Origin of the sequence: Shewanella sp. Isolate13, assembly GCF_022398325.1 — a bacterium.
GTDB lineage: Bacteria > Pseudomonadota > Gammaproteobacteria > Enterobacterales > Shewanellaceae > Shewanella.
This window is the reverse complement of the sequence record NZ_JAKEVD010000008.1, coordinates 1-165,463: the sequence shown is the minus strand read 5'-3', so window position 1 is coordinate 165,463 and position 165,463 is coordinate 1. Positions and strand designations below refer to the sequence as shown.

The 165,463-nt window shown below is 45.2% G+C and carries 147 protein-coding genes, 8 tRNA genes and 1 other annotated feature; of the genes, 106 read left to right on the top strand and 49 right to left on the bottom strand.

Going from position 1 to position 165,463, the window contains the following annotated elements; genetic code table 11:
* Nucleotides 1-114: 114 nt before the first annotated feature.
* The 4 genes from L1D44_RS07905 (at nucleotide 115) to L1D44_RS07890 (ending at nucleotide 623) form a co-directional block, all read left to right on the top strand.
* Nucleotides 115-190: transfer RNA gene (locus tag L1D44_RS07905), tRNA-Glu, on the top strand.
* Between the two features lie 79 nt (nucleotides 191-269).
* Nucleotides 270-345 (top strand) — tRNA-Glu (locus tag L1D44_RS07900).
* Nucleotides 346-424: 79 nt separating this feature from the next.
* Nucleotides 425-500: transfer RNA gene (locus tag L1D44_RS07895), tRNA-Glu, on the top strand.
* Between the two features lie 47 nt (nucleotides 501-547).
* Nucleotides 548-623 (top strand) — tRNA-Ala (locus L1D44_RS07890).
* Between the two features lie 773 nt (nucleotides 624-1,396).
* On the opposite strand, the gene L1D44_RS07885 is transcribed toward L1D44_RS07890, so the two are convergent.
* Complete coding sequence (locus L1D44_RS07885) at nucleotides 1,397-3,226, bottom strand: ABC transporter ATP-binding protein (RefSeq protein ID WP_239889625.1); 1,830 nt, start codon at nucleotides 3,224-3,226, stop codon at nucleotides 1,397-1,399.
* A gap of 176 nt (nucleotides 3,227-3,402) precedes the next feature.
* Here L1D44_RS07885 and L1D44_RS07880 point away from each other — a divergent pair, with 176 nt between their 5' ends.
* The 7 genes from L1D44_RS07880 to sstT all read left to right on the top strand — a co-directional run bounded on the left by L1D44_RS07880 (nucleotide 3,403) and on the right by sstT (nucleotide 11,567).
* The gene (locus L1D44_RS07880; RefSeq protein WP_239889624.1) at nucleotides 3,403-4,923 is read left to right on the top strand and encodes an AlkA N-terminal domain-containing protein; all 1,521 of its coding nucleotides are present in this window, start codon (nucleotides 3,403-3,405) and stop codon (nucleotides 4,921-4,923) included.
* Nucleotides 4,920-5,471: a methylated-DNA--[protein]-cysteine S-methyltransferase gene (locus tag L1D44_RS07875; protein ID WP_239889623.1), complete on the top strand. Its 552-nt coding sequence runs from the start codon at nucleotides 4,920-4,922 to the stop codon at nucleotides 5,469-5,471. Before L1D44_RS07880 ends, L1D44_RS07875 begins: the two co-directional genes overlap by 4 nt.
* 122 nt (nucleotides 5,472-5,593) lie before the next feature.
* Nucleotides 5,594-6,913, top strand: coding sequence for a DEAD/DEAH box helicase (locus tag L1D44_RS07870; protein ID WP_239889622.1), 1,320 nt, complete (start codon nucleotides 5,594-5,596; stop codon nucleotides 6,911-6,913).
* Between the two features lie 215 nt (nucleotides 6,914-7,128).
* The gene (locus L1D44_RS07865; protein ID WP_239889621.1) at nucleotides 7,129-7,599 is read left to right on the top strand and encodes a dual specificity protein phosphatase family protein; all 471 of its coding nucleotides are present in this window, start codon (nucleotides 7,129-7,131) and stop codon (nucleotides 7,597-7,599) included.
* Between the two features lie 26 nt (nucleotides 7,600-7,625).
* On the top strand, nucleotides 7,626-9,170 hold the full coding sequence (locus L1D44_RS07860; protein ID WP_239889620.1) for a phospholipase D family protein: 1,545 nt from the start codon (nucleotides 7,626-7,628) through the stop codon (nucleotides 9,168-9,170).
* A 90-nt stretch (nucleotides 9,171-9,260) separates the two neighbouring features.
* The gene (locus tag L1D44_RS07855; protein WP_239889629.1) at nucleotides 9,261-10,163 is read left to right on the top strand and encodes a chemotaxis protein CheV; all 903 of its coding nucleotides are present in this window, start codon (nucleotides 9,261-9,263) and stop codon (nucleotides 10,161-10,163) included.
* Between the two features lie 180 nt (nucleotides 10,164-10,343).
* Nucleotides 10,344-11,567, top strand: coding sequence for a serine/threonine transporter SstT (sstT, locus tag L1D44_RS07850; protein ID WP_239889619.1), 1,224 nt, complete (start codon nucleotides 10,344-10,346; stop codon nucleotides 11,565-11,567).
* Between the two features lie 119 nt (nucleotides 11,568-11,686).
* Here sstT and L1D44_RS07845 read toward each other — a convergent pair whose 3' ends face one another.
* Nucleotides 11,687-13,057 carry a Gfo/Idh/MocA family oxidoreductase gene (locus L1D44_RS07845; protein ID WP_239889618.1) on the bottom strand — a complete coding sequence of 457 codons (1,371 nt, stop codon included), beginning with the start codon at nucleotides 13,055-13,057 and terminating at the stop codon, nucleotides 11,687-11,689.
* 285 nt (nucleotides 13,058-13,342) lie between these two features.
* Here L1D44_RS07845 and L1D44_RS07840 point away from each other — a divergent pair, with 285 nt between their 5' ends.
* Nucleotides 13,343-13,753 carry a hypothetical protein gene (locus L1D44_RS07840; RefSeq protein ID WP_239889617.1) on the top strand — a complete coding sequence of 137 codons (411 nt, stop codon included), beginning with the start codon at nucleotides 13,343-13,345 and terminating at the stop codon, nucleotides 13,751-13,753.
* Between the two features lie 91 nt (nucleotides 13,754-13,844).
* On the opposite strand, the gene L1D44_RS07835 is transcribed toward L1D44_RS07840, so the two are convergent.
* Together L1D44_RS07835 and L1D44_RS07830 are read right to left on the bottom strand one after the other, a co-directional pair.
* Complete coding sequence (locus tag L1D44_RS07835) at nucleotides 13,845-14,498, bottom strand: RluA family pseudouridine synthase (RefSeq protein ID WP_239889616.1); 654 nt, start codon at nucleotides 14,496-14,498, stop codon at nucleotides 13,845-13,847.
* A 133-nt stretch (nucleotides 14,499-14,631) separates the two neighbouring features.
* A complete protein-coding gene (locus tag L1D44_RS07830) occupies nucleotides 14,632-15,225 on the bottom strand; it encodes an ACP phosphodiesterase (protein ID WP_239889615.1) in 594 nt (197 codons plus the stop codon).
* Nucleotides 15,226-15,671: 446 nt separating this feature from the next.
* On the opposite strand from L1D44_RS07830, the gene queA reads away from it, so the two are divergent.
* The 9 genes from queA to L1D44_RS07785 all read left to right on the top strand — a co-directional run bounded on the left by queA (nucleotide 15,672) and on the right by L1D44_RS07785 (nucleotide 23,744).
* Nucleotides 15,672-16,709: a tRNA preQ1(34) S-adenosylmethionine ribosyltransferase-isomerase QueA gene (gene queA, locus L1D44_RS07825; RefSeq protein WP_239889614.1), complete on the top strand. Its 1,038-nt coding sequence runs from the start codon at nucleotides 15,672-15,674 to the stop codon at nucleotides 16,707-16,709.
* A 181-nt stretch (nucleotides 16,710-16,890) separates the two neighbouring features.
* Nucleotides 16,891-18,024 (top strand): tRNA guanosine(34) transglycosylase Tgt, encoded by a 1,134-nt coding sequence (gene tgt / locus L1D44_RS07820; RefSeq protein ID WP_220770719.1) that lies wholly within the window; start codon nucleotides 16,891-16,893, stop codon nucleotides 18,022-18,024.
* Nucleotides 18,025-18,054: 30 nt separating this feature from the next.
* On the top strand, nucleotides 18,055-18,387 hold the full coding sequence (gene yajC, locus L1D44_RS07815) for a preprotein translocase subunit YajC (protein ID WP_220770720.1): 333 nt from the start codon (nucleotides 18,055-18,057) through the stop codon (nucleotides 18,385-18,387).
* Nucleotides 18,388-18,404: 17 nt separating this feature from the next.
* On the top strand, nucleotides 18,405-20,255 hold the full coding sequence (secD, locus tag L1D44_RS07810; protein WP_239889613.1) for a protein translocase subunit SecD: 1,851 nt from the start codon (nucleotides 18,405-18,407) through the stop codon (nucleotides 20,253-20,255).
* Between the two features lie 13 nt (nucleotides 20,256-20,268).
* Nucleotides 20,269-21,216: a protein translocase subunit SecF gene (gene secF, locus L1D44_RS07805; RefSeq protein ID WP_239889612.1), complete on the top strand. Its 948-nt coding sequence runs from the start codon at nucleotides 20,269-20,271 to the stop codon at nucleotides 21,214-21,216.
* A gap of 248 nt (nucleotides 21,217-21,464) precedes the next feature.
* Nucleotides 21,465-21,782 carry a DUF2007 domain-containing protein gene (locus tag L1D44_RS07800; RefSeq protein WP_202719937.1) on the top strand — a complete coding sequence of 106 codons (318 nt, stop codon included), beginning with the start codon at nucleotides 21,465-21,467 and terminating at the stop codon, nucleotides 21,780-21,782.
* On the top strand, nucleotides 21,782-22,141 hold the full coding sequence (locus L1D44_RS07795) for a rhodanese-like domain-containing protein (RefSeq protein WP_220770723.1): 360 nt from the start codon (nucleotides 21,782-21,784) through the stop codon (nucleotides 22,139-22,141). Before L1D44_RS07800 ends, L1D44_RS07795 begins: the two co-directional genes overlap by 1 nt.
* Before the next feature lie 36 nt (nucleotides 22,142-22,177).
* Nucleotides 22,178-23,089, top strand: coding sequence for a bifunctional precorrin-2 dehydrogenase/sirohydrochlorin ferrochelatase (locus L1D44_RS07790; protein ID WP_239889611.1), 912 nt, complete (start codon nucleotides 22,178-22,180; stop codon nucleotides 23,087-23,089).
* 109 nt (nucleotides 23,090-23,198) lie between these two features.
* On the top strand, nucleotides 23,199-23,744 hold the full coding sequence (locus tag L1D44_RS07785; protein WP_239889610.1) for a YaeQ family protein: 546 nt from the start codon (nucleotides 23,199-23,201) through the stop codon (nucleotides 23,742-23,744).
* An 87-nt stretch (nucleotides 23,745-23,831) separates the two neighbouring features.
* On the opposite strand, the gene L1D44_RS07780 is transcribed toward L1D44_RS07785, so the two are convergent.
* The 3 genes from L1D44_RS07780 to L1D44_RS07770 all read right to left on the bottom strand — a co-directional run bounded on the left by L1D44_RS07780 (nucleotide 23,832) and on the right by L1D44_RS07770 (nucleotide 27,795).
* Nucleotides 23,832-25,271 (bottom strand): carbon starvation protein A, encoded by a 1,440-nt coding sequence (locus tag L1D44_RS07780; RefSeq protein WP_239889609.1) that lies wholly within the window; start codon nucleotides 25,269-25,271, stop codon nucleotides 23,832-23,834.
* A 136-nt stretch (nucleotides 25,272-25,407) separates the two neighbouring features.
* Nucleotides 25,408-26,118 carry a two-component system response regulator BtsR gene (btsR, locus tag L1D44_RS07775; protein ID WP_239889608.1) on the bottom strand — a complete coding sequence of 237 codons (711 nt, stop codon included), beginning with the start codon at nucleotides 26,116-26,118 and terminating at the stop codon, nucleotides 25,408-25,410.
* 3 nt (nucleotides 26,119-26,121) lie between these two features.
* A complete protein-coding gene (locus L1D44_RS07770) occupies nucleotides 26,122-27,795 on the bottom strand; it encodes a sensor histidine kinase (RefSeq protein WP_239889607.1) in 1,674 nt (557 codons plus the stop codon).
* A 193-nt stretch (nucleotides 27,796-27,988) separates the two neighbouring features.
* Between L1D44_RS07770 and L1D44_RS07765 the strand changes: the two genes are divergently transcribed.
* Entirely contained in the window at nucleotides 27,989-28,231 is a 243-nt protein-coding gene (locus L1D44_RS07765; protein WP_239889606.1) for a YecH family metal-binding protein, read from the top strand.
* A gap of 83 nt (nucleotides 28,232-28,314) precedes the next feature.
* Here L1D44_RS07765 and L1D44_RS07760 read toward each other — a convergent pair whose 3' ends face one another.
* From L1D44_RS07760 to suhB, 3 genes are all read right to left on the bottom strand, one after another.
* Nucleotides 28,315-28,605, bottom strand: coding sequence for a PilZ domain-containing protein (locus L1D44_RS07760; protein WP_239889605.1), 291 nt, complete (start codon nucleotides 28,603-28,605; stop codon nucleotides 28,315-28,317).
* Between the two features lie 196 nt (nucleotides 28,606-28,801).
* The gene (locus tag L1D44_RS07755; protein ID WP_239889604.1) at nucleotides 28,802-29,209 is read right to left on the bottom strand and encodes a phosphate-starvation-inducible PsiE family protein; all 408 of its coding nucleotides are present in this window, start codon (nucleotides 29,207-29,209) and stop codon (nucleotides 28,802-28,804) included.
* A gap of 274 nt (nucleotides 29,210-29,483) precedes the next feature.
* A complete protein-coding gene (gene suhB / locus L1D44_RS07750) occupies nucleotides 29,484-30,284 on the bottom strand; it encodes an inositol-1-monophosphatase (RefSeq protein WP_239889603.1) in 801 nt (266 codons plus the stop codon).
* A 157-nt stretch (nucleotides 30,285-30,441) separates the two neighbouring features.
* Here suhB and trmJ point away from each other — a divergent pair, with 157 nt between their 5' ends.
* The 15 genes from trmJ to L1D44_RS07675 all read left to right on the top strand — a co-directional run bounded on the left by trmJ (nucleotide 30,442) and on the right by L1D44_RS07675 (nucleotide 47,349).
* Entirely contained in the window at nucleotides 30,442-31,203 is a 762-nt protein-coding gene (gene trmJ, locus L1D44_RS07745) for a tRNA (cytosine(32)/uridine(32)-2'-O)-methyltransferase TrmJ (protein ID WP_220770733.1), read from the top strand.
* A gap of 23 nt (nucleotides 31,204-31,226) precedes the next feature.
* Nucleotides 31,227-32,048 (top strand): serine O-acetyltransferase, encoded by an 822-nt coding sequence (cysE, locus tag L1D44_RS07740; RefSeq protein WP_239889602.1) that lies wholly within the window; start codon nucleotides 31,227-31,229, stop codon nucleotides 32,046-32,048.
* 194 nt (nucleotides 32,049-32,242) lie between these two features.
* Nucleotides 32,243-32,704, top strand: a complete 462-nt coding sequence (iscR, locus tag L1D44_RS07735; RefSeq protein WP_012154738.1) for a Fe-S cluster assembly transcriptional regulator IscR — start codon at nucleotides 32,243-32,245, stop codon at nucleotides 32,702-32,704.
* Between the two features lie 82 nt (nucleotides 32,705-32,786).
* Nucleotides 32,787-34,001 carry an IscS subfamily cysteine desulfurase gene (locus tag L1D44_RS07730; RefSeq protein WP_239889601.1) on the top strand — a complete coding sequence of 405 codons (1,215 nt, stop codon included), beginning with the start codon at nucleotides 32,787-32,789 and terminating at the stop codon, nucleotides 33,999-34,001.
* Between the two features lie 40 nt (nucleotides 34,002-34,041).
* Nucleotides 34,042-34,425, top strand: a complete 384-nt coding sequence (iscU, locus tag L1D44_RS07725; protein ID WP_220770737.1) for a Fe-S cluster assembly scaffold IscU — start codon at nucleotides 34,042-34,044, stop codon at nucleotides 34,423-34,425.
* Nucleotides 34,426-34,439: 14 nt separating this feature from the next.
* Nucleotides 34,440-34,763, top strand: coding sequence for an iron-sulfur cluster assembly protein IscA (iscA, locus tag L1D44_RS07720; protein ID WP_202719953.1), 324 nt, complete (start codon nucleotides 34,440-34,442; stop codon nucleotides 34,761-34,763).
* Nucleotides 34,764-34,781: 18 nt separating this feature from the next.
* Complete coding sequence (hscB, locus tag L1D44_RS07715) at nucleotides 34,782-35,306, top strand: co-chaperone HscB (protein WP_239889600.1); 525 nt, start codon at nucleotides 34,782-34,784, stop codon at nucleotides 35,304-35,306.
* Between the two features lie 70 nt (nucleotides 35,307-35,376).
* Nucleotides 35,377-37,239: a Fe-S protein assembly chaperone HscA gene (hscA, locus tag L1D44_RS07710; protein ID WP_239889599.1), complete on the top strand. Its 1,863-nt coding sequence runs from the start codon at nucleotides 35,377-35,379 to the stop codon at nucleotides 37,237-37,239.
* A gap of 8 nt (nucleotides 37,240-37,247) precedes the next feature.
* A complete protein-coding gene (fdx, locus tag L1D44_RS07705; protein ID WP_239889598.1) occupies nucleotides 37,248-37,583 on the top strand; it encodes an ISC system 2Fe-2S type ferredoxin in 336 nt (111 codons plus the stop codon).
* A gap of 368 nt (nucleotides 37,584-37,951) precedes the next feature.
* Entirely contained in the window at nucleotides 37,952-38,149 is a 198-nt protein-coding gene (gene iscX / locus L1D44_RS07700; RefSeq protein WP_220771126.1) for a Fe-S cluster assembly protein IscX, read from the top strand.
* A 188-nt stretch (nucleotides 38,150-38,337) separates the two neighbouring features.
* Nucleotides 38,338-38,502 carry a hypothetical protein gene (locus L1D44_RS07695; protein WP_239889597.1) on the top strand — a complete coding sequence of 55 codons (165 nt, stop codon included), beginning with the start codon at nucleotides 38,338-38,340 and terminating at the stop codon, nucleotides 38,500-38,502.
* A 228-nt stretch (nucleotides 38,503-38,730) separates the two neighbouring features.
* Nucleotides 38,731-39,162 (top strand): nucleoside-diphosphate kinase, encoded by a 432-nt coding sequence (gene ndk / locus L1D44_RS07690; RefSeq protein ID WP_202719959.1) that lies wholly within the window; start codon nucleotides 38,731-38,733, stop codon nucleotides 39,160-39,162.
* Nucleotides 39,163-40,676: 1,514 nt separating this feature from the next.
* Entirely contained in the window at nucleotides 40,677-43,322 is a 2,646-nt protein-coding gene (locus tag L1D44_RS07685) for a TonB-dependent receptor (protein ID WP_239889596.1), read from the top strand.
* 497 nt (nucleotides 43,323-43,819) lie between these two features.
* The gene (locus L1D44_RS07680; RefSeq protein WP_239889595.1) at nucleotides 43,820-44,890 is read left to right on the top strand and encodes an outer membrane beta-barrel protein; all 1,071 of its coding nucleotides are present in this window, start codon (nucleotides 43,820-43,822) and stop codon (nucleotides 44,888-44,890) included.
* Nucleotides 44,887-47,349 (top strand): Ig-like domain-containing protein, encoded by a 2,463-nt coding sequence (locus L1D44_RS07675; RefSeq protein ID WP_239889594.1) that lies wholly within the window; start codon nucleotides 44,887-44,889, stop codon nucleotides 47,347-47,349. Before L1D44_RS07680 ends, L1D44_RS07675 begins: the two co-directional genes overlap by 4 nt.
* Before the next feature lie 552 nt (nucleotides 47,350-47,901).
* On the opposite strand, the gene L1D44_RS07670 is transcribed toward L1D44_RS07675, so the two are convergent.
* Together L1D44_RS07670 and dusC are read right to left on the bottom strand one after the other, a co-directional pair.
* Nucleotides 47,902-48,258 carry a TraR/DksA family transcriptional regulator gene (locus L1D44_RS07670; protein ID WP_239889593.1) on the bottom strand — a complete coding sequence of 119 codons (357 nt, stop codon included), beginning with the start codon at nucleotides 48,256-48,258 and terminating at the stop codon, nucleotides 47,902-47,904.
* A gap of 246 nt (nucleotides 48,259-48,504) precedes the next feature.
* Nucleotides 48,505-49,455, bottom strand: coding sequence for a tRNA dihydrouridine(16) synthase DusC (gene dusC, locus L1D44_RS07665; RefSeq protein ID WP_239889628.1), 951 nt, complete (start codon nucleotides 49,453-49,455; stop codon nucleotides 48,505-48,507).
* Nucleotides 49,456-49,839: 384 nt separating this feature from the next.
* Between dusC and L1D44_RS07660 the strand changes: the two genes are divergently transcribed.
* The 16 genes from L1D44_RS07660 to L1D44_RS07585 all read left to right on the top strand — a co-directional run bounded on the left by L1D44_RS07660 (nucleotide 49,840) and on the right by L1D44_RS07585 (nucleotide 67,076).
* Nucleotides 49,840-50,271 (top strand): hypothetical protein, encoded by a 432-nt coding sequence (locus L1D44_RS07660; RefSeq protein ID WP_220770884.1) that lies wholly within the window; start codon nucleotides 49,840-49,842, stop codon nucleotides 50,269-50,271.
* 76 nt (nucleotides 50,272-50,347) lie between these two features.
* Entirely contained in the window at nucleotides 50,348-51,199 is an 852-nt protein-coding gene (locus L1D44_RS07655) for a DUF692 domain-containing protein (protein ID WP_239889592.1), read from the top strand.
* Nucleotides 51,199-51,954 carry a putative DNA-binding domain-containing protein gene (locus tag L1D44_RS07650; RefSeq protein ID WP_239889591.1) on the top strand — a complete coding sequence of 252 codons (756 nt, stop codon included), beginning with the start codon at nucleotides 51,199-51,201 and terminating at the stop codon, nucleotides 51,952-51,954. Before L1D44_RS07655 ends, L1D44_RS07650 begins: the two co-directional genes overlap by 1 nt.
* 281 nt (nucleotides 51,955-52,235) lie before the next feature.
* Nucleotides 52,236-52,604, top strand: a complete 369-nt coding sequence (locus L1D44_RS07645; protein ID WP_239889590.1) for a YbaN family protein — start codon at nucleotides 52,236-52,238, stop codon at nucleotides 52,602-52,604.
* A 256-nt stretch (nucleotides 52,605-52,860) separates the two neighbouring features.
* A complete protein-coding gene (gene apt / locus L1D44_RS07640) occupies nucleotides 52,861-53,412 on the top strand; it encodes an adenine phosphoribosyltransferase (RefSeq protein ID WP_220770880.1) in 552 nt (183 codons plus the stop codon).
* A gap of 198 nt (nucleotides 53,413-53,610) precedes the next feature.
* Nucleotides 53,611-56,418, top strand: coding sequence for a DNA polymerase III subunit gamma/tau (dnaX, locus tag L1D44_RS07635; RefSeq protein ID WP_239889589.1), 2,808 nt, complete (start codon nucleotides 53,611-53,613; stop codon nucleotides 56,416-56,418).
* 112 nt (nucleotides 56,419-56,530) lie between these two features.
* Nucleotides 56,531-56,860, top strand: a complete 330-nt coding sequence (locus L1D44_RS07630; protein WP_202719971.1) for a YbaB/EbfC family nucleoid-associated protein — start codon at nucleotides 56,531-56,533, stop codon at nucleotides 56,858-56,860.
* A 567-nt stretch (nucleotides 56,861-57,427) separates the two neighbouring features.
* Nucleotides 57,428-58,114, top strand: coding sequence for a sel1 repeat family protein (locus L1D44_RS07625; protein ID WP_239889588.1), 687 nt, complete (start codon nucleotides 57,428-57,430; stop codon nucleotides 58,112-58,114).
* A 2-nt stretch (nucleotides 58,115-58,116) separates the two neighbouring features.
* Nucleotides 58,117-59,052, top strand: coding sequence for a hypothetical protein (locus tag L1D44_RS07620; RefSeq protein ID WP_239889587.1), 936 nt, complete (start codon nucleotides 58,117-58,119; stop codon nucleotides 59,050-59,052).
* A 185-nt stretch (nucleotides 59,053-59,237) separates the two neighbouring features.
* The gene (recR, locus tag L1D44_RS07615) at nucleotides 59,238-59,837 is read left to right on the top strand and encodes a recombination mediator RecR (RefSeq protein ID WP_239889586.1); all 600 of its coding nucleotides are present in this window, start codon (nucleotides 59,238-59,240) and stop codon (nucleotides 59,835-59,837) included.
* Nucleotides 59,838-60,027: 190 nt separating this feature from the next.
* Nucleotides 60,028-61,944 (top strand): molecular chaperone HtpG, encoded by a 1,917-nt coding sequence (gene htpG, locus L1D44_RS07610; RefSeq protein WP_239889585.1) that lies wholly within the window; start codon nucleotides 60,028-60,030, stop codon nucleotides 61,942-61,944.
* A 74-nt stretch (nucleotides 61,945-62,018) separates the two neighbouring features.
* Entirely contained in the window at nucleotides 62,019-62,864 is an 846-nt protein-coding gene (locus L1D44_RS07605) for a tetratricopeptide repeat protein (protein ID WP_239889584.1), read from the top strand.
* A 170-nt stretch (nucleotides 62,865-63,034) separates the two neighbouring features.
* On the top strand, nucleotides 63,035-63,679 hold the full coding sequence (gene adk, locus L1D44_RS07600) for an adenylate kinase (protein WP_239889583.1): 645 nt from the start codon (nucleotides 63,035-63,037) through the stop codon (nucleotides 63,677-63,679).
* 170 nt (nucleotides 63,680-63,849) lie between these two features.
* On the top strand, nucleotides 63,850-64,845 hold the full coding sequence (gene hemH / locus L1D44_RS07595; protein WP_239889582.1) for a ferrochelatase: 996 nt from the start codon (nucleotides 63,850-63,852) through the stop codon (nucleotides 64,843-64,845).
* A gap of 264 nt (nucleotides 64,846-65,109) precedes the next feature.
* Entirely contained in the window at nucleotides 65,110-66,414 is a 1,305-nt protein-coding gene (locus tag L1D44_RS07590; protein ID WP_239889581.1) for an inosine/guanosine kinase, read from the top strand.
* A gap of 107 nt (nucleotides 66,415-66,521) precedes the next feature.
* Nucleotides 66,522-67,076 (top strand): sugar O-acetyltransferase, encoded by a 555-nt coding sequence (locus tag L1D44_RS07585; RefSeq protein WP_239889580.1) that lies wholly within the window; start codon nucleotides 66,522-66,524, stop codon nucleotides 67,074-67,076.
* A gap of 157 nt (nucleotides 67,077-67,233) precedes the next feature.
* On the opposite strand, the gene L1D44_RS07580 is transcribed toward L1D44_RS07585, so the two are convergent.
* Nucleotides 67,234-68,559, bottom strand: a complete 1,326-nt coding sequence (locus L1D44_RS07580; RefSeq protein WP_239889579.1) for a dicarboxylate/amino acid:cation symporter — start codon at nucleotides 68,557-68,559, stop codon at nucleotides 67,234-67,236.
* 218 nt (nucleotides 68,560-68,777) lie between these two features.
* Here L1D44_RS07580 and L1D44_RS07575 point away from each other — a divergent pair, with 218 nt between their 5' ends.
* Nucleotides 68,778-71,261, top strand: coding sequence for an Ig-like domain-containing protein (locus L1D44_RS07575; protein ID WP_239889578.1), 2,484 nt, complete (start codon nucleotides 68,778-68,780; stop codon nucleotides 71,259-71,261).
* A 77-nt stretch (nucleotides 71,262-71,338) separates the two neighbouring features.
* Here the strand turns inward: L1D44_RS07575 and astB are convergent, their stop codons facing one another.
* On the bottom strand, nucleotides 71,339-72,676 hold the full coding sequence (astB, locus tag L1D44_RS07570) for an N-succinylarginine dihydrolase (protein WP_239889577.1): 1,338 nt from the start codon (nucleotides 72,674-72,676) through the stop codon (nucleotides 71,339-71,341).
* A gap of 337 nt (nucleotides 72,677-73,013) precedes the next feature.
* Here astB and topA point away from each other — a divergent pair, with 337 nt between their 5' ends.
* On the top strand, nucleotides 73,014-75,704 hold the full coding sequence (gene topA / locus L1D44_RS07565; RefSeq protein WP_239889576.1) for a type I DNA topoisomerase: 2,691 nt from the start codon (nucleotides 73,014-73,016) through the stop codon (nucleotides 75,702-75,704).
* A gap of 111 nt (nucleotides 75,705-75,815) precedes the next feature.
* Here the strand turns inward: topA and L1D44_RS07560 are convergent, their stop codons facing one another.
* A complete protein-coding gene (locus L1D44_RS07560) occupies nucleotides 75,816-76,592 on the bottom strand; it encodes a hypothetical protein (RefSeq protein ID WP_239889575.1) in 777 nt (258 codons plus the stop codon).
* Nucleotides 76,593-76,818: 226 nt separating this feature from the next.
* Between L1D44_RS07560 and cysB the strand changes: the two genes are divergently transcribed.
* Nucleotides 76,819-77,793, top strand: a complete 975-nt coding sequence (gene cysB, locus L1D44_RS07555) for an HTH-type transcriptional regulator CysB (RefSeq protein WP_239889574.1) — start codon at nucleotides 76,819-76,821, stop codon at nucleotides 77,791-77,793.
* A gap of 86 nt (nucleotides 77,794-77,879) precedes the next feature.
* Here the strand turns inward: cysB and L1D44_RS07550 are convergent, their stop codons facing one another.
* Nucleotides 77,880-79,256: an L-serine ammonia-lyase gene (locus L1D44_RS07550; protein WP_239889573.1), complete on the bottom strand. Its 1,377-nt coding sequence runs from the start codon at nucleotides 79,254-79,256 to the stop codon at nucleotides 77,880-77,882.
* A 391-nt stretch (nucleotides 79,257-79,647) separates the two neighbouring features.
* Here L1D44_RS07550 and nagZ point away from each other — a divergent pair, with 391 nt between their 5' ends.
* From nagZ to L1D44_RS07535, 3 genes are all read left to right on the top strand, one after another.
* Nucleotides 79,648-80,655, top strand: coding sequence for a beta-N-acetylhexosaminidase (nagZ, locus tag L1D44_RS07545; protein ID WP_239889572.1), 1,008 nt, complete (start codon nucleotides 79,648-79,650; stop codon nucleotides 80,653-80,655).
* Between the two features lie 72 nt (nucleotides 80,656-80,727).
* On the top strand, nucleotides 80,728-81,267 hold the full coding sequence (gene ycfP / locus L1D44_RS07540; RefSeq protein WP_239889571.1) for an alpha/beta hydrolase YcfP: 540 nt from the start codon (nucleotides 80,728-80,730) through the stop codon (nucleotides 81,265-81,267).
* Nucleotides 81,268-81,630: 363 nt separating this feature from the next.
* Nucleotides 81,631-81,906 (top strand): acylphosphatase, encoded by a 276-nt coding sequence (locus tag L1D44_RS07535; RefSeq protein ID WP_239889570.1) that lies wholly within the window; start codon nucleotides 81,631-81,633, stop codon nucleotides 81,904-81,906.
* On the opposite strand, the gene L1D44_RS07530 is transcribed toward L1D44_RS07535, so the two are convergent.
* The 3 genes from L1D44_RS07530 to L1D44_RS07520 all read right to left on the bottom strand — a co-directional run bounded on the left by L1D44_RS07530 (nucleotide 81,903) and on the right by L1D44_RS07520 (nucleotide 87,045).
* On the bottom strand, nucleotides 81,903-82,895 hold the full coding sequence (locus tag L1D44_RS07530; RefSeq protein ID WP_239889569.1) for a peptidoglycan binding protein CsiV: 993 nt from the start codon (nucleotides 82,893-82,895) through the stop codon (nucleotides 81,903-81,905). The two genes, L1D44_RS07535 and L1D44_RS07530, sit on opposite strands and share 4 nt — an antisense overlap.
* A gap of 2 nt (nucleotides 82,896-82,897) precedes the next feature.
* On the bottom strand, nucleotides 82,898-86,371 hold the full coding sequence (mfd, locus tag L1D44_RS07525; RefSeq protein ID WP_239889568.1) for a transcription-repair coupling factor: 3,474 nt from the start codon (nucleotides 86,369-86,371) through the stop codon (nucleotides 82,898-82,900).
* Between the two features lie 89 nt (nucleotides 86,372-86,460).
* Nucleotides 86,461-87,045, bottom strand: a complete 585-nt coding sequence (locus L1D44_RS07520) for a hypothetical protein (RefSeq protein WP_239889567.1) — start codon at nucleotides 87,043-87,045, stop codon at nucleotides 86,461-86,463.
* 230 nt (nucleotides 87,046-87,275) lie between these two features.
* Between L1D44_RS07520 and L1D44_RS07515 the strand changes: the two genes are divergently transcribed.
* The 3 genes from L1D44_RS07515 (at nucleotide 87,276) to lolE (ending at nucleotide 90,541) form a co-directional block, all read left to right on the top strand.
* Complete coding sequence (locus L1D44_RS07515) at nucleotides 87,276-88,499, top strand: lipoprotein-releasing ABC transporter permease subunit (RefSeq protein WP_239889566.1); 1,224 nt, start codon at nucleotides 87,276-87,278, stop codon at nucleotides 88,497-88,499.
* A gap of 96 nt (nucleotides 88,500-88,595) precedes the next feature.
* Nucleotides 88,596-89,294, top strand: coding sequence for a lipoprotein-releasing ABC transporter ATP-binding protein LolD (gene lolD / locus L1D44_RS07510; protein WP_239889565.1), 699 nt, complete (start codon nucleotides 88,596-88,598; stop codon nucleotides 89,292-89,294).
* Nucleotides 89,291-90,541, top strand: coding sequence for a lipoprotein-releasing ABC transporter permease subunit LolE (lolE, locus tag L1D44_RS07505; RefSeq protein WP_239889564.1), 1,251 nt, complete (start codon nucleotides 89,291-89,293; stop codon nucleotides 90,539-90,541). The genes lolD and lolE overlap by 4 nt, the downstream gene beginning before the upstream one ends.
* Before the next feature lie 81 nt (nucleotides 90,542-90,622).
* Here the strand turns inward: lolE and L1D44_RS07500 are convergent, their stop codons facing one another.
* Nucleotides 90,623-91,003: an STAS/SEC14 domain-containing protein gene (locus L1D44_RS07500; protein WP_239889563.1), complete on the bottom strand. Its 381-nt coding sequence runs from the start codon at nucleotides 91,001-91,003 to the stop codon at nucleotides 90,623-90,625.
* Between the two features lie 221 nt (nucleotides 91,004-91,224).
* On the opposite strand from L1D44_RS07500, the gene L1D44_RS07495 reads away from it, so the two are divergent.
* A complete protein-coding gene (locus L1D44_RS07495; RefSeq protein WP_239889562.1) occupies nucleotides 91,225-92,139 on the top strand; it encodes a M14 family metallocarboxypeptidase in 915 nt (304 codons plus the stop codon).
* An 81-nt stretch (nucleotides 92,140-92,220) separates the two neighbouring features.
* Here L1D44_RS07495 and L1D44_RS07490 read toward each other — a convergent pair whose 3' ends face one another.
* Complete coding sequence (locus L1D44_RS07490; protein ID WP_239889561.1) at nucleotides 92,221-92,781, bottom strand: VOC family protein; 561 nt, start codon at nucleotides 92,779-92,781, stop codon at nucleotides 92,221-92,223.
* 80 nt (nucleotides 92,782-92,861) lie between these two features.
* Nucleotides 92,862-93,344, bottom strand: a complete 483-nt coding sequence (locus L1D44_RS07485; RefSeq protein WP_239889627.1) for a L,D-transpeptidase family protein — start codon at nucleotides 93,342-93,344, stop codon at nucleotides 92,862-92,864.
* 244 nt (nucleotides 93,345-93,588) lie between these two features.
* Between L1D44_RS07485 and L1D44_RS07480 the strand changes: the two genes are divergently transcribed.
* On the top strand, nucleotides 93,589-94,422 hold the full coding sequence (locus L1D44_RS07480; RefSeq protein ID WP_239889560.1) for an ion transporter: 834 nt from the start codon (nucleotides 93,589-93,591) through the stop codon (nucleotides 94,420-94,422).
* A gap of 43 nt (nucleotides 94,423-94,465) precedes the next feature.
* The gene (locus tag L1D44_RS07475; protein ID WP_239889559.1) at nucleotides 94,466-95,977 is read left to right on the top strand and encodes an MATE family efflux transporter; all 1,512 of its coding nucleotides are present in this window, start codon (nucleotides 94,466-94,468) and stop codon (nucleotides 95,975-95,977) included.
* A 26-nt stretch (nucleotides 95,978-96,003) separates the two neighbouring features.
* On the opposite strand, the gene L1D44_RS07470 is transcribed toward L1D44_RS07475, so the two are convergent.
* A complete protein-coding gene (locus L1D44_RS07470; protein WP_239889558.1) occupies nucleotides 96,004-96,237 on the bottom strand; it encodes a DUF2986 domain-containing protein in 234 nt (77 codons plus the stop codon).
* 257 nt (nucleotides 96,238-96,494) lie between these two features.
* Between L1D44_RS07470 and yqfB the strand changes: the two genes are divergently transcribed.
* The 3 genes from yqfB (at nucleotide 96,495) to L1D44_RS07455 (ending at nucleotide 101,637) form a co-directional block, all read left to right on the top strand.
* Nucleotides 96,495-96,809 carry a N(4)-acetylcytidine aminohydrolase gene (gene yqfB, locus L1D44_RS07465; RefSeq protein WP_239889557.1) on the top strand — a complete coding sequence of 105 codons (315 nt, stop codon included), beginning with the start codon at nucleotides 96,495-96,497 and terminating at the stop codon, nucleotides 96,807-96,809.
* A gap of 374 nt (nucleotides 96,810-97,183) precedes the next feature.
* Nucleotides 97,184-98,527, top strand: coding sequence for an HlyD family efflux transporter periplasmic adaptor subunit (locus L1D44_RS07460; RefSeq protein ID WP_239889556.1), 1,344 nt, complete (start codon nucleotides 97,184-97,186; stop codon nucleotides 98,525-98,527).
* Entirely contained in the window at nucleotides 98,524-101,637 is a 3,114-nt protein-coding gene (locus L1D44_RS07455; protein ID WP_239889555.1) for an efflux RND transporter permease subunit, read from the top strand. Before L1D44_RS07460 ends, L1D44_RS07455 begins: the two co-directional genes overlap by 4 nt.
* A gap of 92 nt (nucleotides 101,638-101,729) precedes the next feature.
* On the opposite strand, the gene sigZ is transcribed toward L1D44_RS07455, so the two are convergent.
* From sigZ to L1D44_RS07415, 8 genes are all read right to left on the bottom strand, one after another.
* A complete protein-coding gene (gene sigZ, locus L1D44_RS07450) occupies nucleotides 101,730-102,281 on the bottom strand; it encodes an RNA polymerase sigma factor SigZ (protein WP_239889554.1) in 552 nt (183 codons plus the stop codon).
* A 161-nt stretch (nucleotides 102,282-102,442) separates the two neighbouring features.
* Nucleotides 102,443-102,769 (bottom strand): 2Fe-2S iron-sulfur cluster-binding protein, encoded by a 327-nt coding sequence (locus L1D44_RS07445; RefSeq protein WP_239889553.1) that lies wholly within the window; start codon nucleotides 102,767-102,769, stop codon nucleotides 102,443-102,445.
* 123 nt (nucleotides 102,770-102,892) lie between these two features.
* Nucleotides 102,893-103,600, bottom strand: a complete 708-nt coding sequence (locus L1D44_RS07440) for a glutathione S-transferase family protein (protein WP_239889552.1) — start codon at nucleotides 103,598-103,600, stop codon at nucleotides 102,893-102,895.
* A gap of 229 nt (nucleotides 103,601-103,829) precedes the next feature.
* The gene (locus tag L1D44_RS07435; RefSeq protein WP_239889551.1) at nucleotides 103,830-104,648 is read right to left on the bottom strand and encodes a 5'-methylthioadenosine/adenosylhomocysteine nucleosidase; all 819 of its coding nucleotides are present in this window, start codon (nucleotides 104,646-104,648) and stop codon (nucleotides 103,830-103,832) included.
* A 520-nt stretch (nucleotides 104,649-105,168) separates the two neighbouring features.
* Nucleotides 105,169-106,167: a TerC/Alx family metal homeostasis membrane protein gene (locus L1D44_RS07430; RefSeq protein ID WP_239889550.1), complete on the bottom strand. Its 999-nt coding sequence runs from the start codon at nucleotides 106,165-106,167 to the stop codon at nucleotides 105,169-105,171.
* Between the two features lie 376 nt (nucleotides 106,168-106,543).
* A complete protein-coding gene (locus L1D44_RS07425; protein ID WP_239889549.1) occupies nucleotides 106,544-106,969 on the bottom strand; it encodes a hypothetical protein in 426 nt (141 codons plus the stop codon).
* A gap of 235 nt (nucleotides 106,970-107,204) precedes the next feature.
* Nucleotides 107,205-107,636: a GFA family protein gene (locus L1D44_RS07420; protein ID WP_239889548.1), complete on the bottom strand. Its 432-nt coding sequence runs from the start codon at nucleotides 107,634-107,636 to the stop codon at nucleotides 107,205-107,207.
* A gap of 241 nt (nucleotides 107,637-107,877) precedes the next feature.
* The gene (locus L1D44_RS07415) at nucleotides 107,878-108,321 is read right to left on the bottom strand and encodes a universal stress protein (protein ID WP_220767738.1); all 444 of its coding nucleotides are present in this window, start codon (nucleotides 108,319-108,321) and stop codon (nucleotides 107,878-107,880) included.
* 627 nt (nucleotides 108,322-108,948) lie between these two features.
* Between L1D44_RS07415 and L1D44_RS07410 the strand changes: the two genes are divergently transcribed.
* Nucleotides 108,949-110,211 (top strand): dicarboxylate/amino acid:cation symporter, encoded by a 1,263-nt coding sequence (locus L1D44_RS07410; RefSeq protein WP_220767739.1) that lies wholly within the window; start codon nucleotides 108,949-108,951, stop codon nucleotides 110,209-110,211.
* 121 nt (nucleotides 110,212-110,332) lie between these two features.
* Here L1D44_RS07410 and L1D44_RS07405 read toward each other — a convergent pair whose 3' ends face one another.
* Complete coding sequence (locus L1D44_RS07405; protein WP_239889547.1) at nucleotides 110,333-111,109, bottom strand: slipin family protein; 777 nt, start codon at nucleotides 111,107-111,109, stop codon at nucleotides 110,333-110,335.
* 10 nt (nucleotides 111,110-111,119) lie between these two features.
* Complete coding sequence (locus tag L1D44_RS07400) at nucleotides 111,120-112,646, bottom strand: nodulation protein NfeD (RefSeq protein ID WP_239889546.1); 1,527 nt, start codon at nucleotides 112,644-112,646, stop codon at nucleotides 111,120-111,122.
* A 602-nt stretch (nucleotides 112,647-113,248) separates the two neighbouring features.
* Between L1D44_RS07400 and L1D44_RS07395 the strand changes: the two genes are divergently transcribed.
* The 9 genes from L1D44_RS07395 to L1D44_RS07355 all read left to right on the top strand — a co-directional run bounded on the left by L1D44_RS07395 (nucleotide 113,249) and on the right by L1D44_RS07355 (nucleotide 121,767).
* Entirely contained in the window at nucleotides 113,249-114,610 is a 1,362-nt protein-coding gene (locus L1D44_RS07395; protein ID WP_239889545.1) for a Na(+)-translocating NADH-quinone reductase subunit A, read from the top strand.
* Entirely contained in the window at nucleotides 114,610-115,821 is a 1,212-nt protein-coding gene (locus L1D44_RS07390; RefSeq protein ID WP_239889544.1) for an NADH:ubiquinone reductase (Na(+)-transporting) subunit B, read from the top strand. Before L1D44_RS07395 ends, L1D44_RS07390 begins: the two co-directional genes overlap by 1 nt.
* Nucleotides 115,814-115,972 carry a hypothetical protein gene (locus L1D44_RS07385; RefSeq protein ID WP_239889543.1) on the top strand — a complete coding sequence of 53 codons (159 nt, stop codon included), beginning with the start codon at nucleotides 115,814-115,816 and terminating at the stop codon, nucleotides 115,970-115,972. Before L1D44_RS07390 ends, L1D44_RS07385 begins: the two co-directional genes overlap by 8 nt.
* Nucleotides 115,972-116,742, top strand: coding sequence for a Na(+)-translocating NADH-quinone reductase subunit C (locus tag L1D44_RS07380; protein ID WP_239889542.1), 771 nt, complete (start codon nucleotides 115,972-115,974; stop codon nucleotides 116,740-116,742). The genes L1D44_RS07385 and L1D44_RS07380 overlap by 1 nt, the downstream gene beginning before the upstream one ends.
* A gap of 3 nt (nucleotides 116,743-116,745) precedes the next feature.
* Nucleotides 116,746-117,369: an NADH:ubiquinone reductase (Na(+)-transporting) subunit D gene (locus tag L1D44_RS07375; protein ID WP_239889541.1), complete on the top strand. Its 624-nt coding sequence runs from the start codon at nucleotides 116,746-116,748 to the stop codon at nucleotides 117,367-117,369.
* 8 nt (nucleotides 117,370-117,377) lie between these two features.
* A complete protein-coding gene (nqrE, locus tag L1D44_RS07370) occupies nucleotides 117,378-117,986 on the top strand; it encodes an NADH:ubiquinone reductase (Na(+)-transporting) subunit E (protein ID WP_220767746.1) in 609 nt (202 codons plus the stop codon).
* A gap of 59 nt (nucleotides 117,987-118,045) precedes the next feature.
* Nucleotides 118,046-119,263, top strand: coding sequence for an NADH:ubiquinone reductase (Na(+)-transporting) subunit F (gene nqrF / locus L1D44_RS07365; RefSeq protein WP_239889540.1), 1,218 nt, complete (start codon nucleotides 118,046-118,048; stop codon nucleotides 119,261-119,263).
* Between the two features lie 193 nt (nucleotides 119,264-119,456).
* Entirely contained in the window at nucleotides 119,457-119,765 is a 309-nt protein-coding gene (locus L1D44_RS07360) for a hypothetical protein (RefSeq protein WP_239889539.1), read from the top strand.
* Nucleotides 119,766-119,961: 196 nt separating this feature from the next.
* Nucleotides 119,962-121,767 carry an aryl-sulfate sulfotransferase gene (locus tag L1D44_RS07355; protein WP_239889538.1) on the top strand — a complete coding sequence of 602 codons (1,806 nt, stop codon included), beginning with the start codon at nucleotides 119,962-119,964 and terminating at the stop codon, nucleotides 121,765-121,767.
* A gap of 109 nt (nucleotides 121,768-121,876) precedes the next feature.
* On the opposite strand, the gene trpA is transcribed toward L1D44_RS07355, so the two are convergent.
* The 6 genes from trpA to L1D44_RS07325 all read right to left on the bottom strand — a co-directional run bounded on the left by trpA (nucleotide 121,877) and on the right by L1D44_RS07325 (nucleotide 128,664).
* Complete coding sequence (gene trpA, locus L1D44_RS07350; RefSeq protein WP_239889537.1) at nucleotides 121,877-122,686, bottom strand: tryptophan synthase subunit alpha; 810 nt, start codon at nucleotides 122,684-122,686, stop codon at nucleotides 121,877-121,879.
* 10 nt (nucleotides 122,687-122,696) lie between these two features.
* A complete protein-coding gene (trpB, locus tag L1D44_RS07345) occupies nucleotides 122,697-123,887 on the bottom strand; it encodes a tryptophan synthase subunit beta (protein ID WP_220767752.1) in 1,191 nt (396 codons plus the stop codon).
* 93 nt (nucleotides 123,888-123,980) lie between these two features.
* Complete coding sequence (gene trpCF, locus L1D44_RS07340) at nucleotides 123,981-125,408, bottom strand: bifunctional indole-3-glycerol-phosphate synthase TrpC/phosphoribosylanthranilate isomerase TrpF (protein WP_239889536.1); 1,428 nt, start codon at nucleotides 125,406-125,408, stop codon at nucleotides 123,981-123,983.
* A 1-nt stretch (nucleotide 125,409) separates the two neighbouring features.
* A complete protein-coding gene (gene trpD, locus L1D44_RS07335; RefSeq protein WP_239889535.1) occupies nucleotides 125,410-126,468 on the bottom strand; it encodes an anthranilate phosphoribosyltransferase in 1,059 nt (352 codons plus the stop codon).
* A gap of 4 nt (nucleotides 126,469-126,472) precedes the next feature.
* Nucleotides 126,473-127,087: an aminodeoxychorismate/anthranilate synthase component II gene (locus L1D44_RS07330; RefSeq protein ID WP_239889534.1), complete on the bottom strand. Its 615-nt coding sequence runs from the start codon at nucleotides 127,085-127,087 to the stop codon at nucleotides 126,473-126,475.
* Nucleotides 127,084-128,664, bottom strand: a complete 1,581-nt coding sequence (locus tag L1D44_RS07325) for an anthranilate synthase component 1 (RefSeq protein ID WP_239889533.1) — start codon at nucleotides 128,662-128,664, stop codon at nucleotides 127,084-127,086. Before L1D44_RS07325 ends, L1D44_RS07330 begins: the two co-directional genes overlap by 4 nt.
* Before the next feature lie 110 nt (nucleotides 128,665-128,774).
* Nucleotides 128,775-128,884: a sequence feature (Trp leader region), on the bottom strand.
* 474 nt (nucleotides 128,885-129,358) lie between these two features.
* On the opposite strand from L1D44_RS07325, the gene L1D44_RS07320 reads away from it, so the two are divergent.
* The 6 genes from L1D44_RS07320 to L1D44_RS07295 all read left to right on the top strand — a co-directional run bounded on the left by L1D44_RS07320 (nucleotide 129,359) and on the right by L1D44_RS07295 (nucleotide 133,382).
* On the top strand, nucleotides 129,359-130,093 hold the full coding sequence (locus L1D44_RS07320) for a DUF1538 domain-containing protein (RefSeq protein ID WP_239889532.1): 735 nt from the start codon (nucleotides 129,359-129,361) through the stop codon (nucleotides 130,091-130,093).
* Between the two features lie 72 nt (nucleotides 130,094-130,165).
* Complete coding sequence (locus L1D44_RS07315; RefSeq protein ID WP_220767758.1) at nucleotides 130,166-130,951, top strand: DUF1538 domain-containing protein; 786 nt, start codon at nucleotides 130,166-130,168, stop codon at nucleotides 130,949-130,951.
* Entirely contained in the window at nucleotides 130,941-131,291 is a 351-nt protein-coding gene (locus L1D44_RS07310) for a P-II family nitrogen regulator (protein ID WP_220767759.1), read from the top strand. Before L1D44_RS07315 ends, L1D44_RS07310 begins: the two co-directional genes overlap by 11 nt.
* Nucleotides 131,288-131,695: a CBS domain-containing protein gene (locus L1D44_RS07305; RefSeq protein WP_239889531.1), complete on the top strand. Its 408-nt coding sequence runs from the start codon at nucleotides 131,288-131,290 to the stop codon at nucleotides 131,693-131,695. The genes L1D44_RS07310 and L1D44_RS07305 overlap by 4 nt, the downstream gene beginning before the upstream one ends.
* A gap of 157 nt (nucleotides 131,696-131,852) precedes the next feature.
* Entirely contained in the window at nucleotides 131,853-132,665 is an 813-nt protein-coding gene (locus tag L1D44_RS07300) for a RecX family transcriptional regulator (protein WP_239889530.1), read from the top strand.
* A 165-nt stretch (nucleotides 132,666-132,830) separates the two neighbouring features.
* Nucleotides 132,831-133,382 carry a YbhB/YbcL family Raf kinase inhibitor-like protein gene (locus L1D44_RS07295; protein ID WP_239889529.1) on the top strand — a complete coding sequence of 184 codons (552 nt, stop codon included), beginning with the start codon at nucleotides 132,831-132,833 and terminating at the stop codon, nucleotides 133,380-133,382.
* Between the two features lie 72 nt (nucleotides 133,383-133,454).
* Here L1D44_RS07295 and L1D44_RS07290 read toward each other — a convergent pair whose 3' ends face one another.
* The 3 genes from L1D44_RS07290 to L1D44_RS07280 all read right to left on the bottom strand — a co-directional run bounded on the left by L1D44_RS07290 (nucleotide 133,455) and on the right by L1D44_RS07280 (nucleotide 137,842).
* Nucleotides 133,455-133,811 carry a glutathione S-transferase N-terminal domain-containing protein gene (locus L1D44_RS07290; RefSeq protein WP_239889528.1) on the bottom strand — a complete coding sequence of 119 codons (357 nt, stop codon included), beginning with the start codon at nucleotides 133,809-133,811 and terminating at the stop codon, nucleotides 133,455-133,457.
* A gap of 88 nt (nucleotides 133,812-133,899) precedes the next feature.
* Entirely contained in the window at nucleotides 133,900-134,544 is a 645-nt protein-coding gene (locus L1D44_RS07285; RefSeq protein WP_239889527.1) for a Type 1 glutamine amidotransferase-like domain-containing protein, read from the bottom strand.
* Nucleotides 134,545-134,722: 178 nt separating this feature from the next.
* Entirely contained in the window at nucleotides 134,723-137,842 is a 3,120-nt protein-coding gene (locus L1D44_RS07280; RefSeq protein ID WP_239889526.1) for a DUF748 domain-containing protein, read from the bottom strand.
* A gap of 367 nt (nucleotides 137,843-138,209) precedes the next feature.
* On the opposite strand from L1D44_RS07280, the gene L1D44_RS07275 reads away from it, so the two are divergent.
* The 3 genes from L1D44_RS07275 to L1D44_RS07265 all read left to right on the top strand — a co-directional run bounded on the left by L1D44_RS07275 (nucleotide 138,210) and on the right by L1D44_RS07265 (nucleotide 139,836).
* Entirely contained in the window at nucleotides 138,210-138,917 is a 708-nt protein-coding gene (locus tag L1D44_RS07275; RefSeq protein ID WP_239889525.1) for a DUF445 domain-containing protein, read from the top strand.
* A 175-nt stretch (nucleotides 138,918-139,092) separates the two neighbouring features.
* Nucleotides 139,093-139,455: a VOC family protein gene (locus L1D44_RS07270; RefSeq protein WP_239889524.1), complete on the top strand. Its 363-nt coding sequence runs from the start codon at nucleotides 139,093-139,095 to the stop codon at nucleotides 139,453-139,455.
* Nucleotides 139,456-139,494: 39 nt separating this feature from the next.
* Nucleotides 139,495-139,836: a 5-carboxymethyl-2-hydroxymuconate Delta-isomerase gene (locus L1D44_RS07265; protein WP_239889523.1), complete on the top strand. Its 342-nt coding sequence runs from the start codon at nucleotides 139,495-139,497 to the stop codon at nucleotides 139,834-139,836.
* A 106-nt stretch (nucleotides 139,837-139,942) separates the two neighbouring features.
* Here L1D44_RS07265 and asnB read toward each other — a convergent pair whose 3' ends face one another.
* Together asnB and L1D44_RS07255 are read right to left on the bottom strand one after the other, a co-directional pair.
* Entirely contained in the window at nucleotides 139,943-141,607 is a 1,665-nt protein-coding gene (asnB, locus tag L1D44_RS07260) for an asparagine synthase B (protein ID WP_239889522.1), read from the bottom strand.
* A 412-nt stretch (nucleotides 141,608-142,019) separates the two neighbouring features.
* Nucleotides 142,020-143,708: a M28 family metallopeptidase gene (locus L1D44_RS07255; protein WP_239889521.1), complete on the bottom strand. Its 1,689-nt coding sequence runs from the start codon at nucleotides 143,706-143,708 to the stop codon at nucleotides 142,020-142,022.
* 438 nt (nucleotides 143,709-144,146) lie between these two features.
* Here L1D44_RS07255 and L1D44_RS07250 point away from each other — a divergent pair, with 438 nt between their 5' ends.
* From L1D44_RS07250 to L1D44_RS07235, 4 genes are all read left to right on the top strand, one after another.
* The gene (locus tag L1D44_RS07250; protein ID WP_239889520.1) at nucleotides 144,147-146,123 is read left to right on the top strand and encodes a diguanylate cyclase; all 1,977 of its coding nucleotides are present in this window, start codon (nucleotides 144,147-144,149) and stop codon (nucleotides 146,121-146,123) included.
* A gap of 111 nt (nucleotides 146,124-146,234) precedes the next feature.
* Nucleotides 146,235-147,776: a DUF1254 domain-containing protein gene (locus tag L1D44_RS07245; RefSeq protein ID WP_239889519.1), complete on the top strand. Its 1,542-nt coding sequence runs from the start codon at nucleotides 146,235-146,237 to the stop codon at nucleotides 147,774-147,776.
* Nucleotides 147,777-147,903: 127 nt separating this feature from the next.
* Nucleotides 147,904-148,164 carry a hypothetical protein gene (locus tag L1D44_RS07240; protein ID WP_239889518.1) on the top strand — a complete coding sequence of 87 codons (261 nt, stop codon included), beginning with the start codon at nucleotides 147,904-147,906 and terminating at the stop codon, nucleotides 148,162-148,164.
* Nucleotides 148,125-148,397, top strand: a complete 273-nt coding sequence (locus L1D44_RS07235) for a hypothetical protein (protein ID WP_239889517.1) — start codon at nucleotides 148,125-148,127, stop codon at nucleotides 148,395-148,397. The genes L1D44_RS07240 and L1D44_RS07235 overlap by 40 nt, the downstream gene beginning before the upstream one ends.
* Nucleotides 148,398-148,449: 52 nt before the next feature.
* Here the strand turns inward: L1D44_RS07235 and L1D44_RS07230 are convergent, their stop codons facing one another.
* The 3 genes from L1D44_RS07230 to purM form a co-directional block, all read right to left on the bottom strand.
* Nucleotides 148,450-149,508 (bottom strand): BamA/TamA family outer membrane protein, encoded by a 1,059-nt coding sequence (locus L1D44_RS07230; protein WP_239889516.1) that lies wholly within the window; start codon nucleotides 149,506-149,508, stop codon nucleotides 148,450-148,452.
* 488 nt (nucleotides 149,509-149,996) lie between these two features.
* The gene (gene purN, locus L1D44_RS07225; RefSeq protein WP_239889515.1) at nucleotides 149,997-150,641 is read right to left on the bottom strand and encodes a phosphoribosylglycinamide formyltransferase; all 645 of its coding nucleotides are present in this window, start codon (nucleotides 150,639-150,641) and stop codon (nucleotides 149,997-149,999) included.
* Nucleotides 150,641-151,681, bottom strand: coding sequence for a phosphoribosylformylglycinamidine cyclo-ligase (gene purM / locus L1D44_RS07220; RefSeq protein WP_239889514.1), 1,041 nt, complete (start codon nucleotides 151,679-151,681; stop codon nucleotides 150,641-150,643). Before purM ends, purN begins: the two co-directional genes overlap by 1 nt.
* Before the next feature lie 221 nt (nucleotides 151,682-151,902).
* Between purM and upp the strand changes: the two genes are divergently transcribed.
* Nucleotides 151,903-152,529: a uracil phosphoribosyltransferase gene (gene upp, locus L1D44_RS07215; protein ID WP_202720057.1), complete on the top strand. Its 627-nt coding sequence runs from the start codon at nucleotides 151,903-151,905 to the stop codon at nucleotides 152,527-152,529.
* A 116-nt stretch (nucleotides 152,530-152,645) separates the two neighbouring features.
* Here the strand turns inward: upp and L1D44_RS07210 are convergent, their stop codons facing one another.
* Nucleotides 152,646-153,965, bottom strand: a complete 1,320-nt coding sequence (locus tag L1D44_RS07210) for a Na+/H+ antiporter family protein (RefSeq protein ID WP_239889513.1) — start codon at nucleotides 153,963-153,965, stop codon at nucleotides 152,646-152,648.
* A gap of 316 nt (nucleotides 153,966-154,281) precedes the next feature.
* Here L1D44_RS07210 and L1D44_RS07205 point away from each other — a divergent pair, with 316 nt between their 5' ends.
* Nucleotides 154,282-154,887 carry a peroxiredoxin C gene (locus L1D44_RS07205; RefSeq protein WP_220767774.1) on the top strand — a complete coding sequence of 202 codons (606 nt, stop codon included), beginning with the start codon at nucleotides 154,282-154,284 and terminating at the stop codon, nucleotides 154,885-154,887.
* 121 nt (nucleotides 154,888-155,008) lie between these two features.
* Here the strand turns inward: L1D44_RS07205 and rnt are convergent, their stop codons facing one another.
* On the bottom strand, nucleotides 155,009-155,686 hold the full coding sequence (gene rnt, locus L1D44_RS07200) for a ribonuclease T (protein ID WP_239889512.1): 678 nt from the start codon (nucleotides 155,684-155,686) through the stop codon (nucleotides 155,009-155,011).
* Nucleotides 155,687-155,826: 140 nt separating this feature from the next.
* Between rnt and L1D44_RS07195 the strand changes: the two genes are divergently transcribed.
* From L1D44_RS07195 to L1D44_RS07135, 13 genes are all read left to right on the top strand, one after another.
* Nucleotides 155,827-156,696 (top strand): OmpA family protein, encoded by an 870-nt coding sequence (locus L1D44_RS07195; RefSeq protein ID WP_239889511.1) that lies wholly within the window; start codon nucleotides 155,827-155,829, stop codon nucleotides 156,694-156,696.
* Between the two features lie 649 nt (nucleotides 156,697-157,345).
* Entirely contained in the window at nucleotides 157,346-159,502 is a 2,157-nt protein-coding gene (locus tag L1D44_RS07190) for a prolyl oligopeptidase family serine peptidase (RefSeq protein WP_239889510.1), read from the top strand.
* Nucleotides 159,503-159,741: 239 nt separating this feature from the next.
* Nucleotides 159,742-160,140 carry a tol-pal system-associated acyl-CoA thioesterase gene (gene ybgC / locus L1D44_RS07185; protein WP_220769717.1) on the top strand — a complete coding sequence of 133 codons (399 nt, stop codon included), beginning with the start codon at nucleotides 159,742-159,744 and terminating at the stop codon, nucleotides 160,138-160,140.
* Complete coding sequence (gene tolQ / locus L1D44_RS07180; protein ID WP_220769718.1) at nucleotides 160,130-160,819, top strand: protein TolQ; 690 nt, start codon at nucleotides 160,130-160,132, stop codon at nucleotides 160,817-160,819. Before ybgC ends, tolQ begins: the two co-directional genes overlap by 11 nt.
* Nucleotides 160,819-161,256 carry a protein TolR gene (tolR, locus tag L1D44_RS07175; protein WP_220769719.1) on the top strand — a complete coding sequence of 146 codons (438 nt, stop codon included), beginning with the start codon at nucleotides 160,819-160,821 and terminating at the stop codon, nucleotides 161,254-161,256. The genes tolQ and tolR overlap by 1 nt, the downstream gene beginning before the upstream one ends.
* Entirely contained in the window at nucleotides 161,257-162,192 is a 936-nt protein-coding gene (gene tolA / locus L1D44_RS07170) for a cell envelope integrity protein TolA (RefSeq protein ID WP_239889509.1), read from the top strand.
* Between the two features lie 9 nt (nucleotides 162,193-162,201).
* Nucleotides 162,202-163,521 carry a Tol-Pal system beta propeller repeat protein TolB gene (gene tolB, locus L1D44_RS07165; protein ID WP_239889508.1) on the top strand — a complete coding sequence of 440 codons (1,320 nt, stop codon included), beginning with the start codon at nucleotides 162,202-162,204 and terminating at the stop codon, nucleotides 163,519-163,521.
* Nucleotides 163,522-163,545: 24 nt separating this feature from the next.
* Complete coding sequence (gene pal / locus L1D44_RS07160; RefSeq protein ID WP_220769722.1) at nucleotides 163,546-164,085, top strand: peptidoglycan-associated lipoprotein Pal; 540 nt, start codon at nucleotides 163,546-163,548, stop codon at nucleotides 164,083-164,085.
* Nucleotides 164,086-164,109: 24 nt separating this feature from the next.
* Nucleotides 164,110-164,835 carry a tol-pal system protein YbgF gene (gene ybgF, locus L1D44_RS07155; protein WP_220769723.1) on the top strand — a complete coding sequence of 242 codons (726 nt, stop codon included), beginning with the start codon at nucleotides 164,110-164,112 and terminating at the stop codon, nucleotides 164,833-164,835.
* A 194-nt stretch (nucleotides 164,836-165,029) separates the two neighbouring features.
* Nucleotides 165,030-165,105: transfer RNA gene (locus L1D44_RS07150), tRNA-Lys, on the top strand.
* A 41-nt stretch (nucleotides 165,106-165,146) separates the two neighbouring features.
* A tRNA-Lys gene (locus tag L1D44_RS07145) sits at nucleotides 165,147-165,222 on the top strand.
* A 41-nt stretch (nucleotides 165,223-165,263) separates the two neighbouring features.
* Nucleotides 165,264-165,339, top strand: a tRNA-Lys gene (locus L1D44_RS07140).
* A 41-nt stretch (nucleotides 165,340-165,380) separates the two neighbouring features.
* A tRNA-Lys gene (locus L1D44_RS07135) sits at nucleotides 165,381-165,456 on the top strand.
* Nucleotides 165,457-165,463 lie beyond the last annotated feature (7 nt).

Sequence of the window (165,463 nt, the reverse complement as noted above, 5' to 3'; positions counted from 1 at the left end):
GCGGTAACAGGGGTTCGAATCCCCTAGGGGATACCACTATTTACAAAGCGTTGAGTTTTAGCCTACAGAACTCAATGAGTATTCACTCTTTGGTAGAGTATAACGCCAGTCCGGGTCCCCTTCGTCTAGAGGCCTAGGACACCGCCCTTTCACGGCGGTAACAGGGGTTCGAATCCCCTAGGGGATACCACTATTTACAAAGCGTTGAGTTTTAGCCTACAGAGCTCAATGAGTATTCACTCCCTTACGGAGTCTAAACGTAAGTCCGGGTCCCCTTCGTCTAGAGGCCTAGGACACCGCCCTTTCACGACGGTAACAGGGGTTCGAATCCCCTAGGGGATACCACTATTTATAAAGCGTTGAGTTTTAGCCTACAGAGCTCAATGAGTATTCACTCCCTTACGGAGTCTAAACGTAAGTCCGGGTCCCCTTCGTCTAGAGGCCTAGGACACCGCCCTTTCACGGCGGTAACAGGGGTTCGAATCCCCTAGGGGATACCACTATTTATAAATTCGTGTTAGTAATAACATGAATGTTTACCAGAAATGGGGCCTTAGCTCAGCTGGGAGAGCGCAACACTGGCAGTGTTGAGGTCAGCGGTTCGATCCCGCTAGGCTCCACCATTTTACTGCTTTAAATCAGTAAGTAATTAAACCACCTTAGGGTGGTTTTTTTATGTCTGTAATTTACAGATTTTACCTGCTTACCTAACTTGCATTAAAGCGGCTACTAATACCAATCAGTATAAGAAGTTGATCTACTCAGAGGGCTTTTGGGCAACTAATTCAAGGCGAAAAGCTGAAAGAATGGTTATTCCCTTGTGAAGCTGTTCAACGCAGAAGTAGGCGGCCAAAAACGCTCCAGAATGGCGAGTTTTAGCGCTTCTGATGCTGTGACTCTTAAGTAACAAGAGGGAGCTTAACCCTAGTTCAACTATGCTCTTCACTCGCAGCAAACCACATGGTCATGCATGTTCCAGACATACATAAAACATTCCCTCCATCCTAGGAGGTCAGATGTGGTGAATGTCATTAAAGCACGACTATATGGATATAGGAGGTAGAGTAACGCAGGAGCAGTTACCGAGGAGCACTTAATGACCTTATCTCAGAACCGCTAAACTCTCGATGAGCGACCAAATCTTTATATTGATTGGTATAATACACTTGGATTTGTTGATTTAAGAAGTGCTGTGTAACTAGCGTGTAGTTCCAATCGGATTACAGTGCGGTTATGCAAAAGGTTGTTTGAACAGTGGATTATTGGTGGCGATTAGGGTTGGTAAATGACTAACAAAAATTTGTTAGGGCAGACGTGAGAAGCCATCATTACTGATGGCTTTTCACTGTGGACACTTGAAGCGTAAAGAAGAGAGGCAAGTATGGATACTTAAGTGCTAATCGACCCCAAGGAATCCGCCAGTCTGGTGGGCCCATAGCTGTGCGTAGATCCCACCTGAGTTAATTAACTCTTGATGGGTTCCTTGCTCAACAATTTTTCCTTCATCTAGCACTATTAATCTGTCCATTGCTGCAATGGTTGATAATCTATGAGCTATGGCTATAACGGTTTTACCTTCCATTAGTTGATATAAACTTTCTTGAATTGCGGCTTCAACTTCAGAGTCCAGCGCAGACGTGGCTTCATCTAGAAGAAGAATAGGGGCGTTCTTGAGTAATACTCGGGCGATCGCGATGCGTTGACGTTGGCCTCCTGACAATTTGACCCCACGTTCACCAACTTGTGCATCTAAGCCAACGTTGCCTTCGGGATCGCTCAAGTTCTCTATAAATTCATGAGCTTGAGAATTCTTAATTGCTTGTGCTAACTCTTCATCAGTCGCGTTGGGGTTACCGTATAAGATATTGTCTCTGATAGAGCGATGCAAAAGCGAGGTATCTTGAGTCACCATGCCGATATGAGCGCGGAGTGAATCTTGGGTTACTTGAGTTATATCTTGGTTGTCGATAGCAATATTGCCTGATTCAACATCATGGAAACGCATCAATAGATTCACTAATGTGGATTTCCCTGCTCCAGAGCGTCCTACTAAACCGACTTTCTCACCAGCTTTGATATTAAGACTTAGATTATCTATTACCCCGCTAGCCCCCCCATAATGAAAGCTTACGTTATCGAAGTCTATGCTTCCTCGGTCTACAAAAAGTGCGGATGCGTTATTGATATCCTGGATCTCAGTAGGCTTGGACAAAGTATTCATCCCGTCAGCAACTGTACCTATATTTTCAAAGAGAGAGCTTATCTCCCACATAATCCACTGTGACATGCCATTGAGCCTAAGGGCTAAGCTGATTGCAATGGCGATCGCACCAACAGTAATCGCATTGTCACGCCATAACCAAATAGAAACTGCCGCAATAGCGAACGCGAGTATATAATTGATCACTTGAACACTTACATTAATCCAAGTCACCAAGCGCATCTGTTTGTACACTGTGGCTAGAAAAGTTTTCATGCTGCTTTTTGCATACTCAGCCTCTTTTTGAGTATGTGAAAACAGTTTAACCGTTGCTATATTGGTGTAGCTATCGACGATTCTACCAGTCATGGTTGAGCGAGCGTCCGCTTGTTCGGTTGATACTTTTTTAAGCTTTGGCAAAAATTTAAACTGCAGTGCAACGTATGCGGCTAACCAAACCAACATCGGCACCATCAGCCTTAGATCTGCTTTGGCTATCATCACCACCATAGAAGTGAAATACACCAAAATATAAACTAATACGTCTAATAGTTTGGTGACGGTTTCACGTACCGCAAGCGATGTTTGCATCACTTTGGTCGCCACCCGCCCCGCGAAGTCATTTTGATAAAATGAAACACTCTGTTTTAGCAGGTATCGATGGGCTAGCCAACGGATCGACATGGGGTAATTGCCTAATAACCCTTGATAGACAATGAGTGCATGTAGCAAAGTCAGTAGTGGGATCACCACAAGAACTAGCAGCGTCATGCCAAGCAAGCGCATTCCTTCTTGTTCAAATAAGGTCTCAGGATCATGCTTAACCAACAAATCGACGAGATCGCCCATATAGCCAAAAAGAGAGACTTCAAGGATCGCTAATAATGCCGTAAGAATAGACATAATAACCAGTGGCACTTCAAACCCGCGGGTGTAATGACGGCAAAATGCATAGATCCCTTTTGGGGGTTGCTTTGGTTCTTCTTCGGGTAATGGATTCACCCAAGATTCAAATCGTTTGAACATCTATGTACTCGGTTTTTATCAATGTTGGGAAAATGTAACTAGTCACTAGCATATAGGAAACAGCGGCTTAAGTGTAAGCGATGAAGCGATAGAACTATTCAGTTCCGTTTTCCGCTAGTGACTGCTTAGCTAGTTGCGTAATATGGCTGACATGGAAAGGTAATTGGGTAAGTTCAATGGTTGAGCATGAGTGTCAAATTTCGAAAGAGGCTTGTCGTAAGGCTAGGCTCGCTCGAGACCCCAGATTCGATGGTCAGTTTTTTATCGGGGTGTGTACGACTAAGATATTCTGCAGGCCAGTATGTCCAGCAGTAAGTCCTAAAGAGGAAAATGTTCGCTACTTTGATACCGCCGTCCAAGCTGCAAATGCCGGATTAAGGCCTTGCCTACGTTGTCGCCCCGACAGTGCGCCACGCTCTTATGCTTGGAAGGGGACGCAGACGACTTTAGAAAGGGCCAAGGCATTAATCGATGCCGGGGCGCTTTCTGGTTTAGATGGACTGAGTGTCGAGGCATTGTCGGAGCGCTTGGGGATCTCAAGTCGCTACCTGCGAAAATTGTTTACGCAAAAGCTGGGTACCTCAGTTAAGCATTACGCGCAATACAGGCAACTGATGTTCGCCAAGCAGCTATTACACCAATCGAATTTGAGCATTACCCAAGTTGCTTTTGCCGCCGGGTTTAACAGTATTCGCCGTTTTAACGAAGTGTTTAAGGCGCAACTGCAGTTAACCCCGTCAGCCTTGAGAAAAAGTAGAGGCCAACTTGGCGATTCAGAGCGAAGACTGCTTCAACCTTTAGCCGAGTGTGGTCAAGTTACATTGAGAGTGCAGCTGAGCTTCCGGCCTCCCTTTGCTTGGCAGCAACAATACGATTTTTATCAGCTTCGTGCTGTAAAAGAGATGGAGTGGCTCAATAACAACCTAAGTTATGGTCGTAGCTTTAGTCTCAATGGGGTAAGTGGTTACTTTGATGCAAAGCTCAATGGGGCAAGGAATGCATTTGACGTCGATATTGTTTTGGAAAAGGATTCTGATCTCTGCCAGTTAAATGCAATCATTAATAATATTAGACGAGTGCTAGATCTCGATGCGAATATCTACCAAATCGACAGTGCACTGTCATTGATAGAGCCTTTAGCGCCCTTAATGCTCCCGGGGTTACGGTTGCCAGGGGTATGGTCGGCATTTGAAGCGGGTTGTCGCGCGGTCTTGGGCCAACAAGTGAGTATTGTTCAAGCGTCAAAACTGCTCAATCAGTTAGTCCTTACCTACGGTGAGAAGCGCTTGATAGGGGAAAAACAGGTCACTCTGTTTCCAACGCCTGAGGCGATCGCAAAGGCCGAGTTAACCGAGCTTAAGATGCCAGGTGCCCGTAAACGAGCACTCACAGCGCTGGGGCAATTTGTTTGGGACAACCCTAATGCAGATCTCGAACAATGGTTATCAATAAAAGGGATCGGTCCTTGGACCGTGGCATATGCGAGAATGCGTGGTTTAAGTGAGCCGGATATCTTGTTATGCGGCGATCTTGTCGTTAAAAAGCGGGTGTTAGCACAATATCAAACCGAACAAGCAGCTACAGATAAATCGGCTACCGACAAAGGTCTTGATTATGAACTGTTAACTCAGTCGCTCGCCAAACAAGTAGCTCCTTGGGGCAGCTACCTCACGTTTCAATTATGGAATCTTTCATGAAAATCAGTTTAAAACCTACTGCTTTACAGCCAATAGCAAAATTGAACTTTGTTTCAGAGATAGGGGAGTTGTCTTTGTGCGCAAATGAAAACGGTTTAACCCATCTCAATGTTATCCCCAAGAGTAGTGATGAATGGTTGTCTAGGGAAGTGAGTGATGTTGCAATTTTAACGGCTGACGATAACCTTGCTCTAGATGCGGCGAATCAACACCTGTTACAAGCTCGCCGAGAGTTAGAAGAATATTTTTCAGGGAGCAGGCGACAGTTCGACGTCCAGCTGGCTCCGAAAGGCACCGAGTTTCAATGTCTAGTGTGGCAGGCATTGTCCGAACTAGAGTATGGGGCTAGCTGCAGCTATGCGCAGATTGCAGAGCGTATTAAGCGTCCCAAAGCGGTGAGGGCGGTTGGAACTGCTAATGGGGCAAACCCTATCGCGATAATAGTGCCTTGCCACAGGGTCATAGGTAAAAATGGTGCGTTAACCGGTTATGCTTATGGCTTAGCGCTGAAGCAGAAGCTATTACAGCTTGAGGGACTGGCATTTTAGTTCATGGGATTGATATCTTGCGTTATTAGCTCCTAGGTTCTTGCACAAGAAAAATAAGCTTTTAAAGTGATATTAGCGTAGAATAATCGCCTTATTTTTGATTAGGCATTAACCTGTAAATTATGACTCAGCCAGTATCTTCATCCGACCAAGTAGCAACGCAAACTGTAGCGAACACAACTGCTCACAGTGACTTTAGCCAACTAGGGTTAATCCCTGAGTTGCTCGAGACTCTTAAACTGCTGAGTTATACCAAGCCGACTGCGATTCAATCACATATTATTCCAGCGGTTTTAGCGGGTAAAGATGTGCTGGGCGGGGCTAAAACAGGTTCAGGTAAAACCGCTGCTTTTGCGCTACCTATCATCCAAAAGCTTGCTAAGGCATCGCCTCGTAAAGCGGGCGCTAACCTAGTCTCTTGTTTGGTGTTAGTGCCTACTCGTGAGCTAGCGCAGCAAGTTAGCGATAGCTTTATGCGTTACTCGCAATTGATTAAGCCTAACCTTAAAACCCTTGCGGTTTATGGTGGAGTGTCAACTAACGTGCAAATGCAAAGTTTACGTGGCGGTGCAGATATTGTCGTTGCGACACCTGGGCGTTTAATTGATCTGATTTCAAGCAATGCGCTTAAGCTGGATAAAACAGCTACCTTAGTGTTGGATGAAGCCGATCGTATGTTGAGCCTTGGTTTTACCGAAGAGCTAAATGAGTTGTTAGCTAAGCTGCCTAAGAACAAACAAACCTTATTGTTCTCTGCCACTTTCCCAGAAGAGGTGCGTGAGCTTACTGATTCGCTATTGAGTAACCCAGTAGAAATGCAGTTACAAAGCAGTGAAGAGAGCACTCTGGTGCAGCGTGTCATTACCGTTAACCGCAACCGTAAAACAGCTCTGTTAGCGCAATTGATTAAAGATAATCAGTGGCAGCAAGTACTTATCTTTGCCAGCGCAAAATATAGCTGTAATCGTTTAGCACAAAAGCTTGAAAATGCCGGTATTACTGCTGAAGTATTTCATAGTGATAAAGGTCAAGGGGCGCGTAATCGCGTGCTTGAGGGGTTTAAGTCCGGCGAGATTAGCGTGCTCATTGCAACGGATATCGCCGCTCGTGGTATCGATATTGAAAAGCTGCCTATCGTGATTAACTTTGAACTGCCAAGAAGTCCTGCTGACTATATGCACCGTATTGGCCGAAGCGGCCGTGCGGGTGAGGCTGGTTTAGCAATGAGCTTAATTTCTCACGATGAATACCAGCACTTTAAGTTAATAGAGAAGAAAAACAAACTGAGATTAGAGCGTGAACAGATCCCAGGGTTTGAAGCCGATCTCGAAGCGCCTGCAGACTGCCCATCACGTGATGCTAAGCCTATGGCGAAACCAGCTGGTACCGGGAAGAAGCATCGTAAAAAGGTCAATGCTGAAGTTTGGGGTAAGAAATCTTAATCTCAAACGTATTAATGCGCACTGAGAAACAGCATGAATTAGGGCTCTAGTTGAGCCCTTTTTTATACAAAAATTGTAATTTTTGTGGGGTAGCGCCTTTTTTCATCATGTATTGCTTCCTCGAGCAATAAAGCGATAGCACAAGATCTAGGCTTTATGTATTCTCTTGGCGATTAAACCTTGTTTGAAACTCAAAATTTATTTTAGGAAATACTATGCAGCACCTATTTTGGTTAGTTGAGGGACAAATTGCAGGACGCAGCGGACCAAATAAAGATCCTTGGAATCTGCAGGAGTTAAAGACTGCGGGGATCGATGCCGTATTATCTGTAAATAACGGTGAAGATTGCATCGAAGCGGAGTTTTCCGCCGCAGGTTTAGAGTATTTATGCGTGCCTTTCTCGCGTAATATTCCTCCTAAGCCGGAAGACTTAGTATATTGCGTAGAACAAGTTCCGCAAGCGTTAGCCTTTATTCGCCAGTGTGAAGCGCAGGATAAAACGGTGCTTATTCATTGTCGTTCGGGTAAGGATAGAACAGGCCTCATAATGGCTTACTACCTAATGGATAATGGTGCCGCGCCTTTGCACGCCGTGAGTCAAGTTCGGGCGATCCGTGATATTGCATTTAGTGCCGAAGGGTGGGATCAATTTGCATTCGATGTGCTTTATGCGCTACAAGAATAGCTAAGGCACAGCAACAGAATAATAAAATGAATGCAAATGGATTGCAGTTAGTTACCCTTTTACGAAGCATTTTTCTTTGGGCAGCCTTGAGTGCGTTAATAGGCTGTCAATCCTCTCCCGTTTACCCCGAAAAAGCCATTACGACAAAGTTAGCCGCGCAGCCAGATTGGCCATTGGTGCAATATATACAGGCCGATGTGAAGGCGCATCCTCAGCAAACAGGCGTGTTACCTCTCACCGATGGTATTGATGCCTTCATCGCACGTTTAGCATTAGTCAATGCCGCCACAGCCAGTATTGACCTGCAGTATTACATTTATCGAGGTGATGATACCGGTAGGCTCTTAACCTGGCATTTAATTGATGCCGCACAGCGCGGAGTTAGAGTCCGTATACTGCTAGATGATATGGCAGTAAAAGATGCCGATGAAGCGTTAGTGATGTTGGCCGAACACAAGAATATTCAGGTTCGCTTGTATAACCCCTCTTTTGAGAGAGATTTTCGTAATCTTGCCTTTGTTGCCGGGTTTTCTCGACTCAATCATCGCATGCACAATAAGTCATTCACCGTCGATAATACCATTAGCATTGTGGGTGGCCGTAATATTGGTAATGAGTATTTTTCAAACGACACCAATGTAGAGTTTGGTGACTTTGATCTAATGACCATAGGTCCTGCAGTCGATGAGGTTTCAGATCAATTTGATCTCTATTGGAATTCGCCTTTAACCGTTGAGGTTGGAGCGCTAACAGCCCATAGCGTGACGGCGGAGGAGGTCGATACAGCCTTGGCGTTAGTCGAATCCGAGAAAGCTGCGTATCAAACGAATCCCTACATGACACGCTTATTGAATAGTGAACTCATTACTCAGATGCAGAGCCATGCTTTGCATTGGTATTGGGGCAACGCAAAGCTGGTTTATGATCAGCCTGACAAACAAAATCATCAGCTAGACAGTGACAGTATTTTAGCCGATCTCGGCGAGTTTCTACAACAAGCGGAAAATGAGGTTTTTATTATTTCACCTTATTTTGTGCCAACAAGGGAAGGAACTCAGAACATTATAGAAGCTGCAAGGGATGGGATTGATATTACTATCTTAACTAACAGCTTAGCCGCAACGGATGTCATTGCCGTTCATGCTGGATATCGCCAGTACCGCCAACCATTATTGGAAGCTGGGGTGAAGATCTACGAAGTTAAAGCTAATCCTGAGCAGAAGAAAGTCAGTAGCTGGACAGGCAGTTCAAAGAGCAGCTTACATGCTAAAACCTTTATTACAGATAAGCAGTCAACCTTCGTTGGGTCCTTTAATTTTGACCCCCGCTCGGCGTGGTTAAATACCGAGATGGGCTTGATCATCGATAATGAACAATTAGCAGGGGAAGTGGTCGACGGCATTGAGGCCAGCTTAGCTAGAAACACCTATCGACTCGCAATAGAGGAGGGGGAGCTTATCTGGTTCGATGATTTTCATCAGCGGATTATCTATACCGAACCCGATGCCGGGCTTTGGCGGAAGTTTCTCGTCGATTGCATCGCATTATTACCGATTGAGTCGCAGCTTTAATTGTGTGCTTAGTATGATTGAGTTAGAGTTTGCTCAAACATATACGCTAGTAAGTGGTCCATTAAGATGAATGCAATAAGTGGCAATAAGATGAAGAGTAAGGCGAGTCAATCTCAAGGTTTACTCTTGTTTCAACTATCTCTGACACAGTTATTTGCATTAGGCACCCTAAAAATACGCGAATTGGTTCCTTATACGCCATTGAGCGCCATCCCCCATTCCCACCCAACGATTCTAGGGGCGGCGAACATTCGTGGTGCAACAATCCCGATTGTCGATATGGCTGCCGCAGTTGGTTATCGGCCGATAAGTAATGAGGAGCTTAAAGATAGCTATATCATTATTACCGACTGTCAGAGAATGGTGATTGGTTTTCTGGTACGTTCTATCGATAAGATTATTGAATGTAATTGGCGTGATATTGAGAAACCACCGACTAATTTGGGTAAGAACGCTTATCTTACTGGAGTGACAAAGATTGACGGTAAGCTAGTGCAGTTATTAGACGTCGAGTTACTGCTTTCTAAAGTGTTCCCAGCGAGCCCAGAGACCACCCGCGCTATCTTGACTGATGTACAACGAGAATACCTAAAGCCACTCAATATCTTGCTGGTTGATGACTCTAAGGTTGCACGTAAACAACTGAGTGATGCATTGGACAGTATCAATATTCCTTACCAAGTTACCGCCGATGGCAAAGAAGCATTGTCTATCATGGAGCAAGCCGAGCGAGATAATCATGCTATCGATATTTTAGTTAGCGACATTGAGATGCCTGGACTTGATGGTTATGAGTTGGCATTTGAAGTTAAGAATAATCCCGCGATCTCGTCCGCTTATATTATCTTGCATACCTCGCTTTCCAGTGAGATCAGCGTCAGTCAGGCTCATCAAGTGGGTGCTAATGAGGCTCTGACAAAATTTGATGCCCATGAGTTGATTGAAGCCATGCTACGCGGGGCTGAAAAAGCAACAGCGATGGCTAATTTTTAGGGTCTTATTAGTAATATGTTAATCGTGAGTAATAACCGAGCTTATTTGTCTGGTAAAGGTAGACAATAGTTGCCACATCCGATACAAACTGTGTCGAAGGGAGATTAATTTTATTTAAGGTTCACCTAATGGTGAGTTTAAATAGAATAGTTGCATACTATAAAAATGACAGGTTAATAAATGAATCAAAAACCATCTTTGTTTGCCCGATTGGCAGACGGTAGTTTAGTGTTACAAATTCTCGTAGGTATTATTGCTGGTATTGCGTTAGCAACCGTATCAAAAACCGGTGCGGAGAGTGTGGCTTTCTTAGGTCAGCTATTTGTTGGTGCATTAAAAGCAATCGCACCGATATTAGTCTTTATCCTTGTTGCTGCATCGATAGCGAACCAAAAGAAAAATGCCAAGACCAATATGCGTCCGATCGTTATTCTATATCTATTTGGTACGTTTTCGGCGGCGGTTACCGCTGTATTGATGAGTTTTGCGTTTCCGACCACGTTAGCATTAACACTAGATGCGGCTCAGGCTAATCCGCCTGAAGGGATCGGCGAAGTGGTTCATACCCTGTTATTTCAATTAGTCGACAACCCAGTTAATGCGGTTATGACAGGTAACTATATCGGTATTCTAGCTTGGGGTGTAGGTTTAGGTTTAGCGCTACATCATGCAACCGATTCAACTAAGCTCGTTTTTGCTGATGTGAGCCATGGCGTATCTCAGATGGTTCGCTTTATTATCCGTCTGGCACCGATTGGTATTTTTGGTCTAGTATCATCAACATTCGCAAGCACTGGTTTTAGCGCAATTGCTGGCTATATGCATCTGCTATTGGTGCTTCTTGGCGCAATGGCGATTATGGCACTGATCATCAACCCTGCGATTGTGTACTTTAAAATACGTCGTAATCCATACCCATTAGTATTCACTTGTCTTCGTGAAAGTGGTGTAACAGCTTTCTTCACTCGCTCTAGTGCGGCGAATATTCCTGTGAATATGGCGTTATGTGAAAAGTTAAAGCTACATGAAGACACTTACTCGGTTTCTATTCCATTAGGTGCGACCATTAACATGGGCGGCGCAGCGATTACGATTACAATCTTAACGCTAGCGGCAGCTAACTCTATGGGCATTCAGGTCGATATCCTTACTGCGATTTTATTGAGTCTTGTTGCTGGCATCTCTGCTTGCGGGGCATCGGGTGTGGCGGGTGGTTCACTGCTACTTATCCCACTAGCGTGTAGCTTGTTTGGTATTTCAAACGATGTGGCCATGCAGGTCGTAGCTGTAGGCTTTATTATTGGTGTTATTCAAGACTCTGCCGAAACAGGTCTTAACAGCTCTACAGACGTTATCTTTACTGCTGCTGCATGTGAAGCGGCTGAAAGGAAAGAGAACGCTTAAATCTACAATTGCGCCCTTGATATGAGGCGCTGACTAATACCAATTAGTATGAAAGCCCCACTAAACATAATTAGCGGGGCTTTTTGCTTATTGCACCCTAAAAAAACAAGCTTTGTGCTTTAAGCACCGACAATTTCGAGTGGCTTACCCGTTTTCCAAGCGCCGCGAGTAAAGTCTGGGAAGTTGACCGAGTTACTACGGTTATTGACCGACTCTTCACTTAAAATGTTCACCACCGACCACGCAGCGCCATCATAAACATCTTGATCTAAAGGCTCTGCATTTCTTAAGCAATAGACCATGCGCCAAAGCATCAAGAAGTCCATACCGCCGTGACCACCATTGCGCTCTGCTTGCTCTCCCATCTGGATCCAGAGTGGATGATCGTACTTGGCATACCATTTCGCCATGTCCATATCCCACTTGTGGTAATTGCCAGCTCCCCCCTTTTCGATAGCAATTCGATTAGGAAAGCCTGCAAATACGCCGTTAGTGCCTTGAATTAAGTTATGACGGCTATAAGGGCGTGGCGTAGTAGTATCGTGCTGAACCATGATGGTACGGCCTTTTACCGTTTTGATAAGCGAGGTATTGATGTCACCATTGATATAGCTCAGTTGGTTGCGTTCATGATCCGCTGGGAATTCTCGTTTAGCGTATAAGGCTCGCCCCAGTGCTGGTGAGCTCATCGAAGTGAGGTAATCAAATCTGTCACCACGATTGATATTCATATATTGAGACACGGGGCCTAATCCGTGGGTTGGGTAAAGGTTACCATTTCGCTTCGTGTGCCAATAGGTGCGCCAAGAACCTGTTTTACTGTCGATCTCCTTCATCTGCCAACGCAGTTCATGAATATAGGCAGCTTCTCCGTGTAACAGCTCGCCAAATAAGCCTTGGCGAACCATATTTAGCACCATCAGCTCATCTCGGCCGTAGTTGACGTTCTCCATCATCATACAGTTCTTTTGCGTCCGCTCGGCAGTATCGACAATCTGCCAACACTCTTCGACTGTCAGAGCCAATGGCACTTCGACAAAGGCGTGTTTGCCACTTTCCATGGTATGGATAGCCATAGGAGCATGCCACTCCCAAGGGGTGGAGATAATCACAATATCGATATCATCACGATCGAGTAAATCTTTATACGCTTGTTCACTTCCTGTATAGCGAGCAGGCTTAGGGAGCCCTTGAGCCACGACAAAATCAATCGAGCTGTCTAAAACTTGTGCATCGGTGTCGCAGATAGCTTTAATTTCGACGCCATCTATATGGCAGAAGTGTTTGACATGACCTGAGCCTCTTTGGCCAACCCCGATAAAACCGACACGCACAGTGGTCATTTTGGGGGCGATCAACCCCATAACGGACTGGCCTGTAGCGGGTTTTCTCGGTACAGCCTCTGCGGACGATAGTGGCAGTTGTGAGGTGAGGATGCCTGCGGCAGATAAACCTGCAGTTTTTAAAAAGTGTCGGCGATTTAGTTTCATCGAAAGTCCTGCGTTATCTTATTGTAATTGTTTAACAGCCATAGAGTTATATCAAATTTAGAAATAAAAGGGTTAAAAAATGGTATGTCGCATTGTTGCGCTTGTGTTTTTATGCGGTTTTACTAAAGTAATGCATAGAAAGTGATTTATATCGCGTTTTTAATTTCTTATTGCGATACACTTTTTACTGAAAGGTAGCAGTATCATTGTGATTGCTTTCTTTGTTTATACCTGATTTGGTTAACAAATATATTACAAATGCTTTTTGATAGAGGGAACGAGCCGATGGCAGTAGTGCGCAATAAGACAAATGAAGTTATTCAAATTGAGCGGGAAGCAAAACTCAAGGAGATGGAAATGTCAGTAGTTGAAAAGCGTAGGCGTCTGTCTTGGCAAGAGGATGATCTTAGCCCTCGCGAAGTCGTTGGGTGTTGGGTAGATGAAAGACCGCTGCTCGGTGACAAGATTACCCTGTACAAACAAGCGGGTAAGTATTATTTAGAGACTTGGTATTTAGATGGTTGCCATAGCCTAGATGAAATGCTCTCAGAGGAAATGGAAGAGGGCATTAAGCTGGAAGATAAGGGCGGGAATATTTTTGGCGAATACTTTATGTTGACTACGGATAATGAACTTAAATTCTGTAATTCAACTAACTGTTATTATACGGCAAAGAGCGATGTTGAAGCGGCTTAAGCCGTTGCATTGTCAGGAAAAATAGCTGTAATCTCTTATAAGCAGAAAAGGGGCATAAGCCCCTTTTTGTGATCTTGATATTTAGCACTGATTAGAATGAATGAGCGCTTTTAAAGTGCATTGCTTTACCCGAATAAGGGTGAGTAAAACTTAACTCCTGGGCATGCAGTTGTAAGCGTTTAGCGGCTTTTAGAGTTTGTTCATCACCATAAAAATCATCGCCTAAAATGGTGTGTCCTAGTGCTAGCATATGTACCCGTAATTGGTGAGTTCTGCCTGTTACGGGTTTGAGTTCAACTAGGCAGCTGTGGGGCTTTTGCTGTAACACTTTAAAATGGGTTATAGCAGCCTTTCCTGACTCGCTGACCATCTGTTTAGGAGGGTTGAGCTTATCAGCGCCAATCGCTAGTTCGATGACACCACTTTGCTGTTTCAGTACACCGTCCACTTCTGCGATATAAGTTTTTTGTGTCAGCCGGTTCTGAAATTGGGTTTTCAGGCTAGACTCGGCTTTTTTGTTACGAGCAAATACCATGATGCCTGAGGTTGCGCAGTCTAAACGGTGCACAAGAATACAATCTTTAAAGCGCTGCTGCAGACGTGTTAGCGCACAATCGTGAGTATATTCAGCGATACCCGGATTTGAGAGTAAGCCTGATGGCTTATTGATAACGATAATATCTCGGTCAATATAACGGATATCTAACCAAGGAATACAGGGGGGCTGATAGCTAAATATTTGCATGAATTCTCCTATTGCGGCGCAATTCTAGCAAAATATTTAGCGTTAAGACACGCACTAAATTTTGGTGGTTACTTAGTCAGAACGTGCCTCAACACTAGGGTGTGCTGAGCCGCTTTTTAGGCGTGAGAATAACTTACAGATATTCAGGTGGCGTGTTGCGGGTCCATAAGCGGCTATAGGCCATCAGTTGCGGATAAAAAGTACGAAACGCAATCTCGATTTCAGTATCGAGCTTTTTGACACACTCCTGCGCTCCAATAAAAATCTCAGGCTTAGAGACTCTTTTTGCCACAGAGGCAAGTGTCTGGTTTAACCCTTCGCGAGTTTGATAGGCCACAAGCCAATTCTCTTGACGGATCTTAGGTGCTATCGATACCAATTGCTCGGGCAGAGCCTCACAGTCATCAATGGCATCGTACGCTTTGGTGGCGAACTCTTCTAGGCTTTGGTGGTGATACTCTTCCCAGTATTTGGCCAACATATGATCAAAGCTAAGATCGATGATAATGGGGGCTGCACGGGTCAATGACTTGGGAAATGCTGCTAACAACTCTTTGGTGATCTCATGGCTGTCGGTGAGCTGATCTATTTGGCGGTGGAGCCATATTCCTTGCTGCAGGTGTTTAGGGAAATGTTCAATACTGCCTTTTGCAAAATCGCCGGCAATATTGGCAGCCAGAGAGGTTTGGCTGTTGTCTGCTAAGTGCAGGTGTGCAAGAAAGTTCATATTTTATACTTGGTGATTCGCGTACTTCACGTTATCATGCAGGGAGGTGCGAAGGAAATTCTTTCTTGAAATAATTCAAGATTTAGGGCTTCTAAAAGGATGTGCATCGTAAAAATTGTAATTTACCCATCAATTAAACGGTTTGAGGATCAAGGATGATGTGGAACTGGTTAACCAACAAGTTGGGCAGAGGCGTTCAGGTTAGACGAAAAAAAGTCGAAATCGACATTCCTTACGCACAACACCGCTATCGCATAGAAGATTTGGATAACAAAACTCCTTGTAATGCTCGGCAACAGCAGTCGAACAAGTTAAAGTCGTTCAATTAACGTACTGAATTATTCTCGTAAACGGGAGTATTTGGCGGTTTTTTAGGATTGGATTGTTGATCTTCTGTAGCTCTAGCCATAGACTAGCGGCCGATTTAGATACAATAGAGACTTTCCATGCGCGTTGCAGATTTTTCTTTTGAACTCCCAGATGAGTTAATTGCCCGTTATCCAACGGCTCAGCGGACAGCGTCCAGACTGTTATCGCTTGACGGTAATAGTGGTCAGCTGGCTGATCTGCAATTTACCGATATTTTAGACCAAGTTAGTCCTGGCGATTTGATGGTATTTAACAATACCCGAGTCATTCCTGCGCGTATGTTTGGTAAAAAGCAGTCAGGCGGTAAACTCGAAATCTTGGTTGAGCGTATGCTTGATGACAAGCGAGTATTAGCCCATGTTCGTTGCTCTAAGTCTCCAAAGGTTGACGCTATTATCTGTTTAGATGGCGGCTATGAGATGAAAATGGTCGCGAGACACGATGCGCTGTTTGAGCTTGAGCTGCAATGCGATAAAACGGTACTTGAAGTACTGGAAGAGGTTGGTCATATGCCACTGCCTCCTTATATCGATAGACCCGATGAAGATGCAGATAAAGAGCGTTATCAAACGGTTTACAATCAAAACCCTGGCGCTGTAGCTGCGCCTACTGCTGGCTTACATTTTGATGATGCCATGCTTGCAGCATTAAAAGACAAAGGCGTGAATACCGCATTCGTCACTTTGCATGTTGGCGCTGGTACCTTCCAGCCAGTACGTGTCGATAACATCCTCGATCATAAAATGCATTCTGAATGGGCTGAAGTGCCTCAGGATGTCGTGGATCTTATTGCTGAAACTAAAGGCAGAGGCAACCGGGTTATCGCCGTCGGAACCACATCGGTACGTTCACTCGAAAGCGCAGCCAAAGCATCGCCTGAGCAGTTACAAGCATTCAGTGGTGATACCGATATCTTTATCTACCCTGGATATCAGTTCCAAGTGGTGGACGCCATGGTGACAAACTTCCACTTGCCCGAGTCGACTCTGATCATGTTGCTAAGTGCATTTGCCGGCTTCGATGAGGTAAAAAACGCCTATCAGCACGCGATCGCTCAAAAATACCGCTTCTTTAGCTATGGCGACGCCATGTTTGTGACTAAAAAAGCGAACTAATTATCCAAATTGCTTTAAAATACCCAGTTCATATGAAGTGGGTATTTTTTTTATCTGCACTTTTAATGCATATTTTGGCATTTAGGGTTGATACTGAATTGTTTGCCCTTATGTTTGTCATAATCTTAGGCTCAATGGTTGAGTCGACTCAGGTCAGACTGTTTCTCTGGCGAGGTGAAAAATGAAATTTGAATTAGATACAACTCAAGGTCGTGCGCGTCGCGGCCGTTTGATTTTTGAACGTGGTACGGTTGAAACTCCAGCTTTTATGCCTGTAGGCACATACGGCACGGTTAAGGGTATGACACCTGAAGAAGTGCGTGCTACTGGCGCCGATATTCTGCTTGGTAATACATTCCACCTATGGTTACGTCCTGGTGAAGAGATCATGCGTAAGCATGGTGACCTGCACGATTTTATGAACTGGCAACGACCAATCCTAACTGATTCGGGCGGATTCCAAGTGTTTAGCTTGGGTGATATCCGTAAGATCACTGAGGAAGGTGTGCATTTTCGTTCACCAATTAACGGTGAAAAGATTTTCTTAGATCCTGAGAAGTCGATGCAGATCCAAAACTCATTAGGCAGTGATGTGGTAATGATTTTTGACGAATGTACTCCGTATCCTGCAACCGAGGACGAAGCACGTAAGTCGATGCAGATGTCACTTCGTTGGGCGCAGCGTTCACGCGATGAGTTTGACAGACTTGAAAACCCGAACTCTCTGTTTGGTATTATTCAAGGCGGAGTCTATGAGGACCTACGTGACGAAAGCTTAAACGGCTTAGTCGATATTGGTTTTGATGGATACGCTGTTGGTGGTTTAGCAGTTGGCGAGCCAAAGGAAGACATGCACCGTATTCTTGAGCATGTTTGTCCCAAAATTCCGGCTGATAAACCGCGTTATTTGATGGGGGTAGGTAAACCTGAAGATTTAGTTGAAGGCGTACGTCGCGGTGTAGACATGTTTGACTGTGTTATGCCAACGCGAAATGCTCGAAACGGTCATCTGTTTACTAGTGAAGGTGTTATCAAGATCCGTAATGCGCGTCATCGCGATGATACTTCACCACTCGATGATAAGTGTGATTGTTATACCTGTAAGAACTACTCTCGGGCATATCTATACCACTTAGATCGTTGTAATGAGATTTTAGGTGCTCGATTAAACACCATTCATAACCTTCGCTATTACCAAAGATTGATGGAAGGTTTGCGTGGCGCTATCGAGACAGGTACATTAGACGCCTTTGTTACGGAATTCTATACCAGCCAAGGTCGAGAAGTACCTGAAGTACCTGAATTAACCGATTAATTTTAACTCAGACAAGAAGAAGAGAATACTATGTTTATTTCAAATGCATATGCAGCAGACCCGGCAGCAACTGGCGCGGGTGGCACGATGGAATTGATTTTCATGTTGGTCATTTTTGGCCTAATTTTTTACTTCATGATTTTCCGTCCACAATCTAAGCGTGTTAAAGAGCATAAGAACCTGATGAGCTCATTGAGCAAGGGTGATGAAGTGCTAACAAGCGGTGGTATTCTAGGTAAGATCGCTAAGATCAGTGATGAAAACGATTACGTATTGTTGACCATCAACGAAACGAGCGAAATCACTATTAAGAAGGATTATATTGCGGCCGTATTGCCAAAAGGCTCTATTAAGTCACTTTAAGCCAAGAGGGCGATGGCGTGTTAAATAAATACCCGATGTGGAAAAACCTAATGGTGATACTGATTATCACCATAGGTGGATTCTATGCGATACCAAACCTTTTCGGAGAAGACCACGCGGTTCAAGTGGTTGCGACTCGAGGAGCAGAGGTCTCAGCGTCGACTCTGTCGACAGTAAATGATGTATTAAAAAGCAAAGGAATCGCTGTTAAGCGTTCCGAGCTTGAAAATGGTCAGTTGTTAGTACGTGTAAATAATGGTGAAGAGCAGTTAGTTGCTAAAGAAGCCATTGCTGAAGCGTTAGGCGACAAGTACACCGTAGCATTGAACTTAGCTCCAGCGACTCCAAAATGGTTAGAAGCCATGGGTGGTTCGCCTATGAAGCTAGGTCTGGATTTGCGCGGTGGTGTTCACTTCTTAATGGAAGTGGATATGGGTGAAGCACTTCGAAAGATGACTGAAGCCAAGGTTGCTGATTTTAGGACTGATTTACGAGCTGAGAAAATTCGCTATGCGGGTATTCGTCATGGCGCCAAAGGCATCGAGATTAAGTTTCGCGATGCCGAGACTTTAGCAAATGCTGAGCGTTTCCTTAAGTCTCGTAGCAATGACATGGTTTTCGTCGACAAGACTGTTGGCGATGACTATGTCCTTGTTGCAAATCCAAGCGAAGCTTATTTAAAACAAGTTAAAGAAGAAGCACTACAGCAAAACATCACTACACTGCGTAACCGTGTAAACGAGTTAGGTGTGGCTGAGCCTGTTGTGCAACGTCAAGGTGCTGAACGTATCATCGTTGAGTTACCAGGTGTTCAAGATACCGCTCGCGCAAAAGAAATTTTAAGTGCGACGGCATCGATTGAATTCCATATGGTTGACCAAAAAGCTGACGTTCAAGCAGCAATGAGTGGCCGTGTACCAGCGGGTTCTGAGCTTTATCAGCGCCGCAGCGGTGGCCCTGTTGTATTGAAGAAAGCGGTTATGTTGACCGGTGATCATATTCAAGGTGCACAACCAAGTTTTGACGAATACAGTCGTCCACAAGTGTCGATTAACCTCGATGCTAAAGGCGGTTCAATCTTCTCTAATGTCACCAAAGACAATATCGGCAATCCGATGGCAACGCTATTCATCGAGTATAAAGATACTGGTGAAAAGAATGCTGACGGCAGCGTCAAGATGAAGAAGATTGAAGAAGTGATCTCTGTTGCGACAATTCAAGCACGTCTTGGCCGTAACTTTGTTATTACTGGCCTTGAACATGCAGAAGCACAGAACTTAGCGCTATTGCTACGTGCAGGTGCGCTAATCGCGCCTGTTTATATCGTTGAGGAACGTACCATTGGTCCAAGCCTAGGTGCTGAAAATATCCAAAACGGTATGCAAGCGATGATCTGGGGTATGGCAGTTGTTCTTATCTTCATGTTGGTTTACTACCGTGGTTTCGGTCTTATTGCTAACTTAGCGCTTACAGCTAACTTGGTAATGGTTGTGGGCGTGATGTCTATGATCCCAGGTGCGGTGCTAACACTGCCGGGTATTGCCGGTATGGTGTTAACAGTCGGTATGGCGGTCGATGGTAACGTACTGATTTACGAGCGTATTCGTGAAGAATTACGTAATGGCCGTAGCGTACAGCAAGCGATTCATGAAGGATACGGTAACGCATTCTCAACTATCGCCGATGCTAACATCACTACCTTTATGACGGCGCTTATTCTATTCGCTGTGGGTACAGGTGCGGTGAAGGGCTTCGCGGTAACCCTAATGATTGGTATCGCTACTTCTATGTTTACTTCTATCGTGGGTACACGCTCAATCGTGAACGCGATTTGGGGTGGTAAACGCGTGAAGAAACTGTCTATTTAAGGGGAAGTTGATAATGTTACAGATTTTAAATGTTAAAGGCACAGTCAACTTCCTGCGCCATGCACTGCCAATCAGCATCTTCTCTGCTGTGTTAGTGCTAGGTTCAATTGTCACCTTAGCAACAAAAGGTATTAACTGGGGCCTAGACTTTACCGGCGGTACAGTTGTAGAGCTTGAATTTTCTAAGCCAGCTGACTTAAATGCGATTCGCACAAATCTTTCTACTGAGGCCGTTGGTGGCGCAGTGGTTCAGAACTTTGGTTCTAGCCGCGATGTGCTTATTCGTCTGCCTGTGAAAGATGACTTTAAGAGCGAAGATCAAGTTAACGACGTGATGGATGCCGTCACCAAACTGGATCCATCGGTTGTTCAAAAGCGTGTCGAGTTTGTGGGACCACAGGTAGGTAAAGAACTTGCAGAGCAGGGCGGATTAGCGGTTTTAGTCGCGCTAATCTGTATTCTTATCTATGTGTCATTCCGATTTGAATGGCGTTTAGCACTGGGTTCGGTTGCGGCACTAGCGCACGATATTATCGTGACTTTAGGCGTCTTTTCGCTACTACAGCTTGAGTTTGACCTAACAGTACTCGCAGGTTTGCTGACCGTTGTTGGTTACTCGCTGAACGATACTATCGTGGTATTCGACCGTATTCGTGAAAACTTCCTTAAGTTACGCAAGTGTTTACCAGAAGAAGTGGTCAATATCTCAATCACTCAAACCATGAGTCGTACCATTATTACTACAGGTACAACTTTGGTTGTGGTTGTCGCTTTGTTCCTAAAAGGTGGCACAATGATCCACGGCTTTGCGACAGCATTGCTGATGGGTATTTTTGTGGGTACCTTCTCGTCAATCTATGTGGCGAGCTTCTTGGCTATCAAACTAGGCATTAATCGTGAACATATGATGCCCGTTGAAGTTGAGAAAGAGGGAGCCGATCAAGACGCATTGATGCCTTAATCATTATGTCTGTGAAAAAGCCACCAGTTAGGTGGCTTTTTTTATGTCATATTTGTTTTAAAGCCGATTGCGGTAAAGCATTTGTAGTGTAAAAAACCAAACAGCAAGCGTTTGCTAAGTATTTTCTGCTGTTCGAAAAAGCAGCACTCGACAGGCTTGATAATTTAGCGTTAGCATGTAAACCTATTTTTAAAATAGCGCTTATCGCGTCTTAATTGCCAAATAGAGCAATAGCAGTAGGAAATAACATGGAAGAGCAGACACGTTTAGTTGCAGCAGGGAATCTGCTAGAGGCTCACACTTGGAAGGGCATGCTGGAGTCCAGCGGCATACAGGTTGAGTTAAAAGGAGAGGCGCTGTTAGGTGGTGTTGGTGAATTACCCACAGGCATTCAAAATGTTGAACTTTGGGTGGCAGAAAGCCAATATGAAATTGCCAAAAAACAGATGGCATCGTTAAACGCACAGTGTCCACAATGGAAGTGTGTTAACTGCCATGAAATTAATGAATCCAGCTTTGAACTCTGCTGGAATTGCAGTGCAGAACGCAGTGAGAAGTACAGTTAATGAAACATAATCCCGCATTTTTAGCATTAGTAGAAAGTGTTTTACCTAAGATCACCGAAGTCACAGTTGAACAGTACCAAGCAATGACAGGCTGGGTATTACTCGATGTACGAGAAGACTCTGAGTGGTTGCAGGGGCACCTGCCCAACGCCCAGCATTTAGGCAGGGGAATTATCGAAAGAGATATCGAGACACGTTTTCCTGATAAACAAAGCCCATTGGTTTTATATTGTGGCGGCGGTTATCGTTCTGCACTCGCTGCAAATAACCTTCAGGTTATGGGTTATTCAAAAGTGGTCTCATTAGCGGGTGGTTATAAGGCGTGGCTTGAGCGACAATTGCCGATAGAACAGGACTGAATAAGTCGTAAACTATCGCAAAGGTGCAGCTCATATATGCAATACTTTCCGCTATTTGTTGATACCCAATCTCTTCGGGTGCTTATTATCGGGGCTGGCGATGTTGCCAGCCGCAAGCTGGACCTCCTTTGTCGCACTGAAGCGAATATTGATGTTATTGCCGTTGATGTTTGCCAAGACACCTTAAACTATGTCAATCAAGAGCGCATAACTCTCGAGCAGCGCCCAGTTAATGACTCTGACATCACTGGCTATGATCTTATCTATCTCTGCACCGCAGATAAGCGACTTAATGAGCGCTTAGCCACTATCGCCAAAGAACAAGACATTTGGGTGAATGTGGTTGATAACCCAAAGTTCTGCCGTTTTATTACTCCCTCAATTGTCGATAGAGGTCGATTGCAGATTGCGATAAGCACAGCCGGAGCATCGCCTGTCTATGCTCGCGAGCTTCGTGCCCGACTCGAATCATGGTTGCCTCGATCCATCAGTCCCTTATTTGACTTTATTGCCCAACATCGACAAGAGGTTCAGAAGCGCTTACCTGTGTTTCAGCATCGAAGACGATTTTGGGAACTGTTTTTTAAGCGAAACGCCGAACGATTTGACGATGATACCCTGAGCCATTATGAGGCAAGTTTTTCGCTACAAATGAGCAGAGGCGAGCTACTGTTGATTGACTCTTCAACCCCTGCTGACTTATTACCTCTGGGAGCGATGCCTTATTTGCAAAAAATTGAGGTAACTTATTCCAAGCTGAGAGTGCCGATTGAGCTTAATGAACTGCTAAGGCGAGATGCTAACTTTAGATCCAGTTTCGACGAACATACTATCGAGCAGCAGTTGGCTGCAGGGGAGTCATGTCTGGTTTATGGCGATAAAGTGGATATCTTACGTTTAACAGAGCAATTTCCCGATGCAAGGTATTTAAGGCCCGGCGCCTTTTAGCAGGTCCAGAGAAAGCCCCCATGGCTTTCCCCCTGAGCAGCGTTATCTTTTATACTGGTTGGGGGGAATTTGAGGTAAACTTGGCGCAAATTTATTTGTGAACATTCCCATGGCACTCAAAGCAACCGTATATAAAGTCGCAATTCAAATCGCAGATATGGATCGTGGTTACTATCAAGACCACCAGTTAACGCTGGCCCAGCACCCCTCTGAAACCGATGAACGCATGATGGTAAGGCTGCTTGCCTTCGCAATGAATGCTAGTGATAGCTTGGCGTTCAGCAAAGGTCTTTGTGTTGACGATGAGCCCGAACTTTGGGATAAGTCATTGTCTGATGAAATCAACCTATGGGTGGAGTTTGGTCAGAGTGATGAGAAATGGCTACGTAAAGCGTGTGGCCGTGCTAAAGCAGTACAATTGATCACCTATGGTGGCCGTAGCGTACCTATCTGGTGGAAACAAAATGAAGCGGCACTTGAGCGCTATGACAACTTGACGATTTGGAACATTCCAGAAGATGCAGTGAAGGCGATGGGGCAGTTAGTCGGCCGCAATATGTCTCTGCAGTTTAATATCTGTGAAGGTCAGATCTGGATCTCGGATAACGACAATAGCGTGCTAGTTGAACCTGAGTTGCTTAAAGGCGATAGCTAGTATTTTAAAGGTGATGTTTTTATACATGCTGAGAGCATAAAAAAGCCAGTCGTCAGACTGGCTTTTTTGTGAAACAACCTCTAAGGCTTAAGACTCTTCGGCTACGGCTTCAATTTCGCCTTTACCTTTGGTCTTAATAATAATTAGGCCTGTGATCACTAAGGTCGATACTACCGCTGCAATCGTTGAGACTGCCATTGGTAGACCAGCTCCAAGGGTTGGTGAGCTGAGTAAGAAGCTAATTACCACAGTAGTCATAAACATAGCTGGAACCGTACAGATCCAATGTAGCTTGTTGTGACGTAGTAGGTACGCAGATGCAGTCCATAGCATCATCACAGCTGTCGCCTGGTTTGCCACACCGAAGTAGCGCCAAATGACACCAAAATCGACTTGAGTTAACACAGCACCGGCAGCAAATAGTGGCAGGGCAAACATCAAACGCTTTGGCAGCTCTGTTTGTGGCATCTTGAAGAACTCAGCCAAAATTAGACGAGCACTACGGAATGCTGTATCGCCAGAAGTAATAGGCAGTACAATTACACCCAATACCGCTAGGAATCCACCTACAGCGCCTAGAAGACCTGTAGAAGCCTCATAAACTACGTTCGCAGGGTTACCCGCCATACCCGCATTTAGCCCTTCAACACTACCGAAGAAAGACAGCGCGATAGCACACCAGATAAGGGCAATAATACCTTCACCGATCATTGCGCCGTAGAATACAAAGCGACCATTCGATTCATTTTCAACACAGCGAGCCATTAGTGGAGACTGAGTTGCGTGGAAGCCCGAAATTGCACCACAAGCGATGGTGATAAACAGTGCTGGCCATAATGGCATGTCATTCGGATTTAAGTTAGTTAGGAAGTCACCAACTTCAACACCTGGCAGTAAGCTGTGTTCACTAGAGATGATTAACGCGATGGTTAGACCAACAGACATAAACACTAGCAGAGCGCCGAAGAAGGGGTATAGGCGTCCAATAATCTTGTCGACAGGAACGATTGTTGCGATCAAGTAGTAGAAGAAGATAATACCAATGAAGATACTCACATCCCAACCAGTTAGCTTACCTAAAAGGCCTGCTGGAGCTGAGATAAATACCACACCGACTAATAGCAGAAGGATGATGGCGAACACGTTCATGAAGTGTTTGGCACCTTTGCCTAGGTATTTACCAGCTAGGCTTGGTACCGACTCGCCATTGTTGCGCACAGATAACATGCCTGAGAAGTAATCGTGTACGGCACCAGCAAATACACAGCCAAGTACAATCCATAGCATGGCCGCAGGGCCATATAGCGCGCCAAGAATTGGGCCAAAGATTGGGCCGACGCCAGCAATGTTGAGCAGCTGAATAAGGTAAACCTTAGCTTTAGACATAGGTACATAGTCGACACCGTCAGTCTTTGTAAACGCAGGGGTTTGGCGATTTGCATTGATGCCAAATACTTTCTCGACAAACGCACCATAAATAAAATAGCCACCGATCAACAGACCGACGCAAAGCAAAAACCAAGTCATATTAATTAACTCTCAGAACATAGAATGGCTGGGAGTGTAAACTTATTTATAGAGTCGGAAAGTTGCAAATTGCTAAGCGGTCAAATAGCTAAGGTCAGTGGTAATATGGCGACCTTAGCGGTTGAACTTTTTGTTGTTACTGGAACCCAAAGAGCTGCTTTAGTTGTTTTAAATAGCGTCTCGATACAGGCACTTTTGCACCAGAGCGGGTTGTGACCTCAGCGCCAGCCTCTTGTAGTTCTATTTCGGCAATGGCCGTTGGTGCGATTAAATACTGTCGATGACAATAGATGAGGGAGGTTTTCTCTTCGAGAACCCTTAATGTCATATGCGTGTGCACAAGTTCGTCGGCGGTCGCTACATGCACACCGCTCATATCGCTATAAATAAACTGTACGGCGCCTGTGGCCACAACTTTTAACCTGTTTCCGCAAAAGCAGGGAATATGTTCAAGTTTCTCGCGAGCGATAGTGCCGAGTTGTTTTGGAGTCAGATCTTTGCGCAATCGGTTTAATGTCGCGGCGAAGCGATTGTCATCAATCGGCTTCAAAAGGTAATCGAACGCCTGCTTTTCAAATGCTGTGATGGCATATTCATCAAACGCTGTGACAAAAACGATTCTAGGGAGGTTATCGGGATCCAGCATAGATGCGAGCTCAAGGCCGGATATTTTGGGCATCTGAATATCGAGGAAGATCAGCTCAGGTTTAAATTTGGTGATGGCCTGCATCGCTTCTACTGCGTTGCTGCATTGGGCCATGACTTCAAAATCAGGCTCGTTTTCAAGCAAGATAGCAAGCTCGTCTCTGGCGTAAGGTTCATCGTCAATTATGATGCAGCTAATCAAGGTCTAAGATCCCGTTGTCGGTAGGTGAATGCTAATAGTAGTGTACTGGTTCGCTTCAAAGTTTATTGTAATACCGAACTGGGCGCCAAACATGTTTTGGATCCGTTTATCGACGATGTTCATGCCCAAGCCTTCGTTGTTGTTTGTTGGCTTATAGAGGCCAGCATTGTCGGTGACTGATAGTAATAGCGTTTCGTCGGGTAATAGCTCACCTTTAACCGTGATGACGCCGGAACCTAGCATATTTGAAGTGCCGTGTTTGACCGCATTCTCTATGATTGGCTGCAGGGTAAAGGCAGGCAGTTTGCAATGCAGTAATGACTCCGGAATATCAATATTAACGGTTAACTTATCGATAAAGCGTGCCTTTTCGATAGTGAGGTAGGAGTCGATATGTTCAAGTTCATCGGCGAGTGTGACCAGTCCCGTGGTGCGTTTTAAGTTAATCCTTAAAAATTGCGACAAGTTTTGAATCAATTGACGTGCAGTATTAGGGTCGCGGCGGATAATCGCGGCGATGGTATTCAGTGCATTAAACAAAAAGTGTGGATTGACTTGGGCTTGTAACAACTTCAGTTCAGACTGAACTAATAAGTTTTGCTGAGCGGCAAAACGGCCATAAAGGATTTGATTCGATAGCAGTCTGCCTAAACCTTCGCCTAGGGTTTTGTTGATATTGAGAAATAACTTTTTCTTTGGTTCATACAGCTTAATAGTGCCTATCACAGTTGCATCGGAGCGGAGCGGGATCACCAAGCTTGAACCTAATTGGCAACTATTGGAAATTGAGCAAGCGTAGGGCATGTTAACGCCATCGGCGAACATAACCCTGTCTTGGTCGATAGCATCTTGAGTGATTTTTGAGGAGATTGGCGTACCTGCAATATGATGATCATCACCGATGCCGATAAAGGCCAGTAATTTCTCAGTATCTGTGATAGCGACTGCGCCAACCTGGGTTTCTTCCTTAATAATTTGTGCTACTTGTTTACTGGTCTCTTCATTAAATCCCGTCGACAAAATCCCTACACTGCGCTCAGCAATCCTTAATGACTGGGTTGAAAATACAGAGGACATCTTGTCATACATGGCTTTTTGGTCGCGTATGATACTCATAAATAGCGCGGCACCGATGGAGTTAATCAGCAACATTGGCAGCGCTATTTGCTCCACGAGTGCCAAGGCATCGGTAAAAGGCTTGGCGACCGCTAGAATAATCAACATCTGCATCACTTCAGCGGTGAAGGTAACCATGCACACCAAAAGTGGTGAGTAGATTAGTTCTTGCTGGCCGATACGGCGTAGGTAATAACTCACCATTCCAGCGGATAAGCCTTCAATTGTGGTGGATATTGCACAGGCAAGATCGGTAAACCCACCCATGCTGTATCTGTGTAATCCGCCAGTGAGTCCGACTAAGAAACCGGTGACTGGCCCGCCGAGTAAGCCTCCGAGAACAGCACCCATCGCGCGGGTGTTAGCTATTGCGTCATTGGTCTGCTCACCGAAATAGGTTGCCATGATGCAAAAGCCAGAGAAGATGAAGTAGATATAAACTTTATGGGGAAGGCGAGTCGCGGCTTCGGTAAACACTTTGAAAAGAGGCGTCTTACTAACAAGGTAGACAATCACCATATAGAGGCTCATCTGCTGGGTTAGTAATAATATTAGCGACATGGAAGACTCACTTTGAAAGAGTGGCTTAGCTTAAGCTGTTTAAGCAAAATCAAATGCTTAATATAGTGCGCATTGATGCTAATTTCCTACAAAAATTTACGGCTATTGATGCGAGTGCTATGTAGATCAAAGTTTTGAATAAGGGGATAGCGTATAAAGTGCTTAATATATACAGCTTAATATTAGGGGCAATATGTCAGATTCGATTCATGGCCATCAGGTGATGGAGCTTATGCTAGCACATGGGCAATCTTTAACTAAAGAAGCGTTAAAATCGCTTATGCATAAAGAGTTTGGTGAGCAGGCTCGTTATCACACTTGTTCTGCCCAACAAATGGATGCAGATGAGCTAATCGCTTTTCTGGAGAAAAAAGGCAAGTTTATTCACTCTGAAAACGGGATAGAAACCGCTGCCGACCGGATCTGCAACCACTAATACATGCTCTGAAGCATACAAACTCTGGATCTCAAAAAGCCTAACATCGTTAGGCTTTTTATTTTGTATCTAGAACACCCAGTTTAGATAAGCTGTAACGCAATGTGGCAACGGGTCTCGTTGGCACAGGTGCAGCGGCATACTTGGCCCTTGACGGTATTCTCATTGTCATTACCTTGATTAAAGGTTACTTCGATTAAGGTCCCCAGTGCTAATGCTTGATTGTATTCGAGTAATGCACCTCGGCGAGAAAGATCGAGACAGATGGCGGAGTTCGAATATATGCCTGCATTAGTATGAATCGCGATAATAACAGACTCGTCTTCCATATCGACCCTTTGGGAGCTACGCCTTTCTTGTTGATAGGTTTCCATACCGATTATCCTTTGAGTTATTTTGCATAAACAGATATGAGCTTAAACCACTTGTGGTAGCAATTAAAGACCTAGACAGGGATCGGTTGATTTTAATAGGGTATTAAACGAAAAGGATAAAGTGGACTTGATGGCGAGAGGAGAAGTACTCGAAGTCGCAGCTTCGAGTACTTATCATGCGCTATTTCGAGGAGACTTATAGTTCGTCTTCTTTACGACGGGGGTAAGGTAATTTTAACTGACCCCAGCGGATAATGATAACTGTGCCAGCCAAGACTAGCGTAGAGATTGAAATCGCAACAATTCGCCAGTCATCCATCGCCTTCATATCCAAAATCAAATACCGCGCTAGGGCAACGATAGCAATGTATAGCGGCATACGAATAGGCAGTTTGCCCGATTCCGCATAATGCGACACCATTGCTAGCACTTCTAAGTAGATAAATAGCAACAGTAGATCCGCAAGGGCTACTGCCCCAACGTCAAAAATATGTTTAATCTCTTGGCCAATCGCAACTACGGTGGCGATTGCGATAATAATAAGTACTAAATGTTCAATGGCTTTAATGCTTGTAATGCCATATTTGCGATACATTTTATCCATGATATTCCCTAATGCAGTCGTTTGATAAAGGGTATCAGTAAATAATAGAAATGTGACATTATCGGTGTGACGTTATTCACAATATCGTTTGATAAATTCTGAAGTTACTTTTGTTTGTATAAGGTAAGAATATGAATTTTAGGTAAGTTTTAACTTGTTGCTCAGTCAAGTTTACATTGGGTTTATTTATTAACAAAGGTATCGCATGGAACTGTTGTCGATTAGGCATAAAAAAACCGCCTAAGTAGGCGGTTTCTAAATCAACTAAGCGAGATTAACGCTTAAGTGCATCGCTCAATAATGGGCGGAATGACTTAACTAGTGCCGTTGTAACTTTTGGCGCGCCAGCAACGATGTTGCCTGATGCTAGGTAGTTATGGTTACCAGTAAAGTCTGTTACTGTACCGCCTGCTTCACGCACGATTAGATCACCTGCAGCGATATCCCATGGCTTTAGACCAATTTCAAAGAAACCGTCTACACGGCCAGCCGCAAGGTATGCTAGATCGAGTGCTGCAGAACCTGCACGACGTACGTCAGCAGACTGAGTGAATGCAGTTGCGAACAACTTCATGTAAGTTTCGGTGTGTTGCTTAGCCTTGAACGGGAAACCGGTAGCAATGATGGTTTCGTCTAAGTCTTTGTTTGCTACACGGATACGGAAATCGTTAAGCTTAGCGAATTTACCACGTACAGCAGAGAATAGTTCGTCACGAATAGGATCGTAAACAACAGCGACTTCGGTTTTGCCTTTATATTGCATAGCAATAGAAACAGCAAAGTGAGGGATACCTCTTACGAAGTTATTAGTGCCATCCAGAGGGTCAACAATCCAAACGTAATCTTTATTTGTTCCTTTGTTCTCACCAGCTTCTTCACCAACAATAGTGTGGTCTGGGTAAGATTTACGGATCTGATACGTGATCGCAGCTTCAGCTTCCTTGTCTACGTTAGTTACGTAGTCGTTAACACCTTTAGAACTGACTTCAACTCGGTCTAGTTCTGCATAGGCGCGCAAAATTGTTTGGCCGGCAGCGCGAGCAGCGCGCACAGCAATGGTATGCATTGGAAGCATTGCAAATCCCCTGGATGTAAAAGAACGGATATAAATTATCGGAGGCGGATTATACTCGATTTGACGGTTATATCAAATGTTGATTTTTGTATAAGTAAAATGAGTCGCCTGTGGTAACATTCTTTCACGTGTTCCTTCAGAAAAATTAAGTAGTTTCATGCTCAGCAATATTCGCGTCGTTCTTGTCGGTACTTCCCATCCAGGGAATATAGGTTCTACAGCCCGTGCTATGAAAACCATGGGATTATCCACTTTATATCTGGCTGAGCCAAAAGTTGAGCCAGATGGCCACTCTATTGCGTTGGCTGCAGGTGCGTCAGATATTTTAAAGCACGCCATCACCGTTGGCTCTGTAGAAGAGGCTATCGCAGATTGTAGCCTTGTTATTGCAACCAGTGCCCGCAGCCGCACGTTAGACTGGCCTATGCTTGAACCTCGCGAAGCGGGTGAGAAGTTGGTGGGTTCAGCGCTTAATGGTCCTGTTGCCATTGTCTTCGGTCGTGAAAATAACGGCCTGACCAATGAAGAGCTACAGCGTTGTGACTACCACGTAGCTATTCCTGCAAATCCAGAGTACACCTCACTAAACTTAGCGCAAGCGGTACAGATTATCTGTTACGAGGCGCGAGTAGCGCATCTTGCACAGGTACAAGGTGCTACAGAGCAAACTGTTGTAGAAAGTGAAGAGAGCGAAGATGCTTATCCTTCTTCAAGAGAGCGCGAGAACTTCTTTGAACATTTAGAGACAACGTTATTGTCGACTAACTTCATCGTTAAAAATCATCCAGGTCAGGTGATGACTAAGTTGCGCCGTCTATTTAGCCGTACGCGCATCGAGCGCCAAGAGATGAATATCTTGCGCGGAATTTTGACCTCGATTGATAAAGTTGTCTCTAAGAACGAGACTAAAGATAAGTAAAAGCGTTAAAAGGAAGTTGCTAAATGGGTGTTATCGCAAGACTGAAAGACGACATAGCTTCTATTTACCATAGAGATCCAGCTGCAAACGGGACAATAGAGATCTTATTCAATTATCCGGGGATGCAAGCTATCTGGATCCACAGAGTGAGTCACAAGCTGTGGGTGAGAAATTGGCGGCTTTCGGCGCGATGTTTATCGACCTTCTCTCGCTGGTTAACCGGGGTTGAAATTCACCCCGGTGCCACTATCGGCGATCGTTTCTTTATCGATCATGGTATGGGCGTGGTGATTGGTGAAACTGCCGAAATCGGTAACGATTGCACCCTTTATCATGGGGTCACCCTAGGGGGAACCACGTGGCAGTCTGGTAAACGTCATCCTACATTAGGTAATAATGTGGTAATTGGCGCAGGCGCTAAAATTTTAGGTCCGATCACCATGAATGATGGTGCTAGGGTTGGTTCTAACTCCGTGGTCGTTAAAGATGTACCAGTCGATACCACAGTGGTGGGGATCCCTGGCCGTGTAGTGGCAACGCCATCGGCACAATCAAAAGAAACCTCACAGCGCCGCACTGAGATGGCGAAGAAATATGGCTTCGATGCCTACGCTGTCTCACCGGATAATCCCGATCCTGTCGCCAATGCTATTGGCCAGATGTTGGATCATATGCATCTAATGGACTCGAAGGTTCAAGAGGTCTGTCAAGCCGTTCAAACCCTTGGTGGAAGTGTCTGTACTGAAAGGCTACCTGAGCTAGATGTCGAAGATTTTAGCGAAGACGAATTAGCGGCAGCGCAGAAACGTCAGAAGTCTTTAGATGAGTTTGATCCCATTATCTAGATTAATGTGGGGTTAAAATCCCAAATGCCATTGAATCTTGCCTAATAAACAGGTTAAATACCCCAGCAAAATGACGGGGTATTTAACCTGTCATGATCCTATTAATACCTGACCAAAACGCTAGGTTTTATACTTGACTAAAATAGTCAGGTATGTTGAAATTAGCCTATGCTTTTTTGGGAGACGTAGTAACCATGAAACTTACATCGAAAGGTCGGTACGCAGTAACTGCAATGTTAGACGTTGCCATGCACTCAACTAATGGTCCTGTGCCATTGGCCGATATTTCCGAGCGTCAAGGGATCTCTCTATCTTACCTCGAACAACTCTTCGCAAAACTCAGAAAAAATGGTTTGGTTTCAAGTGTACGTGGCCCAGGTGGTGGATATCGCCTAGGTACAGACGCTTGTGATATTTCCGTTGGGATGGTTGTACGTGCGGTTGATGAGTCTGTTGATGCAACACGCTGCCAAGGTCAGGGTAACTGCCAGAGTGGAACACGATGTTTAACCCATTCTCTCTGGGGAGATTTGAGCAGTCAGATTTCTGATTTCTTAAATGGCATATCGTTAGCAGGATTGATGCATAAAAGAGATGTGCAGTTTATCTCCGTTAAACAGGATAAATTGCAGCAGGAACAAAGGCTAAGTATCTAACAGCCTCTGTTATGAATATAAAAATTATTTTTTGTACGTTGTAAGTGGTCTCTATTTGAGACTACAAAGTACGGAGTGTGTGATGAAGCTACCTATCTATTTAGATTATGCTGCGACGACGCCAGTTGACCCTCGTGTCGCAGAGAAAATGATGCAATGCCTGACTATGGATGGCATTTTCGGTAACCCAGCGTCTCGTTCTCACCGCTACGGTTGGCAAGCCGAAGAGGCTGTTGATATCGCTCGTAATCAAGTTGCTGAGCTGATTAATGCCGATCCGCGTGAAATCGTGTTTACTTCTGGTGCAACTGAGTCTGACAACCTTGCAATTAAAGGTGTGGCTCACTTCTATCATAAGAAGGGCAAGCACATCATCACTAGCAAGACCGAACATAAAGCCGTTTTAGATACCTGTCGTCAGCTAGAGCGCGAAGGCTATGAAGTGACTTATCTTCAACCAGAGCCGAGCGGTCTGATCCCACTTTCTATGATTGAAGACGCGATGCGTGAAGACACAATCCTTGTGAGCATCATGCAGGTGAACAACGAGATTGGTGTTATCCAAGATATCGATGCAATCGGCGAGCTTTGTCGTTCACGTAAAATCATCTTCCATGTCGATGCAGCGCAAAGCGCTGGTAAATTACCTATCGACGTACAGGCGACCAAAGTTGATTTAATGTCAATCTCTGGTCACAAGATGTATGGCCCTAAAGGGATCGGTGCACTTTATGTTAGCCGTAAGCCACGTATCCGCTTAGAAGCAGCTATGCACGGTGGTGGACATGAGCGTGGTATGCGCAGTGGTACCTTAGCAACTCACCAAATTGTGGGGATGGGCGAAGCAGCTGCCATTGCTAAAGCCGATATGGAAACGGATAACGAGCGTATTCGTCGTTTACGTGACAAGTTATGGAATGGTATCAAGCATATCGAAGAGACCTATATCAACGGTGATATGGAAAAACGCGCTTGTGGCAGCCTAAACGTCAGCTTTAACTTCGTTGAAGGTGAGTCATTGATGATGGCGCTAAAAGACTTAGCCGTATCGTCTGGTTCGGCATGTACTTCAGCTAGTCTTGAACCAAGTTATGTACTGCGTGCATTAGGTCTAAATGACGAGATGGCACACAGCTCAATTCGATTCTCAATCGGTCGTTTCACGACAGATGAAGAGATCGACCATGCAATAGAAACGATTAAAGAGTCTATTGGTAATTTAAGGGAAATGTCTCCGCTTTGGGAAATGTTCAAAGACGGTATCGATCTGGACTCTGTTCAGTGGGCACATCATTAACCTTAGCTAAATTGACGAATAGATAAATTGGAGTTGTATCATGGCTTATAGCGAAAAAGTAATCGATCATTATGAGAATCCACGTAACGTGGGCTCATTCGATAAAAATGACCCATCAGTGGTTACGGGTATGGTTGGCGCGCCAGCTTGTGGTGACGTAATGAAGCTACAACTGCGTATCGATGATAACGGTATTATCGAAGACGCTAAGTTCAAAACTTATGGTTGTGGTAGTGCTATCGCTTCTAGCTCACTTGTGACTGAGTGGGTTAAAGGTAAAACAGTTGAAGAAGCCCGTGCGATTAAGAACACTGATATCGCAGAAGAGTTGGCATTACCGCCAGTTAAAATTCACTGTTCTATTTTGGCTGAAGATGCGATCAAGGCTGCGCTAGAAGAGTATAAAACTAAGCAATCTAAGTAATACCTGGAGTTAAGATGGCAATTAGTATCACTCCCGCTGCGGCTGACCGAGTTAAAAGCTTTTTAGCTAGTCGCGGCAAAGGTCTAGGCTTACGCTTAGGGCTTAAGACATCAGGCTGTTCCGGCATGGCTTATGTGTTGGAATTTGTTGATGATCTTAACGATGATGATGAGATCTATGATGTCGATGGTGTTAAAATCATCATCGATGCTAAGAGTTTTATCTATCTTCAAGGGATTGAGTTGGACTTTGTTAAAGAAGGTCTTAACGAAGGTTTCCAGTTCAATAACCCTAATGCGAAAGGTGAATGTGGCTGCGGTGAGAGCTTTACCGTTTAAGTCATTAAAAGTAAAACTATGAATTATTTCGAGCTGTTTAGTTTACTTCCTTCCTATGATGTCGACACCGCCTTACTTGCAGAGCGCTACCGCGAACTGCAACGGGCGGTTCATCCCGACAAGTTTGCTAACGCGAGTGAGCAAGATAAGCGTCTTTCTGTACAGCGTACAGCACAAATCAACGATGGTTTTCAAACGCTTAAAAACCCAATTCAGAGAGCTGAGCACCTTTTGGCACTGAAAGGTCTAGAGTTAAGCCACGAATCGACCACATTAAAAGATACTCAATTTTTAATGCAGCAGATGGAATGGCGCGAGTCACTCGAAGAGATCAAGCATAGCGATGATCCCGACTCAGAGATTGCAGAACTCTATGATTCTTTTGAGCAGTACGGTAAGCAAATTACCGCAGAGCTAAAGGGATTATTACTCAGTGAGCTTGAAGCGGATCATTTGCAGGCGGCAGATCAAATTCGTAAACTCAAGTTTATGGCAAAATTACAAGATGAGTTGACTAGAGTGGAAGACGCACTCTTAGATTAGTCAGCGGTCTTAATTTTATAATACTGTTGGCTCAAGATATTGAGCCAACATTTTTTTAAGTTGGATATATATGGCACTTTTGCAGATAGCAGAGCCTGGACAGAGCGCTGCTCCCCACCAACATCGTCTCGCAGTTGGGATCGATTTAGGCACCACTAACTCACTTGTTGCTGCGGTACGTAGCGGCGTGGCGAATACTTTACCCGATGAAGATTCACAGCATTCATTGCCTTCTGTCGTCCGATATACCCAAGACGGTGTTCAAGTTGGCCTTGAAGCAGAAGCTTTCTCTGCTCAAGATCCACAAAACACCATAGTGTCAGTTAAGCGCTTTATGGGCCGTAGCCTAGAAGATATTCAATCGGGCTTGCAGGCGTTACCGTACGCTTTCGAAGCGAGTGAAAACGGCTTACCGATTTTTGTGACGCCTAGTGGTAAAGTTAACCCAGTTCAAGTTTCCTCAGAAATATTAAAGCCGCTGGTGGCCCGTGCAGAGTCAACTCTTGGTGGCACATTGGAAGGGGTGGTCATTACCGTACCTGCCTATTTCGATGATGCACAACGTCAAGGCACAAAAGATGCTGCGTCATTAACTGGCGTTAAAGTATTGCGCCTATTAAACGAGCCAACAGCCGCAGCAATTGCCTATGGTTTAGACTCGGGTCAAGAAGGTGTGATTGCCGTTTATGACTTAGGCGGCGGTACATTCGATATCTCTATTCTGCGTTTGAACAAAGGCGTATTTGAGGTGTTAGCGACCGGTGGTGACTCAGCATTAGGTGGAGATGATTTCGACCACATGTTGCAAGCGCATTTCATCGAGCAATGGCAGATAAGCGCAGCTAGCGACAGTATGAACCGTAAAATGCAGATTGAAGCGAGACGCGTAAAAGAAGCATTAACGGATTCACCAGAGGCTGTTGCTTCAGTAGTTGATGACGAAGGCAATACGCTAACGTTAACCATTAGCCGCGATCTGTTTGATAGCTTAATCGGCAAATTAGTGAAGAAGACAATCAGTAGTTGCCGCCGTGCACTACGTGATGCCGGCGTTAGCAATGATGAAGTGCTTGAAACTGTGATGGTGGGTGGCTCGACTCGCGTACCTTTAGTTCGTCAGGAAGTCGAAAACTTCATGGGTAAGCAGCCGCTGACGTCTATCGATCCAGATCGTGTGGTGGCGATTGGCGCAGCGATTCAAGCCGATATCTTGGTGGGCAACAAGCCTGAGTCTGATCTGTTACTGCTCGATGTTATCCCGCTTTCTCTTGGCGTTGAGACCATGGGCGGTTTGGTTGAGAAGGTCGTTTCTCGTAACACCACGATACCCGTTGCTCGTGCACAAGAGTTCACCACCTTTAAAGATGGACAAACTGCGATGGCATTCCACGTAGTTCAAGGTGAGCGTGAGTTAGTGGCAGATTGTCGCTCACTTGCTAAATTTACCTTAAAAGGGATCCCGCCACTGGCTGCCGGTGCGGCACATATCCGTGTGACCTTCCAAGTAGATGCTGATGGTTTACTTAGCGTTACTGCGATGGAGAAGTCCACAGGCGTTCAAGCAAGCATTCAAGTTAAGCCATCTTTCGGCTTAAGCGATGAAGAAATTGGTAGCATGCTTAAAGACTCAATGGCCAATGCCAAAGAGGATATCACGCGTCGAATGCTAGCTGAGAAGCAAGTTGAAGCGGCACGCGTACTCGAGTCGCTCAATGCTGCATTAAATAAAGATGGCGATTTGCTATCGGCTGAAGAGTTAAGCGCTATTCAAACGAATATGGCTTCACTCGCTCAAATTGCGAGCGAAGACGATGCCGATGCGATTGAAGCGGCTATCGAAGCACTAGATACAGCGACGCAGGACTTTGCTGCTAAGCGTATGGATAATTCAATTCGACTCGCTCTGAAAGGGCAGTCGGTTGACAATATATAGGTAAGGTTATGCCACAAATTGTATTTTTACCCCATGAAGAATTATGTCCGGATGGCGCGGTAGTTGAAGCGAATGTCGGTGAAACAGTATTAGACGTTGCACTGCGTAACGGTATTCATATCGAGCACGCGTGCGAAAAGTCATGTGCTTGCACCACTTGTCATGTGATTATTCGTGAAGGCTTTGATGAGTTAGAAGAGAGCGACGAGCTAGAAGATGACATGCTAGATAAAGCATGGGGTCTTGAGCCTGAAAGCCGTTTATCTTGCCAGTCTCGTGTACCAGACGCCGATCTTGTCGTTGATATTCCTAAGTACACGATAAACATGGTTAGCGAAGGTTAATCCTTTGTCTGTTTAAGCCGTTTAAATAAAAAGCCAGTAGTCAGAACTACTGGCTTTTTTTGTTTTCAGTACAGCTAAAAATAAAGCGCTACAGTAAGGGGGATAGTCTATGTACGAAGCTTTCGCGTTTGTGCTCTAACACCTTATTGTCCATTGATGATATTGCTTACCAAGTCGTAGAAAGCAGGGAGAGGTGCAGTCCTTTTAATCACGGCTATTTTACTCTCAATGCTTATGCCGTGGGGGTAAGAATTTCATCTACTTAGTGTATTTTTTGGTAAATTCATTCAACGCTCGCTCAGTGATTAAACCTTTATACAGATAGGTATTATACTGATTAATATCAGTTTGAGCCCAAGGAGCCTCCTATGAAGCTAAAATGGATTGATTCGTTAGAGATAGCACTGCAATTAATCGACAAATATCCGGACGTTGAACCTGAAACGATTCGGTTTACTGATCTTAATGAGTGGGTATTAGGCCTTGAGGCTTTTGATGACGATCCGACTCATTGTAATGAAAGAGTGCTAGAAGCCATCCAAGCAAACTGGATTGCTGAGAAGTGACGCATTAATGCTCAATGCGGTCAAAGTGTGACCTGCATCTTGTCTGACTTCCTTGGCGGGGGGAAAGCCGTCTTGTTTTGATCCGTATCAATAGCCCTATGGCAGATCCACTTTAGCCTAGCGTTATGTGGTGATTGATTTTAAGTTAAGCCATTAAATTACAATATCAAACAAAAAAGGAAGTTCGTATGCGTAAGTTATTACTAGCAGTATTGTTATTACCTATGTCCGTAATGGCACATGAGGGCCACGGTGGCGTGGGATTATTTCATCATTTTGTTGATCTTGCTCCTGCGATAGCCTTGCTAGCGGTACTTGCGGTAGGCTTTATTTGGGTTAAAAACCGCAAGTAATCAACTTTAGGTTGATTGGCTTCTATTGTCATTCAATTGTTTAGTAGTTGCTGTTTTATCTAATTAAACAGGTTGGAATCGCGATAAAGTGTGAGCCGCTCGCGATTTTTCCGTTTCGATATCGGACTTATCTCAACTAGATTGGGGCTTAAGGGTAGGCAATGGGCCTTTAATTTCGTATAATCCGCGCGAAAATTAAAACCCGTTTATATAAGAAGGAAGCTTTTCATGGCTATCGAACGTACTTTTTCTATCATTAAGCCTGATGCAGTTGCAAAAAACCACATTGGCGCTATCTACAACCGTTTTGAAACGGCTGGCCTGAAAATCATCGCTTCTAAAATGGTTCACCTAAGCCAAGAGCAAGCTGAAGGCTTTTACGCTGAGCACAGCGAGCGTCCATTCTTTGGTGCGCTAGTTGCATTTATGACTTCTGGTCCTATCTGTGTTCAAGTTTTAGAAGGCGAAAACGCTGTTCTTGCTAACCGTGAAATCATGGGTGCAACTAACCCAGCTGAAGCTGCTCGTGGCACTATCCGTAGTGATTTCGCTGATAGCATCGATGAAAACGCAGTTCACGGTTCAGACGCTGTAGCATCTGCAGAGCGTGAAATCGCGTACTTCTTCAGCACTGAAGAGCTATGCCCACGCACTCGTTAATTCGAATGTGTTAAACAAAAAAGGAGCCATTTGGCTCCTTTTTTGTTTTCAGTGGCTATCTTAGCTCATCAATTATACCAATTAGTATAAGAATCTGATCTACTCAGAGCGATTTTTGGCAAACCAATTCAAGGCGAATAGCTGCAATAATGGTGTTCCCTTATAAAGCTAGTCAACGCAGAAGTAGGCAGCCAAAAACGCTTCATAATGGCAAGTTTTAGCGGTTATGATGCAGTAACTCTTAATGAACAAAGAGCGAGATTAACCTCAGAACAACTATGCTCCTCAATCGTTGCGAGCTGCATGAGGGGAACTAATGTCATTAAAGCTGAAGCACGTAATGACCTTGCTTCAAAACCGCTAAACTCTCGTTGAGTGACTAAATGCTTATAGTGATTGGTATTGCTCGATCATGTCTATAGGTTGGTATTTTGCGTCAGAATGGCCATATTGTCAGTACTATCACGATAGAGCCATTAGGCTTCAGGAAAAGACGGCTAAGTTAATTTCAACTAATGGTAAAACTTAGTCACCATTCGCCATCGCTCACTTCAATATGTCAAACGTGACCATCTCTCAATATCGACTGCTTCTTCCTACCACAACTCTCAAACAATAAGTGCAAGCTTAGATAGATAACAAGATTACAATGTATTTTTGATAGCCAGTGACTAAGTCTCTGCTAGTAAGAAGGCATTGGCTTTGCACTTAGTGGATTTTTTAACTCTAGCTTCTACCTAGTTCACATAACAGTATGTACGATTAACTGCAATGCGTTGCTTTGGTGACTTATTATATCGATTTTATTTCAGTAAGTAGTTTTTTGGTTTTTTATTTGTTGAACTCATCACTAATCCTTCTGCTTTTTATTTCAGTGATGGTGGAAGGATCGTTTTAATTCTATTTAACTCCACATATTAAAAAATAACTAAAAAGCGCTCATGGCGTCATATTTGTTTTTAAGATGTTAATTTTTTCAATTAATGGAATCCGCTATTTTACAGAATAAAAATGAAAAGCAGGGGTGAATATCGCTGATACAAATAGAGGCAATTGTAATAAAAATGTTTATTTTGTATTGCGCTGGTTTTAACATTGTCTCGTGGGTTAATTGAGCTATTTCTTATATCTAAATCTCTACTGTTGAGTTTTTTTGCTGTTTTCTTATAGATTGGGTATTAATCGTTATGTTAATTCGATTAACAATTGTCACCATTGAGTAACATTTTAAATTTAATGCTGTTGTTAAAGTAATGAAGTTTATTGATTTATTTGTTACACAGGAAGCGTTGTTTAAGTGCTTGTTTTTTAAGTTTATTTCTGTTTTGTCTAGGTGCTATTGTTAAGTTGTTTGTATCAATTAATATCTTTATAGTTATTTTTATGTGATATCGGTTGACTTAAAAGTTAAATTTAAACAGTATTTATTGCGAAGTGATTAACTTCCTTTTAAAGAATAAAAAATAAATATAACTATTCTGGCATTTGATAATGCGGAATATGAGGGGATAAATATGAACTCAGTAACCTTAACCGCAAAAGCAGTACGTCGTAGCTTTATAGCCGCTGCCGCGACAAGTGTTGCTTTATCTGGATTTGCATTTGCAGAAGAAGCTGTAGATGAAAAAGTAGAACGCATCGAAGTAACCGGTTCGCGTATTAAGCAAGTTGATATGGAAACAGTTTCTCCAGTGACTGTTATTAATGCAGCTGATATTGCTATGACGGGTGAGAAAACAGTTGCTGACGTATTAAATAACTCGGCAATTAACAGTTTCGGTTCATGGCGTGGTACATCGGGCTATGGCGCGGGTGCAAGCTCAACAAGCAGTGTTAACCTTCGTGGTCTGGGTTCTTCTGCAACACTTGTACTGTTAGATGGCCGTCGTATGCCTGGTACCAGTTCTAGCTCTGGTTCTGTAGCTGATACATCATCTATCCCTATGGCAATTGTTGAGCGTATTGAAATTCTTCGCGATGGTGCATCGGCTGTTTATGGCTCTGATGCCGTAGCGGGTGTGGTTAACATCATTACCAAGAAAGAATTTGATGGTGTTCAGCTAGATTACAGCACTGAAATGCCTGAAATTGACGGTGGCGACGCAAATCGTTTATCTATCGCAACCGGTTATAACACTGACAAGGGTAACATCACCCTAACTTATGAGTATTACGGTACTGATGCGGTTATGGACCGCGATGTTTGGAACTTAGATGATCCTTCATATAACGCATATAGTAGCTTCAGCTCTGTTCCTAACTATAAGACTGCATCGGGTGACTGGGGAAGCAACCAGGAGATGTGTGCCGAGACTGAAAATGTTGTAGCAGACAGCGCTGGACGTTGTTTATACAGTTACGGTGAGGTGACTAAGCTTTTTGGTGATGTGACTCGTAACTCTTTGTTATCGAACTTCAACTATGAAATCACTGATGACATCCAGTTTAGAGGTCGTGCATCAGCTTCTTTAGCTGAAACTGAGACGCGCTATGCGGGTACGCCTGTATCGACTAACATCCCTACAATGAGTAAGGACAATATCTACAACCCAACGGGTGAAGATATCACTGAGATCCGTATGCGTTCAGTGCAGATCGGAGAGCGTGATACCCTCACTGAAACCAACAACTTCGATATTCTTGCAGGCCTTGTAGGTTATGCAGAAGTGGGCAACGGACTCGACTGGGAAGCGAATGTTCAGCATTCAACTTCGACAACTAATTCATTCAACTACAACCTAGTTAACGATAACTTAATCCAGCAAGGCATTGATTCTGAGAAGTATGATATTTTCAACACTTCTGGCATGAGCTATGCGGAATGGGATCAGCAGATGACTGAACTATATCGTAGTGCGGCTCACACTGGTGTTTATCAGGGTAAGTTTGAAAGTACTCAGCTTGATGGTTTGGTTTCAACATTAATCATGGAAAATGATAGTGTAACTCTTGCTATGGTCGCTGGCGCTGAGTATGAGATGATCGACTTTAAGCAAACCAGTGATCCTGAGTCTGCAGCGGGGATCATCTCAGGTGGTTCTGGTGGTGATGACGTCGATGCTACACGTGATCGTACCGCGGGTTACTTAGAATTCCAAATGGGCTTACCAGCTGATATTGAAGTGTCTGCAGCCGTTCGTTATGAGCGTTATGAGCAGGAAGGCACACTAACAGGTGCAGAAGGTGAAGTGGTTAATTCATCTACCTTCGATGCGGTTGTTCCAAAGTTTGGTCTGAGCTGGCGCCCAGTAGATTCACTACTTCTTCGTGCAAGCTATGGTGATTCTTTCCGTGCGCCTAACATGGGCGAGATGTTCTCATCACAAGCGCTAAGTTTTGAAAAGGCGGTTGATAGCCTATGGTGTAACACCCCAGGTAATGACGACGAGAACTACTGTAATACCAACAACCAGCATAAGACTTGGTACGGTGGTAACCCAAATCTAGAAGCGGAAGAGGGCAATTCATTCACTCTTGGTGGTGTGTGGAACGTAACCGATGATTGGAACATTGAACTTTCTTACTACTCAATCACTTATGACAATAAGATTGAATCAGTAAGTGTTGATGATATCTTACGTGATGAATTACGTGATGGTTCTTCTCCATATGTGACTCGTGGTCCAGACGGTCAGATTGAATACATCGAGTCTGGTGTACGTAACATCGCAACGGTTGAGACTTCAGGTATCGACTTTGTGACAGCATATAACCTAGAGACAGGTTTCGGTGACTGGAACTTTAAAGTAGATCTATCACACGTAATCGATTTCAAGAAGCAAGACGACGCTGAATCTGAAATGATTGATTACGCAGGTGTTGTCGATACGCCAGACTGGCGTGGTAACTTCGCCGCTTCATGGAGCTATGATGATTTCCAAGCAGCATGGACTACGGTATACATTGGCAGCCAGTCTGCAGAGTACTATCGTGAACTATCTGATTGGGATGGCTATGAAGACTACTCAAGCTACTTTAAGCACAACGTACAGTTTGCTTATAACCACGCGCTAAACGGTACGATTACTGTAGGTGTCAACAACGTGTTCGACGCTGAGGCGCCAAACTACTACACTTACGCCGATTACCGTGATGTGAATGTAGGTCTATACGATGTATTAGGTCGTACATACTACTTACGTATCAGCCAGAAGTTCTAATCTCAATTTGATACCATTAGTTCGGTAATCAAAGTTAGATAATAAAAAACCTCCGCATGTCGGAGGTTTTTTTATGGGGAAAACAAAATGCTCCAAGAGACAAAACCTTGTTCATTAAGTCGTGCATTCTGGTTTCGGAATTTAGCGGGAACAGATCTACAGTGTGGGTTACTAGTCAACGAAATTTCTTAAATGTGCCTACATAGCGACTTAACGAAGACATATTCTTATTTTAGATATGGATATAGATCACAAAAAACAATAATAAACACGTGTTACCTCCCATAAGCGTTTTGTGCTTCCTTTTTAGCATGGTTGCGGATTTCAGTTAAAAATTAATCAGTTAGATAAGCGTTTCATATCATGGTTATTCGCTGCACTTATGGTTTCAGCGTTTGGTTATTTGTCACAATGCCCGGCTTTATATAGATGAAATATATAAGGTTTAACACTTATATTTTGCTTAAAACTGCAAGTTCTTATGGGGGGGAATTGTAATGAAAAGAACTGGAAGTGGAGTGTTATTGGTCAGCTTGCTGCCAATCATGCCCGTATTTGCAGCTAATGCTGATTTACCTACAGACTCAAATACTAATATTACCAACACTAGCACATTTGTACCTGTTGAAACGCCGAATTGGTATGTTGGTGCTAGAGGTGGATTCTCTGAATTTCACGGTGCCTGTGCTAAAAATGCTATCGACTGCGATGATAACTCTATGGGTTACGGACTATATGGTGGTTATCAATTTAATGACTGGTTTGCCCTTGAAGCTGGGGCTACCAATTACGGCACGATATCGGCGCTATATCAAGGGGGCTACACCAAGGCGAATATGTCTGGTGCAGAGCTAACGGCAAAGTTTTCATATGGCTTAACCGAGCGCGTAGCCCTATATGCTCGATTAGGTGGAGCTTATCAATATATTGATAGAGAAACGTCATGGGCGGGTGACTCAAAACCATCTGGCTGGGGGCTAACAACCGCAGTCGGGCTTGATTATAAGCTAACAGAGCGTTTATCTGTTCGGGCTGAATATCAGTTTATAGGCGATGCAAATGATAATCGCGCATCTTCAGACGCTTACTTTGGTTCGCTAGGTCTAACCTATCGCTTTGGCTCCGCTGCAAGAGCTACCACAAGTGCTACCGTAAAAACCATTCCTGCTGTAATTACAACAAATGCAAATCCTGTTGTTGTGCCTGCCACGGTGACTCGAGTTTTATTGGATTCTGATTTTGACTCCACTTCGTTCCATGATGACTCTAATGAGTTACCACCATTGATTGAAAAAGCCAAACAAAGCCAAGGAACGGTCGTGATCACGGGTAATGCCGACAGTAAAGGTGTCATGGGATATAACCAAACCTTATCAGAGAAGCGTGCGCAAGCCGTTGGCAATCATTTAATTTCAAAAGGTGTGGATGCCGAGCGTATTACCGTTCGAGGCAACGGCGAACTTAGACCCAAAGCGAGTAATGACACTGCCGAGGGGAGAGCGTTGAACAGAAAAACAGAGGTAGAGTTTAAATCTAAAGCACACGTTAATACTGGAGAGCCACAATGAAACGATTAATACAATTTTTTTCACTGATGCTTATAGCAGTGTTAACCCTTACCGCATGCGGTAGCGATGATAAAGGGTTAGTAGCTGGACCAGATGAAAGCACAGTTGTGAGCTTACAAGTTACACCAGCCATTGCACAAAGCCCGGCAGGTTTAAGTTTGCAATACAAAGCGTTAGCAAAGATGAGTGATAACACTGTTGTTGATGTGACCACCGATAGCGCATTGTCTTGGAGCAGCAGCGACAGCAATATTGCAACTATCGACACCGATACAGGCATCGCAACCAGTGTTGCAGTCGGTACGGTCACCATTACTGCCTCGGGCAGTGTGGATGGTAGTACTTTTGCTGAGTCGGTAGAGTTGATCGTGACAGATGCAATCGTTATGAACCTACAAGTGACGCCAGCGAATACCAGTATTGCAGCTGGATTAGAGCAAGCCTTTACTGCACAAGCATTAATGTCAGACTCAAGTGTGCTAGATGTGACGACGAATGCTGCATTGTCTTGGAGCAGTAGCGACAGCAATATTGCAACTATCGATACCGATACAGGTATCGCAACCGCTGTTGCAATCGGTACCGTTACCATTACCGCCTCGGGTAATGCTAATGGCGCTGAATTTACTGCATCTGCTGAGCTGACGGTAACGGATGCCACTGTAACCAGTCTACAAATCACGCCAACTCAGGCTAGTGTGGTAGCAGGGTTAGAGCAAGCTTTTACTGCACAAGCATTAATGTCAGATTCAAGTGTGTTAGATGTGACCACCGATAGTGCATTGTCTTGGAGCAGTAGCGACAGCAATATTGCAACTATCGATACCGATACAGGTATCGCAACCGCTGTTGCAATCGGCACCGTTACCATTACCGCCTCGGGCAGTGCTAATGGCGCTGAATTTACTGCATCTGCTGAGCTGACGGTAACGGATGCCACTGTAACCAGTCTACAAATCACGCCAACTCAGGCTAGTGTGGTAGCAGGGTTAGAGCAAGCCTTTACTGCACAAGCATTAATGTCAGACTCAAGTGTGTTAGATGTGACCACCGATAGTGCATTGTCTTGGAGCAGTAGCGATACCAATATTGCAACTATCGATACCGATACAGGCATCGCAACCGCTGTTGCAGTCGGTACCGTTACCATTACTGCCTCGGGCAGTGCCAATGGCGCTGAGTTTACTGCATCTGCTGAGCTGACCGTCACGGATGCCACTGTAACCAGTCTGCAAATCACACCACTGGATGCCACTGTAGTCGCAGGGTTGGAGCAAGCCTTTACAGCGCAAGCGTTAATGTCAGATTCAAGTGTGTTAGATGTGACCACCGATAGTGCATTGTCTTGGAGCAGTAGCGATACCAATATTGCAACTATCGATACCGATACAGGCATCGCAACCGCTGTTGCAGTCGGTACCGTTACCATTACTGCCTCGGGCAGTGCCAATGGCGCTGAATTTACTGCATCTGCTGAGCTGACGGTAACGGATGCCACAGTAACCAGTCTGCAAATCACACCACTGGATGCCACTGTAGTCGCAGGGTTGGAGCAAGCCTTTACTGCACAAGCGTTAATGTCGGACTCAAGTGTGTTAGATGTGACCACCGATAGCGCATTGTCTTGGAGCAGTAGCGATACCAATATTGCAACTATCGATACCGATACAGGCATCGCAACCGCTGTTGCAGTCGGTACCGTCACCATTACTGCCTCGGGCAGTGCTAATGGCGCTGAATTTACTGCATCTGCTGAGCTAACGGTTACACCTGCTACCGTGACGACTATTGAGGTAACGCCTAAAGTAGGAAAAGTGCCTGAAGGAAAAACCTTAGCTTATACTGCCACCGCATTGTTTTCTGACGGTTCAACACTAGACGTGACGGCTGAAGCCTTGGTTTCTTGGAGCAGCAGTAATATCGCTGTAGCAACAATCGATAATGACACTGGCGTTGTTACTGGTGAAGCGATTGGTACTACAGATATCACTGCCTTAGCTGTATTTGAGAGCAACACATTTAAAGATACAGTGCCATTAAGTGTTATAGCGTTTATTCCTTATCACCGCCCCCTTTTGGCAAGTGAGACACACTTTGATGAGTCAGTCGACTCTAAAGAGTATATTGTTTATACCGACGAGTTCGGTAACCAAGTAACAGGCCCAACAGAGTATGGCTATGCAGCTTTAAAAGTAGAAACAGCAATTGATGAATGCCAAAGAAGAGGAAAGCAGCTAGTTTCTAACGCTAATCAATTTAATGACTATATGAATGAACACCATGCAGAAGCATCAACTTGGCCGTTAGTTCGTTTCTTTTGGACGTCAGAATTAGACACTGACGAGGTAGGTTCATGGTTTAATTATCGTTTAGCTATCGGTGAATTGGCAGGACCTGGAGGGTTTGAAATACGAGGGCAAGATCCAGATTCTAAGGCCTTTGTCGTATGTGAAAACTAACTTACTGGAGAACATAAGCGCCTCATATAACCACTGAGTATGATGTTTAGTCTAGTGAGTAATAGCACTTGGGATTAACCGCCACTACGTAGCTATAAACGATAAAAATGCCTCTAGTTAGTAGAGGCATTTTTTTATATATTTTTACTGAATGTCGAATAGTCATTTATGTTTGATGCTTTCTAGGTAGTCTCCAAGACAATGATGTCAACGTAGCTTTCTTATTTGAAGGACTAAGCTGAGATTGGAAAGTTGGTTTAGATACTTCAATTCTTAACAAATATGAAGAATTTGACCAAAACTGTGTAACTGTTGATTATCGCAGTTATATACATGGTGACGTATACGCTAAGCTAAATACTGACTTTAACTTAATAGTGACAGCTTCAGCCTTAGGTCGTACATACTACTTACGTATCAGCCAGAAGTTCTAACCTCAATTTGATACCATTAGTTCGGTAATCAAAGTTAGATAATAAAAAACCTCCGCATGTCGGAGGTTTTTTATGGGTAAATCGCGAGTAATTATAGCGAATGCGTGGCGAGTTAGAATTAATGATTAAGTCTTAACTCCTGCCTATGCTGCCGCTTGAATTGTCCACTACAGCTAATGCAACGCTGCTCTAACGGATCCTTAGCTAGCTGCTCGGGTTCGATATTACTCTCACAATCACTGCACACACCGTATAAACCAATCTCAAGCTGACAGCGAGCCGCATCGAGGCTCATCAACTTTAAAAACAGCGGGTGCTCGCACAGGTGAACATCAGTCATCACTTGAATGAGCTCACAAAGAGAATAATCATGCTGTTCCATTAGCTTGGCTTGCATTTCGGGGAGTGCACCAATCTTCGCTCTTAGTTCCGACTCGATCTCGGACAAGGTTTGTTTGATATGGTTTGTACTCACTTAGGTCGCCTACAATTATTAACTTTACGGCTTTTTAGTCTAAACATGCAGGCGTGATGCGTTATGACTAAGATCAATTCAGCGCTATATTTTGCGGATCTACTGCAATTAAATGCTAATTAATTCACTAAACGATCGTTTAAATCTTGTTATATCAGTGATGAGCTCATTATTTATTTTAAACATTCTTAGTGATTGAAACGCTTAAAAAGCTCACTGGATTGTCTATGTTGGCGATTTTAAGCGCTAAATTTCGTTACCTAAACCTTCTTGTGCACCTTGTAACACCTTGATGATCTCATCGGCTGTTTTATACACCCTTAACTCTCTAAACAGTTCATCGGCTTCTGGATATTGGCGATTTAGGTAGCTAAACCACTGCTTAATTCGCGCGGGATAATAGGTGCTTTTTCTGCCTTCTAATTCACGATTAGTGTAGTCAAGCATCAGGCCCAGAGATTGCTGCCAAGTGAAGGCTGCATCGCCCTTGATATGCGCAGCAAGGTTTGGCAGTGAAATCGCTCCACGTCCAACCATTACGCTATCACAACCTGTAACTTCCATGCAGCGCTGGGCATCGTCACGATTCCAGATCTCACCATTAGCAATGACTGGGATAGGTAACTTTGCATTGATGTCAGTGATATATTCCCAATAAGCTGGCGGTTTATAACCATCAACTTTACTGCGAGCATGTACGGCAAGTTCACTGGCACCCGCTTCATAAATGGCGAGTGCATTTTCCATATAGAGTGATTTATCGTTAAAGCCTAAACGGATCTTGGCCGTTACCGGCTGATCACTCGGCACGGCCTCGCGCATGGCTTTGACTACTTTATATAGTTGCTCTGGGTATTGCAGCATTACTGCACCACCGTTGCTACGGTTAACCATCTTTGCCGGACAGCCAAAATTAACATCAACGCCTTTTGAACCTAACTCCACGGCTCTAATGGCATTTTCTGCCATCCAATTGGGATCTTGGCCAAGTAGCTGCACTCGTACAGGCGTACCAGACAAGGTTTGGCCACCAGTTTGTAATTCAGGACAGATACGATAAAACACCTTCTCAGGTAGCAGTTGGTCCACAACACGAACAAACTCGGTGACCATAAGATCATAAGGGTTAATAGCAGAGAGGATCTCTCGCATTAAATCATCTACAACGCCTTCCATAGGCGCCAAAATTATTCGCACTGAACTGTCCAACATATCGGTATCTTTAAGGGCGCCGCATTCTACCTCATCTTAAACTCTCGGCCAAATAGACTGGGCTATTTTGTTTGTAAGCAATCGAGCGATGGCTCTGCTTTTGTCTTAATGTTAATGCTTCACAGCCTCATCAAGCTATGCAAGCAGTTACATGTTAATCAGATTGTAGAAAAAATTATGTTTAAACACTTAGATAAGACTAAGCTGACTCTCGGGTATTATTTGACCTATCAGCTTTCATGAGTCATAAATGTGATGGATGTAAAACTTTTGAAATTAAAATGTTGGTTAGCGGGTCTAGTTAAGCAAGCCAGCAAATTACCTTGTTGGTAACCGATCCAATGTTGATTATGTAAGAGGGAAGAGATCATGAAATTAGTAAATAAAACTGCAATCACTGTCGCTGTTGGTGCTGTTGTAATGGGAAGTGCATTGGCGACGAGTGTGCAAGCGGGCCCATTTGGCTATAGTGAGATGCAAGCCGGTTACCAGTTGCTTGAAGGTGAAGGTAAGTGCGGCGAAGGTAAGTGTGGCGCCGATAAGAAAAAGAGCAAAGAAGGTAAGTGCGGCGAAGGTAAATGCGGCGCTGACAAGATGAAAGCTAAAGAAGGTAAGTGTGGCGAAGGTAAATGTGGTGCCGACAAGATGAAAGCCAAAGAAGGTAAGTGCGGCGAAGGTAAATGTGGGGCTGACAAGATGAAAGCCAAAGAAGGTAAGTGTGGCGAAGGTAAATGTGGTGGTGAGAAAAAAGCAAAAAAAGAAGGTAAATGTGGTGAAGGTAAGTGTGGCGGTGCTAAGTAAATCGTCTTGATAGTTGAACGGGCCAGCTCGAGCTGGCCCTATTTGTATAGTTGATCCGATGTAAGCAGGCAACAGTATGACAAATGGCAGCAAAGTGAATAAGGGACAGGTTGGATTAGGCCTTAGGCGAGAGATGTTAGATGAGTTTTGCCAAGGCGTGCCTTCAGAAATCGACTTTTTCGAGGTAGCACCCGAAAACTGGATGACGTTAGGAGGCAAGTTTGGTCGTCAGTTTAGAGAATTGACCGAAAAGCACGAGTTTTACTGTCATGGTTTATCTCTATCAATCGGTAGCCCTGCGCCGCTTGATGTTCAGTTCGTCAAAAACGTTAAAGACTTTTTAGACCTGCACCAGATGAAAGTCTATTCAGAGCATTTGAGCTACTGTTCTGGGACGGGTCATATGTATGATCTAATGCCAATTCCCTTTACATCAGAAGCGGTTATGCATGTGGCGAAGAGAGTGAAACAAGTGGAAGACATTATTGAAAGGCCGTTAGTGTTGGAAAATGTTTCCTTTTATGCCGCCCCTAGTGCCGAGATGTCGGAAGCTGAATTTGTTACAGCGGTAATGGAAGAGGCCGACTGCAAGATGCTCTTGGATGTTAATAACATCTATGTCAATTCAATTAACCATCAATATGATGCGCTTGAGTTTTTAAAAGCGATGCCGACTGAGAGGATCGCCTATCTACACATTGCCGGACATTATGAAGAGGCTGAGGATTTAATCGTTGATACCCATGGGGCTGATATCGTTGATCCTGTTTGGAAACTACTCGAAGAGTGTCACCAGTACCATGGTGTGTTTCCTACGTTATTAGAGCGCGATTTCAATATCCCTAAAACCAGCGATTTATTACTGGAAATTAATCAAATTCATGACTATCAAAATCGACACGTTGCGAGTTTGAAAAGGAGTGCCTAATGAACTTTGTTGATGTTCAGCAGAACTTTATGGATTACATTAAAGATCCTTCTCACCCCTTACCTGACGGCATCGAGGCGCGCCGTATGAAAATCTATCGAGAGTTATTTTTCAATAATCTTGATGGTTTCATCTCCAATGCTTTCCCAGTACTAAAGAGTCTCTATAACGAGCAAGATTGGCTAGATATTGTCCAGAAATTCTTTGCAACTCACGACTGCCGTACTCCTATTTTTATTGAGATCGCTCAAGAGTTTTTGCTTTTTTTGCAAACAGAATACCAAGCGACTGAAACTGATCCGCCATTTATGCTCGAACTGGCTCACTACGAGTGGTTAGAGTTGGTGGTGGCCGTTGCTCAGGATAATCATCAGCAGAAGCTTATTAAAGGCGAAGAACCTTCATTAGAGCGTATTAGGTTATGCGTTTCAGCAACATCTCATATTGCACAATATGCGTATGATGTGCAGCACATTAGCCCTGATTATTGCCCTAAAGAACCGAGTGAAGCACCTCAGTACTTTTGTATTTATCGCGACTTAAGTGAAGAGGTTCGATTTTTACAGTTAAACCCATTAACTGCTCAGGTACTCGCTTATCTGTCACAGTATGAGAGCTTAAGCTATGGGGAGCTGCTAGATTGGTTGATACAAACTTTTCCCCAAATTGAAGCAGATGTTTTGAAACAAGGTTGTTTACAGTTACTTACTGACTTGAGCTACAAGGGGATAATTAAAGAGTTTATCGCTCAATAGGCTTCCCATTCCTAAATCGGATCTCTATAATGACCGCAAAAATTGATCTAGATCAATTTTGCGGTCAACAATAATAAGAGAGGAAGCCATGAGTCAGCCGTTTAAAGACCCATTTAACATTGTTTACTTTATTAGCTTTATTCTTGTAATGCTTATCCCAACATTACCCGCTAGCTTATCTTGGTTAAAGGTTATGGGCTTAATTTAATCCGATTTTAAGCCAATCTCGGTTATACTGGCCACTCGATATTGAGTGGCTTTTTGTTTTTTAGGATTGATTGATGGCGTTAAAGCGTGGCTTTTTTCTTGTTTTTGGACTTTGCAGCTTAGCCTTGGGGCTGTTAGGTATTCTGTTACCCGTATTGCCTACCGTGCCGTTTATTTTACTTGCAGCCTATTGCTTTGCCCGCTCTAGCGATAGACTTTATCAATGGCTTATGAGTCACCCTTGGTTTGCTGATGCATTGCAAAACTGGCAGGCGCAGGGGGCTATCCGCAAAAGCTTAAAAAAGAAAGCCTATATAGTAAGTGGCTTGAGTTTTTTTACCAGTATCGTGATTGTTCCTCTGATCTGGGTAAAAGTGATGTTGGCTTGTCTCGGTACCGGTTTAATAATCTATTTGAGAAGTATTCCTGAAATCGACGGATGATATTTCACTGTATTGTTTCATCATATTGAAACTTAAGCGCAATTGTTGCTTACCTGTAACCGTCTCCCCCTAAAAGAACAATCGGCAAATAAAATACCCTAGACTGAGACTACACTTCTCGCGTTAGTAGGTTGCAACTCATCATAAAGCGGCTTAAGCTTGGTGCCGATTTTTACACTTCGATGACATCTATACTGGCATAATCAAATTTGGGGCTGGGGATGTCAGCAAACTAAAGTAGATTAAGTAAAGAATTATGGTAATGAATACTGACAGCTTGGCACTAATAAAGAACAGCATTAAAACCATCCCTAACTATCCTAAAGAGGGGATCTTGTTTAGAGATGTGACTAGCTTATTAGAAGATCCACAAGCCTATAAACTCACCATTGGCCTTTTAGTGGACCACTATAAAGATCAAGGATTTACTAAAGTTGTCGGTACTGAAGCGCGCGGCTTTTTGTTTGGTGCGCCGTTAGCGCTAGAATTGGGCATTGGTTTTGTACCCGTTCGTAAGCCTGGTAAGCTGCCAAGAGAGACGATTTCAGAGAGCTATGAGCTTGAATATGGTCATGACGTACTAGAGATCCACGTTGATGCGATTAATGCCGAAGATAAGGTATTGGTTATCGATGACTTACTTGCAACTGGCGGCACTATCGAAGCGACAGTTAAACTTATTCGTCAGTTAGGCGGAAGTGTAAACGATGCCGCTTTCGTTATTTCATTGCCAGACCTTGGTGGTGAGCAGCGTCTTGAGAAGATGGATCTTAAGTTGGTGAGCCTTTGTGAGTTCGATGGCGAATAAGCCATTAGGCTGCTGTCACACGCAGCAGTGCTAAAGAGTCGAACAAACTGTCGATTCTTTATCTTAAAAGGTGATTTTATCACCGCCAAATCGCTCCTTAGACGCTTGAGATAGCATGTAAAAGCGTTGCATGTTATTGTTCCAAGATGTCGAGGAGCGTGCTCCCGAAACCATATTCATGACACGTTGGGGAGTTCCATGTCATATCAGGTGTTGGCCAGAAAATGGCGCCCTGCCACATTTGAGCAAATGGTTGGTCAATCTCATGTTTTACATGCATTAACCAACGCGCTCACTCAGCAAAGATTACATCATGCCTATCTGTTTTCCGGTACTCGAGGAGTAGGGAAGACCAGTCTCGCGCGTCTTTTTGCAAAGGGCCTTAACTGTGAACAAGGCGTCACCGCTACGCCATGTGGAAAGTGTTCTGCCTGCGTTGAGATTGCCGAAGGTCGATTCGTTGACTTGATTGAGGTCGATGCGGCATCAAGAACTAAGGTTGATGATACCCGAGAACTGCTCGATAACGTGCAGTACAGACCGAGCCGTGGCCGCTATAAGGTATACCTTATCGATGAAGTCCACATGCTATCTCGAAGCAGTTTTAATGCTCTACTTAAAACCTTAGAAGAGCCGCCGGAACATGTAAAATTCTTACTGGCGACCACCGATCCACAGCGTCTGCCAGTGACGGTGTTATCTCGTTGCTTACAGTTTAACCTCAAGAGTTTAACGCTAGATGAGATTGTGGCGCAGTTAAGTCATATTTTAACGGCAGAGCAACTGAGTTTTGAACCATCGGCATTAACCCTGTTAGCCAAAGCGGCTAACGGTAGTATGCGAGATGCGTTAAGCCTTACGGATCAAGCGATTGCATTTGGTGCAGGTCAAGTCAAACTAGAGCAAGTACAAACGATGCTCGGTAGCATCGACGAGAAACATGTCATTGCCTTGTTAGAAGCGTTAGCCAAAGCCGATGTGATGGATTTGATGCAAGTCACAGCTAAGGTGTTGTCATTTGGTGCAGAACCAGAAGAGGTGCTGCGTAGCTTACTTGAGCTATTACATCAGATCACATTGACACAATTTGCACCCGCAGCGGCGCAGATGTCACTGTATAGTGAGCAGATCAAGGCGTTTGCTCAGCAACTGTCAGCAGAGCAGGTACAGCTTTACTATCAATTGCTGCTCACTGGGCGTAAAGACTTACCCCACGCGCCAGATCCAAAGTCAGGGTTAGAGATGGCACTGCTAAGAGCCGTGACCTTCGTACCTGAAAAGCCAGTGACCCGCTGGGCGGTTGAGTCAAAGTCAGAGATAAGCCTACCTAAGGTTGGTGAAAGTCAGACCTTATCAGCTCCTAGTATCAGTCAAGGTGTGAATGATGCTCCTGCTGCACAAGCGGTTTCTTCAACAGTTTCAAGCACTGAGGCTGAAGGAGTTGAGCCTGCCTCGCCGGGAAAGTTACAAGGAGTGACCTCTTTAGCTCATGAAAGTGAGCAACCGAGTGTGCAGCCTAGCCAAACCGAAGCAACGCAAGAGCAAAATGAAACAAGATTAGAGCAGCCAGACGAAGCCCTCAATAGCGAGATGGCTATGATAATGAGCCAAGCTCAGAGTCAGGGGTTTAATCAAGAGGACTCATCGAGCGCACAGGTCACAGAGTCGCTACCAAGGGCTGAGCTCAAAGCCGATGCAGCTATGACCACTGAGGTTGTAGAAGAGTCTGAACAAACACCCGTAGAGCCGACAGTTGCAAAGACGCAGCATGTTGACGCGGCAGAAGCAAAAGCAGAGCCAGAGCCAGAGCCAGAGCCAGAGCACAACAATGTTGCTGACGATAACTCAGTTCAATCAGATTACAGTTATGATGATTTAGCCTCTTACGCAGATTATGCTGGAGCTTATAGTGATCCAGGTAATGACTTTGGCAGTGAAGATTATGGCTTTGATAGTGGTTACGAACAGGGCTATCAAAGTAGTCAACCAGCTAGTCAAAGTACAACGGAGTCCGCACCGAGTGATCCGCAGCCGCTAAAGCAATCAGCTGTTATCGTGTCATCCCCAGTGACTGCTAATGCAGACTCTGGAGCAGGTGATGACTTACTGGATGCGGTACTCGCAGCTAGAGCCAGCTTACTCGAGGGATTAGGAGAGGATGATCCTAAGGCGGAGTCTTCAAAAAAGTCCGTAGAGGTACGTAAACCTTTTACGCCTCCTGTAAGAAAGCAGACTGAAGTTAAGCCAAGTGAAACGGATCCGCAGCTAAGTGTTGAATCAAGTGAAGCGCAAGCTGAAGATGACACAAAGGCTAATGATGAGGTATTTGATAGGCCGCCATGGGAAGAGCCTCATGAACAAGACCCTTGTGCGAGATTTGACGACTCTACAGCTGTGGCGTCAGTCAGTAAGGCTAAAGTCACCCATGAAGAAGTAAAGTCGGTTGAATTGGATTCAGAGCCAGATGAAAAGAGAGTCGAGCAAACAGTACTTGATTCATCTCCTGTTCAGGATGCTGAGCTAAACTTACCTGTATTACCTAGTGGCGAGCTTAGTGGTAATGAGGTTGATTTAAAGTGGTATCGGTTTATGTCTGAGTTAGAAGTGGGCGGTCGTGTACGGCAGCTAGCAGTTAACTCCGTCTGTCATCAGTTTGAGCAACCGTTATCGTTATTATTAAAACCGGATCAAAAGCATTTGGCTGCTGATGTTGCCATTAAACAGCTAGAAGAAGCCATGAGCAGTGCTTTAGGTGAACCTTGTACGGTCAATGTCACCGTTGGGCTCGATAGCGCACGAGAAACGCCACTTGAAGTGAGAAGACGTTTCCACAAAGAGATTTTAGTGCAGGCGCACCATGAGTTGATGACTGACGACAATGTGCGTTGGTTGACGCAAAATATGGGCGCGCAGCTAACCGATGACTCATTGAGCTATGCACCTGAGTTATTGGTAGAGAAAGGAAAACAGATTGAGTTGATCGATATCGCGAACTTTAAGCGGTAAACTGAGTCATAATTTTTACAATAGAATTTCAGCTTTCATTGCTAATCACTGGTTTTTTAGTAAGATTAGCCCACTTTATTTGTTGTGATAAATAATAGAAGAGAATTAGAGTATGTTTGGAAAAGGCGGTATGGGCAACTTGATGAAGCAAGCCCAGATGATGCAAGACAAAATGGCTAAAGTGCAAGAAGAGATCGCACGTATGGAAGTGACTGGCGAAGCCGGTGCTGGCCTAGTTAAAGTCACTATGACGGGTTCTCACAGCGTACGTAAAGTTGATATCGACTCAAGCCTTCTTGAAGACGACAAAGAGATGCTAGAAGATCTGATTGCTGCTGCGTGTAACGACGCTGCTCGCCGCGTAGAAGAAAACCAAAAAGAGAAGATGGCTGAAGTGACTGGGGGTATGCAACTACCACCAGGCATGAAGATGCCATTCTAAGTTTTACTTGCTGTTTTAATGGAATATCTGTTCCGTTAAATTGGAGGGGCCAAATAGGGGCCAAATCCGAGCAAGTAAACACCTATAGGAGCCCAAGATTATCTTGGGCTTTTTTGTTTCTGGATTTAATACCAATTAGTATAAAGATTTGGTCGCTCAGCGAGAATTTAGCGGCACTGAGACAAGACAACAAGTGAAGAGCATAGTTATTCTACGTTTAAGCTTGTTAACGAAGTATCAGAGCCGCTAAAACTCGCCATCCTGGAGCGTTTTTAGCTGCCTACTTCTTCGTTGAATAACTTCACAAGGGAGCAACCATTCTTACAATTATTCGCCTTGAATTAGTTTGCCAAAAACGCTCTGAGTAGATCAACTTCTTATACTAATTGGTATAATATTGAGGATCTCGCATCGTTCCTGTTTGATATAAATAACTTACTTTCAATTATTTAAGTCAGCTTTGCTTGCGAGGATTAAGGCCCTGTGTCAGACTCTTTTGCTTTTATTATGCGCCATCTTAGGCGTGCTTTTGCTTAGGTGGGTAGTTTTGCCTAAATGGGTAGTAGTGTGAAGCAAAAACTCAAAGGGCTGGGATTGTCTTTAGTCATATTTATCGTCATTGTTATCTTCAATACACTGTTTGGCGCGCCGTCTATTGCCTTAAGTGGGATCGAGAAATACAGCGGAAAAGTTTCAATCGAAGAGGCTCGAGAGCTAGGCCTTATCCTTTTAAAAAATAAGCAGTATCCCGCAGCGCGAGCTTTTTTTAACCCCTCTGCCCAGCAAGGTGATCTCGGTAGCCAACTGGCACTGGCTACACTCTATTTCTACGATCTGACCACGGTTAACAATTATCAGCAGGCGTATCACTGGTTTAGCAAAAATAGTGATAATGCTTATGCTCAATACTATTTGAGCATGCTATATCATTTCGGGCATTACGTCCCTCAAAGCCCATTAAAATCCCTATTTTGGATTGAAAAATCTGCAGCGCATTCTTTCCCCGCTGCTCAGCATAATTTTGCTGTTTACTATTTTAATCTAGGCGATTACAGCCAGGCTTATCTTTGGGCTCTTTATGCAAGAGGTAATCATTTTTCGCAGTCACGAAATCTAGTTAAGCAAGCCAGCGAGCACTTATCACTCTCTGAAAAAGCGAATGCTGATCAAATTTATAGAAACACTAAGGCCAAGCATCGTTGGGATGGGCAGAGCAATAATCAGATTGGCGAATTGTTAGAGCAGGTATTTTAATCATGAAGATAAGTTCGCTATCACTAATATCCGCTAGCGGCCAAACCCAAAATTTTGGCGCCGTGACGGATCAAGCTAGTTTAAAACTGCGACTCAAAGAGATCTTGGAGGCGGTAGTCTTTGAAGAGTCGTCCCTTAATGAAACCGATGGCGCGGCAGGAAATGGCGCTCTGACTATGCCTATGTTAGTTGTTCAGGCAAAACTGCAGCGCTTTGAGATCACTTTTACCTATGACATGCTAAGTAAAGAAGAGGGCTTGCTGGCTCTGTTCTATACGAATAGTAAAGGAGGGCGGGAACGCCAAAAGGAGTTTGGCTTTATTGGTATTGGGGAGTTGGAGGAACACCTACAGCGTCTCTTGAGCATGAGTAAGCAAAAGTTAGTTGAACATTATTTCCCTAAAAATACGCCTTTGCAGCAGCTGGTTAATTATTCGGTAATCACCTACATCAGTGCCGCCTTTTTAGGGTTGCTGTCCTTTATCTATTTCTCTGACTTAGTTTGGCGAGGAGATATTTTCCGCTCAGTTTATATTGCCGGGGGAGTTGTTTACGCTATAACCCTTCCCATCTTGCTGTTGAAAGCTGTGTCTCCAGATAGCAGAGAACGGGCTGAGCAAATGGGACAGAGCCTGCTAAAGCAAGTGTTCGCCATTATTATCGGTAATTTAGTGCTAAGTTTTGCCCTCGTTGCGGGTGGCTGTAACCTTGTGCATGTTATTAGTGCTAAGCCGGCTAAGATTGAGATCATTTTTTCCGATAAGCGTAAGGATTATTGGGGCAAGCACTGTAAGGGAGGGGTTAATATCGAGCAGTTCTCTGGGGCGATCTGTTTGGAGGATAGAGCTTACTGGAAGATTATTAGCCCTGGTATGCGGGCAACTGCAGAGGGTAAGTTATCGACAGTAGCCTTTGATATGACTGCAATCGAGCTTTAATTATTGTGCTAGATGAGTCGTTAAGGGATTAGCTATTGCTTGAAAGGGACAAAACCTTCAGATTCTATGCTAGTATCTGGCGCTAATTTTATGATGAGTTGCCTTAGTGGTGCTTTCGCCGCGTTTGGCAGCGCTCATCGACCTTTTTCTAGGGCATGCAGATGCCTTTATAAGCGGAATGTTAAATGAAATTTAGTCCACTCGTTGATGAGCTAATCCAGTCACTTCGTTGTTTACCTGGCGTTGGGCCTAAGTCTGCCCAAAGAATGGCATTTCAGCTTCTAGAGCGTGACCGCAAGGCGGGTGCTAAGCTTGCCGATTCGTTGGCGAAAGCCATGTCGGATGTGGGGCACTGTCAGTCATGCCGTACCTTTACTGAAGAAACTTACTGCCCCATTTGTGTGAGCACTAAGCGTGGTCACTCAGAGGTGATCTGTGTAGTGGAAACGCCAGCCGATGTATTAGCAATCGAAGCTGGGGGGCACTTTACTGGTCGTTATTTTGTGTTGTTAGGCCATTTGTCACCACTCGATGGTGTTGGACCTGAAGAGCTTGGGCTTGCCTTGCTTGAGCAGCATCTGGCATCTGGTGAGGTGAGTGAGCTTATTTTAGCAACGAACCCTACGGTAGAGGGGGATGCGACCGCACATTATATTGCCGATATGGCAAAGCGTCATAACCTTACCGTGAGTCGTATCGCCCATGGCGTGCCTGTCGGCGGTGAGCTTGAATATGTTGACAGTACGACCTTAGCGCTTTCTTTTAATGGACGCTTACCTATCTAGTTAGTCGCGAGCAAAAAAGCTCACTGCCTAGGCTAGTTTCATGAATAAAATCCAGTCTGTGAATGAACACTGACTGGATTTTTTTTGTGCAATTGAAGGCAATGCCAGATTTCTCCCTTGAAATGTATTTTTCTAGCCCCATCTCTTAAGCAAGCTTTACTAAAACTGATTTTTTTAAAGGGAACATTTCATGTCACAACAAGAGACCCATGGCTTTCAAACTGAAGTCAAACAACTACTACATTTGATGATCCACTCTTTGTACTCTAACAAAGAGATCTTTTTGCGTGAGTTAGTATCTAACGCTGCCGATGCTGCTGATAAGCTACGCTATGAAGCCCTAACTAATGATGACCTCTATGAAGGTGATGGCGAGCTGCGCGTTCGTATCAGTGCCGATAAAGAGAAGGGTACCGTGACTATCGATGATAACGGTATCGGTATGACCCGCGATGGTGTGATTGAACACCTTGGCACAATCGCGAAATCGGGCACAGCCGATTTCTTCAAAAACCTATCAGGCGATGAGTCAAAAGACTCGCAATTAATCGGTCAGTTCGGTGTTGGCTTTTACTCTGCCTTTATCGTTGCAGATCGCGTAACCGTTCGCACTCGTGCTGCAGGCCACAGTGCCGATGAAGCGGTACTGTGGGAATCTGCTGGTGAAGGAGACTTCACGGTCGAGACTATCTCTAAGCAAACTCGTGGTACTGAAATTACACTGCACCTTCGTGAAGATGAGAAAGAGTTTGCTGATGACTACCGTCTGCGCTCTATCATCACTAAGTACTCTGATCATATCTCAGTACCTGTTGAGATGTATGAAGAGGGGACGCCAGCGGTTGAAGCAACAGAAGACACTGAAGCTGTTGCCGCGACTGAGGGTAGCTGGAAGGCGATGAACAAGGCAACGGCGCTTTGGACTCGTAACAAGAGCGACGTGTCTGATGAAGAGTACCAAGAGTTCTATAAGCACATCTCTCATGACTATGCTGATCCACTTCTGTGGAGTCACAACCGCGTCGAAGGTAAGCAAGAGTACACTAGCTTACTTTATATTCCGGCCAAAGCACCTTGGGATCTATGGAACCGCGACCGTAAGCATGGCTTAAAGTTATTTGTTCAGCGTGTATTCGTGATGGACGATGCTGAGCAGTTTATGCCTAGTTACCTGCGTTTTGTGCAGGGTTTGATTGACTCGAACGATCTGCCGCTAAACGTATCACGTGAAATCTTACAAGATAACAAGGTGACAACGGCGCTTCGCACCGCTGTGACTAAGCGTGTGCTTGGCATGCTAGAGAAGCTTGCTAAAAATGATGCTGAAAAGTATCAGTCTTTCTGGACTGAATTTGGTCAAGTGCTAAAAGAAGGCCCAGCAGAAGACTTCGCTAACAAAGAGCGTGTTGCTGGTCTACTGCGTTTTGCATCGACTCATACTGGCGAAGCGACAGCAAACGTATCACTAGCTGACTACATCGAGCGCATGAAAGAAGGTCAATCTAAGATCTACTACATTGTTGCCGATAGCCATGAGGCCGCAGCTAATAGTCCGCACCTCGAGTTACTGCGTAAGAAGGGCATCGAAGTACTATTGATGTCTGAGCGTATCGATGAGTGGTTGATCAACCATCTAACTGAGTTCGATGGCAAGAAATTGCATTCAGTGACCCGTGGCGATCTTGAGCTAGGTGAACTTGAAGATGCGAGCGAGAAAGAGGCGCAAGAGAAGTTAGAAACAGAATCTGAAGGCCTAGTGAAGCGTGTTAAGGACAGTCTTGGTGATAAAGTGTCTGCAGTTAAAGTCACGACACGTCTAACCGATACGCCTGCGTGCGTGGTCGCAGGTGAAGGCGAGATGTCGACCCAGATGATCAAGCTGATGCAAGCCGCAGGACAAGATGTGCCTGAGTCTAAGCCAACATTTGAGCTAAACCCTGAGCACCCACTGGTTGCGCGTTTGAATGACGAGCAAGACGAGCAGCTATTTGCTCAGTGGTCTGAATTGCTGTTACAGCAAGCGTTATTGTCTGAAAAGGGCAGCCTTGCGGATCCATCGGCGTTTATTAAGTTAATGAACCAGATGTTATTAGCTAGCGTTAAGTAAACAAAGGCTATGATTAAAGAGGCAGTCAATCTGCCTCTTTTTTTATTACAAATCTAGAATATTAGAGGAAAGTTATGGAATCGATTCTAGAACTGACTAAAGAAAATATCCAGCAAGTGGTCGATGCTTCGATGGAGAAGATCGTCGTGATGGCCTTCTGGGCGACTCAAAGTCCAGAGAGCCTTGCATTGATGCAAACCCTTGAAGGTATTACGCAGCAGCAGGCAGGCCGTTTTGTATTGGCTAAAGTTAACTGCGAGCAGGAGATGGAGATAGCCAACTATTTCCAGATTCAAAGCCTACCAACGACTTTAGTTTTGCATGAAGGTAAACCCGTCGATGGCTTTGCGGGTGTACAAGAGGCACCTCAAGTCATTGAGATGCTTGAGAAGCACCTGCCAGCACAGTGGCAGCTTAAGCTTAATCAGGCCCGAGTATTCCTAGCTGAGCAAAATGCGATCGCTGCACTGCCTTTACTAAAAGATGCCTACAGCGAAAACCCACTCGCTGAAATCGCCCTCGCATTAGCCGATGTTTACTTGTCACTTGGCGTGCTTGAAGACGCTAAAGGCTTACTTGATTCTGTGGGACTAGCGGATCAAGACAGTTATTATCAAAGCCTTAAGGCAAAGCTTGCTTTAGCGCTAGATGCCGCCGATACCCCCGAGATCCGCAACTTGCAGCAAGCGCTCGAAAAGGCACCTGATAATTTAGAGTTGGTATTAGATTTGGCCAAAGCGTTACATCAAGCTGGACGTAACGATGAAGCTCTTGAGCTGCTATTTATGCCACTGCAAAAAGATGTATCGGCATTGGATGGTAGAGTAAAAGTTCTATTTTTAGAGATTTTGACGGCGTTAGGGCAAGGCAACAGTTTAGCGAATCAGTATCGTCGCAAACTCTACACCTTACTTTACTGATGTTTTTTATCCAGACTGATGCTAAAGTCGAATGAAAATTACTTCAAAATAGCGGCCATTTATGCGAAGATCGCCGCCCTAAACAGAACAATACCCATCATCTAGGCGGCTTTGGTGTACGCCTTTGAGCGATATGGGGATCACAGTGCGAAATTAAGAGGAAGATTCAGATGCGCATTATGCTATTAGGTGCCCCAGGTGCCGGTAAAGGTACTCAAGCCCAATTCATTATGGAAAAGTACGGTATTCCTCAAATTTCAACTGGCGACATGCTACGCGCTGCAGTAAAAGCGGGCACGCCACTAGGCTTAGAAGCTAAGAAAGTAATGGATGCGGGTCAACTGGTTTCAGATGAATTGATCATTGGCTTAGTAAAAGAGCGTGTTGCACAAGATGATTGTGCTAAAGGTTTCCTACTAGACGGTTTCCCACGTACGATCCCACAAGCAGATGCAATGGCATCAAGCGGTATCGCTCTTGATCACGTGATTGAAATCGATGTGCCAGACGAAGAGATCGTTAAGCGCATGAGCGGTCGTCGTGTTCACCCTGGTTCTGGCCGTGTATATCACATCGTTTTCAACCAACCTAAGGTTGAAGGTAAAGATGACGTGACTGGTGAAGACTTAGCGATTCGTCCAGATGACGAAGAAGCGACGGTACGTAAGCGTCTTGATATCTATCATGAGCAAACTAAGCCACTAGTAGAATACTATGGCGCAGTAGCGGCTAAAGGTGACGTGACTTACAACAAGTTCGACGGTACTCAGTCTGTTGCTAGCGTTAGCGAAGAGATTGTTGCAGCACTAAGCTAAATAGGCGCTAGTCGATTTCTCAGGCGCTTGTGACTTAGAGCAAATATACCTAAGTAACAAAGTGTTTATGAGCTAGTTCTCATATTTTAAAAAGCCCATGTAAATGGGCTTTTTTTATGCTTTTTGCGATGATAGCCTGACACGAATATCTTGCTAAAAAGAGAATTCATGTGAGTGACTTAGCCCCACCATTTGGTGTGTTATTAGTAAACCTAGGCACCCCCGATTCACCTACCGCTCCTGACGTTAAAAAATTCCTCAAACAGTTCTTGAGTGATCCCCGTGTTGTCGATCTCTCTCCGTGGATCTGGAAGCCGATTTTAAATGGCATCATTCTTAATACCCGTCCAGCCAAAGTGGCCAAACTCTATCAGTCTATCTGGTGGGAAGATGGCTCGCCCTTAATGGTGATAAGCCAAAAGCAGCGCGATAAACTCAAACAACTGCTGCATGAATCGTTTGCTCAGGCGATTCCGGTTGAGCTGGGGATGAGCTATGGTAATCCATCATTACAATCGGGTATCGACAGCCTTAAGTCCCAAGGGGCTGAAAAGATTTTTGTTCTACCATTATACGCCCAGTATTCCTGCTCAACCGTTGCCCCTGTTTATGATGCGATTGCCGAGTTGCTTAAAGCTGAGCGCAATATTCCTGAATTACGCATGAACAAACAGTATTTCGACCACCCGCTTTATATTCAAGCGCTCGCAGAGTCGGTTAAGGCTCACTGGCAAGCTAAAGGTCAGGCGGATGTATTGATGATGTCGTTTCATGGCGTACCGCTTCGCTATATCACCGAGGGTGACCCTTATCAAGAGCAGTGCCAAGCAACTGCTGAACTATTAGCTGAGGCATTAGGGTTAACGTCAGAGCAGTGGCGAATTTGCTTCCAGTCCCAGTTTGGTAAAGAGGAATGGATAAAGCCGGCAACCGATGAATTGTTAGAGTCGTTGCCTAAACAAGGAGTTAAGTCGGTAGATATCATGTGCCCTGCATTTTCATCTGACTGTTTAGAAACCTTGGAGGAGATCTCCCAAGAGGGTAAAGCGGAGTTCTTATCGGCTGGTGGTGAGCGCTATGAATTTATTGATTGCTTAAACGATACCCCAGCTCATATAGCGCTGTTAGCTAAGCTTGTTCAAGAGCAAACAAAAGGTTGGTATTAAATTTTCTAACTTCTATAGTGATTTCAGCTAGCGAAAGAGGTGGGGTGTGGTAAAATCCCCCACCTTTTCGCGCATCTAGCCCTTTAAGTTCACTATTTTTGCTTAGTTGTGACTAAGCTAAACAAATAGTGAGGGGAGAGTTTTTACACTGGCTAGCTGTTTGAAGTGCAGAGTTTGCTTGTTGGTATTAAAATAAGCAACTTGAGATAACTTACCCGTTTTAATTTATATTTTGCATGGATGCCGAATGAAAGAGAGCTCAATATGAAGTTTCCAGGTCAGCGTAAGTCTAAACATTATTTTCCGGTCAAAAATCGTGATCCATTGCTTGCGCAGTTGATCCAGCAGCCTCTGCCAATTTCAACCTACATCTCTGGTATCGACCAGACGTTGGTAGATATTGAGGCTAAAGTGGAAGATGAGTTATTGAGCCGCTATGAGCTGCCTAAAGGCAACTCAACCTTGATCGATGATGACAAGGCCCATGCACTTTATACAGAGCTTAAAACTAATGAATTGATTAGTGATGAGTTTGCTGGCGGCACAATTGGTAATACGGTACACAATTACTCAATTTTGGCCGATGATCGCTCAGTGTTATTTGGCGTGATGAGCAAAAATATTGAAGTAGGTAGCTATGCCTACCGTTACTTATGCAATACGTCTTCTAAAGTCGATCTCAACTATTTGCAACCTGTTGCTGGCCCGATTGGCCGCTGTTTCACTCTTATTTCTGAGTGTGGCGAGCGTACGTTTGCGATTAGCAAAGGCTCTATGGATCAGCTAACACCAACTTATATCAATAAAGAGGTGGTTCAAGGTGGTTCGGCACTGATTTTAACTGCTTACTTAATGCGTGCTAGTGGTGGTGATCAAATCACCGATGCGGCAATGACAGCAATTAACTACGCTAAAGAAGCCGAAGTCCCAGTTGTACTGACATTGGGAACGCGTTTTCTAATTGAAGAAGATCCAAAATGGTGGCAAGAGTTCATCAAAGAGCACGTGACTATTTTGGCGATGAACGAAGATGAAGGCGAAGCCTTAACAGGCTTTAGTGATCCACTATTGGCAAGTGAAGCGGCGCTAGAGTGGTGTGACATGGTATTGACCACAGCGGGTCCTTTAGGTCTTTACACTGCGGGTTACACAGAAGACTCTGAGAAGCGTGAAACTAGCCATACCTTATTACCAGGCTCAATTCCTGAGTTTAACCGCTACGAATTCTCTCGTCCTAAATTAAAGGCTGATTGCGATTCACCGTTAAAGGTGTACGCTCATATCTCTCCTTATATGGGCGGCCCTGAAATTATTCGTAATACCAACGGTGCTGGTGACGGTGCGTTGGCGGCGTTGCTACATGACTTAGCGTCTAATACCTTCCACAAGACTAACGTACCTGGTTCGAGTAAGCATAAGCGTGATGGACTTTGTTATTCATCGTTCTCGCAAATTTGTAAGTATGCAAACCGTGTGGCCTACGAAGTACTTGCGCAGCATAGCCCTAGACTTTCTCGTGGCTTACCAGAGCGTGAAGATAGCTTAGAAGAGTCATACTGGGAAAGATAACTAGGCTAAGCGTCTTAATGACGTAATAACGCCCCTACATAAGGCATAACTTGGTCACACTAAGTTATGCCTTTTTTGAATCTACATAACATAAGAAAAATAAAGCTATGACTGAATATGCAAAAATGCTCAATGGTGAAGTGTTTGATGGCGCAGATCCTGAAATCTCAGCAGTGAGAGACAATGCCTTTTTACTTTCTAAGCAGATTGCCAATTGCTTAGATGCTAATGAGATCCAAAAGCTCTTCAAAAAGCTGTTAAACCAGATTGGTGAAGGCTCGATAATTAGGGAGCCGTTTTTTTGTGAATTTGGTAAGCAAATTAGCGTCGGTGAGAGCAGTTTTATTAACATGGGCGCGATGATGCTAGATGGTGCAAAAATTACCATAGGTAATCATGTGATGGTTGGCCCGAGCTGTCAGTTTTATACCGCATCCCATGAAGTAGATTATTTAAGCCGACGTCGCTGGGAAACCTTTTGCCTACCGATCACCATTGAAGACGATGTGTGGATTGGTGGTAACGTAGTCATTAACCAAGGAGTGACGATTGGTGCTCGCTCTATTGTTGCTGCAGGCTCCGTGGTTAACCAAGATGTACCACCGGACTCTATGGTTGGCGGAACGCCCGCTAGGCTCCTAAGAAAGCTTAATATTGAATAATTACCGCCGATCTTATTCTTATTCTTATTCTTATGTTTAGTCTTACGGTGTTAGTCTAATTTGGTACAAAAAAGGCATCCAACTGGATGCCTTTTGATTAATGCTGCTTTTAAAGCCAATAGCTTACTCGCTTAATGAGTCATTGTAGCGATGAAAATTAGCTTAGTTTATTTTCTTCAGCATGAACCTGAGCATTGAAGCCAGGCGCAACTTTACCCGCTTGGCTGTCGTTAAATATCGCTTCGTTAAATTCATTTTCAGACTTGGCAATCACCACTGTCGCTACGGTATCACCGGTGACGTTAACCGCAGTTCGTACCATATCCAACAGTCTATCTACACCAATAATCAATGCGATACCTTCAACAGGCAGGCCAACTTGGTTGAGTACCATAGCAAGCATGATAAGACCAACACCTGGAACCCCCGCTGTACCGATAGAAGCAAGCGTGGCGGTTACAACCACCATAGCGTAATCGGTAATGGTGAGTTCGATACCGAAGACTTGAGCAATAAATACCGTGGCAACCCCCTGCATGATCGCGGTGCCATCCATATTAATCGTTGCGCCAAGTGGTAGGGTGAATGAGGCGATCTTGTTGTCCACTCCCATACGATGCTCAGCCGTTTCAATGGTCACAGGCAGTGTCGCGTTTGAGCTCGCTGTGCTGAAAGCAAATAGCTGTACGTCACGGATCTTACGGATGAAAGTAAATGGATTCAGTCCTGAGAACACTTTAAGTAGCGTAGGGTAAACCACGAACGCATGGACAAGTAATACCCCCAATACTACGAAGAAGTATTTAACAACACTTCCAAATGTTTCCATACCCAGTGTGAGCGCCAGTTTTGCCATTAGGGCGAAAACACCGTAAGGAGCAAGCTGCATGATAAGCGTAACAACACGCATAATAACTTCGTTAAGGTCGTTAAACAGCGCCGCAACACGTGCACCACGCTCGCCAATGTGTGAGATAGCGAAACCGAAGATCACCGCAAAGATGATGATCTGAAGCATATTACCTTCACTCATCGCATGCAGTGGGTTAGTGGGGACGAGATTGATGATGACATCTGAAAGATTAGGCGCCTGTTTAACATCAAACTGCATACCCTCGGTCACCATGCTGGCATTTCCCGGGTGGATGGCGATGGCGACGAGGATCGCCGTTGAAAGTGCAATAGCCGTTGTAAACAGGTAAAACGCGATGGTTTTACCGCCTAAGCGTCCCACTTTTGAGGGTTCACTTAAAGAGCAGGTTCCGCAGACTAATGAAATAAAAACAAGGGGAACAACGAGCATTTTTAAGCTGGAGATGAAGATGGTTCCGATGACATTTAGAAAGCCTTCGGTGATGTATTCTTTTATGAAATCACTCTCTGGAAACAGATTGCGTAATAATAATCCAAGAATAATACCGGTAAACATACCGATCAAAATCTTACTCGTGAGGCCGAGTTTTTTGGTTTTCGTAGCAGACATAGTGCTTCCTGTATAATTTTTATGCTTTTCAATTTGCGCACTAAAGCCTAACAAGAAAGTGACACTGATGAAATGGGGTTTGGGTTAAAGTTTGGGTTGAATCTTTTAAAAAAATAGCTGTTTATTGTGGAAAAGTTGCGGGTAAATTGTGTAATGTATGGCTTTAGGTGAATATATAATTGCCGAGAATAATAATTTGAGTAACAGGGAGTCTGACAATGAAGTCAGCTTATAGCGTTTTTTTTGCTTTAATATGGTCATTTTTCCTCATAGGTTGTGGTGGAGGCGGCAGTATTTCGACCGACCCAGACAACCCAAATCCGCCGGAGCCGACAGAAGTCGTTACTGTCGCACTTTCAATTTCAAACACTGAATCCATTAAAGCAGAGGAGCCAGCTGAAGTTACCGCCGTGGTAACAAGTTCTCTCCATGGGCCTTTGGCTGGAAAGTTAGTCACTTTTAAGCTAGATAACAGTTCGATAGGAACCTTTATCCCAGGAATTGGCACCGATAAGACTGACGGTAATGGTACCGCTAAAGTGTTATTGGCGACTTCGAATATCCCCGGAGCGGGCTCATTAACCGTTGAAGTAGCTGGTTATAGCGATATAAGCTCTGAACCATTGATTTTTGTAATGGAAGGCGATGGCGGTGAAGTCAGCAGCGGCGCGTCTATTGTTGTTGCGTTAACGGATATAGATGGCGCACCTGTTGAAGCGATTACCACAACCGTGCCGGGAAAGGTGACGGCAACGGTAAGTGGGATTAATAAGCCTTCTATCGTTACTTTTGCTACAACCATAGGTGATCTGCCAATTAAGTCTGCAGTGACCGATAGCAATGGTAAAGCAACAGTAGATATCTATGCCGGTAGCTCTCTAGGAGCCGGAGAAGTGACAGCGTCACTCTCAAGCGGTGAAGAGGGGAAAGTTGTTGTCGTTATTGGTGCGACAAATGTTGTGATGGGCAGTGGTACGCCTTTTAAAGAAGGTGTAGCAAACGTCAGTGTTGAGGAGTTAACTGCTGGCGGCACGGCAACAATCTCGGTTGCAATTCAAGATGAAAATGGTAATCCGTTTACTCAGCCTGTAGATGTTAACTTCTCTTCAACCTGCTCCACTAAGTCAAGCCCAGAAGCTGAAATTAGTTCACCAGTTCCTTCGGTAAACGGTGTGGCTACCACCACCTATTTAGCTAAGGGATGTAAAGGGGACGATGCGATTAATGTGACTGCCAATGCGGGGGGATTGAACTTAGCGGCAACGGCAACGATTAAAGTATTACCTGCAGATGTTGGGAGTATCGTATTCCTATCTGCGACACCGCAAAATATCAGTATTTTAGGCACGGGTGGGGTAGAGTCATCGGTTATTCAGTTCAAGGTATTAGATACAAATAGCAACCCAGTTAGTAATCAAGCGGTTTCATTTAAGCTCAATACTCAAGTGGGTGGAATTAGCTTAGATCCTGAAACAGCTACAACTAACAATCAGGGTATTGCCCAGACTGTTGTGAGAACTGGTACGGTAGCAACATCGGTGCGTGTCACTGGTACTGTCGTTGATTCCACTCCTGTTATTTCGAGTCAGTCGAGTGAGCTAGTTGTGTCTACGGGTATTCCTGATCAAGACAGTTTCTCTCTATCTGCTTCAGTATTAAATGCAGAAGGGTGGGATGTTGATGGCACAGAAGTCACTGTTACCGCTCGCTTAGCTGACGCATTTAATAACCCTGTTCCTGATGGAACAACGATTTCATTTACCACTGAAGGCGGTTCTATTGAAGATGCTTGTCAGACTGAGAAAGGCGCTTGTAGCGTTATCTGGACTAGTCAACAGGCGAGACCTGAAGGTTATCAGCTAATCAATGGTGCCGGTGTGATGGTTAACGATCCTATTGCCACCCTGTCTTTTGACTCTGCGTTAGGTGTATACGGTAACCATTATGGTCAAAAGTATGGTGGACGAGCGACTATTACAGCCACAGCTATTGGTGAAGAATCATTCCCTGACTTAAATGGTAACGGCCGTTTTGATGCTGATGAAGTGACGGCATTTAGAACGCAGAACGATGTGAGTGGCATGCCGTTTGATTTAGATGATGCGTTTAACGATTATAATGAAGATGGCTTGTTTAACCCCCAGCAGGAGAATGGTCAAGCCGGTGGTGGTTTAGAGGAGTTAGTTGATTTTAATTCTAACGGCGTCTTTGATCTTAAAGATGGCAAATATAATGGCGTATTGTGCTCTGATCCTGTTCATGATGCTTGTGCCGATGGCGTCAGTGACTCAAAGTCTCTCTATGTTCGTGGTAGTTTAGTTATCGTGATGTCAGGTAGCTCGGCATTAGCAACAGACCCTTCTCGTGTATTAATTGTTGATAGTTATAGTGGGGATAATGGCTCTTACGATCAAAGTATCGATATTATCGGTAAAGCGACGGGAACAGTATATTTTACCATCTCAGATCTTCATAATCAGCAGATGCCTGCAGGCTCTAAGGTTCGTTTTACGGCGAGTGCGGGCTCAGTTGTGAGTGGCTCTGAATACGTTTGGCCGAGTACTAATTATAATGGCGGACGAGAGTTTAGTGTGACCATTAAAGGTGAGGATGAGCCAAACTCAGGAACCTTCCTTGTCACAGTCGAAACGCCAGGCGGCGTGAAAACTCAGGTGATTTCATTACCTATCTCAATTAACTAAAGAGATAACAATTAAAAGCCCCGCATATAGCGGGGCTTTTTTTATCTAGCAGTTAGGTTCACATAGGCTTGAACAGCTTATCTCTGGAACTGATAAACACTGCCTAGCTTCATGATCTGGGTTAGCTCATCGAGTGCAGTGCGTGACTCAATGACAAGTTGAGGGTCGGCAAGATCTTCAACCGATAGGCGATCGCGATAATGTTTGTCTACCCACTGATTTAAGCGAGTAAACAGTGCATCATTCATTAAGGTGTGCTGATTAACTGCTGCCACTTCGTCTTGGTTCATCGCAACGCGTAGACGCAAACATGCAGGGCCACCACCATTTTGCATACTCTGTTTTACATCAAAATAGAGCACTTGCTTAATCGGCGTATCAAGCGTCACTAGCTCGTTAAGGTAAGCAAATACTGCCGGGTTTTCTTGACAGTTTGTTGGCGCGATAATCGCCATCTCACCGGAAGGCAACGTGACAACTTGCGTGTTAAACAAGTAGCTCTTCACTGCATCTTGAATCGCCACCTTAGAGGTAGGAACTTCAATAAAGTGTAGGGCTGAGTCACCAAACTTGTGCTTAATTTCAGTCAGTTTTGCCTGCGTGTTTAAAAAGGCCTGCTCATGGTAGAACAACACATTTTGGTTACCCACTGCAATCACATCGTTATGGAATACACCTTGGTCGATGACGTCGGGATTTTGCTGAATATAAACCGTGCCTTCATCATCTAATTGATGCAGGCGAGCCACCGCTTGTGAGGCTTCTAGTGTTTGTCGTGCGGGAAACTTTTGTGGCTTAGGCGCTTGTGGATTAGTGGCTTCTTGGCCATAGACAAAGAGTTCGACACCCGCATGACCATATTCACTGCAAAGCCGAGTATGGTTAGCGGCACCTTCATCGCCAAAGCTGCTATGTTCTGGTAGATGTTGGTGATGTTTGAAAAAGCGACTATCGTTAAACGTAGCTTGAAGAATATTACCCGTGGTCGTTGGCTCTATGCTGCGATGTAGCTTATCGACCAAGTTAGCCGGAGTGAAATGTAACTTGCCGTCATGGGTATCGGCACTGGGGGATACTGTTGCGGCGTTAGCTGTCCACATACTGGAGGCACTACAACAGGCACGTAGCAACGCAGGTGCTTCCTTAGCAGCTTTATTTAAGATTTCAGCATCTGTACCCGAAAAACCAATTCTTCGCAGTGTATATAGATCTGGGCGTTCTTGAGGGGCAAGCATTCCCTGAACGAGACCAAGATCGGCTAGTGCCTTGGCTTTTTTGAGACCTTGCTTAGCCGCATCTTTAGGGCTTGAGGTGGCAGCGGCGTTATTTAAAGAGGCGACGTTTCCAAATGATAAACCAGCGTAATTATGCGTTGGCCCAACGAGTCCGTCGAAATTCGCTTCAAAATGCTTCATTCTTCTTTATCCTTAAGGGTAGCTCAGGTGTTATATCTTTCTCTGAGTTGTAATTATTACGGCCAGTATACTTAAGCGCGGGTGCTTCACAAGCGAGTAAAAATTGATGAAAACTGTAGATTTGCATCGAAATGCACAACTAATACTTGCTTGATGACTAATAATGAAATATTTATTTTTAAATACGCACTATATTTTTTCACATTTATTTCAAAAATGGTTAAAAATTGGTACTCCAGTACAAATAAAAGAGGGATTAGCTTGAAACTCTTTACACAACCCTCTATATATGGAGCCAATTTTCCGTTTTCTGAGACTCGTTGGCGCAAATTAATCTATGGGTAAATCGCTAGTAATCGTCGAATCACCGGCCAAAGCCAAGACTATTAATAAATATCTAGGCAAAGATTTCATCGTTAAGTCGAGCGTAGGTCACATCCGTGATCTGCCTACATCATCGAGTTCAGACGCCAAAGTTGTCAGTAAAACAGCAGCTGAACTTAAACTGATGTCTCCAGAGGAGAAGGCTGAGTATAAGAGTTTAAAAGCGAAGCAAGCTTTAGTTGCCCGCATGGGGGTGGATCCTGAGAAAGGCTGGAAAGCCAAATACCAAACCCTACCAGGCAAAGAGAAAGTCGTTAAAGAATTGCAAACCCTGGCAGCGTCTGCTGACCATATCTATCTCGCAACCGATTTGGATAGAGAGGGGGAGGCAATTGCTTGGCACCTACAACAAGTGATTGGTGGTGACGAGTCTCGCTATCAACGTGTGGTGTTTAACGAGATCACTAAGACTGCTATTCAAGATGCATTTAGCCAGCCGTCGGTCCTCGATACCAACATGGTTAACGCACAACAAGCGCGTCGCTTCCTCGATCGTGTCGTGGGCTTTATGGCTTCGCCACTGTTATGGAAGAAGGTTGCACGTGGCCTGTCAGCCGGTCGTGTACAGTCTGTTGCCGTTCGCCTAGTGGTTGAGCGTGAAAGTGAAATTAAAGCCTTTGTGCCTGAAGAGTTTTGGGATGTTCATGCTGAGTTAAATACCTTAACCGATGAACTGCTAAAAATGCAGGTGGTTAAGTTTCAAGGCAAAGCATTTAGTCCTGTCAATGAAGTTGAGGCCCAGACTGCAGTAAGCCAACTATCTCAGTCTAGTTTTGTGGTTGCCGCTCGTGAAGACAGAGCAACATCAAGCAAGCCATCGGCGCCGTACATCACATCGACCCTACAACAAGCCGCGAGTACGCGTTTAGGCTTTGGTGTTAAGAAGACCATGATGATGGCGCAGCGCTTATATGAGGCGGGTCATATTACCTATATGCGTACCGACTCGACTAACTTAAGCCAAGAAGCACTCGACAGCGTTCGCGACATGATTGGTAAAGAGTATGGTGACAAGTACCTGCCTGAATCACCAATTCGCTACGGTAGCAAAGAGGGCGCTCAAGAGGCTCACGAAGCGATTCGTCCTTCAAACGTAAAAGTTAGCGCCGCTTCTCTTTCAGACATGGAGCGTGATGCACAGCGCCTATATGAGCTTATTTGGCGTCAGTTTGTGTCATGTCAGATGACACCTGCTAAATATGATGCAACGCGTTTGACTGTAAAAGCGGGTGACTATGAGCTGAAAGCCACTGGTCGTACGTTGCGTTTCGATGGTTGGACACGCGTTCAAACTGCCATCAAGAAGAAAAACGAAGAAGACAACACGCTACCATACGTTGCACAAGGCGATGCGGTTACGCTAAAAGAGCTACAACCTAAGCAGCACTTCACTAAGCCGCCTGCGCGTTATAGTGAAGCTTCTCTAGTTAAAGAGCTTGAAAAACGTGGCATTGGCCGCCCATCTACCTACGCAACGATTATTTCTACGATTCAAGATCGTGGTTATGTCAAAGTCGATAACCGTCGTTTCTTCGCAGAAAAAATGGGTGAGATTGTCAGTGATAGTTTAGTCGGTAGTTTCGAAGATCTAATGAGCTATGACTTCACGGCGAGCATGGAGCAAACATTGGATGATGTTGCCCAGGGTAAGCTCGAGTGGAAGAAAGTGCTCGATGGTTTCTATAAAGACTTTACCAAGCAGTTAGAGATTGCTGAATTGCCCCCTGAAGAGGGCGGTATGCGCCCGAACGAGATGGTAATAACCGATGACATCAAGTGTCCTACTTGTGGTCGTCCAATGGGGATCCGCACAGGTACAACTGGCGTGTTCCTAGGTTGTTCAGGATATGCATTGCCACCTAAAGAGCGTTGCAAAACCACGATTAACTTAACGCCAGGTGAAGAGGCGATAAGTGAACATGGTGAAGATGCAGAGACCGAAGCATTAAGAGCTAAACACAGATGTGGCGTTTGTGGCACAGCGATGGATAGCTACTTAATCGATGAGAAGCGTAAGTTACATGTATGCGGTAATAACCCAACCTGTAATGGCTATGAGGTCGAAGCGGGACAATTTAAGATCAAGGGTTACGAAGGGCCAATCATTGAGTGCGATCGTTGTGGTAACGATATGGAGCTTAAAAATGGCCGTTTTGGTAAGTATTTTGGCTGCACGAACTCAGAGTGTAAGAACACCCGTAAGTTGCTGAAGAGTGGCGAAGCGGCGCCGCCAAAAGAAGACCCAATTCACTTACCAGAGCTTAAGTGTACTAAGTCTGATGCGTATTTCGTACTAAGAGACGGCGCTGCGGGGATTTTCCTTGCTGCCAGTACTTTCCCTAAGTCGCGAGAAACTCGTGGCCCGTTGGTGAAAGAGCTTGTTAAGTACCGTGAACTGTTATGGCCAAAGTATCAGTACCTAGCCGATGCACCAGAAGAAGATGACGATGGTAATCCTGCTACAGTACGCTTTAGCCGTAAGACTAAAGAGCAGTATGTGGCAACAGACGTTGATGGTAAGGCAACAGGCTGGACATCGAAGTATGTTGACGGCAAATGGGTGACAGAGTCTAAAGCCAAGGCAAAGCCAAAAGCGAAAGCTAAACCAAAAGCCAAGCCAAAAGCGAAAAAAGACGAGTCATAGACCTTAGCTTTAAGCTGTTATAAAAAAGCCCCGAATCATCGGGGCTTTTTTTATTGCTACTGCTTATACGGTTCGCAAATAATTCAACTTCTTAGAGTAATTGAGCTCAGGTTACCACTTCTTCTTAGGCTGGAATAAAACGTCGATATCATCATCTTCAGCCTTGGACTTGGTTATCACAGGATGGGCACTCTTTTGCGCACCAGTGATCTCCTCAAGCATCGCTTTCGCTTCTTCTACTTTAAGGGCGATAAAGGGGTCATTTGGAGTCTGAGCCTTAATTGTGTGTAGTGTTGCTAGGGCCTTAGTCACCATCTGTTTAGCCGAGCCATACTGCTTCATAAAACAGGCCGCTCTACCCCTGCCTAGCATTGAGTCGACGTTAATTCGAAGTTGTAGGCTATCGATACGTTGCTCTTCTTGACTAAAAATACTGGGATCAACTTTGCCTTTATTATGCTCGGCTCGCAAAATCGCTTTCATCTTTTTAAGCGTTTGTACAAGAGTTAGGATTTGTCTATCACTGTCTGGCAAGCGAAATAGCTCTATTGCCGGAGCAGGTTTAGGCGCAGATTGCAGTGCTTGGATCTGGCCTCGCAAATCAATTAAACGGCGCTCGAAATCGCTACTCTGATTACGAGCGATAGGAAGGGCGCTAGTTAGTGCATCTTCAACTCTTCGGTAGAGCATAAGGATGAGATCTGATGAGCAAGGGAATAGGCCCGTATTCGACAAAACTTCTTCGGTTTCATCAATTACAGCCCGATGGCGTGCAAGTTCATTGCGCCGCTCAGCTTCTACGCGTGCTTTTTGTTGCTGAACGATGCTAATTCCAATTACTAGCAGTAAAAGGGTGCCGAGCAAGATCAAGACGGAAGCAAATATCATAGCAAAACCAATAAATTTACAATTCGACTAATGCTACTATAAATCAACATACTAGGGTAGTAATCTTCATCATGGATTCGCTAGAAGTGCTTCGCAGAGGTTGACAATTATGCTATATTCCATTTGATTTAATTATAGCGTTGTACTATAACCAATAATTATACTTGAATGGATCATAACTCATATATTAGACAGGTTTTTAGCCTGCCCATTGGAAGGATATAAGATGAAGTTGCAGCAACTTAGGTATATTGCAGAGGTCGTTAATCACAACCTCAATGTTTCTGCTACTGCGGAAAATCTGTATACATCTCAGCCGGGTATAAGCAAGCAAGTGCGTATGCTTGAAGATGAGTTAGGGATCCAGATTTTTGGGCGCAGTGGTAAGCACTTGACCCATGTAACGCCCGCAGGTCAGCAGGTGATCAGTATCGCCAATGATATTTTAGGTAAAGTCGAAAGTATCAAGAAAGTGGCTGAAGAGTATACCAAGCCAGATCAAGGTGAGTTGAATATCGCAACGACAGACACTCAAGCGCGTTACGCTTTACCCAACATTATTCAAGGCTTTATTGACCGTTACCCTAAAGTTAATTTGCATATGCATCAAGGCACGCCATCACAGATCAGTGAACTTGCTGCAAGAGGTGAAGCCGATTTTGCCATCGCAACAGAGGCGATGCATCTTTATAGCGATTTAATCATGCTGCCGTGTTATCACTGGAATCGCTCAATCGTGGTTAAGCGCGACCATCCGCTCGCCTCACGCAGTAATATTAGCATCGAAGATCTAGGCCGCTTTCCATTAGTGACCTATGTATTTGGTTTCGATCGCGCCTCAGAAATTGAAAAGTCTTTTAATCGCGCAGGTCTTGAGCCTCGAGTGGTATTTAGCGCGACCAGTGCCGATGTATTAAAAACTTACGTAAGACTAGGTTTAGGAGTCGGTGTTATCGCCTCTATGGCAATTGATGAGCATATGGATAAAGACTTGGTGGCAATCGATGCAAGCCACTTATTTGCCCATAGCACGACTAAGATAGGCTTTAGAAAGGGTAATTTCCTACGTACTTATATGTATGATTTTATCGAGCATTTTGCGCCGCACTTAACTCGTCCAGTCGTTGAGCAAGCGGTAGCGTTAAGAGATGCTCAGCTGATTGAGGCCATGTTTACAGATATAGAGTTACCGGTTAAGTAGAGTTAGCCTCCAATAAAAAACCTCGCAATTGCGAGGTTTTTTTGTTTTATCACCAAAGGCTTAACCTGTAACGATAAAATGTGTGGTTAACACTCAACAATATTAACGGCTAAGCCACCTTTAGCAGTCTCTTTATATTTGCTGCGCATATCTTTACCCGTATCCATCATGGTCTTAATCACCTTATCCAGTGATACCTTATGATTACCGTCACCGCGCATCGCCATGCGTGAGGCATTGATGGCTTTGACTGCGCCCATGGCATTACGTTCGATACAAGGCACCTGCACAAGGCCACCAACGGGATCGCAAGTGAGGCCTAGGTTATGCTCCATACCGATTTCTGCGGCATTTTCTACATGTTCAACGGTGCCACCCATAATTTCAGTTAATCCTGCAGCCGCCATGGAGCAGGCTACGCCCACCTCGCCTTGGCAGCCCACCTCGGCGCCAGAAATTGAGGCGTTCTTCTTATAGAGAATACCAATGGCAGCAGCTGTCAGTAGGTAGCGAGTACAAACGTCTTGGTCGACCTCTTGTACGAACATATCGTAATAGCATAAAACGGCAGGGATGATGCCTGCTGCACCGTTAGTCGGTGCGGTAACCACGCGATCGCCTGCAGCATTTTGCTCATTAACGGAAAGGGCAAATAGATCAACCCAATCCATTGCAGTCAGTGGGTCGACACAGTTTTTACCTTCGGCTTTTAAGCGTCGATATAGCGAAGGTGCGCGGCGTCTAAGCTTTAGTCCACCGGGAAGAATACCCTCTTTTTGATAGCCACGTTCGACACAGGTCTTCATGGTCAGCCAAATTTCCCATAAACGAGCATTGATATCATCGGCCTCGGCAATGCTAAGTTCATTAGCCATCATGAGCGATGAGATGCTAAAACCGTTTTCGGTGCACTGTTCAAGCAGTTGTTGAGCTGAATTAAAATCAAAAGGGGCAGACTTGATTGGTGCTGCTGGTGATGCGTCTTGAGCTTGAATTTCATCTTCATCAAGAATGAAGCCACCACCGACCGAGTAATAGGTACGCTTATAGATGCATTCACCGTCTTTGTAAGCATATAGGGTCATCGCATTAGCGTGCGCGGGTAGGCTTTTACGTCTGTGATAGGTAATGCCGTTTGCACGGGTAAAGAGCACTTCACGCCCGGTTGCAAGCTTGAGCTTATCAGTATTCTTAACTTGCTCTAAAATGGCATCGATGCTGTCGGTGTCAACTGTTTCAGGCGCCTTTCCCATCAGGCCAAGAATGACCGCTTTACCAGTGCCGTGACCAACCCCTGTTTGCCCTAAAGAACCAAACAGTTCAGAACGTAATTCATCAACCTCGTCGAGATGACCTAACTCTTGCAGTTGCTCAATAAAAACGTTTCCTGCTTTCATTGGTCCCACGGTGTGAGAACTTGACGGCCCGATGCCGATTTTGAACATGTCGAATACACTAATCATGCTAAACCTTTATTGCTCTAGTCGTTATAGTTATGACCAATTCCACTAAGAAAGCCTGCAATGGAGCTATGCCCATAATCTTGGTATATTTCACTTATTGGGCGTGAAAATACTATGCTTGATGTTAATCTTAGTCGTTTGAATTAATTGGTGTTAAAAAGTATCCCATACTTTAGCTTTTTCTCGATCATTAGTTTTTTGTATGCAATTTCTACGCATTAGATAATCTAATTACAGTTTGGTTGCAATAATGATGTTTTTTTGTTTTCAAAACAGTACTAGTTATTGTTTAACATGCATTTATTTAAGGTTTAACTATTCAAATCATAGAGTGCTTTCTTTAAGCTTTGCTAGGTGAGATCTTTAAGGTATTAAAAATTTAGAGGGTTATATGAGTTATTTGATGTTAGATATTGAGTCAACGGAGCTGAGCGCTACGGAATCATCGCAGTTAACTCATCCCATGATAGGCGGCTTGATTTTATTTAGTCGTAATTATGCCAGCAGGGCTCAATTAATTACCCTCATTAAGTCAATACGTGCGATTCGACCTGACATCCTGATTGCAGTCGACCATGAGGGGGGACGAGTACAACGTTTTCGAGATGGCTTTACCGTCTTACCTGCCATGGGAGATATTCTTCCTGCAGCAAAAGGGGATATGGCACAGGCCAAGCGTTGGGCAACCGAGCTAGGTTACTTAATGGCGATAGAACTGCTTGCGGTCGATATCGACTTAAGCTTTGCCCCAGTATTGGATTTAAATGGTGTCAGTCAAGTGATAGGTACCAGAAGCTTTAGTCCTGACAAGGAGGAGGTTGCCGAGCTGGCGAGTGCCTTTATCGATGGCATGGAGCAAGCGGGTATGTGCGCAGTGGGTAAGCACTTTCCTGGGCATGGTAGCGTAGAAGCGGACTCTCATATTGCCAAGCCCGTTGATGAACGTACACAAGATGAGATTTTTGCCAACGATATGCAGCCCTTTAAGACCTTAATCGGTAAAGACCGTTTACAGGGTATTATGCCTGCGCACGTGATTTATCCTAAGGTAGACAGTCAACCAGCTGGCTTTTCTCCATTTTGGCTGCAAGAAGTGCTGCGCAAACAGCTAGCCTTCAATGGGGTGATTTTCTCTGATGATCTCGGCATGAAGGGCGCTGCCGTAGCAGGTGGATACACTGCTAGAGCACAAGCAGCGCTTGATGCTGGATGTAATATGATTTTAGTTTGTAACGACAGTAAAGGCGCCACCGAGGTGCTAGAGGGTGTAGATTGGCCGACAGAGAATAACCGACTGAATGCTAATTTATTAAAACCCGATCAAGCCAGAGTGGTTAAAGCACTCGAGGATAATGAGCGTTGGGAGCGTGCCAAAGCCATTGCTCAAAACTTGATTTAGCGCAACATCGATACCAGTTCTGCTTGCTAAGTTAGCAGTTGATTATATATAAAATTTTTTTGGAGGACGAGAATGATCCTTTATCTTCATGGGTTTGATGCGACAAGCCCAGGTAATCATGACAAAATGCGTCAGTTACAGTTTATTGATGATGACGTACGTTTGGTCAGTTACAGTACCTTGCATCCTAAAAATGATATGCAGTACCTCTTGAATGAGGTCAGCAAACAGATCGCGTCATCAGATGATGAATCGCCGCTGATCTTGGGCGTGGGCTTAGGCGGATATTGGGCAGAGCGCATCGGCTTTTTAAATGGCATTAAATCGGTGCTGATTAATCCTAATTTACTTCCTCAAGATAACATGGCCGGCAAAATTGACCGACCTGAAGAGTATACCGATATTGCTAATAAGTGTGTTAAAGACTTCCGAGCCTTAAATAAAGGTAAGGCATTGTGTATCTTGGCTCGCCAAGACGAGGTAAATGACAATGCTAAGGTGGAATCGACTCTAAAAGATTACTATACAGTCGAGTGGGATGATGAGCAGTCGCACAAGTTTATCTCATTAGCGGCCCAGCTTCAGCTTATTAAAACATTCAAAGACAGCTAGTCCCATTAGTTAAGCTTATTAAGACACTCAAAGGCTGCTAATAGTCCCGTTGGTTAAGCTTTATAAGAACCATCAATAGCCATTAGGTTATAGGTGGTTTTTTTATACCTATACTTTTTGGATAACCTATTGAGTGGCATTTGCAAGCGGCTGGTCGGAGCCATGATTTTGCTATTCATCGAGCTTGTTAGCGGAGATTAGGCGATTGTAGATGAATCTGATTGCAAATATGAGCTTATCTTTGCTCATGACAGTGCTTTAGGCTATGTTATTTCTAAGACCAATGAGATTGTTTTTAATCTGAAATATTTTTACCTGGGCTCGGTGGTTAGCGAGTGGAGTCTTTCGTACAAGGAATAGGTTATGAAGCGTGTCATGATACAAGTGAAGGGGAAGGTACAGGGTGTTTCTTATCGTCAGAATACACTTGTTCAAGCGAACACTTTAGGGGTCACGGGCTATGTGAGTAATCTAAGCGATGGTACGGTGCAGATCTTAGCTCAAGGGAGCGAAGTCGCGGTTGATAAGCTCATTGGATGGTGTTACATCGGCGCACCAGCATCTCGGGTGGACGAAGTGATTGTTGAAGAGGACGAGGCAGATGAGATCTACCTCGACTTTTCGATTATGCAGCCTTAATAGGTCGTTAGTGGTTCCATGGCGACGCTATTGCTCTTGGGCACCTTTGCGCTTGGGTGCTCCATCTTTCTGATCTGAATAATCATACCCATTTTAGGATGATCGAAATAGTGGACTTCATCACTACGCACCCTACGATTTTGCACCATAGGAATAGCGTAGAGGTAAGGCGTTGTAACCTCTTGTGTACTTGCCTGTGTTGCCTCCGGGGTCGTTAGCTGCTCATTTTGTGCAACGGTAACCGTCTTGTTGCCCTCTTCTCGCAAGGTGAAGTTTGTTTCAATAAAGAGGTAGTGCTGCAGATAGATATTAATCGTTCCATCAAACTTCCACACAGGCTTATTTGTGTCGTTTGCAAACTGACTTGTCATAAAGTCGAAGTTGCCAAATTCTGAGCTTGCCTCCTGAGCTTTGATCGGATGACCGTTAAACTCATATTCTTCTGAATAGTCGTGTCCTGAATACAGTTTGACCGGAATCGCTCTGTTTCGAGGTAGCATCGATTGCTGCCATGTCATATGCAAGAGGCTGGTGGTACCTTTTTCACGAGATATCGTCGCAATAATATCGTTAAATTGGCTCTGACTCTCGGCTAGCAGTACGGCGCCATCGCCAAGGTGCGCAGTGGCGGGGGCGGGAGCGGCAATCTGCATCGGCACATCGGCTAGGGCCTTGTGATTCGCGCTGCTAAGTTGCTCATTACAGTTTACGCTATCGGTTGCCCAATCGCTTGAGGTGCAGCCGTTGAGCCCCATACTCACCGCCGTTAAATCGGTGCTGACCATAGGGGTAATAAAGTCGACTGTCTTACGTGTACGAGTCTGTGCGGGTGTGGTTGGCCATTGCTCAACGGTTGGTACATCTCGCTCGAAGATATAGACCTCAACCTCAAACCAACGCTCTTCTGCAGCATTAACGCTTACAGATAAGCTGGATAAAAGGCCAACAGCTAAAGCTGTGCTTAGCTTGTTTTTAGATAGTCTTAACACGATTATTCTCCAAGACGATGTTGAAACAACTGCTCAATTAACAGTTTGAGTAATGCGAGCCTATCTTTAGCTGTTTCAGAAGGCATAGCAAATTTTAGCTTATTGGGCCCGTCCATTCGATATACTTGTGGCTGGCTTTGTAGCAAACCGATGATAAAGGTTGGATCAACCTGATTGTTTTCACCGAACTCTATACTACCACCTTTAGCGTGCATTTCGATTTTTCTTAAGCCTAACTGTGTGGCCAAGTGCTTATAAAGTGTCATTTCCATCAAGTTTTTGGTCGCATCGGGCAACATACCGAAGCGGTCAATCAATTCGACCTTCATCTCATCGAGTGCTTTTGCGGTTTCGCAGTTAGCGATCCGCTTATACAGAGAGAGGCGAATATTCACATCGCCAACGTAATCTTCAGGCAGCAGCGCAGGGATGCGCAGCTCAATCTCACACTGATGTCGTAGCATCTGATTTAGCGACGGCTCTTTCCCCTGCTTAAGCGACTTCACCGCATCTTCTAGCATCTCCATATAGAGGGTAAAACCAATCTTGGAGATATGACCGCTCTGCTCATCACCAAGTAGCTCACCGGCACCGCGAATTTCCAAGTCTTGGGTTGCGAGCATAAAGCCAGCCCCAAGATCTTCTAATGCGCCGATCGCCTCTAGTCGCTTACGGGCATCTTTAGTCATACGTTTGGGGTGAGGGGTCATCAAATAGGCGTAGGCTTGGTGATGAGAGCGTCCCACGCGGCCACGTAGCTGATGCAGCTGAGCCAGACCAAAGTTATCGGCGCGTTCAATGACGATGGTATTAGCCGATGGCACGTCGATACCGGTTTCGATGATAGTAGTACAGACTAATACGTTAAAGCGCTGATGATAAAAATCAGACATCACTCGTTCAAGCTCACGCTCACGCATCTGCCCATGGGCAGTCACCACGCGTGCCTCTGGTAGCAACTCACTGATCTCTGCCGCACGCTTCTCTATGGTTTCGACACTATTGTGTAGGAAGTAGACCTGGCCACCCCTTAATATTTCACGTAGCAAGGCCTCACGAATGGTGGCTTCATCATATTCTCTGACAAAGGTTTTTACTGCGAGTCGCTTAGCTGGCGGGGTGGCGATAATCGACAGATCGCGCATGCCCGACATCGCCATATTTAATGTTCTCGGAATAGGCGTTGCGGTTAAGGTTAAGATATCGACATTCGCTCTGAGGGCCTTAATCTTCTCTTTCTGTCTTACACCAAATCGGTGTTCTTCGTCGATAATGAGCAGGCCGAGATTCTCGAATTTGGCTTCTGATTGCAGCAGCTTGTGGGTGCCGATCACGATGTCGACTTTACCATCGAGCAGATCTTTCATCACTTGAGTCTGCTCTTTCGCCGTCTTAAAACGAGACATCACTTCAATCTTAAATGGCCAGTCGGCGAAGCGGTCTTTAAAGTTTTCGTAATGCTGCTGAGCGAGCAGAGTAGTCGGTACTAAGATGGCGACCTGTCTGCCGTCATTGACGGCGACAAAGGCAGCGCGCATGGCGACCTCGGTCTTACCGAAGCCCACATCTCCACAAACGAGTCTATCCATCGCCGTTGGCGAGCGCATATCTTCAAGGACCGCTTCGATGGCGGTCTCTTGGTCAACGGTTTCCTCATAGGGGAAACTGTTGGCGAACAGTGCATACTCTTCCTGATCGATTCGACAAGCCTCGCCCGGGCGAGCCTGTCTGCGGGCATAGACATCGAGTAGCTCTGCGGCCACATCACGAATTTTCTCAACCGCTTTTTTCTTTGCCTTGGCCCAGCTTTCATTACCGAGCTTGTTAAGGGTTGCCTCCTCATCGGGGCCAACGCTGTAGCGGCTAATTAAATGCAGTGAGCCAACCGGCACATAGAGTTTATCGCCACCTGAGTATTCAAGGACTAAATATTCGGCCACTAGGCCGCCAGTATCTAATGTCTCTAGACCCTGATAGCGCGCCACACCATGGTCTAAATGCACTATGGGTTGGCCTACCTTTAGCTCGGCAAGGTTTTTAACTAAGGCATCGGAGCTGATCTGACGCTGTTTATCACGGCGACGACGCTGAGAGATGCGTTGACCAAACAGTTCCGTCTCACAAATAAGCGCAAACTTGCCACCGGTTTTCTTTTCAATCACACAGCCATGGGCAAGAGGAGATACGATTAGCCCTAGTTTTGCCTTGCTGGCGACAAATTCATCGAAATGATCATACAACTTAGGCTTGAGGTTGATCTTGCTAAGCAGTTCTAGCAATGCTTCTCGGCGCCCCTCAGACTCGGCACTAAACAGCATACGCTCGCCAAGTGTGGCGTATTTCTCAAGCTCAACCAAAGGTTGTTTGAGCTTATGGTTGGCGCAGAGATCTGGCAGTTTACTGGCCTTGGCATGAGATGCTGTACCTGTGTAGGCCTCATCTTTAAGTCCAAAGCGAGGCAAGCCTTTAAAAGATGCGAAGATCTGCTCAGTCAGCAGATATAACTCTTGTGGCGTGAGTAGTGGCCTTAATGGGTCGACGCGCCTGTCTTCGTAGCGAACTTCAACCTCATTAAGGTGCGAGTGAGTGGCCGCTTCAATGTCACCTAAGGTGATCAGCTGAGTATTACCTGGGAGATAATCAAAGAGGGTGGCGGTTTCATCAAAAAACAGTGGCAGGTAGTTTTCAATTCCCGCTGGCATGGTTTTCTTACTGACCATCTGATAAATCGAGCCCGGCTCTTTAACCAACACCTCAAAACGGCGGCGGTACCTTTGCCTAAAGCCTTCTATCGCGGCGTCATCGGTAGGGAACTCTTTCGCTGGAAGCAGACGAATGGCATCGATCTCTTTGCTAGATCGCTGAGTCTCAGGATCAAAATGACGAATGGTTTCTACTTCATCATCGAATAACTCGATGCGATAAGGCTGACTCGAACCCATTGGGAAAATATCGATAATTGAGCCTCGCACGGCAAACTCGCCGTGTTCATAGACCTGCTCAACCACGTGATAGCCGGTGTTAATTAACTGCTCGCGTACATCTAACAGACGATACTTATCGCCTTTCTCCAGCATCAATACGTTACCCGTTAGGAACGATTGTGGCGGCAGGCGCACCATCAAGGTGGTGATAGGGACAATGACAACTGCGTGTTGCGCCTGAGGTATACGTGATAACGCTTCTAAGCGCTGGGAGACCAGATCTTGGTGCGGCGAGAAGCTGTCGTAAGGAAGTGTTTCTCTATCGGGGAAAAGCCAAATCGGTATTGATTGCTCACTGAGCAGATAACTTAGCTCAGCATCAAGAGTGATTGCCGTCGGTGTATCAGCTGTCACCACTAAGGTAACACCTAAATGTTGCTTGGCAATATTTGCGATGGTTAGCGCTTGTGCTGCGCCGCCGAGTGTACACAGCGTTTGTGCCAATTTGGCACTCTTGACCGCTGGTGGAGTCAATACAGAGAAAGCATTCATTAAGGCGAGGAAACAAGTCCAATAGCAGTAAACTTGCTAAGTATTGTAGAGGCTTGTTTCAGCTCATGCCAGTGAAAATTCTTTTTGGCTTAGCGGGATAACTGTCGTAGCTTTAGCTGCTTTTGCTGTAGAGTCAGGCTCGCTTTAACTAACTGCTCAACGTCGTTATCTTGGATAACGCAAAAGCTCAGCTCCACGGCGTATTGCGTAGTCGATTGTGTATCCGTGGCTTCGAGTAGTGAGCAACTTGTGACTTTTGCAAAGCAGAGCAGGGCGACAAGCTCCTCTTTAATATGCAGTGTCACCTGAAACACCTGTCCTAGCTCTAGGGGAGTAGGGCTAATAAGAGTAATGCCACTGCCGCCAAACTGTTTGCCAATGTAGTGAGTACCTTCATACTCCTCTTTCGCCATGATGTGTTGTAACACCATATCGATTTTTCGCGACTGCAGTTTTAAAAACTCCACCACGGTTTTGGCATCGTCATCGAGGTGGCGCAATTGCAACAGGCTATCTGATTCGAGCGCCTTTACATCACTAATTAGCTGTAAGCTTGTCGGCAGCATAAGGCTGAGCTGCTCGACTAACGGCAGAGGTTTAGCACTGTCCCAGGGACTCAAGTAGACATCAAATGGGTGATTAATACTAAAATAGGCGGTAGAGTCAGTTAACAAGGGTATTGCCTCTTGTTTTTAGGGGGCTAATACCCCTATTATCGTGCGCATCTTTATGATTTAGCAAGGTTAGACACACAAATGTCTTAATACCGAGAGGAAATTGAGGCTTTTTTGTGAACTGCTGAGTGGATCCTTATCCTGTTTTTGCAGGAGAGGGCAATGACTTCTATGGCGTTATGTTAATCGTTATTGCGCTCAGCTTAAGTCGATTTTATTTGGGTTTCTTAATGAATTTTTCATTATCGTTTTATATTGGTTACCGCTACTGGCGCTCCCGTAAAGCTAACGCATTTGCGTCGTTTATCACTCTTTTTTCCGTTTCAGGTATTTTACTCGGTGTGGCGGCTTTGATCCTTGTTAGTTCGGTGATGAATGGCTTAGAGAGTCAGCTTAAACAGCGGATCTTAGGTGCGGTGCCACAATTAACCGTGCATTCGCAAACGCCAATAGACAATTGGTCAAAGCAAGTCGACAAGCTAAGTCAACTAACCGGTGTTCAAGGTGCAACGCCGAGTATATCGACCCAAGCTATGGTGCAGTCTCCAAGTAATATTGGCGCTGCTCAAGTCTATGGTATCTACCCTGAGCAAGAAAAAGCCCTGCTCAATACCACTAAACGAGTCTATTCAGGCAACTTTGATGCACTAGAGTCGGGTAAATATCGGATAATTTTAGGCGCCGAACTCGCGCGTAAACTCGACGTCGCCCCAGGTGATAAAATTCGAGTACTCAGCGGTGATGGCGTAGTCTATTCACCTTTAGGCCCTGTGCCGAGTCAGCGTAAGTTCACCGTGGCTGGCGTATTTGAGATGGGCTCACAAGTGGATGCGACTCTGGCCTATGTTCACCATGATGATGCGCAGCGATTGATGCGCCAAAAGGCGGGAGAGGTTAAAGAGCTGCGTCTATATCTGGATGATCCTTTTAATGCCGCCAAAATTGCCCCTGAAGTGGTAGCGCAATTTGCAACACCCGTGACCACCACCGATTGGCGAGATCGCTATGGTCACCTTTTTGGTGCGGTGAAGATGGAAAAGAACATGATGTCTTTAATGCTTAGCCTGATTATTGCCGTTGCTGCTTTTAATATCGTATCGGCCTTAGTGATGATGGTCGTCGATAAAACCACTGATGTTGCTGTGCTCAAGACTCAAGGATTAACGACCGCGAATGTGATGGGTATTTTTATGATCCAAGGCTCGCTTAATGCCGTTATCGGTCTTATCTCCGGTGTGGTGGTTGGTACTTTACTCACCCTTAACTTAAACACAATTACTCAAGCGCTTGGGATCTCAATATTAGGAGCCGGGCAAAATTTACCTGTACAGCTTGAAGTGAGCCAGCTGACGTGGATTGTTGTCGGCACTCTAGTGATCACATTGCTTGCCACCATTTACCCAGCAATAAGAGCCGCCCATGTGCAGCCTGCGACCGCACTTAGATATGAATAAGCGGTTCTATAAGTAAGCAACGATACGAGCAAGCGACTTTGCGAAAATGCGGCTTTATGAGTAAGTCACGAACAAGATACGAATAGCGAGTTAAAAATGAATCAAGAATTACTGCTGCAAGTCAGTCATGTGAGCAAACGTTATCAAGAAGGCTCGGTCGATACCGAGGTTCTACATGACGTAGAACTGCAAGTCTTTAAAGGCGAGCAGTTGGCGATTGTCGGTAGCTCTGGCTCAGGTAAGAGTACATTACTGCATATTATGGGGACGCTAGACAGCCCGACAAGTGGCAGCGTCACTATGCTTGGTGAAGATCTTTATAAGCTGTCGAGCCAGCGTCAAGCGCAGGTGCGAAATGAGCACTTGGGCTTTATCTATCAGTTTCACCATCTGTTGCCTGAATTTACCGCCCTTGAAAACGTCTCCATGCCAGCACTTATTCAAGGTCAGCGACGCAAGCAGGTAGAAGCCAAAGCCAAATCACTGCTTGAACGTGTGGGACTGGGTCATAGGTTGAGCCATACTCCGGCAGAGATGTCTGGCGGTGAACGTCAACGTGTGGCAATTGCTAGAGCATTGATTAACGATCCTAAGCTGGTGTTAGCCGATGAACCTACAGGTAACCTCGATGCGAATAGTGGTGAAGCCGTATACGAGCTGATCACCGAGCTTGCCGCCCAGCTAGGCACTGCATTTGTAGTAGTGACTCATGATCAAAGCTTAGCCGCGCGAATGGATAGGCAGCTGCATATGAAAGATGGTCGTCTAGTGCAAGCCGAGGAGCTTAACGCATGAGAGCGTTGTTAGCGATGTGGGTAGGTTGGCGCTTTTATTTTGCCCGCCAATCGAATCGATTTATTAGTTTTATCTCCTTCGCTTCAACGGCAGGAATTGCCTTAGGTGTGGCAGTACTTATCGTGGTGCTGTCGGCCATGAACGGTTTTGAGAAAGAGTTGGAGCAGCGACTGTTAGGGGTCGTGTCCCATGGTGAACTTATTGGCGTGAATGAACCTATACGCCAATGGCAATCTATCGTAGATGATGCCAACAAGGTGCCAGGGATCTTAGCCGCCGCGCCGTTTGTGCGTATGCAGGGGCTTGTGCAAAAAGTCGGTGGCTTCCAAGGCATAACTGTACTCGGTGTCGATGTGGATAGTGAGGAAAGAGTTTCTAATATTAAGCAGTTTATGTCGGCTGATAGTTGGCATAGCCTTGCTCAACAAGACAGTAATAATATCGTTTTAGGCAAAGGCTTAGCCAAGAGTCTCGGCTTAAAAGTTGGTCAGTCCCTTAGCCTGTATATGCCTAATATTAGCCAGTCACAGAGTAAGATTGGTGCGGCAAAGAGCTATCGTTTTGTGGTCACAGGGATTTTTGAGCTAGGGGGAGAGCTCGATATGAGCACCGCCTATATCCCGATGCAATATGCCGCAAAGGCCTTGAAGTTAGGTGATAGCGTGTCAGGTGTGCGGATAAAAGTGGACGATGTGTTTGCCGCACCAAGGCTTATTCGGGATTTAGGTTATAGCCAGCAGCAATATGTCTATATCTCAGATTGGACTCGTACTCAGGGTCATCTTTATCAAGATATTCAGTTGGTCAGAATGGTGATGTACTTAGTGCTCGCTCTCGTGATTGCCGTGGCTTGTTTTAATATCGTTTCAACCTTGGTGATGGCGGTTAGAGACAAGCAGTCAGAGATCGCGATTTTGCTCACCATGGGCATGAAAAAAGCCTCAGTAATGCTAATTTTTGTTGTTCAGGGAGCGTTTAATGGCGTGTTGGGCTGCGCTATCGGTGGCGTGTTAGGCACGATTACTGCGCTGAATTTAAGTGCCATTGCCCGCGGCATAGAGTCGCTGTTTGGTATCCAGCTGTTATCGGCCGATGTCTATTTTATTGACTTTTTACCTTCACAGCTTAAAGGGGGCGATGTGATGACTGTGATATTGCTAGCCTTTGTTATGAGCGTTATCGCGACCCTGTACCCAGCATGGAAAGCTAGCCAGACCCCGCCAGCCAGAGCGCTAGCGGGTCGGTAAACTGCTTACCCTTATTGATAATAAAGCCGGCGGGTGCTGGCTTTATTATCTGTGATATTGATTCAATGCGATTGATTACTGCTATTGGTTAAGCCAGGCTAGGGCTTTGGACTCATCGTCAAAGTAGCGAGTCTCCCCAGCGATAAACCAATTACCAATTTTTGTGGCAAGCTCTTGCCATCCCTTATTGCCATAAAGCGCAATCTTGACGAACTGATTTCCATGCTTTAATCCCAGCTTAAAGTCATCCCATGCCGCGCTTAGCTCCCACCCCTCAAGCTCAGTTGCATCGAAAAGTGCCTTAATCTTGGGGTGTTTGACTTCCGCTAATGCCGAGTCGATTACTGGCGTCATGGCGAGGTAATCACTATGGGTGAGTTTGCCTTTTGCTTTGAGGGTGAGAAAGAATTCATCGTTCATTCTCTCTAGTCCGATGGTAAATCCGTGTCTTAAGGCTGTCATGCCAACTCTCCTTGCTAGGTAATGCGCGTCATATCGTATTTCTTAATTTGATAAAACGAACGTGATGAAAACTAATCCGGATAACTGCATTGATATCGATGAATATCACGTTTATGCTTTCGGGCAATTTAATTTCGCCTGTTTAGCTATAAAAAATAGGTGTCATTTGGGTATTAGTTATAGGAGAGCTTGGAGATAAAACCAAGCCAAAAGGAATAATAATGGATCAGCAAGCATATGCTATTGGTGTTAAAGGCCAAAAGTGGGGCGAGTCAGAGAAAGCCCAGTGGTTTAACGCCCAGGAGATCAAGCGTTCCTACCAAGAGCAAGTCGTGACTAAGATCCTTGCGCTAAAGGAGCGTTTTGAGGTTGAGCAGTATGGTGCACTTTCTTACGATGTTGAGCGTTACCCATTGTTTGCGGTGAAGTCGTTAAACTGGGACATGAGCAAGCCAACTATTCTCGTTACAGGTGGCGTTCATGGCTACGAAACCAGCGGTGTGCAAGGCGCGATTCGCTTTATCGAAACCAAAGCCGCTGAGTATACCAAGCACTTTAATATTCTTGTGGCGCCTTGTATCAGTCCTTGGGGCTATGAAACCATTAATCGCTGGAACCCAAAAGCGGTCGATCCTAACCGCTCTTTCTATCAAGATAGCCCAGCAGAAGAGTCTGCTGCCCTTATGGCACTTTTGGCGGGTCTAAACGTCGAGATTTTTGCCCATATCGATCTTCATGAAACTACCGATACCGATAATAGCGAGTTTAGACCCGCATTGGCAGCTCGGGACGCTGTGGAGCACACCAACTGGAACATTCCTGATGGTTTTTACTTGGTAGGCGATACCATCAATCCACAAGATGCCTTTCAAACGGCAATGATTAAATCGGTAGAGCAGGTAACTCATATCGCGCCCGCCGATGAAAACGGTAAGTTAATTGGCGTCAATTTAGCCCAGTTTGGGGTGATTAATTATGCCACCAAGGCACTCGGGTTATGTGCCGGTGTGAGCGATGCAAAATATGTCACCACCACCGAAGTGTATCCTGATAGTCCGCTTGTCGATGATGAGAACTGCATTTTGGCACAGGTCGCAGCGGTCACTGGCGGACTGGATTACTTACTAACGCTCTAGCTGGTGACTCTATAGAACCTAAAAGCAGTTGGTACTCAAGCTTAGAACATGCAAGTCTTTAATCTTAGACGCCAACTCGCTTTAGTCCACTTCAGAAGCGATAACCGCTTTAATGCCGTGAGCGTGTACCTTGACGCAAATTCCCTGTTTCTTAAAGGCAATGGTCGGATTTGGAAGACGCTCTTTATCGCCTTTGGGTGAGCTCCGTTTAACTTTTATATCAGTCTCCCCTGCTAACACTGGAGCCAACTGCGGTGCTTGTTCAAGCAGAGCTTGGGCTAGTGTGTCACAATCGTTAGCGCCGCAATCTAGCACTAACTCAATATGCTCCCAACCTTCGACCGGGTAGACTTTGTCACTTGGATAGGGCAGTTCGACACACTCAATAGCGCTTGTACCCATCATCAACGGCTGGTGTAACTCGATAATCAAAATGGGGCGACCGTTAATCATGTTATCTGAAATGACTTTTCCTGCGCTTTCAAATCCACAACGTAGTTCATCAGCCGCTTCTGTGCTATTGACTCGAAGCGCAGTGTGATCACATTCGAGCGCGAGTGAGTCTAGGCCTAACTCTCGGGTAAACGCTTGTATGCGCTGGCTAAATGTAGGCCAGCTACTGATTAATTCTTGGTATGTCATAGGACGCCTTATAGCAAAATGAACCTCTAATAAAAAAGAGGTGCTAAATGAGGTTGTTAAATTGGAACTGAGAAAAGTGTTTAGGGCCAGATCTCTATCGGTGTGCCTTCATCGATCGCTCGCCAAAGCTCATCCATTTCCGCATTAGTGACCGCGATACAACCATCGGTCCAGTTATACATCTGGGCTTCTTCTGGGCTTAGGCTAGAGTTGGGGTTTTCACCGTGGATCATGATCTGTCCACCTGGGCTAATACCGAGTGCATCGGCGCGCAGGCGGTCTTCATCGTTGGGATAAGAAATACGAATAGCGCGATAGTAAGCACTATCAGACTTTTTATAGTCCAATAGGTAACGGCCTTCGGGGGTTCGCTGATCGCCTTCGGTGAACTTATGACCAACGGGGTTATCACCCATGGCAATACGGTATTTCTTAAGCACCTTGCCTTGCCTTAGCAGTGTCATGCTCGCTTCTGACTTGGTGACTACCACTAAGTCGGCTTTACCGCTGGTCATCGCGCCCGCGAAGGAGGCGTTAGAAAAAAGCGTGCTCGAGATAAGCATCAACAAACTGAGTGATAAAACAATAAAGCGCATGGATAACCTTGAACGAAAGAGCTAAATATCGGTGAATGACAGAGTTTATCTTACCCTAAAATGGCATCGGTGTTGACGGCAAAGATTAAGATTATTTTTGAGCTCTTACCCTATGCGTGTCACACTATTCATATTATCTATTTTAAAATGTTGATTCGTCAGTTTAAGTCGATGAATTCTTCGTCAATTTTTGTAAGGAGTTGCTGTAGCAATGGCAACAGAGAAAGAGCCAGAAAGTTTATTAAAACTAAAATTACGCCGGGTTATTTTTGGAACCGACACCCCTGCGGGGCGTTATTTCGATATTAGTTTAATGGTATGCATTGTGATGAGCGTGCTGCTCGTCTTTCTCGATACCGTGGCTTCAGTTCATGAGCGCTATGGTGACATCATTGTCATCTTGGAGTGGGGCTTTACCATTATCTTTACCATTGAGTATCTGCTTAGGCTTTATTGCTCGGCCAAGCCGCTCAGTTACGCCAGAAGCTTTTATGGTGTAGTGGACTTATTGTCGGTATTACCGACTTACTTAGCCCTGTTCTTCCCAGGTGCAAGCTTCACTATGGTTATTAGGATCTTGCGTCTATTCAGGATTTTCCGAGTATTGAAGCTACTGCGCTATTTAAGTGAAGGTAACCTACTGCTGCGCGCCATGATGCAGTCGAGTCGTAAGGTGTTTATCTTCTTTTTCTCGGTCAGTTTGATTGTTGTGGTGTTGAGTGCCGTAATGTATGTGGTCGAAGGGCCGGATAATGGCTTCACCTCTATTCCAAAGTCGATTTATTGGACCATTGTGACCATTACCACTGTGGGCTATGGCGATATTACCCCAGGCACGCCACTAGGGCAGGCTATTGCAGCATTTACCATGCTACTGGGTTACTCAATTATTGCCATTCCAACGGGTATTTTAACTGCGGAGATATCCCAAGAAATTGGTCGCACGCGAGACCTAAGGCGCTGTAGTAACTGCTTGAAAGTAGGGCATGAAAATAATGCGCTTTACTGCGATCATTGCGGTAGTGAATTAGAGAGCGAGTTGTAAACATAGACAAAGTTAACGGATTAGTCAGAGACAAAGAGGTGTTATGGCTGTAGCCAAGTTTGTACAGGGATCGATTCTACGTCACATATTAGTGATGAGCTCTACCGCTGCGGTCGGGATTTCGGCGTTGTTTGTGGTCGATCTGCTGGATATCTTTTTCTTGAGTTTACTCGGGGAGCAGGAGTTAGCAGCTGCGGTGGGCTACGCCGGCACCATCTCGTTTTTTACCACCTCAATCGGTATTGGATTATCCATAGCGTTGGGGGCGCTTGTGTCGCGCTCTATCGGCGCGAAAGAGACTGAAAAGGCCAAGCGATTGCTGTTAAACAGCTTAGTGGTGACGTTATTGATGAGTCTCTTTGTCGCCTTTAGCGTGTATATGTTTATTCCTGAGCTGTTAAGTCTAGTGGGGGCTACGGGCAAAACGGCTGAGCTTGCCGAGGGCTACCTCAATATTTTGGTGCCGTCCTTGCCGCTTATCTGTCTTGCTATGGCGCTGGGTAGCGCTTTGAGGGCGGTGGGCGATGCCAAGTTGTCTATGGTATCGACTTTGATTGGCGGTGGCGTTAACGCCGTCTTCGATCCGATATTTATCTTTATGTTTGCCATGGGGATTGAAGGTGCCGCAGTTGCCTCTGTATTGGCCCGTTTTGCGGTATTTGCGGTTGCAGCTCGCGGGGTGGTGGTAAAGCATAACTTATTTGGGCGCTTTAACATCGACCACTTTGTGGAAGATCTTAAGCCTATTTTTGCCATTGCGGGCCCTGCAATGCTGACCAATGTGGCAACGCCTATCGGTAATGCGGTGGTGACTCGAGCGATTGCAGACTTTGGTGATAGCTATGTTGCCGGTTGGGCGGTGCTTGGACGCCTTATTCCCGTATCGTTTGGTATGATTTTCGCGCTCTCTGGTGCCGTTGGGCCCATTGTTGGGCAAAACTATGGTGCGATGGAGTTTGGGCGGGTAAAAGAGTCGCTGACTCGGGCTATCCAATTTTGCACCGTCTATGTCGTGAGTGTGTCACTGCTGCTATTTTTAACTCGAAACCAAATTGTCAGCGTATTTGATATGAAAGGTGATGCGGCTGAGCTGATCTTATTTTTCTGCTCCTATATCGCGGTGTTCTTTATCTTCTCCGGTATTTTGTTTGTTGCCAACGCCTCATTCAATAATTTAGGTAAGGCCAAGTATTCGACCCTGTTTAATGTGGGTAAGGCTACAGTGGGCACTATTCCCTTTGTGTACTTCGGTGCGCAGTGGGGAGGAGTTTATGGTGTGCTGATGGGACAAGCCGTTGGATCGATACTTTTCGGCGTATTGGGTGTCCTAGTCGCATATAGACTGGTTGATAAGGTTAGGGCCGCGGCTGTTAAGCCTGTGGTTGAAGCTGAGGATAAAACTGAGTTTGACGAGGAGCTGAGCTTAAGCGGTCAGAGCCCGCTCTCATCCTCTTGTGCCAACATGGCAATCGTCAATGAGGAGCAGGACTGTGAGGGGAGCAACGAAGTGGCTGAGCTTATTGGCGTTAAAGAGGACGGCGCCGCTAGCAAATAAGCTCTATTCAGCGAACAGGGCGCTCTTTAGTTAGCTGGTACCGCTTTTTCTTCGCTTGCTTCTACAGGTGCGTCAGTCGCCGCATCTGTTGTTTCTACTGCTGCAGTTGCTTGCTCTGCCGCTTCGGCTTCAAGTTTAGCCTGCTGCTCTGCACGCTCAGCCTTAGACACGTATTTTTTGATCGTAGGCGCAGTGTGCTTATTGAGGCGAGCCTTGGCACGTTTTGCGGTCTTTTTGATCATCTTCTGTTTTCTGTTCATGGTTTCTCTACGATATGCCTATTAATGATGTCTATATATGACGTCTATATGATGACAATTGTGGCACATTCTGCGCCAAGCTAGAAATCGGAGGCGAATTTTACCCTAAACACGCGGCTATCGCTACCATAGTGTTTATCGGTTCCAGTGAGCTATTTTACTATGAGGCATCGAAAAATATGTATCAATGCTTCCCATACAATTAAAATGGCTTAAAAGCATCAATCGCGATGCATCAAATGAGTAGTTAAAGTATTATGAATCCACCGAATGAGATCACTTTTTTTAGCCGTTTCGAAGCCGATATTTTAGCGGGCAAGAAGACCATTACCCTGCGTGACGAGTCTGAGTCCTACTATCAGGCGGGGCAGCGGGTGAGGGTATCCAATTTAGAAGATGGTCGTTGTTACGGCGAGTTAGACATTCTATCGGTTGAACAAGTGGCGTATGACGACCTTAATGACACCCACGCTGAGCAAGAGAATATGAGTCTTGCTGAGCTTAAAGTTTTAATTAGGCAGATTTACCCTGAGATCACTTCTATGTATATGATCCGCTTCTCATTAGCTTAGCTTTTCCTCTTGACGAGTGGATCCCGCAATTTAGCTTTAGTTCAAAATTATTTTACAAACTTACCCGTTAAATTAACGTAGTGTGCAGTTATTCAAAACTCTGGTTTTTGAGTAACGATTCTTCATGCAATAAAATAGGGTAAACAGTAGACTGCGCTATTTAGGTGAATAGTGCGGTTTGGTGTCATGCTTAATAGCCCTAGTTCCGTTTTTCCTGCCCGTTATTTCACTTAATGAACTCGGATGTTTCCCTTTGTCATGCCGTTATCAATGGCAAAACTGCACGGTTATCAACTCAATGATGAATTTTATACTTATTGGCCAAGCACTATCTTGTACTCCTCTTGTAGGAACTTTTTGGGAGGTACGCAATAATGTCGGCGTTTAAGGGCAAACGATGGTATTTCTTTCCAGCGGTCGCGGTGGGTTTTGTGGTGCTGGTGTTAGTCGTCAAAATGCGCAGTCACCCGCCGTTAGAGTTACAGGCGGAGCCGAGTAAGCTGGTTGAGGTTATCTCTCTAGAGAAAAGCCCTGTAGTGGCACAAGTGGATGCCTTCGGTCGCGTTAGCCCCAAAATTCAGTGGCAACTACTGCCTGAGGTCGGTGGCCGTGTGGTGTATAAACATCCAGATCTGGCCGTTGGTAAAATATTAGTAAAAGACACTCTATTATTGGCAATCGATCCGCTGGATTATCAGATCCGCTTGGCTCAGGCACAGGCTGACCGTAAGGCGCTCGAGGGGCAGTTAGAAGGCAAGAAGCTACAACTTCAAAACCTGCAGTTATCGCTTGAGATTGAAAATAATCGCTATGACTTGGTCAAATCTGACTTAAAGCGTAAAGAGACACTGCGTCAGAAAAACCTTATCTCACAATCAGAGCTCGATGGTGAGCGGCAAAATCTGCTCGCTCAACAGCAGAAGCTGCAAGAGCTAGACAACTCCTTGAATTTAATGCCCAACGAGACACAAATTCTTGAGGCACAACTACTACAAGCCGTTGCTCGTGAGCAGGAAGCTCAGAGTCAGCTAACCAAGACCGAAATTCGACTGCCTTTTGAAGGGCGCGTGGCCGAGGTCAACGTCGAAGCTAGCCAAGTGGTGTCGCCGCAGCAGGTGCTTGCACGTATAAATGGCATCGAGGTGATGGAAGTCGAGGCTCAGCTATCGCTTGGTGATGTGATGACCTTAATGAAGACGGTGACTCGGCCGCAAGGGCAAGGCAATGAGTTACCTCGCGCCGAAACCTTGGGGTTAACGGCAGAGATCACCTTAAAGGGCGCCACTTACTCTTTTAGTTGGCCAGCTGAAATTACCCGCATTGGCGAAACGGTGGATCCAACATTAGCCACCGTCAGCTTAGTGTTGCAGGTGGAGCAGCAGTACCGCGAGCTAAAAATAGGTCAGTCGCCACCATTGGTGAACGGTATGTTTGTCAGCGCCCGAATTAAAGGCGGTGAGCGTGACTACTGGATGGTGCCAGAGCGTGCATTGCATGGCGATAAGCTCTATATCATGGATTACGATAATCGACTGCAGCTAATAGACGTGCAGGTACTATTCCGCCAAGAAGGGCAAGCCGCGGTGCAAGGTGAGCTAGTTAATGGCATGCAGTTAGTATTAACTGACCTTATTCCAGCGGTTAATGGCATGGCGCTACGCAGCCAAGGCGGCGATACTAAGGGAGCAGAAACTGCAGCAGGGGAGATGCAGCCGTGATCGGTTTTTTCGTGCGTCACCCCACAGCCACAACGATGCTGATGTTGGCGTTTATCGTGCTGGGGATCAAGGCGCTGCCTGAGCTTAAGCGCGAGACATTTCCCGAGTTTTCCAAAAGTTATATTACCGCGCAGGTGGTGTTGCCAGGCGCGTCCCCCCAAGATGTGGAAGAGAATCTCTGCCTTAGGATGGAGGACGCCGTCGACAGTCTTGGCAGTATTATCGAGACCAAGTGTGATGCCTTAGAAGGCGTAGCCCGCATGACGCTAAAGCTTGACGATAAGGCAGATTTGGGCCGTAGCTTAGTGGATGTACAAACTAAGATCTCGGCCATTAAAGACTTCCCTGCCGAAATTGAACCGCCGATCGTCGAAGAGCTGGATTTTAATGAACGCATCATCGATATCGCCGTATCTGCCTCGACCAGCAAGCCGGAGCTGAAAGCCTATGCGGAAGATTTAAAGCGCCGCTTGAAATTAGATACCAGCATTAGTCAGGTTGAGATTTCAGGTTTTTCATCCCATCAGTTATTGGTAGAGATCTCGCTCGGCGCCATCAAACGCTTAGGCATGAGTGTTGCGGATGTGGCCAAACAGATTGAGCAGCAAAACGTGCAGCTGCCCAGCGGTACGGTTGAGACCCCAAGTAAGAACATCCTTATTCGCTTCGATCAGCGCGAAGTGGAGCCAGAGCGTCTTGCTAATATCGTCATTCGCTCCGATGCACAGGGTGGTGTGGTGCGCCTGCGTGATATCGCCACCATTACAGACAGATTTGAGCTCGATGAGGAGAGCATTCGCTTCGATGGTGAGCAAGCCGCGATTTTAACGGTATTTAAAAATAAGTCTCAGGACTCGCTGCGCCTTAAAGAGGAGATTATTGGCTTTTTAGACGCAGAGAAACTGCGCACTCCAAATGGTATCACCATCAGCACCTCTAACGACTTGAGTTCCTTGTTGTGGGATCGCTTAACCATGCTGATTAAGAACGGTTGGCAGGGGGTGGTACTTGTTTTCTTGTGTATGTGGCTGTTCTTCAGCCTGCGCTACTCATTTTGGGTGGCGATGGGTCTACCTATCGCCTTTATGGGGAGCCTGTTCTTTATGGCGCAGGTCGGCTTAACCATCAACATCATGACGCTGGTGGCCTTCTTGATGGCGATTGGTATCATGATGGATGACGCTATCGTAATCGCCGAGTCGATTGCCGCTCATATTGAACGCGGCATGAGCAAGGCCGACGCGGTGATCCAAGGTGTAAAGCGTGTGCTGCCCGGCGTAGTGTCGTCATTCTTAACCACGGTATTTATCTTCTCCAGTATCGCCTTTATGGAAGGCGACATGGGTAAGGTGCTACGAGTCGTGCCGCAAACTTTACTGCTGATCTTAACCATCAGTCTTGTGGAAGCATTTTTGATTTTACCTAACCATTTGGCCCACTCAGCGAAGGGAAAAGAGCGTAAGACCAGCCGCTTTAAGCAAAAATTTAATCAGAAGTTTGAACACTTTAGAACCGTGCAATTAGTGGCGGCAGTAGAGTGGGTGATTAACTGGCGTTATGTGTTTATGGGCTCGGTGATAAGCCTGCTGTTTATCTCTATCTCATTGGTTGCAGGCGGCGCGATTAAGTTTGTCGGTTTCCCCGAGCTTGATGGCGATGTGGCCGAGGCGCGCATTATCTTGCCGCCGGGTTCAACACTGCAGCAGACCGAGCATGTGGTTAACCGAATCGTCAGCGTCGCGAAGGCGTTAGATGATAAATACAGTCAGAAAGAGGACGGTCAGCGACTCATTCAGCATATCACCGAGCGCTTTAACTTTAACGCCGATGCGGGTGAAAGTGGTGCCCATGTGGCTACGGTGAAAATCGATCTCTTGAGCGCCGAAGTTCGGCAAACCTTGATGAGCACCTTTATTCGAGAGTGGCAGCAGGGCGTAGGTGAGATGGTCGACCCAATTGCGATTGTCTATAAGCAACCTAAGATGGGGCCTGCGGGGCGTGCGATTGAGATCCGCGTCCGAGGGGATGATCTAGACGAGCTTAAGTCAGCCGCAATCGAGGTGCAGCAATATCTGCAGGGCTTTAACGGTGTATCGGGCGTGATGGATAGCATGAGACCGGGTAAGGCCGAGATATTAATGACTCTGAAACCCGGCGCCGAAGCGTTTGGAGTCAACGGCATGATGCTCGCCAGTCAGCTGCGCGGTGCCTACTTTCATCAGACTGCCGATAATATTCAGGTGGGGCCAGAGAGCATTCAAATCGATGTGCAGTTAGATAAAACCGATGCCGCTAAACTTGAAAATCTCGCCAACTTCCCAATCACCATTGGCAGCGCTGGCGAGCAGGTGCCGCTATCTGCGGTGGCCGATTTTGAGTGGCAGCGTGGTTATGTGAAGATCTCGCGTCTCGATGGTATGCGTTTTGTCACCATTACCGGTGAAGTGGATACTCACTTAGCTAACGCCAGCGAGATTAACAATGCCTTTAAGGCCGAGTTATTACCTGAGCTTAAAAAGCGCTATCCAGGCATAAGAGTCAGCTATGAGGGCGAAGTCAAAGAAAGTAAGACGACGCAAAACTCTATGGCCAGTGGTTTTATTGTCGGTCTTTTAGCGGTATTTGCCATCTTAAGTCTGCAGTTTAAGAGTTACATCGAGCCACTCGTGGTGATGGCGGTTATTCCCCTTGGCTTAATTGGTGTGCTTTGGGGGCATCTGTTGCTGGGTTACTCCATGAGTATGCCGTCAATTATGGGTTTTGTGGCGCTGGCTGGGGTGGTGGTCAACGACTCGATTTTGCTGGTGCAGTATATTCGCTACCACGTAGAAGAGGGCCAATCGGTACATGAAGCGGTAGTGAGTGCTAGCAAAGAGCGCTTTAGAGCGGTATTTATCACCTCACTAACCACGGCTGCTGGTATGTTACCGCTATTGCTGGAAACCAGTATTCAGGCGCAGGTACTGCAGCCTTTGGTGGTCTCGATGGTGTTCGGTATTTTTGCATCGACGGCGTTGGTGCTGTTTATGGTGCCAGCCTGTTACGCGATTTTAGAAGATTTTGGTAAGGTCAGCTTTAGTAAGGCCAAGACCATTGCAGCTTCAGGTTAACTTTATATTGGCTCGTAAGTAAAAAGGTCCTTTACCAATAGATTAGCGCCTTTTTATTTACGGGTTTTAATTAAAAACAAGAATCGCTGCTTTTAACAGCGATCGCAGTGGCCTGATTTTGATTGATATTCCATAATGTTGCCTTTGCTATCAATTGAGAACTCACAACAGCTGCTGAATAGTTGGTAGAGTTTTTTTCGGCTTTGTTTAACCCGAGATTTCAAGGTTGAATAATTTAGCTGATTTTGCTCGGCAAAATCTTTTTGTGACATACCTTCAATTTCAATGGCAATTAATAACTTAGCGTCTTCATCTGGCAGTTGCTTAATAAATGGCAATAGGCAATGAGAAAGTTCTTTAATGATTAGCGCTTCATCTTGTTCGTCATACCATAAGTCATCGGCTGTTAACTTGCTCAATTGACTATTTTTACGATAAAAGTCGATGATGGTATTGTTGGCGATTTGGAATATCCATGGCTTGATTTTACTGCTGTCAGTAACGGTTTGTAGGCTCTTATGTGTTTTGATTAAGATCTCTTGTAAAAGATCTTCGACATCCGCTGTGTTGGCAACTTTTCGATGTAAAAAAGCTTTAAGACTTGATTGATATTCAGTCCAAATGGATTCTAAACGCATACTCATTAACTCGCTTTGACTCTCTTGCTGTGACGCCGATGTGGCTTATTCGTGCCCATATTGGACTGTAAGTTATTTGGACCACAAATTAATTATACAGTTACCAGAGCTGATGAAGCGACAACCTGCTCTTTTGCATGTTTCATATATAGATGACATAGCTTGGTTTAACCACAATAGCAGGCAGGATTAACGGCTGGCTTAACTTGCAGCTTAAAGTCTTTTATAGCCTTCTTACGAACTTCATCTAAATCTTTCCTTCGCACAGTGACCACCATTCCAGCTGTGGGCTTTGTTGAGCAAGCATAAGCGCTTTGGCCGTTAATTTCGACTAGGCAAGCTCTACAACAGCCACGCTTTCGTTGGTTTTTTAGACATGGTGCTGGGATGTTAATATTGACCTTGCGCGCAATTTCTACCAGGTTTTTATCCTCCGGTGTGAGTAACGCCTCTCTATTATCTATCTTTATAAGAGCAGGTTTTAATACAAGCATAGTGTACCTTTGGGGGGGAGCTAAGTTTGGATTCATGAGTTAAAAAGTCGTATCAAGGAGCAAGCTGGCCAATGCAGGCGTGCTCCTTGTACAAGTTGTGATTAGTGAGCTACATGTTATTGATTACTGACAACAGGAGCTTGTTTCTGGCGTGCAACGATTGCTGTTATTACATTCTGCTCCATTCATCACAGTCGCGAGATAGGTATTACTCAGGTAGAAATGGCTGAACACTGCTACAAAATCCTGTGGAACGGTTTTTTCAGCAAGTCCAGATCCTATCAATGCTGCCTGCCAGTTTTGCACTTTCGGAAACCCTGTTAGCATGTCGAATCCGGCTTGTTGTTTTATTACGGCCGCACGATGTAGTAAGGGCAGCCAAGCAATATCAACATTAGAAATATAATCCCCTTTAAAAAACTGAGAACCATTGAGTTGTTGTTCAGCTTTTGCGAATGACTTTTGCAAGTTTTCCAATCGAGTATCGAATGTTTGTTTATCTTTACTGGCCATAGTGCCACATTGAGCCATGTAGTGTTTACTTGCTTGGTATGACCAAGCACGATCGAGTGCTTTCTGTTCTGGTGAGACATTTTCTATCGGCGCATATTTGTCATCTAAATATTCAACAATGGCGTCAGATTCGAACAGCACTTTGTTTGTTTCTGTGATTAACACAGGTACTTGGCCATTGGGAGAGATATCTAAAAACCATTGTGGTTTGTTGCTTAGCTCGATGTACTCGATTTCAAATGGCACATTTTTGGTTATTAGCGCGCCCATCACGCGTTGTACGAACGGGCAGTTTTTAAAGCTGATCAGTTTTATCATTTTGTTGCTCCAAAAGGGATCACGGTTTTGTGTTTACCTCTATAAGACGAGCAAGGCTTCAAAAAGACGAAATATTTTTAAAATAGATTTAAAATAAACAAACTTTACTGGAGGGTTTTGCTTAACGGTTTGAATTGTAGTGATTTAATTGGTGTGCGGGGTTCTAAGAAAGGCGCGAACAAAAATTTTGCACCTTTCTTTATCTCGATTCAGACTGCGGTACGCTAGCTTACATTTTACTTAGCATATTTAAGGTAATGGCAACTGAATTGTCTGCTGTCACTTGTTTGGCTTCTTCATAGACTAAATGCGCCGAACCATCGGCTTTGTCAGAGATGGTGCGAATAACGACTAGCGGTATGTCAAACATGTCTGTCACTTGCGCAACCGCGGCGCCTTCCATCTCAACGGCGATGGCATTGAACTCTTTAAGTAACATGCTGACCACAGCTTTATCGGCAATAAACTGATCACCCGTTGCGATAATACCAGAGTGTACGCGCGCTTCGCCGATCGAATCTTTCGCCGCTTCAAGCGCTAGAGCTTGTAACTTTTCATCGGCGTAGAAGAGGCGATCATCATATCCATCAAGCTGACCTTTTGGCGCGCCAAAGGCAGTTAAGTCAACATCGTGCTGCACCAGCGCAGTTGAGATCACCACATCGGCAACATTGAGTTTAGGCCCTGCGGCGCCAGCGATACCGGTGAAAATAATACTGTTTACATCAAAGTGATTAATCAGCACATAAGTGGTGATAGCGGCATTGACTTTACCGACGCCAGAGCGAGCGACAACAACAGGTTTGCCTTTAATAAGGCCTGTATAGTAGGTATTAGCGGCTATTGTGTGTGTTTGGCGCTGCCTAATTTCAGGAAGGAGTTTTTCTATCTCTGCATCCATAGCGCCTAAGATAGCGATAGGCTGAGCTTTGGTTTTCGCACAGGTTTTAGTACTGGTTTGAGTACCAGTATTAACAGTATTTACAGCAAAAGCATTGATAGAGAATAGCGAGTAGAGTAGAGCGAAAACAGCAAGCGTGGTGCGCATCTTAGTGGCATTCCAATAATATAAATGCGCGCATCATAATGAGCTTGGCTGGCCGAGTAAACGTGGTTTTGAAGGATATTTACCTAACGTGAGCTTAGCAAGTTTCTCTTACAACTTGCTGAGATTGAATTGGCATTTCACAAGTTAAGTACGGCATCAAACTTATTCGATTAAGCTTAGTCTCTTAAGTTTAGTCTCTTAAGTTTAGTCTCTTAAACTTAGCCTCTTAAAATTGGTCATTCGAACCATGTTAAGAGGTTATTTGTTATCTTTATTGGACTAGCCATTCCTCCTAGTTTCACTTGCATATAGGCTATTACAGCTTAATAACATCTGTCCGCTTCCTCTGTGGCTGGTTTAGAGGCGTTCCCCTATACCAGCCATAAGTGTGAGGTGCTGTAACTTTTTAAAGCAGCTCGACGGTGACAAATATCGTCTTGTTTAAAGAAGCTAGCCTTTTAAGAGAGCAGAACACGCCGCTGTTTATCACCATATCATGGGCGAACAGAGCCGTATCTGCTTATCTGTCTCTTTGAGTTAGCTTAAGTGGTAGCGCTTGTTTATTTACTTGTTCCAATTGCTGTTGTTTCCAAATGGATGCGCCAATACCTGCTGCAAGCGAAGAGAGAATAACCCCTAGAGACACTGATGTTGCGATAGCAAATGGGGTATCAATCAGCAGCATCTTGGTACCAATAAAGCACAGCATGAACGCTAACGTATGATGCAAATAAGCAAATTTGCTCAACATACCACCGAGGACAAAGTACAGCGAACGTAAACCTAATAAGGCAAAGACGTTTGCAGCAAGTACCAAGTACGCTTCCTGTGTTACCGCAAAGATCGCAGGGATCGAGTCCAAGGCGAACATTATGTCTGTCATCGCAATGACCATGACAACGACCAACATTGGCGTTGCCAATATTCCAATGTTATCGCGGATAAAGAGCTTACTCCCATGGTAATCAGGGCTGATCCGCAGACATTTTCTTACTAAGCCAACGGCGATACTGTCTGAAAACGATGTGCTTTCTTGGGCATGCTGACGCCACAGTTGTACACCAGTCCAAATTAAGAAGAAGCCGAACACATAAAGTATCATATGGAATTCTGCAATCAGTGGTGCGCCAACTGAAATCATGATGCCGCGTAATATGAGCGCCCCTACAATACCTAACATCAGGACCCGAGGAATATTTTTTTCTGGTACGTTGAATTGACTAAAGATCAGAGCAAAAACAAACAGGTTGTCGACGCTCAGTGATTTTTCAAGAAGATAACCCGCGATAAATGCCGTGGTGGCTTCCTTTGACGAAATTTGACTGTTTGGCGACATTTCTGGCCAAAAGAGGTAAATCGCTCCTGCAAATAAAAATGCCAGCGAAAACCAGAACACGCTCCACACTATGGCTGAACGAAAACTGACCCTGCCTCTTGTGAGTAATAAATCGATGCTAAGCATCAACAGAGTGAGAGTAAGTAGGCCTTGATAACCTGAAAAGAGTTCATTTAAGGACATGATACCTCCGACAGGCGGATGGTACAGGAAAGTTGGGTGTACCTGACCAACCGCATAGCTAAAATGATAAAAGCAAATACGTGTTGTTGGTCTTGTCAAAACACATGAGTTAATGTGTTCTCGCGAGCCGGAAGCAAAAGCAACGGAATGACGACGGCGCGACAGAGTGACTACTCCCCAATCCTAGGTATCTTAGTCCTTTTTTATTAAAGAGAGAACCTAAAAATGACTTAGGTAGGTTAAATATGAGAGAGCGGATTATGTGGGGGGATTTTCACCTTTGATGTGAATTGCTTAGCATTAGAAGTTTCGATACTTCATGCACTTATATGGACAGTTTTAAATAAACTGCCCATATACATGCTCAATAGAAATCTTAAGAATCAAACTTAGCGAGATCCGCTTCATCGGCTCCATCGTTACACTCACCACGTATGGTGCCACGATCAGCTTGAATGCTGCGATAAAGCTCGATATAGCCATCGCGGCAATAGCCGTTCATCTTGATAGTTTGTTGTAAGCCATGCTCTACTTGCGCCGTCCAACCGCTTAGGTCTGGCCCTTGATAACGTTGCTTTGTGCGTGAGCGTTTCTTCTGGTTTGAGCGAACCTCATGTGGCAAAGGTTCACTTTGTGGTGTCTCTATGGTGAGGATTGCGCGGTAGGTAAATAGCTTTAAGCCATTACTTTTGATATCGGTTCTAAAGGAGTCAGAAACTTGTCCGGCAAACTCTTGTGGATTGATTTCAGGTTGGCTGCTACAGGCACTCAACAAGGTGCTAAGTAGGATAAAAAACGACAAAGTCGAAAGCCGTGATGTTAAGCGCATAGGTGATTTTTGTTCTAGTTTTTGGTTTATATGAGCCAGCATAACGTATATCGACGTAAGTTAGCAGTGAGATTACAGGATTTTACAGTTCATGGGGGAGCGCGTTCACAGGCTTACTGCTAGGGGCTACGCTTCTAGAACATAGGATAAGACAAACCTAGTGTCAGTTTAGATTCTAATTTATTTTTCCTGACCTAGAACCTTCATTTTACCCTCTGTTTTTATCATACCTTGGACAGTCGTCTTGAATGTTAAACCATTCAAGTTGGCTGTCTGTGTAGATATGGTAGTTAGGTTTGATGGCATTAGGCTCATTGAGTGTGCTGATACTTAAGGTGAGGTATTGCTCATAACGTAGATCGCGAAAGCTAAGTTGGCTGCCACAATGGGAGCAAAAGCCGCGCCGAACATGCTCGGATGAGGCATACTCTGTTGGGGGCTCAGTAAGCCAGATGACTTGCTCCCGTTCAAAGTCCATCCATGCACCAACAACAGAGCCGGTACTTTTTTGGCAGTGCCGACAATGGCAAAAGTCTGCATCGAAGGGAAGGCCCGTCACGCGATATTGCACCTTGTTACATAGGCAGCTCCCTGTAAGCCCCTCATTTCGTTTTTCAGCGGATCCTTGCGTGCTGTTCATTTGCTTGCTCATTTGGTGAATTGAAATTCGTACCGAGAATAGAGATAGCTAAACATAACGACGCTTTAGATACTAGGTTTATGGCATAAAGGCCGACCTACAAAGAAGCAAATGTTAGGTTCTAGGGCGCAGGGTTTCTATATAAAGCTTCAGTCTTTTCTTTTTCTTTGAGCGAACGCTCGTCTTAGTAATATCCGTCTACGCTTGTTCCGCCTTAGCTTTCCCTAGAACCTTCTTTTAATCATTTAACCACCAACACAGGGCATTTGGCCTTATTTGCTATTTGTTCTGATACGTTAGGGTTGAGCATATGAGACAGACCTGTATGGCCATGGCTGGCGATAACTATCATGCCGACATCATTCTCAATACTGTCTTCGAGAATTTGAGCAAAGGTATCACCGCTTCTGATGGCGGTTTTAACTTGCAGTGTCTTATTCAGCTGAGGCTCGATTTCCTTCACCAGAGCATCGAGCTTTTCGTTTGAATAGGCCTCTAGCTGAGTTTGTAGCTCTTCAAGACTTTCTACCACAATGTCGTAATGGTGTTCGCCGTAGGGCTTACTCATCACATGTAACAAACGGATATTGACTTGATATAAATTTGCCATCTCGATGGCATAGCCTAGGGCGTGGGATGCCGTTTCTGAAAAGTCAGTTGGGCACAAAATCTGGCGAGTACGCATAATAATACCCTCTGTGAAAATAAGGCGTGAAACATCATTGATAACGCACTACCTCCTCACTCATATAGTGGGGATTTTATAGGCTTAAGTGCATCTTTAATAATAGACAGAATTTAGCCAGTTAGCCTGTGAAAATAGTTAGCAATTAAGCCGTGACAACAAGAATGCGCGACTGCTGGCTGAGTTAAAATGTAAGTCGTTTTTACCTATACTTGGCAGCGGGTTCTGGCAAGGTATCGAGTCGGTATTTTTTGAAATAGCGCTGGGGCAATGGTGACAAATATCAACTTTAAGTGGGCAGAGCCTAAATGGCTTTGCTTTAATAGGTGATGCTGTGAGTTATTTTTAAGCATGAGTGTTGTTTAATTGTTGGTATGGGTTGTGCGTTAGTTGCGGTGGCACCATTGTTTGTAACACTAGATTTTGATTAATGAACTTTCTATTTTTTATGACGCCCTTTTTTGATGATTGTTCAATGCAGGGCGGATAAATTTTATTATTTATCGTAATTAGTCATAACTCGTTAGTGAATCACATTAATTGATAATGCTGCATGTTATTTTTGCATTAAATAATCAAAGGGGGATTGATCCCTCTTTTATAAAGTAAGTCTGTGATGGAGCTAGGGTGTTGAACATAAAGAAAAAGTTTTATAAAAATATCGGATTCCAAGTCGTTGTAGCCATGGTCTTGGGAGCGATAGTGGGTATGGTGATGGGGCACGATGCCTCCATCTTTGCTCCGTTAGGTACGTTTTTCATTCACTTAATTAAAATGTTGGTGATCCCGTTAGTTGCTGTATCGATTATCGCTGGTGCTGCGAGTCTAGGCGCCGGTCCATCGGCGGGTAAAGTGGGTATTGGCACCATCGCTTTCTTCATGGCGACATCAGCATTGGCTGTAACCTTGGCACTGGTGATGGGAGAATTCTTCCAGCCAGGTGTTGGCATGGACTTTTCACAGCATACAGCGGGTCTGGCTGCGGTAACCGCTGAGCAGGGCGCACTTCCTGGTGTGGCCGATACCATTATCGGTATGGTTCCAACTAACGTGTTCGAGGCGTTAACAGGCGGCAACATTCTGCAAATTTTGGTGTTCTGTATTTTCTTTGGTATCGCACTGACTAAAGTTAATCAAGACGCCGCTAAGCCGATTACTTCTGCACTTAATACTATTGTTGAAGCCTTTATTTGGATGATTAACATCGTGATGTTGATTGCGCCAATCGGTGTATTTGGCTTGATGGCTGACTCTGTCGGTACCTTCGGCTTCCAATCATTGACAGTGGTACTGAACCTGTTTGTGGTTTATGTTGCAGCTATCTTAATCTACGGCTTTATCTTCTTCCCATTGATGGTGAAGTTCTTCTCTAACGTTCCGGTTGGCAAGTTCCTATCGGCAATGAAGAAGCCGCAAGCATTGGCGATGTCTACTGCTTCATCTATGGCTGCGTTGCCTGTGAACATCGAAGTGTGTGAGAAAGAGCTAGGTGTATCTAAGTCGACAGCCGCATTTGTATTGCCTTTAGGTGCCACCATTAACATGAGTGGTAACGCGATCTATTACGGTCTAGTTGCAGTATTCTTTGCTCAGATGTTCAATGTAGAGTTAGGTCTTGCCGCTTACGTTGCGATTATCTTTACTTCGACACTAGGTGCAATTGGTCAGGCGGGTGTACCGGGTCCATCATTCCTAGTGATTGCTGTATTAGTTGCTGCGGGTATTCCAATTGAAGGCTTACCACTACTGTTCGCTCTTGACCGTGTGTTTGACATGATCAGAACGACGCTAAACATTACTGGCGATGCGGTTTGTGCTGTGGTTATCGATAAGTTTAACCCTGAAACAGAGATCCCAGCAGTGGCGGCACAGGCGAATGCTAATAGCTAAGCCTATTTAGCTCTCGCAAGCTTGTTAACCTGTTAGTTAACAATAGAAAAGCCCTCTTTTTAGAGGGCTTTTGCATTTTTAGAACAAAATGAAACGCTGGCCTTAAAACCTTATCATCTTGCTACGGTTTTTTATCTTGCTTGCCTAACACGCCCTTGAGTAGATCCATTGGGAGGGGGAACAGAATGGTGGAGTTCTTCTCTCCGGCGATTTCGGTAAGGGTTTGCAAATAACGCAGTAAGATGGCATTGGGTTCGGAGGAGAGTTTCTCGGCGGCTTCAACCAATTTCGCAGAGGCTTCCATCTCACCAGAGGCATGGATCACCTTGGCTCGACGAGTACGCTCGGCCTCCGCCTGTCTCGCAATGGCTCTAATCATGGTTTCATTTAGATCCACATGTTTGATCTCGACATTAGATACCTTAATCCCCCAGCCATCGGTACGAGTATCAAGAATGGCTTGAATATCGGTATTGAGCATCTCTCGATTGGCCAACATCTCATCAAGTTCATGTTGACCGAGCACCGAACGTAGGGTGGTTTGTGCCAGTTGTGATGTGGCTTGCAGGTAATCCTCAACATTGATAATCGCTTTTTGAGCATCGATCACCCTAAAGTAGATCACCGCATTGACCCTTACTGAGACGTTATCGCGGCTGATTACATCCTGAGTCGGTACATCCATCACGACAGTACGCAAATCGACTCGTACCATCTGTTGCACTATGGGGATCACTATGATCAACCCCGGCCCCTTTACCCGATAAAAACGGCCTAATAGGAAGATCACACCGCGCTCATACTCTCTTAAGATCTTAAACATGCTGACGAGCAAGGCGACAACCAGGAAGGTTAATACGCCGATAAAGACGCTGCCATTACTGACAATGGGTTCCATATTCAATTCCTTAGCTATTGAGCAATGCTTGATTAGAAATTGGAGGCAGTTCGACCTCCAGCGAAAGATCGTGACGCACAACAACGGTAACTTGCTGGTCTTTTTGAAGCGCTGAGCGTGAGTTGGCCGCCCACACCTCACCATGCAGCAGTACAAAGCCTTTATAGGTAGGCTGAATGTCGTTTACATTGCGAGCTTCAAGTACATCCGTCGGTAGTTTTTCTCTTTCTAGCCTATTTTTTTCGAGATCTGACAGGCTAAAGTCATCAACGACCACAGCAGTCTGACCAACGATCTGACCATCGCCACTGACAGCTGGTGACTTTCGGCTACGCCATAGTGTGCCCAGTACCAATAGCGACATGAATGTCACAGCCACCGACACCGCAGCGATGAGAGGCAGTGAAAGGGCAAAGTGATCGGTTTCGGTATCGAGTAAGAACAAGGAGCCGATGGCAAAGGCGGCAATGCCCCCTAAGCCAAATATGCCGAAGCTGGGGGCAAAGGATTCTATAGTGATCAGTGCGATCCCAAGCAGTAACAAGCCTAAGCCCGCATAGCTAATGGGTAGCATCTGAAAAGCATAGAGGGCAATGAGTAAGCTAATGGCTCCTGTCACGCCAGCGACGCCGATCCCCGGGCTATAGAATTCGAGCAAGATACCGTAGATCCCGATTAGCATCAGAATATAAGCTACATTGGGATTAGTGATTGTGGAGATGATACGGTTACGCCAGTCGGGCTTTAAGTAATGTAGCTCGGCGTTATCTAATGCCAGCGTGTGCTGCTGATGATTAATTTCCACCTGCCAACCTGTTAGCTCAGCCACCAACCTTGGGGCATCGGGACTGATGAGATTGATGACATTTTTCTCAAGGGCCTCTTTTGCTGTCAGTGTTGCCGCTTCTTTTACCGCGAGCTCGGCCCACTGCTCGTTACGGCCGCGAAGCTGAGCTAATGCTCTTATATAAGCGATAGCATCGTTGAGCACTTTCTTTTCCATAGCGCTAGGGCTGGCTGGGGTTGTTTTTTCTTCATCCTGTGGATCTTTCTTAGGCGCAGGCGTTGGTGCGCTACCAGGGCCAATACTGACAGGGGTTGCCGCGCCTAAGGTGGTGGCATCGGCCATAGCGGCGATATGGCAGGCATACAGAATATAGGTACCGGCGCTCGCCGCTCTGGCACCTGGTGGCGCGACTAAACAGGCTATAGGCACAGAGGAGTTTAGAATCGTTTGGTTGATATCTCTTAGACTGGAGACTAGGCCTCCTGGGGTATCCATCACGATAACGATCAGCTCGACATCGCCATTTCCGAGTGCTGCGCTTGCGTTCGCTTGTTCAATTCCCTGAGTGAGGTACTCACTGGTTGCCGGGCCGATGGCGCCTTCAAACTCGAGAACTAAGACTTGTGGTCTTGAGTTTAAGCTCTGATCTTGTGCTGTGTCGGCGTAACTGCTGGCACAATAAAATGATAGTTGCAGAAAAATTGCAACCAGTAGCAGTGACATAAAGGCGGGCAATCTGTGTGACAGCAAAATGAGTATCCAATATTCAGCCTTATGGATAAGTTTAGTGCAGCTTGGCAATTTTGGCGCAGTCGATGGCTAATGAATGACACGATAGCTTTCGATTAATGCTGAGCACGAGGTCGAGGGGTAAAGAACCGAGAATTGAAGTTAGCTGAGTTGCTTAAAGTCACTATGGTCGTAGTGAGCAAGATGAGAAAAACTCGTGATAATCTCTGGAACTGAAAGCGAGTCACGTTAGTGTTATTTTTGTTGTGTAATTTTACTGTGAAAACAGGGGGCTCGCTAATCAAAACGAGTGCGTCATCAAATGTAAGTTATGAAGCGAACATCTCTATCTTGTTGTTAAAATAAGGTTTTTATTAAATTTGGTTTGTAATGCAGCTGTTGTTAACCCAGTTGGCCGTTTATTGTGTTATTTACGTATTAAAACTACATAAGTAATCTTGTAAGGTGAAGGTTTTGAAGGTCTGTCACGAAATGTAGTCGGGGAATGGTGTTTTTCGTAGGTAACTTACAAGTTTGACCCTAAAGTGTGAAGTCTAACTTGGAATATTAGTTAACAAACATCTACTATTGTACATCCAATTTTTTAACGGTTGATTTTAGTGATGGCAGGTTACTCAAACCAAGTTATAACGATAAAAAAGGGCTTAGATGTGCCCATAGCCGGTGAACCTTCGCAAGTTATCCATGATGGCCCTAAGGCATCTCATGTCGCTTTGCTCGGTGAAGAATATGTCGGCTTGAAACCCACTATGCTTGTCGAGGTCGGGGATAGCGTTCAAAAGGGCCAGGCTCTTTTTGAAGATAAAAAAAATACCGGTGTCATTTATACCGCGCCCGCAAGTGGTAAGGTCATCGCCATTAATCGTGGTGAACGCAGACTTTTTCAATCCATCGTTATTGAATGTGATGATACTGAGGCTAAAAACTTTACAGCATGTGAAGATATTGGCTCTCTAAGTCGTCAAGCCGTACAAGATAAACTCGTTGAAAGTGGTTTGTGGACCGCACTACGTACTCGCCCTTTCTCCAAAGCTCCTCAATTAGATAGCAGCCCTGCCGGTATTTTTGTTAGCGCAATGGACTCAAACCCATTGGCCGCAGAGCCTAGACTCGTTATTGCTGAGCAGACTGAAGCCTTTGCGGCGGGGTTACAGGTATTGAGTCAGCTGACTGATGGAAAGGTACACCTATGCCAAGAGCAAGGTGAACCATTGCCGGGTCATGACCTACCCAAAGTCAGCAATCACTACTTTGCTGGTGTCCATCCTGCGGGTATCGTTGGCACCCATATTCATTTCGTCTTGCCTGCCAGCCTTGAGCGTCCAGTGTGGCACCTTGGCTATCAAGACGTTATTGCCTACGGCAAACTGTTTTTAACGGGTGAGCTTTATACCGACCGTGTTGTCGCATTAGCTGGTCCTGATGTGATTAATCCGCGCTTACTTCGTATTCAAGCGGGCGCACAGCTATCTGAAGTCATTCGAGGAGAGCTTAAAGAGGGCTTCTCTCGCGTGGTGTCTGGCTCAGTGTTGTCGGGTCATACCGCAATAGGGCCTCATGATTTTCTAGGTCGTTTCCACAACCAAATCAGTGTATTGCAAGAAGATGCTAAGCATCAGCTATTGCCTTGGGTTCGTGGCGGTTCAAAGAAGTTCTCTATTACCCGCGCGGTGACATCTCGCCTCAAGGGGGCCAAGCAGCTATTTGACTTTACCACGCACACTGGTGGTTCGGCTCGTGCCATGATGGCCTTTGGCCAACTAGATCGCGTCATGCCGCTGGATATCTTACCGACCCTGTTGGTGAGAGATTTGGTGGTTCGCGATACAGATGAGGCGCAAGCGCTAGGTGCATTAGAGCTCGATGAAGAAGATTTGGCACTGTGTACATTTGTTTGCCCAGGCAAGTATGACTTCGGTAAAGAGCTGCGTGCTTGTTTAGAGATTATTGAGAGGGAAGGGTAATGAGTCAGCAAGATAAAAAACCTGATATCCAAGAGGATTATTATGCTCCGGGTAACTCGGTTAAGGGCTACTTAAGCTCGCTGCTGATTGCCCACGGTCGCAGCACCCAAGGTAAAGTACATATTCGTGATGCGATCGATGTAAAACGCACCATGACTATAGTGGGGCTATGTCTATTACCCGCTATTTTGTTTGGTATGTACAACATAGGCCTTCAAGCTCAGATTGCAGTTGCATCGGGTTTAGCTACAGCCGATATGTGGCAGCTTATCCCTTTTAATCTGATTTTTGGTGGCATGAGTGAGCAAACTGGTTTTATCGGTTTATTCCTTTACGGACTGAGCTTCTATGCGCCTATTTACCTAACGGCATTGGCTGTCAGCCTGTTTTGGGAGATGGTGTTCGCCAAGGTTCGCGGCCAAGAGTTACACGAAGGTTTCTTCGTTACCGCGTTACTGTTTACCTTGATTTTACCTGTCTCGACGCCGCTTTGGTTGGTCGCCATGGGGATCACCTTTGGTGTGATCATGGCAAAAGAGGTCTTCGGTGGCATGGGCTACAACTTCTTAAACCCAGCGCTTGCAGGTTTAGCCTTTATCTATTTCGCCTACCCATCACAAGTGACCGCTGTGAGTCAGCTCGTCGCTGTCGATGGTTTCTCTGGTGCAACGACCTTGATGCAAACCGCAGCAGGTAAGGTGAGCTTTGCCGATTATGCTTGGTTTAATGCCTTTAGTGACCCTAACTGGTGGAACGCCTTCTTTGGTTTTACTGCCGGTGCAATTGGTGAAACCAGTACCTTAGCACTGTTACTTGGCGGTAGTTTCCTTATCCTGACTCGTTTGGCTGATTGGCGAATCGTAGCGGGCGTGATGCTGGGTATGATCGTAACAGCGACCATGTTCAACCTTATCGGCTCAAGCAAGAATGAATTGTTTGCAATGCCGTGGACTTGGCATCTCGTCACCGGTGGTTTTGCTATCGGTATGATGTTTATGGCCACCGATCCTGTAACTACCTCTTATACCCGTAAAGGTAAGCTTGCGTACGGATTATTGATTGGTTTTATGACAGTACTTATTCGTGTGGTGAACCCAAAAATGCCTGAAGGCATTATGCTCGCCATCTTATTTGCCAACCTGTGGGCTCCTATCTTCGATTACTTGGTCGCCAAGGCCAATATCAAGCGGAGACTTAAGCGCCATGGATAATAGAACTCATTCGATGCAAAGCGGCTGCGCGTCATTATTGGCGATGCCGATGATGTTAATTGCCAATATTTGGGAAGCGATATTTGAATATGTCATCTATCGGACACCAAAGAGTGCGAATCCTCAGGTCAATACGGAGAATAAAGCGTAATGGCATTTAAGAAAGATTCTTTTATGGGCACCATGATTTTTACCGTGACCCTATGTTTGCTGTGTTCATTTATGATCACGGGCACAGCAGAAGTGCTTAAAGAGCGCAAGTTAGTGAAGAAGCGCGATGAGCTGATGCGTAATGTTCTGCTTGCGGCAGACATTGATATCAGCGGTGATAAAGATTTCAGAGCGCTGTTTGCAAAAGACGTTAAGCCACAACTGGTCTCGCTAGATACCGGTGAGGTGGATTCGAGCGCCAATGTGATGGATTTCGATCCTCGCATGGCAGCGATCAATCCTGAAACGTCTAGCAAGCCGAAAAAAGACACCGCAAAAATTAAATCCCGTGCCGATCAGGTGCGCGTATTTAAGGTGTTCGATGATAGCGGCAAGCTGAGCAGTGTTGTTGTGCCAATTTATGGTAAAGGTTTATGGTCGATGATCTACGGCTTTGTAGCACTTAAGCCTGATCTTAATACCATCGAAAATATTGTGATTTATGAGCACGGTGAGACACCGGGGATCGGGGACTTCCTGAACGATCCTGAGTGGACATCTCAATGGCATAACAAACAGATCTTCGATGAGAAGGGCAAAGTGGCCTTTAAAGTCGTTAAAGGCGGCGCTAAAGAGGGCGATGTGCACGGTGTTGACGCTGTGAGTGGCGCCACTATGACCGGACGCGGCTTACAGCGAGCCGTACAGTTCTGGTTCGGTAATGAAGGGTTTGAAACCTTCTTCCAAAAATTAAAAGCGTCGGAGGTATAAAGGATGAGTACTCAAACTATTTCGACTAAAGACATATTAACTGGACCTATTTTTAGCAACAACCCTGTCGCTATGCAGGTGCTAGGTGTCTGTTCGGCGTTAGCCGTGAGTAACTCGATGCAGACAGCGTTAGTGATGACGCTGGCGGTAACCTTTGTATTGGTGTTCTCAAACCTGATTATCTCGACCATTCGCTCACTCATTCCAAACAGTGTGCGTATTATCGCCCAGATGACAGTGATTGCATCACTGGTTATCGTGGTCGATATGGTGTTGCAAGATGTTGCCTATGAGCTATCGCGTCAGCTATCGGTATTCGTTGGCTTGATCATCACCAACTGTATCATCATGGGCCGTGCTGAAGCGTTTGCCATGAAGAATCCACCTCACTTAGCGGTTGTAGACGCCGTGGGTAATGCTATGGGTTATGGCGTGATTTTACTGGGTGTGGCTTTTGTTCGTGAACTGCTAGGCAGTGGCACCTTGTTTGGTCATGAGATCTTAAAAACTGTAGAGAATGGCGGCTGGTATCTTGCGAACGAGATGTTCAAGTTGCCACCGAGCGCATTCTTCCTTATTGGCCTAATGATCTGGTCAATCAACGTCATTCAACGTAAGCGAGGCTAAGGGTCAATATGGAACATTATATTAATCTGTTTATTCAAGCCGCGTTTATCGACAACATGGCGCTGACCTTCTTTATGGGTATGTGTACCTTCTTAGCTGTATCGAAAAAGGTCTCAACCTCATTCGGTCTTGGTATCGCGGTTATTGTCGTGATGACCATCGCAGTACCAGTTAACCAGCTGATCTATGCCAATGTATTAGCGCCAGGCGCGCTTGCTTGGGCGGGTTACCCAGCGCTGGATTTAAGCTATCTGCAGCTTATTACCTTTATCGGTGTGATTGCGGCTTTGGTGCAGATCTTGGAGATGTTCTTAGATAAGTACATCCCAGCTCTGTATGACTCGCTAGGTATCTTCTTGCCGCTATTGACCGTGAACTGCGCGATTTTCGCCGGCGTGATTTTTATGGCAAACCGTGATTACACCCTCGCTGAGTCGACGGTATTTGCCTTAGGTTCAGGCTTTGGTTGGGCAATGGCGATTGTAATGCTAGCTGGTCTGCGAGAGCGCATGAAGTTTCATGCTATCCCAGAAGGGTTGCAGGGCATAGGCATTGTGTTTATTACGACGGGCTTGATGGCATTAGGCTTTATGGCTTTCTCCGGAATTTCTATTTAACGGTGTTTTGAGTGTTAAAACTCCTTTAATGAAAACGAATTAAACAAAAGGTAGATTCGATGGAAATGGCAATTGGTATCGGTATGTTCACCTTAGTGGTGAGTATATTGGTAATGGTGATTTTATTCGCCAAGAGCAAATTGGTCTCTACAGGTGACGTCAACATTCGCATTAATGATGATGTAGAGAAAAGTATTTCGACACAGGCCGGAGACAAGTTGCTGGGCGCACTTGCTGGCAAGAATATCTTTATCCCATCTGCTTGTGGCGGTGGTGGTACCTGCGGTCAGTGCCGAGTAAAGGTTAAATCTGGCGGCGGTGAAATTTTGCCAACAGAGCGTGACCATATCACTAAGAAAGAAGCGAAAGAGGGTTGTCGCCTAGCTTGTCAGGTATCGGTGAAAACCGATATGGAGCTAGAGGTTGAAGAGGAGATCTTCGGCGTTAAGAAGTGGCAATGTGAGGTGATCTCAAATGATAACCAAGCAACCTTTATTAAAGAGCTACTGCTTAAACTGCCTGAAGGCGAGGATGTACTCTTTAAAGCGGGTGGCTATATTCAGATTGAAGCCCCTGCCCATGAAGTGAAATACGCCGATTTCGATATTCCTGCCGAATATCGTGATGATTGGGAAAAGTACGATCTGTTCAAGCTAGTTTCAAAAGTCGATGAAGATGTGCTGCGTGCCTACTCAATGGCAAACTACCCAGACGAGAAAGGCCGCATCATGCTTAACGTGCGTATCGCTACGCCACCAAGTGATAATGTGCCGCCGGGTAAGATGTCATCGTACATCTTTAACCTGAAAGCGGGGGATAAGGTGACTATCTCTGGCCCATTTGGTGAGTTTTTCGTTAAAGAAACTGACGCTGAAATGGTGTTTATTGGTGGTGGTGCAGGTATGGCGCCGATGCGATCGCATATCTTCAACCAGCTTAAGAGTGTGAAGACCAAGCGTAAGATGAGCTTCTGGTACGGTGCGCGCTCAACCCGTGAAGTCTTCTATCAAGATGATTTTGATACCCTAGCGGCAGAGAACGACAACTTCGTTTGGCATGTGGCGTTGTCAGATCCACTACCAGAAGATAACTGGACGGGTTACACAGGTTTTATTCATAACGTGCTGTTTGAAAATTACCTTAAAAATCACAAAGCGCCTGAAGATTGTGAATTTTACATGTGTGGACCTCCGATCATGAACTCATCGGTAATCACCATGTTAGAAAGCCTAGGCGTGGAGCCTGAGAACATTCTACTTGATGACTTCGGTGACTAGTTCTAAGTAGTGTTGTTTGAACCGATCTGAAAGGTGAAGTTGAAGTCGTGAACTAGGATTAAACTAAAAAAACGCAGCCTAATGGCTGCGTTTTTTTATGCTTAGAAGCCTAATCCATGTTTTAATTAAGCCGATATAAAAACAAAGACTTGTAAGAGCCGTTATTGTGGCGATGCATTGGGGAGTTTAATTAATGCCTATGGCTGAATTATCGATTGTCGCACTTATTGCCGTGGTTGTGGTGGTGAGCTATCTGTCTATCTACCCCAAAGTAGCTGGTAGCGATATTACACGCTTGCTTTGGTGTGATATTGCCATCTCTGCATTTGTATTAACGCTGGTAGGGGGTAAATATTGGGGCTCTGGCGAAGCGTTTAGCTTGTTGCTACTGGATGTTAATTGGTTCTGGTTTACCTTGATTGTGTATCTGATTATGGAAGTGCCCATGGCGATGTGGTACGCCAAAAAGCACAATATCGCCAAGGAGAATATGGACGAGTAAGCAGCAAGCCCTGCGTATGGGTAAACGACAATGGTATTTAATGAAAGTTTGCTTTATCTGCATTGAGATAGCTAAAGCGTGATCCTGACATCAAACTCAAAATATACTCGCCTCTGTGTTAATTAGACTGCTACTTTAATTGAATTTGCTGATTATAATCGGCCTCAGTTTTTGACTCGCTGAGAATATCAATTAAATGTCTAGACCCTCTTTAATGCTACCCGCATTAGCTTTATCCCTTAGTCTGTGTGGCACCCAAGTTTTCGCTTCAATTGATGGTATGAAGCCTAAGCCAGTTGATGGTGCTCCGTTAGGCTATATCATTCATAACCCTTATGAAAACGCGCCGCTAACCGCCTTGGTGACCCTAGCGGGTCATACTATTTCGGGTGTTGAAGTCACCGTACATGCTAATGATGAAGATGGTGTGAGTCTGACTTATCAAGTCGATGATATGCGGGTGATGGATGAAGGCGGTGTGCCCATTTTTGGTCTCTATCCTGCATTTATGAACCGCTTTACCATTAACTGGACTGAAAATGGCGAGCGTAAATCTCACGATTACAAGATGCTGACCCCCGATATCGACATGGGCTTTTCTGAGAGTCAATGGGCTAAGGCACCTCTGGTTGAAGTTGAACATGTCGATGCCGACTTTAAAGACAGATTGTACTTTGTAAACTGGACCAATGCCGACGGTAAAGCCGCGCCGTTGATGCACAACAATGTTGATGCGCCTGGGGCATTTTCTTGGGACGGTAAACCTGGGTTCTTCATTATCGATACAGCGGGTGATATTCGCTGGTATATGAATCCCTATACCACTCATGACGCGAAAAGCTATGACAATGCCGGCTATGCCATGGGCATGAACGTCACTAAAGACGGCAACATGGTGTGGGTACAAGGCCAAGGCTGGAAGAAGATGTCGATCATGGGGCGGATGATCTCTGAGCACAACTTACCGGGTAACTTTATCGATGCCTCACACGAAGGTATTGAGGGCGCTAATGGTAACGTGTTTATCCGCGCTGCCGCTAAAGACTACCGCACCGCCGATGGCCGTTTGGTCAACACTGTGCGTGACCAAATTATCGAGGTGGATAATACCGGTAAGTTGGTGGATTACTGGGATCTCAACACCATCTTAGATCCAATGCGTGACGCGGCGCTGTTATCTCTGGATGCGGGCGCGGTATGTCTAAACATCAACCTTGACGATGCGGGTCATCAAACCACAGAGGAAGACTTGGCCAAGGCGCCGTATGGTGACATTCACGGCGTGGCAACTGGTCGTAACTGGGCCCATGTTAATTCGATTGAGTACGATCCAAGTGACGACAGCATTATCATCAGCTCGCGCCATCAGTCGGCGGTGATTAAGATAGGTCGTGATAAGCAAGTTAAGTGGATCTTAAGTGCCAGCAAAGGCTGGAGCGAGAAGTTCCAAGACAAGTTGCTTAAACCTATTACGGAAGACGGTGAGCCGATCTGGTGTAATGAGAAGGGCGCATGTCAGGATAAAGACTTTGACTTTAGCTGGACATCACACACCGCCTATTTAGTCCCAGAGAAGGGCACATTGACCGTATTTGATAACGGCGATGGCCGCGATTTAGGCCAGCCTATGTTTGCTACCGAAAAGTACTCGCGCTCAGTAGAGTATAAAATCGATGAGCAAAACATGACGGTTCAGCAGGTGTGGGAATACGGTAAAGATGAGCTTGGCTATGAAGGCTACTCACCAGTGACCTCTATCGTAAAATACCAAGCCGATAAAGACAGCATGATGAGCTACTTCGCCTCAGCAGGCCTGTTTGGTTTGGGAGGCGGTTACGGCAACCTGAAGATGGATGACACCACTGGTAAGGTGCAATCTATCTTAGTTGAGCACCGATATGGCGAAACAAAGCCTGCGGTGCGCATCAATATCGATAGTCATGATATGTTTGCCACGGGTTATCGCGCGCAGGTCATTCGCGTCAACGAGATGCTGAAATAATAGTGAGGTGCTCACGTAATCGGATAATGAGTAAACGATTATTGAGCTGAGTTCTTAAACAAAAATAGCGCCATCAAGGCGCTATTTTTATATCTGCAACACTATTTTATTAGCGAGCCGTCGCCGCTTTCATATTGCGGGTAAATTCACCGAGAGCGCTTAACAAGCCGGACTCGTTATCTTTATTGGCTTCGATAATTTTAACCACTGCAGAACCAGAGATGGCGCCAGCAGCGCCCGCATCGATAGCGGCTTTGACTTGACTAGGCTCGGCAATACCAAAACCGAGTAGCGGCGGCGCGCCATTAAACTCTTTTAGACGAGTGAGAATGTCATCGATTGGCATACCTGCCTTCGATTCAGTTCCGGTAACTCCCGCGCGTGATAGCAGGTAAGTGTAGCCTTCACCTTTTTCACTCACCTGCTTGAGCGTGTCGCTGTCGGCATTAGGCGGCGCGATAAAGATTGGGCATACGCCGTGGGCTTTGGCTGACTCGATAAAGGGCGCGGCTTCTTCGACTGGCACATCGGCAATCAATACAGAATCCACACCAGCAGCTTGGCATTTTGCATAAAAGGTATCTATGCCATTAGCGTAAACTAAGTTTGCATATAAAAGCAGGCCGATAGGCAGGTCAGGGTATTTCGCGCGGATGGTGCCTAACATTTCGAAGCACTGGCTTGGCGTTGTGCCTGCGGCTAAGGCGCGCAGGTTAGCCCCCTGAATAACAGGACCATCGGCTAATGGGTCTGAAAATGGGAAGCCAAGCTCTAGGGCATCGGCACCGTTCTCCACTAAGGTATCTACTATCTTAAGTGATAGCTCAGGTGATGGGTCGCCTAAGGTGACGAATGGTACAAATGCGCCTTGGTTTTTCTCATTTAGGGCGGCAAAGGCTGCCTGATAACGTTGACTCATTGCCACTCTCCTAGCTGTTCTGGTTTTGATTTTCAAGAATGTCTGCAACGGTGAAGATATCTTTGTCACCGCGGCCGGACAGGTTGACCACTAATAGGGTCTCTTTAGTCGCTTCTTTGGCAAGTTTCACCGCATAAGCCAGTGCGTGAGCCGACTCAAGGGCTGGAATAATCCCCTCTGATCGCGCTAGCAGCTGGAAGGCTTCGAGTGCTTCATCATCGGTTGCTGACTCGTAAGTCGCGCGGCCAATCGCTGCAAGGTGAGCGTGCTGCGGACCAACCGATGGAAAATCAAGACCTGCCGATACCGAGTACGACTCCTCAATTTGCCCTTCACTGTCTTGCATCAATGGCGCTTTCATACCAAAGAAAATCCCGGTTTTGCCGTGCTTAAGTGGCGCGCCGTGCATTGGCGTATCTATGCCTTTACCCGCAGGCTCGACACCAATCAGCGCCACCTCTTCTTCATCGATAAAGTCGGCAAACATACCGATGGCATTGGAGCCACCGCCGACACAGGCGATAACGGCATCCGGCAGACGACCTTCGCGCTCAAGAATTTGGCTCTTGGTTTCTGCGCCAATCATACGCTGAAACTCACGCACAATCGTTGGGAATGGGTGTGGCCCAGCGGCAGTACCGAGTAGATAGTGAGCCTTATCGTAGCTGCCAGACCAGTCGCGCATCGCTTCGTTGCAGGCATCTTTTAGGGTGGCAGAGCCTGAGGTCACAGGGATCACTTCCGCGCCCATCAGCTTCATTCTAAATACGTTCGGTGATTGACGCTCAACATCCTTTGCGCCCATATACACCTTACACTTAAGACCCAGTAGGGCACAGGCTAGAGCCGTTGCCACGCCGTGTTGTCCCGCGCCTGTCTCGGCGATGATCTCTTTTTTCCCCATGCGCTTGGCGAGCAACGCCTGACCTAATACCTGGTTGGTCTTGTGGGCACCACCATGAAGTAGATCTTCACGCTTTAGGTAGATTTTGGCTAACGGGTTAGGGCTTAAGTTACGGGTCAGCGTTAGTGCTGTTGGGCGACCCGCGTAGTTCTTTAATAGCTCGGTGAACTCTTTCTGGAAGCTTTCATCTTCTTGGGCTTCGATGAAGGCGGTTTCTAACTGCTTCAGGGCTGGCATTAAAATTTGTGGTACGTACATGCCGCCATATTCCCCAAAGTAGGGATTTAACTTGCTCATAATCTTGTCCTGTCTCTTTTCAATTTGTGGCCACAGGCGGGTTCAGCATGTGGCGATATTCTTGTTTAGCTTGTTGTACTAATATTATCTAGCTTAGTACTGACGCATTTGGGTAAACGCTGCTGATATTTTGTTAACATCTTTTATGCCAGGGCTTTGCTCAAGGCCAGAGTTAAAGTCTAAGCCGTAAAAACCTTGGGCTGCGGCTTGCACTGCATTATCTGGGCTTAAGCCGCCAGCGAGTAGCGCGGCGTCTCGGTTTGGCAGTGCCTTTTGCCAATCAAAGGTTTGGCCTGTACCACCAAATTGACCGTCTGACTTACTATCAAAAACGATTCGGTCGATACCTTCAGGAATAATTAGCTCGTTGTTACTTTCAACATCGACCGCAACCGCTTTCCATATTTGAGTCCGACAGTCTTGCTCAGTAAAAATTGCCTTTAGCTGGCTCACTTCAAGAGCTGTTTCTTTACCGTGTAACTGCACCGCAAACAGACCTAACTCGATAGCTAAATTTGCGATAACATCGACTGCTTCGTTGACAAACACCCCAACTAGTTTGAGCTTGGTGCCACTTTGATGTAATTGCTCGACTAACTCTTTTGCCTGCTCGGCAGTTACCGCTCGTGGTGACTTTTGGGCAAAAATGAGTCCACCATAGACAGCGCCCGCTTTTGCGACAGCGAGCATGTCTTCGATACGGGTTAGACCGCAAACTTTATTGTGCCCAAAAGTTAGGGTACGGCAGGCTAGGTCGAGATCATCCTCAGCCATTAACGAGCTACCAACTAAGAAACCATCGACTAAGGGCGCCAAACGGCGAACCTGCGCTTGGTTATAGATCCCAGACTCGCTGATCACCACTGTGTCGGCAGGAATATGCGGCGCAAGTGCTTCTGTGGTTGCAAGATCGGTAGATAAGTCGCGTAGGTTGCGGTTATTGATACCTATTATCTTGGCATTAAGCTCAATGGCGCGAGTCAGCTCGGCTTCGTTGCTGACCTCAGTCAAGATATCGAGGTGATACTTAGCGGCTTCGGTTGCTAAGGCTTGATAACGGGTGTCATCCAGTACCGATAGCATCAATAAGATGGCATCGGCTCCTTGGTGAGCGGCAAGTTTGACCTGATACTCATCAACGAAAAAGTCTTTGCACAAGATTGGCTGAGTAACACGAGCACGCACTCGTGGAATATAGTCCATGTCCCCTTGAAAGAACTGCTCATCGGTTAATACCGAGACGCCTGCGGCGTAGCGGTTATAGACATCGGCAATAGCATCGACATCAAACACGTCACGAATTAAGCCTTTAGATGGGCTGGCTTTTTTACACTCTAAAATAAACCCGGCATTTGGGGCTTTTAGGGCATCAAATAAACTTCTGTCAGACACTTTAGGGCTAAGATTTTCCTCAGGAAAGCGTAGCTTAAGTGACGCAATGTGGGCCGCTTTAGTATCAACAATTTTAGTTAATACGTTGCTTTCTTTGGCTACTCTTGTTTCTCGTAGATCCGTGCTCACATTATGCTCCTTTTTCAGCTTGGCTAGCGTTAGCAAGCTGAGTCAATAATTCGTAGGCTTTACCGCTCTGTATCGTCTCTAATGCTAAGGCTGTGCCTGATTTTATGTCATCACAAATACCAGCAACATAGAGGGCGCAGCCTGCATTAATGGCGACAGCATTCATATGGGCGCTTTGACCTGTGCCCTTAAGGATGGCGCGGGTATACTCTGCATTTTCTTCAGGGGCGCCGCCTTCCAACTCACTAAGCTCTGCTTTTGGGACACCAAGTATCTCAGGGGTAATACGGTACTCGCTGATCTCTCCCTCTTTTAACTCATGCACTAAGGTATCACCGTGCAGCGCAACTTCATCGAGGCCGCTACCGTGAACCACCATAGCACGCTTAATACCAAGAGCCTTAACCACCTGTGCGATGGGGGCAACAAGCTTGGGGCTATAGACGCCTAGCAGCATAAAGTCAGGGTGGGATGGGTTAATGAGCGGCCCAAGCACATTAAATAGGGTGCGGGTTTTAAGCGCTTGGCGCACAGGCACTGCATGGGCGACACCGCCGTGGTAGTGAGGTGCAAACAGGAAGCACAGCCCTAACTCGTCTAAGCAATCGCGGGCGGTTTCTGGCGGCATGGTTAGGTCGATGCCAAATTGCGCTAGTAAGTCGGAGGAGCCCGATTTGCTCGAGACGCTGCGATTCCCGTGTTTTGCGACATTGGCTCCAGCCGCTGCGGCGACAAACGCTGCAGTGGTTGAGATGTTAATGGTGTTGTGACCATCGCCGCCAGTACCCACGATATCGACGATGCCTTTGTTAGCTGTAGCGCTATTCGGTGCAGGGAAAGCTTTAGCTGCTGCGCGCAGGGCGTCCGCTGCACCAGAGATCTCATCGATAGTTTCGCCGCGCATTTTCATTGCAACCAGCATGCCGGCCATGGTGACTTCATTCATTTCGCCTTGAATGATTTGGCTAAACAGCGATTTAGCCTCAGCTCGGGTTAAGCTCTCGCCCCGATAAAGTGTTTCGATAAGGGCTGCAGTAGGTTTGATTTCTGTTTGAGTCATTATCTTATCCTTTATCGTTATCTTGGCAGTTATTAGCTAATGCAAGAGAGAGGTAATCTAAACTTTGGACTAATAGTTGGCTACCTAAAGTGGTCAAAATTGACTCGGGATGAAACTGAAAACCTACCGCTTTGTCTTCTCTGTGAATGATAGCCATTGGCATCTCTTCTGTAGTCGCAATAACCTCTAGGCAATCCGGTACTTGGGTCGCCACTAAGCTGTGATAACGGGCAACAGGAAGCGGTGAGGGGAGGCCTGCAAAGATATCTGTGCCGTTATGAAAGGTTGGGCTAGCTTTACCATGAACCACTTGTCCTGCACGCTCAACTTTACCGCCGTAATGCTCAACCAAGGCTTGATGTCCTAGGCAAATCCCCAGCATAGGCACTTTGCCTGCAACGCATTCAATTAAAGCCATTAGCGAGCCAGCTTCATGGGGCGCGCCTGGACCAGGTGACAGTACAAGCGCCGTAGGTACGGTTTCATTGAGTAATTTGTTAGCGATAAAGTTGGCATCGACATCATTACGATAAATCACGACTTCGTAGCCTAGGCTTCTAAACTGATCCACTAGGTTGTAAGTGAAGGAGTCAAAGTTATCTAACAGATAGATTTTCATAGCCCACCTCCCATCTTAATGGCTGAAATAACGGCTTGTGCTTTTTGGCGAGTTTCATCGGCCTCCGCTTGCGGATCCGAATCGAATACGACGCCCGCGCCTGCTTGAATATAGGCGGTACCATCTTTGACGAAGGCCGAGCGAATAACAATGCAGGTATCCATATCGCCAAGACCATTTAGGTAGCCTACTGCGCCGCCGTAACTGCCGCGGCGTGTTTTTTCGGCTAAGCGAATAAGCTGCGCCGCACTGACTTTGGGTGCCCCTGTTAAGGTGCCCATATTCATACAGGCTTGATAGGCATGCAGCGCATCTAAATCGTTTCTAAGTTGGCCAGTGACACGGCTAACTAAGTGCATCACATGGGAGTATCTATCGACTTTTAATAGTTCAGGTACTTTGCGAGTGCCACTTTGGCTGATGCGAGCGATATCGTTGCGGGCCAAGTCCACAAGCATGATGTGCTCAGACAACTCCTTCTTATCAAGACGCAGCTCAAGCTCGTTGCGGCTATCGAGATCAAAATCTATGTCGCCATTGGCTGTCTTGCCGCGCTTTCGCGTTCCGGCTATGGGGTAGATCTCTACTTGGTTACTCTTAGCCTCATATTTAAGGGCGCTCTCAGGAGAGGCACCAAAGAGCGTGAAGTCATCACCGCGAAAGTAGAACATGTAGGGACTTGGGTTTGTCAGCCTCAGTGCGCGATAGGCACCTAATGTATTGGGGCAAGGTAGGCTGAAACTGCGTGATGGCACCACTTGGAAAATGTCACCAGCGATGATGTGCTCTTTTAGGCTATTAACCGTGTCTTTAAAGTCACTGTCAGAGATATTCACTTGCGTATCTGCTTCGATGGCTTGTAACTCGGCAATGGGGACTAATGACTGGCAGGCTTGCTGTAACTGTGCCATACGCTGCGCCTGTGAGGCTGTAATGTTATCTACGGCGCCTTGTGCTTGAGAAACAAATTGGTGAGTGATGATTTCAGCGCTTTGCTGCTGATGGTCCACAAGAATTAAGGTTTCAGCGAGATAAAATAGGTAGTCAGGGCAGGTGTTATCGCCTTGTGGCACACTTGGCAATGGCTCGACAGTATCGATTAAGTCATAGGAGAGTACGCCACCTAAAAATAGATCTTCAAACTCAGGGCTTTCATCGCAGCGAATGTGCTTAACTAGCGCTCGCAGACCATCGAGAGGAGAGGTCGACTTTAGGCGAGCATCTTCATCGAGTTGGTTGGACTCTTTTTGTAAGGTAAGGCTTAAGTTTGAGTCATCAAAATGGTTAATTACCGTGGTCGCAAAGGCCTGTTCGAAGAAGGACTTGATAGGCGAGATTAGTGTCTTACCATTGTCAGTTAATGCGCTAAATTCAAGTTGGTAGCCACTGCAGCGGATCATCATTGCAGCGTGGGTTAGCACGATACTCTTTAAGTGGTCTTTGCTGTCAATTTCAGCCGATTCCAGTAGCATGGTGTGAGGGGCATCTTGAGTTACATGCTGGTATAGACTAAGTGGATCGTCATGATACGCCAGCGCCTCTTTTTGGGTGATAACCTTAGCGATAGTGTGTTCCATGCTTATGCTCCTGCCTTGTAGGGTCTTGCATTGTTCATTGTTTTATCTCACTTTTTTAACCTGCCGCTTCGGGGTTTCTCTCTTCTTGCTTATTTTATTATCGCTTAGATACAAGAAAGCCCGCAGTGTATGCGGGCTTTCTTGTTGAATCTTGACTCAGTTTTCTGAGCACACAGTTCCACACCACCCGCTAATTTGGGAAGTGCCACCACCAATTAATGTTTTGGAAAGTAATAAACTGTGTCATTTAAAATTCATCTTGTTTGTTCAGTGACTATATAGAAACATTTGCGGGTGAAAGCTGTCAATCGAATATTTCCATTTTTGATTGATTTTCACTAATAGAGTGAAAATATTTCTCTAATTTTATCTTTCTGGCGTGGTTTTAATCTTTTTTGAGTGGATCTTGCTAAAAATGTGCTTATTGAGTTTGGATGTTTGTAGCGTTTAGCTTGTTAATTAAACTTTGCGCGTGATAATGCGCCAATCCAGACACTGATGAGCACGGTATAACATGCCGTGTGGCCATTTTTCATTATGCGTGATTCAATTTTCGGATGGCCAAGGTGCAATGAGGCTGGTTTCACTCGAGTCAGGCTTGATCTAGCTCAAACTTATCGCAACGTTTGTTAATTGTTTGTTGTTATCCTTGCTGATTTTGGCACACTGAAAATGTGGCCCCAAAGGAGTGACTATGGCTTCAATTAATCAGCTTTTCAAAGCCTTGTTTAGTAGTTTTAAAGATCTGATCCCGATAATTTTGGTGGTCTGCTTTTTCGAGGTATTTGTTCTGCAGCAAGCGCCAGATAACCTCTTGTCTATACTCATCGGCCTTGTCTTCATTGTCGTCGGTTTAACTTTCTTTGTATTTGGTCTCGAAATGGGGCTGTTCCCTATCGGGGAGTCTTTAGCACATGCCCTAGCGCGTAAAGGCAGTGTTTTTTGGCTGGTGGTTTTTTCTTTCTCTCTTGGCTTTGGTACGACGCTGGCTGAACCCGCATTAACCGCAGTCGCAAACGAGGCGGCTGAGGTTGCCGCTGATGCCGGAGCAATAGCATCGACCGAAGAGTCTATGGATAGCTATGCTTTGGGGTTACGGCTAACGGTTGCGCTATCGGTAGGGCTGGCAATTTTACTGGGGGTGGTCAGAATTTTAAAAGGCTGGCCGATCCATTACCTGATTATTTCAGGGTATATCATCGTCATGATTTTGACCTCATTTGCCCCAGAAAACATCATAGGCATCGCCTATGACTCGGGCGGGGTGACGACGTCTACGATTACTGTACCCTTAGTGACCGCTCTCGGTGTGGGCTTAGCAACAGTGATTAAGGGGCGTAACCCCATGCTTGATGGTTTCGGTTTGATCGCGTTTGCCAGCTTAATGCCGATGATCTTTGTGCTTATCTACGGAATGCTGGTGCTTTAAAAAGAGTGCTTTAATGTCGGTGCTTTTAATACCAGTGTTTTTAATACCAGTATTCTAAATAGGAGTGCTTTAATGGATATGTTGCAGCAAGTACTCGATACCTTGCTGGTGACCATCAGGGATGTGGTTCCTATTGCGATCATTCTATTTGGCTTTCAGCTTGGTGTGTTGAGAAGACCCGTGGCAAATTGGCGCCGCGTCGCTGCTGGCTTTGTTTATGTCATTTTAGGACTAAGCTTTTTCTTAGTGGGTCTTGAGATGGCGCTATTTCCGATCGGTGAGAGTATGGCTGAGCAGCTCACCTCCCATGAATTTATCCATGAAGACGATCTTGAAAATACCGTTAATGGCTGGCAGGACTATTATTGGGTCTATATTTTTGCAGCGGCGATAGGCTTTAGTACCACGATTGCTGAACCATCACTTATCGCGGTTGCGATAAAGGCAAATCAGGTTTCCGGCGGTACCATAAGCATTCAGGGCTTACGTATTTCGGTGGCAATCGGTGTCGCCTTTGGTATCGCGTTAGGTTGTTTTCGTATCGTTGTGGGCGATCCTATTCATTATTACATCATGGCGGGTTATGTGTTGGTGGTGATCCAGACCTTTTATGCGCCTAAGACCATAGTACCACTGGCCTATGATTCTGGCGGAGTGACCACATCCACCGTCACCGTGCCGTTAGTGGCCGCCTTAGGTCTGGGACTTGCTACCAATGTCGATGGTCGCAACCCACTGATTGATGGCTTTGGCCTTATCGCCTTTGCCAGCTTATTTCCGATGATCACTGTGATGGGCTATGCCCAGTTAGTGGAACTTAAGAATAGAACCCAAAAGGAGCGAGATAATGCGCTTTAAACTGATCTTGGTGTTTATTGATGACGCCTGTACCGATTCGATCCTCGATGCGGCTCGCAGTAAAGGAGCGACGGGGGCGACTGTGATTAATCACGCTCGTGGTGAAGGGCTGAATAAACAGAAAACCTTTATGGGCCTATCGTTAGACGTGCAGCGTGACGTGGTATTGTTGTTGGTTGAAGAGCACCTATGCCGCTCGATTTTAGAAACGGTCAGTGAAGTTGGCGGTTTTGACAGCGATTCGGGTAAAGGCATTGCGATTCAAATTGATGTAGAAGACGCCGTTGGTGTTGCCCATCAAGTACAAAAACTTACTCATGATATTGAGGATCAAATATGAAAAGCGAAAACTTAGTCAGAAATCATGATGTCATGAGTCAAGATTACGCCATGATCGATGGGCTGCAAACCGTGGCCGATGCCATTGAACACGCGGTGACAAGCAAGGTAAACGTGCTGTTTGTTAATAAGCGCCATGACGATGATGAATTTGGCATGGTACTGATGAGTGACATTGCTAAGAAAGTGCTGGCACAGGATAGATCGCCCGAGCGAGTCAATGTATATGAGATCATGGTCAAGCCCGTACTATCAGTCCCCGGTACGATGGATGTGCGTTACAGTGCGCGTCTATTTGAGCGTTTTGGTATTACTAAGGCGCCTGTGATTGAGAGCGGTAAGATAGCGGGATTGGTGAGCTACCACGATATTGTGCTTAAAGGCATGATCAATAAGGTGAGATAATTTTTTGAAAACGAACGCCGAGTCAGGGCTTTCTCGGCGTCTCTTTGTACTCTTAACTCTTATTCCTTACTCTTTATTTTTAAACTGATTATTCTTTAACTGAGCTGGGATCTGCTACACTGGCCCTGGTTACTTTTCAATTTAAGTTCAATTTGTCATGCAGCGCCCACCACTACGTCAAGCTAAAACCATCGATAATGTTTTTAATAGTGCTTATTGGCATCTAAGCCAGCAAGATTTCACTATCAATGAAATTCGCAGCAAGCTTGAACGGAAAACCGAAAACCAAGAGTGGATCGATACTGTACTGGCTAGACTTATTGAGAGCGGCTATCTAAAAAGTGATTTTGAGTTTGCAGTACGCTATTGCGAGCTGGCCTTTAGCCACGAGTTAGGTACAGGTGCTATAAGGCGCAAATTACAACAGCGGGGCGTCTCCATTACTGAGATCGATAGCGCGATAGAGCGGGTGATGGATGAGCAAAATGTCGATACCTTTGAGATGGCTACATCTAGGCTTCTCGGCAAGTATGATAACTTTCATGGCACTAACAAAGAGAAAGTCTTCGCTCAGATGACGTCAAAAGGATTTTCTCGAGTAGAGATAGAGCACGCCTTATCACAGCATCCACAGTGTGACACTCTGCGCAGTAAATTGGCGGTGAAGGCGGATAAAGTCGACTTAAGCAGTGAAATAATCAAGTTATATAACAAAGGAAAAGGTCAGACTCTTATTGAGCAGGAGCTAAAGCAGCGACTGATTGATTTGAGCGACTTTGAAGAGACTTTGTATCAATTGACGCTTACTGGCGATGTCGATTTTTATCACAGCTGCAAAGAGGAGCTAGCTAAAAAGCGTTATGACTTATCGGACTATAAAGAGAAGTCTAAAGCATACGCCTATTTATCCCGTAAAGGTTTTAGCAGTGACGAGATCAAAGAGGCGATGAGGCTAGATGATGAGGCGTGAAGATATCAATCATTACGAATGAATAAAGCTATTCATTGCATTTTATCTAAATTGCTATTTTTGAATCAACAAATATAGTGCATTCCCGGTTCCACGAGAAGTCATCGTATTTTCAACTATGCTTATTGGCAGTTATGCGTAAGTCAATAAAAGGTAGGAAAAGGTATGAGATTGAATCAATTCGTGTTGCTGACTTTACTTGGTTTACTGGCATGCTCGGCTCAGGCTATAGAACTTAGCAGTAGCGATATTATTGAGGGTAAAACGCTCAATAAAGCTCAGCTATTTAATCAGTGGGGCTGTAGTGGAGAAAATATCTCTCCAGAGCTCAGCTGGAGCAACGTCCCCGAAGGCACTAAAAGTTTTGCCGTGACAATGTACGATCCCGATGCACCGACAGGCAGTGGCTGGTGGCATTGGTTAGTCATTAATTTGCCAGCGAACAGCCAAGGCTTAGCTGCTAATGCAGGCCTAAAGGGAGGAGCAAATCTTCCAGAGGGAACTAGCATGGTAACGAATGACTTTGGTTTTAAAGGCTTTGGTGGTGCTTGCCCGCCAGCGGGTTCTGCTCCGCATAATTATCAGATCACCGTTTACGCCTTGGATATTGCCCATATAGAGCTGCCAGATAACGCGACGGCGGCATTAGCGGGATACAATATCTATCAACATCTTTTGGATAAGGCGACACTGATGGCGCCGACAAATGCTAGATAGTCTAGAAACACTGGCTTGAAATAGAGATGAAAAAGGCAGCTTATGCTGCCTTTTTCTTTTTATAGCCTTTGCTTATGCAAATTTCTTATCGAGGAAGTTGATGATCTCTGAGGATTCATACATCCAAGTCGATTGACCATTTTCGTCAATCTTCATACAAGGGACCTGCAGCTTGCCACCACCGTTTAGTAATGTACTCTTGTGCGGCTCTTGCTTGGCATCGAGTGTAACGATATTTAAGCCTTGACGACGAAGTGAGCGACGAACCTTAACGCAAAATGGGCACGCCTTATACTCGTAAATAGTCATGTTGCTGGTTGCGCTGTCGATTCTTTGTTGCTCTTCTTGTGGACGCTTCAGTTTTTTAGGCGCAAAAATAAAGTTTAAAAACAAAATGATACGGCCTAATATCCAACGAATAATAAACATTAACTACCTCTGATGTATTGATACTCGCGCAGATTTTAACTCAAGTGTTACAGGGTTGAAAGTATTGGATAAAGAACACTTTTCATTTTTACAATAAATGCCACTGACAAACGCCGAGTTGTTCAACTTTACCTGTAATGAATAAGAGACTGGCATCATCTGGGCATAAACAGAGTTGCTGCTTGAACACAGCTAGCTGTTGTTGAAATTGGTCGCTTCGCAGCTGTGCTTGGTCAATATGAGGTGCAAACATAAAGTCCACGAGATTGAGGGCACTTAAATCATCGAGCCCACAGTGGTTGATGTCGCCACAGAGACTGGCACTTGCAATCGAGGGGGTCATAATCATAGCCCCCGCGCTAATGCCGATAAGGCCACCGCCATTGATGGCGTATTGGCGCAGCACAGGCAATAGCTTTCTATTTTTAAGGCCCTTTAAGAAACGGTAAGTATCGCCGCCTGAGAGATGAATGGCATCGCAGTTTAGTAAGCGTTCGACAGATTGTTGTGAAAATCCCCCCTCTAATTCGAGATAAACACTGAGTTCGGCACCGAGGGTTTGATACATGTGCTGAGCTTGTTGATAGAACTCTCGATGTGGATCGGGCTGTGATGCGATATAGCCAACCCTTAACGGCGAACGCTTATTAACGCCAATGAGCGACTGTAGTAGCGCATTGATTGCCGCTTGGCCATTTTCGGTGTTTGGATCACTCAGTAGGGCGAGTTTCATCTATCACTCCTTAGAGCTTAGTTGCGAATGAGTATGCATAGACTTAGGTCATAGGATTGACATTAACTGATTAAATCTAATAACAAAAGTGAAAGAGAGACTATTTTGCAAGGAAAATAAAAAGGCACACTAATCATTAGTGTGCCCTTTGTGGCTTGTGTTTCACCTAAAGGTAAGCTTACTTGGCGGACAAGGTTAACAAGGCTTGGCTTGCGCCTGTGTTAAGCTCTACTCGACTATCAAGCAGGAATATTCTTTCCGGTGCGATATTTCTCTTTTCGATCAAGTAGGTTTTCACCGTAGTTGCCCGTTGTTGAGCCAGCTTTCCGACTGCATCCTCGGCAATGCGTTGGGCGCCTAAGGTAAAATTATATAGAGCCATATGCCAGCGCTGAGATAATTGCTCTGCGGTTAGTTTTTCTTCCCCTTGATGTTCTGCCGCTATCTTATCTTTTACAGCCTGAGCCGAACGACCAAGCTCTGTCTCATACAGAGCAATCAGTGCATCAGATAGCGGCCCTGTTGTAGGGTAACTACTTGGCGAAAGCGCTAGCGGAAGTGTCTTGATATCAAGCTTGGCGGTTTGGGCCAGTTTACGTTTAAGTTTAAGTTCACTGAGGGCATGGCTGTCTTCAAGCATGTTAACGCCTCCCTCAACATTGAGGGTCAACATGGGTCTGTCATTCAGCCCTTCGGCTAATTTGTCTAAGGTTTCTTGCTCTCTATCGTCTAGAGTTGCGATACCTGCAGCAAAATTGATCTTATCGAGTTCCCCTTCATCGGCACCAAGTAAATTAGCGAGCAAACTAAAGGGCGCGGTCACGGCTTTGGTGATCACATTGGTAAAGGCTGTCATTACTATGCTGCCAATGCTAAAGCTTGGATCGTCAACATCGCCAGAGACCTGCAGGCCTAAATCAATCACTCCATGCCTGTCTTGCAGTAGTGCGATGGCTAAGGTGACCGGCAAGGTGGTTGCTAGGCTACTGTCGCTCGGTTTTCCCAGTTTTAACTGGTCTACCACCACGTGGTTGTCACCGACTAATTTGTTGTCATCGAGTCGATATTTTAGATCTAAAGAAAGCAGTCCTTTATCTATGTAGTAGCCGGCATAGGTACCCGAGTAAGGGTTCACCGAGGTTAGCTCAACATGCTTAAAGCTTAGGGCAAGGTCGAGATAGGGCCGTTCCAGTAAGGGGTTTATATCACCTTTTAGCGTGACGGGGGCATAGCGGTCAATTTTACCTGTGATATCGACCGATGCGGTTTGCTCACTGCTTGATGATAATTTACTGATGCTACCATCTAAGTGTTCGATGCTGGCGGCAAAGTTGGGGGTTAACGAGTTATCGGCGAAGAAGGTTGAGCCATCTTTAAAGCTGATTTTATTGATAGTTAATGCCAAAGGCTGAGTAGATGCTTCGTCAGTGCTACCTTTAGTCGTCACCTTGGCGGTGACGGCGGTGTTTGGGTGCGCGCCTTTAGACTTTTCAATTGTGGGTTCGGATTGCGGCTGTACCACAAGATCGCCGATGTTGGTGCTCTTATCTTTAGCAATGATGATGCGGCCGAAGGGCTGATTAAGGGCTACATGGTCGATATCGAGACGGTTGGCGGTCTTATCAAATGCCACACGGTTGATGGCTAGGCCTTTCCATTTGAGTAGCTCTTTTTTCTGTACTGTGTCTTTAATGAGTAGATCATCAATCGCTAACTCGCCGATATAGCTTAGTTGCTCGGTTTTAGCATCGATTACCAGTTCTCCCTGGGTATTGAAATCACCTTGCTTAAGCTCGATATTCACATAAGGCTTCAGGTAGTCTTGTAGCTGCGGCAAGGCAAACTCAGTAATAGACACTTTGGCATTCACTAACTGTTTTAACGCATCTATGCTGCCGCTAGTTTTAACTATCCCTTCTTGGTTAATATTGAGCGACAGTTGATAGTCTATGGGCTTAGCCAGACTTGCCTCTATTGCGCCAGTGGTGAGGTTAATGTCGTCTATCTGCCAAAGGGTGCTTTTAGTTAGCAACCGCTCAGTGAGATTGACTTGATAATCTTTAAGGTTGATTCCCTTGAGCACAGTCGTCCAGCTAGACTTGCTTTGCTCTAGACCTAGGTTGTTTGTGTTATCGTCAGCTTGTGTGATGGGCTTTGCTTTAGTCTCTTGTGCTGGGGCGCTGGGTTCACTTAATGGGGTGAATAGCGTGGCAAGATCAACCCCGTCTTTACCAACTTTAGCGTTAAGCACTAAGCCATTGGTATCTAAGCTTTCGGCCATGACAGTTTGCTGCTGCAGATTGAAGGCGATGCCTTTAAGGGCAACCATGGGCAGCTTGATTATCGACTGCTTCTGGTAATCAAAGTTAACATCGTCGAGTTGGACTAGCCCTTGGTCAGTAGAGACTTCGAATTTGTCGTCTTGCATCTGAAGCAGGTAATGACTCGATAGGCTCAAACGGCCAGAGGTGAGTTCTGGCGCAAAGTGCTCGGAGATAAACGACCAGAACTGTGGTAGCTGTATGTCACTCAATTTCACATCGCCAACAATGTTAAGGGGAGCGAGCTGCACTATGCCTTGAGTCGCAATATTCCCACCATGACGGCCAACAACCTGTATCGAGTAGTGATTAGTTTTTTGTTGTTCACCAAGATTTTCTAGCGCTGTTTGGATGGCATATTCTGAATCGAAAAACTTAACATTTAGATTGAGTTCAGGGTAGTGCAGTTGGCTATTCGTGACACGATCGATAAAGCTTAAATCGGCATTCACGATAGCTAGGTTGGAGATAATAAAATGCGGAATGGCAGTCGTTTGTGTCGACTCTTCGCTGGCATCCTCTTTAGTGCGGTTAGCTAAGGTGTCGATAATATCTGAAAAATTAAAGCGTAATGCTTGCGGTGCTTTTATACGCTGAACATTGATTGCCGGGTTGGTCAATGTGATGTCGGCAACGCTAAATGCACCATTAAAAATCGAGTCCCAAAATTGGTATTCAAAGGTGAGCTGTTTAAAGCCGATAAAAGGCTGGTTATTGGTTTCGTGAAGCTCGAAGTTATCAATTGCGACTTCTAGGGTAAAAGGATTGATCTTTACTTGCTCTAAGGTCACAGGTCGTTGCAGTAGTTCAGATAGTTGCTTAGGCGCTTGTTTGACCACAATATAGGGAACTAAGAGACCTAAAAGGGCGGTAAAGCTAAGGTAAATGGCGGAAAGTATGATGAGCAGGCGCTGATATCTAGGGCGTTGCCGATAGCCATTGAGTATAGGTTTAAGTAAATTTTTGATAAAAGACATACTGACCTTCGTCGAATTAAATGTGGCAGAGTGTTTATCGCTTTAACGGGAGAGCCCCAAGGCGGGTCTGTTAAAGGCTGATACACCTATTTCAATTTTAGACTTATTATCATTTAAATGAGCCGTGTATCATATGCTTTTGGCGTTTTTAGTGAAAATATTTGTTAACGATAAATATAGTGCGATTTTTTATAGATCTAATCTTATTTAATACAAAGGGTTACCCTCTATTGCGACCTACAATTAATCTGGTCATTAAACAAGCTGTTTGTGACGCATCGCTAATTCGATAGGGGTAAGCCTATTGCCTCGGGTCTTTCTTGATTGATACCATAGCGCGTTTTCAATTTTGCTCTGGGGAATTAGCTTGAATAAGAGTGTTATCACCAATCTGCTTGCTGCCATTCTTGTTGCAGTGGGCTATTTTTTTGCCTTACCGATCGTGTTAACAGTGGGGTTATTTGCGTTATCGGGTGCGGTGACCAACTGGCTCGCTATCCATATGCTGTTTGAAAAGGTGCCGGGCTTATATGGTTCTGGTGTCATCCCCTCACGCTTTGAGGAGTTTAAGGCGGCGATTGCTCACCTTATGATGAAGCAGTTCTTTACCGAGGAAAATATCGACCGTTTCTTGTCTGAGAAAGGCGGTGTGGAAAAGCAGTTAAATCTGCAACCAGTGATTGAGAAAATTGATCTTTCGCCAGCATTCGATGCACTCGTAAGCACGGTGGCCCAATCTTCTTTTGGTGGTATGCTGGCGATGTTCGGTGGCACAGATGCCATAACGCCGCTACGTGAACCTTTTATTGAAAAAATGAAGAGTTCGTTGAGTGAAATAGCTCAAGGTGATGACTTTTATGAGCTACTAAAAGCCGAGCTTGAACAGCCGAACATGATTGCGGATATGCGCGCAAAAGTGGAAGAGATTGTCACCCAAAGACTCGATGAGTTAACGCCACAACTTGTTAAAGAGATAGTGCAGGAGATGATCCGTGAGCACCTTGGTTGGTTAGTGGTCTGGGGCGGAGTATTCGGTGGCTTAATCGGTTTCGCTGCAGCGCTGATTCAAGGCTAAGTCGTTAACGGTTAACAGGTGTGAAATAGGGAGCTTAGGCTCCCTTTTTTATGGCTATTGCGTCATCTTGAGTGACTGTTGTGATTAACCTACTTATTCTAGTAGCTGCTATCTAAAACTGAATATGTTTTAATCAATGGCGAGTGGAATAAACACAGGTTCACAGGAGTGACAGATGCAACACAGTCAAAACCAACATCATAGTATTAACTATCTTGAGATCCCGGTAAAAGAGATCGATAAGACCAAGGTGTTTTTTAATCAAGTGTTTGGATGGGAGTTTGTCGATTACGGCCCAGACTACACTTGCTTTGTCGATGTCGGTATAACGGGCGGCTTTTTTGTTAGCGACAAGTCATTCACCACTGACTCTGGCAGTCCATTGATTGTGATTTACTCTAAAGAACTCGAGGCGTCACAAGCTAGTGTGGTGCGAGCGGGAGGGGAGATCTGCAAAGCGATATTTTCTTTTCCGGGAGGACGGCGATTCCACTTTCTCGATCCTAATGGTAATGAATATGCCGTCTGGTCTGAATAAACTCCTATTACTCTTTATTACTAGCAAAGAGAGCAGAAAATGCCCCATTGTACGATTGAATATTCAGCACCTTTAGCCGAGTTGTTATCGATTGAAGCCCTAGTGACTGCATGTCACCGCGGCCTCGTTGAGTCACAGCTGTTTGAGCCTCAGGCAATCAAGACCCGTGCTCACAGTTGTGAATTTTTTAAAGTGGGCGATTCTGATGAGGCAAACTTTATTCATCTTAATATTGCTATCATGCCTGGGCGAACCGATGAGCAAAAATCTCTGCTGCTTGAGCGAGTGTATGATGCGATTGCGCTTATCACTGCATCGGTTTCGAGTGTGACTATTGAGATCGTGGATATTAATCAGCACTATTTTAAGGCGCTTAATTAACATATCACCTTGTATTGCTTATGTTTAAACAGCAAAAAGCCACTCAAACGAGTGGCTTTTTAATTGAGCAAGGATCAGCTAAATGCTTTGGTTTATGAGCAGTGGCTTAATAAGCACTGTCGTGTACCGATTGCACGGCTCGACCCGATGGATCGATGATCCCTTGCAGACTCGCATCCCAAGCCAGTGCTTCAGGGGTTGAGCAGGCTACTGATTTACCGCCTGGTACCGTTTCTGCGGCTGTTGGCAGCGGGAACAACTCCTCGAAGAAAGTACGGTAGAAATAGGCTTCCTTCGTTTCCGGCGTGTTGTATGGGAATCTAAACTTAGCGTTGATTAATTGTAGATCGTCCACCTTTTGCGCGGCGTGATCTTTAAGACCATCGATCCAAGAGTAACCAACGCCATCGCTGAACTGCTCTTTTTGGCGCCAAGCTACTTCTTTAGGCAATTTATGCTCAAAGGCTTCGCGTAAAATGTGCTTCTCGATCTTGCCGTTCTTAGACATTTTTGCGTCAGGGTTGGTGCGCATCGCCACATCCATAAACTCTTTGTCTAGAAAAGGTACGCGAGCCTCAAGTCCCCAAGCCGCCATCGCTTTGTTAGCACGTAGGCAATCGAATAGGTGTAGCTTGTCTAACTTACGCACGAGCTCTTCATGGAAAGCTTGAGCGTTTGGTGCCTTATGGAAGTACAGGTAACCACCAAATAGCTCATCGGCGCCTTCACCTGACAACACCATCTTAATGCCCATAGCCTTGATCTTACGCGCCATCAAATACATAGGGGTGGCAGCGCGGATGGTGGTGACATCGTAAGTTTCTAGGTGATAAATCACGTCTTTAATCGCATCAATACCATCTTGGAAGGTGAAGGTGATCTCGTGGTGAATAGTACCAATCGCATCGGCCACCTTTTGTGCTGCGACTAGATCTGGCGCACCTTCAAGGCCAACGGCAAACGAGTGAAGCTGGGGCCACCAAGCATCGCTCTCACCGTCGTCTTCGATGCGGCGCTTAGCAAATGTTTGGGTGATGGCTGAGATGACTGATGAGTCGAGGCCACCGGATAGCAAGACACCATAAGGCACGTCAGACATCAATTGGCGCTTAACTGCTGCTTCTAATGCGTCACGTACATCTTCTGCGCTGGCAGGGTTATCTTGAACCGCGACAAATTCACGCCAGTCACGTTGATAGTAATGGGTAAGCTCGCCTTTTTCACTCGACAGATAGTGGCCTGGGGTAAAGGTTTCTACGGTCTTACACACAGGCATGAGCGATTTCATCTCTGATGCTACGTAGAAGTTACCTTCAGCATCTCGGCCGGTGTAGAGTGGGATGATTCCCATATGGTCTCGACCGACAAGGTAGGTATCACGGGCCTTGTCGTAAAGTACGAAGGCAAAAATGCCGTTGAGCTTATCTAAGAACTCTGTGCCGTACTCTTGATATAGAGCCAAGATCACTTCGCAATCAGAGTTTGTTTGGTAGCTGTACTTGTCACCAAGCTCGGCCTTTAACTCTTTATGGTTGTAGATCTCACCGTTTACGGCTAATACGATAGATTCATCTTGGCTAAGTAGAGGTTGTGCACCGTGTTCAATATCAACGATGGCTAAACGTTCATGGGCCAAAATGGCTCTGTCACTGCTGTAAATTCCAGACCAATCAGGGCCACGGTGACGCAGAAGTTTGGACATCTCTAGAGCGACTTGGCGCAGCGGCGTCGCGTCAGATTGAATATCTAAAATTGCAAAAATTGAACACATAGGTCACTCCAAAAAAATTCTGTCTTAAACTCAATTGACTATTACTCTGCCATCGAAAACTCAATAACACAAATCCGTCTTTGATGAATTGTCTGTATTTTTGCGTTTTTGCTGGTGAAATTTCGAATTTTGAAACGCATTAAATGATGATTGCTTGGTTTTTTGCGTGTTTTTGTGTGGATTATTTATTTTTGCGGCGTTTAGGTTGGTTGGGGATTGGATAATTCTCAATGACAAGCGTTTAAAACCGCTTTGGCGAAATAAGTCGATAAATATCAGTTTTTAGTTTGAATTTTGAACGAAATAGTCACAGTTTGAGAAGTCTGTAGTTGGTTGTATTAAGGAGGAACAAAAAAACGCCGACTCGTTAATTGTAAGTCGGCGTGTTGGAAAGCGGTATTTCACTGCTCAGTTAGAAATTAGCTAGCTCCTTGCTCTTGTGGGCACTTTCTTGGCTTGGCTGTTTTTCTTGTGCTGGGCGCAGTGCATTAAATTCTGTACCTTTGTAGTAACCGGGCCAGTCGTGGTTGTTACCTAATTCGAAGGCGGCTTGGTAGAAGATGGCTAGATCTTCCAGCGCCCCAGAAAGATCCCAATCTTCACGATACTCATCGCAGACATTGTGATAGCAGCCTTTCATTTTCAGTTTCATCTGCGCCTTGTATTGTGCGGTGGCCTCGTCAACTGGTTCACTGCCGCCGCCAGCAAATACCGCAGGTACACCTTCTTTGGCGAAGCTGAAATGATCGGAGCGGAAAAAACCGCCTGATTCAGGATGTTTCTCGCGTTTGGCGGTGCGGTTTTGGCTCTTGAGCGCATTCACTAGATAGTTTTCCAGTTCAGACTTACCTTTACCCACTATGGTGTAGTCAGTGGTTCGGCCGTAAATATTGGTGCTGTCTAAGTTGAATACCGCCACACTTTTGTCGAGTGAATAGATAGGATTGGCAGCGTAATAACGAGAACCTAATAGGCCTTGTTCTTCGCCTGTAGTGGCGATAAAGGTGACTGAGCGTGCGAGAGGGTGACCATTTTTAGCTTGATCGGCAAACTGGCGCGCAATTTCCAATATGCCGGCGGTGCCAGAGGCATTATCGAGGGCGCCATTGTAGATCTGATCGCCATCTTTGTTGGCGTCTACACCAATATGATCCCAATGAGCGGTAAACAGAATATGTTCATCTGGGCGGCTACTACCGGGCAAGGTAGCAACGACATTGTAGCTGTTGGCATACTCGGCTCGATTTTCAAAGGCAATCGAGGCGGTTTGGTTTAACGCTAGATTGATGGCGCTGGCGGCAGCCCGATCTGAAATGGTTGCTAATGACAAGCCCGAACGATCAAATAGCTCGGTGGCTACATCATAGGTGATCCAACCTTCGACTTTTACTCGCTGTGCTTGTTCGGTAGGGGTACGTACCAAATCTTGTTGAGCGCCAGTCCAGCTGTTTTCCACGACGGACCAAGGGTAGGAAGCAGGCTTAGTATCGTGAATGATAATTGCGCCTAAGGCGCCTTGGCGACTGGCCTCCTCGAACTTATAGTTCCAGCGGCCATAATAGGTCATGGCTTTACCATTAAACTTGCCAGCGTCGGGCCGAGCAAAACCTGGGTCATTGACGAGGATCACCGCTATTTTGCCGTGCATATCTATATCTTGATAATCATTCCATTGATACTCAGGGGCATTAATACCGTATCCGACAAATACCAGCGGTGCCTCGTTGATATCTATGCTAGCAATATCATGACGGCTACCTAATACCACATCTTGGCGGTATTTAAGCTGTTGCTCTCCTAATTGAATTTCCTGCTGCTCCGATGCGGTGTAACTCACCATTGGTACAGCCTGGAGGTAATCTTTTCCGTTAGGTTTCTCTAACCCCATTTTTGCGAATGCATTACTCAGGTAATCGAGTGTCAGCTGCTCGCCTTTGGTTGTGGGCGCGCGGCCTTCAAATTCATCTGAAGCGAGGGTTTTTATGTCTTGGCGAAAGCGAGCCTCATCGAAGGTGACGTCGCTTGGCTTGCTAATATTACTTGGGTGTTGGCTGCAAGCACTCAGCAAGGCAAGTGCGCAAAGAGGTAAAATTGAACGCATGAATAGGTCCTATTATTGTTGTTTTAGACTTTTTAGCGGCATTAACACGCATGATGGAGGAAGATTACCCCCTATGGCAAGGGGGCGAGCCGATAATCTATTTGTAAAAATGTTACTTAATATTGCGCGAGCGATTAGCTGCTTCATACTTGGTTTAATTGAGGGCTCAGTACACTCGTCTTAACTTATTGAGTGACACTAACGATGTCATCACGTGGGACTGTGCTGATTCAAGTGTTAGTGGCTTGAATAGGTATTGTTGGTCGTAATGGATGAGTTGTTATAATTTGATTGACCTTAGCAATATTTAAGATACTGTGTCTTTATTGATTTAATTATGAAGATTGAAAGCCACTAACGTTATGTTTTACTTCCCTAATATAGGTTTGTAAACCTTAGGTTATGTTGCCATTCTTATACAAAACCAGTGATACTCTTATGGAAAAGTTTATTACGTTTTTTATTTTTTTGGTTCTGGCATGCAGTTCTGTTGCAGTGAATTCTGCCGAGTTTTCACCACTACATACCATAGAAAAATTAAGCAATGGTCAGCGGATTTTGGCTTTGCTTAATGATAAGACCCTCGATACGAACCATAAACGTCATCAATTGGCGCAAGAGATCCCCCAAGAACAGGCGCAGCAGTCAGCCTATCATGCATTTGCCTATTATCGCATTTTACATGACATAGAGATGTCAAATGGCAATCCAGAGGCCGCTGAGCTGGCGATATCAAAGATGCTGACAGCGGGACAAAGGCTAAATAGAGTTTGGCTGATCGCCGAAGCGAAAATGTGGCAGGCGACTTTTGCTGTTAAACAGAGTCGTTTTAAAGATGGATTGGCTTTGGTTGATGACGCCATTCGTTTATCGAAGGCTGCTAATTTCGATCACCTGACAGGGCGCGCTTTTAATACCAAAGGTGCGCTTTATTATTTTCAAGATCAGTACTATGTCGCACTTGAGTATTATCTAAACGCCCTCGATATCTTTAGATCACAACCGGATGATCCGTATATTAGTAAGGTTTTGTCTAATGTTGCGGTTATCTATGTGGATCTTCAGGAGTGGGATAAAGCTTGGGACTCTAATAATGAGGCGTTAGCACATATTGACGAGTATGGCGGTAGCTATGAGCAGTTCAGTGCATTTAATAACAATGCCGCTTTTATATTAGAGCAGTTAGGTAGGGTGCGTGAGAGTGAGCCCTATTTAATCGCCGCCCAGAAAAATGCTGAGTTAAGCGGTAATTTGCGCGTGAAGGTGAATACCAAGACCTCTTGGGCACATTATTACCTTTCAATAGCGCAATATCAGTTGGCCGTTGATATAGGTAGAGAGTGTGTCGCACTCGCCTCTGTAAATCGGTATCTGTTATTTGAAAGTGACTGTAGCAGAATATTGGCTAAGGCTTTATTTAATTTGGGGCAGGTTGATGATGCCCTTGTGGCGTTAGTAAAGAGCGAGACCTTATATAGCCAAATAGGTACAAGGGCGGGTTTAGCTGATACCTATAATACTTATGCCTTAGTCTATGAGGCACAGGGAGATTATAAAAGCGCATTGGATTATCAGCGTAAGGCTAATGAAGAAGATAAAGCTTTACTGTTTGATAGGCGAGCCAAGATGAGTCTTGAGTTGAGTAAAAGTTACCAAGAGAAATATCGCCAGCAGGAGCTTGCGGTGTTAAAAGCTGAGAATGATGCGCAAGATGCCCGACTTGCGGAGCAAAAACTTCGCGAAAAGCTACTTTTCTTTATTATTCTCGTGTCTGTGATTTCCATTTCACTGTTGATCTGGAAGCGTTACGGACTTGAAAATGATAATAAGAATCTACAAAGTTCTAATCGAGAGCTATATAAGCAGTCTAACCTAGACACCTTAACGGGCCTATATAACCGTCGCTACTTCTTAGATTATTTGGCGCAACAAGGGCAACTACCAACATCTAAAGATACTAGGATGTGTCTGGCCATTATCGATATCGATCACTTTAAGAGGGTCAATGACAGCTATGGTCATGATATCGGGGATGAGGTGTTAGTTAGGGTTGGCCAACTGATCCAGAGCAAGATCCGGGAAGATGACCTGCTTATTCGCTGGGGGGGAGAAGAGTTTATCTTGTTACTTAGCTGGCCAGCGGCTTCCTGTCCCCAATCGGCAAAAGTGTTATTGAGTTACTTTGAGCGTATTCGCCAGGCGGTTGCCGATACCATTATTGAGGTTCAAGGGGCGAAGTTGCAATTGACGGTTTCGTTTGGAGTGGGGCTGCCATTAGATGCGCGCACCTTAGTCGATTCATGGCAGCTTGTGCTTGATGGTGCCGATAAGGCACTTTATCTCGCTAAGAGACAGGGACGTAACCGTGTGGTGCTCGCTCAGGTGGCATGGGAAGTGACTGAAGATAAATCATAACATCACAGTCCTTTCGCTGGCTTGTGTAAATAGTTTTGTATTGACCAGTTTTTATTCAGATCCTAGTCTGTAAGCTAAAGGAATAATTGTGAAATAGAAATAAGGAAGATAATGAATACCAAACTTGAGTTCAAATCAGCTGTAGCGTCCATCGCTCTACTGTTGGGGATGTCATCACAGTTAGTGGCGGCAGAAACCCCAACTCCTGGTTATAACAACAAGATCCCCGAAAGTATTATGACTCCGAATAAGGTTGAGACGAGTATTGGCACATTGGAGTTTCATGATGGGGCACCGACCATTGAAACGAGTCGGAAAATATACGATAACCTCAACACTATTCGTGCAACCGAAACGTTTTTAAATGCGATCCCCATGGCTTCGGTAGAAGCGTTACGCCTTGGACATGAAAACCTTGGGATCACTCAATCAAATCAAGTGCTACTGTTTGACAAATTGATGGACTCAAATCCACTTTTCTTAACAGGTAATACCGACACGGTTTACGCATCAGCGTTTTTAGATCTTAAACGTGATGGCCCGACGGTCGTAGAGGTTCCAGCAGGAATGGGCCCAACGACCGTAAATGACGCTTTCTTTAGGTTCGTAACAGATATGGGAATAGTTGGCCCAGATAAAGGAAAAGGGGGCAAGTACTTGATTTTGCCTCCAGAGTATAAAGGTGAGGTGCCAAAAGGCTACTTTGTGTCGCGCTCGACGAGTTACACCAATTGGTTTATTGCTCGGGGTTTCCTCAAAGAGGGTAAGACTGATTCAGCAGTTCAAGCATTTAAGCAACACCTAAAAATCTATCCTCTTGCCAAGCAGAGTCAGCCGCCAAAGATGGCGTTTCAGTCGGGCAGTGGCTTAGAGTTTAATACGGTGCATGCCAATGATTTTCACTTCTTTAAAGAGATCCAGCCTGTACTAGAGAAGGAGCCTGTGTCATTTATCGACCCCGAACTTCGAGGCTTGATGGCGAGCATAGGGATTCAAAAGGGTAAGCCTTTTGCACCAGACGAACACATGACTGCACTACTTTCTGACGGTGTAGCTATCGGTAACGCCACTGCTAGATCGCTGATGTTTCAACCACAAGACGATAGTGTTTACGTCTATCCAGGTCGGCTTTGGAAAACCGCTTTTATTGGCGGTGACTATCGTTGGCTAATTGATGATGGTGAGGGTGGACGTAATTTGGATGCCCGTAGTTACTTCTTCTATATGGCGACCGTGAATACGCCGGCAATGGCGCTAAAACTGATTGGCAAGGGCTCGCAATATGCCATGTTGGATAAATCAAAAGACACGGCGTACCTGAACGGTAGCAAGACCTACAAGCTGAATATTCCAGCCGATGTTCCAGCAAAGAACTTCTGGTCTGTGGTTGCTTATGATACGCAAACCCGCTCGGAGCTGCAGACGGGGCAGCAGTTCCCAAGTCGTAATAATCAGCGTGATGATTTGACCCTAAATGCCGATGGTTCCGTGGATATTTACTTCGGTCCGAATGCGCCTGAGGGGAAAGAGAGTAACTGGATCCAAACAGTACCTAATAAAGGCTGGTTTATCTTGTTACGCCTCTATGGTCCGCTTGAATCCTGGTTTGATAAGAGTTGGCAACCCGGTGATATTGTGGAAGTGGAGCAATAATCTTCGGGCTTGAATTACCCAATAATATTAAGGGCAAGGTTATGCCACAGATACATACACCTTGGCCCTAAGAGGAGTCAGAATGTTTTATCAAACCGTTAAATCTTGCAAGGGGAAAGTTTTCCAGTTGAGTATTGGGACCTTATTGAGTGTGCTGGCTGTTACATCTGTTTATGCAGAGCAATATGTATTCCCAGAAAAAGGACAGTCACCACAACAACAGGCGAGCGATGAAGCGAGTTGTAATAAGTGGGCTATTGAGCAAACTGGATATAACCCTAATGAGGTTACCAGTGTGAGTGAGGAGGCGGCATCGGTCGAGCCTGCCGGGGCGGATAGAGGTTCTGCATGCGGGGGGCAATGGCTGGCGCTGCAGCCGGGGCGGTAATTGCTGAAGTGGGAGATGATGATCGCAGTGACGCCGCAGAAAATGGTGCCATGATTGGAGCGGTTGCTGCACGTCGTCAAAGTCGACGGGCAAATATACAGCAGGCGGAGCAGCAAGCAAAAGCCGAACAACATGCACAGGCTCAAGCAGCGGCGACTAATGCCCAAGGCTCTGAAAACTATTTTAAAGCACGTGCCGCCTGTCTTGAGGGCAAAGGCTATAGCGTCAAGTAAGTGAGTCCTATGATGGAGGTTCGCTGTAGTTTAGCCTGCCTCTAGGACTTCGTTAAAACGCCTCTGCTACCGAAAGATATAGAGCATCGTTAGTTCCTGAACGAGCATAATCCACTCTTAAATTCACCCGCTGAGAATCAAGTACCATATATCTTAGGCCCACACCGTAACTGTCGATCCTCTCTTTATCAAATAGATCTTTAATTTTGTCGGCGCTATAACCTGAGCCTACAAATGCCACTAGACCTAAGTCTCCCCATACCTTCCAACGCGCTTCCACTTGACCCGATGTCGATGCTTTATTTAGGTACTTGGTTGCAGAGAAGCCTCTAAGGTTTAAGGTACAGTAATCCCACAAAGGGGCTTGGCCATATTTACCACAGGCTCTCGCTTCAAAACCCAATACGAAAGGTTCAAATAGCTGATGGTAATAGCGGTAGCGTGCCTGATAAGATTGGTAGGTATTGCTGCTTCCGAGAAACTCATCATTGAACATGGCATCGAGTTCAAATCTTTGTCCCGAGTAGGCGTTAGTTTGGTTATCTCGGCTATCATATTGCAATAGTAAGCCGCTACCATTGGCTTTGGCCTCACCCGTGTCATCTTCGCTGTTGCCGCTAAACTTATCGCCTTGCGAGGATCCAGATATAAGCTGTTCGTTGTCGATTAACCTTAACTGCGCACCAAGATACCAATTTTGTGCAATGCTACGCAGTAATTGCCCCTTTAAAAGGGTGCCTTTGATATTCCAGTCGAGTCCAAAGTCACCGTCAGTGTATGCTTCGTCTAATAGGGTTAATTTTAAAGAGACATAGGCTGCGGTACCTGAGAATCGCCATCTGTCTTCGTCCCAGTAGTTTTGTTGCATCAGCCCATAGGCGTAGCTGTCGTTATCTGTGTATGCGGCAACAGCTTGAGTACTGGAAGCGGGCTGATAGGCCTTTTCAGCGTCAGTCTGTCCATAGTAGTAAGCTCCAGCAATGACTAGACCTGAGCCTATGGTGGGATCGACTATAGGAATAGGCACGGCAACGAAGTCACCTTTTTGCGCCTTAAACCGCGTATCTTGCTCTCTTAAGTCGGGTTGCCACTCAGGAATGAGATTGTTCATTCCATAACTTCCCGTTGTATTGTTTGTATGTGACTGTACGTTTTGATGGGGGCTTTGGCTCTTAGTGCTATGGTTGTCAGCGCTTTTTTTTTCGGTACTCTGTTTTTTGGTATTCTGTTTTTCGGTACTCTGAGGCTCTATCGTTTGTCTCTCGCTACTGTGGGCAGAAAAGCTCAAGCTTATTGAAAAAAATAGGCTTAATAGATAAATTTCCAATGGCTTCTTGAGCATCTATCCCCCGATAAAATGTGAGATTGTTGCTTTTATGTTAGCACGGTTATTTGGCAAATAACGGGTTCGTGTGATGCGAGAGCATGAAGAGGTGCTTAAACGGCAGCATTACACTCATATTGATCGGGTGTTTTCTAAGAACTGTTCCAAGGACTAAGTACTAATAGCTGCGGCCGCGACGCAACAGATAATATAAAAAAGCCAGTAGTGTTTAGCTACTGGCGTTTTCGGGGGGTAAGCTTATGGCGTGGGCTGCGTTAATCCGCAGCGTAGCCGTTAGCAGGAAGAGCTTGGCCATCAAGCCGAACAACGCCATCAACCATCGCTAGACGTTGCTGGCTGAACCATTTAACCACAAGCGGGTAAATGGCATGCTCCTGTTCATGAACTCGTTCTGCTAATGTTTCGGCAGTATCGTCGTCATAAACGGGAACCTTAGCTTGCAAAATAACCGGGCCTGAATCTAGCTCTGGCGTCACAAAGTGTACGCTTGCGCCATGTTCAGTATCTTTTGCATCGATTGCGCGTTGGTGGGTGTTCAAACCTGTATATTTAGGCAAGAGAGAAGGGTGGATGTTAACCATCTTACCTTCGAAACGCTGTACAAACTCGTCACTTAAAATGCGCATAAAGCCTGCTAAGACCACAAGATCTGGCTGGTACTTTTCTATCGCTTTAAGCAAGCGAGCATCGTACTCTTGTCTAGTTTCACCTGTGTGAGCTATCACGCAGCTGGTATCAATCTCGTTGTGATGAGCGCGAACTAATCCGTAGGCGTCTGGCTTATTACTGATGACACCAACAACTTCCGCTTGAAGGTTATCATCGCAACCATCGATAATGGCTTGTAAATTACTGCCGTTACCTGAAATTAATACTAAAACGCGACAACTCTGGGGCATTACAGGATCTCCACTTGCTCTTCTTCGCCGTTACGCTTGGCAATGCTACCGATTAACCATGCGTTTTCACCTTCTGCATTTAGCAGTGTTAAGGCTGAATCGACTTTGTCTGCTGGTAGGGCGACAACCATACCAACACCACAGTTGAAGGTGCGGTACATTTCAAATTGTGAAATGTTGCCGTTTTCCATCAACCAGTTAAATACGACTGGCCATTGCCATGAGTCGCTGTTAACCACTGCTTTGCAATCATCTGGTAGTACGCGTGGAATGTTTTCCCAGAAGCCACCACCTGTAATGTGCGACATTGCGTGAACATCATGCTGTTCAAGTAACTTAAGCAGAGATTTAACGTAAATTTTTGTAGGTTCTAGTAAATGGTCGATCAGAGGTTTACCTGCCAGTTCTTGCTCAGGATCAGCCTTGCTCACTTCTAATACCTTGCGGATAAGTGAGAAACCATTTGAATGAGGACCGCTTGAAGCTAATGCGATAAGCGCATCACCGTCTTGCACTTTAGTGCCGTCGATGATTTCTTCTTTCTCTACAACACCAACACAGAAACCTGCTAGGTCGTAGTCTTCGCCTTCGTACATGCCTGGCATTTCAGCAGTTTCACCGCCAATTAATGCACAGCCTGATTGTACACAGCCTTCAGCAATTCCTTTTACAACGGCGGTGGCAACTTCAACATCGAGTTTGCCTGTTGCGTAGTAGTCTAGGAAGAACAGTGGCTCTGCACCTGCAACGATGAGATCGTTTGAACACATGGCAACTAAATCAACACCGACGTTATCGTGTTTCTTATAGTCGATAGCAAGGCGTAGCTTAGTGCCAACACCGTCAGTACCAGAAACCAGTACTGGATGCTTATACTTAGTTGGTAGCTCACAAAGTGCACCAAAACCACCTAGGTTGCCCATTACTTCTGGACGGCGGGTACGTTTTACTGCTGACTTAATGTTGTTAACTAGTGCATTTCCGGCATCGATATCAACGCCTGCATCTTTATAGCTTAGTGGGGTAGTAGGAGTGCTCACGGAGATCCTCTTCGGGTACGGGTATAGATTGTTATAGGATTTTATGCGGCGCCATTCTACCAGCTTGTGGTTAGCGTCGAAAGCTAAGTTTTTCAATAAACTTAGCGACAGAGGTCACGATTTGCCGCCTTTTTGAAACTTTAAGTTTGCCTACGCGAACAAATCTACTAAAATCGTTAAAATTTACCGTAAAAAATACGTTAGAAAACTAGGAGAACAAGATGAAAGTCGTTGAAGTTAAACATCCTTTAGTCCGTCATAAAATTGGATTAATGCGCGAAGCTAATATCAGTACCAAGCGTTTTCGCGAACTAGCGGCAGAAGTGGGCAGTTTACTAACATATGAAGCAACGGCTGACTTTGAAACAGAAAAAGTCACTATCGAAGGTTGGAATGGTCCTGTTGAAATTGAACAGATCAAAGGTAAGAAGGTTACGGTAGTACCTATCTTACGTGCAGGCCTTGGTATGATGGATGGCGTATTAGAGCACGTTCCGAGTGCGCGTATCTCTGTTGTTGGTATTTACCGTGACGAAGAGACACTTGAGCCAGTTCCATACTTTGAAAAACTAGCAAGCAACATGCCTGAGCGTATGGCGCTAGTGGTTGATCCAATGCTTGCGACTGGTGGTTCGATGATCTCTACTATCGACCTACTAAAAGAGCGCGGTTGTACAGCGATTAAAGCACTCGTACTCGTAGCTGCACCAGAAGGTGTTGCTGCACTTGAGAAAGCGCATCCTGATATCGAGCTTTATACCGCGTCAATTGATGACTGCCTAAACGAGCAAGGTTATATCCTACCTGGTCTTGGTGATGCGGGTGATAAGATTTTCGGTACTAAATAAGCTTTAGTCTGAATCCTATTATAAAAAAGGAGCCAAATGGCTCCTTTTTTATTTTCAGCTCTAAACCAGCTACATCAAGTTCTTTTACTTTGACTATAACCTGCTATAAATCTAGCTTACAGCACCATAGCTGCTATCCAACCAAATACTAATAGCGGAATATTGTAGTGAATAAAGGTTGGGATCACGCTGTCCTGAATATGGTCATGCTGACCATCGGCATTAAGGCCTGCTGTTGGGCCCAATGTCGAATCTGATGCTGGAGAGCCTGCATCACCCAGCGCAGCAGCGGTACCGACTAATGCGATAGTTGCAGCGACAGAGAAACCAAAGCTTAAGGCTAAAGGTACATAAATTGTCGCGATAATTGGGATCGTAGAGAAGGATGAGCCAATTCCCATGGTGATTAATAAGCCAACGACCAACATCAGGAAAGCGGCAAGGGCTTTGTTATCACCAATGATGTCACTGAGTGATGCAACGAGATTCATCACATCACCGGTTTCTTTCACAACCGCTGCAAAACCTGCGGCAGAAATCATGATAAAACCAATATTGGCCATCATGCGAACGCCTTGGTTAAATACATCTTGGTCTGCAACATGGCTCAAAGCACCGGAAAAACTGAAGATGATAAAACCAACAAGGGCACCAAAAATCATCGAACCTGTGTAGACTTGAGTTGCTAAGGTCGCGACTACCGCTATCAGCGCAATAATAATATTACGGCGATTTAACCCCTCTTCAGGTTCAGCTTGTAAAATCAGTTCTTCTTTATATTCTCTTGGCTTTCTGTAGGAGATAAATACCGCAACCAGTAAACCTGCAATCATACCTAGAGCGGGTAGCATCATTGCTGATGGGATTTGACCTAGGGTGGCATCCAAACCGTTACTCTTTAAGTTGGCAAGCAAAATATCATTCAAGAAAATACCGCCAAAACCGACAGGTAAGATCATGTAAGTTGTGACCAAACCAAAAGTCAGTACACAAGCAACCAATCGTCTATCTAAATGAAGCTTAGACATCACATGTAGCAGAGGTGGGATTAAAATAGGAATAAACGCAATATGGATTGGCAAAATGTTCTGTGAAGAAACGGCCATGGCCAAAACGGCAATGAGTAACCCCCAACGAACGCGATTTAAGTTGGTTTGAGATTGTTCTTTGCCTAAGCTGGAGATCACCTTTCGTGAGATCAGTGTTGTTAGACCTGAATGTGAAAGGGCAACTGCAAAGGCGCCAAGAAGGGCGTAGCTCAAAGCGATCTGCGCGCCGCCACCAAGGCCAGTATTAAAAGCATCGACCGTATCTTGGAGGCTCATGCCACCCACGATACCGGCAACCAGTGCACTAATGGTTAGCGCGATAACGACGTTCACTCTTGCAAGGCTTAATCCCAGCATTAAGCAAACGGAAATGACAACAGCATTCATAATATGATTAATCTATTTCTTATATTTTCGAGTTGACGTCATTTTTGCCTGTTACAGCCCCAGATGTCCAGCATCAGCAAGCTATATCTTGAATTCAGTCTGGTTTGTGAATTAGCTGTAGCTAAACATGAAAATAAAGTGTGAATGGTAATGTGGGGATTTGGTGTTATTGTTCAGACTGTAATCGGTTAATCAAATGTTCATTTAAAAAGGTGATATTGTTCTCAAATAGCTTGTGCAAAGAAATACACTGCCTATAATGCTTTAGATTTAAAACGAAACAGCGTTTTTAGCAATCCATAGATGGAGAAATAAAATGAGCGTATTAGTAGGCCGCCCGGCCCCTGATTTTACAGCTGCTGCAGTACTAGGCAATGGTGAGATTGTTGATAGCTTTACCCTATCAGAAGCAATTAAAGGAAAACCAGCTGTAGTATTCTTCTACCCACTTGACTTCACTTTCGTGTGTCCATCAGAGCTGATCGCTTTCGATCACCGCATGGACGAGTTTAAGAAGCGTGGCGTTGAAGTTATCGGTGTTTCAATCGACTCTCAGTTTACTCATAACGCGTGGCGTAACACACCAGTAGACAAGGGCGGTATTGGCCAAGTTCAATACACGCTAGTTGCTGACGTTAAGCACGAGATCTGTAAAGCTTACGATGTAGAGCATCCAGAAGCGGGTGTTGCATTCCGTGGCTCTTTCCTAATCGACAAAGAAGGTCAAGTTCGTCACCAAGTGGTTAACGATCTTCCATTAGGTCGTAACGTTGATGAAATGATCCGTATGGTTGATGCACTTCAATTCCACGAAGATCACGGTGACGTTTGCCCAGCGGGTTGGGAAAAGGGTGACAAAGGTATGGATGCAAGCCCAGAAGGCGTAGCTTCTTACTTAACAGACAATGCTGATTCACTATAATTTCTTAATGAAATTGTAAGTTAGAATGCATAAAAAAAGCTGCGTTAATCGCAGCTTTTTTGTTTCTATCGTTTGTCCCGTTATAAGGTCAGTTGACGCTTGAGAGACTTATCTAGAAAGCTTAAGGCTCAATCGTGTCCAGAGGTTTCTCTGTTTGCGCTTCATCAGCAATAAAAGGCCAGCCACCAAGTGCTTTCCAGCGGTTCACAATCAGGCAGAATAACTCTGCGGTGCGCTCGGTATCATATAGCGCTGAGTGGGCTTCACGGTTATCGAAGGGGATCCCCGCCATCGCGCAGGCTTTTGCTAGTACAGTGTGCCCAATTGCTAATCCCGCTAATGTCGCGGTATCAAAGGTGGCAAAAGGGTGAAATGGTGTACGCTTTAGGCTATTACGCTCAATAGCTTGGGTGACAAAGCCGTGATCGAAAGACGCATTATGAGCAACAATAATACTGCGATGACAACCTGCCGCTTTTTGTGCTTTTTTGACTTCTTTAAAGATCTCTAAAAAGGCTTCTTTCTCACTGACGGCACCACGGAGTGGGTTGGTTGGGTCGATACCGGTAAAAGCCAACGCTTCAGGCTCAAGATTTGCACCTTCGAATGGCTCAATATTAAAATGGAGCGTTTTATCAAGCCCGAGAACGCCGTCTTCGTCCATTTTTAGCATGCTGACTGCAATTTCTAAAAGTGCATCAGTTTTCGCGTTAAAACCCGCGGTTTCAACATCGATGACCACTGGGAAATACCCTCTAAAGCGGTTTTTCATTAAATTAGGGTCAAAAGTGTCAGTCATTAAAATTTCCCAAAAGTGTGCAGGCGCCTATTATGCTGCAACTGATATTCACTGTCATGTGCGTTTGGTTGTTTTATAGGCTAAAGAAAGATAAATCTTTGCCGATAGAAAGGGGTGATACAAATTTAGAGAGTAATTTTATGCGGCTTAGGGTTATTTTAGCATCATTATTGTGCCTGCCATTTTTTGTGAATGCAGAGCTGAGGCAGTATGTCGCTTCTTTAGAGGAGTCGCAGTGGCGTTTAAGTGGTAATAATCCAATAATGTGTCGCCTTGAGCACGATATTCCTGCCTATGGTAAAGCGGTGTTTACCAGTCGGGCTGGTAAAGATCATAACTTGAACTTCACCCTAGATATGTGGGTTAAGCCCGATCAGGTTACTCAAGCTAAGTTGATGAGCATGGCTCCAGCTTGGCGCCCGGGAGTGCTGTCAAAAGAGATCACCGAGCTCACTTATCAGAAGTACTTTAGTGGAGAAGTTCCACGTAACGCCGCTTGGTCAATGCTTGCGGAGTTAGAAAGTGGTATGCAACCAACTTTCTATTATGCCGATTGGTATAATGAAGCGAATAAGATCGCGGTCGGTCTCTCGGCGGTGAACTTTAGACGCCAATATGCAGAGTTTAAGTCGTGTTTGTCTTCGTTATTACCCTATTCGTTCGAGGATATCGCCTTTACGGTACTAACCTATGAATCTGGTGGTACAGAGTTAACTCGTTATGCAAAGTCACAGATTGCAAGAGTACAAGAATATTTAGCTTACGACCAAAATGTTGACTTGGTTCTGATCGATGCCTATACAGATAGCTATGGCGGTCGTAGCGTGAATCAAAAAGTATCTGAAAAACGCGCAGATTCGGTGAAGGAATTTTTTGTAGCCAGTGGGATTGGCCAAAATCGTATTCATACACTCGGTCACGGCGAGAGGAGGCATGTCGCGTCTAACGAGACGATTGATGAGCGGGCGCGAAACCGTAGGGTCGTGATTAGAATTAGTAAACCACTCTAGCCAACCATGAAACTCTGAAGAGCCTAGCTTAATCGCTGGGCTTTTTTGTGGCTGAAATTTGTCGCCGTCAGGAGTCATCAGCCAACTTTAAAATAAAAAAAAGCCCGCTTACAAGGTAAGCGGGCCGCAAAAATAAATCATTGCAATCAACAAATTGAAGGAAGGAAGTCAAGCATAAGAACCAGGGATATAACTCCCGTGGAAGACCACGAAAGTTTAAGAGTTCTTTGTTTCCGAATCTGCTAAGCAGACACTTCCTGAAAACGAGACGAATTATAGGCCTGGCGTTCAGGAGTGACAAACTAGAATAATTAGTATTTGACATTAGTTTTGCTAATGCGAGTCGCTTGTCGGTTTGCTGCTAAAAGATACGGAACCCCCTAATATTGCGGGGAGAGTCACGTTTTGTGTTGAGTTTTGCATGATATTTAATTTATCTATGTTGCTAAATTATTAACAGTTGCTAAGTCTATTTAGCAAAAACAATATTGAAACAAACTTTGCGATGTTTTTTTTTAGTTTGTATAGTGCCCTGTGAAGAAGGTGTTAGTGTTAAAACAATTAAAAATAAGATTATCTAATTATAAAAACTAACGATAGAAACAGAAGGCTCACTAAATTCGAAGAGTCAATTAATCAGGGATAAAAAATGCGAATTCATTCGATACTAACTAAAAAGCATTTGTTAGCCATTGGCTTAGGCTTAGCTGTGGTGGGTTGCCAGTCACAACCCAAGGTAGAAGAATCTGCGATTGCCGTTAAGAGTAATGCGAGTGGTGTGGTTGAAACGATCCATGGCGTAGAGGTTGCTGATCCCTACCGCTATCTAGAGATCGAGTCCAAACAGACCCATAAATGGGTTAGTGAACAACAAAAAGCGGGCCATGCCTATTTGGCTAATATTGAAAACAAGCAAGCCATTGTTGATCGAATTACTGAGCTTTGGAATTTTGAAAAAATTTCAGCACCGTTCGAGAAAGGTGACAATACCTTCTATTACCGTAACGATGGCTTGCAAGCGCAATCCGTTCTCTACGTTAAGGGTGGCGATGGTGAGGCAAGAGTGGTTCTCGATCCTAACAGTTTTTCTGATGATGGAACCGTGGCTTTGTCAGGCGTGTCGGTCAGTGATGATGGTAAAACCTTGGCTTATGGGATCTCTAAGTCCGGTTCAGACTGGCAGGCATGGCACTTTATCGATGTCGCTACTGGTAAGAAGTTAGCCGATGAGCTTGACTGGATAAAATTCTCTAGCGCGGTTTGGAATCACGATAACACTGGCGTCTACTATGCACGTTATGATGCGCCGGAAGGCGGCAACGCCCTAGCCGATGTTAACTTTAATCAAAAAGTGTATTTTCATAAGATCGGCAGCGCGCAAAGTGACGATACCCTAGTTTATGAAAGACCTCAGAATAAAGATTGGGGTTTTGGTATCGAAGTCTCGGAGAAGGGTGACTACTTGTTGCTGTATATTTCTCAAGGCACTGACAGTCGAAACCGTTTCTTTTATAAGTCATTGACTGATCCGCAAGCCCAAGTGGTAGAACTGATCCCTAACCTTGAAGCCGAGTACAATTTTATCGGCAACGATGGCGCCGTTTTTTATTTTAAAACCGACTATAACGCGCCCAACGGTAAGGTGATTGCGGTTGATGTCAATAATAGTGGCAAAGATAATTGGAAGACGATAGTTCCTGAGCTTAAAGATCCAATTAGTAACATCGCTATCGTTAATGATCATATTGTGGTGAGCTATCTGCATGACGTATTAGGTAAACTGACAATTTACAATATGAATGGCGATAAGCGTCAAGATGTGACGTTACCAGGTAAAGGCAAGATTGCAGGTCCTTACGGTAAACGCAGTAAAGACTATTTCTACTATGTTTTTAATAGTTACGTTCAGCCACAAACGACCTATAAGTTTGACTTTAAAACCGGTGAGTCGAGTATTTACTCAAAGCCTGAAGTTTCATTTAACCCAAGTGATTACACCTCGGAACAGGTCTTCTATACCAGCAAAGATGGTACAAAAGTGCCTATGATGATCTCTTATAAGAAAGGGATGAAAAAAGATGGTCAAAACCCAACTCTGCTATATGCCTACGGTGGTTTTGCCATTTCTATGACGCCGCGTTTTAGCCCTGCCAACATTGCATGGATGGATATGGGAGGGGTCTATGCTGTGCCAAACCTACGTGGTGGCGCCGAGTACGGTGAAAGCTGGCACCAAGCGGGGATGTTCGATAAGAAGCAAAATGTGTTTGATGACTATTATGCCGCGGCGGAGTACCTGATCGAGGAGGATTACACTAACTCGTCGAAGCTTGGAGCCTATGGTCGTAGTAATGGTGGCCTATTGATGGGGGCTACCTTGACCCAGCGTCCAGAGCTGTTTGCAGCGGTTCTACCAGCGGTTGGTGTGTTGGATATGTTGCGCTTTCAGAAGTTTACCATCGGCTGGGCATGGACCAGCGAATATGGTAGTGCCGATAACGCCGAGCAGTTTCCTGCACTCTATGCTTATTCGCCATATCACAATGTGAAAGCCCAAGCCTATCCTGCGACTATGGTGATGACCGCGGATCATGACGACCGTGTTGTGCCACTGCATAGCTTTAAGTTTGGTGCCATGATGCAAGAAAAGCAGCAAGGCGATGCACCTGTAATTATGCGAATTGAATCAAAAGCGGGTCATGGCGCGGGTAAGCCTACTTCAATGAAGATTGATGAGTTTGCCGATATCTACAGTTTCCTTTGGCATAACTTTGGGCTGCAGATCCCAGCAAAAATCACAGAGTAAATAAAATATGACGATTTAAAAAGGGGAGCCTCGGCTTCCCTTTTTTGTTTCTCTAGCTAATTTGAGCTTATGCTTTCTACATGAATTATGGCCTTGGATATATATGCAACAAAGATGAAAGTCGATTAACAAAATTTTATGAAGATGCGCATTGCTTATCACATATCGCGATTCACAATTGCATACCTACTAGGTATAGTAGGCCTCTATTTTATCTCATCAATTGGCAGTTACTGTTTATGTTTCGTTGGCCTATTTCGGTTTACTATGAAGACACGGACGCAGGTGGCGTTGTTTATCACTCAAATTACTTAAAGTTTTTTGAGCGCGCGCGAACCGAGTGGCTGCGTGCTATGGAGATCAGTCAAACAGCCTTATTAGCCCAAGACACTGCGTTTGTAGTTAAACGTGCAGAATTGGATTTTTGTAAGGCCGCACGCTTTGAACAGAACCTTATTGTAGAAACTAAGGTCATAGAACTTAAGAAGGCCTCATTGGTATTTGAGCAACGTTTAATTGATGAGCAAGGTGTGGTGTATTGTGAGGCTGACATTGTTGTTGCCTGTGTTGCACTATCACGTATGAGACCCAAAGCCATTCCCCAACATATTGCGCAGGAGTTTAAAGGTGGAAGCTGATATTTCTTTTATTGGATTATTTTTACAAGCAAGCCTATTAGTTAAGTTAGTCATGCTGACGTTATTAGGCTTGTCGATTGCTTCTTGGGCGGTGATTATTCAGCGTCGCAGATTGTTAACAGCAGCAAAGAAAGAAGCGCTCAAGTTTGAAGATAAGTTTTGGTCGGGTGTTGACTTGAACAAGCTTTATCAAGAATTGTCAGCGAGACAAGACAGCAATTCAGGCCTGTCATCTCTATTTGTTACCGGCTTTAAAGAGTATGCGCGTTTAAGTAAGTTAAATGGCCGCGTGCCAGAAGCTGTAATGGACGGTAGCTATCGTGCGATGCGTGTTTCTTTGTCGCGTGAGTTAGAAAAACTTGAAACTCATCTCCCTTTATTAGCGACTATCGGCTCTACCAGTCCATACATTGGTCTATTTGGTACTGTATGGGGGATCATGAACTCCTTTATCGCATTAGGTGCGGTGGAAAACGCCACGCTAGCCATGGTTGCACCAGGTATTGCAGAAGCTTTGATCGCAACCGCTATGGGTCTATTTGCTGCTATCCCAGCCGTTATCGCTTATAACCGTTTCTCTACGCAAGTTGAAAAGATTGAAATGTCTTACGCCAACTTTATGGAAGAGTTTTCAAGCATTTTGCACCGTCAAGCGTACAGCGAGAAGGAACAGGCATAATGCATCAAGGCTACCAGAGGAAGCGCCGTCGTCCGGTCGCTGAGATTAACGTGGTGCCCTATATCGATGTGATGTTGGTACTGCTGATTATTTTTATGGTAACGGCACCGATTGTCACTCAAGGGGTGAAAGTCGATCTACCTCAAGGGGCTGCGGAGACTCTACCTGCCGATAGTAAGCCTCCGGTTGTCGCATCGATTGATGCGATGGGTGAGTATTATTTAGATGTGGGCAGCTCAAGCAGCAAAGAAGCCTTAGAGTTAGATGAAGTAGCTGTACGTGTGGGGGCGATTATTCAATTAGAGCCAGAGCGTCCGGTTGTTGTTAAAGCCGACCGTTCCATTCCCTATGAAAAAGTGATCCAACTGATGGTGACTTTGCAAGGAGCAGGCGTACCTTCGGTGGGATTAATGACAGATTCGCCGGAGGACAACTAAGTGGCGGCTAAATCTGATTTAACGCTTCCAGTTGTTATTTCAGCTGGAATTCATATTGGCGTGATAGTTATTCTTGCCTTAGGTGTGGATTTTTCTGAAAAGCCTAAACCACAGCCTCAAGCTAGTGCGCCAGCGGTTCAAGCGGTCGTGGTCGATCAGAAAAAAGTGGCAGAGCATGTCGAGAAGCTAAAAGCTGAAAAACGCGAAGCTGAACGTAAAGAGAAAGCTCGCCAAGATGAGGCCGACAGAAAAGTACGTGAAGCGCGAAAAGAGCGTGAACGCGAACAGGCTCGAATCAAAAAGCTTGAGCAAGAACGCAAGCAAAAAGAGATTGAAACGAAACGTGCGGCCGATGACGCAAAAGCTGCTCAGCTGAAGCAGAAGCAGGAAAGAGAGAAAGCGGCGAAAGCAGAAGCGGAGCGAAAGCAGAAAGAGAAGGAACGTAAAGCTTCTGAAGAAGCAGCTAGAAAGGCCGAAGAGAAACGTAAAGCTGAAGAAGCGGCAGCTAAGAAAGCAGAAGAGGAGCGTAAACGCAAAGCTGAAGCTGAACGTAAACGTAAAGCGGAAGAGCAAGCAAGGCGCGAGCAAGAGCAGATGATGCAAGAGGCGCTGGCTGCTGAGCAAGCGGCACTGTCTCAAACCCGTAATAAGCAGGTGATGACTGAGGTGCAGCGTTATACCTCGATGATCCGTGCGACAATTCAGCGAAATCTAGTGGTTGACGAGTCCATGCGAGGTAAGAGCTGTAGGGTCTTCATTCGCTTGGCTAATGATGGTTTTGTGACAGCAAGTCAAACTCTCGATGGAGATAGTGTTGTTTGCCGAGCAACAAAGGCCGCGATTAATAAGGCGGGCAGGTTACCAGTGTCGAGTGAACCTGATGTCTATAACAAGCTAAAAGAAATTAATTTAACAGTTCAACCTGAGTTTGACTAAAGGAGTCTTATGAAGAATTTGGGGAAGTGGTTGCTGACGGGTCTACTTATTTGCAGTATGCCTGTAAAGGCCGCATTAGATATTATCATTACAGAGGGGGTTGATGCGGCGAGACCCATCGCTGTTATTCCGTTTGTTTGGCAAGGTACAGGCCCTATGCCGTCACAGATCTCAGATGTGGTGATGTCGGACTTAGCGCGAAGCGGGACTTTCAGTCCAGCCGATGAACTGAGTTTGCCACAGCGCGGCATTAGTACTTTGGCTCAGTTTAATGCCTCTGCTTGGATGGCACAGCCTGCTGAAGCCGTGGTAATGGGCTCTGTTAAGCCTTATGGTGGTGATAAGTACTTGGTCAGTTTTGAACTGATCGACTTAGTTAAAGCGCAGCTTCAGTCTGACTTATCTGCGAAAGATTTAGTGATAGATAGTCGAGAAACGGTTATTACTGCCGCACAGTTCCGTCAATATGGTCATCGTATCAGCGATATAGTTTATGAGAAGCTAACCGGTATTCGTGGAGCATTTTTGACTCGTATCGCTTATGTTGTTGTCAATCATGGAGAGAAGTCTCCTTATAAGTTGATGATTGCTGATTATGATGGTTATAACGAGCAGATGTTGTTACGCTCTCCTGAGCCATTGATGTCACCTTCTTGGTCGCCTGATGGGCAGCGTCTTGCGTACGTAAGTTTTGAGAACCGTAAAGCCGAGGTGTTTGTACAAAATATCTATACTCAGCAACGAACCAAAGTGACTAGCTTTAATGGTATTAATGGCGCACCCGTTTTTTCACCTGATGGTAAGAAACTGGCATTAACACTTTCAAAAGATGGTCAGCCTGAAGTATATGTGGTCGACATTGCAACAAAGGCACTTAAGCGAGTGACCAATCATTACGCGATTGATACTGAGCCGTCTTGGTTCCCTGATGGTAACTCACTACTTATTACTTCTGAACGTGGTGGGCGTCCACAACTGTATCGGGTTTTCTTAGATTCGGGTAAGATTTCTCGCTTAACGTTTGAAGGTGAGTGGAACCTAGGTGGTTCGATTTCACCGGATGGCCGCAGCATTATTTTTGTAAACCGTACTAATGGTAAATTTAATATCGCTCGTATGGATTTAGAAACTCGATTCATGCAAGTGTTAACTAGCACTCGTCTAGATGAATCACCAAGCGTGGCGCCAAATGGCACCATGGTTATTTATGGAACAACTTACCAAGGCAAACAAGTGTTGGCGGCAGTTTCTATGGATGGACGTTTTAAAGCAAGATTGCCAGTCGGTCAGGGTGAAGTTAAATCACCGTCTTGGTCACCATTTCTCTAACTATAAAGATTAAGGATTTAAAAAATGGATCTGAATAAGCTATTTAAAGCCATGTTAGTCGTACTTCCTATTATGGCTATCAGTGCATGTAGCTCTACTTCTGAGTCAGAAACTGATGCAACAAGCTCAACCGAGTCTTCTTCATCGAGTGAATATGCTAACAATGGTGTTGAAACTGGTGGTGTTGCACCTGTATTGACCCCAGAAGAGCAGCAGCGCCTTAAGTACCAAGAGTTGAGAAAAGAGCACATCATCTATTTTGACTTTGACCGCAGTTCGGTTTCTCAGCAGTTTGCTGAGGTATTGAATGCACATGGCGATTACTTGGTAGAGCATCCAAATGTACGAGTGATGATTGAAGGTCATGCGGATGAACGCGGCACTCCAGAATATAACATCGCACTAGGTGAGCGTCGTGCTAAAGCCGTTGCTAAATATTTGCAAGGCATGGGCGTTCAGCCAAGCCAAATGAGTATTGTGAGTTATGGTGAAGAGAAGCCGATGGATTTCTCTCGCTCAGATGAAGGTTTTGCGAAAAACCGTCGCGCAGTACTTGTTTATTAATCTTACAGGTAAAAGGTTTACCTTATGAAACATGCCGTATTATCAGCGGCAATCATCCTAGTTGCAGGTTCTGCTTATGCAGCGCCTGCTCCGGTTGAGGATATTGCTGGTGGCTCTACCGATGATAGAGTTGCTCGTTTAGAACGAGTTATTAAAGCTAAACAACAAACTGAGTTTCAAATGCAGCAGCGTTTAGAAACACTTCAGCAGGAAGTGTTGGATTTACGCGGCCTAAGTGAGCAGCAGTCTTATCAAATTGAACAGATGTTACAAAGACAACGTCAATTATATGAAGACATCGCTAACCTTTCTTCAAAATCTGCGGCGGCCGTTGTTGTCGATACGACGAGTGCAAGCCCTGCAACGTCATCGAGCCTAGGTGAAACCGCAAGCTATGAGCAAGCGGTCAATTTAGTCTTAAAAGAGAAGAAGTACGAAGCTGCCATTCCAGCGTTTGCGCAATTTATTGAGCGTTACCCCAACTCAAGCTATGCTCCTAATGCAAATTATTGGTTAGGACAGTTACTTTATAATAAGAATGAGTTCGCTGGCGCGACGAAAGCTTTTACTACCGTTGTTGAAAAATACAAGGATTCTGGCAAGCGTGGAGAAAGTTTAGTCAAGCTAGGCATGATCGCTGAAAAGACCGGAGATAAAGCAAAAGCCAAAGCTTATTATCAAAAAGTTACCCAGGAATATGCTAACAGCGCTGCAGCCCGAATTGCATTGCAGCAACTTTCAGCACTTTGATGCTCATTTATTCAGAAAACAAAACCTTAGATTGTTTTTCATGCAAACGAGGAGAAATGGGAAATTTGCGCTTGCATGCGAAGATGAAAAAGGTATTATAGGCGCCCTCGGAGCGAGAGAGTCGCTTGAGGGTATCTTAACCCACAAAGTTAGTCTGACTAACCGGTGAGTTAAAGGTACAGGTTATACCAGATGGGTCGTTAGCTCAGTCGGTAGAGCAGTTGGCTTTTAACCAATTGGTCGAAGGTTCGAATCCTTCACGACCCACCACTTTTCTGCCAGTGGCTAAACAAGTAGAAGCAAAACCAGATGGGTCGTTAGCTCAGTCGGTAGAGCAGTTGGCTTTTAACCAATTGGTCGAAGGTTCGAATCCTTCACGACCCACCACTTTTCTGCCAGTGGCTAAACAAGTAGAAGCAAAACTAGATGGGTCGTTAGCTCAGTCGGTAGAGCAGTTGGCTTTTAACCAATTGGTCGAAGGTTCGAATCCTTCACGACCCACCACTTTTCTGCCAGTGGCTAAACAAGTAGAAGCAAAACCAGATGGGTCGTTAGCTCAGTCGGTAGAGCAGTTGGCTTTTAACCAATTGGTCGAAGGTTCGAATCCTTCACGACCCACCACTTTTCT

What these genes read in the sequence shown, in the direction of transcription:
- L1D44_RS07885 (WP_239889625.1), bottom strand. Translation starts at nt 3,226, where the DNA reads ATGTTCAAACGATTTGAATCTTGGGTGAATCCATTACCCGAAGAAGAA.
- L1D44_RS07880 (WP_239889624.1), top strand. Translation starts at nt 3,403, where the DNA reads ATGGTTGAGCATGAGTGTCAAATTTCGAAAGAGGCTTGTCGTAAGGCT.
- L1D44_RS07875 (WP_239889623.1), top strand. Translation starts at nt 4,920, where the DNA reads ATGAAAATCAGTTTAAAACCTACTGCTTTACAGCCAATAGCAAAATTG.
- L1D44_RS07870 (WP_239889622.1), top strand. Translation starts at nt 5,594, where the DNA reads ATGACTCAGCCAGTATCTTCATCCGACCAAGTAGCAACGCAAACTGTA.
- L1D44_RS07865 (WP_239889621.1), top strand. Translation starts at nt 7,129, where the DNA reads ATGCAGCACCTATTTTGGTTAGTTGAGGGACAAATTGCAGGACGCAGC.
- L1D44_RS07860 (WP_239889620.1), top strand. Translation starts at nt 7,626, where the DNA reads ATGAATGCAAATGGATTGCAGTTAGTTACCCTTTTACGAAGCATTTTT.
- L1D44_RS07855 (WP_239889629.1), top strand. Translation starts at nt 9,261, where the DNA reads ATGAAGAGTAAGGCGAGTCAATCTCAAGGTTTACTCTTGTTTCAACTA.
- sstT (WP_239889619.1), top strand. Translation starts at nt 10,344, where the DNA reads ATGAATCAAAAACCATCTTTGTTTGCCCGATTGGCAGACGGTAGTTTA.
- L1D44_RS07845 (WP_239889618.1), bottom strand. Translation starts at nt 13,057, where the DNA reads ATGAAACTAAATCGCCGACACTTTTTAAAAACTGCAGGTTTATCTGCC.
- L1D44_RS07840 (WP_239889617.1), top strand. Translation starts at nt 13,343, where the DNA reads ATGGCAGTAGTGCGCAATAAGACAAATGAAGTTATTCAAATTGAGCGG.
- L1D44_RS07835 (WP_239889616.1), bottom strand. Translation starts at nt 14,498, where the DNA reads ATGCAAATATTTAGCTATCAGCCCCCCTGTATTCCTTGGTTAGATATC.
- L1D44_RS07830 (WP_239889615.1), bottom strand. Translation starts at nt 15,225, where the DNA reads ATGAACTTTCTTGCACACCTGCACTTAGCAGACAACAGCCAAACCTCT.
- queA (WP_239889614.1), top strand. Translation starts at nt 15,672, where the DNA reads ATGCGCGTTGCAGATTTTTCTTTTGAACTCCCAGATGAGTTAATTGCC.
- tgt (WP_220770719.1), top strand. Translation starts at nt 16,891, where the DNA reads ATGAAATTTGAATTAGATACAACTCAAGGTCGTGCGCGTCGCGGCCGT.
- yajC (WP_220770720.1), top strand. Translation starts at nt 18,055, where the DNA reads ATGTTTATTTCAAATGCATATGCAGCAGACCCGGCAGCAACTGGCGCG.
- secF (WP_239889612.1), top strand. Translation starts at nt 20,269, where the DNA reads ATGTTACAGATTTTAAATGTTAAAGGCACAGTCAACTTCCTGCGCCAT.
- L1D44_RS07800 (WP_202719937.1), top strand. Translation starts at nt 21,465, where the DNA reads ATGGAAGAGCAGACACGTTTAGTTGCAGCAGGGAATCTGCTAGAGGCT.
- L1D44_RS07795 (WP_220770723.1), top strand. Translation starts at nt 21,782, where the DNA reads ATGAAACATAATCCCGCATTTTTAGCATTAGTAGAAAGTGTTTTACCT.
- L1D44_RS07790 (WP_239889611.1), top strand. Translation starts at nt 22,178, where the DNA reads ATGCAATACTTTCCGCTATTTGTTGATACCCAATCTCTTCGGGTGCTT.
- L1D44_RS07785 (WP_239889610.1), top strand. Translation starts at nt 23,199, where the DNA reads ATGGCACTCAAAGCAACCGTATATAAAGTCGCAATTCAAATCGCAGAT.
- L1D44_RS07780 (WP_239889609.1), bottom strand. Translation starts at nt 25,271, where the DNA reads ATGACTTGGTTTTTGCTTTGCGTCGGTCTGTTGATCGGTGGCTATTTT.
- L1D44_RS07770 (WP_239889607.1), bottom strand. Translation starts at nt 27,795, where the DNA reads ATGTCGCTAATATTATTACTAACCCAGCAGATGAGCCTCTATATGGTG.
- L1D44_RS07765 (WP_239889606.1), top strand. Translation starts at nt 27,989, where the DNA reads ATGTCAGATTCGATTCATGGCCATCAGGTGATGGAGCTTATGCTAGCA.
- L1D44_RS07760 (WP_239889605.1), bottom strand. Translation starts at nt 28,605, where the DNA reads ATGGAAACCTATCAACAAGAAAGGCGTAGCTCCCAAAGGGTCGATATG.
- L1D44_RS07755 (WP_239889604.1), bottom strand. Translation starts at nt 29,209, where the DNA reads ATGGATAAAATGTATCGCAAATATGGCATTACAAGCATTAAAGCCATT.
- suhB (WP_239889603.1), bottom strand. Translation starts at nt 30,284, where the DNA reads ATGCTTCCAATGCATACCATTGCTGTGCGCGCTGCTCGCGCTGCCGGC.
- trmJ (WP_220770733.1), top strand. Translation starts at nt 30,442, where the DNA reads ATGCTCAGCAATATTCGCGTCGTTCTTGTCGGTACTTCCCATCCAGGG.
- cysE (WP_239889602.1), top strand. Translation starts at nt 31,227, where the DNA reads ATGGGTGTTATCGCAAGACTGAAAGACGACATAGCTTCTATTTACCAT.
- iscR (WP_012154738.1), top strand. Translation starts at nt 32,243, where the DNA reads ATGAAACTTACATCGAAAGGTCGGTACGCAGTAACTGCAATGTTAGAC.
- L1D44_RS07730 (WP_239889601.1), top strand. Translation starts at nt 32,787, where the DNA reads ATGAAGCTACCTATCTATTTAGATTATGCTGCGACGACGCCAGTTGAC.
- iscU (WP_220770737.1), top strand. Translation starts at nt 34,042, where the DNA reads ATGGCTTATAGCGAAAAAGTAATCGATCATTATGAGAATCCACGTAAC.
- iscA (WP_202719953.1), top strand. Translation starts at nt 34,440, where the DNA reads ATGGCAATTAGTATCACTCCCGCTGCGGCTGACCGAGTTAAAAGCTTT.
- hscB (WP_239889600.1), top strand. Translation starts at nt 34,782, where the DNA reads ATGAATTATTTCGAGCTGTTTAGTTTACTTCCTTCCTATGATGTCGAC.
- hscA (WP_239889599.1), top strand. Translation starts at nt 35,377, where the DNA reads ATGGCACTTTTGCAGATAGCAGAGCCTGGACAGAGCGCTGCTCCCCAC.
- fdx (WP_239889598.1), top strand. Translation starts at nt 37,248, where the DNA reads ATGCCACAAATTGTATTTTTACCCCATGAAGAATTATGTCCGGATGGC.
- iscX (WP_220771126.1), top strand. Translation starts at nt 37,952, where the DNA reads ATGAAGCTAAAATGGATTGATTCGTTAGAGATAGCACTGCAATTAATC.
- L1D44_RS07695 (WP_239889597.1), top strand. Translation starts at nt 38,338, where the DNA reads ATGCGTAAGTTATTACTAGCAGTATTGTTATTACCTATGTCCGTAATG.
- ndk (WP_202719959.1), top strand. Translation starts at nt 38,731, where the DNA reads ATGGCTATCGAACGTACTTTTTCTATCATTAAGCCTGATGCAGTTGCA.
- L1D44_RS07685 (WP_239889596.1), top strand. Translation starts at nt 40,677, where the DNA reads ATGAACTCAGTAACCTTAACCGCAAAAGCAGTACGTCGTAGCTTTATA.
- L1D44_RS07680 (WP_239889595.1), top strand. Translation starts at nt 43,820, where the DNA reads ATGAAAAGAACTGGAAGTGGAGTGTTATTGGTCAGCTTGCTGCCAATC.
- L1D44_RS07675 (WP_239889594.1), top strand. Translation starts at nt 44,887, where the DNA reads ATGAAACGATTAATACAATTTTTTTCACTGATGCTTATAGCAGTGTTA.
- L1D44_RS07660 (WP_220770884.1), top strand. Translation starts at nt 49,840, where the DNA reads ATGAAATTAGTAAATAAAACTGCAATCACTGTCGCTGTTGGTGCTGTT.
- L1D44_RS07655 (WP_239889592.1), top strand. Translation starts at nt 50,348, where the DNA reads ATGACAAATGGCAGCAAAGTGAATAAGGGACAGGTTGGATTAGGCCTT.
- L1D44_RS07650 (WP_239889591.1), top strand. Translation starts at nt 51,199, where the DNA reads ATGAACTTTGTTGATGTTCAGCAGAACTTTATGGATTACATTAAAGAT.
- L1D44_RS07645 (WP_239889590.1), top strand. Translation starts at nt 52,236, where the DNA reads ATGGCGTTAAAGCGTGGCTTTTTTCTTGTTTTTGGACTTTGCAGCTTA.
- apt (WP_220770880.1), top strand. Translation starts at nt 52,861, where the DNA reads ATGGTAATGAATACTGACAGCTTGGCACTAATAAAGAACAGCATTAAA.
- dnaX (WP_239889589.1), top strand. Translation starts at nt 53,611, where the DNA reads ATGTCATATCAGGTGTTGGCCAGAAAATGGCGCCCTGCCACATTTGAG.
- L1D44_RS07630 (WP_202719971.1), top strand. Translation starts at nt 56,531, where the DNA reads ATGTTTGGAAAAGGCGGTATGGGCAACTTGATGAAGCAAGCCCAGATG.
- L1D44_RS07620 (WP_239889587.1), top strand. Translation starts at nt 58,117, where the DNA reads ATGAAGATAAGTTCGCTATCACTAATATCCGCTAGCGGCCAAACCCAA.
- recR (WP_239889586.1), top strand. Translation starts at nt 59,238, where the DNA reads ATGAAATTTAGTCCACTCGTTGATGAGCTAATCCAGTCACTTCGTTGT.
- htpG (WP_239889585.1), top strand. Translation starts at nt 60,028, where the DNA reads ATGTCACAACAAGAGACCCATGGCTTTCAAACTGAAGTCAAACAACTA.
- L1D44_RS07605 (WP_239889584.1), top strand. Translation starts at nt 62,019, where the DNA reads ATGGAATCGATTCTAGAACTGACTAAAGAAAATATCCAGCAAGTGGTC.
- adk (WP_239889583.1), top strand. Translation starts at nt 63,035, where the DNA reads ATGCGCATTATGCTATTAGGTGCCCCAGGTGCCGGTAAAGGTACTCAA.
- L1D44_RS07590 (WP_239889581.1), top strand. Translation starts at nt 65,110, where the DNA reads ATGAAGTTTCCAGGTCAGCGTAAGTCTAAACATTATTTTCCGGTCAAA.
- L1D44_RS07585 (WP_239889580.1), top strand. Translation starts at nt 66,522, where the DNA reads ATGACTGAATATGCAAAAATGCTCAATGGTGAAGTGTTTGATGGCGCA.
- L1D44_RS07580 (WP_239889579.1), bottom strand. Translation starts at nt 68,559, where the DNA reads ATGTCTGCTACGAAAACCAAAAAACTCGGCCTCACGAGTAAGATTTTG.
- L1D44_RS07575 (WP_239889578.1), top strand. Translation starts at nt 68,778, where the DNA reads ATGAAGTCAGCTTATAGCGTTTTTTTTGCTTTAATATGGTCATTTTTC.
- astB (WP_239889577.1), bottom strand. Translation starts at nt 72,676, where the DNA reads ATGAAGCATTTTGAAGCGAATTTCGACGGACTCGTTGGGCCAACGCAT.
- topA (WP_239889576.1), top strand. Translation starts at nt 73,014, where the DNA reads ATGGGTAAATCGCTAGTAATCGTCGAATCACCGGCCAAAGCCAAGACT.
- L1D44_RS07560 (WP_239889575.1), bottom strand. Translation starts at nt 76,592, where the DNA reads ATGATATTTGCTTCCGTCTTGATCTTGCTCGGCACCCTTTTACTGCTA.
- cysB (WP_239889574.1), top strand. Translation starts at nt 76,819, where the DNA reads ATGAAGTTGCAGCAACTTAGGTATATTGCAGAGGTCGTTAATCACAAC.
- L1D44_RS07550 (WP_239889573.1), bottom strand. Translation starts at nt 79,256, where the DNA reads ATGATTAGTGTATTCGACATGTTCAAAATCGGCATCGGGCCGTCAAGT.
- nagZ (WP_239889572.1), top strand. Translation starts at nt 79,648, where the DNA reads ATGAGTTATTTGATGTTAGATATTGAGTCAACGGAGCTGAGCGCTACG.
- ycfP (WP_239889571.1), top strand. Translation starts at nt 80,728, where the DNA reads ATGATCCTTTATCTTCATGGGTTTGATGCGACAAGCCCAGGTAATCAT.
- L1D44_RS07535 (WP_239889570.1), top strand. Translation starts at nt 81,631, where the DNA reads ATGAAGCGTGTCATGATACAAGTGAAGGGGAAGGTACAGGGTGTTTCT.
- mfd (WP_239889568.1), bottom strand. Translation starts at nt 86,371, where the DNA reads ATGAATGCTTTCTCTGTATTGACTCCACCAGCGGTCAAGAGTGCCAAA.
- L1D44_RS07515 (WP_239889566.1), top strand. Translation starts at nt 87,276, where the DNA reads ATGAATTTTTCATTATCGTTTTATATTGGTTACCGCTACTGGCGCTCC.
- lolD (WP_239889565.1), top strand. Translation starts at nt 88,596, where the DNA reads ATGAATCAAGAATTACTGCTGCAAGTCAGTCATGTGAGCAAACGTTAT.
- lolE (WP_239889564.1), top strand. Translation starts at nt 89,291, where the DNA reads ATGAGAGCGTTGTTAGCGATGTGGGTAGGTTGGCGCTTTTATTTTGCC.
- L1D44_RS07500 (WP_239889563.1), bottom strand. Translation starts at nt 91,003, where the DNA reads ATGACAGCCTTAAGACACGGATTTACCATCGGACTAGAGAGAATGAAC.
- L1D44_RS07495 (WP_239889562.1), top strand. Translation starts at nt 91,225, where the DNA reads ATGGATCAGCAAGCATATGCTATTGGTGTTAAAGGCCAAAAGTGGGGC.
- L1D44_RS07490 (WP_239889561.1), bottom strand. Translation starts at nt 92,781, where the DNA reads ATGACATACCAAGAATTAATCAGTAGCTGGCCTACATTTAGCCAGCGC.
- L1D44_RS07485 (WP_239889627.1), bottom strand. Translation starts at nt 93,344, where the DNA reads ATGCTTATCTCGAGCACGCTTTTTTCTAACGCCTCCTTCGCGGGCGCG.
- L1D44_RS07480 (WP_239889560.1), top strand. Translation starts at nt 93,589, where the DNA reads ATGGCAACAGAGAAAGAGCCAGAAAGTTTATTAAAACTAAAATTACGC.
- L1D44_RS07475 (WP_239889559.1), top strand. Translation starts at nt 94,466, where the DNA reads ATGGCTGTAGCCAAGTTTGTACAGGGATCGATTCTACGTCACATATTA.
- L1D44_RS07470 (WP_239889558.1), bottom strand. Translation starts at nt 96,237, where the DNA reads ATGAACAGAAAACAGAAGATGATCAAAAAGACCGCAAAACGTGCCAAG.
- yqfB (WP_239889557.1), top strand. Translation starts at nt 96,495, where the DNA reads ATGAATCCACCGAATGAGATCACTTTTTTTAGCCGTTTCGAAGCCGAT.
- L1D44_RS07460 (WP_239889556.1), top strand. Translation starts at nt 97,184, where the DNA reads ATGTCGGCGTTTAAGGGCAAACGATGGTATTTCTTTCCAGCGGTCGCG.
- sigZ (WP_239889554.1), bottom strand. Translation starts at nt 102,281, where the DNA reads ATGAGTATGCGTTTAGAATCCATTTGGACTGAATATCAATCAAGTCTT.
- L1D44_RS07445 (WP_239889553.1), bottom strand. Translation starts at nt 102,769, where the DNA reads ATGCTTGTATTAAAACCTGCTCTTATAAAGATAGATAATAGAGAGGCG.
- L1D44_RS07440 (WP_239889552.1), bottom strand. Translation starts at nt 103,600, where the DNA reads ATGATAAAACTGATCAGCTTTAAAAACTGCCCGTTCGTACAACGCGTG.
- L1D44_RS07435 (WP_239889551.1), bottom strand. Translation starts at nt 104,648, where the DNA reads ATGCGCACCACGCTTGCTGTTTTCGCTCTACTCTACTCGCTATTCTCT.
- L1D44_RS07430 (WP_239889550.1), bottom strand. Translation starts at nt 106,167, where the DNA reads ATGTCCTTAAATGAACTCTTTTCAGGTTATCAAGGCCTACTTACTCTC.
- L1D44_RS07420 (WP_239889548.1), bottom strand. Translation starts at nt 107,636, where the DNA reads ATGAACAGCACGCAAGGATCCGCTGAAAAACGAAATGAGGGGCTTACA.
- L1D44_RS07415 (WP_220767738.1), bottom strand. Translation starts at nt 108,321, where the DNA reads ATGCGTACTCGCCAGATTTTGTGCCCAACTGACTTTTCAGAAACGGCA.
- L1D44_RS07405 (WP_239889547.1), bottom strand. Translation starts at nt 111,109, where the DNA reads ATGGAACCCATTGTCAGTAATGGCAGCGTCTTTATCGGCGTATTAACC.
- L1D44_RS07395 (WP_239889545.1), top strand. Translation starts at nt 113,249, where the DNA reads ATGGCAGGTTACTCAAACCAAGTTATAACGATAAAAAAGGGCTTAGAT.
- L1D44_RS07390 (WP_239889544.1), top strand. Translation starts at nt 114,610, where the DNA reads ATGAGTCAGCAAGATAAAAAACCTGATATCCAAGAGGATTATTATGCT.
- L1D44_RS07385 (WP_239889543.1), top strand. Translation starts at nt 115,814, where the DNA reads ATGGATAATAGAACTCATTCGATGCAAAGCGGCTGCGCGTCATTATTG.
- L1D44_RS07380 (WP_239889542.1), top strand. Translation starts at nt 115,972, where the DNA reads ATGGCATTTAAGAAAGATTCTTTTATGGGCACCATGATTTTTACCGTG.
- L1D44_RS07375 (WP_239889541.1), top strand. Translation starts at nt 116,746, where the DNA reads ATGAGTACTCAAACTATTTCGACTAAAGACATATTAACTGGACCTATT.
- nqrE (WP_220767746.1), top strand. Translation starts at nt 117,378, where the DNA reads ATGGAACATTATATTAATCTGTTTATTCAAGCCGCGTTTATCGACAAC.
- nqrF (WP_239889540.1), top strand. Translation starts at nt 118,046, where the DNA reads ATGGAAATGGCAATTGGTATCGGTATGTTCACCTTAGTGGTGAGTATA.
- L1D44_RS07360 (WP_239889539.1), top strand. Translation starts at nt 119,457, where the DNA reads ATGCCTATGGCTGAATTATCGATTGTCGCACTTATTGCCGTGGTTGTG.
- L1D44_RS07355 (WP_239889538.1), top strand. Translation starts at nt 119,962, where the DNA reads ATGTCTAGACCCTCTTTAATGCTACCCGCATTAGCTTTATCCCTTAGT.
- trpA (WP_239889537.1), bottom strand. Translation starts at nt 122,686, where the DNA reads ATGAGTCAACGTTATCAGGCAGCCTTTGCCGCCCTAAATGAGAAAAAC.
- trpB (WP_220767752.1), bottom strand. Translation starts at nt 123,887, where the DNA reads ATGAGCAAGTTAAATCCCTACTTTGGGGAATATGGCGGCATGTACGTA.
- trpD (WP_239889535.1), bottom strand. Translation starts at nt 126,468, where the DNA reads ATGACTCAAACAGAAATCAAACCTACTGCAGCCCTTATCGAAACACTT.
- L1D44_RS07330 (WP_239889534.1), bottom strand. Translation starts at nt 127,087, where the DNA reads ATGAAAATCTATCTGTTAGATAACTTTGACTCCTTCACTTACAACCTA.
- L1D44_RS07325 (WP_239889533.1), bottom strand. Translation starts at nt 128,664, where the DNA reads ATGGAACACACTATCGCTAAGGTTATCACCCAAAAAGAGGCGCTGGCG.
- L1D44_RS07320 (WP_239889532.1), top strand. Translation starts at nt 129,359, where the DNA reads ATGGCTTCAATTAATCAGCTTTTCAAAGCCTTGTTTAGTAGTTTTAAA.
- L1D44_RS07315 (WP_220767758.1), top strand. Translation starts at nt 130,166, where the DNA reads ATGGATATGTTGCAGCAAGTACTCGATACCTTGCTGGTGACCATCAGG.
- L1D44_RS07310 (WP_220767759.1), top strand. Translation starts at nt 130,941, where the DNA reads ATGCGCTTTAAACTGATCTTGGTGTTTATTGATGACGCCTGTACCGAT.
- L1D44_RS07305 (WP_239889531.1), top strand. Translation starts at nt 131,288, where the DNA reads ATGAAAAGCGAAAACTTAGTCAGAAATCATGATGTCATGAGTCAAGAT.
- L1D44_RS07300 (WP_239889530.1), top strand. Translation starts at nt 131,853, where the DNA reads ATGCAGCGCCCACCACTACGTCAAGCTAAAACCATCGATAATGTTTTT.
- L1D44_RS07295 (WP_239889529.1), top strand. Translation starts at nt 132,831, where the DNA reads ATGAGATTGAATCAATTCGTGTTGCTGACTTTACTTGGTTTACTGGCA.
- L1D44_RS07290 (WP_239889528.1), bottom strand. Translation starts at nt 133,811, where the DNA reads ATGTTTATTATTCGTTGGATATTAGGCCGTATCATTTTGTTTTTAAAC.
- L1D44_RS07285 (WP_239889527.1), bottom strand. Translation starts at nt 134,544, where the DNA reads ATGAAACTCGCCCTACTGAGTGATCCAAACACCGAAAATGGCCAAGCG.
- L1D44_RS07280 (WP_239889526.1), bottom strand. Translation starts at nt 137,842, where the DNA reads ATGTCTTTTATCAAAAATTTACTTAAACCTATACTCAATGGCTATCGG.
- L1D44_RS07270 (WP_239889524.1), top strand. Translation starts at nt 139,093, where the DNA reads ATGCAACACAGTCAAAACCAACATCATAGTATTAACTATCTTGAGATC.
- L1D44_RS07265 (WP_239889523.1), top strand. Translation starts at nt 139,495, where the DNA reads ATGCCCCATTGTACGATTGAATATTCAGCACCTTTAGCCGAGTTGTTA.
- asnB (WP_239889522.1), bottom strand. Translation starts at nt 141,607, where the DNA reads ATGTGTTCAATTTTTGCAATTTTAGATATTCAATCTGACGCGACGCCG.
- L1D44_RS07255 (WP_239889521.1), bottom strand. Translation starts at nt 143,708, where the DNA reads ATGCGTTCAATTTTACCTCTTTGCGCACTTGCCTTGCTGAGTGCTTGC.
- L1D44_RS07250 (WP_239889520.1), top strand. Translation starts at nt 144,147, where the DNA reads ATGGAAAAGTTTATTACGTTTTTTATTTTTTTGGTTCTGGCATGCAGT.
- L1D44_RS07245 (WP_239889519.1), top strand. Translation starts at nt 146,235, where the DNA reads ATGAATACCAAACTTGAGTTCAAATCAGCTGTAGCGTCCATCGCTCTA.
- L1D44_RS07235 (WP_239889517.1), top strand. Translation starts at nt 148,125, where the DNA reads ATGCGGGGGGCAATGGCTGGCGCTGCAGCCGGGGCGGTAATTGCTGAA.
- L1D44_RS07230 (WP_239889516.1), bottom strand. Translation starts at nt 149,508, where the DNA reads ATGAACAATCTCATTCCTGAGTGGCAACCCGACTTAAGAGAGCAAGAT.
- purN (WP_239889515.1), bottom strand. Translation starts at nt 150,641, where the DNA reads ATGCCCCAGAGTTGTCGCGTTTTAGTATTAATTTCAGGTAACGGCAGT.
- upp (WP_202720057.1), top strand. Translation starts at nt 151,903, where the DNA reads ATGAAAGTCGTTGAAGTTAAACATCCTTTAGTCCGTCATAAAATTGGA.
- L1D44_RS07210 (WP_239889513.1), bottom strand. Translation starts at nt 153,965, where the DNA reads ATGAATGCTGTTGTCATTTCCGTTTGCTTAATGCTGGGATTAAGCCTT.
- L1D44_RS07205 (WP_220767774.1), top strand. Translation starts at nt 154,282, where the DNA reads ATGAGCGTATTAGTAGGCCGCCCGGCCCCTGATTTTACAGCTGCTGCA.
- rnt (WP_239889512.1), bottom strand. Translation starts at nt 155,686, where the DNA reads ATGACTGACACTTTTGACCCTAATTTAATGAAAAACCGCTTTAGAGGG.
- L1D44_RS07195 (WP_239889511.1), top strand. Translation starts at nt 155,827, where the DNA reads ATGCGGCTTAGGGTTATTTTAGCATCATTATTGTGCCTGCCATTTTTT.
- L1D44_RS07190 (WP_239889510.1), top strand. Translation starts at nt 157,346, where the DNA reads ATGCGAATTCATTCGATACTAACTAAAAAGCATTTGTTAGCCATTGGC.
- ybgC (WP_220769717.1), top strand. Translation starts at nt 159,742, where the DNA reads ATGTTTCGTTGGCCTATTTCGGTTTACTATGAAGACACGGACGCAGGT.
- tolR (WP_220769719.1), top strand. Translation starts at nt 160,819, where the DNA reads ATGCATCAAGGCTACCAGAGGAAGCGCCGTCGTCCGGTCGCTGAGATT.
- tolB (WP_239889508.1), top strand. Translation starts at nt 162,202, where the DNA reads ATGAAGAATTTGGGGAAGTGGTTGCTGACGGGTCTACTTATTTGCAGT.
- pal (WP_220769722.1), top strand. Translation starts at nt 163,546, where the DNA reads ATGGATCTGAATAAGCTATTTAAAGCCATGTTAGTCGTACTTCCTATT.
- ybgF (WP_220769723.1), top strand. Translation starts at nt 164,110, where the DNA reads ATGAAACATGCCGTATTATCAGCGGCAATCATCCTAGTTGCAGGTTCT.